General features: G+C 71.1%; 167 protein-coding genes, 3 tRNA genes, 1 other RNA gene and 2 pseudogenes. 111 read left to right on the forward strand and 62 right to left on the reverse strand.

Annotated features, from left to right (window positions below; translation table 11 throughout):
* The first annotated feature begins 13 nt into the window (after positions 1–13).
* Positions 14–859 (forward strand): ATP-grasp domain-containing protein, encoded by an 846-nt coding sequence (locus tag FHS39_RS16250; protein ID WP_184350048.1) that lies wholly within the window; start codon positions 14–16, stop codon positions 857–859.
* Here FHS39_RS16250 and FHS39_RS16255 read toward each other — a convergent pair.
* Positions 856–1,605 carry a TetR/AcrR family transcriptional regulator gene (locus tag FHS39_RS16255; protein ID WP_184350049.1) on the reverse strand — a complete coding sequence of 250 codons (750 nt, stop codon included), beginning with the start codon at positions 1,603–1,605 and terminating at the stop codon, positions 856–858. The two genes, FHS39_RS16250 and FHS39_RS16255, sit on opposite strands and share 4 nt — an antisense overlap.
* A 142-nt stretch (positions 1,606–1,747) precedes the next feature.
* Here FHS39_RS16255 and FHS39_RS16260 point away from each other — a divergent pair, with 142 nt between their 5' ends.
* The 3 genes from FHS39_RS16260 to FHS39_RS16270 all read left to right on the forward strand — a co-directional run bounded on the left by FHS39_RS16260 (position 1,748) and on the right by FHS39_RS16270 (position 7,043).
* Positions 1,748–3,151, forward strand: coding sequence for a serine hydrolase domain-containing protein (locus FHS39_RS16260; protein ID WP_184350050.1), 1,404 nt, complete (start codon positions 1,748–1,750; stop codon positions 3,149–3,151).
* A gap of 222 nt (positions 3,152–3,373) precedes the next feature.
* On the forward strand, positions 3,374–5,362 hold the full coding sequence (locus FHS39_RS16265) for a M6 family metalloprotease domain-containing protein (RefSeq protein WP_184350051.1): 1,989 nt from the start codon (positions 3,374–3,376) through the stop codon (positions 5,360–5,362).
* 187 nt (positions 5,363–5,549) lie between these two features.
* Positions 5,550–7,043 (forward strand): SDR family oxidoreductase, encoded by a 1,494-nt coding sequence (locus tag FHS39_RS16270; protein WP_184350052.1) that lies wholly within the window; start codon positions 5,550–5,552, stop codon positions 7,041–7,043.
* A 22-nt stretch (positions 7,044–7,065) separates the two neighbouring features.
* On the opposite strand, the gene FHS39_RS16275 is transcribed toward FHS39_RS16270, so the two are convergent.
* Positions 7,066–8,100: a PP2C family protein-serine/threonine phosphatase gene (locus FHS39_RS16275; protein WP_343069605.1), complete on the reverse strand. Its 1,035-nt coding sequence runs from the start codon at positions 8,098–8,100 to the stop codon at positions 7,066–7,068.
* Between the two features lie 228 nt (positions 8,101–8,328).
* Between FHS39_RS16275 and FHS39_RS16280 the strand changes: the two genes are divergently transcribed.
* Positions 8,329–9,663: a DUF2254 domain-containing protein gene (locus tag FHS39_RS16280; RefSeq protein ID WP_184350054.1), complete on the forward strand. Its 1,335-nt coding sequence runs from the start codon at positions 8,329–8,331 to the stop codon at positions 9,661–9,663.
* Here the strand turns inward: FHS39_RS16280 and FHS39_RS16285 are convergent.
* Complete coding sequence (locus tag FHS39_RS16285; RefSeq protein WP_184350055.1) at positions 9,657–10,340, reverse strand: DUF899 family protein; 684 nt, start codon at positions 10,338–10,340, stop codon at positions 9,657–9,659. The two genes, FHS39_RS16280 and FHS39_RS16285, sit on opposite strands and share 7 nt — an antisense overlap.
* Positions 10,341–10,434: 94 nt before the next feature.
* On the reverse strand, positions 10,435–11,223 hold the full coding sequence (locus FHS39_RS16290; protein WP_184350056.1) for an alpha/beta fold hydrolase: 789 nt from the start codon (positions 11,221–11,223) through the stop codon (positions 10,435–10,437).
* 163 nt (positions 11,224–11,386) lie between these two features.
* Between FHS39_RS16290 and FHS39_RS16295 the strand changes: the two genes are divergently transcribed.
* A complete protein-coding gene (locus FHS39_RS16295; RefSeq protein WP_484600447.1) occupies positions 11,387–12,238 on the forward strand; it encodes a helix-turn-helix transcriptional regulator in 852 nt (283 codons plus the stop codon).
* Between the two features lie 120 nt (positions 12,239–12,358).
* Here the strand turns inward: FHS39_RS16295 and FHS39_RS16300 are convergent.
* A tRNA-Ser gene (locus tag FHS39_RS16300) sits at positions 12,359–12,446 on the reverse strand.
* A gap of 110 nt (positions 12,447–12,556) precedes the next feature.
* Here FHS39_RS16300 and ffs point away from each other — a divergent pair.
* The 14 genes from ffs (at position 12,557) to FHS39_RS16370 (ending at position 25,664) form a co-directional block, all read left to right on the forward strand.
* Positions 12,557–12,651, forward strand: an RNA gene (gene ffs, locus FHS39_RS16305) — signal recognition particle sRNA small type.
* Positions 12,652–12,725: 74 nt separating this feature from the next.
* Positions 12,726–14,999 carry a DNA polymerase III subunit gamma and tau gene (locus FHS39_RS16310; protein ID WP_184350057.1) on the forward strand — a complete coding sequence of 758 codons (2,274 nt, stop codon included), beginning with the start codon at positions 12,726–12,728 and terminating at the stop codon, positions 14,997–14,999.
* Positions 15,000–15,124: 125 nt separating this feature from the next.
* The gene (locus FHS39_RS16315) at positions 15,125–15,463 is read left to right on the forward strand and encodes a YbaB/EbfC family nucleoid-associated protein (protein ID WP_184350058.1); all 339 of its coding nucleotides are present in this window, start codon (positions 15,125–15,127) and stop codon (positions 15,461–15,463) included.
* 147 nt (positions 15,464–15,610) lie between these two features.
* Positions 15,611–16,210: a recombination mediator RecR gene (recR, locus tag FHS39_RS16320; protein ID WP_184350059.1), complete on the forward strand. Its 600-nt coding sequence runs from the start codon at positions 15,611–15,613 to the stop codon at positions 16,208–16,210.
* The gene (locus tag FHS39_RS16325) at positions 16,203–16,862 is read left to right on the forward strand and encodes a DUF5063 domain-containing protein (protein WP_184350060.1); all 660 of its coding nucleotides are present in this window, start codon (positions 16,203–16,205) and stop codon (positions 16,860–16,862) included. Before recR ends, FHS39_RS16325 begins: the two co-directional genes overlap by 8 nt.
* A 156-nt stretch (positions 16,863–17,018) precedes the next feature.
* A complete protein-coding gene (locus FHS39_RS16330; RefSeq protein ID WP_184350061.1) occupies positions 17,019–17,840 on the forward strand; it encodes a helix-turn-helix domain-containing protein in 822 nt (273 codons plus the stop codon).
* Positions 17,837–18,133, forward strand: coding sequence for a DUF397 domain-containing protein (locus tag FHS39_RS16335; RefSeq protein WP_184350062.1), 297 nt, complete (start codon positions 17,837–17,839; stop codon positions 18,131–18,133). Before FHS39_RS16330 ends, FHS39_RS16335 begins: the two co-directional genes overlap by 4 nt.
* 189 nt (positions 18,134–18,322) lie before the next feature.
* Positions 18,323–19,258 carry a hypothetical protein gene (locus tag FHS39_RS16340; protein WP_343069606.1) on the forward strand — a complete coding sequence of 312 codons (936 nt, stop codon included), beginning with the start codon at positions 18,323–18,325 and terminating at the stop codon, positions 19,256–19,258.
* Between the two features lie 50 nt (positions 19,259–19,308).
* A complete protein-coding gene (locus FHS39_RS16345) occupies positions 19,309–19,887 on the forward strand; it encodes a Uma2 family endonuclease (RefSeq protein WP_184350063.1) in 579 nt (192 codons plus the stop codon).
* A gap of 110 nt (positions 19,888–19,997) precedes the next feature.
* Positions 19,998–21,269, forward strand: coding sequence for an aspartate kinase (locus FHS39_RS16350; protein WP_184350064.1), 1,272 nt, complete (start codon positions 19,998–20,000; stop codon positions 21,267–21,269).
* Complete coding sequence (locus tag FHS39_RS16355) at positions 21,266–22,444, forward strand: aspartate-semialdehyde dehydrogenase (protein ID WP_246470274.1); 1,179 nt, start codon at positions 21,266–21,268, stop codon at positions 22,442–22,444. The genes FHS39_RS16350 and FHS39_RS16355 overlap by 4 nt, the downstream gene beginning before the upstream one ends.
* A 474-nt stretch (positions 22,445–22,918) precedes the next feature.
* On the forward strand, positions 22,919–23,548 hold the full coding sequence (locus FHS39_RS16360) for a SigE family RNA polymerase sigma factor (protein ID WP_221462876.1): 630 nt from the start codon (positions 22,919–22,921) through the stop codon (positions 23,546–23,548).
* The gene (locus FHS39_RS16365; protein ID WP_184350066.1) at positions 23,545–24,690 is read left to right on the forward strand and encodes a hypothetical protein; all 1,146 of its coding nucleotides are present in this window, start codon (positions 23,545–23,547) and stop codon (positions 24,688–24,690) included. The genes FHS39_RS16360 and FHS39_RS16365 overlap by 4 nt, the downstream gene beginning before the upstream one ends.
* A gap of 140 nt (positions 24,691–24,830) precedes the next feature.
* A complete protein-coding gene (locus FHS39_RS16370) occupies positions 24,831–25,664 on the forward strand; it encodes an SURF1 family cytochrome oxidase biogenesis protein (protein WP_184350067.1) in 834 nt (277 codons plus the stop codon).
* Here the strand turns inward: FHS39_RS16370 and FHS39_RS16375 are convergent.
* The 4 genes and pseudogenes from FHS39_RS16375 to FHS39_RS16390 all read right to left on the reverse strand — a co-directional run.
* Positions 25,597–27,393, reverse strand: a complete 1,797-nt coding sequence (locus tag FHS39_RS16375) for a S9 family peptidase (RefSeq protein WP_184350227.1) — start codon at positions 27,391–27,393, stop codon at positions 25,597–25,599. The two genes, FHS39_RS16370 and FHS39_RS16375, sit on opposite strands and share 68 nt — an antisense overlap.
* A gap of 238 nt (positions 27,394–27,631) precedes the next feature.
* Positions 27,632–28,501 carry an SGNH/GDSL hydrolase family protein gene (locus tag FHS39_RS16380; RefSeq protein WP_184350068.1) on the reverse strand — a complete coding sequence of 290 codons (870 nt, stop codon included), beginning with the start codon at positions 28,499–28,501 and terminating at the stop codon, positions 27,632–27,634.
* Positions 28,502–28,868: 367 nt separating this feature from the next.
* Positions 28,869–29,204, reverse strand: a complete 336-nt coding sequence (locus FHS39_RS16385) for a hypothetical protein (protein ID WP_184350069.1) — start codon at positions 29,202–29,204, stop codon at positions 28,869–28,871.
* A 5-nt stretch (positions 29,205–29,209) separates the two neighbouring features.
* A pseudogene (locus FHS39_RS16390) lies at positions 29,210–29,692 on the reverse strand (transposase); the annotation flags it as partial.
* A 38-nt stretch (positions 29,693–29,730) separates the two neighbouring features.
* On the opposite strand from FHS39_RS16390, the gene FHS39_RS16395 reads away from it, so the two are divergent.
* Positions 29,731–30,006, forward strand: coding sequence for a hypothetical protein (locus tag FHS39_RS16395; RefSeq protein ID WP_184350070.1), 276 nt, complete (start codon positions 29,731–29,733; stop codon positions 30,004–30,006).
* Positions 30,007–30,621: 615 nt separating this feature from the next.
* Here FHS39_RS16395 and FHS39_RS16400 read toward each other — a convergent pair.
* Together FHS39_RS16400 and FHS39_RS16405 are read right to left on the reverse strand one after the other, a co-directional pair.
* Positions 30,622–30,695 (reverse strand) — tRNA-Pro (locus FHS39_RS16400).
* 93 nt (positions 30,696–30,788) lie between these two features.
* A complete protein-coding gene (locus FHS39_RS16405; RefSeq protein WP_184350071.1) occupies positions 30,789–31,715 on the reverse strand; it encodes a metallophosphoesterase in 927 nt (308 codons plus the stop codon).
* Between the two features lie 163 nt (positions 31,716–31,878).
* On the opposite strand from FHS39_RS16405, the gene FHS39_RS16410 reads away from it, so the two are divergent.
* Complete coding sequence (locus FHS39_RS16410) at positions 31,879–32,343, forward strand: GatB/YqeY domain-containing protein (protein WP_184350072.1); 465 nt, start codon at positions 31,879–31,881, stop codon at positions 32,341–32,343.
* 134 nt (positions 32,344–32,477) lie between these two features.
* On the opposite strand, the gene FHS39_RS16415 is transcribed toward FHS39_RS16410, so the two are convergent.
* Entirely contained in the window at positions 32,478–34,778 is a 2,301-nt protein-coding gene (locus FHS39_RS16415; protein WP_184350073.1) for a transglycosylase domain-containing protein, read from the reverse strand.
* 385 nt (positions 34,779–35,163) lie between these two features.
* Between FHS39_RS16415 and FHS39_RS16420 the strand changes: the two genes are divergently transcribed.
* Positions 35,164–35,499 (forward strand): WhiB family transcriptional regulator, encoded by a 336-nt coding sequence (locus FHS39_RS16420; protein WP_184350074.1) that lies wholly within the window; start codon positions 35,164–35,166, stop codon positions 35,497–35,499.
* On the opposite strand, the gene bagB is transcribed toward FHS39_RS16420, so the two are convergent.
* Positions 35,496–36,977 carry an ATPase BagB gene (bagB, locus tag FHS39_RS16425; RefSeq protein WP_184350075.1) on the reverse strand — a complete coding sequence of 494 codons (1,482 nt, stop codon included), beginning with the start codon at positions 36,975–36,977 and terminating at the stop codon, positions 35,496–35,498. The genes FHS39_RS16420 and bagB overlap by 4 nt on opposite strands.
* On the reverse strand, positions 36,974–38,011 hold the full coding sequence (gene bagA, locus FHS39_RS16430) for an ATPase BagA (protein WP_045932459.1): 1,038 nt from the start codon (positions 38,009–38,011) through the stop codon (positions 36,974–36,976). The genes bagB and bagA overlap by 4 nt, the downstream gene beginning before the upstream one ends.
* 72 nt (positions 38,012–38,083) lie before the next feature.
* Here bagA and sp36 point away from each other — a divergent pair, with 72 nt between their 5' ends.
* The 4 genes from sp36 (at position 38,084) to FHS39_RS16450 (ending at position 40,599) form a co-directional block, all read left to right on the forward strand.
* Entirely contained in the window at positions 38,084–38,242 is a 159-nt protein-coding gene (gene sp36 / locus FHS39_RS16435) for a Sp36 family protein (protein WP_107072624.1), read from the forward strand.
* Positions 38,239–38,703, forward strand: coding sequence for an Atu1372/SO_1960 family protein (locus FHS39_RS16440; RefSeq protein WP_184350076.1), 465 nt, complete (start codon positions 38,239–38,241; stop codon positions 38,701–38,703). The genes sp36 and FHS39_RS16440 overlap by 4 nt, the downstream gene beginning before the upstream one ends.
* Positions 38,704–38,812: 109 nt before the next feature.
* A complete protein-coding gene (locus FHS39_RS16445; protein ID WP_246470275.1) occupies positions 38,813–39,775 on the forward strand; it encodes an NUDIX hydrolase in 963 nt (320 codons plus the stop codon).
* Positions 39,772–40,599: an MBL fold metallo-hydrolase gene (locus tag FHS39_RS16450; RefSeq protein ID WP_184350077.1), complete on the forward strand. Its 828-nt coding sequence runs from the start codon at positions 39,772–39,774 to the stop codon at positions 40,597–40,599. The genes FHS39_RS16445 and FHS39_RS16450 overlap by 4 nt, the downstream gene beginning before the upstream one ends.
* Before the next feature lie 115 nt (positions 40,600–40,714).
* On the opposite strand, the gene FHS39_RS16455 is transcribed toward FHS39_RS16450, so the two are convergent.
* Positions 40,715–41,389 carry a Crp/Fnr family transcriptional regulator gene (locus FHS39_RS16455; RefSeq protein ID WP_004939715.1) on the reverse strand — a complete coding sequence of 225 codons (675 nt, stop codon included), beginning with the start codon at positions 41,387–41,389 and terminating at the stop codon, positions 40,715–40,717.
* Positions 41,390–41,639: 250 nt separating this feature from the next.
* On the opposite strand from FHS39_RS16455, the gene nth reads away from it, so the two are divergent.
* The 3 genes from nth to FHS39_RS16470 all read left to right on the forward strand — a co-directional run bounded on the left by nth (position 41,640) and on the right by FHS39_RS16470 (position 44,635).
* The gene (gene nth / locus FHS39_RS16460; RefSeq protein ID WP_343069608.1) at positions 41,640–42,530 is read left to right on the forward strand and encodes an endonuclease III; all 891 of its coding nucleotides are present in this window, start codon (positions 41,640–41,642) and stop codon (positions 42,528–42,530) included.
* Between the two features lie 56 nt (positions 42,531–42,586).
* The gene (locus FHS39_RS16465) at positions 42,587–43,282 is read left to right on the forward strand and encodes an NUDIX hydrolase (protein ID WP_045932463.1); all 696 of its coding nucleotides are present in this window, start codon (positions 42,587–42,589) and stop codon (positions 43,280–43,282) included.
* Positions 43,283–43,438: 156 nt separating this feature from the next.
* Entirely contained in the window at positions 43,439–44,635 is a 1,197-nt protein-coding gene (locus FHS39_RS16470) for a MarP family serine protease (RefSeq protein WP_184350079.1), read from the forward strand.
* A gap of 102 nt (positions 44,636–44,737) precedes the next feature.
* Here the strand turns inward: FHS39_RS16470 and FHS39_RS16475 are convergent, their stop codons facing one another.
* The 6 genes from FHS39_RS16475 to FHS39_RS16500 form a co-directional block, all read right to left on the reverse strand.
* Positions 44,738–44,944: a hypothetical protein gene (locus FHS39_RS16475; protein ID WP_045932465.1), complete on the reverse strand. Its 207-nt coding sequence runs from the start codon at positions 44,942–44,944 to the stop codon at positions 44,738–44,740.
* 142 nt (positions 44,945–45,086) lie between these two features.
* The gene (locus FHS39_RS16480) at positions 45,087–46,103 is read right to left on the reverse strand and encodes an alpha/beta fold hydrolase (RefSeq protein ID WP_184350080.1); all 1,017 of its coding nucleotides are present in this window, start codon (positions 46,101–46,103) and stop codon (positions 45,087–45,089) included.
* A complete protein-coding gene (locus FHS39_RS16485) occupies positions 46,100–46,558 on the reverse strand; it encodes a phage holin family protein (RefSeq protein WP_045932466.1) in 459 nt (152 codons plus the stop codon). The genes FHS39_RS16480 and FHS39_RS16485 overlap by 4 nt, the downstream gene beginning before the upstream one ends.
* Positions 46,559–46,671: 113 nt before the next feature.
* Positions 46,672–48,069, reverse strand: a complete 1,398-nt coding sequence (gene nhaA / locus FHS39_RS16490; RefSeq protein WP_184350081.1) for a Na+/H+ antiporter NhaA — start codon at positions 48,067–48,069, stop codon at positions 46,672–46,674.
* Positions 48,070–48,271: 202 nt separating this feature from the next.
* Entirely contained in the window at positions 48,272–50,248 is a 1,977-nt protein-coding gene (acs, locus tag FHS39_RS16495) for an acetate--CoA ligase (RefSeq protein ID WP_184350082.1), read from the reverse strand.
* 171 nt (positions 50,249–50,419) lie between these two features.
* Positions 50,420–52,813 carry a SulP family inorganic anion transporter gene (locus FHS39_RS16500; RefSeq protein WP_184350083.1) on the reverse strand — a complete coding sequence of 798 codons (2,394 nt, stop codon included), beginning with the start codon at positions 52,811–52,813 and terminating at the stop codon, positions 50,420–50,422.
* A gap of 322 nt (positions 52,814–53,135) precedes the next feature.
* Between FHS39_RS16500 and FHS39_RS16505 the strand changes: the two genes are divergently transcribed.
* The gene (locus FHS39_RS16505; RefSeq protein ID WP_184350084.1) at positions 53,136–54,470 is read left to right on the forward strand and encodes a polysaccharide deacetylase family protein; all 1,335 of its coding nucleotides are present in this window, start codon (positions 53,136–53,138) and stop codon (positions 54,468–54,470) included.
* Here FHS39_RS16505 and FHS39_RS16510 read toward each other — a convergent pair.
* On the reverse strand, positions 54,451–55,443 hold the full coding sequence (locus FHS39_RS16510; RefSeq protein ID WP_184350085.1) for an ATP-binding protein: 993 nt from the start codon (positions 55,441–55,443) through the stop codon (positions 54,451–54,453). The two genes, FHS39_RS16505 and FHS39_RS16510, sit on opposite strands and share 20 nt — an antisense overlap.
* Before the next feature lie 101 nt (positions 55,444–55,544).
* Here FHS39_RS16510 and FHS39_RS16515 point away from each other — a divergent pair, with 101 nt between their 5' ends.
* Positions 55,545–56,366: a Fic family protein gene (locus FHS39_RS16515; RefSeq protein ID WP_184350086.1), complete on the forward strand. Its 822-nt coding sequence runs from the start codon at positions 55,545–55,547 to the stop codon at positions 56,364–56,366.
* A gap of 276 nt (positions 56,367–56,642) precedes the next feature.
* Here the strand turns inward: FHS39_RS16515 and FHS39_RS16520 are convergent, their stop codons facing one another.
* Positions 56,643–57,542, reverse strand: a complete 900-nt coding sequence (locus tag FHS39_RS16520; RefSeq protein ID WP_184350087.1) for an HAD family hydrolase — start codon at positions 57,540–57,542, stop codon at positions 56,643–56,645.
* A 451-nt stretch (positions 57,543–57,993) separates the two neighbouring features.
* Between FHS39_RS16520 and ssd the strand changes: the two genes are divergently transcribed.
* From ssd to FHS39_RS16555, 7 genes are all read left to right on the forward strand, one after another.
* Positions 57,994–59,103, forward strand: a complete 1,110-nt coding sequence (ssd, locus tag FHS39_RS16525) for a septum site-determining protein Ssd (RefSeq protein WP_343069609.1) — start codon at positions 57,994–57,996, stop codon at positions 59,101–59,103.
* Positions 59,100–60,260 carry a TadA family conjugal transfer-associated ATPase gene (locus FHS39_RS16530; RefSeq protein ID WP_184350089.1) on the forward strand — a complete coding sequence of 387 codons (1,161 nt, stop codon included), beginning with the start codon at positions 59,100–59,102 and terminating at the stop codon, positions 60,258–60,260. The genes ssd and FHS39_RS16530 overlap by 4 nt, the downstream gene beginning before the upstream one ends.
* Entirely contained in the window at positions 60,257–61,168 is a 912-nt protein-coding gene (locus tag FHS39_RS16535; protein ID WP_184350090.1) for a type II secretion system F family protein, read from the forward strand. The genes FHS39_RS16530 and FHS39_RS16535 overlap by 4 nt, the downstream gene beginning before the upstream one ends.
* Before the next feature lie 224 nt (positions 61,169–61,392).
* Positions 61,393–61,977 carry a type II secretion system F family protein gene (locus tag FHS39_RS16540; RefSeq protein ID WP_343069610.1) on the forward strand — a complete coding sequence of 195 codons (585 nt, stop codon included), beginning with the start codon at positions 61,393–61,395 and terminating at the stop codon, positions 61,975–61,977.
* A 70-nt stretch (positions 61,978–62,047) separates the two neighbouring features.
* Positions 62,048–62,260, forward strand: coding sequence for a DUF4244 domain-containing protein (locus FHS39_RS16545; protein WP_184350092.1), 213 nt, complete (start codon positions 62,048–62,050; stop codon positions 62,258–62,260).
* Positions 62,247–62,663, forward strand: coding sequence for a TadE family type IV pilus minor pilin (locus FHS39_RS16550; RefSeq protein ID WP_184350093.1), 417 nt, complete (start codon positions 62,247–62,249; stop codon positions 62,661–62,663). Before FHS39_RS16545 ends, FHS39_RS16550 begins: the two co-directional genes overlap by 14 nt.
* A 7-nt stretch (positions 62,664–62,670) precedes the next feature.
* Positions 62,671–62,997: an Rv3654c family TadE-like protein gene (locus FHS39_RS16555; protein WP_184350094.1), complete on the forward strand. Its 327-nt coding sequence runs from the start codon at positions 62,671–62,673 to the stop codon at positions 62,995–62,997.
* A gap of 73 nt (positions 62,998–63,070) precedes the next feature.
* Here the strand turns inward: FHS39_RS16555 and FHS39_RS16560 are convergent, their stop codons facing one another.
* Positions 63,071–65,536, reverse strand: coding sequence for a DEAD/DEAH box helicase (locus FHS39_RS16560; protein ID WP_184350095.1), 2,466 nt, complete (start codon positions 65,534–65,536; stop codon positions 63,071–63,073).
* Positions 65,537–65,590: 54 nt separating this feature from the next.
* On the opposite strand from FHS39_RS16560, the gene bldG reads away from it, so the two are divergent.
* The 10 genes from bldG to FHS39_RS16610 all read left to right on the forward strand — a co-directional run bounded on the left by bldG (position 65,591) and on the right by FHS39_RS16610 (position 82,023).
* Positions 65,591–65,932 carry an anti-sigma factor antagonist BldG gene (gene bldG / locus FHS39_RS16565; RefSeq protein ID WP_184350096.1) on the forward strand — a complete coding sequence of 114 codons (342 nt, stop codon included), beginning with the start codon at positions 65,591–65,593 and terminating at the stop codon, positions 65,930–65,932.
* Positions 65,933–66,134: 202 nt separating this feature from the next.
* Positions 66,135–66,602 carry an ATP-binding protein gene (locus FHS39_RS16570; RefSeq protein WP_184350097.1) on the forward strand — a complete coding sequence of 156 codons (468 nt, stop codon included), beginning with the start codon at positions 66,135–66,137 and terminating at the stop codon, positions 66,600–66,602.
* A gap of 449 nt (positions 66,603–67,051) precedes the next feature.
* Positions 67,052–69,445 carry a sodium-translocating pyrophosphatase gene (locus tag FHS39_RS16575; protein WP_184350098.1) on the forward strand — a complete coding sequence of 798 codons (2,394 nt, stop codon included), beginning with the start codon at positions 67,052–67,054 and terminating at the stop codon, positions 69,443–69,445.
* Positions 69,446–69,634: 189 nt separating this feature from the next.
* Positions 69,635–70,207 carry a small secreted protein gene (locus tag FHS39_RS16580; protein WP_343069611.1) on the forward strand — a complete coding sequence of 191 codons (573 nt, stop codon included), beginning with the start codon at positions 69,635–69,637 and terminating at the stop codon, positions 70,205–70,207.
* A gap of 131 nt (positions 70,208–70,338) precedes the next feature.
* Positions 70,339–71,883, forward strand: a complete 1,545-nt coding sequence (locus tag FHS39_RS16585) for a DUF7059 domain-containing protein (protein ID WP_184350099.1) — start codon at positions 70,339–70,341, stop codon at positions 71,881–71,883.
* Positions 71,884–72,179: 296 nt separating this feature from the next.
* Positions 72,180–75,038, forward strand: coding sequence for a type I DNA topoisomerase (topA, locus tag FHS39_RS16590; protein WP_184350100.1), 2,859 nt, complete (start codon positions 72,180–72,182; stop codon positions 75,036–75,038).
* A 125-nt stretch (positions 75,039–75,163) separates the two neighbouring features.
* Positions 75,164–78,736, forward strand: coding sequence for a dTMP kinase (gene tmk, locus FHS39_RS16595; RefSeq protein ID WP_184350101.1), 3,573 nt, complete (start codon positions 75,164–75,166; stop codon positions 78,734–78,736).
* 93 nt (positions 78,737–78,829) lie between these two features.
* A complete protein-coding gene (locus FHS39_RS16600; protein WP_184350102.1) occupies positions 78,830–80,056 on the forward strand; it encodes a DNA polymerase III subunit delta' in 1,227 nt (408 codons plus the stop codon).
* A 219-nt stretch (positions 80,057–80,275) separates the two neighbouring features.
* Complete coding sequence (locus FHS39_RS16605; protein WP_184350103.1) at positions 80,276–81,871, forward strand: alpha/beta hydrolase; 1,596 nt, start codon at positions 80,276–80,278, stop codon at positions 81,869–81,871.
* A 78-nt stretch (positions 81,872–81,949) separates the two neighbouring features.
* Positions 81,950–82,023: transfer RNA gene (locus tag FHS39_RS16610), tRNA-Thr, on the forward strand.
* 54 nt (positions 82,024–82,077) lie between these two features.
* Here FHS39_RS16610 and FHS39_RS16615 read toward each other — a convergent pair.
* The 8 genes from FHS39_RS16615 to FHS39_RS16650 all read right to left on the reverse strand — a co-directional run bounded on the left by FHS39_RS16615 (position 82,078) and on the right by FHS39_RS16650 (position 91,536).
* Positions 82,078–82,440 (reverse strand): hypothetical protein, encoded by a 363-nt coding sequence (locus tag FHS39_RS16615; RefSeq protein WP_184350104.1) that lies wholly within the window; start codon positions 82,438–82,440, stop codon positions 82,078–82,080.
* Between the two features lie 208 nt (positions 82,441–82,648).
* Entirely contained in the window at positions 82,649–84,151 is a 1,503-nt protein-coding gene (locus FHS39_RS16620) for an MFS transporter (protein ID WP_184350105.1), read from the reverse strand.
* Positions 84,148–85,923, reverse strand: a complete 1,776-nt coding sequence (locus FHS39_RS16625; protein WP_221462884.1) for an IucA/IucC family protein — start codon at positions 85,921–85,923, stop codon at positions 84,148–84,150. Before FHS39_RS16625 ends, FHS39_RS16620 begins: the two co-directional genes overlap by 4 nt.
* A gap of 86 nt (positions 85,924–86,009) precedes the next feature.
* Entirely contained in the window at positions 86,010–86,594 is a 585-nt protein-coding gene (locus FHS39_RS16630; RefSeq protein ID WP_343069612.1) for a GNAT family N-acetyltransferase, read from the reverse strand.
* Positions 86,591–87,889, reverse strand: a complete 1,299-nt coding sequence (locus FHS39_RS16635) for a lysine N(6)-hydroxylase/L-ornithine N(5)-oxygenase family protein (RefSeq protein WP_184350107.1) — start codon at positions 87,887–87,889, stop codon at positions 86,591–86,593. Before FHS39_RS16635 ends, FHS39_RS16630 begins: the two co-directional genes overlap by 4 nt.
* A gap of 61 nt (positions 87,890–87,950) precedes the next feature.
* Entirely contained in the window at positions 87,951–89,468 is a 1,518-nt protein-coding gene (locus FHS39_RS16640) for a pyridoxal phosphate-dependent decarboxylase family protein (RefSeq protein ID WP_184350108.1), read from the reverse strand.
* Between the two features lie 158 nt (positions 89,469–89,626).
* Positions 89,627–90,496, reverse strand: coding sequence for a siderophore-interacting protein (locus tag FHS39_RS16645; protein ID WP_184350109.1), 870 nt, complete (start codon positions 90,494–90,496; stop codon positions 89,627–89,629).
* 5 nt (positions 90,497–90,501) lie between these two features.
* Positions 90,502–91,536, reverse strand: a complete 1,035-nt coding sequence (locus tag FHS39_RS16650) for an ABC transporter substrate-binding protein (RefSeq protein ID WP_184350230.1) — start codon at positions 91,534–91,536, stop codon at positions 90,502–90,504.
* 121 nt (positions 91,537–91,657) lie between these two features.
* On the opposite strand from FHS39_RS16650, the gene FHS39_RS16655 reads away from it, so the two are divergent.
* The 9 genes from FHS39_RS16655 to FHS39_RS16695 all read left to right on the forward strand — a co-directional run bounded on the left by FHS39_RS16655 (position 91,658) and on the right by FHS39_RS16695 (position 104,137).
* Positions 91,658–92,722 carry a FecCD family ABC transporter permease gene (locus FHS39_RS16655; protein ID WP_425507786.1) on the forward strand — a complete coding sequence of 355 codons (1,065 nt, stop codon included), beginning with the start codon at positions 91,658–91,660 and terminating at the stop codon, positions 92,720–92,722.
* Positions 92,719–93,762, forward strand: coding sequence for a FecCD family ABC transporter permease (locus tag FHS39_RS16660; protein WP_184350110.1), 1,044 nt, complete (start codon positions 92,719–92,721; stop codon positions 93,760–93,762). The genes FHS39_RS16655 and FHS39_RS16660 overlap by 4 nt, the downstream gene beginning before the upstream one ends.
* 52 nt (positions 93,763–93,814) lie before the next feature.
* Complete coding sequence (locus FHS39_RS16665) at positions 93,815–94,645, forward strand: ABC transporter ATP-binding protein (RefSeq protein ID WP_184350111.1); 831 nt, start codon at positions 93,815–93,817, stop codon at positions 94,643–94,645.
* Positions 94,642–96,696, forward strand: coding sequence for a penicillin acylase family protein (locus FHS39_RS16670; protein WP_184350112.1), 2,055 nt, complete (start codon positions 94,642–94,644; stop codon positions 96,694–96,696). Before FHS39_RS16665 ends, FHS39_RS16670 begins: the two co-directional genes overlap by 4 nt.
* Positions 96,686–97,285, forward strand: coding sequence for a GNAT family N-acetyltransferase (locus tag FHS39_RS16675; protein ID WP_184350113.1), 600 nt, complete (start codon positions 96,686–96,688; stop codon positions 97,283–97,285). Before FHS39_RS16670 ends, FHS39_RS16675 begins: the two co-directional genes overlap by 11 nt.
* A gap of 72 nt (positions 97,286–97,357) precedes the next feature.
* Entirely contained in the window at positions 97,358–100,246 is a 2,889-nt protein-coding gene (gene fxsT, locus FHS39_RS16680) for an FxSxx-COOH system tetratricopeptide repeat protein (protein ID WP_184350114.1), read from the forward strand.
* Positions 100,247–100,423: 177 nt separating this feature from the next.
* Complete coding sequence (locus FHS39_RS16685) at positions 100,424–101,575, forward strand: serine hydrolase domain-containing protein (RefSeq protein ID WP_184350115.1); 1,152 nt, start codon at positions 100,424–100,426, stop codon at positions 101,573–101,575.
* 225 nt (positions 101,576–101,800) lie between these two features.
* Entirely contained in the window at positions 101,801–103,018 is a 1,218-nt protein-coding gene (locus tag FHS39_RS16690; protein ID WP_184350116.1) for a cytochrome P450, read from the forward strand.
* A 12-nt stretch (positions 103,019–103,030) separates the two neighbouring features.
* Positions 103,031–104,137 (forward strand): type III polyketide synthase, encoded by a 1,107-nt coding sequence (locus tag FHS39_RS16695; protein WP_184350117.1) that lies wholly within the window; start codon positions 103,031–103,033, stop codon positions 104,135–104,137.
* A 30-nt stretch (positions 104,138–104,167) separates the two neighbouring features.
* Here the strand turns inward: FHS39_RS16695 and FHS39_RS16700 are convergent, their stop codons facing one another.
* The 3 genes from FHS39_RS16700 to FHS39_RS16710 form a co-directional block, all read right to left on the reverse strand.
* Positions 104,168–105,613: a S8 family serine peptidase gene (locus tag FHS39_RS16700; RefSeq protein WP_184350118.1), complete on the reverse strand. Its 1,446-nt coding sequence runs from the start codon at positions 105,611–105,613 to the stop codon at positions 104,168–104,170.
* Between the two features lie 193 nt (positions 105,614–105,806).
* Entirely contained in the window at positions 105,807–106,262 is a 456-nt protein-coding gene (locus FHS39_RS16705) for a tellurite resistance TerB family protein (RefSeq protein WP_184350119.1), read from the reverse strand.
* An 80-nt stretch (positions 106,263–106,342) separates the two neighbouring features.
* Positions 106,343–107,380, reverse strand: a complete 1,038-nt coding sequence (locus tag FHS39_RS16710) for a rod shape-determining protein (RefSeq protein WP_184350120.1) — start codon at positions 107,378–107,380, stop codon at positions 106,343–106,345.
* Between the two features lie 359 nt (positions 107,381–107,739).
* On the opposite strand from FHS39_RS16710, the gene FHS39_RS16715 reads away from it, so the two are divergent.
* Positions 107,740–108,063, forward strand: coding sequence for a UBP-type zinc finger domain-containing protein (locus FHS39_RS16715; protein WP_184350121.1), 324 nt, complete (start codon positions 107,740–107,742; stop codon positions 108,061–108,063).
* 48 nt (positions 108,064–108,111) lie between these two features.
* Here FHS39_RS16715 and rpsN read toward each other — a convergent pair whose 3' ends face one another.
* On the reverse strand, positions 108,112–108,417 hold the full coding sequence (gene rpsN, locus FHS39_RS16720) for a 30S ribosomal protein S14 (protein ID WP_184350122.1): 306 nt from the start codon (positions 108,415–108,417) through the stop codon (positions 108,112–108,114).
* A complete protein-coding gene (rpmB, locus tag FHS39_RS16725; protein ID WP_184350123.1) occupies positions 108,417–108,653 on the reverse strand; it encodes a 50S ribosomal protein L28 in 237 nt (78 codons plus the stop codon). Before rpmB ends, rpsN begins: the two co-directional genes overlap by 1 nt.
* Positions 108,654–108,703: 50 nt before the next feature.
* On the opposite strand from rpmB, the gene rpmG reads away from it, so the two are divergent.
* From rpmG to FHS39_RS16740, 3 genes are all read left to right on the forward strand, one after another.
* The gene (gene rpmG / locus FHS39_RS16730; RefSeq protein ID WP_184350124.1) at positions 108,704–108,907 is read left to right on the forward strand and encodes a 50S ribosomal protein L33; all 204 of its coding nucleotides are present in this window, start codon (positions 108,704–108,706) and stop codon (positions 108,905–108,907) included.
* Positions 108,907–110,061, forward strand: a complete 1,155-nt coding sequence (locus FHS39_RS16735) for a GTP-binding protein (RefSeq protein ID WP_184350125.1) — start codon at positions 108,907–108,909, stop codon at positions 110,059–110,061. The genes rpmG and FHS39_RS16735 overlap by 1 nt, the downstream gene beginning before the upstream one ends.
* Positions 110,062–110,297: 236 nt before the next feature.
* A complete protein-coding gene (locus FHS39_RS16740; RefSeq protein ID WP_184350126.1) occupies positions 110,298–110,537 on the forward strand; it encodes a DUF397 domain-containing protein in 240 nt (79 codons plus the stop codon).
* A gap of 9 nt (positions 110,538–110,546) precedes the next feature.
* On the opposite strand, the gene FHS39_RS16745 is transcribed toward FHS39_RS16740, so the two are convergent.
* Complete coding sequence (locus FHS39_RS16745) at positions 110,547–111,035, reverse strand: ATP-binding protein (protein WP_184350127.1); 489 nt, start codon at positions 111,033–111,035, stop codon at positions 110,547–110,549.
* 313 nt (positions 111,036–111,348) lie between these two features.
* Between FHS39_RS16745 and FHS39_RS16750 the strand changes: the two genes are divergently transcribed.
* From FHS39_RS16750 to FHS39_RS16765, 4 genes are all read left to right on the forward strand, one after another.
* On the forward strand, positions 111,349–112,212 hold the full coding sequence (locus FHS39_RS16750; RefSeq protein WP_184350128.1) for a helix-turn-helix domain-containing protein: 864 nt from the start codon (positions 111,349–111,351) through the stop codon (positions 112,210–112,212).
* 95 nt (positions 112,213–112,307) lie between these two features.
* The gene (locus tag FHS39_RS16755; RefSeq protein WP_184350129.1) at positions 112,308–113,774 is read left to right on the forward strand and encodes an aldehyde dehydrogenase family protein; all 1,467 of its coding nucleotides are present in this window, start codon (positions 112,308–112,310) and stop codon (positions 113,772–113,774) included.
* A 104-nt stretch (positions 113,775–113,878) separates the two neighbouring features.
* Positions 113,879–114,418, forward strand: a complete 540-nt coding sequence (locus tag FHS39_RS16760) for a DinB family protein (protein WP_184350130.1) — start codon at positions 113,879–113,881, stop codon at positions 114,416–114,418.
* 63 nt (positions 114,419–114,481) lie between these two features.
* Positions 114,482–115,072, forward strand: coding sequence for a helix-turn-helix transcriptional regulator (locus FHS39_RS16765; protein ID WP_184350131.1), 591 nt, complete (start codon positions 114,482–114,484; stop codon positions 115,070–115,072).
* 522 nt (positions 115,073–115,594) lie between these two features.
* On the opposite strand, the gene FHS39_RS16770 is transcribed toward FHS39_RS16765, so the two are convergent.
* The 3 genes from FHS39_RS16770 to FHS39_RS16780 form a co-directional block, all read right to left on the reverse strand.
* The gene (locus FHS39_RS16770) at positions 115,595–116,410 is read right to left on the reverse strand and encodes a hypothetical protein (protein ID WP_184350132.1); all 816 of its coding nucleotides are present in this window, start codon (positions 116,408–116,410) and stop codon (positions 115,595–115,597) included.
* 236 nt (positions 116,411–116,646) lie between these two features.
* The gene (locus FHS39_RS16775) at positions 116,647–116,856 is read right to left on the reverse strand and encodes a DUF397 domain-containing protein (RefSeq protein WP_184350133.1); all 210 of its coding nucleotides are present in this window, start codon (positions 116,854–116,856) and stop codon (positions 116,647–116,649) included.
* The gene (locus FHS39_RS16780; RefSeq protein ID WP_184350134.1) at positions 116,853–117,662 is read right to left on the reverse strand and encodes a helix-turn-helix domain-containing protein; all 810 of its coding nucleotides are present in this window, start codon (positions 117,660–117,662) and stop codon (positions 116,853–116,855) included. The genes FHS39_RS16775 and FHS39_RS16780 overlap by 4 nt, the downstream gene beginning before the upstream one ends.
* Before the next feature lie 178 nt (positions 117,663–117,840).
* Here FHS39_RS16780 and FHS39_RS16785 point away from each other — a divergent pair, with 178 nt between their 5' ends.
* Together FHS39_RS16785 and FHS39_RS16790 are read left to right on the forward strand one after the other, a co-directional pair.
* Entirely contained in the window at positions 117,841–118,230 is a 390-nt protein-coding gene (locus FHS39_RS16785) for an ATP-binding protein (RefSeq protein WP_246470277.1), read from the forward strand.
* Between the two features lie 96 nt (positions 118,231–118,326).
* Positions 118,327–118,527 (forward strand): hypothetical protein, encoded by a 201-nt coding sequence (locus FHS39_RS16790; protein WP_184350136.1) that lies wholly within the window; start codon positions 118,327–118,329, stop codon positions 118,525–118,527.
* 13 nt (positions 118,528–118,540) lie between these two features.
* Here the strand turns inward: FHS39_RS16790 and FHS39_RS16795 are convergent, their stop codons facing one another.
* The 3 genes from FHS39_RS16795 to FHS39_RS16805 form a co-directional block, all read right to left on the reverse strand.
* Complete coding sequence (locus tag FHS39_RS16795) at positions 118,541–119,122, reverse strand: Uma2 family endonuclease (RefSeq protein ID WP_184350137.1); 582 nt, start codon at positions 119,120–119,122, stop codon at positions 118,541–118,543.
* Positions 119,123–119,163: 41 nt separating this feature from the next.
* Positions 119,164–119,784, reverse strand: a complete 621-nt coding sequence (locus FHS39_RS16800; protein WP_246470278.1) for a Uma2 family endonuclease — start codon at positions 119,782–119,784, stop codon at positions 119,164–119,166.
* Between the two features lie 92 nt (positions 119,785–119,876).
* Positions 119,877–120,248 (reverse strand): YbjQ family protein, encoded by a 372-nt coding sequence (locus FHS39_RS16805; RefSeq protein ID WP_045934541.1) that lies wholly within the window; start codon positions 120,246–120,248, stop codon positions 119,877–119,879.
* Between the two features lie 192 nt (positions 120,249–120,440).
* Between FHS39_RS16805 and FHS39_RS16810 the strand changes: the two genes are divergently transcribed.
* Positions 120,441–121,514: a DedA family protein gene (locus FHS39_RS16810; RefSeq protein ID WP_184350138.1), complete on the forward strand. Its 1,074-nt coding sequence runs from the start codon at positions 120,441–120,443 to the stop codon at positions 121,512–121,514.
* A 121-nt stretch (positions 121,515–121,635) separates the two neighbouring features.
* Complete coding sequence (locus FHS39_RS16815; RefSeq protein ID WP_425507787.1) at positions 121,636–123,336, forward strand: threonine/serine exporter family protein; 1,701 nt, start codon at positions 121,636–121,638, stop codon at positions 123,334–123,336.
* Between the two features lie 52 nt (positions 123,337–123,388).
* Here the strand turns inward: FHS39_RS16815 and FHS39_RS16820 are convergent, their stop codons facing one another.
* A complete protein-coding gene (locus tag FHS39_RS16820) occupies positions 123,389–123,886 on the reverse strand; it encodes an inorganic diphosphatase (RefSeq protein ID WP_045933001.1) in 498 nt (165 codons plus the stop codon).
* A gap of 86 nt (positions 123,887–123,972) precedes the next feature.
* On the opposite strand from FHS39_RS16820, the gene dacB reads away from it, so the two are divergent.
* The 6 genes from dacB to folE all read left to right on the forward strand — a co-directional run bounded on the left by dacB (position 123,973) and on the right by folE (position 131,486).
* A complete protein-coding gene (gene dacB / locus FHS39_RS16825) occupies positions 123,973–125,439 on the forward strand; it encodes a D-alanyl-D-alanine carboxypeptidase/D-alanyl-D-alanine endopeptidase (protein WP_343069622.1) in 1,467 nt (488 codons plus the stop codon).
* A gap of 67 nt (positions 125,440–125,506) precedes the next feature.
* Positions 125,507–126,625, forward strand: coding sequence for a zinc-dependent metalloprotease (locus tag FHS39_RS16830; protein WP_184350141.1), 1,119 nt, complete (start codon positions 125,507–125,509; stop codon positions 126,623–126,625).
* Positions 126,626–126,815: 190 nt separating this feature from the next.
* On the forward strand, positions 126,816–127,838 hold the full coding sequence (gene tilS / locus FHS39_RS16835) for a tRNA lysidine(34) synthetase TilS (RefSeq protein WP_045933003.1): 1,023 nt from the start codon (positions 126,816–126,818) through the stop codon (positions 127,836–127,838).
* A gap of 90 nt (positions 127,839–127,928) precedes the next feature.
* Positions 127,929–128,468 (forward strand): hypoxanthine phosphoribosyltransferase, encoded by a 540-nt coding sequence (gene hpt, locus FHS39_RS16840; protein WP_004940393.1) that lies wholly within the window; start codon positions 127,929–127,931, stop codon positions 128,466–128,468.
* 260 nt (positions 128,469–128,728) lie between these two features.
* Entirely contained in the window at positions 128,729–130,756 is a 2,028-nt protein-coding gene (ftsH, locus tag FHS39_RS16845; RefSeq protein WP_184350142.1) for an ATP-dependent zinc metalloprotease FtsH, read from the forward strand.
* A 121-nt stretch (positions 130,757–130,877) separates the two neighbouring features.
* Positions 130,878–131,486 carry a GTP cyclohydrolase I FolE gene (gene folE / locus FHS39_RS16850; RefSeq protein WP_184350143.1) on the forward strand — a complete coding sequence of 203 codons (609 nt, stop codon included), beginning with the start codon at positions 130,878–130,880 and terminating at the stop codon, positions 131,484–131,486.
* Positions 131,487–131,595: 109 nt separating this feature from the next.
* On the opposite strand, the gene FHS39_RS16855 is transcribed toward folE, so the two are convergent.
* Positions 131,596–132,708 carry an alpha/beta hydrolase gene (locus tag FHS39_RS16855; RefSeq protein ID WP_184350144.1) on the reverse strand — a complete coding sequence of 371 codons (1,113 nt, stop codon included), beginning with the start codon at positions 132,706–132,708 and terminating at the stop codon, positions 131,596–131,598.
* 170 nt (positions 132,709–132,878) lie between these two features.
* On the opposite strand from FHS39_RS16855, the gene FHS39_RS16860 reads away from it, so the two are divergent.
* From FHS39_RS16860 to FHS39_RS16885, 6 genes are all read left to right on the forward strand, one after another.
* Entirely contained in the window at positions 132,879–134,735 is a 1,857-nt protein-coding gene (locus tag FHS39_RS16860) for a phosphatidylglycerol lysyltransferase domain-containing protein (RefSeq protein ID WP_184350145.1), read from the forward strand.
* A gap of 299 nt (positions 134,736–135,034) precedes the next feature.
* Complete coding sequence (gene folP, locus FHS39_RS16865; RefSeq protein WP_045933007.1) at positions 135,035–135,913, forward strand: dihydropteroate synthase; 879 nt, start codon at positions 135,035–135,037, stop codon at positions 135,911–135,913.
* The gene (locus FHS39_RS16870) at positions 135,910–136,407 is read left to right on the forward strand and encodes a nuclear transport factor 2 family protein (protein ID WP_184350146.1); all 498 of its coding nucleotides are present in this window, start codon (positions 135,910–135,912) and stop codon (positions 136,405–136,407) included. Before folP ends, FHS39_RS16870 begins: the two co-directional genes overlap by 4 nt.
* Positions 136,408–136,716: 309 nt before the next feature.
* Positions 136,717–137,076, forward strand: a complete 360-nt coding sequence (gene folB, locus FHS39_RS16875) for a dihydroneopterin aldolase (RefSeq protein ID WP_045933009.1) — start codon at positions 136,717–136,719, stop codon at positions 137,074–137,076.
* Positions 137,073–137,666: a 2-amino-4-hydroxy-6-hydroxymethyldihydropteridine diphosphokinase gene (gene folK, locus FHS39_RS16880; RefSeq protein WP_045933010.1), complete on the forward strand. Its 594-nt coding sequence runs from the start codon at positions 137,073–137,075 to the stop codon at positions 137,664–137,666. The genes folB and folK overlap by 4 nt, the downstream gene beginning before the upstream one ends.
* 65 nt (positions 137,667–137,731) lie before the next feature.
* The gene (locus tag FHS39_RS16885) at positions 137,732–138,226 is read left to right on the forward strand and encodes a DUF3180 family protein (protein WP_184350147.1); all 495 of its coding nucleotides are present in this window, start codon (positions 137,732–137,734) and stop codon (positions 138,224–138,226) included.
* A gap of 51 nt (positions 138,227–138,277) precedes the next feature.
* Here the strand turns inward: FHS39_RS16885 and FHS39_RS16890 are convergent, their stop codons facing one another.
* Positions 138,278–139,444: an ABC transporter ATP-binding protein gene (locus FHS39_RS16890; protein ID WP_184350148.1), complete on the reverse strand. Its 1,167-nt coding sequence runs from the start codon at positions 139,442–139,444 to the stop codon at positions 138,278–138,280.
* 131 nt (positions 139,445–139,575) lie between these two features.
* On the opposite strand from FHS39_RS16890, the gene FHS39_RS16895 reads away from it, so the two are divergent.
* From FHS39_RS16895 to FHS39_RS16910, 4 genes are all read left to right on the forward strand, one after another.
* On the forward strand, positions 139,576–140,292 hold the full coding sequence (locus tag FHS39_RS16895; protein ID WP_045933013.1) for an ABC transporter permease: 717 nt from the start codon (positions 139,576–139,578) through the stop codon (positions 140,290–140,292).
* Positions 140,292–140,966 (forward strand): ABC transporter permease, encoded by a 675-nt coding sequence (locus FHS39_RS16900; protein WP_184350149.1) that lies wholly within the window; start codon positions 140,292–140,294, stop codon positions 140,964–140,966. The genes FHS39_RS16895 and FHS39_RS16900 overlap by 1 nt, the downstream gene beginning before the upstream one ends.
* Before the next feature lie 106 nt (positions 140,967–141,072).
* Positions 141,073–142,053, forward strand: a complete 981-nt coding sequence (locus tag FHS39_RS16905; RefSeq protein WP_045933015.1) for an ABC transporter substrate-binding protein — start codon at positions 141,073–141,075, stop codon at positions 142,051–142,053.
* Positions 142,054–142,165: 112 nt separating this feature from the next.
* Positions 142,166–143,176, forward strand: coding sequence for a hypothetical protein (locus FHS39_RS16910; protein ID WP_184350150.1), 1,011 nt, complete (start codon positions 142,166–142,168; stop codon positions 143,174–143,176).
* A gap of 23 nt (positions 143,177–143,199) precedes the next feature.
* Here FHS39_RS16910 and FHS39_RS16915 read toward each other — a convergent pair whose 3' ends face one another.
* Both FHS39_RS16915 and FHS39_RS16920 read right to left on the reverse strand, forming a co-directional pair.
* Complete coding sequence (locus tag FHS39_RS16915) at positions 143,200–144,342, reverse strand: NADH-quinone oxidoreductase subunit D (RefSeq protein ID WP_045933016.1); 1,143 nt, start codon at positions 144,340–144,342, stop codon at positions 143,200–143,202.
* Between the two features lie 75 nt (positions 144,343–144,417).
* Positions 144,418–145,398, reverse strand: a complete 981-nt coding sequence (locus FHS39_RS16920) for an SAM-dependent methyltransferase (protein WP_184350151.1) — start codon at positions 145,396–145,398, stop codon at positions 144,418–144,420.
* 121 nt (positions 145,399–145,519) lie between these two features.
* Between FHS39_RS16920 and FHS39_RS16925 the strand changes: the two genes are divergently transcribed.
* The gene (locus tag FHS39_RS16925) at positions 145,520–146,716 is read left to right on the forward strand and encodes a DUF7134 domain-containing protein (RefSeq protein ID WP_184350152.1); all 1,197 of its coding nucleotides are present in this window, start codon (positions 145,520–145,522) and stop codon (positions 146,714–146,716) included.
* 67 nt (positions 146,717–146,783) lie between these two features.
* Complete coding sequence (locus FHS39_RS16930) at positions 146,784–147,458, forward strand: response regulator (RefSeq protein ID WP_045933018.1); 675 nt, start codon at positions 146,784–146,786, stop codon at positions 147,456–147,458.
* Positions 147,459–147,473: 15 nt separating this feature from the next.
* On the opposite strand, the gene FHS39_RS16935 is transcribed toward FHS39_RS16930, so the two are convergent.
* The gene (locus FHS39_RS16935) at positions 147,474–148,592 is read right to left on the reverse strand and encodes a DUF5937 family protein (RefSeq protein WP_184350153.1); all 1,119 of its coding nucleotides are present in this window, start codon (positions 148,590–148,592) and stop codon (positions 147,474–147,476) included.
* Between the two features lie 99 nt (positions 148,593–148,691).
* Between FHS39_RS16935 and FHS39_RS16940 the strand changes: the two genes are divergently transcribed.
* The 12 genes and pseudogenes from FHS39_RS16940 to FHS39_RS16990 all read left to right on the forward strand — a co-directional run bounded on the left by FHS39_RS16940 (position 148,692) and on the right by FHS39_RS16990 (position 157,963).
* A complete protein-coding gene (locus tag FHS39_RS16940; RefSeq protein WP_184350154.1) occupies positions 148,692–149,057 on the forward strand; it encodes a hypothetical protein in 366 nt (121 codons plus the stop codon).
* Positions 149,058–149,230: 173 nt separating this feature from the next.
* Positions 149,231–150,124 carry a Rossmann-like and DUF2520 domain-containing protein gene (locus FHS39_RS16945; RefSeq protein ID WP_425507788.1) on the forward strand — a complete coding sequence of 298 codons (894 nt, stop codon included), beginning with the start codon at positions 149,231–149,233 and terminating at the stop codon, positions 150,122–150,124.
* Positions 150,121–150,993 carry a pantoate--beta-alanine ligase gene (panC, locus tag FHS39_RS16950; RefSeq protein WP_184350156.1) on the forward strand — a complete coding sequence of 291 codons (873 nt, stop codon included), beginning with the start codon at positions 150,121–150,123 and terminating at the stop codon, positions 150,991–150,993. The genes FHS39_RS16945 and panC overlap by 4 nt, the downstream gene beginning before the upstream one ends.
* Positions 150,990–152,657 (forward strand): annotated as a pseudogene (locus tag FHS39_RS25485) (L-aspartate oxidase); the annotation flags it as partial. The gene panC and the pseudogene FHS39_RS25485, both read left to right, overlap by 4 nt.
* Positions 152,658–152,792: 135 nt before the next feature.
* A complete protein-coding gene (gene nadC, locus FHS39_RS25490; RefSeq protein WP_246470321.1) occupies positions 152,793–153,707 on the forward strand; it encodes a carboxylating nicotinate-nucleotide diphosphorylase in 915 nt (304 codons plus the stop codon).
* Positions 153,707–154,504, forward strand: a complete 798-nt coding sequence (locus tag FHS39_RS16960; protein WP_184350158.1) for a type III pantothenate kinase — start codon at positions 153,707–153,709, stop codon at positions 154,502–154,504. Before nadC ends, FHS39_RS16960 begins: the two co-directional genes overlap by 1 nt.
* Positions 154,505–154,634: 130 nt before the next feature.
* Positions 154,635–155,261: a hypothetical protein gene (locus tag FHS39_RS16965; protein ID WP_184350159.1), complete on the forward strand. Its 627-nt coding sequence runs from the start codon at positions 154,635–154,637 to the stop codon at positions 155,259–155,261.
* Positions 155,262–155,397: 136 nt separating this feature from the next.
* Positions 155,398–156,123 carry a hypothetical protein gene (locus tag FHS39_RS16970; RefSeq protein WP_184350160.1) on the forward strand — a complete coding sequence of 242 codons (726 nt, stop codon included), beginning with the start codon at positions 155,398–155,400 and terminating at the stop codon, positions 156,121–156,123.
* Positions 156,124–156,203: 80 nt separating this feature from the next.
* Positions 156,204–156,383: a hypothetical protein gene (locus FHS39_RS16975; RefSeq protein WP_184350161.1), complete on the forward strand. Its 180-nt coding sequence runs from the start codon at positions 156,204–156,206 to the stop codon at positions 156,381–156,383.
* A gap of 152 nt (positions 156,384–156,535) precedes the next feature.
* A complete protein-coding gene (locus FHS39_RS16980) occupies positions 156,536–156,931 on the forward strand; it encodes a BlaI/MecI/CopY family transcriptional regulator (protein WP_184350162.1) in 396 nt (131 codons plus the stop codon).
* A gap of 9 nt (positions 156,932–156,940) precedes the next feature.
* A complete protein-coding gene (locus FHS39_RS16985) occupies positions 156,941–157,459 on the forward strand; it encodes an amino-acid N-acetyltransferase (protein WP_184350163.1) in 519 nt (172 codons plus the stop codon).
* A 162-nt stretch (positions 157,460–157,621) separates the two neighbouring features.
* Entirely contained in the window at positions 157,622–157,963 is a 342-nt protein-coding gene (locus FHS39_RS16990) for an Lsr2 dimerization domain-containing protein (protein WP_184350164.1), read from the forward strand.
* Here the strand turns inward: FHS39_RS16990 and FHS39_RS16995 are convergent.
* Positions 157,894–158,595 (reverse strand): SCO3374 family protein, encoded by a 702-nt coding sequence (locus FHS39_RS16995; RefSeq protein WP_221462806.1) that lies wholly within the window; start codon positions 158,593–158,595, stop codon positions 157,894–157,896. The genes FHS39_RS16990 and FHS39_RS16995 overlap by 70 nt on opposite strands.
* 511 nt (positions 158,596–159,106) lie before the next feature.
* On the opposite strand from FHS39_RS16995, the gene FHS39_RS17000 reads away from it, so the two are divergent.
* The gene (locus FHS39_RS17000) at positions 159,107–161,632 is read left to right on the forward strand and encodes an ATP-dependent Clp protease ATP-binding subunit (RefSeq protein ID WP_184350165.1); all 2,526 of its coding nucleotides are present in this window, start codon (positions 159,107–159,109) and stop codon (positions 161,630–161,632) included.
* 83 nt (positions 161,633–161,715) lie between these two features.
* Here FHS39_RS17000 and FHS39_RS17005 read toward each other — a convergent pair whose 3' ends face one another.
* Both FHS39_RS17005 and FHS39_RS17010 read right to left on the reverse strand, forming a co-directional pair.
* Positions 161,716–164,835, reverse strand: a complete 3,120-nt coding sequence (locus FHS39_RS17005) for an NACHT domain-containing protein (protein ID WP_184350166.1) — start codon at positions 164,833–164,835, stop codon at positions 161,716–161,718.
* Positions 164,832–165,173 carry a trypco2 family protein gene (locus FHS39_RS17010; protein ID WP_184350167.1) on the reverse strand — a complete coding sequence of 114 codons (342 nt, stop codon included), beginning with the start codon at positions 165,171–165,173 and terminating at the stop codon, positions 164,832–164,834. Before FHS39_RS17010 ends, FHS39_RS17005 begins: the two co-directional genes overlap by 4 nt.
* A 338-nt stretch (positions 165,174–165,511) precedes the next feature.
* Between FHS39_RS17010 and FHS39_RS17015 the strand changes: the two genes are divergently transcribed.
* Positions 165,512–166,234 carry a M23 family metallopeptidase gene (locus FHS39_RS17015; protein WP_184350168.1) on the forward strand — a complete coding sequence of 241 codons (723 nt, stop codon included), beginning with the start codon at positions 165,512–165,514 and terminating at the stop codon, positions 166,232–166,234.
* A 19-nt stretch (positions 166,235–166,253) separates the two neighbouring features.
* Here FHS39_RS17015 and cseC read toward each other — a convergent pair whose 3' ends face one another.
* The 5 genes from cseC to FHS39_RS17040 form a co-directional block, all read right to left on the reverse strand.
* Positions 166,254–167,552, reverse strand: a complete 1,299-nt coding sequence (gene cseC, locus FHS39_RS17020) for a two-component system sensor histidine kinase CseC (RefSeq protein ID WP_184350169.1) — start codon at positions 167,550–167,552, stop codon at positions 166,254–166,256.
* A 28-nt stretch (positions 167,553–167,580) separates the two neighbouring features.
* Positions 167,581–168,291, reverse strand: a complete 711-nt coding sequence (gene cseB, locus FHS39_RS17025; RefSeq protein WP_184350170.1) for a two-component system response regulator CseB — start codon at positions 168,289–168,291, stop codon at positions 167,581–167,583.
* A 7-nt stretch (positions 168,292–168,298) separates the two neighbouring features.
* Positions 168,299–168,844, reverse strand: coding sequence for a hypothetical protein (locus tag FHS39_RS17030; RefSeq protein ID WP_343069615.1), 546 nt, complete (start codon positions 168,842–168,844; stop codon positions 168,299–168,301).
* Positions 168,845–168,951: 107 nt separating this feature from the next.
* Positions 168,952–169,500 (reverse strand): SigE family RNA polymerase sigma factor, encoded by a 549-nt coding sequence (locus FHS39_RS17035; protein ID WP_184350171.1) that lies wholly within the window; start codon positions 169,498–169,500, stop codon positions 168,952–168,954.
* Between the two features lie 222 nt (positions 169,501–169,722).
* Complete coding sequence (locus FHS39_RS17040; RefSeq protein ID WP_184350172.1) at positions 169,723–170,616, reverse strand: HhH-GPD family protein; 894 nt, start codon at positions 170,614–170,616, stop codon at positions 169,723–169,725.
* Positions 170,617–170,702: 86 nt separating this feature from the next.
* On the opposite strand from FHS39_RS17040, the gene FHS39_RS17045 reads away from it, so the two are divergent.
* Both FHS39_RS17045 and FHS39_RS17050 read left to right on the forward strand, forming a co-directional pair.
* Positions 170,703–171,197 (forward strand): pyridoxamine 5'-phosphate oxidase family protein, encoded by a 495-nt coding sequence (locus FHS39_RS17045; protein ID WP_184350173.1) that lies wholly within the window; start codon positions 170,703–170,705, stop codon positions 171,195–171,197.
* A gap of 99 nt (positions 171,198–171,296) precedes the next feature.
* Positions 171,297–172,112 carry a hypothetical protein gene (locus FHS39_RS17050; RefSeq protein WP_184350174.1) on the forward strand — a complete coding sequence of 272 codons (816 nt, stop codon included), beginning with the start codon at positions 171,297–171,299 and terminating at the stop codon, positions 172,110–172,112.
* A gap of 97 nt (positions 172,113–172,209) precedes the next feature.
* Here the strand turns inward: FHS39_RS17050 and disA are convergent, their stop codons facing one another.
* Complete coding sequence (gene disA, locus FHS39_RS17055; protein WP_184350175.1) at positions 172,210–173,334, reverse strand: DNA integrity scanning diadenylate cyclase DisA; 1,125 nt, start codon at positions 173,332–173,334, stop codon at positions 172,210–172,212.
* A gap of 192 nt (positions 173,335–173,526) precedes the next feature.
* Complete coding sequence (gene radA, locus FHS39_RS17060) at positions 173,527–174,960, reverse strand: DNA repair protein RadA (protein WP_184350176.1); 1,434 nt, start codon at positions 174,958–174,960, stop codon at positions 173,527–173,529.
* A gap of 229 nt (positions 174,961–175,189) precedes the next feature.
* Here radA and FHS39_RS17065 point away from each other — a divergent pair, with 229 nt between their 5' ends.
* Complete coding sequence (locus FHS39_RS17065) at positions 175,190–177,073, forward strand: BACON domain-containing protein (protein WP_184350177.1); 1,884 nt, start codon at positions 175,190–175,192, stop codon at positions 177,071–177,073.
* Between the two features lie 2 nt (positions 177,074–177,075).
* Here FHS39_RS17065 and FHS39_RS17070 read toward each other — a convergent pair whose 3' ends face one another.
* Positions 177,076–177,852: a DUF3109 family protein gene (locus FHS39_RS17070; RefSeq protein WP_425507790.1), complete on the reverse strand. Its 777-nt coding sequence runs from the start codon at positions 177,850–177,852 to the stop codon at positions 177,076–177,078.
* A 234-nt stretch (positions 177,853–178,086) separates the two neighbouring features.
* Here FHS39_RS17070 and FHS39_RS17075 point away from each other — a divergent pair, with 234 nt between their 5' ends.
* The 4 genes from FHS39_RS17075 (at position 178,087) to ilvD (ending at position 182,556) form a co-directional block, all read left to right on the forward strand.
* Positions 178,087–179,019, forward strand: a complete 933-nt coding sequence (locus FHS39_RS17075) for a Ppx/GppA family phosphatase (protein WP_184350178.1) — start codon at positions 178,087–178,089, stop codon at positions 179,017–179,019.
* 110 nt (positions 179,020–179,129) lie between these two features.
* Complete coding sequence (locus tag FHS39_RS17080; RefSeq protein ID WP_184350179.1) at positions 179,130–179,954, forward strand: TIM barrel protein; 825 nt, start codon at positions 179,130–179,132, stop codon at positions 179,952–179,954.
* Positions 179,951–180,568, forward strand: coding sequence for a TetR/AcrR family transcriptional regulator (locus FHS39_RS17085; RefSeq protein WP_184350180.1), 618 nt, complete (start codon positions 179,951–179,953; stop codon positions 180,566–180,568). Before FHS39_RS17080 ends, FHS39_RS17085 begins: the two co-directional genes overlap by 4 nt.
* A 137-nt stretch (positions 180,569–180,705) precedes the next feature.
* Entirely contained in the window at positions 180,706–182,556 is a 1,851-nt protein-coding gene (gene ilvD / locus FHS39_RS17090; RefSeq protein ID WP_184350181.1) for a dihydroxy-acid dehydratase, read from the forward strand.
* A 19-nt stretch (positions 182,557–182,575) separates the two neighbouring features.
* Here ilvD and FHS39_RS17095 read toward each other — a convergent pair whose 3' ends face one another.
* Positions 182,576–184,693 carry a protein kinase domain-containing protein gene (locus FHS39_RS17095; RefSeq protein ID WP_184350182.1) on the reverse strand — a complete coding sequence of 706 codons (2,118 nt, stop codon included), beginning with the start codon at positions 184,691–184,693 and terminating at the stop codon, positions 182,576–182,578.
* Positions 184,694–184,841: 148 nt separating this feature from the next.
* Between FHS39_RS17095 and FHS39_RS17100 the strand changes: the two genes are divergently transcribed.
* Positions 184,842–185,096 (forward strand): SH3 domain-containing protein, encoded by a 255-nt coding sequence (locus FHS39_RS17100; RefSeq protein WP_184350183.1) that lies wholly within the window; start codon positions 184,842–184,844, stop codon positions 185,094–185,096.
* A gap of 44 nt (positions 185,097–185,140) precedes the next feature.
* Positions 185,141–185,656 carry a hypothetical protein gene (locus FHS39_RS17105; protein ID WP_184350184.1) on the forward strand — a complete coding sequence of 172 codons (516 nt, stop codon included), beginning with the start codon at positions 185,141–185,143 and terminating at the stop codon, positions 185,654–185,656.
* Positions 185,657–185,821: the final 165 nt, after the last annotated feature.

Consider the following 185,821-nt stretch of genomic DNA (forward strand, 5'->3'; position numbering starts at 1 on the left):
CCCCGGGAGAGCGATGCCGTCCGCCCAGCCCCGCGTCCTGTTCGTCACCGACCTCGCCTACGAGGCCCGCGGCCGCAGGTACTGCGACGAGGACATCTTCCTGAGCTCCCGGCTGCGCGAGGACTTCCGCGTGGCCCTGTGCCATCCGCTGGACGCGGCCGAGTTGATGGGCGGCTTCGACGCGGTCGTCATCCGCAACAGCGGCCCGGTCCTGCACTACCAGGCTGCCTACGACGCCTTCCGCGACCGCGCGCTCGCGGACGGCGTGCTCGTCTACAACCAGCTGACGGGCAAGGCCGACATGGTCGGCAAGCAGTACCTCCTCGACCTGAGCGCCGAGGGCTATCCGGTCATCCCGACCGTCGACCGCCCCGAGGACCTCGCCCGCCTCCCGGAAGCGGCCGAGTACGTCGTCAAGCCCAAGGCGGGCGCGGACTCCATCGGCCTGGAGATCGTCCCCCGCGACCGCCTGGAGAGCCACGCCTTCACCGCCGGAGCCGTGCTGGTCCAGCCGCGCATCGAGCTGCGCAGCGAGCTCTCCTTCTACTTCGTCGACCACGCCTTCCAGTACGCCCTGCACGCCCCGCACCCGGGCCGCCGCTGGGACCTGGAGCCGTACGACCCCACCCCGGCCGACCTGGCCTTCGCCCAGCGCTTCGTCGACTGGAACGCCATCGACCACGGCATCCAGCGCGTGGACGCCTGCCGCATCCCGGAAGGCGGCCTCCTCCTCGTCGAGTTGGAGGACCTCAACCCGTATCTGTCCCTGGACGTCCTGCCGGACGGGACGCGCGAGACGTTCGTGAAGAGCATGAAGGCCGCGCTGCACCGGATGCTCGGCGAGGGGGCGGGAGCTTAGGGCTGCTGCCCGAGCCGGGTCTCCAGGCCGTCCAGGACGCGCTGGAGGCCGTAGTCGAACTTCTCCTCGCGGGTTTCGCGCGGGTTCTTGTCCCGCAGTGACGCGTACTGCTCCCGCAGCTGGGGATGGTCGCGGGCGGCTTCCTCGGCGGTGGGGAGCAGGGAGGCCAGCCACTCCTCCTCGCTCCGGCCGAGGCGGGCCAGCGTCGTCAGCCATGCGGCCTCGGTGACGGCCGTGCCGATCACGTACGAGCCGACGGCGGAGACGGCGAAGTCGGCCTCGCCCGCGGGCAGGCCCGCGGACTCGAAGAGCGCGAGCATGCTCTCGGACAGCCGCATGACGTTCGGACCCAGCTGGGTGACGCCCAGTTCGCCGAGGACCGAGGCCGTCCAGGGGTGGTTCAGGATCACCGCGCGGAAGCTGTGGGCACAGTCGGCGGCGGCGGCCCGCCAGGGGATCCCGGCTGCGGGGTCCGGGATCTCGATCTCTCCATAGACCTCGTCCACGACGAGCTCGATGAGCTCGTCCTTGTTGGCCACGTAGGTGTAGAGCGAGGTGGCGCCGGCGTTCAGCCGGGTGCCGAGCTTGCGCATGCTCAGGGCATCGATGCCCTCGGTGTCGAGGAGTTCGAGCGCGACGGACACGATCTGCTCCCGGCTCAGCGCGGGCTGCTCGCGCTTGCCGCGCCGGGGGCGGGTCCACACCGACGGGATCGGTGGCTGCGGGTGCTTCTCGTCGGCCTGCATGCGGCTCCCTTCCTTGTCGCGGGTCACAGGATAGCCATCACGTCGTACGACGTACGCCCTTGCGAACACTGTTCGGAATTCCGTACAGTGTTCGGAGTCGGCGCGGAAAGCGCCGGGGTGCTTGTCGACCAGGGGAGATGTCATGTCCGAGAACGTGAGCCGCACGGTGCGAGAGTTCGACCACCCGCGCTGGCAGGCCCGTCTCACCGAGCTGTGCGCCGCCCACCATGTGCCGGGAGCGACCCTGGCCGTGCTCGTGGACGGGACCGTGCACGAGCTGGCGAGCGGGGTGCTGCACCGGGGGACCGGCGTGGAGGCGACCACCGACTCGGTCTTCCAGCTCGGTTCGATCGCCAAGGTGTACACGGCCACGCTGGTCATGAAGCTCGCCGAATCCGGCGCCCTGGACCTGGACGCTCCGGTCACGGCCGTGCTGCCGGACTTCGCCGCCGCCGATCCGGAGGCCACCCGGGTCATCACGCCCCGCATGCTGCTCAGCCACACCAGCGGCCTGACCTGCGACTTCACCCTGGACACCGGGCGCGGTGACGACTGCCTGGAGCGCTATGTCGAGGCCGCCAAGGGCGTGGCGCTGGACTGCCGGCCCGGCACGGCCGTCTCCTACAGCGGCATCGGCTACAACGTGCTCGGCCGGATCGTGGAGGTGCTTACCGGCCTGACCTGGGACGAGGCGCTCAAGCAGCACCTCTTCGCCCCGCTCGGCCTCGACCACACCATGACGCTGCCGGAGGAGGCGCTGCGGTTCCGGGCGGCGATGGGGCACTTGGGGGAGCCGGGCACCGACCCGGACCCGGCGCCCTCCTGGGACCTCATGCCGCGCTCGGCGGGCCCGTACGGGCGGGTGATCGCCAGCGCGGGCGACGTGGTGCGGCTGGCCCGGATGCACCTCGACGGCGGTACGGCGCTGGACGGGACGCGCGTGCTGGCCCCGCAGACCGTCGTCGCGATGCAGCGCCGCGAGGTCGGCGTCCCCGACAAGTGGACGGTCAGCGCGGACGGTTGGGGTCTGGGCTGGACCCTGTACGACTGGGACGGCATCCCCGGCTACGGCCACGACGGCGCCTCGATCGGGCAGTACGGGTACCTGCGGGTGGTGCCGGATGCGGGCGTGGCCGTCGCCCTGCTCACCAACGGCGGCGGCGCACGCCGCGTCTACGCCGCCCTCCTCCGCGAACTGCTGGGCGAGCTGGCCGGGGTGACGATGCCGGACTCCTTCGCCCCTGCGGCGCAGCCGCCCGTGGTGGACCTCGCGCCGTTCGTCGGCACGTACCGGCGCGAGGGCGTCGTCATCACCGTGACGGAGCGGGACGGCGCGGGCCACCTGGTGTACGAGTTCGTCGACGGCATGAAGAACTTCTCCCCGCCCCTGGAGGCGGACCTCATCCCGGTGACGCAGACGGCGTTCGCCGCCTCGGGCGCGGGGCCCTCCTTCAGCGAGGACTGGATGCCGGTGGTCTTCGCCGAGCTGCCCGACGGCACGGGCTGCTGCTACATCGGGATGCGGGCGGCGCCGAAGGTCGCGTAAGGGCGGGCCCGATGGCTGGTGTTGCCGCTGGGTCGTGCGGGGACCCTGGCGTCACTCCACTCCCCGCCCTACCGTGACCGCGATGGGAACCGCAGCACTGCACCGTCGACGCACCGCCAAGACGACTCAGACAAGAGGTGAGTCTTGTTCCTCCGTCGCAGACGCACCCGCGGACACACCCGTAGACCCACTCGCAGGCTTGCTCGCAGAAGCCCCCGCACTGTGCGCCGAATACGGTGGCTCGGCGCCGTCGCCCTGCTCCTGGGCGCCCTGGCCGTCGTGGCCACCGGCCCCGCGGGCGCCGCATCGGGCCCCGCCGCCCCGCGGCCACCGCTCGTCCAGCCTCTGGACCCGCAGCACTGGCGCAACCCGGACGACATGACCTGGGCCGAGTACCGCGCGGTCCCCGGCACCGACTGGGCCGACCCCGACGTCAAGCCCACCCGGCGTACGTTCAAGGGCGCGCTGGTCCTCCTGGACTACCCCGACGAGGACTTCTCCGTCACCAAGGCGCCCGGCACCGCCCGCTTCGGCAATCCGCAGGCCGGCGCCTCCGGCATTCCCCGCGAGCGGGTGCCCGCCTTCTACCGGGACTTCCTGAACAAGCCCGGCCAGCTCAACCACGGTCACACCATCAACGAGTACTGGATGGAGGACTCCGGCGGGCGGCTCGGCGTCGAGCTGACCGCCTTCGGCGTCTACCGGATGCCGTGGAAGTCGTACCAGTACGGCATCGAGCCCGGCATGAACCCCGGCGCCTGCCCGGTCGGCGACACCTGCGGCAAGGACATCCGCGCCGACGGCAAGCGCGCCTGGACCGCCGACGCGGGCGAGGCCCGGACGAAGGACTTCGACTTCGTCTTCTACCTCACCGCGGGCGTGGACGAGTCCGCGGCCTGGCAGGAGTTCGGGCAGATGAAGTTCGCGACGGCCCAGGACGTGCCGGCCGCCTGGGGACCGCCGTCCCCCGTCGCGGGCGGGGGGAACGCCGCCCGGACCCGCTACGTGCCGTGGACGTCCTGGCAGGCGGCCGCCCGCATCTGGCCCAACGCGGCGGATGGCTCCTCCACCCAGGCCGAGAGCTCCGGCATGGCCACCTTCGCCCACGAGCTCAGCCACATCCTGGGCATCGGCGACAATTACAACAACCCCTACGGCACTCCGCTCAGCCGCTCCTACACCGGCATCTGGGGCATGCTCTCCCGCGGCACGTTCAACGGCCCCGGAGGCCCGCACACCCGCTGGCGGATACCGGCCACCGGCGGCGGCTCGATGGGCGCCCAGCACGTCCTGCGGGACAAGCTCAAGCTCGGCATGGTCGACGAGAAGAACGTCCTGCGCCTGGACCGTGACGCCCTGAAGGACTCCGGCCCCGTCGTCGCCCGCGTCACCGCGCGCTCCGCGCCGCCCGGCGAGAAGGGGCTCACCGGCATCGACATCGCCATGAAGCGCGACCTGTCCCCGGCCTGCGACCGCACCACCAACCCGCTGTGCGACGGCGGGGGTTACGACAACTACACCGTCGAAGTCGTCGACCGCATGGGCATGGACTCCTTCACCCCGGACAGCGGTGTGCTGCTGAGCAAGACCAAGAACGAGGACAACGCCCCCTTCGCCTGGGTGATCGACGCACACCCCGAAGACATCAACGTGGTGGACTTCCGGCGCCCCGACGGCACCTCGCAGAAGATCACCATGGGGGACTACCGGCAGCTCGCCGACGCCCTCTTCCACGCCGGGGCCGACTCCGGTAGCTCGTACGAGTACGTGGACCAGGCCAACCGCCTGCACTTCTACGTGCTCAACGTGCAGCGCGACGCCTCCGGAGTGCTCTCTTATGACATCGGCGTGAAGTCGCTGGACGGCACGGGCCCGGCCGGCCGCGGCCTCGCCCTCGGCAAGGGCACGGCGAAGGGCAGGCCCGCGGACGGCCGGGCGGTGTGCACCTTCGACCTGGCCAACACCGGCCGCACCGCGTCCCTGTCCGACATCTACCGGCTGTCGGCCACCGTCTCGGGCCGGGGCTGGTCGGCGTGGCTGCCCAACCGGCTCACCACGGCCCGCGCAGGCACGTCCGTCACCGTCCCCGTCGCCGTCTCCGCGACGAAGGGCGCCGAACGGCACGGCAAGATCACCTTGACGGCGCGCTCCGAGAGCGATCCCGGCCGGACGGCCACGGCCACGTGTACCCCGACCAAACAGGGGAGTTGAGGCGGCCGGCCGTCACCTTCGCTGACCCGAACGGGTGATGCGCCAACCTGCGCACGGTTGCGGGCCCCGGGCGCAGGGCCAAGCATGTGGGGGGAGGGGCGTGATCACGGCCCTCCCCCCGTACGCGTGAGGTTCCCATGGCGTCACCCGCCGCCCACCGCCGCCGGACCGGCCGGCGCTGACCGCCATGGCCGCCGACGCACCGCCGCTGCGCTGCCTGGTCACCGGAGCCACCGGCTACGTGGGCGGCAGGCTGGTGCCGGAGCTGCTGGCCGCCGGGCACGGCGTGCGGTGCCTGGCCCGTACGCCCGGCAAGCTGCGCGATCACCCCTGGGCCGGGGAGGTCGAGACGGTGGGCGGGGACGTGACGGACGAGGCGGCCGTCCACGCGGCGATGAAAGGCATCGACGTCGCCTACTACCTGGTGCACGCACTGGGCACCGGCCCCGGCTTCGAGGAGACCGAACGGCGCGCGGCCCGCATCTTCGGCCAGCAGGCGCGGGAGGCCGGAGTCCGGCGGATCGTCTACCTGGGCGGGCTGGCCCCGCGCGCGGTGCCCGAGCGCGAACTGTCGCCGCACCTGCGGTCCCGGGCCGAGGTGGGCCGCATCCTCCTGGCCTCGGGGGTGCCGACCGCCGTGCTGCGCGCGGCCGTGATCATCGGTTCGGGGTCGGCCTCGTTCGAGATGCTGCGCTACCTGACCGAGCGGCTGCCGGTGATGGTCACCCCCCGCTGGGTGCGCACCCGGACCCAGCCCGTCGCCATCCGCGACGTCCTGCGGCTGCTCGTGGCCTGCGCCCGGCTGCCGGACGACGTGAACCGCACCTTCGACATCGGCGGACCGGACATCGTCACCTACCGGGACATGATGCGGCGGTACGCGGCCGTGGCCGGGCTGCCGAACCGCCTGATCCTGCCCGTCCCCGTGCTCACGCCCCGGCTGTCCAGCCTCTGGGTCGGCCTCGTCACGCCGGTGCCCGGCGCCACCGCTCGGCCGCTGGTGGAGTCGCTGCGGCACGAAGTGGTCTGCGCCGAGCACGACATCGACCGCTGGGTGCCGCCGCCCCCGGAAGGCCTCCTCGGTCTGGACGAGGCCGTCCGGCTGGCCCTCCAGCGCGTCCGCGACGGCGACGTGGCCACCCGCTGGTCCTCGGCCTCCGCCCCCCGCGCCCCCAGCGACCCGCTGCCCACGGACCCCACCTGGACCGGCGGCAGCCGCTACACCGACGACCGGCAGGCCACCGTCGACGCGTCACCGGAAGCGCTGTGGCGGGTGGTGGAAGGCATCGGCGGCGAGACGGGCTGGTACTCCTCGCCCCTGGCCTGGTCTCTGCGCGGATGGCTCGACACGCTGGTGGGCGGCGTGGGCCTGCGCCGCGGCCGCCGGGACGCGGTACGGCTGCGGGCCGGGGACTGCCTGGACTTCTGGCGCGTGGAGGAGATCGAGCCGGGCCGGCTGCTGCGGCTCAGGGCGGAGATGCGGCTGCCCGGCCGGGCATGGCTGGAGATGACCGTCGACCGCGACCCGCAGGGGCAGACGGTCTACCGGCAGCACGCCCTCTTCTGCCCCCACGGCCTCGCCGGGCACGCCTACTGGTGGAGCGTCAAGCCCTTCCACGCCATGGTGTTCGGCGGCATGGCCAGGAACATCGTCACGGCGGCGGAAATGGATCCGGACTGAGGGGCTGGGGTGCCTGTGCGCGTCATGGGGTCGGCGGGGATTCGCCCAAGCGCACGGCGAGGGCGGCGATGTCGTCGTCGAGGCCCTCTCTGCTGTGGGCGACGAGGGCGAGGTGGAGGGCGTCGAACAGCTCGTAGGGCCGCACCGCGGACTGCCGGCGCATCCAGTCCGTCAGCGGGAAGAACTCGCCGTCCTGGTTGCGGGCCTCGGTGACGCCGTCGGTGTAGAGGAGCAGCAGGTCGCCGGGGGCGAAGTCGAAGGTGTCGATGGTGTAGTGGTCGCCGATCAGCCCCGCGAGGTTGAGCAGCGGCGAGGGGGCGGTGGGCTCCAGGACGCTGACTTTCCCCCGGCTCGTCAGCAGCGGCGGGGGATGCCCGCAGTTGAGGATGCGGACGAGGCTGTCCTCGGGCGGGATCTCGACGAGCACGGCGGTCGCGAAGCGCTCCATCAGGTCCTCGGGCGGGAACGCGGCGCCGTATCGGGTGCTGCTGGCCTCCAGGCGCCGCGCGACGCTGCCCAGATCGGGCTCGACGTGGGCCGCTTCCCGGAAGGAGTTGACCATCGCCGCGGCCGCCCCCACCGCCGGCAGGCCCTTGCCCCGCACGTCGCCGATGAGCAGCCGGACCCCGTACGGCGTGTCGACCACTTCGTAGAAGTCGCCGCCGATGCGGGCCTCCGCCGCGGCCGCGATGTACAGGGACTCGATCTCGACGCCCCCGCAGCGGTCCGGCAGCGGGCTCAGGACCACCTGCTGCGCCGCGTCGGCGACGAGCCGCACCTGGAAGAGGGTCCGCTCCCGCTGGAGCCGGACGTGGCTTCCGTACGCGGCCGCCACGGTGACCGCGACGATTCCGCCCGCCGTCCACCACGTCCCCAGGCCTGGGAAGAGGAAGCCGAGGCCGATCATGAGCATCAGGCAGACCGTCCCCAGCAGGACGGTGGGGAGCACGGGCCACATGGCGGCGGCCAGGGCGGGCGCCGCGGGCAGGAGGCGGCTGAAGGCCAGCTCCTTGGGGGTGTTGTACGCCAGGGCGGCGATGACAACGGTCAGGATCACCGGTGACAGCAGAATGAGCCGCCCCCGGCCGGGGCGACGACGGGGCCGTGACCGTCCAGGCTTGATCACATGAAACAGAATATAGGGGTAAAGCGGACATAGCGCTCTGGTGGGCCGGGCTGCACCGCCCAGCCGGGCCATTAGGCCGTTCGGTGGACGTACGCGCGCGGCCGCCCGGCGCGGGGAACCCTGCGGGCAGGAACGGCAGCCACGGGCAGGAGGTCGGAGATGCGGCCGGTGCGACGCGGTGCCCGAGCCACGGCGCTCGCGGAATACCTGCACGGCGCCCTGTGGGTGCTGCCGGCGACGGCCGCGGCCCTGGCCCTGGTGGCGGGCAGCCTCCTCGCGCGCGTACGGATCCCGCAGGGCTCGGTGCTGCACCCGCTCGCCTTCGCCGGTACCGCGGACGACGCCCGCCAAGTGCTGATCACGATCGCCTCGACCATCGTGACCGTGATCGCGCTGGTCCTGGGCCTGACGATCGTCACCCTCCAGCTGGCCTCGACCCAGTTCTCCCCCCGGCTGCTGCGCAACTTCCTGCGCGACCGCCCCAACCAGGTGGTCCTCGCCACCTTCGTCGCCACCTTCGCCTACAGCACGGCCGGGCTCTACACCGTCCGCGCCACCGGCGGCGCGGACTTCCCCCGGCTCGCCGTCACCGGGGCGATCGCGCTGATCTTCCTCAGCCTCGGGATGCTGGTGTTCTTCGTGCACCACATCGTGCACTCGATCAAAATCGACACGATCATGACCTCGGTCGCGGAGATCGTCGGCCGCGCCGTGCGGACCTACACCCCGGAGGGCCCCGGCGTGGACCGCACGGGGCCGGTCCCGCCGCCGCACGCGCTCGCGCTGCCCGCCGCGCGCTCCGGCTACCTGCAGACCATCCACCTCGAACTGCTGCTGGAGACCGCGGCGGGGCAGGACGCCGTGGTGGCGATCGTCTCCCGGGTGGGCGACCACGTCGTCGCCGGGACGGCGCCGCTGGCCCTCGTCTGGTCGCGCCGGGGCGGTCCGCCGGGAAACGCCACCGCGCTGGCCCGCGCGGTGCAGCGCGCCGTGCAGATCGGGCCGGAGCGCACGCTGCAGCAGGACGTGCTGTTCGGCATCCGCCAGCTCGTCGACATCGCGCTGCGCGCCCTGTCGCCCGCGGTCAACGACCCGTACACCGGCGTCCAGACGCTCGACCGGCTCTCTGTGATCATCAGCGTGCTGGGCGGGCGCACCCTTGGCGACGACATCAGGACGGACCGGGAGGGCGTCGTCAGGGTGAGCGCCGCGGGCCCCGCCTTCGCCGACTGCCTCGATCTCGCGTGCGGCCAGATCCGCCGGTACGGCGCAGGCGAGCCCGCCGTGTGCCTGGCGCTGCTGCGCCTGCTGACCACGGCCGCCGCCTCCGTCACGGACCCGTATCGCCGAGCGGCGGTCACCGACCAGGCCCGCCTCGTCCTGGCCGATGCCGAGTCCCGCATCACCCGCCCCGCCGACCGGGAGGCGGTCCGGGAGCTCGGGACCCGGCTGGTGTCGTCGATGCCGACGGGGCCGGCTGCCGACGGTCAGTAGTTCAGTCGCGGGTACCAGTCGTCGCGGCCGCCCGGCGTCAGGTCGAGGAGGTGCCAGACGGGGCTGAGGAGGTCGATGCCGCGTTGGTCGATGTCCTCGGCCATGCGCGGGTGGGCGGAGTAGAAGTGGCGGATCGTGCCGTCGTCGTCCCGGGTGAAGACGGAGACGGTGGAGTCCTGCTCGCCGTTCTCGTCCTCGCTCCCGAGGTCGTACTTGAAGGTGCTGTCCCCGCAGCTCAGCAGGCGCAGCCGGGACCAGCCGCGGCCCCGCGCATGCTGCCGCAGGGCGGGCAGGCCGGCGGCCGCGGCGATGGCGAAGTCGGCGTTGCGGGCGACATGGTGGGCGATGCCGTTGTATCCGTCGATCCACAGGGTGCACATCGGGCACGGGTCGGTCTGCCGCTTGCCGTACATCAAGTGGTAGACGATCAGCGGCCGTTCCGGTGCGGTGAACAGCCCGCTCAGGGCGACCTCGCGGACGGGGGTGTCGCCCGCGCCGAGGTCGGCGGGGCCCTCGGTGAAGACGTAGTCGTCGACCGGCGGCCCCTGGGGGAGTGCCCGCCGCCGGGCCGCGACCTGCTCGCGGTGGCGCATGAGGTCGATCTCGGCGAGGCGGAGCTCTTCGCGGGCGGCGAGGTACTCCGCGGACTCGCCGGGCAGTCGGGTGTGCCGCACCATCGCGTCCTCCTGGGTGGGATGCCCCGAGGGCAAAATACCCGATATGTAACATCGGCCACATCTTCTCGGCCGGCCTGCGGTGGAGCCGAGGGGGTCAGGACGTGGGGGCGAAGTCGCTCACCAGCTTGATGAACTCCTCCGGCTTTTCGAAGAACGCCACATGCCCGGCGTCGATCTCGGCGTAGGAGCTGTCCGCGATCGCCGCGTGCAGCGTCCTGCTGTTCTCGACGGGGACGGTGGCGTCCTGGGCGCAGCCGATGACCAGGGTCTTCGCCTGGATGCGCGGCAGCAGGCCACGGATGTCCACGCGAGTGTCGAGGTCGACGTGGCGCAGGGTGCCCGGCGTGGGCGGCATGTTGGGGATCAGCTGCTCGACCTGCTCGTGGCCGATGGAGTTGAGGAAGCCGCGGCTGAAGCCGGTCATGGTCACACTCCGCCCGAAGGCCTCTGCGTCGACCTGGCCCAGGCGCTGCCACAGCGTGAACAGGTTGCGCATGTACTCGTCGCCGTCCGTGTGGGCCCAACCGGCCACCAGGATCAACCGCCGTACGAGGTCGGGTCGGAGCGCGGCCACCGCCGCGACGACCGGGGAGCCCATGGAGAAGCCCAGCAGGTCCACGGCGCCGGTGCCGGCATCCTCGATGACGGCGATCACCTGGGCCGCCAGGCCTTCGACGGTCAGCGGAGTGCCGTCATCGGTGGTGCGGTCGGTACCGGACAGGTCTGGGGTGATGACGGTGCGGTTCTCCGCGAAGCGCGGGGAGATCTGCCCCCAGGTCAGTGCGGCGCCGGCCGAGCCGGTGCCGTGGACGAGGACGAGACCCGGGCCGGAGCCGTGACGCTCGTAGTGGACCTGGGCGCCGGCAACGGAAACGGTGGCCATGGTGAAACTCCTTCGACTCGCCCTGGGCGGGCTGGGTGCCTGCCGGGCATCGCTCCGGCACCGAGAACACTGCCGCCGCCCGGTCAGGGGCGGGAGAGCCCTGCCGACCCTGGGACCGGCAGTCCCTGGTTCGGCCACGACCGCGGCGTGCATGATGACCGGCATGACGATCAACCGCCGTGAGCTGGCCGATTTCCTGCGCTGCTCGCGGGACCGAGTCCGCCCGCAGGACGTGGGTCTGCCCCTCGGTCCCCGGCGCCGCACCCCGGGGTTGCGGCGCGAGGAGGTCGCCCAGCTCGCCGGGATGTCGGCCGACTACTACATCCGGCTGGAGCAGGCCCGTGGCCCGCAGCCCTCACCACAGATGCTCTCCGCCCTGGCCCGTGCGCTCCGTCTGAGCGCGGACGAACGCGACCACCTCTACTTGCTCGCCGGTCACCGGCCACCTGCCGGGCACGCCACCGGCGATCACGTCAGCCCCGGGCTGCTGCATCTGCTCGACCAGCTCTCCGCCACCCCGGCCCAGGTGCTCAGCGACCTCGGCGACGTCCTCGCGCAGAACCCCATTGCCCGCGCTCTGCTCGGCGGGGTGTGCACGGTGTCCGAACACGGTCGCAACGTGGTGTGGCGCTGGTTCACCGATCCCGCGGTCCGCGGCGCGTACCCCGCGGAGGAACACGACCACTACAGCCGCCTGCACGTGGCCGACCTGCGGGCCGCCACAGGCCGCCGTGCGGGCGACCTCGCCGCGGCTCGCCTGGTGGAGCGGCTGAGCGAAGCCAGCGACGAGTTCAGCGCCCTGTGGCAGCTGCACGAGGTCGCCGTCCGCCGCCGCACCCGCATGCGCGTGCTCCACGACGTGATCGGCCCGGTCGACCTCGACTGCCAGGTCCTGCTCGCGCCCGAGGGAGACCAACGTCTGGTCCTGTTCACCCCGCCTCCGGGCACCGACACGGCAAGCCGCCTCGGCCTTCTCGAGGTGGTGGGAACCGAAGAGTTCACGGTGGCCGGCTGAACGGAAGGTGCGTGCAGTGGGGGCCGGACCGGAAATCGGTTCGGCCCGCGGGAACCGGAGAACGCCGAAGGCCCCGGCCGGTTTCCCGGTCGGGGCCTTCGGTAGTGCCCGGTGAGGCACTGGCGGAGGATACGAGATTCGAACTCGTGAGGGGTTGCCCCCAACACGCTTTCCAAGCGTGCGCCCTAGGCCTCTAGGCGAATCCTCCGCCGCAAACAATACAAGACGCGGAGGGGTGCTCGCGAACGCCTGGTCGTGGGGTGGGATCGGGGCGGGGGAGCGGGCACGGGCATGGGCTGGGATCCGCTAGGCTGGGGGTAAGCCCCTCACGTGGCGCTATCTCACTGAACTCCCCCAGGGCCGGAAGGCAGCAAGGGTAAGTGGGCTCTGGCGGGTGCGTGGGGGGCCCTTGCGTTTGCGGGCGGGGAACGGGCGGGGAATCTGTGACCTAGGCCACTTGTCAGTCGGGCCCGATATCGTCGTAGGTGTGTCGTCCCTCGCGCTGTACCGCCGCTACCGCCCCGAGTCCTTCGCCGAGGTCATCGGGCAAGAGCATGTCACCACCCCGTTGCAGCAGGCGCTGCGCAACAACCGGGTCAATCACGCGTACCTGTTCAGCGGGCCGCGCGGCTGCGGCAAGACGACCAGCGCGCGCATCCTCGCCCGCTGCCTGAACTGCGAGCAGGGGCCGACGCCCACCCCCTGCGGCGAGTGCCAGTCCTGCCAGGACCTCGCGCGCAACGGCCGCGGGTCGATCGACGTCATCGAGATCGACGCCGCCTCGCACGGTGGCGTCGACGACGCCCGTGAGCTGCGCGAAAAGGCGTTCTTCGGGCCCGCCTCCAGCCGCTACAAGATCTACATCATCGACGAGGCGCACATGGTCACCTCGGCGGGCTTCAACGCCCTGCTGAAGGTGGTCGAGGAGCCCCCGGAGCACCTCAAGTTCATCTTCGCCACCACCGAGCCCGAGAAGGTCATCGGGACGATCCGGTCGCGGACCCACCACTACCCCTTCCGCCTCGTCCCGCCCGGCACGCTGCGCGAGTACCTGGGCGAGGTCTGTGGGCAGGAAGGCATCCCCGTCGAGGACGGCGTGCTGCCGCTCGTCGTGCGCGCCGGCGCCGGCTCCGTGCGTGACTCGATGTCCGTCATGGACCAGCTACTCGCCGGTGCCGCCCAAGACGGTGTGACATATGCCATGGCGACCTCCCTCCTCGGCTACACGGAGGGCTCGCTGCTCGACTCCGTGATCGATGCCTTCGCCGCCGGGGACGGCGCGGCGGCCTTCGAGGTCGTCGACCGCGTCATCGAGGGCGGCAACGACCCCCGCCGCTTCGTCGCCGACCTGCTGGAGCGGCTGCGCGATCTCGTGATCCTTGCCGCCGTGCCCGACGCCGCCGAGAAGGGCCTCATCGACGCCCCCGTGGATGTCATCGAGCGGATGCAGGCCCAGGCCTCGGTCTTCGGCGCCGGCGAGCTCAGCCGCGCCGCCGATCTCGTCAACGAAGGCCTCACCGAGATGCGCGGCGCCACCTCGCCGCGGCTCCAGCTGGAGCTGATCTGCGCCCGGGTGCTGCTGCCCGCCGCCTTCGACGACGAGCGTTCGGTGCGGGCCCGGCTCGACCGGCTGGAGCGCGGGGCCGGTGCCCTCGCGGCCGCCGGCGCCGCGCCCGCCATGGGGTACGTCCCGGGGCCCGACGCCCATGCGCCGGTGAACGGTCTGTCCGGCGCCGCAGCGGCCCGCGCGGCCGTCACGGGCGGAGGCGGGCAGGCCCAGGGTCAGCCGCAGGGCGGTCAGGTGCCCGCTCCGGCGCCCGCCGCGGCCCCCGCGCCCCAGGCGGCCCCCGCTCCGGTCGCGCCGGCCGCCCCGGCTCCCGCCGCCGCGGACGCAGGCTCCCGCCCCGGCGCCTGGCCCGCCGCCGCCACCGCGCCCCAGGCTGTCGCACCCGCAGCCGCACCCGCTTCCGGTCCCCAGCCCGGCGCCTGGCCCACCGCTGCCGCGCCCCAGGCCGCCACGCCTCAAGCCCCCGCGGCCGCGCCCACCGCCGGCGCCTGGCCCACAGCAGCAACGGCAGGAACAGGCGCACCGGCCGCACCAGCCCCCGCATCCCCGGCGCCCCCTGCTCCGGTCGCCCCGGCGCAGCCTCAGCCGGCCCAGGGCGGAGGCGGCGACGCCGGCCAGGTGCGGCAGATGTGGCCCGACATCCTCGAAGCGGTCAAGAACCGCCGCCGCTTCACCTGGATCCTGCTCAGCCAGAACGCCCAGGTCGTAGGGTTCGACGGCACCACCGTCCAGGTCGGCTTCGCCACCTCCGGCGCCCGCGACAGCTTCGCCAACAGCGGCAGCGAGGAAGTCCTCCGGCAGGCCATCAGCGACCGCCTCGGCGTGCAGTGGAAGGTCGAGCTGCTTGTCGACCCCTCCGGCGGCGCCACCCCGCCCGCCGGTGCCGGTGCTGTCGGCGGCTTCGGCGGCGGTGCCCCCGCCGCGCCCCGGCCCCAGTTCCAGGCGGCCGCCCCCGCCCCCCAGCCCGTACCGCAGGCCGCCGCTCCGGCCCCCGAGCCGTACCGCCCGCCGGCCGCCGCGCCCTCCGGGCCGCCCGTGCAGCAGCACCGGGAGCCCGAGCCCCCGCCGGTCGCCCCCGAGGACGACGTGCCGGAGGAGGACGATCCGGATCTCGACGACACCGCCCTGACCGGCCACGACCTCATCGTCCGCGAGCTCGGCGCGACCGTCGTCGAAGAGATCGCCAACGAGTAGCCGCACGCCGTCCGCCCGTCGCCGCATGTTCTTTTTGCGGCATGGGGCGCGGCGCCCGGCGAACACGTAGGCTCGGGCTACCGAAGCATCAGAAGCAACAGTCGTCGACAGCCAGGAGCGAAACCGTGATTCCCGGTGGTGGCCAGCCCAACATGCAGCAGCTGCTCCAGCAGGCCCAGAAGATGCAGCAGGACCTCGCCGCGGCCCAGGAAGAGCTGGCGCGCACGCCCGTCGAGGGCTCGGCGGGCGGCGGCCTGGTGAAGGCCACGGTCAGCGGCGCCGGTGAGCTCCAGGCCCTGGTCATCGACCCCAAGGCCGTCGACCCCGAGGACACCGAGACCCTCGCCGACCTGGTCCTCGCCGCCGTGCGCGACGCCAACGCCACTGCGCAGGAGCTCCAGCAGCAGAAGCTCGGCCCCCTCGCCCAGGGCCTGGGCGGCGGCATCCCCGGCCTCCCCTTCTGACCCGTCGGCTGCCCGTCGGGGCCGAGCCGGCCGTCGGCGGCACGTAGTCGTCCGATCCCGCTGCGTAGTCCGGCGTAGACGGGCGCGCGTAAGTGGACGACCGTAGATACATAGAAGAAAAAAGCGCACAGAAGGAGAAACCGATCCGTGTATGAAGGCGTGGTCCAGGACCTCATCGACGAGCTGGGCAGGCTGCCCGGCGTCGGGCCCAAGAGCGCGCAGCGGATCGCCTTCCACATCCTTCAGGCCGAGCCGGCCGACGTCCGTCGGCTCGCGCACGCGCTGACCGAGGTGAAGGCGAAGGTCCGGTTCTGCGCGGTCTGCGGCAATGTCGCGCAGGAGGAACGGTGCCGGGTCTGCCAGGACCCGCGCCGCGATCCGACGGTGATCTGCGTCGTGGAGGAGTCCAAGGACGTCGTCGCGATCGAGCGGACGCGAGAGTTCCGCGGCCGCTATCACGTGCTCGGCGGGGCGATCAGCCCCATCGAGGGTGTGGGCCCGGACGACCTGCGGATCCGCGAACTGCTGGCACGGCTCGCGGACGGTTCGGTCACCGAGCTGATCCTGGCCACCGACCCCAACCTTGAGGGCGAGGCCACGGCCACGTACCTTGCGCGCATGGTGAAGCCCATGGGGTTGAAGGTCACTCGGCTGGCTAGTGGTCTTCCTGTGGGTGGGGATCTCGAATACGCCGACGAGGTCACGCTCGGGCGTGCCTTCGAAGGGAGAAGACTTCTCGATGTCTGACGCAACGCTGCATGACGCCAAGCGCGATCCGGGCGACTTCGCCGTCTCGGTCGCGGACTCGATCGAGAGTTTCATCGTGGCCGTCGCCGAGGTGTCCCGCGGTGACGAGCCGGACAGCGCCGTCCCCTTCCTCCTCCTGGAGGTCTCCCAGCTGCTGCTGACCGGCGGCCGTCTGGGCGCGCACGAGGACTTCCTCCCGGACGAGCGCTACGAGCCCGACGTCGGCCCCGAGCCGGACGTCGACGAACTGCGCGAGCGGTTCGCGCAGATGCTCGACCCCGTCGACGTCTACTCCGAGGTCTTCGACCCCTACGTGCCGCGGAGCGCTCCGGTCGCCAGCCGGATCTCCGACGACCTCGCCGACATCATCACCGACCTGCGGCACGGCATGGCCCACTACCGCGACGGCCGGGTCAGCGAGGCCCTGTGGTGGTGGCAGTTCTCCTACCTCTCCAACTGGGGCCCGACCGCCTCCGCCTGTCTGCGTGCCCTCCAGTCGCTGGTCGCGCACGTACGGCTCGACCAGCCGCTCGACGAACTCGGCGGCCTGGACACGGACGCCGTGGCCGACGAGCAGCTCGCCGAGGAGGCCGGCCGGGTCATGGCCGCCGAGATCGGCGGCCCGCTGGGCCTGCGCAAGGCAGGCGCGTAGGCCTTACCGAGGCCGCGGGCATCCCCTCGTACGCGCCCCACAGCGCGTACGGGGGGATTTTCGTCTTTTCCGGCCAATGCGATCCCTTGCCGTGCCTAGCCTGAGCGTTCTGAGCGTGTGGAGACGCGGCTGTCGGGGAAGGCCGGAGGAGAAGACATGTCGGGCGACAAGCAAGCACAGACCAGGTCGGCGACGATGCGGATGTTCGGCAGCCAGCTGATGGGCTGGCGCAGGCGAGCGGGCGTGAGCCGCGAGCAACTGGCCCAGGAAGCCGGGTACTCGGTGGACATGGTGAAGTCGGTGAAGCAGGGGCGCCGCAAGCCGCCGCTGCAACTCATCGATGCCGCAGAGTTGTTGTGCAAGGCCGGGGGGTTGCTGCGGGATGCGGCGGAGCACATCGTGCAGAGCAAGTTCCCGGATTGGTTCGAGGAGTACGCGCGGTACGAGGCGGAATGCGCTTCGCTGGGCCTCTATGAGAACCAGCTCATCCCGGGTTTGTTCCAGACGGAGGAGTACGCACGCGCAGTATTCCGCTGTAATCGCCCGCCACTCGACGACGAGGAGATCGAGGCGGGTGTAGAGGCTCGCTTGGAGCGACAGCAGCTGCTGTGCCGCACTCCAGCCGCAGTCATCAGCCTTGTGCTCGAGCAAGTGACGCTGGAAAGGTGGATCGGTGGTCGCGAGGTGATGCTCGGCCAGCTGCGCCATCTCTTGAAGCTGGCTGAGCTGCGCAATATCGATCTGCAGATCATGCCGACGCGGCGCGAGACCCACGCGGGGCTGGCTGGGTCCATGCGGTGCCTGGAGACGCGGGACCACGAGCTGCTCGTCTACTCCGGGATGCAGAAGGGCAGTGTGCTCCTTTCTGGGCCCAAGGAGGTCTCAGACCTGAATATGCGTTATGCCATCCTGCGATCACAAGCTCTCACGCCTGAGGACAGCACGAGACTGCTTGAGAAGACGCTAGGAGAACTATGAACGGCGAGCGCGTGATAGCCAGTTGCGAGGAGCTGAGCTGGTTCAAGTCCAGCTATAGCAGCGGTGACGGCGACGACTGTGTCGAAGTCGCCTTCGCCTGGCGCAAGTCCAGTTACAGCGGCGATGAGGGTGGCGAGTGCGTCGAAGTCGCCACCACCCCCCACACCGTCCACGTCCGGGACTCGAAGCTCGAGCTCCGAGGGCCGAGACTCGACGTAACTCCCGCCGCCTGGGCGACGTTCGTGCGTTTCGCGGGTGCGACCCGAGCTCCGAGGCCCGAGCTCTCTTTGTAAGGAACGGGCGGAGGGGACTTCTCCCACCCACCCACCCAAGTCGCCTTTACCACAAGCGTGGTGACTTTTCGTGACCGGGTTGCGACGTGGCGTACGTACGCCCTAGCGTGCGCAGCAAGAAACGACCCCGGCAGGTGCTCGCAACACCAGGCCGGGGTCTGACCAGCATGATCGAAAGAGAGTCGATCCGTGGCTGACGCCAACCTTAATGCTGTCCTGCCCGCCCCCGCACACCCCATGGCCAAGCCCGGCTTCGGGAAGCGCAATGCGCCCGACCAGACGCCGCGCACCGCGCACGACTTCGCACAACTGCCCAAGCGCGAGGCGTCGATCGCCGCGTTTATCGACCGGCTGCCCGAGGGGGCCGCGATGGACGTGAAGACCCTCGCCAAGGTGCTGCCGGACTACGGCCAACAGGCCTGCCGGACGGCGCTGCAGCGCCTGAGGGATGCCGGGTACCTGTTTTACCGCCCGGTGGCTGCCGTCACAGAGTGCGGCGTGCGCTGGGTGACACAGACGTTCTTCTCCCGGACGGCTCGCCCCAAGGCGTGGTGGAAGCGGTTCGAGCGGGACGAGCTGCCCGCAGAGGGCGGCGGCGCCCCCGAGCCCGTAGGGGAGCCCGAACCGGAGGCCGCCCCGCGGGCTTCGCGCGCGTACCGCGCGCTCGCCGCCCTCGGGCGTACCGACCCCCGGCTGACGCTCTCGGCCGCCGACTGCGCAGCTCTCGAACCCCTTGCCGCGGAGTGGCTGGCGCGTCACACGACCCCTGAGCAAATAGCGGCGTCGCTGACGGCCGGGCTGCCGCCGCAGATCCACAGCCCGGCCGGTTTCGTACGCAAACGACTGGAGACCAAAATGCCTCCTCTGCCCCCGAGGCCCGTACAGCGCGTAACCCGGAGCATCGAGGCGTGCGTCGCCTGCGGCAAAGCGGATCTCGAAACCGTCATGGGCGAGGGCCTGTGCGCGGAGTGCGCGCGTATCCCGGAGGTCCCGGACACATTCCTGTCCGAGAGCTGCTTTGCGGGGGAGAAGGACGAGTGGGACGGCCTGCCGCCCGAGGAGATCACACGACGCGTGGACGTCCTGCGCGCCGCGGCCGGCATCGCCCGTAGGGGCGGTGTATGACCGCGCCGCCGACCTTGGCAGGGGCACCATGGAGGGGAGGAGGCGACGCCATGACCCCGAGGATGACCGCCCGGCCCCAGATGCCCGTCGAAGACTTCGAGGAGCTTGCCCGTACAGCGCCGGAGACCGTCCGGCTTGAGTTCATCAACGGAAAGGTCGAGGTCAAGTCGGTGCCGGACGGCAATCACGACGAGATCGTCATGTGGCTGCTGGAGCAATGCATGCAGCAGCGACCGGATCTCCGGCTCTACCCCGGGCGGGGGTTGAAGGTGGAGGCGTACCGCAAGGGTCGGGCGCACCCGGACGGTTCCCTCGCGCCTCGGAATCACTTCACAGGCCAAGGGGAGTGGGCGGACCCCGAGGGTGTATTGATGACGGTCGAGGTCACCTCGTACGACCGCGACACCGACCGCCGCGACCGCTTGGAGAAGCGTGATGGGTACGCGGCCGTAGGCATCCCGGTGTATCTCCTCGTCGACCGCGATCGGTGTGAGCTCACGGTGCACACGGAACCGGAGGGGGGCAAGTACTGCAACATCGTCACGCGGTCGTTCGGGGCGAGGGTCGAGATCCCCGACCCTGTCGGCGTCGTGCTGGAGACCGAAGAGCTGAAGGAATTCGCGGACTGACGGCCTGCGGCCGAAAATCTCACTATGTGGGACCACCGTAGGGGATTCCGGCCGCTCGTTAGACTCGGTCCCGACCGCATTACGCATACGTATAGCTGCGAGGAGCGCACGTGGGCCTTGTCGTGCAGAAGTACGGAGGCTCCTCCGTTGCCGATGCCGAAGGCATCAAGCGGGTTGCCAAGCGAGTCGTGGAAGCCAAGAAGAACGGCCACCAGGTGGTCGTCGTGGTTTCCGCGATGGGCGACACGACGGACGAGTTGATCGATCTCGCCGCGCAGGTTTCGCCGATCCCTGCCGGACGTGAGTTCGACATGCTGCTGACCGCCGGAGAGCGGATCTCCATGGCTCTGCTGGCGATGGCGATCAAAAACCTCGGTCACGAGGCACAGTCGTTCACCGGCAGCCAGGCCGGAGTCATCACCGACTCGGTCCACAACAAAGCGCGCATCATCGATGTCACGCCGGGCCGCATCCAGCAGTCGGTCGACGCGGGCAACATCGCGATCGTCGCCGGCTTCCAGGGCGTGTCCCAGGACAAGAAGGACATCACCACGCTGGGCCGGGGCGGCAGCGACACCACCGCCGTCGCGCTGGCGGCCGCGCTGGACGCCGAGGTGTGCGAGATCTACACGGACGTCGACGGTGTCTTCACCGCCGACCCGCGGGTCGTGAAGAAGGCCCGCAAGATCGACTGGATCTCGTTCGAGGACATGCTGGAGCTGGCGAGCTCCGGTTCCAAGGTGCTGCTGCACCGCTGCGTCGAGTACGCACGCCGTTACAACATCCCGATTCATGTGCGTTCGTCCTTCTCCGGACTCAAGGGCACATGGGTCAGCAACGAACCGCAAGGGGACCAGCCGATGGAGCAGGCGATCATCTCGGGTGTCGCACACGACACCTCCGAGGCGAAGGTCACGGTCGTCGGGGTGCCGGATAAGCCGGGCGAGGCTGCGACGATCTTCCGGGCGATCGCGGACGCCGACATCAACATCGACATGGTCGTGCAGAACGTCTCGGCCGCGTCCACCGGTCTGACCGACATCTCCTTCACCCTCCCCAAGACCGAGGGACACAAGGCGATCGAGGCGCTGGAGAAGACGAAGGCGCAGGTCGGCTTCGACTCGCTGCGCTACGACGACCAGATCGCCAAGATTTCGCTGGTCGGCGCGGGCATGAAGACGAACCCGGGCGTCACGGCGACGTTCTTCGAGGCGCTGTCGAACGCGGGCGTGAACATCGAGCTGATCTCGACCTCCGAGATCCGCATCTCGGTCGTCACGCGTGCGGACGACGTGAAGGAGGCCGTGCGGGCGGTCCACACCGCCTTCGGCCTGGACAGCGAGAGCGACGAGGCCGTGGTCTACGGAGGCACCGGCCGATGACGGCCACCCACCCGGAGGGCCTCGGCATGCCGCCCGGCGAGGGTGCGCCGGGGCTGCCGGGTGGCGATGTCGTGCGTCGTACGGCCGCGGATCGTACGGCCGCGGATCGTACGGGCAAGCCGACGCTGGCCGTGGTCGGGGCGACCGGGGCGGTCGGCGCGGTGATGCTGGAGCTGCTGTCGCGCGCGGCGGACATCTGGGGCGAGATACGCCTCGTGGCGTCCGCGCGCTCGGTGGGGCGGAAGCTGACCGTGCGCGGCGAGGAGGTCGAGGTCGTCGCGCTGAGCGAGGAGGCCTTCGAGGGCGTCGCCGTCGCCATGTTCGACGTGCCCGACGAGGTTGCGGCGCAGTGGGCGCCGATCGCCGCCGCCAAGGGCGCGGTGGTCGTGGACAACTCCGGTGCGTTCCGGATGGATCCGGACGTGCCCCTCGTGGTGCCCGAGGTGAATGCGCACGCCGCGCGGCTGCGGCCGCGCGGGATCATCGCCAACCCCAACTGCACCACCCTGTCGATGATCGTGGCGGTGGGCGCGCTGCACGCCGAGTTCGGGCTGAGCGAGCTGGTCGTCTCCTCGTACCAGGCGGTGTCCGGGGCGGGGAAGGACGGCGTCGACACGCTGCGGGCGCAGCTCGCGGCGGTGACGGGGCCGGGGGCCGCGACGGCCGGGACCCAGCCCGGTGATGTGCGGCGCGCGGTGGGGGACGCGCTGGGGCCGTTCCCGGCTCCGGTGGCGCTGAACGTGGTGCCGTGGGTGGGGTCGTTGCAGGAGGGCGGTTGGTCCTCGGAGGAGCTCAAGGTCCGCAACGAGTCCCGCAAGATCCTCGGGCTGCCGGACCTGCCGGTGACCGCGACGTGTGTGCGCGTACCGGTGATCACGACGCATTCGCTGAGCGTGCACGCGCGGTTCGAGAACGAGGTGACCGTCGAGCGGGCGCACGAGATCCTGGCCAATGCGCCGGGGGTGGTGTTGTGCGACAGCCCGGAGCAGGGGGAGTTCCCCACGCCGGCGGATGCGGTGGGCACGGACCCGGCATGGGTGGGGCGCGTGCGGCGGTCGCTGGACGACCCCAAGGCGCTCGACTTCTTCGTCTGCGGCGACAATCAGCGCAAGGGCGCCGCTCTGAACGCGGCGCAGATCGCGGAAGTCGTGGCGGCAGAGATGACCACTCCGTAATACTTGGGTGGTGTGTGAAGGTTCTGTGATCAACTCGATGGTCCAGACCTCTTGAACTGGGCAGACGATCTGTTCGACGATTCGCTCCCCGCCCAACTGCAACCGCAGTCGGGCCGGGGAGCGTCTTTGTTGCCGTCTCTCGCGGCGGTGCCAAAACCGGGGCATTGAGGAAGAGCTGGTACGCATGAGGGCATATGGCGCATCGTCCTGTGATGCCGAGGCGTCGGCCGACTGCGGTGCCGGTGGGGTGCGTGGTGCTGGTGCGTCCTGCGGGGCCGGTGTCGGTGCGTCGTCGGCGGGGGAGTCCGGTGCGCAGTTGTCCGGTTCCGGCGCTTCGTCGATCGCGGCGCCCAGCGCGTACAACCCTGACGGGGGGAAACGTGTCCAACAGGCGTGGCAGAGGTCATCAGCATCGCAACCGTACCGAGGCGCAGCGGCGCCCCGGTGCGCCAGCGTTCCGGCGCATCGGGCGGTATGCCGGTGATCGCTCCTTGGTCGGCCGCCCGCCCGGCGCAGATGCCGCCGCCGTCCCAGACTCCCGCCCAGGCTGCTCCGTCGGCCGCCCCGCATGTCCCTTCGCAGCGCGGGGACGCTGACGAGGCGATGGCAGCGGGCACCACAGTCGACCACCTCACCGAGACCTACCGCGCCCACTACCGGTCGCTGCTGGGCCTCGCCGCCCTGCTCCTCGACGACACCGCCTCCTGCGAGGACGTGGTGCAGGAAGCCTTCATCCGAGTGCACTCCGCGCGCGGCCGCGTCCGCGACCCGGAAAAGACCCTCGCCTACCTGCGGCAGACCGTCGTCAACCTGTCCCGCTCCGCGCTCCGCCGCCGCATCCTCGGGCTCAAGCTGCTGTCCAAGCCGATGCCGGACATGGCCAGCGCCGAGGAAGGGGCGTACGAACAGCTGGAGCGCGACCAATTGATCAAAGCCATGCGTGGACTGCAGCGCCGCCAGCGCGAGGTTCTCGTCCTGCGCTATTTCGCCGACATGACCGAGGCCCAGGTCGCGGAGACCCTGGGCCTCTCGCTCGGCTCGGTCAAGGCATACGGTTCGCGGGGGATTGCGGCGCTGCGTGTCGCCATGGAGGCCCCGGTATGAACCATCTCGACCCGGACGGCCGTCGGCCCCGCGCACATGACGCACACGATGTACATGACGCCCGCGATGCACACGGCAACGGCTCGCACGGCGGTGGCGGTTTCGGTCCCCACGGCGACGGCGACGGCCTGGACGAGCAGGCGCTGCGGCGCCTCCTGCACGGCGCCGTCGACGACCTCGAGCCGTCCCCCAGCGCGCTGGAACAGCTCCAGCGCGCCGTGCCGGCCCGGCGCACCCGCCGCCGCCAGGCCGTGGTCGGCGCCGCGGCCGCGGTGATCCTCGGAGCCACCGCGCTCCCCGCCCTCATCCACGTCGCCACCACCGGCGGCACCGCCGAGGACCACGCGGCCAACGCCGCCAGCAGCCACCGGCGCAGCCACGGCGCCGACGACGGCCGACGGGCCGGCGACGGCGCCGGCGACGGCCGCGCGGAAACCACCACCGGAGCCGACGACCGCAAGGACGAGCGGGAGAAGAAGGAAGAAGGCAGCCGGCCGGACAGCACCTCCCGCGGCCGCGTGGGCACGGCGGGCGGTTCGGCCACGGACGCCTCCCCGACCCTGGCCGCGTCCTCGCCCACCTGCGACCGCAACCAACTCGGCAACGGCGTCGGCACGGTCGGCACCGCCGACAAGAACGGCCGGGTCTACGGCGCCTTCCGCGTCGTCAACGTCTCCCGCACCGTCTGCTCCGTGGCCGGCCCCGGCGTGGTCTCCGTCCACACCCAGGGCAGCGCCGAGAGCTCGCGCATCTCGGTCGTGGACCACACCTCGGGCGACGCGGCGCCCGGCCTGCCCGACCCGGCCACCGAGCCGAGCCAGGTGATCCTCCAGCCGGGACAGGCGTACGAGATCAAGTTCGCGTGGGTCCCCGCCCCCGACGGCGGCTCCAGCGGCTGCTCCCGGCCCGAGGGCGTGACCCCGACCCCGGCGACCACCCCGTCCTCGACCACCGGCAACGCGGCGGCCGTGGACAACAAGCCCCCGGCGCCGGACCCGGCCCCCTCGAAGACGCCGCCGAGCGTCGTCCTCAGCCACACCCCGGACGTCGGAGAGCCGAAGGCGGCCGACGCCACCATCAGCGACGCGTGCGCGGGCACGATCTACCGCACGGGGGCAGTGGCGGCAGCGCCGGCGGCGTAGGCGTCCCCGAACCACCGGACTACCGGGGGCCCCTCCCCCCCCGCCCCCACCCCCTCGCCCCCCGGCCCCCCGCCCACTGCCCACCGCCACGCGCAGGGGCCCGGTGCCATTGCCCTGCGTGGTGCCCGTACCGTGGTGGTGTGTATCGGTTCCTGCTGACTCCCCGCTGGTGGTGGATCAACGTCTTCGTCGTGCTGGCGATCCCCTTCTGCCTGTTCATGGGCAGCTGGCAGCTCGGCCGCTTCGAATCGCGCGTCGACTCGCACCGCGACCAGCAGACCCAGGCCGACGAGGCCCGCGCCGCGACTGCGCAGCCGCTGCGCGACCTGCTGCCGGTGAGCACCGAGACCTCCGGCCGTCAGGCCACCGCGACCGGACGCTACGACACCGGGCACCAACTCCTCGTGCCTGACCGCGACCTGGACGACCGCACGGGCTTCTACGTGCTGACCCTGCTGCGCACGGACGGAGGCAAGGCGCTGCCCGTCGTCCGCGGCTGGCTGCCGGGCGACGCCGGTTCCACGGCGGACACCGCCAAGGTCCCGGCCCCGCCGTCCGGTCAGGTGACCGTCACCGGTGCGCTCCAGGCGTCGGAGAGCTCCACCTCCAAGGGGGTGCGGGCGTCCGGTGGGCTTCCCCAGGGCCAGCTCGGTGTGATCAGCGCGGCCACGCTGGTCAACCTCGTGCCGTACGGGGTGTACGACGCGTGGATCACCGTCACCAAGTCCACGGGCGGCCTGACGGCGGTGCCCCCGGCCGCCGCTCCCAACAGCGGCCTGGACCTCAAGGCCTTCCAGAACCTCGGCTACACCGGCGAGTGGTTTGTCTTTGCCGGCTTCGTCGTCTTCATGTGGTTCCGGCTCTTCCGCCGCGAGGCCGAGACCGCCCGGGACATCGCTCTCGGCATCACGCCCGAGCAGCCGCTCGGCCCAGATGGCGCTCGGCAAAAGCGATCTCCAGCCGGAGCTGCTTGATCCGCTCCTCCATCACCAGCGAGCCGTGCCCCGCGTCGTAGCGGTACACCTCGTGCGGATGACCGCGCTCCGCCAGGCGCTCCACATAGTTCTCCACCTGGCGTATGGGGCAGCGGGGGTCGTTGACCCCGGCGGAGATGTAGACGGGTGCCCGCACCTGGTCGACGTAGGTCAGCGGTGACGACGCGGCGAAGCGCTCGGGCACCTCCTCCGGGGTGCCGCCCAGCAGCGTGCGGTCCAGGGCCTTCAGTGCCTCCATTTCGTCGTGGTAGGCCGTCACATAATCCGCGACGGGCACCGCGGCCAGGCCCAGCGCCCACGCATCCGGCTGGGTGCCGAGCCCGAGCAGGGTCAGGTATCCGCCCCATGAGCCGCCGGCCAGCACCAGCCGCCGCGCGTCGGAGACGCCCGATGCCACCGCCCAGTCCCGGACCGCGGCTATGTCCTCGAGCTCGATCAGCCCGACGCGGTGCTTGAGCGCGTCCGTCCAGGCCCGGCCGTAGCCGGTGGAGCCGCGGTAGTTGACGCGTATGACCGCGAAGCCGTGGTCGACCCAGGCCGCCGGGCCGGCCGCGAAGGCGTCGCTGTCGTGCCAGGTGGGGCCTCCGTGGATGTCGAAGACGGTGGGGAAGGGGCCTTCGCCCGCGGGCTTCTGCAGCAGCGCGTGCACCGTGCCGCCCGGGCCCTCCACCCATATGTCCTCGACCGGCACCGAGTCGGGAGCCTGCGCGATCCCGTGGGGCGTCGCAGGCGGGCTCAGCACGACATGCCCCGCCGTGGAGCGCACGACCGGCGGCTTGGCGGCCGACGACCAGAGGAACTCCACGGTCCCGTCCGGCCGCGGCAGCGCCCCCGAGACCGTGCCGTGCGGAGTATCCAGCCGGGAGAGCTCGCTGCTGCCCAGGTCGTACCGCCACAGCTCGCTGCGGGCGTGGTGGCTGTGGTCGATCAGCAGCGCGCTGCCGTCGGGGAACCAGGCCGCGTCCAGATCGCCGGGGAGGTCGATGGCCAGTGGGGTCTCCTCACCGGTCAGCGCGTCCCACAGCATCGGCTCCCAGCGGCCGTGCCGCTGGTGGCCGACGAGCAGCCGGGAGTCCCCCTCGACAGGGGCGAAGCCCATCACCGACAGGCCGAGCTCCTCGCTGCCGCCCCGGGTGTCGTCCAGCTCGCCGACGACCGAGCCGTCGATGCGGACGACGCGGACGGCCGAGTGCATGGCGTCGCCGTGCTCGGTGTGCTCGATCGCGATCAGCGCCCCGTCACGAGACAGGTCACCCACACCCGCCGACTGCTCGTGCCGGTAGACCTCCACGGGCGCGGCGCCGGGGCGTATGACGTGGATCGTCGAGCCCCCCTTGTCCGTGGAGCGGCCGACGACCGCCGTGCCGTCCCGGCCCAGGGCCAGTCCGTCCGGGTAGGAGGGCTCGAGGCCGGGGGCGGCGGGCTCGTCCGCCCCACCGTGGAAGGGCTGGCGCATCCACACACCGAATTCGTTGCCGTCGGTGTCCGCGAACCACCAGATCCACTCGCCGTCCGGGGACAGCACACCGCCCGTGGTGCCGTTGGGGCGGTCGGTGGCCTGGCGGTGCTCGCCCGTCGTCCGGTCCCAGGCGTACAGCTCGAAGGTCCCCGTCGCGTTCGATGTGAACAGCGACCGGTGCGGCGCGTCCTCCGCCCACCTCGGCAGGCCCACCCGCGGCGCCCGGAAGCGCTTCTCCCAGTCCGGCATGGACACCGCGGACGGCGTTGACACCGCGGACGGCGCTGCCGGCGCGGACGGCACGGAGGCGTCGCCGTGCGGAGACCCGAGGGGCCCGTTGCTCTCAGTCATGCCCACCATTCTGCGCCGAATGGCTGACAACTCGGCGGCGAGTGCTCCAGGCTGTGGACGACTCGACGATTGTGGATAACTCGCTCACTCCAATGAGTGGGTTCAGTGGCCTGGGGACCCGCTTCGCCGCGCGGGCTCAGTGGTGCAGACGGGCGTAGACCTCGCGGGCCATGGCCTGCTCGCCCAGGGCATTGGGGTGGAACGGCGCTGTCGGCCGAGTCGGGACCAAGCCCTCGCTCCACCGCACCCCATCGGGGGCGCAGATGTCATGACCGTTGCTGGCCGGGTGGTTGTCGACGAAGTCGGCGCCGTGCGTGCGGGCGGCCCGGCCAAGGACGGCGTCGAGCCGTCGCTCGACGAGGCCGAGGTAGGCGAGGTCGCCGTCGGCGAATGTTTCCCGCAGCCGGCACGCGGGGTCGCGGGGGCCGTCGGCCGCGGGGACGCCGGTCGGTGCGAACCTCACATATCCGGTCACGAGGACGTGCGCTTGCGGGGCGCGACGGTGCACCTCGTCCACCGCGGTGGCGACCGCGGGCCCCACGTCGACGATGCGCTGCAGGACTTCGTCGTGGCCGTCGCGCCGATAGTGGTCGCGGCAGGGGGCGCCCTGCGGGTGGGCCAGGCCGAGGGCGGAGCAGTACTCCAGGACGTCGACGACTCTGGCGTCGTTGGCGCCGATGGTGAGAGTGACGAGAGTGGTGTCCGGGGTAAGAGCGGCCAGCTGGTCGGACAGCTGCGCGGCCGTGGCGCCGCTACAGGTGACGTCGGTGAAGGCAGCGGGGTGGATGTGGCGAGCGAGCAGGTGGGGGTAGTTGTTGTTCGAGCGCAGGCACTTCAGGCTCGTCTGGTCCGGGACTCCGGCGGCGGAGGCGGCCGAGTCCCCCATGGCCACGTAGCGCACAGGTTCATCGGAGGGCGCGGGTGATCCCGCGAGCGCCGGCCCGCCGGTCCATACGGCCAGCAGGGCAGCCGTGACCACGGTGGCGTGGCGCGTTGTGTGACGCATGACGCGGGAGAGAGCGGTGACACGACCGGCGGAGCAGCCGGGACGACGAAGGTGGCGCGCGACAGACATACGGCTCCCAGAGGACGTAGGCCGGAAACAGCGGGGTGCGTGCGGCTCACGTCATACCGCGCCACCAGCCGCGCAGCTGCCCCTCGGCAAGCGGTAGCCCCCAAACGGATGGCCTCTGCCGGAAACACGTCTTTGAACGGCAGTGGCAGCGGCGGAGACAAGGACAGAGGAAGAGAGGCATCGACAGTCACAGCGCGACAGAGATGTGTCCTGTGTCACATGCCGGCGAGCGGAGTGGTCGGCACATGCCGCGCCGGCCACACCGCGCGTTGACCGGAAACTTCCCGGGGCTATGTGGTCACCACTTGTACGTCCAGACGGTGTCGTTGTGCGCGTCGGAGCTGTTCACGTGGATCCGGATGCGGGCGGTGTCGTCCTGGAACGTCTGGCCGGGTTTCCAGGTCTGCATGTCCAGCGTGGTGCAGTTCCCGGTGGGGGCGGCGGCGTTGGGGTTGCTCACCACGCGGATCGGTCCGGTGCCGGTGGTGACGGAGGTGTCGATCTTGTAGATCAGTACGCCGGTTGCGCAGGCGTTGGAGTCGTTGTTGGCGGCCTTGCGGGACTCTGCGACGTAGGCCGTGGTGGCGCTGGTCTTGATCACCGCCAGCTTGTAGCCGCTGCCCCCATACTCCACTCCGTTCAGGGTGGTGGAGTACGTGTCCGCCGTCGACAGACAGGAGACCCGGCTGTCGGTGCGCTGGTGCGTCGTTCGTAGCAGCGCGCGAGCCGCTGGAAGGCGTTCTGCCAGGCGTGAGTGCGCTCGATGTGCCACCGCCGGGTGGCCTGGACCGGCGCCCGGTTCCCTTTGCTGGCGATTCGGCCGTGCAGCCCCCGCTCGCGGAGCACCGCACGGGAGGCAGCCGAGTCGTATCCGGCATCCAGGTGGACGTTGATCGCATCGAGCAGTGGCCCAATCCCATCCAGTAGATCAAGCGTTGGGGCCAGGAGGGGAGAGTCGTGGCGATTCGCGCCAGCCAGGATCCGCCCGAGCGGGATGCCATAGCCGTCGGACATGCCAGAGCGTTTCATGCCCCGCTTGCCCCGCTTGCCCCGCTTGCCCCGGTCGACCGGTGAGCGTCCGGCCGCCTCACCGCCGCCGGGAGCCTTGGTGACGGCGCCGTCTAATCGGCATCGCTCCCTGGCTGCCGTACGGCGACCTGGTGGAGCACCTGGTAGACCGCCGGGTGCTGATCATCCACGGTGACCGGGACCGCAGCGAAGCGAGCGCTGCCAAGTCGCTCGACTACGCCCGGCGGGCCTTGGCGGTCGTCCCCGACCTGGCCCGCTACGAGGTACCTCGCGGCAGCCACTACCTGGTGAAGCAGGCCGATGCTGTCCGTGCGCTCACCACCGCCTTCGTGCTGGCCATCCTCGGTACGGAGCCGTCGCCGCTCGCCATCGGCGAACTGTGCGCCCCGCTGCCGCCTCGGGGCTAGCAGCCGAGCCGCCCGCCGCCTATCTGCGCGACCTCTTATTCCTATGGGAGGTCACGTCGGCCACAGGCCGCTCCATCGAGCCGGCCTCACCCCTCGACGCAGAGGGCGGAGAATCGGGGGTGGCGACCCGCGGGGTTCAGAAGCGACCGACGTTGTCGTGGCGCACCGTCGCGGGGGCGGCTCCGAGCGGAACGGTCTGACCACTGTATCGAAGCAGCCCTGCAACGCGCTGACCTGCGAGGTCAGGCTTCAGTGGCGCAAACCGCGCCTATATAGCCACATGCAGGGCTGCCCGGAGGATCATCCACGTCGAGCAGCCGCTGGCGCTGCTAGGGGGCGCATCACGCTCGTTGCCGCCGATCGCCCCCGTGATGAGGCCAGGCAACTGCCATGGCGCGAACTGAGGAGTGGGGGCAGATCTGCTCGCTGCCCCACTCGGATTCGCGGACGCATAGGTCCCGGCGAGGCCCATGGTGCGCGTTGTGACTCAACGGAGGCCAGCCGCTTGGGAGAAGCCGACCAAGATCTTCTCCCAGATTCCCAAGCGATCTCCGGGAACGGGTCAGGGGCCTGATCCACTGAGTGGATCAGGCCCCTGACCTGGTGTTTCACCAGTCGGGGTGGCGGGATTTGAACCCACGACCTCTTCGTCCCGAACGAAGCGCGCTGCCAAGCTGCGCTACACCCCGGTGCAACGAGCTCTACTTTAGCGGACTGGCGCTCGGAGGCGAAATCCGGTTCTCGTGGAGGTGGGGTCCGGACCGGGCCCCACCTCCACGGGCTCAGTCGCGGGCGACGAGGGTGAGCAGGGTGGCCTCGGGCGGGCAGGCGAAGCGGACCGGCGTATAGCGGTTCGTGCCGCAGCCTGCGGAGACGTGGAGGTAGGAGCGGTGACCTCCGGCCCGGTGGGTGGAGAGGCCCTTGACCCGGCGGGTGTCGATGTCGCAGTTGGTGACCAGCGCGCCGTAGAAGGGGATGCAGAGCTGGCCGCCATGGGTGTGCCCGGCGAGGATCAGCGGGTAGCGGTCGGCCGTGAAGGCGTCGAGGACCCGCAGGTAGGGGGCGTGGGCGACGGCGAGCGAGAAGTCGGCGCCCTCGTCGGGTCCGCCCGCCACCTTCGCGTACCGGTCGCGCTTGATGTGCGGGTCGTCGAGGCCGGTGAGGGCGATCTCCCGGCCGTCGATCTTGAGCGAGCCGCGGGTGTTGGTGAGGTTGACCCAGCCCGCGGCGTCGAAGCCGTCGCGCAGGTCTTCCCACGGGTTGTGGATGGCGCCGACGACGGGGGCGTTGCCGTTCAGCCCGTGTCGCCCGCTGGCCTTCTCCATCAGGTAGCGGGCGGGGTTGCGCAGCTTGGGCCCGTAGTAGTCGTTGGAGCCGAAGACGTACGCACCGGGGAAGCGCATCAGCGGGCCGAGCGCGTCGAGGGTCTCCGGCACGCCTTCGGGGTCGGAGAGGTTGTCGCCGGTGTTGATGACGAAGTCGGGGCGCAGGCCCGCGAGGGACTGGAGCCAGCGCTGCTTCTTGCGCTGGCCGCCGACCATGTGGATGTCGGAGACCTGGAGGACCCGCAGTGGCCGCATGCCGGGCGGCAGCACGGGCACGGTGACCCGGCGCAGCCGGAAGGAACGGACTTCGAAGCCGGCGGCGTAGGCGATGCCCGCCGCGCCGACCGCCGTGATTCCCAGGGGTACTCCGTATCGCGCACGCATACGGTCCATCGTCGCAGACTGCCGGAGGTGGTGATTCATGGGCCGGGGGCGGCAAGGGAGTTGTCCGTTTCCGGGGTGCGCCCGGGTGGGTGTGCGGGCGCCCGGGCCGTGGCTGCGCCGTTAATGCTGAGCGCGCGCCGGGGCAGGATGCGAAGATTGCGGCATGACCACGCTCAAGTCCAGGCTTCAGGACGACCTCACGGCCGCCATCAAGGCGCGCGACGAACTGCGCTCCTCCACGCTCCGTCTCACCCTCTCCGCGATCGGTTACGAGGAGACGGCCGGCAAGGTGGCCCGTGAGCTCTCCGACGACGAGGTGCTCAAGGTGATCACTCGCGAGGCGAAGAAGCGCCGCGAGGCCGCCGACGCGTTCGAGAAGGGCGGCCGGCCGGAGTCTGCCGAGCGCGAGCGGGCCGAGGGTGAGCTCCTCGCCGATTACCTGCCGAAGCAGCTGAGCGACGAGGAGCTGCAGGCGATCGTGGCGGAGGCGGTAACCGAGGCGAAGGCCGGCGGTGCGGAGGGCCCGAAGGCCATGGGCGCCGTCATGAAGATCGTGAACCCGAAGGTGGCGGGCCGCGCCGAGGGCGGCCGTGTCGCCGCTGCGGTCAAGCAGCTGCTGGCGGGCTGACCGCCGCAGCCCTGCCGTGTGCACGAAAGCTTGTGCATGAAAGCGTGCGCACGAATGCTTGCGTATGAAAGAGGCGCCCGGACCGTGATGGTCCGGGCGCCGCTTTCATGTCTCCGTACTACTGCTGCACTTTTCTACTGCTGTTCTTTCTGGCCGCCCTGTCCGGCGCTCTCGCCGGTGCCGCTGTTCCCGCTGTTTCCGCCGAGGATGCCCGTGGGGAGCTCGGGGACGGAGAAGTCGGGCAGTGGGTTGTGCTTGCCGGGCTTGTTGCCGCCCGGCTTGTTGGCTCCGGGCTTGCCGCCGTGCTTGTTGCCGCCCTGGCCCGTGTCGCCGGGGCGGGTCTTGCCGCCCTTGTCGGTGTCGGTGGCGCGGTCCGACCCGCCGATCCCCACGGTGTCGAAGCTCGCGGCAGGCCTGCCGTCCAGTGCTCCGGTCATGGCGTCACGCCAGATGGGGCCCGGGGTGTCGGCGCCGTAGACCTTGTCGTGGTAGACGCCGCCGATGGAGATGTTCTCCATCTCGACCTTGTCGCCGGGGCCGCCGACCCAGACGGCGCCCGCGAGGTTGGGGGTGTAGCCGACGAACCAGGCGGCCCGGCGCTCGTCGGTGGTGCCCGTCTTGCCCGCGCTGTCCCGGCCGCTGAGCCCGGCCTCCTTGCCGGTGCCGTCCTCGACCACGCCCTGCAGCAGGGTGTTGACGGTGTCGGCGGTCTGCTCGGACATCGCCCGCGAGCACTTCGTCTGCGGGACGCGCAGCTTCTTGCCGTCGGGTCCGGTGGCCGACTCGATGAGCACGGGGGTGCAGTACGTGCCGCGGTTGGCGAAGGTCGCGTAGGCGGAGGCCATGGTGAGCGGGGACATGCCGTCAGTGCCGCCGAGGGCCATGGCCGGGTACTGGGAGAGCTTGCCGCCTTCGGCGGGCTTGATGCCCATCTTGCCCGCCATCTTGGTGACCGGGCACAGGCCCATGTCCCCGACGAGCTGGATGAAGTAGGTGTTGACCGACTTCGCGATCGCTTCCTTCATGCCGTAGGGGCCGACCTCGCTGCGGTTCTCGTTGTTGACCGTCGCGCCTTCGCTGTTCTTCCAGGTGCCGGTGCAGGTGTCCACCTCGTCGGGGTAGGGCATCGCATACGGCGAGGAGTACGTCTGGTTGGGCGAGGTGCCCTGCTCCAGCGCGGCGGCGGCGACGATCGGTTTGAAGGTCGAGCCGACCTGGAAGCCGTAGTTCGAGCCGCCCATGGACTTGTCGGCGGAGAGGTTGATCTGCGTCTGGTGGTCGCCGAAGCCGTACGGGCGGGACTGGCCCATGCCGAGGACCTTGCCGGTGCCGGGCTGGACGATGGAGACGGCGGTGGCCACCGAGTCGCTCTGGTAGACGTGGTCGGTGATGGACTTCTGGACGGACTTCTGGGTCTGCGGGTCCAGAGTGGTGCGGATGGTCATGCCGCCCTGGTTCCAGCGCTTGGCCCTGGCTTCCTTCGTCTTGCCGAAGACCGGGTCGTTGAGGAAGGTCTCGCGGACGTAGTCGCAGAAGAAGCCCGCGCCGTCGACGGCGGTGATGCAGCCGCTCTTGGGCCTGCTGACCTTGAGCTCCAGCGGTTTGGCCTGCTCGGCGGCGGCCTGGGCCGGCGTGATGTCCTTCAGCTCGGCCATCCGCTGCAGGACGGTGTTGCGCCTGCGGGTGGCTTCCTTGGGGTCGTTGACCGGGTCGTAGCGGCTGGGTGACTGGACGATGCCGGCCAGCAGCGCGGACTCGCCGAGGGTGAGGTCCTTGGCGTGCTTGGTGAAGTAGCGCTGGGAGGCCGCTTCGACGCCGTAGGCCTGCCGTCCGAAGAAAGTGATGTTCAGATAGTTGTTGAGGATGCGGTCCTTGCCGAGCTCCTTCTCGACCTGGATCGCGTACTTGAGCTCCTTGACCTTGCGGCCGAGGGTCTGCTGGGTGGCTACGGCGACCTTTTCGGGGTCGTCGCCGGCCTCTTCGATGAAGACGTTCTTGACGTACTGCTGGGTGAGGGTGGAGGCGCCTTCCGAGACGCCGCCGGACTGGGCGTTCTTGTTGAGCGCGCGGAGCACGCCCTTGAGGTCGATCGCCCCGTGCTGGTAGTAGCGCGAGTCCTCGATGTCGACGAGGGCCTTGCGCATGTACGGCGAGATTTCGTTCAGGGGCACCACCGTGCGGTCCCGGGAGTAGACCTTGGCGATCTCGCCGCCGTCGGCGTCCAGGATGGTGGTGCGCTGGCTGAGGGGAGGTGTCTTGAGGTTGGCCGGGATCTCGTCGAACCCTTCGACCGACCCCTTGGCCACCAGGCCGAACGCTCCGATGCCCGGCAGGGCCAGACCGGCCAGCACCACTCCGGAGAGGACGCTGACGCCGAGGAACTTCGCGGCCTGTTGGGTCACGGTGGGGCCCCCGCCCGAGCGCTTCATAGCCATGGGGGGAAGCCTACGTTCTCATTCGGCGGACAGACGCCCGTGTGTTCGCCTACGCTGTTTCACGCCAGTCACTACGGTGTTCTCCCGCACCACCTCTCCCCTCACTCTTGTGAGTGATGAGAGGTGTCCGTATTGCCATCTGTGTCGGTAACTGCCCGTCATCGCTCGGGTGGAGTGTCCCTCTATGGAGGGAATAGTCGCTGATGTCGCCAGCTCACTCCGTTGGGTGATCTGCCGCGTACGCATAGTCCGTTCGGGCCATTCAAGATTGGGCCCGAAGGGGGTGTTGCCCCCTGCCTGCCTTCCGTAACGTCCTCAACTGGCAACGGTGAATATGCCGCTGCCGCCGTGGGGGAGCCTCGATTCGGGAGAGGACGGCGCCAGCATGAGCTGGGTAACCGACTGGAGCGCGCAGGCAGCCTGCCGCACGACCGATCCGGATGAACTATTCGTTCAGGGCGCAGCGCAGAACAGGGCGAAAGCAGTGTGCACCGGCTGCCCGGTGCGTACCGAGTGCCTGGCCGATGCGCTGGACAACCGCGTCGAGTTCGGGGTGTGGGGCGGAATGACCGAGCGCGAGCGTCGGGCGCTGTTGCGCCGTCGGCCCACGGTCACCTCGTGGCGCAGGCTCCTGGAGACGGCTCGTACCGAGTACGAGCGTGGTGCCGGCATCCTGCCGCTGGGCGACCCGGAGTACGACGAGTACGCCGCGGTGGGTTAGCGGTCGGCGGTCGTCGGCTGGAGCGAGCTGCTGTCCGGCTGCTGCCGGATGTCCTGCCGTGCTTGAGCGGTCTGGTCGGCGAGGCACTCGCCGATGGCCCGTAGTCCTGCCAGGTCGTGCACATCGCCCGGCAGTGCGGAGACTTCCGCCACCGGCACATCGGGGTGCAGGGCGGTGAAGCGGTCGCGTGTGCGCCGCTCTCGGGAGAGCACCTGCATGCGTTCGGCGTGCAGTCGCAGCAGCCCGGCGGCGAGTTGGTCGCCCGGAAGGGCGGCGGATTCCGGGGTGCCCGCAGTGGCGGATTCCGGGGAATCCACAGTGGGAGAAGCCGCAGAGGCATGCGTTTCTGGTTCGGTGGTTCCTGAGGGTGGGTCTGTGACTCCTGAAGACGCGGGCTGGGGGAAGCCGCTCTCGGGAGAGGACGTGCCAGTGGGTGTGAGGGTGCCAGGGTCGTCAGCGGTACGTGAGCCAGCCTGCCCGCTGCCACGATCCACAATGCCGGAACCGGCAAGATTTTCTGTGTATTCCGATGTTCCGTCTGCGAGCAGTTCTGCCGCGGCCAGTGCCCGCTCCGCCGAGAGCCGTGCCGCCCCGCTGCCGTGCACCCGGTTCAGTACGAGCCCGGCCAGCGGCATCCGCTCCGCGGCCAGCCGCTCCACGAAGTAGGCCGCCTCCCGCAGTGCGTCCCGCTCCGGTGCGGCGACCACCAGGAAGGCCGTACCGGGCGCCTGCAGCAGTCGGTAGGTGGCGTCGGCGCGGGTACGGAAGCCGCCGAACATGGTGTCCATCGCGGCGACGAACGTCTGTACGTCGCGCAGGAGCTGGGTCCCCATCAGTTTGTTCAGGGGGCCGCTCATCACCGACATGCCGACGCCCAGGAACTTCATCCCGGCCCGGCCGCCGATCTTCGCGGGGGCCATGAGCACCTTGATGAACTTGCCGTCCAGGAAGGACCCCAGGCGCCCCGGAGCGTCCAGGAAGTCCAGTGCCGAGCGGCTGGGCGGGGTGTCGACGACGATCAGGTCCCACTCGTCGCGGGCGCGCAGTTGGCCGAGCTTCTCCATGGCCATGTACTCCTGCGTGCCGGCGAAACCGGCCGACAGGGACTGATAGAAGGGGTTCTCCAGGATCGCCCGGGAGCGCTCCTTGTCGGCGTGCGCTTCGACGATCTCGTCGAAGGTCCGCTTCATGTCGAGCATCATGGCGTGCAGTTCGCCGCCGGCGGAGCCGTCGATGCCGGGGACCCGGCGCGGCACGTTGTCCAGCTCCTCGATGCCCATGGACTGTGCGAGGCGGCGGGCCGGGTCGATGGTCAGGACGACGACCTTCCGGCCGCGCTCTGCGGCCCGTACGCCCAGGGCCGCGGCGGTGGTGGTCTTGCCGACGCCGCCGGAGCCGCAGCACACCACGATGCGGGTCTGCGGGTTGTCCAGAACGGGGTCCAGGTCGAGCGGTGCTGCCGCCGAGTCGACGCTCAACGAGCCACTCCTTGCTTCCGCAGTTCGCGGGCCATGCGGTAGAGCCCCGCCAGGTCCACGCCGTCGCCGAGCAGTTGAAGTTCGTAGGTGGGCAGGGCGAGCCGCGCGATCTCGCCGCGCCCGCGGTGCTCCAGCGCGAGCCGCTCGGTGTGCTCGCGCGCTTGCTGCAGCAACGGTTCGACGAACGGGTCCGCCGAAACGGCGTCCGCGGGCCCGGCAGGAGGTGAGATGAGACCCGTACGCCCCTTGGGTGCCCTGCCGCCGGAGCCCGTGCGCTCCAAGGCGTGCGCCAAGGCGCGTGCCACCTCCGCGCGCCGTCCGTTTGCGGCGGCCTCCACGGCCGCCTCGTCGAGCACCTGGGGCCGCACCATGTTGATGACGACACCGCCCACCGGCAGCCCCGCCGCGCGCAGTTCCGCGACGCCGTCCGCCGTCTCCTGGACCGGCATCTCCTCCAGGAGCGTGACGAAGTGCACTGCCGTCTCGGGGGACTTCAGCACCCGCATCACTGCCTGCGCCTGATTGTGGATCGGCCCGATCCGGGCCAGCCCGGCCACCTCGTCGTTGACGTTGAGGAAGCGGGTGATCCGGCCGGTGGGCGGGGCGTCCATGACGACGTAGTCGTAGACGAAGCGGCCGGTACGGTCCTTCCTGCGCACCGCCTCGCACGCCTTGCCGGTCAGCAGGACGTCCCGCAGCCCCGGCGCGATGGTCGTCGCGAAGTCGATCGCGCCCAGCTTCTTCAGCGCCCGCCCGGCGCTGCCGAGCTTGTAGAACATGTGCAGGTAGTCCAGCAGGGCGCGCTCGGCGTCGATGGCGAGGGCGAAGACCTCTCCACCGCCCGGTGCGACCGCGATCTTGCGTTCCTCATAGGGCAGCGCCTCCGTCTCGAAGAGCTGCGCGATGCCCTGCCTGCCTTCGACCTCGACCAGCAGAGCGCGTTTGCCCTCGGCGGCGAGGGCAAGCGCGAGGGCCGCGGCGACCGTGGTCTTGCCGGTTCCGCCCTTGCCGCTGACGACATGGAGCCTGCTCATGATTTGGAGCCTAACCAGTCGCCGCGCGGGCTACGCACGAGGCTGTCGGTGTGAGGGATTACAGTCGGTCCCATGACCAAGTACGAGTACGCGACCGTGCCGCTTCTGGTACACGCGACCAAGCAGATTCTGGACACGTGGGGCGAGGACGGCTGGGAGCTCGTCCAGGTCGTGCCGGGTCCCAACAACCCCGAGCAGCTCGTGGCCTACCTCAAGCGGGAGAAGGCGTGAGCGGCGTCGAGGACCGGCTCGCCGAGCTCGGGCTGACGCTTCCGGAGGTCGTGCCGCCGCTGGCCGCCTACCAGCCGGCCGTGCGGTCGGGTGCGTATGTGTACACCGCCGGCCAGCTGCCGATGGTCAAGGGCGCCGTTCCGGCGACCGGCAAGGTCGGTGCGGAAGTCAGCGCCGAGCAGGCCAAGGAGCTGGCAGGCGTCTGCGCGCTCAACGCCCTGGCCGCCGTGAAGTCCGTCATCGGCGACCTGGACAAGATCGTCCGGGTGGTCAAGGTCGTGGGCTTCGTCGCCTCCGCCCCGGACTTCACCGCGCAGCCCGCCGTCCTCAATGGTGCGAGCGAGCTGCTCGGCGAGGTGCTGGGCGACAAGGGCGTGCACGCGCGCTCGGCCGTCGGTGTGGCCGTGCTGCCGCTGGACGCCCCGGTCGAGGTCGAGATCCTGGTGGAAGTCCGGGACTGACCGTACGAGCAGGCGGGGCGCGCAAGAGGGCCGTGGGCCCCTGTGCCCCGCTGATCGTTTCTCCTCGGGTCCTCTCGAACATCCGCGCGTGAGCGCATAGCATCCGGCCATGTCGACTTCGAACGGCCAGTGGTACCCGGCGGAGTGGCCGGACCGGATCAGAGCGTTCGCGCGCGGTGAGCTGCAGCCCGTGGCGCCCCGCCGGGCCGCGACCGTGCTCCTGCTGCGTGCCGGGGCCGCCGGGCCCACCGTTCACATGCTGCGCAGACGCGTCTCCATGGCCTTCGCCGGAGGCGCGTACGCGTATCCGGGCGGCTCCGTCGACCCGCGCGACGAGCGCGACGTGCCGTGGGCGGGCCCCTCGCGGGGCGAGTGGGCGGACAGGCTGGGCACGGACGCCGCCACCGCGCAGGCCATCGTCTGCGCCGCCGTCCGCGAGACTTTCGAGGAAGCGGGCGTCCTGCTGGCGGGCGCGACGCCGGACACGGTCGTCGCGGACACCACGGGCGAGGAGTGGGAGGCCGACAGGGCCGCACTCGTCAGCCGCGAGCTGTCCTTCGCCGACTTCCTCGACCGCCGCGGACTGGTCCTGCGCAGCGACCTCCTGGGGGCGTGGGCACGCTGGATCACCCCGGAGTTCGAGCCCCGCCGCTACGACACCTGGTTCTTCGTGGCGGCGCTCCCCGAGGGGCAGCGCACCCGCAACGCCTCCACAGAGGCCGACCGCACGGTCTGGGCGGCGCCCGCAGAGGCCGCCGAGGGCTACGACCGGGGCGAGTTGCTGATGATGCCCCCCACCATCTCCACGCTGCGTTCGCTGCGCCCGTACGCCACCGTCGCCGAGGTGCTGGCGGCCGCGCCGGAACGGGACCTGACGCCCGTCCTCGCACAGGCGCGCCTGGAGGGCGGCGAAGTGGTGCTGAGCTGGCCGGGGTATGAGGAATTCACCAAGCACGTGGAGGCGCGTACGGACGCGCATCCCGATGCGGGGTCAGGCTCTGACAGTTTGCCGGAGTCCGGCTCGCAAACCCATCACGGACGTTTTTCAGGACCTGCGGGAGCCGACGCATGACGTACACCGACCTGCCCGGACAGCCGCGCCCCGGTGTCCCCGGCGGCGCCGCGACCGCCAGGGCCACCTGTGTGCTCGCCCCCAACCCGTCGGCCATGACGCTGGACGGCACCAACACCTGGATCCTCGCCGAGCCGGACTCCGCTCTGGCGGTTGTCGTCGACCCGGGGCCGCTGGACGAGGCCCATCTGCGGGCGGTCATCGCCACCGTCGAGGAGGCGGGTAAGCAGATCGCCCTGACCCTGCTCACCCACGGCCACGCGGACCACTCCGGCGGCGCGGCCCGCTTCGCCGAGCTGACGGGTACGGCCGTACGAGCCCTGGACCCGGCGCAGCGCCTGGGCGGCGAAGGCCTGGGCGTGGGCGACGTCATCACGACGGGCGGCCTGGAGCTGCACGTGCTCTCGACGCCCGGGCACACTGCGGATTCGCTGTGCTTCCATCTCCCGGCTGACCGGGCGGTGCTGACGGGCGACACGGTGCTGGGGCGCGGTACGACCATGGTGGCCCATCCGGACGGGCGGCTCGGCGACTATCTGGACTCGCTGCGGCGGCTGCGGTCGCTGGCGGTCGACGACGGCGTGGACACGGTGCTGCCGGGGCACGGGCCGGTGCTGGAGGACGCGCGGGGCGCCGTCGAGTACTACCTCGCCCACCGAGCCAAGCGGCTGGCCCAGGTCGAGACGGCGGTGGAGAACGGGCATCGCACCGCGGCCGAGGTCGTGGCTCACGTCTATGCGGACGTCGACCCTTCGCTGTGGCCTGCCGCGGAGCTGTCGGTGCGGGCGCAGCTGGACTATCTGGGTGAGCACGGGCTGATCTGAGCGGCGGCCTGGTCCGAGCGGTGGGTGGTCCGATCCGCGCGTCAGGCGGGCCGGGCAAGCGGAAGGGCCCCGTCGAGTGACGGGGCCCTTCCGTTCGTCCGGGGTACTGACCGGGTCAGCGCGACCGCTTGGCGAGGCGCTCGACGTCGAGCAGGATCACGGCGCGGGCCTCCAGGCGGAGCCAGCCGCGGCCGGCGAAGTCGGCGAGCGCCTTGTTGACGGTCTCCCGGGAGGCGCCGACGAGCTGGGCGAGCTCCTCCTGAGTGAGGTCGTGCACGACGTGGATGCCCTCTTCGGACTGGACGCCGAAGCGGCGCGACAGGTCGAGCAGAGCCTTGGCGACGCGGCCGGGGACGTCGGAGAAGACGAGGTCCGACATCGAGTCGTTGGTGCGGCGCAGCCGTCGGGCGACGGCGCGCAGCAGCGCGGTGGCCACCTCGGGGCGGGCATTGAGCCAGGGCTGGAGGTCGCCGTGGCCGAGGCCGAGCAGCTTGACCTCGGTGAGCGCGGTGGCGGTGGCGGTGCGCGGTCCGGGGTCGAAGAGGGACAGCTCGCCGATGAGCTCGCCGGGGCCGAGGACCGCCAGCATGTTCTCGCGGCCGTCGGGGGAGGTGCGGTGGAGCTTCACCTTGCCCTCGGTCACCACGTAGAGGCGGTCGCCCGGGTCGCCTTCGTGGAACAGGGCGTCGCCCCTTGCGAGGGTGACCTCGCCCATGGAGGCGCGCAGCTCAGCGGCCTGCTCGTCATCGAGCGCCGCGAAAAGCGGGGCGCGCCGCAGAACGTCGTCCACGAGTTCTCTCCTTGTCGACATGCACAGGGGACCGTGGTCCCCATGATGCCCGTCGGTAAAACTGTGTGATCAAACACAAGTGTGGCGCATCGTCGCCGGAACCCCTACGGCAGGGGTCCGATTGGGCTGTGGTTTTCCTGCGGCCGGGGCGGATGTCAGTGCTGGGCTCTAGTCTGGCCGGGTGTCCAACAGGCCGGTGAGAGCGCAGGGCAAGGGGGCCGGGAGAGTGACTTCGGGTCGTGATTCCGCTGTGGGCGAACGCCCCGCCGCGAAGAAGACAAAAGCCGCAAGTCCGGACAGACGCTCGGCCGCTCCCAAGGCCGCCGCGAAGGCGGCGGCCGCACCGTCGGCGGGGTCCGCCGCCACGCCGCCGAAGACGGAATCGCGCACCGCGCTCGTCCGCCGCGCCCGGCGCATCAACCGCGAGCTCGCCGAGGTCTATTCGTACGCACACCCCGAGCTGGACTTCGAGAACCCCTTCCAGCTCCTGTGTGCCACCGTCCTCTCCGCGCAGACCACCGACCTGCGGGTCAACCAGACCACGCCCGCGCTCTTCGCCGCCTACCCCACTCCGGAGGACATGGCGGCAGCCGATCCGGAGACGCTGGAGCAGCTGATCCGGCCTACGGGTTTCTTCCGTGCCAAGGCGAAGTCGCTGCTGGGCCTCTCCGCCGCTCTGCGCGACCGCTTCGGCGGCGAGGTGCCGGGGCGCATAGAGGATCTCGTCTCGCTGCCGGGCGTCGGCCGCAAGACGGCCAACGTCGTCCTGGGCAATGCCTTCGGCGTTCCGGGGATCACGGTCGACACGCACTTCGGGCGGCTCGTCCGGCGCTGGAAGTGGACCGAGCAGCAGGACGCGGACCGGGTCGAGGCGGAGGTGGGCTCCCTCTTCCCCAAGAGCGAGTGGACGATGCTCTCGCACCGCGTGATCTTCCACGGCCGCCGTGTCTGTCACTCCCGCAAGCCCGCCTGCGGCGCCTGTCCGATCGCCCCGCTGTGCCCTTCGTACGGCGAGGGGGAGACGGATCCGGAGAAGGCGAAGAAGCTGCTCAAGTACGAGATGGGCGGGCAGCCGGGCCAGCGGCTCAAGCCGCCGCCGGACTATCCGGGCCTGCCCGCCCGCCCACTGGGAGCCGAATGACCGCGTCCGCGCGGGGGGACGGCCGTCAGCATGCCGAAGGGAACCGGGGGAAACCCATGACGAGCACATACGGCCGCGAAGCCGGACGCAGCGCCGAGATCACCGCGGAGGGGCTGCCCGAGTGGCTGGCACCGGTCGAGCGTGCCGCGCGCACCATCGAGCCGCACCAGCTCAGCCGCTTTCTGCCGCCCAAGGAGGGCGGGCGGCAGTCGGCCGTGCTCATCCTCTTCGGAGAGGGCGAGCGGGGGCCGGAGCTGCTGCTCCTGGAGCGCGCGGGGACGCTGCGCTCGCACGCCGGCCAGCCTTCCTTCCCCGGCGGCGCGCTCGACCCCGAGGACGGCGATCCGGAAGGTGACGGTCCGGTGCGGGCCGCACTGCGCGAGGCCGAGGAGGAGACCGGAGTCGACCCCTCCGGGGTCCAGGTCTTCGGTGTGCTGCCCCGGCTCTACATCCCGGTGAGCCGCTTCGTGGTGACGCCGGTGCTCGGCTGGTGGCGCGAGACCAGCCCGGTCGCCGCCGTGGACCGCGGGGAGACGGCCAGGGTCTTCACCGTCCCGGTGGCCGAGCTGACCGACCCGGAGAACCGGGCGATGGCCGTCCACCCGAGCGGCCACGAGGGCCCGGCCTTCCGCGTGGGCGAGGCCCTGGTGTGGGGTTTCACCGCCGGAGTCATCGACCGGATCGTGCACTACGCGGGCTGGGAGCGGCCGTGGGACCGGGAGCGGCTGGTCCCGCTGGACTGGCGTGCCTGACGGGCATGAGACGGTGGCCTCCGAGCTGACTGATCACGCGGACCTCGTCGGCGCGACCGGCCGTGCCGGACGCGCCGTGCGCCGCCGGTCCGGCCGCGACGCCGATCAGAAGCCGACGACGACACCGCCGACAACTGCAATGCGAGGCATCTTTCGGTGAACGTGCTGGACATCGTGCTGCTGATCGCCGCCGTGTGGTTCGCGCTCGTCGGCTACCGCCAGGGTTTCGTCGTCGGCGTGCTCTCGGTGATCGGATTCCTCGGCGGCGGTCTCGCCGCGGTCTATGCGCTCCCCGCGATCTGGGACAGCACCACCGGCGGGTCCCGTCCCGGCACCCTGGCCGCCATCCTGGGCGTCGCCATCGTCATCGTCTGCGCCTCCGTCGGCCAGGCCGCCACCACCCACCTGGGCAACAAGCTGCGGCGCCACATCACCTGGTCACCGGCGCGCGCCCTGGACGCCACGGGCGGCGCCCTGGTCAACGTCGTCGCGATGCTGCTGGTCGCCTGGCTGATCGGCTCCGCCCTCGCCGGCACGTCCCTGCCCACGCTCGGCAAGGAGGTGCGCGGCTCCAAGGTGCTGCTGGGGGTCGCACGGGTGGTCCCGCCGCAGGCCAACACCTGGTTCGCCGATTTCAGCACCGTCCTCGCGCAGAACGGCTTCCCACAGGTCTTCGCGCCCTTTTCCACCGAGCCGATCACCTCGGTGCCCGCCCCCGACCCGCGCCTTGCGGGCAGCCCGGTCGCCCACTCCGCCCAGCGCAGCATCGTCAAGGTGGTCGGCAACGCCCCCAGCTGCGGCAAGGTCCTCGAGGGCACCGGCTTCGTCTTCGCGCCGCACCGGGTCATGACCAACGCACACGTCGTCGGCGGTGTCGACGAGCCGACCGTGCAGATCGGCGGCCAGGGCCGGCTCCACGACGCCCGCGTCGTGCTCTACGACTGGAAGCGCGACATCGCCGTCCTGGACGTGCCGTCCCTGGACGCGCCGGTGCTGAGCTTCGCCGGGGGAGCGGACAGCGGCAAGAGCGCCATCGTGGCCGGATTCCCCGAGAACGGCTCGTACGACGTACGCGCGGCCCGGATCCGCAGCCGGGTGGAGGCCAACGGCCCGGACATCTACCACCGTGGCAACGTCCGCCGCGACGTCTACTCGCTCTACGCCACCGTGCGGCAGGGCAACTCCGGAGGCCCGCTGCTCACGCCCGACGGCGAGGTCTACGGCGTGGTCTTCGCCAAGTCGCTGGACGACGCCGACACCGGCTACGCACTCACGGCCGACGAAGTCCGCCAGGACGCCGTGGACGGCCGTACGGCCACCAGCAGGGTCAACACCCAAGGGTGCGCCCTGTGAGCCTGCCCAGCGCACGCTGGAGGCCCTGGCGGGCCGTACAGGCCGCCAGGGCTGTGGGTTGATCGGACTGATCAGGCTGTACGGGCGCCAGGCCCGGTGCGGTCAGCGGCCGCGGGGGTGGCGCAGCCGCGCCGACACCCAGCGGGCGCGGCGCCGGATGATGCGCGGAATGCCGATGCGGGGATCGTGCACGGCCTCCGGCCGCGGTACGCCTCGCTCGGATACGTGCACAGCCAGTGCGGCATCGCCCTCGGTGCCGTGCTCCTGTGTCACGTCGGTCACGTCACGGTAGTCGTGCGTCCAGCCCATACCAAAAGCTCTGCCCGGGGCCAAAGGTCGGTAATCGCCTGTGGGTCCGGCAATTGGCCTATGCGCGGGGCAATTGGCCGTTCGAGTGGACGAACATTCTTGCGAGGGCGCCGGCTGTGGCCCGGCACGCCCGCTCCGCCGGTTACCGGCGGTCCGGCTCGGTGTCCTTGAGCCAGCCGGTCAGCTCCGCGGAGAACGCGTCGGGGTCCTCCTCGTGCGGGAAGTGCCCCAGCCCCTCGAAGAGCCGCCAGCGGTACGGCGCCTCCACATATTCGCCCGATCCCGCCGCGCTGCGCGTGCGCATCACCGGATCGAGGGACCCGTGTACATGCAGCGTCGGCACCCGCACCGGCCGCTTCATCCGGCGGTTGAACTGGATGCCGTCGGGGCGCGCCATCGACCGGACCATCCACCGGTAGGGCTCGATCGAGCAGTGCGCGGTGGAGGGGATCGACATCGCCCGCCGGTAGACGTCGACCGTCTCGTCGTCGGGCAGCCGGGGGCCGGACCAGTCGCGGATCAGGCGCCCGACGAGCGCTGCGTCGTCCGCGACCAGCCGCCGCTCGGGCAGCCACGGCTGCTGGAAGCCCCAGATGTGCGAGCCGGCCGCGCTCTGCTTGACGTCGGCGAGCATGGCCGACCGCCAGCGGCGTGGGTGCGGCATGGAGGAGACGACGAGCCGGCGCACCAGCTTGGGCCGCATCACGGCCGCGGTCCAGGCCAGGTATCCGCCGAGGTCGTGCCCGACGAGCGCGGCGTCCGGCTCGCCCAGGGAACGGATCACTCCGGTGATGTCGAGCGCGAGGTTCGCCGGGTCGTAGCCCCGGGGCGTACGGTCGCTGCCGCCCACCCCGCGCAGGTCCATCGCCACGGCCCGGAAGCCGGCCTCGGCGAGCGCGGGCAGCTGGTGCCGCCACGTCCACCAGAACTGCGGAAAGCCGTGCAGGAGCAGTACCAGCGGCCCCTCGCCCATCTCGGCGATATGGAACCGCGCCCCGTTGGCGGCCACGTCCCGGTGTGTCCACGGGCCTTCCGGTCGTACGACCGCGGTGGCCGGAATGCCCGAGAACGGTGTGGCGGACGGGACGGCTGGATCGGACGGACCGGGCATGCCGGAGCCGGGGGACGCGGGCGCTGCGGGGGTATCGGGCACCGTCATACGGATGAGCGTGTCACAGTTGCGTCCGTCTGGCTCGGCTCCGCCAGAGACCGCGGGTGCGGCTTGACGGTGCCGAGGACAGCCGCCGTCTCCTTGGCGGACGCGATGCTCTTCTCGGGCTTCTTGATCTTCTTGAACTTGGCCACGGCCATCAGCCCCAGCACCGCCGCGACCAGCAGGAACGAGGCGCCGGTGATGAGGAAGGACCAGGCGAGACCCAGTCCGAGGTTGTGGATCCCGTACGCGGCCGCGAAGCTCAGCACCGGCAGCGAGAACAGGGCCAGCGTGCCCGCCGCGGCGATCGCGCCACCGCCGATGCCGAGCCGCCGGGCGTCCTGCCGCAGTTCGGCCTTGGCCAGCGCGATCTCGTCGTGCACCAGCGCGGACAGCTCGGTGGTGGCCGTCGCCACCAGCTGGCCGAGGCTGCGGTTCGCACCGTCGTCGGCTGCGCTCATCGGCTGCTCCCTCATCGTCATCGTCTTCGTCGTCCCCGGGTCGTGGCCTGGGCTTCGCCCGGTCCGCCCGCAGCGGTCCCGCCGTGGTCCCGCAGTAGGTAAAGACTCTCAGATCATGCCGGACCATCGTCGTCGGTGGTGCGTGCGGAGGCCACTTCCGCCAGCTTGCGGTGGGCGGCCGCCTTCGCCTCGTGAATGGCCGCCATGCGCAGGTGGTACTCGGGGTTGTCCTGCTCGTAGATGTCCGGGATGCCGTCCTCGTCCTCGTCCCGGTCCTCGTCCGCGCAGAGCTTCTTGTACTTGTTGTCGCGCAGCTTGAGCAGGGTGCTGGCCAGGACCGCCGCTATCAGCGATCCGACCAGGACGGCGGCCTTGACCTCGTCGGCGAGGAGCGGGTTGTCGTCGAAGGCGAGCTCGCCGATGAGCAGGGAGACCGTGAAGCCGATCCCGGCCAGGGTGGCCACGGCCAGCACGTCCGGCCATTTGAGGTCGGGGTTGAGCTCGGCCTTGGTGAACCGTGCCGCAGTCCATGTGCCGCCGAAGACGCCGATCGCCTTGCCGAGCACCAGACCGAGGACCACGCCGAGCGTTTCCGGCCTGTTGAACACGTCCGACAGCGCTCCGCCGGAGATCGTGACGCCCGCCGAGAGGAGTGCGAACAGCGGCACGGCCAGGCCCGCTGACAGGGGGCGCACCAGGTGCTCGATGTGCTCGCCGGGCGAGTGGTCCTCGTCGTCGTGGCGGGTGCAGCGCAGCATCAGGCCCATGGCGACGCCCGCGATGGTGGCGTGGACGCCGCTGTTGTACATCAGCGCCCAGTTGACGACGGCCAGCGGCACGTAGACGTACCAGCCGCGGACGCCCTTGCGCAGCAGCAGCCAGAAGACGGCCAGGCCGAGCACGGCGAAGCCCAGGGCGGCGAAGTTGAGCTTCGAGGTGAAGAAGATCGCGATGATCAGGATCGCGAAGAGGTCGTCGACGACGGCGAGGGTGAGCAGGAAGGCGCGCAGCGCCGACGGCAGGGCGGTGCCGATGACGGCGAGGACGGCCAGCGCGAAGGCGATGTCGGTGGCGGTGGGCACGGCCCAGCCGCCCAGTGAGCCGCCGCCGCTCGACGCGGTCGTGACGTAGACGAGCGCGGGTACGGCCATGCCGCAGACCGCGGCGACGACGGGGAGGATCGCGGCCTTGGGGTCGCGCAGCTCGCCTGCGACCAGCTCGCGCTTGAGCTCGATGCCGGCGACGAAGAAGAAGACGGCGAGCAGGCCGTCGGCCGCCCAGTGCTGGAGGGAGAGGTGGAGGCCGAGGGTGCCCGGGCCGAGGTGGAAGGAGCGGACGGACTCGTAGCCGTCGCGCAGTGGGGTGTTGGCCCAGATCAGGGCGGCGACGGCTGCCGCGAGCAGGAGGACGCCGCCCACGGTCTCGGTGCGCAGCGCGTCCGCGAGGTAGTTCCGCTCGGGCAGGGGCAGCCTGCCGAGGAAGACGGAACGGCGGTTCTTGGGCGCGGCCACGGTGGTGGACCTCCTGGGTCGGCGTCGACTGACTACACGTGCGGACACGTGTGGTGTGTGCCGACCAGACTTCCCGGCGCGCCTTTGATTCTTGTCGCGTTTTTTACGCGACCTGTACTCACCTTAGCCGGAAAGAGTGAGGGGCACCCGGTCGTGGACCGGGTGCCCCTCACATGCCAGGGCTCGGGTGGCCCCGGCGGGGTCAGTCTTCGCCAGGGGCGGAGGGGAGCTTGGCCTGGATGAGGTCCATGACCGAGGAGTCGGTCAGCGTGGTCACGTCGCCGAGGGTGCGGTTCTCGGCGACATCGCGCAGCAGGCGTCGCATGATCTTGCCGGAGCGGGTCTTGGGCAGCTCCGCCACCGGCAGGATGCGCTTGGGCTTGGCGATCGGGCCGAGCTGCTTGGCGACGTGCGCCCGCAGCTCCTCGACCAGGGCGGCCTCGTCCGTCTGCGCCGCGTCCGCCGAGCCGCGCAGGATCACGAAGGCGCAGATGGCCTGGGTGGTCTGCGGGTCGTTCGCGCCGACGACGGCCGCCTCGGCGATGCTCGGGTGCGAGACGAGCGCGGATTCGACCTCGGTGGTGGAGATGTTGTGCCCGGAGACGAGCATGACGTCGTCGACCCGGCCGAGCAGCCAGATGTCGCCGTCGTCGTCCTTCTTGGCGCCGTCGCCCGCGAAGTAGCGGCCCTCGAAACGGGACCAGTAGGTGTCGATGTAGCGCTGGTCGTCGCCCCAGATGGTGCGCAGCATCGACGGCCAGGGTTCGGTGAGGACCAGGTAGCCACCGGAGCCGTTGGGCACCTCGTGCGCATCATCGTCGACGACGGTGGCGGCGATGCCCGGCAGCGGCACCTGGGCGGAGCCGGGCTTGGTCTCGGTGACGCCCGGCAGCGGGCTGATCATGATGCCGCCGGTCTCGGTCTGCCACCAGGTGTCGACGACGGGGGTGGTGTCGGCGCCGATGTGCTTGCGGTACCAGACCCAGGCCTCGGGGTTGATGGGCTCGCCGACCGATCCCAGGATGCGCAGGCTCGACAGGTCGAACTTGGCGGGGATGTCGTCGCCCCACTTCATGGCGGCGCGGATCGCGGTGGGCGCGGTGTAGAGGGTGGTGACGCCGTACTTCTGGACGATCTCCCACCAGCGGCCCTGGTGCGGGGTGTCGGGCGTGCCCTCGTAGAGCACTTCGGTGGCGCCGTTGCTCAAGGGGCCGTAGACGATGTACGAGTGGCCGGTCACCCAGCCGACGTCTGCGGTGCACCAGAAGACGTCGGTCTCCGGCTTGAGGTCGAAGACGGCGTGGTGGGTGTAGGAGGTCTGGGTGAGGTAGCCGCCGGAGGTGTGCAGGATGCCCTTGGGCTTACCCGTGGTGCCGGAGGTGTAGAGGATGAACAGCGGGTGCTCGGCGTCGAAGGCCTGGGGCGTGTGCTGGTCGGACTGGCGGTCGACCAGGTCGTGCCACCACACGTCGCGGCCCTCGGTCCAGGCCACGCCCTCTTGCCCGGTGCGGCGGACGACGAGGACGCTGCGCACCTTCTCCGTGCCGGGGCGGGTGAGGGCCTCGTCGACGGCGGGCTTGAGCGCGGACGGCTTGCCGCGGCGGTAGCCGCCGTCGGCGGTGATGACGACGCGGGCGTCGGCGTCGTTGATGCGGGTGGCGAGGGCGTCCGCCGAGAAGCCGCCGAAGACGAGCGAGTGGGGTGCGCCGATACGGGCGCAGGCCAGCATCGAGACGACCGCTTCGGGGATCATCGGCAGGTAGATGGCGACCCGGTCGCCTGCCTGGATGCCCAGCTCGGTCAGGGCGTTGGCGGCCTTGGAGACCTCGCGCTGGAGCTCGGCGTAGGTGATCGTGCGGGTGTCGCCGGGCTCGCCTTCGAAGTGCAGGGCCACGCGGTCGCCCAGGCCGTTCTCGACGTGGCGGTCGACGCAGTTGTATGCCACGTTGAGCTTGCCGTCGGCGAACCATTTGGCGAAGGGCGGATTCGACCAGTCCAAGGTCTCGGTCGGCTCGGTCGCCCAGCTCAGGCGGCGGGCTTGCTCGGCCCAGAAGCCCAGCCGGTCAGCCTTCGCCTGCTCATACGCCTCGGCCGTGACATTGGCCTTGGCGGCCAGGCCGGCAGGCGGCGCGAAGCGGCGCTCCTCCTTGAGGAGGTTGGCCAGGCTTTCGTTGCTCACGACATCTCCCATTCCCAGGGGTCCCGTTGCGTCCCGTCCCTAGCTCATCAGCCCGGGGCACACCCTGACAAGGGCTGTGGACAAATAATGGTTTAGACCTGTCCGGTCGTGTGGCACATCTGATCAGTCGAGGTCAGACGGGGTGCGGGGGCAGGGGAGGGGCTCATGGGGTCAGACGGCGTCGAGCACCTCCGGACGGACCGCGGTGAAGGTGCGGGACCGCTGGTCCAGGACGTAGGCCTGGGCCTCGGCGACATGGAAGTACATCCCCTGCAGGTGCAGTGACCCTTCGGCCGCGCGCCGGGCGACGCACGGGTGCGCCATCAGGTGATCGAGCTGCTGCACCACATTGACGAGCGCCAGCCGCTCGACGTCGTCGGCCACGGGCCGCTCGGCGAGCGCCACCTCGCCCCGGCCGAGCCGCCCGATGTACTGCATACGGGCCAGGCTCGGGCGCCCGTGCCGAAGCCAGCGCGAGAGAGGGGTCTGGGCGCCGGAGGGGTCCGTACGGCCCGTGGGCCCGGCGGGACGGGGGGATTCTGCGCTGCTGAGCAGGGCCTGCATGGCTCCGCAGCCGGAGTGCCCGCATACGGTGATGCTGCCCACCTTGAGCACTTCGACGGCGTACTCCACGGCGGCGCCGACCGAGTCGCAGCTTCCGTCGGAGCCGGGCGGCGGCATCAGATTGCCCACATTGCGCACGGTGAACAGGTCACCCGGGCCACTGGAGGTGATCATGCTGGTCACCAGGCGGGAGTCGGCGCAGGTCAGGAAGAGCTGGCTGGGGCGCTGGCCTTCGCGGGCGAGCCGGGCGAGTTCGTCGCGGACGAGCGGTGCGGTGTTGCGCTGGAAGGCGCTGACACCGCCGAGGAGTTGGCGCTCCCCGCCTGCCTCGGCGGAGGAGTCGACGGTGACGGGCGGACGGGTGCAGTGGTGGTTGCGCCAGGGGGTCCAGGGGCGGCAGCTGTGGGCGGCGGCGGCGGGCTCGGCGAGCGGGCGGCCGTAGCGGCCTTGGAGCACGACGTGACCCCCGGCCGTGCGATGGGCGTTGGACCAGGTCTGCAAGGTGTCGTAGGCGGCGTGGTCCATGAAGGAGCCGCCCACCTCGATCACCACGCTCGCTCTGTCCGGCAGTTGGGCGAGGGCCCGGCTGAGTCTGGGCACGGCGAAGAACGTCAACTGGCCGTTGATCCGCACCCGATGGCCGCTCTCCTCGGGCGTGACCGTAATGCTGGTGTGGGTGATCCGCCGCAGTGACAGAAGCGCGGCGATGGCAACACTCACGGCGACCCCTTGTAGTACACCGAGCAGCACCACAGAGGCGAGCGTGGCCGCGTACATCGGGAACTCCCGGTGCCGCCGCACATGCTTGATATGGGCGAAGCCCGCCATCCTCACGCCCACGAACATGATCAGAGCGGCGAGGGCGGCCAGGGGGATCAGCTCGAGGACCGCCGTGAGCAGGCCCGCGCAGACCAGGACCCATGCACCGTGCAGCACCGCCGACTTGTTGCGCGAGGCGGCCGCCTCCGTGGCGGCGTCGGCCGGGCCCCGTGGGGCGCCTCTGGCTAGCGGCAGCCCGCCCAGCAGGCCGGAGAGCACAGGGACGGCTCTCCGCCCGTCCTCGTCTTCGGCCGGCTCGTTGCCCGGCCGCCCAGCCTCCGCTGCCGCTCCTGCCCGGTGCGCTTCTCCTTCCCGGGCATCCGGCCGTTCGGCCTTCAGTCGCTCCATGGCCACGGCGGAGAGCAGCGATTCCATGCTTGCGACGAGGGTGACCGTCAGAACGGCCGCGAAAATCCCGAGCACCGGCCCGTCCGGCAGCGCAGGCAAGGCCTCCATCTCCCACTGGGGAAGGGAAACACGCGGCACTTCCAGGGTGAGACCCGCGCCGATGGCGACACCCAGCGCGGCCAGCGGCGCCGGGAGCCTGCGGGCCCACCGTCCGGCCCGGCCCGGCAGGCGCGGCCAAGCGGCCAGCACTGCCATGGTGATCGCGCCGATGAGCAGCGCCGGCGGATACGGATGAGCGAGCTCTGAGGGAAGCGCCGCCAGATTCTCCAGCGTGGAGCGGTCCGGGCTTTCGCCGAGGACGACGTGCAACTGGCCGAGCGCGATGGTGATGCCGATTCCCGCGAGCAGTCCGTGCACCAGGGCGGGACTGATGGCCAGAGCGGCACGGGCCACACGTGCTGCGCCGAGAGCGAGTTGAGCCAGCCCGGCGAGCGCGGTGATCGCACAAGTGGCTCGCCAGCCATACCGCTGCACCAGCTCCGCGGACACCATCACCAGGCCGATGGCAGCCCCGCTGACCTGGAGCGGCGCACCCCCCAGCACCCCCGCCACGATGCCTCCGACCGCGGCCGCGACCAGCCCCGACTGGAGCGGTGCGCCGGTGGCGAGAGCGATGCCCAGGGAGAGGGGGACGGCGATCAGAAAGATGACGAGGGAGGCGGACAGATCGCGGCGCCATGTGGAGCGGGAGGCATGGCCCGGCTTCTGGGAATCGCCGTTGTGCCCTCGCGGTGCCTGGGGCGGAAGGGTCGTCTGAGGCGGCTGAGAGTGCATGGACGTTCCCGTCTTCGTCGGGGCGGCGCGGTCGCGTGAGGCGCGGCCGTGGTCACGGCGGGCAGCGGGGAAGGCCGCTGCGATGGCGGGGGCTTTCTCAACTCTGAGTAAATGAATCGTAATGGAGAGTAAAGGCGAGAGGAAGGGTCGGTCGGGCGATGTGCCCCACCTTCCCTCCATCGGGTGAATGTGTACTTTTATCGGCTCGTCGTACTTATTTTTCGATTTCGTTCGTGCGACGTTGGCGTCGCCGAACGCTTGATCGCCGGATCCGTCGACGGCCCGGCCGGTCGGCTGATCGAGTCGAAGAACGAGGTGGCTGATGGCTGCTGCATGGAAGGCCACGCTGGGCGGCCTTACGGTCTTGGCGTTGGTCGCGGGTGCGGTCGGCTGTTCCGGAGGAGACGGCACCGATTCCGGACAACCGGGCGCGGGTGATCCCAATATGGTCGATCGCCCGGCCCGTCTCATCGGTGACGGATCCACGGCCGAGACCGGTCCTCAGCCCAAACAGCCCCGGCCGCGGCGCATGGCGCCCGGCGAAAAACCACCGCAGTTCGTCGTCTTTTCGTGGGACGGGGCAGGTGAGGACGGCCAGAAGCTGTTCTCGCACTTCCGCGCGGTCGGCAAGAAATACCACGCGACCATGACGTACTTCCTCAGCGGCGTCTACATGCTCCCCATGGGGAAAAGGAAGCTCTACGAACCACCCAGGCATTCGCCCGGCGCATCCGACATCGGCTTCAACAACGTCAAGGGCGTCAGGGACACCCTGGTGCAACTGCGCGGCGCCTGGCTGGACGGCAACGAGATCGGCACCCACTTCAACGGCCACTTCTGCGGCCCCGACCGCGGGGTCGGCACCTGGTCGGAGGCGGAGTGGACGAGCGAGATCCGGCAGGCCGAGGCCTTCGTCAGGCGCTGGAAGACCAACACGGGCCTGAAGAGCGAGCCGCCGCTGCCCTTCGACTACGGCAAGGAACTGGTGGGCGGGCGAGCCCCGTGCCTGGAGGGGCAGCACAACCTCATCCCAGCAGCCAAGGCCATGGGCTTCCGCTACGACGCGAGTTCCGTGGGCGGGAGGCAGATGTGGCCCCGCAAGATCCGCGGCATCTGGGACTTCCCCCTCCAAGACATCCCCGTGCCCGGACGGGATTTCGAGACGCTGTCCATGGACTACAACTTCCTGGCCAACCAGTCCGGGACGACCAGGGGCGATCCCGACCAGCGCGACGCATGGGGCGAGCAGATGCGTGACGGCCTGCTGGCCGGGTTCAAGCGCGCCTACCACGGCAACCGCGCCCCGCTGTTCGTCGGCGATCACTTCGAGTCCTGGAACGGCGGCACCTATATGCGCGCCGTCGAGAGCGTCATCAAAAAGGTGTGCGGCAAAGAAGGCGTGCGCTGTGTGTCCTTCAAGCAGCTTGCGGACTGGCTGGACGCACAGGACCCCAAAGTCCTGGCCAAACTGCGCAAGCTCGACGTCGGTGAGGCCCCGAAGCAGGGCTGGGCCCGCTTCACCGGACCCCACCCTGTGGAGCGGGCCACCGCCAGGCGGGCGGCCGGCAAGGACGACGCCCACAAGAAGGACACGGCGAAGGGCGGAGCCAAGCGCAAGGCGCTGAAGCGAGTGCGGATCAGGCCGGTTGCGGGGTAGCCAGCAGGCGCTCGTCCAAGACGAAGGAGGGGTCGACCTGGGCCGCCAGGTCGGCGTCGGCCTTCGCGTTGCCCCAGCTCTCCGCGTTCTTGAGGTGGAAGTGCACCATCTGCCGGGTGTAGCGACGCCAGTCGCGCCGGTCGTAGGAGCTGTCGGCGCTCCTGTGCAGGGTGCGCAGCGCTTCCCGGTTGGTCTCCTCCAGGAGCTCGAAGCGGGGCGGGCGGCCCTTCTCCATGGCACGCACCCAGTCGGAGTGGCCCACCGTGGTGAGCAGGTCCTCGCCGATCTCGGCGCGCAGGAAGTCGAGGTCGTCGGCGCCTTGCACTTTGTTGCCCACCACCTTCAGGGCGATGCCGAAGTCCCGCGCGTACTCCTTGTACTGGCGGTAGACGGAGACGCCCTTCCGGGTGGGCTCGGCAACGAGGAAGGTCATGTCGAAGCGGGTGAACATCCCGGAAGCGAAGGAGTCGCTGCCCGCGGTCATGTCGACGACCACGTACTCGCCGGGGCCGTCGACGAGGTGGTTCAGGCACAGCTCCACCGCACCGACCTTGGAGTGGTAGCAGGCGACGCCGAGGTCGGACTCGGTGAACGGCCCGGTGGCCATCAGCCGCACCTCGGTGTCGTCGTCCAGCCGGACGGTACGGGCGCACGCTTCGTAGACCGGATTGTCCTCGCGGACCCGCAGCAGCCGTGAGCCTTCGCCCGGTGGCGTCGTCTTGATCATCGTCTCGGCGGAGGAGATGCGCGGGTTGGTGCCGCGCAGATAGTCCTTGATCAAGGGCAGCTGGGCGCCCATGGCGGGCAGTGCGGCGGTCTCCGCCTCGTCGAGCCCGAGCGCTGCGCCCAGGTGCTGGTTGATGTCCGCGTCCACGGCGATGAGCGGGGCGCGGCAGGCGGCGAGGTGGCGGATGAAAAGAGAGGACAGCGTGGTCTTGCCGCTGCCGCCCTTCCCTACGAAAGCGATCTTCATGTTCACCAAGAGTAGGTGTGAGGGTGCGCAAAGTGAGAGTCGTGAGTGAAGAGGACCACTCTTTCGAGGGGTGTAAGCCCGAAGTGCGTACTGTCTTACCCATGAGTACGACAGCCGATCCGCTCGCCGCCCTGGGTTCCCTGCCGGGCGTAGCCGACTCCGTGGACTCCGTACGCAAGGCGGTGGACCGGGTGTACGGCCACCGGGTGATGCGCCGCCGCAGCAACGAGATCACCTCCGAGGCGGCGCTGCGCGGCGCGCGCGGCTCGGCTGCGCTGTCCGGTGCCGATTGGGAGTTGGAAGAGGTGCGCCGCCGCACCGACTTCGGCAGCGAGGGGGAGCCGCGCACGGTGGGGGCGGCGCTGCGGCTGACCGCCGAGGCGGGGCAACTGCTGAGCGTATGGCGCCAGTCGCCGCTTCGGGTGCTGGCCCGGCTGCATCTGGTGGCCGCCGGCGGCGACCGGCCGGACGAGACGGTGGGGCGGCCGCGGCTGCCCGGCGAGCCGGTGGCGGAGCCGTTGGTCGGGCTGGCGCTGCCGGATGCGAATGAGGTCTCGGGGCGGCTGGAGGGTCTGGCGGGGCTGCTGATCGCTGGAAGCGAGGCGCCGGCGCTGGTGACGGCGGCTGTGGTGCACGGGGAACTGCTCGCGCTGCGGCCCTTCGGCTCGTACAACGGTCTCGTGGCGCGGGCGGCGGAGCGGATCGTGCTGATCGGCAGCGGCCTGGACCCCAAGTCGGTCTGCCCTGCCGAGGTGGGCCACGCGGAGTTGGGCGCGGACGCCTATCTGACGGCGCTGGACGGCTATGTGTCCGGGACTCCCGAGGGTGTGGCGCGCTGGATCGCGCACTGCGCTCGCGCCGTTGAGCTCGGGGTGCGCGAGAGCACGGCGGTCTGCGAGGCGCTGCAGCGCGGCGCGGCCTGACCGCTCGCCCCTGTCGGGCCGAGGGTGCCGCCGTACAGGGTTGCGGCGGTACCGGTCTTGCCTTGGTACCGCCGCTGGCACGTTCGCCGGGTTACCAGTGCGTGCACGATGTTGCCCATCAGGTCGGGGACATTGCCCGCCACCTGGTGCGGCTGGCCCGTAATCGACGGGTCGGCGTCGCGTGGGTGCCCGACGTTCATGCGCGGTCCGTGGGGCCTTGGTGCGTGAGGGGCGTCCTCCCGGATGTCCCTGGTCTCGCGGGCCGTCAACTCATTTCTACTCCTGTCCGCCGACAACCGGAAGTCCAAGCTTCACTTCTTTGTCTTTAACGCTGAAAGCGGACAATACGGTCGAGGGGTTGCGGCGTCGGCTGGCGATCCAGACCAGCCCCGCGGTGGCGGCTGCCGCTCCGACCGCCGCGGCCGCGACCAGTGCCGGGCGTGAGGGCATGGGCAGTGACCGCACGCGCTGCTTGAGGCGTACCGGGCGGCTGAACGAGAGGACCGGCCAATCGCGGGCGGCGGCCTCCCTGCGCAGTGCACGGTCGGGATTGACGGCGCGCGGATGGCCGACCGACTCCAGCATCGGGATGTCCGTGATGGAGTCGCTGTAGGCGTAGCAGCGCGTCAGGTCGTAGCCCTCCGAGGCCGCGAGCTCCCGGATGGCTTCGGCCTTGGTCGGCCCGTAGGCGTAGTACTCGACCTCGCCGGTGAACGCGCCCTTCTCCACGACCATGCGCGTGGCGACGACCCTGTCCGCGCCAAGGAGCGCGCCGATCGGCTCGACGACCTCCGCGCCCGAGGTGCTGACGATCACCACGTCCCGCCCTGCCGCGTGGTGTTCCTCGATCAGTGAGGCTGCTTCGTCGTAAATGATCGGGTCGATGAGCTCATGGAGGGTCTCGGCGACGATCTCCCGGACTTGCTGGACATTCCAGCCGCGGCACAGATCCGAGAGATATCGGCGCATCCGCTCCATCTGGTCGTGATCGGCGCCGCCGGCCAGGAAGACGAACTGCGCGTACGCGGTACGCAGCACCGCACGCCTGTTGATCAAGCCGCCTTGGTAGAAGGACTTGCCGAAGGTGAGCGTGCTCGACTTCGCAATGACCGTCTTGTCCAGATCAAAGAACGCGGCTGTCCGAGGCAAGGAGTGGTTTTCCACTCCGCCGAGCATAGGGGCCCTCCATTCGGCGTAAGCTGAGGCGTGTGGGTTTGCCTGAGAAGGCTCTCGGGTACACCATGGAAGTCACGGATCGTTCGCGACCGTGTCTAACCCGGTCCGACTCCTCCCCCCCCGAGTCGGCCGTGGGGACGACCCCCGCTCTCCCCCCCGGCGGGGGTCGTCGCATGTCCGGATGCGTTTTGGGCATCGACATCGGGGCTTCTCCTCCCTCGTGCGCCCGGGCGGGCGCAATCGCACACCCCTTCTTACCTGTTACGCACGGTAATCGGTGTGCTGCTCTCCGGAAGTCACCGGTATAGGTGATGGGGATATTCACATCCGTTGAGTTGTCCACAGTTTTCCACCAAGATCCACACGATTTCCCAGTTCGTTGCACGGTGATTCCCCGCGAGTTCCGCGATGTTCGCGGATGCGAGAGCGCGTAGTGAGAGGGGAGGGCACCGTGACCGGATCCAAGGCATCCGATTGGCACGCTTCCGGGGAGGGAAGACAGCGCGGTCCGCTGATCGTCACGGAGGATGAAGGGCTGCTCGACGATCTTCTGCGGCTGTGCGCGGCCGCTGGGGCCATGCCCGAGGTCGCCCATGGGCTGCCCGCACGCAAGGAGAGCTGGGACGCCGCACCGTTGGTGCTGGTGGGCGACGACTGCGCGAGCCGGATGAGCCGCACGGCCCGGAGAGAAGGCGTGGTGGTCGTCGGCAAAGACCCCGACGACCCCGGCATCTGGCGCCGGGCCCTGGGGCTTGGCGCCCGCAATGTGGCGCTGCTGCCCGACGGCGAGGGCTGGCTTGTCGACCGGATCGCCGATGCGGTGGAAGGGGCGGGCGAGCCCGCTCTCACGGTGGGCGTGATCGGCGGCAGCGGCGGCGCCGGTGCGAGCACGCTCGCCTGTGCACTGGCTCTCGGCGCGGCCCGCGCGGGACGGCGCACGATGCTGATCGACGGCGATCCGCTGGGCGGCGGGATCGATGTGATGCTGGGCGGCGAAAGCGCCGAGGGGCTCCGGTGGCCCGCCTTCGCGGACTCCCGCGGACGGCTGGCCGGCCGGGCGCTGGAAGAGGCGCTCCCCGAACTCCACGCGCTGCGCGTTCTCAGCTGGGACCGGGGCGACTGCACGGCCGTGCCGCCGGATGCGATGCGTGCCGTGCTGGGCGCGGCGCGCAGGCGCGGCGGAGTGGTCGTCGTGGACCTGCCCCGCAGGGTCGACGAGCCGGCCGTCGAAGTGCTCGAACAGCTTGACCTGGGGCTGCTGGTGGTGCCCTCGGAGCTGCGGGCGGTTGCGGCGGCACACCGGATCGCCTCCGTGGTGCGGATGTTGCTCGGCGATCTGCGGGTGGTGGCGCGCGGCCCGTTCGCCACCGGGCTCGACGGGCAGGAGATCGCCCGGCTCCTCGGGCTGCCTCTGGCGGGTGAACTGCCGCCGGAGCCGGGCCTGTCGGAGGCGCTTGCCGCCGGGCGGCCCCCGGGCGGCGGCGAGCGCGGACCGCTCGCCCGCTTCAGTGCCGGGTTCTGGGCCGACGCCCTGGCCGAGGGTGGAGGTGTGTCGGCATGAGCACCGCACTGTTGGATGCGGTGAGGCTGCGGCTGGCGGAGAGCGGAGCCGAGCCGACCCCCGCACGCGTCGCGGAAGCCCTCCGCCGGGAAGGACGGCTGCTGGGAGACGCCGAAGTGCTCGGTGTGGCAGCCCGGTTGCGGTCCGAGCTGATCGGCGCGGGCCCTCTTGAACCGTTGCTCGCCCAGCCCGATGTCACCGACGTTCTGGTGACCGCGCCCGACCGGGTGTGGGTGGACCGGGGAGCGGGCCTGGAGCGGACCGACGTGGTCTTCCCCGATGCGGCCGCGGTCCGCGGGCTCGCACAGCGCCTGGCCGCCATCGCCGGGCGCAGACTGGACGACGCCCGGCCCTGGGTGGACGCACGGCTGCCGGACGGCACTCGCCTGCACGCCGTGCTGCCGCCCGTGGCCGTCGGCTCGACCTGCCTCTCCCTCCGGGTGGTGCGGCCTCGCGCCTTCGCCCTGGAGGAATTGGCGGCCGCCGGGACGATTCCGCCCGGCGGCGAGCAGCTCCTGCGAGCTGTGCTGGACGCCCGGCTGTCCTTCCTGGTCAGTGGCGGTACGGGCAGCGGCAAGACCACGCTCTTGTCGACCTTGCTGGGGCTGGTTGCGCCGGACGAGCGGATCGTCCTCGCCGAGGACTCGGCCGAACTGCGCCCGGACCACCCGCACGTGGTCCGACTGGAGACGCGGCCGGCGAATCAGGAGGGGACAGGCCTTGTCACCTTGAGGGATCTGGTGCGGCAAGCGCTGCGCATGCGCCCGGACAGGCTGGTCGTCGGGGAGGTGCGGGGCCCGGAGGTCACCGACCTTCTGGCCGCCCTCAATACCGGGCACGAAGGTGGTTGCGGCACGGTTCATGCCAATGCCGCGTCCGATGTGCCTGCCCGGCTGGAGGCGCTGGGCTCGACGGCCGGGCTCGACCGGGCCGCGCTGCACAGTCAGTTGGCTGCCGCGCTGTCGTTGGTGATCCACCTCGTGCGGGATCACAGTGGCAGGCGGCGGGTCGCCGAAGTTCACGTACTGGACCGCGACCGAGCCGGGTTTGTGACGACCGTTCCGGCAGCAGTATGGGGCGCGGAAGGGTTCGAGCAGGAGGCGGGCTGGGGCCGGCTGGCGGCGCTGTGCGAGCGCAGTGGCGGGGGTGTTCCATGAGCCCCTCGGTGCCCGTTGCGCAGGCTGTGCTCTGGGGCACGGCAATGCTCTGTGCCGCGGCGGCGGTTGCCGGACTGCAGATGCGTCCCGGACGAGAGGTGCGAAGGGCCAGGCTGCTGCTCGCCGGGGGAGGGGTGATCGGCTCCGGAGGCCCCGGGATTCCGCCGGGCATGGGGGAGTTGATCGAGCGGCTGCGGCGGCTGGGCCGGGAGAGACGGGAGTGGATCTGCCTTCCGCTGGGCCTGGCGGTGGCGCTCCTGGGCCGGTCGGTGCTGCCGCTGATCGCGGGCGCGGTGGCCGTGCCGCTCGTACGACGGTGGCTGGCCGCGCGGCGACGGAAGCGCGAGCGGGAGCAGCGGGAGGCGGCCGTTATCGAGCTGTGCGGCACCGTCGCCGGAGATCTGCGGGCAGGTCGGCAGCCCGGCGAGGCCGTGGCGGGCATCAAGGATGCGGGGATGGGGCCCGGGTGGCCGGAGGTCTCGGCCGCCGCCAGATTCGGCGGTGACGTGCCCGACGCCTTGCGAAAGGCAGGCCGGCAGCCGGGCGCCGAGGGGCTCAACGGGGTGGCGGCGTGCTGGCGGGTCGCGGTCGACGGCGGCGCCGGACTGGCTGCGGGGCTCGAGCGGGTGGCCGCCGCCCTCGGCGCCGAGCGGGACCAGCGGGACGAGCTGGACGCCCAGTTGACCACCACCAGATCCACCGCCGTGATGCTCGCGGTCCTGCCCGTCCTCGCATTGCTGATGGGCGCCGCGCTGGGAGCCGCCCCCTTGCAGGTCTTGCTGCACACCCCTGCCGGGCTGGGCTGCCTGGTGCTCGGCGGGCTGCTCGAATCCGCGGGTCTCGCATGGACGCGGCGGATCGTGCGGGCTGCCGTCGGCGACGGCCCGGGAGAAGGGAAGGGCGAGTGAGTGCGAATGTTATCCACAGCCTGTGGGCGGCGTTCCTGGCTGTGACGGCGGCCGGATGCACAGCGGTGACGGGAAGGGCGGTCCGCAGAAAGAAAACGACGCGGCGGCGGGCGGCGTTGCTGTTCAGGCCGAAACGGCCTGTCCGGGCGATGAGGCCGGCAGAGTCGGCCGGGTCGGGGGGAAGGCTGCGGCGCGCCCTGTCCAGTAGGGGCAGGACGCCGGTCGTGCTTGTAGTGATCGCTGGGGCGGGGATCGTCGGACTCGTCGCAGGCGTGACCGGGTGCGTGTTGTGCCTGGTCGCCGTCTGCGGCGTGTGGCGGTGGAAGCGGAAGGCCGAGCGCACCGCGGGCGAGGTGTCGCCGGAGGCGGTGGGGCGCCAACTCCCCCTCGCGGCCGACTTGCTGGCTGCCTGTCTGGCCGCTGGGGCCGGGCCGCGTGAGGCGGCAGAGGCGGTTGGCAGCGCGCTCGGCGGACCCGTGGGCGAACGACTGGCCCAGGCGGCGGCTGAAGTACGGCTAGGTGCGGAGCCCGCCATGGCCTGGGGGCGCTTGGGCGGTCTGCGCGGTGCCGACGGGTTGGCGAGGTGCCTGGAACGGGCCCAGGCCACCGGTGTTCCGGCCGTGGAACCGATGTCACGCCTGGCGGTGCGGCTGCGCAGAGCCCAGGGCTGGGAGGCGGGCATACGTGCCCGGCGCGCGGGCGTGCTGGCGACGGCGCCACTGGGTCTGTGCTTCCTGCCCGCCTTTCTGACGGTCGGTCTGATGCCGGTGCTCATCGGGCTGGCGAGCCACCTGCTGAAGTCGCGCTGACGGCAGGCGAAGGCGAATGAATGTCCGGAAACGTGAACGTCTGGAATAGAAGCGGAACGGGGGAGCGGTCATGGCAACAGGAGTCGTGTCGTGGTGGTCGAAACGCTGGGCGGTGGCCCGGCGGAAGGCGGCCGGCGATGCCGGAATGACCACGGCCGAGTATGCGGTGGGGACCCTTGCCGCAGTAGGGCTCGCGGCGGTGCTCTACAAGGTCGTCACGAGCGGGCCGGTCAGTGCCGCGTTGCAGTCGCTGATCGTGAAAGCGCTCCATGCGACGTTCTGACGCGGGCTTCGTGACGGGGCAGCCGCGGCGGCCGCACGCGCAGTCTGTGGCGTCGGTGCCGCGGTGTACGGACGCGGGCTATGTGACGGCCGAGGCGGCTGTGGTGCTGCCGACGCTGGCGCTGTTCGCCGCGGCCCTGATCTGGTGCCTGATGGCCGCGTCCGCGCAGATCCAGTGTGTGGACGCGGCTCGGGCCGGGGCACGTGCGGCGGCACGCCAGGATCCGCCGTCGGCTGCGGTCGCCGCGGCGAGACAGGCTGCCCCGCAAGGGGCCCGCATCGGGGTCTCCCGGGAGGGGGATCTGGTGCGGGTGCGGGTCGAGGCAGCGGCAGCCGGGCCAGGGCCGCTTGCGGTACGGCTGACGGGAGAGGCGGTGGCCCTTGCGGAGGAAACGGTGGGGTGATCGCGGGATGGCGTCCGTGTGGGCTGCGGTGGCCGCCATGGCCTTCTGCGCGGTGTTCGCGGCGGTGCTGGCCATGGGGCAGGCCGTGGTGGCCCGCCACCGCGCGGGCGGGGCGGCCGACCTGGCGGCACTGGCAGCGGCCGATCATGCCCTCTCCGGCGAGCTGCAGGCCTGCGACCTCGCCCGCAAGGTCGCGGCCGCCCAGGGGGCCCGGGTGGTGCGCTGCGGGGTGACGGGAGAGATTGCGGAGGTGGCGGCGGAGGCGCGGGAGGGCCCGTATGCGGTACGGGTGCGGTCGCGGGCGGGACCGGCGCAGGCGGCCGTGGGCCCGTAGGCGCCCGGCCTCTCGTGCCGCCGCCCCAAGGCCGATGTCGGCGCGCCCGCCCGTCCATGGCGTCCTCAGGGCGCTATCCGGCCGTCTCCTCGTCCGGCTCGGCGGCGGGGGCGCCCGCGAGGAGGCGGGTCAGGAGGCGCATGGCGGCTCGCTTGTCGAGGGGGTCGTTGCCGTTGCCGCACTTGGGGGACTGGATGCACGAGGGGCAGCCGCTCTCGCACTCGCAGGCGGCGATCGCCTCGCGGGTCGCCGTCAGCCAGCGGCCGGCGGTGTGGAAGGCGCGTTCGGCGAAGCCCGCCCCTCCGGGGTGGCCGTCGTAGACGAAGACCGTGGGCAGCAGCGTGTCGGGGTGCAGCGGTACCGAGACGCCGCCGATGTCCCAGCGGTCACAGGTGGCGAAGAGGGGAAGCATGCCGATGGAGGCGTGTTCCGCGGCGTGCAGGGCCCCGCCGAGGGCCTCGGGGGCGATACGGGCGTCGTCGAGCTGGTCCTCGGTGACGGTCCACCACACGGCGCGGGTGCGCAGTGTGCGGGGCGGCAGGTCCAGTTTGGACTCGCCGAGCACCTCGCCGGTGATGAGTTTGCGGCGCAGGAAGGAGACGACCTGGTTGGTGACTTCGACGGACCCGAAGCACAGCCGTGCGGCCCCCCACGGGATCTCGGTGGTGACTTCCAGGATGGAGATGGCGGTGGTGTCGCGGGCCGTTGTCGAGTACGGCGGGTCGGCGGGCTCGACCAGGGCCACGGACTCCTCCAGGTCGAGGTGGTTCACGAGGTAGGTGCGGCCCTGGTGCAGGTGGACCGCGCCCTCGTGGACGGTGGTGTGGGCGGCGGAGGCGTCCACGGTGCCCAGCAGCCGTCCGGTGGCGGCCTCCACGACCTGCACGGGGCGGCCGCCCTCGCCGCGGATGTCGGTGAGGTCGGCGGCGCGCTCACGGCGGGTCCAGTGCCAGGCGGCGGCCCGGCGGCGGAGCAGCTTGCGCGCCTCGAGCTGGGTGATCACGCCGTGGGCCTCGGGGCCGAAGAGCGAGAGGTCGGCTTCGGTGAGCGGCAGCTCCTCGGCTGCGGCGCACAGATGGGGGGCGAGGACGTAGGGGTTGTCCGGGTCGAGGACGGTGGATTCCACGGGCCGCTGGAAGAGGGCCTCGGGGTGGTGGACCAGGTAGGTGTCCAGCGGGTCGTCCCGGGCGATGAGGACGGCGAGTGCGCCCCGGCCCGTACGGCCCGCGCGGCCGGCCTGCTGCCACAGGGAGGCGCGGGTGCCGGGGTAGCCCGAGAGGAGGACGGCGTCGAGGCCGGCGACGTCGACGCCCAGCTCCAGGGCGGAGGTGGCGGACAGGCCCAGCAGCTCGCCGGTGTGCAGGGCGCGCTCCAGGGCGCGGCGCTCTTCGGGGAGGTAGCCGCCGCGGTAGGCGGCGACACGGGAGGGCAGGGAACGGTCGATGGCGGCCAGGCGTTCCTGGGCGATCAGAGCCACCAGTTCGGCGCCGCGCCGGGAGCGGACGAAGGCGACGGTGCGTACGCCCTGGACGGCGAGGTCGGTGAGGAGCTCGGCGGTCTCGGCGGTGGCGGTACGGCGGACGGGGGCGCCGCGCTCGCCGTGGAGTTCGGTGAGCGGGGGCTCCCACAGGGCGAAGACGAGCTCGCCGCGCGGTGAGGCGTCCTCGGTGATCCCGGTGACGGGCACGCCGGTGAGCCGGGCCGCGGCCGTGGCGGGTTCGGAGGCGGTGGCGGAGGCGAGGAGGAAGACGGGGTCGGAGCCGTAGCGGGCGCAGATGCGCCGCAGCCGCCGCAGCACCTGGGCGACGTGGGAGCCGAAGACGCCGCGGTAGGTGTGGCACTCGTCGACGACGACATAGCGCAGGGCGCGCAGAAAGGAGGCCCATCGGGGGTGGGCGGGCAGGATCGAGCGGTGGAGCATGTCGGGGTTGGTGAGGACGTAGTTCGCGTACTGGCGCACCCACTCCCGTTCCTCGACGGGGGTGTCCCCGTCGTAGACGGCGGGCCGGACGCCCTTGCCGAGGGGGCCGGCCAGCCGGCGTACGGCGCGGCGCTGGTCGGCGGCGAGCGCCTTGGTGGGGGCGAGGTACAGCGCGGTGGTGCCCCGGCCGTTGGGGGCCTCGGAGCCGTCCAGGAGGGTGCTCAGCACCGGGGCGAGGTAGGCCAGTGATTTGCCGGAGGCCGTGCCGGTGGCCACCACGGCCGACTCGCCGCGCAGCGCGTGCTCGGCGGTGAGCGCCTGGTGGGCCCAGGGACGCTCGATTCCGGCGGCCCGGATGGCGTCGATCACTTCCGGCCGGATCTTCTCGGGCCAGGGGGCATGACGTCCGGGACGAGGGGGCAAGTGCTCCGTATGAGTGATGCGTGCAGCCCGGCCTGCCCCGGTGGTGATCTGGTCGAGGACCGTACGGGGAGAGGGGTGTACGCCCGCCTCCGGCGGGAGTTGATCGTTGGCCATCGACATCGAGTGTGTCACTGGGCTGACGGACAATGGCGCCAAGGCGTCGTGCACGCCTGCCGGTAAGTGATTGAATGCCATCGCGGCTGCCGATCCATGGGGGGCGACCGCTCGATGCAAGGTGCTGGAGGATCCGTGGACCTGTCCCTGTCGACCGAGACCGTTGGCGACCGCACGGTCGTGAAGGTCGGTGGCGAGATTGATGTGTACACCGCGCCCAAGCTGCGCGAGCAGCTGGTCGAGCTCGTCAACGACGGTAACTATCACCTCGTCGTCGACATGGAGGGCGTCGACTTCCTCGACTCCACCGGGCTCGGCGTCCTGGTCGGCGGGCTGAAGCGCGTGCGTGCCCACGAGGGCTCGCTGCGACTGGTCTGCAACCAGGAGCGCATTCTCAAGATTTTCCGTATCACCGGCCTGACCAAGGTGTTCCCGATTCACACCTCGGTCGAGGACGCGGTGCAGGCGACCGACTGACGGTCGTACGCCCGGTCGCCGGACCGGCGGGCCGCCCGGCCTTTGGCAGCCCCGGGCCGTCACCGGGCCGCGGCCGGCTGTCCGGGTGCCTGACGACATAGCCGCGCCGGGGGGCACGGGCTTTTCAAGGGTCCGGCCCCTCTGCGAGTTCGCCCTGTCTCAGCAGAGGGAGGCAAGGGCACGTAACGCCGAGGGGGATGGCATGGCCACCGTTGAACTTCTCTTCAGTGCCCTTCCCGAGCATGTCCGTACGGCCAGGCTCGTGGCGGCCGCGGTGGCGCGTCGGGCCGGGGTCGACGAGGCCGTGCTGGACGAGGTCCGGCTCGCAGTGGGCGAGGCGTGCTCCCGTGCGGTGGGGCTGCACGTCAGCCAGGGGATTGCCAAGCCGGTCCGGGTGGTGCTCACGGAGGACGAGAAGAAGTTCTCCATCGAGGTCGGTGACGACGCGCCTCACCAGGCGGTCGTGGGCTCCGCCGCGGCCGCCTCCGGCGCGCCCGCCGCGACTCCGTCCGGCTCCGCAGCGGCCCACGAGGAGGCCGCGGACGGCGAGGACGACATGGGCCTCGCCGTGATCAGCGGCCTGGTCGACGACGTCGAGGTGACGGCCGACGAGACCGGGGGCCTGATCCGCATGAGCTGGCCGACGACACCTGCCGCAGAGACTGCGTAGGCCCTGCAGACACGCCCAGAGGGCCGTAAACGCGGCAGAGGGCCGCAGAGTGGCATAGGGCTCGCAGACACCGGCACAGGGCCATAGAGGCGTCACGGGACGCCCGCACCCGCCGTCGCCCCCCCCGCGTCGGACTCGGGCGACACGGGTGACACCGGCGTAGACAAGCCGCGCTTGTGCCGGAGAGTGGGCTACGGGATTTGCCGTAGGTCCCTTGGGCTATCTGTGAGCGCGCCGGGCGTGCGCCCGGCCGCGTTTCCGTCATTCCGGCTTTGCCTGTCTACTTGGGCAGGCTCATTCCGGTTCCCGCGCCCTGTTGTGCCGTCGTCATGCTCCCTACAATCCGTCCATCTTGAGCTCAGGACGCCTGAGCGTGGCGGCTGTTCCGGCGGTTGTCCCTGTGCCGCGGGTCGGCTGCGCGCCCATGTGCCAAACGTCAAGGAGGACGAATGGCGGGGCCCCTCAACCCTGAACAGGTGGACTTCACTCGAAATCTCGCAGTCGAACTGACCAGTGGTAATCGCACCCTCGTCATGGTGATCGCAGCCGTGGCGCTCGCCGCACTCGGGGTCGCCGTGGTGCTGGTGCGTCAGGTTCTCGCCGCAAGCGAGGGAACCGACAGCATGAAAAAGATCGCTGCCGCGGTGCAGGAAGGGGCGAACGCCTATCTCGCCCGGCAGTTGCGCACCCTCGGCATCTTCGCGGTGATCGTGTTCTTTCTGCTCATGCTGCTGCCCGCCGACAACTGGTCGCAGCGTGCTGGGCGTTCGGCCTTCTTCTTGATCGGCGCGTTGTTCTCCGCAGCCACCGGTTATATCGGCATGTGGCTCGCGGTGCGCAGCAATGTGCGGGTCGCCGCAGCGGCGCGAGAGGCCACGCCTGCGGAGGGTGAGCCCGAAAAGGACCTCACGACGGTCGCGCACAAGGCGATGAAGATCGCGTTCCGTACGGGTGGGGTCGTCGGGATGTTCACCGTCGGCCTGGGGCTGCTGGGCGCCTCCTGTGTGGTGCTGGTGTACGCGGCCGACGCGCCCAAGGTGCTCGAGGGCTTCGGCTTCGGCGCGGCGCTCCTGGCGATGTTCATGAGGGTCGGCGGCGGCATTTTCACCAAGGCCGCGGATGTCGGCGCCGACCTCGTCGGAAAGGTCGAGCAGGGCATTCCCGAGGACGACCCGCGCAATGCCGCCACCATCGCGGACAACGTGGGCGACAACGTCGGCGACTGCGCGGGCATGGCGGCCGACCTCTTCGAGTCGTATGCCGTGACGCTCGTCGCCGCGTTGATTCTCGGCAAGGCCGCCTTCGGCGATTCGGGTCTGGCGTTTCCGCTGCTCGTCCCCGCCATCGGTGTGGTCACCGCGATGATCGGCATTTTCGCGGTGGCGCCGCGCAGAGCCGACCGCAGTGGAATGACGGCGATCAACCGGGGATTCTTCATCTCGGCCGTCATTTCGCTCGCCCTGGTGGCGGTGGCCGTGTTCGCGTATCTGCCGTCGAGCTACGCCGATTTGAAGGGGCTCGGTGACGACGTCATCGCCTCACACAATGGAAATCCGCGGGTGCTCGCCCTTGTCGCGGTCGCCATCGGAATCGTCCTCGCGGCGCTCATCCAGCAGCTCACCGGCTATTTCACGGAAACCGGCAGGCGTCCCGTGCGGGACATCGGGAAGGCGTCGCTCACCGGCCCCGCCACGGTCGTGCTCTCCGGCATCTCGATCGGCCTGGAATCGGCGGTCTATTCGGCGGTGCTGATCGCGCTGGGCGTGTACGGGGCGTTCCTGCTGGGCGGTACATCGATCATGCTGGCGCTGTTCGCCGTCGCCCTCGCCGGCACCGGTCTGCTGACGACCGTGGGCGTGATCGTCGCCATGGACACCTTCGGGCCGGTCTCCGACAACGCGCAGGGCATCGCCGAGATGTCCGGTGACGTCGAGGGCGCCGGGGCGCAGGTGCTCACGGATCTCGACGCGGTGGGCAACACCACCAAGGCGATCACCAAGGGCATCGCCATCGCCACGGCGGTGCTGGCGGCGTCCGCGCTGTTCGGCTCGTACCGGGACGCGATCGCCACGGCGGTCGAGGACGTGCACGCCAAGTCCGGGGAGCTGGGCCTGAGCCTGGACATCTCGCAGCCCAACAACCTTGTGGGGCTCGTCCTGGGGGCCGCCGTCGTCTTCCTCTTCTCCGGCCTCGCGATCAGCGCGGTGTCGCGCTCGGCGGGCGCGGTGGTCTACGAGGTGCGGCGGCAGTTCCGCGAGCACCCCGGAATCATGGATTACAGCGAGAAGCCCGAGTACGGGCGCGTGGTGGACATCTGCACCAAGGACGCGCTGCGCGAACTCGCCACGCCCGGCCTGCTCGCCGTCATGGCGCCCATCGCCGTCGGCTTCTCGCTCGGGGTGGGCGCCCTCGGCTCGTACCTGGCCGGGGCCATCGGCACGGGCACGCTGATGGCGGTCTTCCTGGCCAACTCCGGCGGCGCCTGGGACAACGCCAAGAAGCTGGTGGAGGACGGACACCACGGCGGCAAGGGGAGCGAGGCGCACGCGGCGACGGTCATCGGGGACACCATCGGCGACCCGTTCAAGGACACCGCCGGTCCCGCCATCAACCCGCTGTTGAAGGTGATGAACCTGGTGGCCCTGTTGATTGCGCCCGCGGTGGTGAAGTTCTCCTACGGCGTCGACGCCAGCAGGGGGCTGCGCATAGGGGTCGCGGTGCCGGCGATCCTCGTCATCATCGGGGCGGTGTACGTCTCCAAGCGGCGTGGCATCGCCGTGGACGGTGACGACGGCAACGCCGAGCGTGCAGCGCAACCGGTGGACCCCGCGGTGGTGTCCTGACGCGGCGGCGCCACACGCGCCACAACTGAGCACACCGTGCGCCCTCGAAGTCCGGCACCGGTGCGGCGAATGCCACGCCAAGCTTGGTGCAAATGGTTCAAAAGGGGACGTACGGTGTGCTCGGCTCCCGGTCCCTGCCGCCCGGCCGTGTAAGTTCCGGGGCCGAGAGCCATTGAAGGGACCAATCCGGTGAACAAGAAGCTTGTGGCCGCACTGTCCGGCGGGGCGGCACTTGTCCTGGCGCTGTCCGGCTGCGGCGGTGGCGGTGGCGGCAACAAGAAGCTCGACGACTGGGCCAAGAACGTCTGCGACCAGATGCAGCCTCAGGTCAAGAAGATCCAGGACGCCAACTCCTCGATCGCCACGGTCCAGAACGAGGAGGACTCGAAGAAGATCCAGCAGACCGACTCGGCTGCCTTCCAGGCCAACGCCGACGCCTACAAGGCGCTCGCCACCTCCGTCGACAAGGCGGGCGCGCCGCCGGTCAAGGACGGCGATTCCAGCCAGCGCAACGCCGTCAAGGCGCTCAACGACCTCTCCGGGGCGTACGCGGGGCTGAAGAAGCGGGTCGACGAGCTCAACACCTCCGACAAGGCCAAGTTCGCCGAGGGGCTCAAGAGCATCGCCGGGGACATCGGCAAGCTCAGCAGCAAGAGCGATGACGCCCTCAAGAAGCTGCAGTCCGGTGACGTCGGCAAGGCGATGGCCAAGCAGCCCGGCTGCCAGCGGACGTCGACGAGCTCCACGCCGACGAAGAAGTAGTCCGACGGAGAAGTAGTCCGACGGAGAAGTAGCTGTCGGTGAGCCGAGGTTGGTCGTGCCCGGCGCCGCGCCCGAGCGGGCGCGGCGCCGGGCTTTCGCCATTTGTCAGTGGTGCCCCCGACAATGGTGGCGTGAGTACGCACCTCCCCACCGCCCATCGCGAGCGCACCGCCCGCCTGCGCGACGCCCTGCTTGCCGCCGCCTTCACCGCCGACGGCCTGCTCGACCTGCTCGGCGCCCCGGCCTACGCCGCACTCGCCCGCAGCGAGACCGTCCCGGCCCTGCGCGCCACGCGCGGGTCCGGCCCCCTGGAGACCCTCGTCCGGCTCTTCCTGCTGCAGCGGCCGGTCGCATACGGGCAGGCGGCCGCCGCGCTTCCCGTGGAGGAGTGCCTCGCCGACGGCTGGCTGGTGCGTGACGAGGCGGACCCGGAGCTGCTCCGGGCGAGCGTGGACGTACGCCCGTACGGCGGCCCCGAGGGGCAGGACTGGTGGATCATCTCCGACCTCGGGTGCGCGGTCGGCGGCGCGGGCGGCATCGCCGGGGGCGAGGCCGGGCCGGGCGGCGTGGACCGTTCCCAGCTGGTGCTGGGGGTGGGCGGCGCGTCCACGACACTCGCGGGGATCACCGTCCGTACGCCCGTCGCGAGCGCCCTCGACCTGGGCACCGGATCCGGCATCCAGGCGCTGCACGCGGCCCAGCACGCCACCAAGGTCACCGCCACCGACCTCAACCCGCGCGCGCTGCACTTCGCACGGCTCACGCTTGCGCTCTCCGGCGCGCCGGAGGCCGACCTGCGCGAGGGCTCGCTCTTCGAGCCGGTCGCCGGGGAGACGTACGACCTGATCGTTTCCAATCCGCCTTTCGTCATCTCGCCCGGGGCCCGGCTCACCTACCGCGACGGCGGCATGGGCGGCGACGATCTGTGCCGCACGCTCGTGCAGCAGGCGGCCGACCGGCTCAATGACGGCGGCTACTGCCAGCTGCTGGCCAATTGGCAGCACATTGAGGGCGAGGACTGGCGCGAGCGGCTGTCGTCCTGGGTGCCGCGCGGCTGCGACGCCTGGATCGTCCAGCGCGAGGTGCAGGACGTCGCGCAGTACGCGGAGCTGTGGCTGCGCGACGGCGGCGACCACCGGGCGGGCCCGGAGCAGTACGCCGCCCGCTACGACGCCTGGCTGGAGGAGTTCGCCGCGCGGAAGACGAAGGGCATCGGATTTGGCTGGATCACGTTGCGCAAAACGGGTTCCGATGCGCCCTCGGTGATCGTCGAGGAGTGGCCGCACCCGGTGGAGCAGCCGCTCGCCGAGGCGATCCGGGCACATTTCGAGCGGCAGGACTTCCTGCGCACGCATGACGACGCGGCGCTGCTGGCCACGCGCTTCCGGCTGGCCGAGGAGGTCGTGCAGGAGCAGGTCGGGCTGCCCGGTGCCGAGGACCCCGAGCACGTGGTGCTCCGGCAGAACCGGGGCATGCGCCGGGCCACCAAGGTGGACACGGTGGGTGCCGGTTTCGCAGGTGTGTGTGACGGCACGCTCAGCGCGGGCCGGATCCTCGATGCGATCGCGCAGTTGATCGGGGAGGATCCGGTGGTGCTCCGCGACCGTACGCCGGAGTCGATCCGGATGCTGGTCGAGCAGGGGTTCCTCGTCCCGCTGCCTGCAGACGCGCCCTAGGGCCGGAGCCCGCGGCGGCCGGTCGGGGCGGGAAGGGAGGACTCGCGAGCGACGGAAAAGGATGGGTCGGGTTCGCGTCACCTTCGTGTGGCCTTTTCCGCACCGGTCGGCCCATGGATCCGAGGGGCCTCCGGGGCAGTGTGTGACGGTCCGGGCGGCAGACAGGACGCTTGTCGGGTTACCGTTCGAGTGGCGTTGCGGGCTTTTTCCGTTTGACACGGGGGCGGGATGTACCGTCACACTCCGCAGCGTCACCGCAACGCCCACACCGAGTGTCGACCGGAAGAAGAGCGAAGTTGTCCCCGACCAGCGAGACCGCACAGGGCGGCCGCCGACTCGTCATCGTCGAGTCGCCTGCCAAGGCGAAGACGATCAAGGGCTACCTCGGCCCCGGATACGTCGTCGAGGCGAGCGTCGGGCACATCCGTGACCTGCCGAACGGGGCCGCCGAGGTCCCGGCCAAGTACAAGGGTGAGCCCTGGGCCCGGCTCGGCGTGAACGTCGAGGCGGACTTCCAGCCCATCTACGTCGTCAACCACGACAAGAAGGACCAGGTCAAGAAGCTCAAGGAGCTGCTGGCCGAGTCCGACGAGCTCTTCCTCGCCACTGATGAGGACCGCGAGGGCGAGGCCATTGCCTGGCACCTCCAGGAGGTCCTCAAGCCGAAGGTCCCGGTCCGCCGGATGGTCTTCCACGAGATCACCAAGGACGCGATCCAGGCCGCCGTCGCCAACCCGCGCGAGCTCAACAAGAAGCTCGTCGACGCCCAGGAGACGCGCCGCATCCTCGACCGCCTCTATGGCTACGAGGTCTCGCCCGTCCTGTGGAAGAAGGTCATGCCCCGGCTGTCCGCCGGCCGGGTGCAATCCGTGGCCACCCGTCTCGTCGTCGAGCGGGAGCGCGAGCGCATCGCCTTCCGTTCCGCCGAGTACTGGGACCTCACCGGTGTCTTCGCCACCGGCCGCGGCGGCGACGCGAGCGACCCGGGCACCCTCACCGCCCGCCTGACCACGGTCGACGGCCGCCGGGTCGCCCAGGGCCGCGACTTCGGCTCGACCGGGCGGCTCAAGGACACCTCGCAGGTCCTCCACCTGGACGAGGCCAATGCCCGCGCGCTGGCCGCCGCCCTCGCCGAGTCGTCGTTCTCGGTGCGCTCGGTGGAGTCCAAGCCGTACCGCCGCTCGCCGTACGCCCCCTTCCGCACGACGACCCTGCAGCAGGAGGCCTCGCGCAAGCTGGGCTTCGGTGCGAAGGCGACCATGCAGGTGGCCCAGAAGCTGTACGAGAACGGCTTCATCACCTATATGCGTACGGACTCCACGACCCTGTCCGACACGGCGGTGGGTGCCGCCCGGGCCCAGGTCACCCAGCTCTACGGCGCGGAGTACCTGCCGGAGAAGCCGCGGACGTACGCGGGCAAGGTCAAGAACGCCCAGGAGGCGCACGAGGCCATCCGTCCTTCGGGTGATCGTTTCCGCACCCCCGCGGAGACCGGTCTGACCGGTGACCAGTTCCGGCTGTACGAGCTGATCTGGAAGCGGACCGTCGCCTCCCAGATGAAGGACGCGACGGGCAACTCCGTCACGGTGAAGATCGGCGGACGGGCGTCCGACGGCCGGGACGCCGAGTTCAGCGCGTCCGGCAAGACGATCACCTTCCACGGCTTCATGAAGGCCTACGTCGAGGGCGCGGACGACCCGAACGCCGAGCTCGACGACCGCGAGCGCCGGCTGCCGCAGGTCTCCGAGGGTGACGCGCTGGCGGCCGAGGAGATCGCCGCCGACGGCCACGCCACCAAGCCCCCGGCCCGCTACACCGAGGCCTCCCTGGTCAAGGAGCTGGAAGAGCGGGAGATCGGCCGCCCGTCGACGTACGCGTCGATCATCGGCACGATCCTCGACCGCGGCTACGTCTTCAAGAAGGGCACGGCACTGGTGCCGTCCTTCCTGAGCTTCGCCGTCGTCAACCTGCTGGAGAAGCACTTCGGCCGGCTTGTCGACTACGACTTCACCGCCTCCATGGAGGAGGACCTCGACCGCATCGCCCGCGGTGAGGCCCAGGCCGTGCCGTGGCTGCGCCGCTTCTACTTCGGCGAGGGCCCCGAGGGCGGCGCCGCCGAGGCGGGCAACGGCGACGGCGACCACCTGGGCGGCCTGAAGGAGCTCGTCACCGACCTGGGCGCGATCGACGCCCGCGAGGTGTCCTCCTTCCCCGTCGGCAGCGGCATCGTGCTCCGCGTCGGCCGCTACGGCCCGTACGTCGAGCGCGGTGAGAAGGACGCCGAGGGCCACCAGCGGGCCGACGTCCCCAGCGACCTGGCGCCCGACGAGCTGACCGTCGAATATGCGGAGGAGCTGCTCGCCAAGCCGAGCGGCGACTTCGAGCTGGGCAAGGACCCGGAGTCCGGCCACCAGATCGTGGCCAAGGACGGCCGCTACGGCCCGTACGTCACCGAGATCCTCCCCGAGGGCACGCCGAAGACCGGCAAGAACGCGGTCAAGCCGCGTACGGCTTCGCTCTTCAAGTCGATGTCCCTCGACACCGTGACCCTCGACGACGCCCTCAAGCTGATGTCGCTGCCGCGCGTGGTCGGCAAGGACGTCGAAGGCGTGGAGATCACCGCGCAGAACGGCCGCTACGGTCCGTACCTGAAGAAGGGCACGGACTCCCGCTCGCTGGAGACCGAGGACCAGCTGTTCAGCATCACGCTGGACGAGGCGCTCGCGATCTACGCCCAGCCCAAGCAGCGCGGCCGGGCCGCCGCCAAGCCGCCGCTCAAGGAACTGGGCACCGACCCGGTCAGCGAGCGTCCGGTCGTGGTCAAGGACGGCCGCTTCGGTCCGTATGTGACCGATGGCGAGACCAACGCCACACTGCGCCGTGACGACGACGTCGAGACGATCACGCCGGAGCGCGGTTACGAGCTGCTGGCGGAGAAGCGCGCCAAGGCTCCGGCCAAGAAGACGGCCAAGAAGGCGGCCGCGAAGAAGGCGACCGCCAAGAAGGCCCCGGCGAAGAAGGCCGCGGCCAAGAAGACGGCCGCCAAGACCACGACGGCGGCGAAGAAGACGACCGCGAAGAAGACCACGGCCGCCGCGAAGAAGGCGACGGCCGCCGTCAAGGAGACGGCCGCGGCTGCGGCGGACGGCGAGTAGTGCCGCGGGCGCCCCGGGGCGCCCAATAACGGCAAGGGTGGCGGGCCGGTTTCGGCCCGCCACCCTTTTCGTGCGTGTGTTCGGGTGGTCGGTTCGTATTCGGGCACTCCGGATAGGCTGGCAGGATGACGCGAGCCGAGCAGCCAACAGTGGTCACCCCCACATCCGGCGCCCTAGCCGCGGACTCCCGCGAGCGTGCCGTCCGGTCCCTGCTGCGCTTCCCGCCGCTGCGGCGGCTGTGGAGCGCCCAGTTCGCCGGTGGCGTCGGGGACTCCCTGTCCGTGCTGGTGCTCCTGCTGCTGTCGTTCCAGGCGGCTACGGCCACGGGTTCGTTCGGCGGGGGCTACCGGGGGGCCGCGTTCGCCGTGGCCGCCGTCATCGGTGCGCGGCTGGTCGCGACGCTGCTCTTCGGGGCAGTCCTGCTGGGCCCGCTCTCCTCGCTCTTCGCGCCGGCCGGTCCGCTCGACCGGCGCTGGACCATGATCGGTGCGGACGGCGTACGGCTCGCGCTGCTGGCCGTGGCCCCGACCTGGATCGACTGGAGCGGCGACAAGGCGCTCGCCTGGCTGCTGATCACGGCCTTCGTCGTCGGGGTCGCCGAACGCGTCTGGACGGTCGCCAAGGACGGCGCGCTCCCCGCGCTGCTGCCGGGCGCACCGCCCGAGGGCGCGGCCGTCCGGCCCCTGCCGGACCACTACGAGGCGCTGCGGCGCCTGTCGCTGCGTACGACCTTCGTGGCGCTGCCCGTGGCGGCCGCCGCGCTCGTCGTCATCACGCTCTTCGGCAATCTGCTCGGCTCGGGCATCGGCTGGTTCCATGCGCACCAGGCCGCCCTGGGCTCGTACCTGGCGGCCGCGCTCTTCGGCGTGTCCGTCGCAGTGCTCTACTTCCTCACGCTCCCGGTGCGCTCCGAGGGCGCACAGGGGCCTCGTGCGCGCTCTCCGCTTGAGGGCATGCGACGGCCCAAGGACGCGCATGGCAAGCCCGACACGGGCCGTACGGGCGCCATCCCGGTGCTCGTTCTCGCCTGTGCGGCCGTTGCGGGTGCGATCGCGGCGGCTGTCGGTGTCGCGGCGCTGCAGGCCGTCGATCTCGGCGGTGGGCCGGTGGCCTTCGGGCTGCTGGTGCTCGCGCTCGGCGGCGGCCCGGTGATCGGCATCCGCGGCGCGCGGAAGGTGCTGCCCGGTTTCTCGCGGCGGCGGCTGCTCGCGCTGGCGCTCGCTCTGACGGGCCTGGCGCTGCTCGCTGCGGGCCTGGTGCCGGACCCGACGTCAGTACTACTGCTGACGCTTGTGGCCGGTGTGAGCGCGGGCATCGTCGCCAACACCGGTCACTCGCTGCTCGACCAGGAGACCGAGGAGAGCCGCAGGCTCCGTACGACCGAGCATCTGCATGCGGTCGTCCGGGTCAGCGTCGCGCTGGGCGCGCTCGTGGCGCCGCTGCTGGCCGCGTTCATCGGGCCCCACCGGATGGAGAGCGGCAGCTTTGTCTTCGCACATGGTGGGGCGTCGTTCACGCTCATGCTCGTGGGCGCGCTGCTGCTGCCTGTCGGCGCGTTGGTGCTGGGGAAGACGGACGACCGGCACGGGGTGCCGTTCCACCGGGACCTGATGGACGTGCTCAGGGGCGGCGACCCCGCGCAGGCGCCGGCCGGCAGCGGGTTCTTCATCGCCTTCGAGGGCGGCGACGGCGCCGGGAAGTCCACACAGGTGCAGGCCGTCGCGGACTGGATCCGCGCCAAGGGCCACGAGGTCGTCGTCACCCGCGAGCCGGGCGCGACGCCCATCGGCAAGCGGCTGCGTGCGATCCTGCTGGATGTCTCGTCGGCCGGTCTCTCCGACCGGGCCGAGGCCCTGCTGTACGCGGCCGACCGCGCCGAGCACGTCGACTCGGTCGTACGGCCCGCCCTGGAGCGGGGCGCGGTCGTCATCACCGACCGCTACATCGACTCTTCGGTCGCCTACCAGGGCGCCGGGCGCAACCTCTCCCCGACCGAGATCGCCCGTATCAACCGCTGGGCGACGGGCGGCCTCGTTCCGCATCTGACGGTGCTGCTCGACGTCTCGCCGGAGACCGCGCGCGAACGTTTCACCGAGGCCCCCGACCGGCTGGAGTCCGAGCCCGCGGAGTTCCACCAGAGGGTGCGGGCCGGCTTCCTGACCCTGGCCGCCGCCGACCCGACGCGCTACCTGGTCGTGGACGCGGGCCAGGAGCCCGAGGCCGTCACCACGGTCGTACGCCACCGGCTCGACGAGCTCCTGCCGCTCTCGGCGGCCGAGATCGAGGCCCGGGAGGCGGCGCGCAAGGCGGCCGAGGAGGAGGCGCTGAAGCGGGCTCAGGAAGAGGCCGCGCGCAAGGCCGAGGAAGAGCGCCTGGAGCGCGAGCGCCAGAAGCAGCTCGCGCGGCTGCGCGCCGAGGAGGAAGAGCGCAAGCGCCGGGAGGCGGAAGAGGCCGAGCGCCGGGAGGCGGAGCGGCTGGCCGAGGAGGCCCGGCAGCGGGCCGAGGAGGCGCGCCGCCAGGCCGAGGAGGAACGCAAGCGGCGGGAGGCCGAGGATCGGGCCCGCGCCGCCGAGCAGGAGCGGCTGCGCAAGCAGGCCGAGGAGGAGGCACGGCTGCGCGCCGAGGCCGAGGAACGGCGCCGGGAGAAGCAGCGCAAGGCCGAGGAGGCGCTGCTGCGGGCGGAGCGTGCGCGAGTGGCGGCGGAGGCTGCTGTGGCCGGGGCGGCTGTGGCGGCGGATGCGCCGACGGGTGCCGCTGCCGAGGCTTCGATGGCTGCTGCGGCCGATGCCCTGACGGTTGAGACGGCCATGCCTGCGCCTGAGGGTGCGGGTGGGACTGCTGAGGGGCGGTCCGCTGCCCGGGAGGCTGTCGGCGGGCGGGTCGCCGACCTGCGCAAGGCGGAGGCCGACGCGGGCACTCCCGTTGCTGCCGAGGCCTCGGCGGCTTCGCCGGCCGACGGCGCCGGCGAGACGCAGACCGTGGAGGCGCCGGTGGTGCACCGGCCCGATCCGCGCGGCGACGTGTGGCACGGCGACGACGACGAGACGCAGACGATCCAGTCGCCGGTGGCCCACAAGCCCGACCCGCATGACGCCGTGCCGCACGGTGCCGAGGACGAGACGGCCTTGCTGCCGCCTGTGCGCGGTGCCGAGGACGAGACGGCCCTGTTGCCGCCCGTACGTGGTGCCGAGGATGAGACAGCGCTGCTGCCGCCCGTACGCGATGCCGAGGACGAGACGGCCGTGCTGCCGCCCGTCCGCGGTGCGGCGTCGGCCGCTCGGCCGGCTGACCAGCGCGTGACCTGGGGCATGGAGCCGCAGCAGGCCGAGGAGGGCCGTGCGGACGCCGAGGAGACCGCCGTGCTGCCCAAGCCGCCCGTACGCCCGGAGAACCCGGCGGACCGGGTTCCGACGTGGCTGTTCCGCCCGGAGGACGAGGGCGGGAAGGACACCGCCCGCCCCGCGCAGGGCGGCGAGAGCGAGCGGACACGCGAGCTGCCGAAGATCCAGGCCGAGGCGGATGCGTCGTCCGAACCGGACGACGCCCGCTCCGGCCGCAGGTCGCGCCGTCGCCCGGAGTGGGCGGACGATGCGCCCACCCTCGCGGACGAGCTCCTGGGCGGGCGTGACCGCCGGGGCGGCCGTGACGCGCGGGATCCGCGGGAAGCCCGTGGTGACGAGGGGCGCGACCGCTCGTAGCCGTGGTCGGCCGGCCCGGCCGGAGGCGGGCCGCGTTGTCAGTGGTGTGGCCCACAATGGGTAATCGCAGGACGGACGGCGCGGAGGACAGCCATGGCGGTGTGGGACGACCTGGTCGGCCAGGACCGGGTGACGGAGCAGCTCGCCGCTGCCGCGCGCGATGCGGATGCGTTCGTGACCGCTGCGGCAGCGGGCGGGAGCGGGGCCGCCGAGTCCGGGGGCGCCGCCTCCAAGATGACGCATGCATGGCTGTTCACCGGCCCGCCCGGCTCCGGGCGGGCCACCGCCGCCCGCGCCTTCGCCGCCGCGCTGCAGTGTGTCAGCCCCGACCGCGCGCTGGGCGCAGGCCCCGGCTGCGGGTTCTGCGACGGCTGCCACACCACCCTGGTCGGCACGCATGCGGATGTCGAGATCGTCCGTACGGACCTGCTGTCCATCGGCGTCAAGGAGACGCGCGACCTCGTCCGCCGCGCGCAGCTGTCACCCGCCGGCGGCCGCTGGCAGGTCATCGTCCTGGAGGACGCCGACCGGCTGACCGAGGGCGCGGGCAACGTCCTGCTCAAGGCCGTGGAGGAGCCCGCTCCGCGGACCGTGTGGCTGCTGTGCGCGCCGTCCTTGGAAGACGTACTGCCGACGATCCGTTCCCGCTGCCGTTCGCTGACCCTGCGCACGCCGTCCGCGGCCGCCGTCGCCGACGTCCTGGTGCGCCGTGACGGCATCGAGCCCGAGCTCGCCGCGCAGGTGGCCCGTGCGACGCAGGGGCACATCGGCCGGGCCCGTCGGCTCGCCACCGACGAGCGCGCGCGTACCCGCCGGGAGGCCGTGCTGAAGCTGCCGTTGCGGGTGGCGGACGTGGGCGGCTGCCTCAAGGCGGCTCAAGAGCTGATCGACGCGGCTGCCGAGGACGCCAAGCAGGTCGCCGAGGAGGTCGACGCCAAGGAGACCGAGGAACTGCGCGCGGCCCTCGGCGCCGCCGCGGGCACCGGCGGCCGGCTGCCGCGCGGCACCGCGGGTGCCATGAAGGAGCTCCAGGACCGGCAGAAGCGCCGCGCCACCCGCACCCAGCGCGACAGCCTCGACCTCGCCCTGACGGAGCTGACCGGCTTCTACCGCGACGTACTGGCGATACAGCTCGGCTCGCGCGTCGAGATTGCCAACGCCGACGCGCGCGACACGCTGCAGCGCGTGGCATCCGGCTCGCGCCCGGAAAGCACACTGCGCCGGATAGAGGCGATCGGCGCCTGCCGCCAGGCGCTGGACCGCAACGTCGCCCCGCTGCTGGCCGTCGAGGCCATGACGGTGGCGCTGCGCGCGGGCTGAACACCTGTGCCCGGCACGTCCCGTGAGGGGGCGTGAGTAATACGGGGAGGGCGGGGCACACCGCAGGTTGGGTGATTCCTCACCCGTACGAGGCCTAGAGGGCCGGAAGGCTGGCCAAGTCGGGTATGCGTCCGGATACGCTCCGTATGCCCGCGTAGCCATACGTATGTCCTACGTATGCCTTATGCCCACCTGTCTTCCACACAGAGGGATCAGCTGATGGACGCCAGTCGCCTGCTTCGCACCTCCGGCACGCTGGTCGCGACCGCGGCCCTGCTGATCTCCGCCGCCGCGCCCGTCGTGGCGGGTGATTCGGGCGAGGCGGGCGGTGGCTTCGCCCCGTCCGCGGAGCTCGCGGCTCCGGCGCCGCCCTTGCGGCCGCTGCCCACGCAGCTGCCCGCGGCCCTCCGCCCGTACTACGAGCAGAAGCTGAGCTGGCACTCCTGCGGCACCAAGGGCAAGGGCTTCGAGTGCGCGACGATGCGGGCGCCGCTCGACTACTCCGCGCCCCGCGCGGGCGGCGTGGTCAAGCTCGCCGTTTCCCGCAAGAAGGCGTCCGGCCCCGGCAAGCACCTCGGCTCGCTGATGGTCAACCCCGGCGGGCCCGGCGGCTCGGCGGTCGGCTTCCTCCAGCAGTACGCGGCCGCCGGCTACCCCGCCGAGGTCCGGGCCCGCTACGACATGGTCGCCATGGACCCGCGCGGCGTGGCCGGAAGCGAGCCCGTCACCTGCCTGTCCGACGCGGAGATGGACGACTACGCCAAGGTCGACCAGACCCCCGACAACGCCACCGAAGTCCGGCAACTGGTCGCGGCCTACAAGAAGTACGCGCGCGGCTGCCTCCAGCGCTCCGGAAAGCTCCTGCGCCACGTCTCGACCATCGAGGCTGCGCGCGACATGGACATGTTCCGCTCCGTCCTCGGCGACGACAAGCTGCACTACGTCGGCGCCTCGTACGGCACCTTCCTCGGCGCCACGTACGCCGGGCTCTACCCGAACCGCGTCGGCAGGCTCGTCCTCGACGGCGCGCTGGACCCCTCCCTCGGCTCCGAGCAGGTGAACCGGGACCAGACGGACGGCTTCCAGACGGCCTTCACGTCCTTCGCGAAGGACTGCGCGGAACACGAGGACTGCCCCCTGGACGCATCGCTGCCGTCCGTGGCGGGAGCCCGTCTCAAAGCGTTCTTCAACCAGCTCGACCGCCGCCCGCTCGCCGTCGGCAAATCCCGCGAGCTCACCGAGAGCCTGGCGACCACGGGTGTGATTTCCGCCATGTACGACGAGGCCGCCTGGCCCCTGCTCCGCAAGGCCCTGCACGACGCGCAGAACGGCGACGGCGCCCTGCTCATGCGGCTCTCCGACGCCTACTACGAGCGGAACGCCCACGGCGGCTACACCAACCTCATGGCCGCGAACTCCGCCGTGAACTGCCTCGACCTCCCGCCCGCCTTCCGCAGCACCGCCGCCGTCCGCCGGGCCCTCCCCGACTTCGAGAAGGCCTCACCGGCCCTGGGCGCGAGCTTCGCCTGGTCCGCCCTGTCCTGCGCGTACTGGCCCACTCCGGCCACCGGCGGTCCGCACCGCATCGAGGCCCGCGGCGCCGCCCCGATCCTGGTCGTCGGCACCACCCGCGACCCGGCCACCCCCTACCCCTGGGCCCGCGCCCTGGCCGGCCAGCTCTCCTCGGGCCGCCTCCTCACCTACGACGGCGACGGCCACACCGCGTACACCCGGGGCAGCACCTGCATCGACAAGGCGGTCAACGCCTACCTCCTGACCACCGCCGCGCCTCCCACCTCCCAGAAGTGCTCCTGATCACCCTGGTCGGAGCACCCCCGGAACCTGTGTAAACTTGTCCCCGCTGCTCCTGCCGACCTAGGCATCCGGCAGCGCGCCGCCTTAGCTCAGTTGGCCAGAGCAACGCACTCGTAATGCGTAGGTCTCGGGTTCGAATCCCGAAGGCGGCTCGGATCAGCCCCAGGACTCACTCGCCGTGACCTGGGGCTTTTTCATGCCCGGGCTCAGGTCGCGTCGAGCAGTTCCCACACCCGCAGGCTCGCCGTCCGGGGTGTGCCCGTGTGGCCGATGTCGTGCCGGAAGACGGTCCGGCCGCTCTGCTGTGCGTGGTGGGCGCGGGTCACGGTGCGGCAGGCGTCGAAGACGAACAGGGGGCGCTGGAAGAACGCGGCGAGGCTGCGGACCGGTGCGTGCACGGCGGGGCGCATGGTGTCGGTGGGAAGGGCGGAGCCGGCGGCGGCGAAGGCCCGCTTGGGGGCGGGGACGCCCTCGGCGTACCGGTCGACCGCCCCGTCCCCGATCTCCGCCAGGAGATCCCCCCACCGCGACCGGACCAGACCGGCGACCTCGTCCTCGGTCACACGCATGGCGGATCCGTCTCCCCGTGCACACACGCCCGTTGGTGCGAACCACTGGCCTACGGCTTTCAGCGTGTATTCGCGTCCGCCCGTGTGCACAGGGCGAACGACCGGGCGCCCGAGGTGCTGTTGTGGAGCCAGTTCACCTCGTGCGCCGAGAGCGCGTTCGGGGGGCGCGCGGTGATGCGTGCGCTTCGGGGTAGGAGCGGCCCCGCCCCTACCCCCGCTCCGCCCTCCACAGCAGCAGCGCCGTGATGCAGCCGCCCGTGAGGACCGCCGTGGCGCCTGCCAGTTGGCTGGTTTGGATGGCCGAGGTGAAGGCGTCGAGCACGGCTGCTCGGTCCGCCGGCGTGTGGGTTGCGGACTGGGCTGCGGGGAGGGAGGCGGCGCCCGTTGCCGTTGCCGGGAGGAGGGTCGTGAAGCGGGAGTTCATGACCGCGCCCAGGACGGCTACGCCCAGGCTCGTGCCCACCTCCGTCATCGTGCCGTCGATGCCCGCCCCGGCGCCCGCCTTGTCCTCGGGGATCGCGCTCATGACCGCCTCGACGATGGCCGGGTTGGCCAGTGCGCAGCCGGTGCCCATGAGGAGGAGGCCCAGCAGCAGGGGGCCGTAGCCACCGTCCGTGAGGCAGGCCACGACCGTGAAGCCGCCTGCCAGCAGGGTCATGCCGGCGGCGATGGACGCCGGGCGGCCCAGCCGGGCTCCCATACGGAAGGCGACGCCCGAGAAGTTGAGGGCCACGATCGTGAGGGCGAACGGGGCCATGCGCAGGCCCGTTTCCAGCGGGGTGTAGCCGCGGACGAACTGCAGCTGCTGGGTGAGCAGGAAGAGCACGCCCGCGCTGCCGAAGGTGATGAGCACTACGCCCGACACCGCCCCGACGAACCGCCGGTCGCGGAAGAAGTGCAGGTCCAGCATGGGGTGCCGGGTGTGCTGCTCCCAGAGGGCGAAGGCGGCGAGGATGGCGGCGCCCGCCGCGGCCGGCAGGAGCACTTCGGTCGAGGACCAGCCCGATTCCGGCATCTGGATGATCGCGTAGACGAGCGCCGTCATGCCGGCGGCGGACAGCAGCGCGCCGAGCAGGTCGGGCGGCCCGCCGCCCGGGTTCTTCGACTCCGGCACCAGGATCCGGACGGCGATCAGCCCGATCACCACGACCGGGATGTTCAGGAGGAAGATCGAGCCCCACCAGAAGTGGGCGAGCATGATGCCGCCGATGGGCGGTCCCGCGGCGAAGCCGAGGGCGCTCACCGCGCTCCAGATGCCGATGGCCCGGGGGCGTTCCTCCGCGTCGAAGACCTGCATGACCACGGCGAGCGTGGTGGTCAGCAGGAGGGCCCCGCCGACGCCCATCCCGCCGCGCGCAGCGGTCAGCTGGGCGGTGGACTGCGAGAGGGCGGCGGCCAGCGACCCGAGGCCGAAGAGAGCGAGCCCCGCGAGCAGCAGTTTCCTGCGGCCGTAGCGGTCCGCCGCGCTGCCCGAGGCGAGCAGCAGGCCGGCCTGGACGAGCGAGTAGGCGTTGATCACCCACTGGATGTCGGCGTTGGTCGCGCCCAGGTCCCTGGTGAGGGAGGGGATCGCCACGTTCAGGATCGTGTTGTCGAGCAGCACGGCGAGCTGCGCGAGGCAGATCACCGCGAGGATCAGCCACCGGGTGGGGAGCCGGGGGAGGCGGGGCGGGGCCCCCGCCCCGGCGGCGGTTTCGGAGACAGCGGTCACGGTGCGGGGGCGAAGCGGGCGATCGGGTTGCGGAGGGTGCCGACGAACTGCAGGGCCGCCGACGGGTCCGCGAGGTCGACCATCTGCTGGTTGTTGCGCAGTTGCAGCCGGTTGAGGCAGGACAGCGCGAACTCCTCGGTGAAGATGTCGTGCCGCTCGAACCTCTCGGCCAGGTGCGGCACCGAGTCCCGGTAGTCGCGGACGCACTCGGCGACGGTCCGCCAGAACGCCTCCTCGCCCAGGGCGCCGTCGGTGGCGAGCGTGGCGCCGAGGAAGCGGAAGAAGCAGTCGAAGACGTCGGTGAAGACGCAGAGGAGCTTCTCCTCCTCGGGGATGTCCGCGCGGATGCGCTGGACCTCCGGCGGCAGGTCCGCCTCGGGGTCCATGACGACGATCTCCTCGGCGATGTCCTTGAAGATCACCCGCTCGACCGTGCCGCCGTCGAGGACCATGATGACGTTCTCGCCGTGCGGCATGAAGGCCAGGTCGTAGGCGTAGAAGCTGTGCAGCAGCGGGGTCAGGTAGGCGTCGAGGTAGCGGCGCAGCCACACCTCGGGGGCCAGGCCCGACTGCTTGATCAGCGCGGCGGCGAGGGAGCGGCCCTCGCGGTCGGTGTGCAGCAGGGAGGCCATGGTGGCCAGGCGCCGACCGGGCTCCAGGTCCCGGACGGGGCTCTCGCGCCACAGCGCGGCGAGCATCTTCCGGTACGGCGAGTACCGGTCGGTGGCGGCCTCGTACTGCCGGTGGCGGTAGCCGATGGCCGCGCGCTCACGGATGATCGTCAGGCGTGCCGCTTGGAAGACGTCGTCCTTCGCGACGAGGTCGGCCAGCCAGTCGTTGATGGCCGGCGTCGCCTCCATGTAGGCGGCGGACAGGCCGCGCATGAAGCCCATGTTCAGCACGGACAGTGCGGTCTTCACATAGTGCTTGGTGGGGGCACTGGTGTTGAAGAAGGTGCGGATGGACTGCTGGGCGAGGTACTCGTCGTCGCCGGGGCCGAGGAGGACCAGGCGGCGCTGGGCGACCTCGGCGGCGAAGGACACCGACAGCTTGTTCCACCACTGCCAGGGGTGGACGGGGAGCAGGTGGTAGTCGGCGAGGTCGAGGCCGAGTCCGGCCAGGGTCTCCGCGAAGCGGCCGAGGGTCTCGTCGCCGAGCTCCTCGCGCATCAGCCGGTCGTAGTCGAGGTCCGCGGCCGAGGTGAAGGTGGAGTGGTCGCGGTGGGCGGCCAGCCAGATCAGCCGGATGGGGCTCGCGGTCTCGGGTGCGTACGCGTGGTACTCGTGCACGCCGAAGCCGAGCCGCCCGTTGTTCGCGACGAAGCACGGGTGGCCCTCGGTCATGCCGGTCTCGATCGCCTGGAAGCCGGACGCGGCCAGCTCGGCCGCGGAGACGTCCGGCTTGCCGAGCTTGTAGGCGGTGCCGGCCAGGGTGGAGGCGATCTCCTCCAGGTAGACGGGGAGGATCTGCTCGCTCAGGCCGAGCGCGCCGCGCAGCTCGATGCAGAAGTCGGTGGCGTCGAGCGGTAGCTCGGTGTCACCGCCGTGACGGGTGACACGGTAACGGGTGATGCTGTCGGCGTCGATGTGCCAGTGGTCGAGGGTCAGGACGCGGGCGGAGAAGCGGTACTCCACCGTGCCGTCGTCGCTGCGCACGGCGTAGCGGCCCGCCTCGTCGAGCGGCTCGGGGGTGAGCAGGCGCTCATGGGAGAACTCGGCGAGTGCCTTGCGGACCAGCAGCCGGTTGGCGGCGGCCCACTTCTGCGGGGTCAGGTGGGCGACGGCGTCGTGGACGTCCGCCGGGGCGTTCTGCGCGGGGCTGTTCGCGGGGTCGTACGCGGGATTGTTCGCGGGGCTGTTCACTGCGCTGTTCCTCGGCTCATCGCGGCTTCGAACTGGTCACGGGTGCAGACGCTCAGCAGGGCGTCCTTCTCGGGCTTCTCGATGGTGGTGACGGGCTCGAAGCCGACGGCCGCGTTGAGCGCGTGGACAGCGGTGTTGCGCACGTCCGGCTCCACCACGACGCGCCTGACCGCAGGGTCGTCGAAGAGCCACGCCATGACGGTGCTGATCACGGCCAGGGTGAAGCCGTGGACGGGCGTGTCGGCCGGCGCGCACAGGAAGTGCATGCCGACGTCGCCCTCCCGCGGCTCGTACAGGCCCACGAGCTCGACGCGGGCGGGGTCGTAGCGCTCGGCCAGGAAGGCCGGGCGGCCGTCGGCCAGCCCGAGGAAGGCGTCGTGGTACGGGCTTTCGGCGATCTTGCGGTACTCGTCGGCGACCTGGGCCACGTCGGCGTCCTGCATCATCCAGAACGCCGCCTTGGGGTGGGTCACCCAGCCGTGCAGCAGCTCGGCGTCGGCCTCCGGGTCGAGCGGGCGCAGCGCGAACTCGCCGAGCCGGCTGTCAGTGCGGGAGAAGGCAAGGGAGACAGGAGAGATCACGAGAGGTCGCCCTCCGGTGCGCCGAACTCCTGGAAGGCGATCGACTTCTCCACCGCGTAGGGCTCGCGGCCCAGCAGCTCGCGGATGATCCAGGAGTTGCGGTACGGGCCCATGCCCAGGTCGGGGGAGGTGATGCTGTGGGTGTGGGTGCCGGCGTTCTGCAGGAAGATGCCGCGGCCGGTGGTGTCGATGCTGTAGTTGCGGGCGACGTCGAAGCGGCCGTGCCGGTCCCAGCGGATCCGGTCGTGCACCGGCTCCAGGAAGGCGGGGGGCCGGTAGCGGTAGCCCGTGGCCAGGACGAGGCCCTGGGTGGTGAGGGAGAAGTCGCGCTCCTGCTCGGCGTGGTGCAGCCCGAGTGTGTAGGTGCCGCTGGCCTCGTCGTAGGAGGCGCTGTCCAGGGCGGTGTTGGTCAGCAGCCGGGTGGGGACGGGGCCCTTGACGCTCTTCTGGTAGAGCAGGTCGTAGATGCTGTTGATCAGATCCGCGTCGATGCCCTTGAAGAGGCCCTTCTGTGCGGTCTCCAGCCGGTAGCGGGTGTCCTCCGGGAGGGCGTGGAAGTAGTCCACGTACTCCGGGGACGTCATCTCCAGGGTGAGCTTGGTGTATTCGAGCGGGAAGAACCGGGGCGAGCGGGTCACCCAGTTGAGTCGGTAGCCGTGGGTGTCGGTGCCGTCCAGCAGGTCGTAGTAGATCTCCGCCGCGCTCTGGCCGCTGCCCACGACGGTGATGCTGTCCTTCTCCTGCAGCGCCGCCTTGCCGTCCAGGTAGCCGGAGTTGTGGATGAGGTCGCCGCCGAGGCCCTGGCAGGCGTCCGGTATGAAGGGCGGGGTGCCGGTGCCCAGGACGAGGTGCCGGGCCCTGTGCTGAACCGTTTCTCCAGAGCCGGCCCGCACCGAGTGGACGGTGTAGAGCCCCTCGGCCTCGTCGTACTCGACGGAGGTGACCTCATGGCCGAAGCGGATCGAGGAGAGCTTGCCCGCGGCCCAACGGCAGTAGTCGTTGTACTCGCTGCGCACCGGGTAGAAGACCTCCCGGATGTAGAAGGAGTACAGCCGCCCGGATTCCTTGAGGTAGTTGAGGAAGGAGTACGGGGAGGTGGGGTCGGCCAGCGTGACCAGGTCGGCCATGAAGGGCGTCTGCAGCGTCGCGAAGTCGAGCAGCATTCCGGGGTGCCAGTCGAACTCCGGCTTGCTCTCCAGGAACACGCCGTCGAGGTCCTCAAGCGGCTCGGTCAGGCAGGCCAGGCCCAGGTTGTAGGGGCCGAGCCCGATCGCGATGAAGTCATGGGTGGACATGTGTGGTCTCTCGTGCAGATGGCGAGCAGGGGGCGAGGGGCGGCGGAGGGGAGGGCGGCGTTCAGCCGGCTTTGCGGCGCTGCTCGGGGGTCACCTTCTCGGCGATGAACCGGCCCGCGTGGTCGGCGAGGAGGTCGAGGACGTGCGCGATGTCGTCCAGCGAGGTCTCCGGGTTGAGCAGGGTGAACTTCAGGTAGTGGTGGCCGTCGACCTTGGTGCCGGCGACGACGGCGTCGCCGGAGGCGGCCAGTGCCTCGCGCGCGTGGAGGTTGGCGTCGTCGGCCAGCTCGCGCTCCGGGCCGGGCGCGGGCAGGTAGCGGAAGACGACGGTGCTCAGCTGCGACTTGGTGACCACCTCGAAGCGGGGGTCGCGGCTGAGCAGGTCGTAGGCCTGGGCCGCCCGGTCGACCACCTCGTCGAAGAGCTCGCCGATGGCGTCGGCGCCCATGATGCGCAGGGTCAGCCAGAGTTTGAGGGCGTCGAAGCGGCGGGTGGTCTGGATGCTCTTGTCGACCTGGTTGGGGATGCGCTGCTCGGCCATCCGGGCCGGGTTGAGGTAGTCGGCGTAGTACGTCGCGTGCCGCAGGACGGCGGCGTCGCGCACCAGGACGGCGCTGGAACTGACCGGCTGGAAGAAGGACTTGTGGTAGTCCACCGTCACCGAGTCGGCGCGCTCGATGCCGTCGAGCAGATGCCGGCGGGTGGGGGAGGCGAGCAGGCCGCATCCGTACGCGGCGTCGACGTGCAGCCACACCCCGGCCCACTCGCACAGGTCGGCGATGCGGGGCAGCGGGTCGATGGAGCCGAAGTCGGTGGTGCCGGCGGTGGCGACGACGGCCATGACCGCGAGGTCCTCGGTGCGGCAGCGCTCCAGCTCGCGGGCGAGCGCCGCGGGCCGCATGCGCCGGTCCTGGTCGGTCTCGACGGGGATGACGGCGTCCATGCCGAGGCCGAGCATCTTCGCGGACTTCTGGACGCTGAAGTGGCCGGCTTCGGAGGCGAGGATGCGCAGCCGGGGGAGGAAGTCGTGTTTGGAGAGCGGGTTCCCGGCGTAGGCAGCCTCGGCGGCGGCCTTGGCGAAGGCTTCCTCGCGGGCCAGGAGCAGGGCCTGGAAGTTGGACTGGCTGCCGCCGCTGGTGAAGACGCCGTCGGCGCTCTCGCCGAGGCCGATGCGCCGGGCCGTCCAGTCGATCAGACGGCGCTCGATGAGGGTGCCGCCCGCGCTCTGGTCCCAGGTGTCCAGGGAGGAGTTGACGGCCGTCAGGACGGCCTCGCCGAGCAGGGCGGGGATGACCACCGGGCAGTTGAGGTGTGCCAGGTAGCGGGGGTGGTGGAAGTAGACGGCGTCGCGCAGGTAGACGTCCTCGAGCTCGTCGAGGGCCGCGGCGGGGTCGCTCAGCGGCTGCTCCAGGTCGATCGCGGAGATCTCGGGCGCCAGCGCGGCCGGGGTGATTCCGCTGAACGGCCGCTCGGCGCGGGATATCCGGGAGGCGACGCGTTCGACTCCGTCGGTCAGGGAGCGCCTGTAGTGGTCGACGTTGCGGTCGTTGAACAGGTGCGAACGCCCCTGGAAACTCATGGCCAGTCCTCAACGGTTCGTCGGGCTTAACTTAGGCAAGCCTAACCTAAGTTGATCCCGAAATGGGAAACCGGTACCGCGGGTACGGGTTTCCCGTGCGACTGCGGGAGCGTCGTGGCTGGTCGCGCAGTTCCCCGCGCCCCTTACGGGGCGCCCCTCTACGCAGCCGCGAGGGCCTCCGCGCGCAGGTCCTCCTCGGAGGCGCCCAGCCGCCAATAGCCCGAGAAGTGCACCTTCTTGCGGTCGAATCCGCGCTCGCCTACGAGGTGGCGGCGCAGCGACTTCACCGCGCCGGACTCGCCCGCGATCCAGGCGTACGGCGTGCCCGCGGGCAGCACGGCGGTCCGTACGGCGTCGGGCAGGAGGCAGGTGCGGGGGCCGCGGGCGTGGTCGCGGACCAGCCAGGTGATGTCGGCGTCGGCCGCGGTGGTCAGGTCCTGGATGTCCTGTGCGTGCGGGACCTCGATCCAGACCTTGGCCCGGACACCGGCCGGCAGCCAGTCCATGATGCCGCCGACCGCCGGCAGCGCGGTCTCGTCGGCGGCGATCAGCACCCAGTCGGTGCCGAGCGGCGGCCGGAAGCCGACGCTCCTGTTCTCTTCGACGGCCGGCCCGAGAAGGACGGCACGGTCGCCGCGCGCGGCCCGGGAGGCCCACCGCGCGGCAGGTCCGGCCGCCGCGGCAGCGGCTCGCGTTTCCGTGCCGTGCAGCGCGAAGTCGACGTCCACCTCGGCCGGTTCGCGGCGGTGTTCGCGCACGGTGTACGAGCGCATGACCGCCCGCACCGCCGGGTCCATGGCCCGCCACTGCGCGAGCCGGCCCTCGCCCTCGCTGTCCGGCAGCACCGGGGCGCTCTGCCCGGGCTGCGGCAGGAACAGCGAGAAGCTCTGGTCGCGCCCGCCCCCGGCGAACCCTCGCAACTGCTCCCCGCCGAAGGTGATCCTCACCATGGAGGGGCCGAGGCGTTCGGTGCGGACGACGTGTGCGTCGAAGAAGCGGAACTGACCGGCGACGGTGGCGTTTGTCATGTGACTCAGCTGACCTTCTTGGCGCCCTGTATGGCCTTGGCGAGGTTTTCGAGGAGGGGGGCGGCGCCCGCGTAGGAGAAGCGGGGCACGGAGTCCCAGGGGGTGATCTGTCCGGCCTTGACGGCGGGGAGCTCGGCCCAGGCGGGCTTGGCGGCCAGCGCCTTGGGCTGGAGGGCGGAGTCGCGGTTGTCGAGCAGGATCAGATCCGCCTTGTACTTGCCCGCGTTCTCCCAGCTCAGGCTCTCGAAGTAGCCGCCGTCGTCGAGTTTGTCGGGGACGACGATGTCGACGCCGAGTTCGGCGAAGTACATCAGGTCGGAGTTGGACTTCGGGTTCGACGCGTACAGCAGGTCGGCGCTGCCGGAGGCGGCCAGCACCTTGAGGCCGCCGCTCGCCTTGGCCGCCTTGCGCAGGGTCTCGGCCGCGGCCTCGAAGCGGGCCTTGGCGTCGGTGACCTTCTTGGCCTTGAGGTCGGCGCCGAGGGACTCGGCCAGCTCGGCGTAGCGCTTGATCGGCTCGGTCATGGGGACCCGGGCGGTGGTGACGGCCACGCTGGGCGCCAGGCCCAGGATCTTGTCCTTGCTCTCGTCCGGCACGTACCAGAGCGCGCCCTGGTTGAACATGTGGGTGATGAGGAGCTCGGGGCGCAGCGCCGCGTACTTCTCGATGCTGAACTCGCCCCAGGCGTTGCCGAGCACCGTGACCTTGCCGACGTTGAGGTCCCCGGCCTGCGCGACGGCCTTGCCGTCCTTGTCCTTGGTCTCGCCGAAGACGCCGACGATCTCCTTGTCGAGGCCGAAGTCGACGAGGGCCGCCGCGGTGCCGGTGAAGGCGACGATGCGCTTCGGCGTGCTCTTGGCGGTGACCTTTTTCTTGCGGTCGTCGGTGAACGACCAGGCGCCGCCGTCGCCCTCCTTGGCCGAGGACGAGCCCGAACCGCCGCCGCTCCCGCACGCGGTGAGCGCGCCGCCGAGGGCCGCGGCGCCGCCCAGGGCGAGAAGGCCGCGGCGGGTGAGGTGGGAGGGGGAGGAGTGCGGCATGGCGTTGTCTCTCACGCGGTAGAGGGGAGGCTGGAGTGCCGAATGCTTTCTTAGGTTAACCTAACCTAAGATGATGTCCAGTGGGGGCGGCCGCGCTCCCCGCCCGCACCGGAGCCCGCCCGTGTCCGTCACCAAGTCACCGCTAGCCCCCGGGGTTTCGACGGTGCCGCAGCCTCCCCTCGGGCGGCCGCCCGGCTCGCGCAACGCACTGCGCGCGGCCGGACTGGCGGTCTCCCTGCTGGTCCTGCTCGCCGTCGTGGTGCTCAGCATCGGCTTCGGCGCGAGGACGCTGTCGCTCGGCGAGGTGTGGCACGGACTCCTCGACCACGACTCCTCCGCCTATACGGTCGTGCACCGCATGCGCCTGCCGCGCACCCTGCTCGGCCTGCTCGCCGGAGCGGCCCTCGGGCTCGCCGGCGGCGTGATGCAGGCGCTGACCCGCAATCCGCTCGCCGACCCCGGCCTGATGGGGATCAACGCGGGAGCCTCGGCGGCGGTGGCCTCGGCCGCCTCCTTCCTCGGGGTGACGGCCTTCTCCGGCTACGTGTGGTTCGCCCTGGCAGGAGCCGGCGTTGTCGCGGCGCTGCTCTACCTGGTGGGCGGCGGCCGCGGGGCGACCCCGGCCCGGCTGGCGCTCGCCGGCGCCGCTCTCAACGCCACGCTCTACTCGTACGTGAGCGCCGTGATGCTGCTGGACACCGCCTCGCTGGACAAGATGCGCTTCTGGACGGTCGGTTCGCTCGCCGACGCCCAGCCCGCCACCGTGGTCAAGGTGCTGCCCTTCGTCGCGGCGGGCCTGCTGCTCGCCCTCGCCCTGGCCCGGCCGCTCAACGCCCTGGCGCTCGGCGACGACTCGGCGCGCGCCCTCGGCGCGCGCCCCGCCCTCACCCGCAGCGCCGCCATCGTGGCCGTCACGCTCCTGTGCGGAGCGGCCACCGCGGCCTGCGGGCCGATCGTCTTCGTGGGACTGATGGTGCCTCACTTCGTACGGGCCCTGACCGGGCCGGACCTGCGCTGGTTGCTGCCCTACTGCGCGGTGCTCGCGCCCGTGCTGCTGCTCGGCGCCGACGTGCTGGGCCGGGTGCTGGGCAGCCCCGGCGAGCTGCAGGTGGGGATCGTGACGACCGTGCTCGGCGGGCCGCTGTTCCTCTGCTTCGTGCGCCGCGGCAAGGCGGTGCGGGCATGAGCGCCGTACGGTCGAGCGTCATACGCTTCGGGGCCGGCCGCTCCGTGCGCTTCCGCCCGCGGGCGCTGGCCGTGAGCGCCGGCTGCGCGCTGCTGGCGCTCGTCCTCGGCGTCTTCGCCGTCGGCAGCGGCGAATTCACCATCGGCCCGGCGGACGTCGTGCGCACGCTGCTCGGCGACGGCGACCCTGCACAGGACTTCATCGTCAACGAACTGCGGCTGCCCCGCGTGGCCACCGCCCTGCTGGTGGGCGCCGCCCTGGCACTGGCCGGCGCCCTCTTCCAGTCGCTCGTACGCAACCCCCTGGGCAGCCCCGACGTGCTCGGCTTCACCCAGGGCGCGGCGGTCGGGGCGCTCGCCGTGGTCGTCATGGGCGGCAGCAGCCTGGCCCTGGCGGCCGGCGCCGTGACCGGAGGACTGGTCACCGGCGTGGCCGTCTACCTGCTGGCGTGGCGGCACGGCGTGCACGGGCAGCGACTGGTCCTGGTCGGCATCGGCACCGCCGCCATCCTCACCGGGGTCAACGGCTACCTGCTGACGCGCGGACAGCTCATGGACGCGGCGCGCGCCGTGCTCTGGCTCACCGGCAGCCTCGACGGCCGCGGCTGGAAGGACGTACTCCCGCTGCTCGTCGCGATGGCCGTGCTGGTGCCCGTGGTGCTCCTCGGCTGCGGGCGCGCCCTGCGGGTCGTCGAGATGGGCGACGACGTCGCGAGTGGTCTGGGCATCCGCGTCGAGCGGCTGCGCCTCGTCCTGCTGGCCGCGGCCGTCCTGCTCGCCTCCTTCGCGGCAGCCGCCGCAGGCCCCGTGAACTTCGTGGCGCTCACCGCCCCCCAGCTGGCCAAACGGCTGACCAAGGCGCCGGGCCCCAATCTGCTGCCCTCCATGTGCGTCGGCGCGGCCATGCTCGTCGGCGCGGACCTGGCCGCCCAGCGGGTGTTCCCCGGCCACCAGCTGCCGGTCGGCGTGGTGACGGGCGTCCTCGGCGGCGGCTACCTGGTCTGGCTGCTGGCCGCCGAGCGCAGGGCAGGGCGGATATGAGCAGGCCGATATGAGCACGCAGGCGACGGACGGACGGAACGGAGCACGGAGCATGGAACACGGCGGATCACGGCTGAGCGGCCGCGGACTGACCCTCTCCTACGAGCGGCGGACCATCGCCGAAGACCTGACCGTCGCCATCCCCGGCCGGTCCTTCACGGTCGTCGTCGGCCCCAACGCCTGCGGCAAGTCCACCCTGCTGCGCGCCCTGTCGCGCACGCTCAAGCCCGCCTCCGGGTCCGTACTGCTGGACGGACAGGACATCGCCGCCCTGCCCGCCAAGCAGGTCGCGCGGACCCTGGGCCTGCTGCCGCAGTCCTCCATCGCACCCGACGGCATCACGGTCGCCGAACTCGTCTCCCGCGGCCGCTACCCGCACCAGAAGCTGCTGCGCCAGTGGTCGCCGGACGACGAGCGCGTCGTCGCCGGTTCGATGGCGGCGACCGGCGTCGCCGACCTCGCCGACCGCATGGTCGACGAGCTGTCGGGCGGCCAGCGGCAGCGCGTGTGGATCGCCATGGCCCTCGCCCAGGAGACGCCGCTGCTGCTCCTCGACGAGCCGACGACCTACCTCGACATCGCCCACCAGATAGAGATCCTCGACCTCTGCGCGCGGCTGCACGAAGAGGAGGGCCGCACGCTGGTGGCCGTGCTCCACGACCTCAACCACGCCGCCCGCTACGCCACGCACCTGATCGCCATGCGCGACGGCCGGGTGGTGGCCGAGGGCGCACCGGGCGACATCGTGACCGCCGACCTGGTGGAGGAGGTCTTCCGGCTGCCGTGCCGGGTGATCGACGACCCGGAGACGGGCACACCGCTCGTCGTGCCCGCCGACCGTCGACGGGCGTCCGTGACCGCGCACGCTGGAGGGAAGGCATGAGCATCAAGGTGTACCGGGACGCCTGGGGCATACCGCACCTGCGGGCCGACAGCGCGGGCGAACTCGCCTTCGCGCAGGGGCACAACGCGGCCCTGGACCGCGGCTGGCAGCTCGAGGTCGAGCGGCACCGCTCGCAGGGCACCTCGGCGGCTTTCCTGGGCGCCGGTTCGCTCGCCTGGGACCGCCTCGCCCGGCAGGCCCGGCTGGACGACACCGCCCGGCGCTGCTTCGACGGCCTGGACGCGGAGACCGCCGCATGGGTGCGCTCGTACGTCGACGGCGTCAACGCCGGTCTCGACGAAGGGGCCCGGCGGGCACCGGAGTTCGCGGCCGCCGGGCTCACGGCGGGACGGTGGCAGCCGTGGACGCCGCTGGCCGTCTGGCTCTCCCACCACCTCCTCTTCGCGGGCTTCCCGGCCAAGCTCTGGCGCGAGCAGGTGGCCCGTACGCTCGGCGCGGAGGCGATCGGCGTGTTCGCCGCCGACGGCCCCGCCACCTCCGGCAGCAACGGCTGGCTCGTAGCGGGCGACCGCACCGCCACGGGTGCCGCCCTCATCGCGGGCGACCCGCACCGGTTCATCGAGGACCCGGGCATCTACCAGCAGATCCACCTGTCCTGCCCCGAGTTCGACGTGGTCGGGCTCGCGGTCCCGGGCGTCCCCGGCATCGCCCACTTCGGGCACACCGGCACGGTGGCCTGGGCGATCACCAACGCCATGGCCGACTACCAGGACCTCTACCGGGAGCGCCTGCGGCGCCGGCGAAAGCGCGTGGAGGCGCTGGGCCCGGACGGCTGGGAGGCGGCCGCCGCGCACGTCGAGACGGTCGAGGTGACGGGGGGCGAGCCGGTCGAGGTCGAGGTGATCGAGACCGGGCGCGGCGTCGTGATCATCGGGGGCCCGGAGGAGGACGACGGGGAAGCGATCAGCCTCCGCTGCCCGCCGCGCGTCCGCGAAGACCTCGGCTTCGCGACCCTCCCCCTCCTGCTCAGGGCCAAGACCGTCGCCGACGTGGACCACGCCTTCGACCGATGGGCCGAGCCCGTCAACGTCGTGCAGGCGGCCGATACGGACGGTGGCCTGCTGCACCGCGTCGCGGGCGCGGTGCCGGTCCGTCACCGGGACAACGGCCTGCGCGTCGTGCCGGCGTGGGAGCCCGCGCACGCGTGGCGCGGCTGGCACCGCGACATGCCGCGCGAGGCGGTCGACGGCTTCGCGGTGATGGCCAACCAGCGCGGCCTGGCCGAGCCGCTCGGCGTCGAATTCGCCCCGCGCCACCGCGCCGAGCGGATCCGGCAGCTGCTGGACGTGCCGAAGACCTGGACGGCCGCGGACATGACGGCCATCCACATGGACACCCGGCTCGGCTCGGCCGCGCCCCTGCTGGAGCTGCTGTCGCAGCTGGACGGCCTCGGCCCCGACGCCGCACGCCTGCGCGACCGGCTGCTGCGCTGGGACCGGCGCATGGACGCCGACAGCACCGACGCCATGGCCTTCGCTGCCGTGCGCGCCGCGGTCGTACGACGGCTGGCGGCCCACCCGGCACTGGCCGGACTGGCCGAACCCCCGGCGTATCCCGAGGTGTTCCTGCCGTGGCTCGCGCTGATCCCGCGCGTCGCCTACGCGCTGGAGGGGCTGCTGACGTCCGGGCTGCTGCCTGCCGCGGACCGGGCCGAGGCGGTCAGGGCGGCCGTCGAGGACGTGGCGGGAGAGCCGATCGTCCCCTGGGGCGAGGCGCACCGGCTCGCGCCCTGGCAGGCGCTGCCCGGCGCCGAGCCCGAGGAGTGGCCGGCGGTCTCCGGCGACCACGACTGCGTGCTGTCCACATCGAGCATCCCGGGCATCACCGACCGCAGCGTGCGCGGCCCGTCCGCCCGCTACGTATGGGACCTCGCGCGGCGCGAGGACAGCATGTGGATCGTCCCGCTCGGCGCCCTGGGCGTGCCCGGGGAGGGCCACCACCGCGATCAGTTGCCGCTGTGGCAGCGCGGGGAGCTCGTCCCCGTGATCACCGACTGGAACCAGCTCACCGAGGAACGACATGACCACTGAGCCCGCCGCGCCTGAGGAGCAGCACGAGGAGAAGATCGAAGGGTTCGGCACCGTCCGGATCCGCCCGGTCGACCCGCGTACGGACATCGACCTGATCCACGGCTGGGTCGGCGAGGAACGGGCCCGCTTCTGGGGCATGCGGGAGGCGGGGCGCGAGCGGGTCCAGGAGATCTACGCATACCTGGACTCGCTCACCACGCACCACGCCTACCTCCTGCACCGGGACGACCGTCCGGTGGCCCTCTTCCAGACCTACGAACCGGAAGCCGACCCGGTCGGCGAGTGCTACGACGTCCAGCCGGGCGACTTCGGCATCCACCTGATGATCGGCCCCGCGGAGGGAGCCCCGGAGCCGGGCTTCACGGAGACGCTGCTGACGGTCTTCCTGGGCTGGATCCTGGCCGCGGACCCGAACCGGAAGCGGATCATTGCGGAACCCAACGCCCTCAACGAGAAGGCGACGGCACGCCTGCTGCGGACGGGCTTCGAGCGCGGCCCGGAGGTCGAACTACCGGAGAAGCGAGCACAGTTGGTGTTCCTGAGCAGGGACGTCTTCGAGCGCCGCCACCCCGCCCGTGTGAAGATCTGACCTTTCCGATGTCACGGCCCCACCGGCGCGGGATCATTGCCGCAACACTGCGCCAGGGGGCTGGGGGTCATCGTGACGGTCGGCAAACAACGCTTCTTCGTCAGCTACGCGGGCCCGGACCGCGCCTGGGCGGAGTGGACGGGCTGGCACCTCGAACAGGCCGGCCACACGGTGGAGCTGGACCGGTGGGACTGGGCTACGGGGGACGACTTCGTCGGGCGGATGGATCACGCGCTGGCCCATGCCGACGCGGTGGTGGCGCTCTTCTCGCAGAACTACTTCGGGCCGGGGCGGTGGACGCAGGCCGAGTGGAAGGCCACGGTCGCCGGTAAGGGCCGTCTCGTTCCCCTGGCCATCAAATCCCTGGCGGACGAGGACGTGCCGCCCCTGCTGAGGGGGCTGATCCGCAAGGAACTGCATGGGCTCGACGAGAACGAGGCCGTGGCGGCGCTGCTGGAGGCGGTCGACGGGCCGTCGCGGCCGGTCGAATCGGTCGCCTACCCGGGAGCGGACGACACCGGTCCCGACGCGGCGCCCGACGGTGCGCGTCCTCGCCTTCCCCGGGACGACGACCGGCCGGAGGTCTGGAACGTCGCCAGGCGCAACCTGGACTTCTCGGGACGCGAAGCCGAGATCACCCGGCTTCGCGTCGGCTTCCTCGGCGGGCGGCAAGCCGCGGTCCAGGCGCTGCACGGCATGGGCGGCATCGGCAAGACGCAGATCGCGTTGGAGTACGCCTATCGGTTCGCCAGCCAGTACGACCTGGTGTGGTGGATCGACGCGGAGCAGGCGGACCAGATTCCGGTGCACTTCACCGAACTCGCCGACCGCCTCGGCATCGCCAAACCCGACGCCGGTACCGAGTACAACGCCCGCATACTCCTGCAACACCTGCGCACACGGCACCGCTGGCTCGTGATCCTCGACAACGCCGAGCACCCCGACCAGATCGAACCGTGGACGCCCGACGGCACCGGCCACACCCTGATCACCTCGCGCGACCCCAACTGGCGCGGCCTCGCCCACCAGACCGGCCTGGACGTCTTCACCCGCACCGACTCCCTGGCCTATCTCGAAGCCCGCCTCCCGAGCATCAGCGCCGATGAGGCGGGCGTCCTCGCGGAGGCCGTGGGCGACCTTCCGCTCGCTCTCGCACAGGCTGCGGGCGTCATCGGCAGTGGCATGACCCTCGACCGCTACTGCCGGCTTCTCGCCACCAGCACCGCCCGGATCTTGCAGGAGGGCGACGCTCCGGGCTATCCGGCCTCGCTGGCCGCGGCGGTCGACATCGCGACCACGCGCCTCACGGATGAACATGCCGAATCCGGGGCGTTGCTCCGCCTCGGTGCCTTTCTGGGGCCCGAGCCGATTCCCAACGCCTGGCTGGAGAATGCGCGCCCCCGGCTTGCCACCATTCCCGGCGATCCCGACGACTTGATGTGGCTGCATTCCGCACTCCAGCCTCTCGGGCGCTATGGACTGGCGCGCATCGACCACCAGGTGTTCCAGATCCACCGGCTCACCCAGGCCGTCATCCGCGACCAGACGAGTCCCGAGCAGGCCGGAATGATCCGGGATGACATCGCCGCCGTCCTGGCGTGCGTGGACCCGGGGGACCCGGACACTCCGGAAACGTGGTCTGCCTGGGCGTCCGCGGCCTCTCATCTCACCGCGCCTCATGCGGTGGTCGCCGACCGGCCGGAATTGCGCCCCATGCTCCTGCAGGCCGCTCTCTTCCTCATCCGGAGCGGCCAGGCCCGCGGCGCCCATGGCCTCGCCCTCTCCCTGCAGCAGGCTTGGGGCGCCGAACTGGGAGAGGACCACCCGGACACGCTGACCGCGATGCAGTACCTCGGCCACGCGACCGCGGACATCGGCGATGTGGCGGAGGCCCGCCGTGTCGTCGAGGACACCCTCGCTCGCCGTCGGCACACCCTCGGCAGTGACGATCCCCAGACTCTCCAGTCGGCCAACGATCTGGCGGTGATCCTCGACCAGTTGGGCATCAGCGTGCACACCCGGGAAATGTACGAGGACACCCTCGCCCGCCGTCGGCGCGTTCTCGGCGACGACCACCCGGACACCCTCCAGTCGGCCCTGAATCTGGGCCTTGCCCTCCTTGAGTACGGAAAGCTCGAGGAGGCCCGCCGACTGGTCGAGGACGCCCTGGTCCGTCGTCGACGGGCCCTCGGTGACGACCACCCGCAGAGCCTCGAAGCGGCCGCCGGACTCGCCTCCGTCCTTTACGAATGCGGCGATTACGCCGAAGCTCACCGCATGCACGCGGATACGCTCGCCCATCAGCGCCGGGCCCTTGGCGACGACCACCCTCAGACACTGCAGTCGGTTCAGAGCCTCGCTGCCGCGCTGATGCAGGTCGGGAAATACGAAGGCGCCCGCCCTCTGCTGGAGGATGCCCTCGCCCGCCGCCGTCGCACCTTCGGTGATGATCACCCGGAAACCATCGAGTGCGCCCGGCGCTACGCTTCCGCTCTGTCCCACGTCGGTGAACAGCCGGAAGCTCACCGGATGCTCGAAGACGTCCTCGCCCGTTGCCGCCGTAATTTCGGCGACGACCACGGGCGCACGATTCGCTCGGTGAATGCCCTTGCCGTCTTCCTGTACGAGGCAGGCGAATACGTGCAAGCTCGCCGCCTGTTGGAGGACGCGCACGCCAGGGCTCGGCGCATCCTCGGCGACGAAAGGATCGAGACGCTCCGCATCGCCGAAAGCCTCGGCCTCACCTTGTACCGGCTTCGCTGTTACCCGGAATCGGTCGCGATCCTCGAAGACACGCGCGCCCGGCAGCGGCGCCTTCTCGGCGATGGTCACGTGGACACCGTGCACACCACTCAGTCTCTCGCCCGCACCTACACGGCCATGGGTAAACGCTTCGCCGCCCAGCGCCTCCTCTCCCCCAAAAAACAAGGCAAACGCCGCTTCGGCCGCAAGTCCCGCTAGCCGAGGGCGACCTGCGCCCGTAGCGGTGCACGCGCCGGCCCAAGCGGAACCCTCGGGGTCCCCACTAAGGGTCCCCGGGGGCCGGGCTCATCCCCGTTCATGATCACTGGGGGCCTCGTCGCCGCCTACCTTGATGGCACAGCAACCGCTACCGCCACAGACGAGGATCCCCACCCCATGTCGCACCGCAAGGCCGCCGCTGCCTCCGTGCTTCTCGCCGCCGCTCTGCTCGCCCCCGCTGCCCCCGCCATGGCGGCCGCGCCCGCGCCCGACGGGGCCGACCGGGCCGCCCTGCAGCAGGCGCTCGATGCGACCGTTGCCGCCGGGGTGCCCGGAGCCGTGGCCGAGGTTCGGGACGGGCGCGGGGTGTGGCGGGGCAGCAGCGGCGTCGGCGATCTGCAGAGCGGGCAGGCCGCGCACGCCGGGGACCGGTTCCGGGCCGGAAGCGTGACCAAGAGCTTTGTGGCGACGCTTGTACTTCAGCTTGTGGCCGAGGGCAAGGTGGGGCTCGATGAGGTCATCGAGCGACAGTTGCCCGGTGTGGTTCCCAATGGCGAACACATCACCGTGCGGCAGCTGCTCAATCACACCAGCGGGCTGGCCAACTTCTCCGACGTGCTGCTGAAGAAGAAGGACCCGGTGCGGGATGCGCAGAAGGCCACGTACACGCCGCTCCAGCTCATCGCGCTGATCGCCGACGCGAAGGACCGGCCCGCGCCCGGCACGACCTGGGAGTACTCCAACACCAACTACGTCGTCCTCGGGCTGCTCATCGAGCACGTCACCGGGCGCTCGCTGGGCCACGAGATCGACCACCGCATCGTGAAGCCCCTGCACCTGACCGGCACCACGTTCCCGACCACCTCGGGCATCTCCGGGGCGCATCTGCACGGCTACGACTGGATCGACGGCAGGGGTCCCGGCGCCGGCCCCACGGACCTCACCGAATTCAGCCCCTCCGCCTACTGGGCCGCCGGGACGCTGATCTCCACCACGCACGACCTGAACACCTTCTTCAAGGCGCTCCTGGGCGGCCGGCTGCTCCCGCCCCGCCTGACGAAGGAGATGCGCGACATGCACCCCATGAACCCCGAGCGGACCAACCGTTTCTACGGGCTGGGCCTGGAGAGCAACGGCAACCTGTGCCCGTCCGACGGGCCGGTCGTCGGGCACACGGGAGAGGTCGTGGGATACCAGACCTTCAGCTTCACCTCGGCGGACGGCAAGCGGCAGGTCACTCTCTCCGTGAACACCGGCCTGACCATGAACGATGCGTCCGGGGCGGCCGCGATGAAGATGGTCTCCACCGCCCTGTGCCACACCAAGTGATCCGACTGGAGGCGCCCCGAGCACTTATGGCGCCTCCATGACGACCGTTGCGGAAGCAGTGATTTCGCGGGCAAACATTCGATGTGTCGGGTTTCGATTTACACGGGAAAATCCACCTTTTGGGTGAACTACTAGGTCATATGTGTGGGGCGCTTCTGGCTGAGGCATGGTCAGAAAATAGGCTGGCGCGCCACCGGGCGGGGCCCTTGCATTGGGAGTGCTGCGATGACCACTTCTGACTCCTCCACACGTACCTGTCCGTTCAGGCACGACGAAGCACTGGAAGTCGATCCACTGATGGCCCGGTTGCGGGCGGAGGCGCCCGTCGCCCGCGTCCGCATGCCGTACGGCGAGGGCGACGGTGAATGCTGGCTGGTGACGCGTTATGAAGACGTGCGGCTGGTCACCTCGGACCGGCGGTTCAGCCGGGCCGCGTTGATCGGCCGTGACTTCCCGCGCATCACCCCGGCACCCATCGCCCAGTCCGAGGCGATCAACCTCATGGATCCGCCCGCTCTGAACCGGCTGCGGCGCCTGGTCGTCAAGGCGTTCAGCAACAACCAGGTCGACGAGCTGCGGCCCGGCACGCAGCGGATCGTCGACGCCCTGCTGGACGAGATGGCCGAGCACGGCGCCCCCGCCGACGTGGCCGCGCACCTGGCGGCCAAGCTCCCGCTGACGACGATCTGCGAGCTGCTGGACGTCCCCGAGGCGGACCGGCCGAAGCTGCGCGGCTGGGCCATGGCCATGATGTCCATGAAGCCGGCCGACAAGGCGGCGGCCGCCGAGGCCAAGTCCGGACTCCGCGAGTACTTCGCGGAGTTGTCCGCCGAGCGGCGTGCCAAACCGGGCAGTGACCTGCTCAGCGCGCTCGCCACGGCCCGCGTGGGCGAAGAGATGCTCGACGGCCAGGAGTTGGCCGTCATGGGCATGCTGCTGCTCGTCACCGGACACGACACCAGCACCTACGAAATCAGCAACATCGTCTACACCCTGCTGACGCACCCGGCCCAGCTCGGACAGCTGCGGGCCCGCCCGGAGCTGCTGCCGCAGGCCCTCGAGGAGCTGCTGCGGTACATCCCGTTCCGGCAGGGCGTCGGCATTCCGCGGGTGGCCGTGGAGGACGTCAAGGTCGGTGACGTCACCATCCGCGCGGGCGACACGGTGCACGTGTCGTATCTGACGGCCAACCGCGACGACGTCGCCTACGACCGTGCCGACGAGCTGGACTTCGAGCGCGCGAACCCGGCTCCCCATATGACCTTCGGTTATGGAACCCACCACTGCCTAGGGGCACATCTGGCGCGGATGGAACTCCAGACCGCCATCGGCACTTTGCTCACCCGATTCCCTGAACTGCGGCTGGCTGTACCGGCGGAGGAGGTGCAGTGGAACACCACCTCGATCTGGCGGTACCCGCTGGCCCTGCCGGTCGCCTGGTAAGGAGGCCGTGTCATGGCAACGTTGTGCAGACCAGCCATCGCCGTCCCCGAGTATGTGATCACGAGGGAACAGACCCTGGAGCTCGCGCGCACCCTGCACGCCGATCACCCGCAGCTTGAGCTCGCGCTCCGGCTGATCGGCAACACGGGCGTGCAGACCAGGCACCTCGTGCAGCCGATCGAGGACACGCTGAAGCATCCCGGATTCACCGTCCGCAACGCACGCTACGAAAGGGAGGCCAAGGCGCGGGTGCCCGATGTCGTGCGCCGCGCACTGGAGAACGCCGAGGTGTCCGCCCAGGACATCGACATGATCGTGTACGTGTCGTGCACGGGCTTCATGATGCCGTCGATGACCGCCTGGCTGATCAACACGATGGATTTCAAGGCCGAGACCCGTCAGCTGCCCATCGCCCAGCTGGGTTGTGCCGCCGGGGGCGCCGCGATCAACCGGGCCCACGACTTCTGTACGGCCTATCCGACGGCGAACGTGCTGATCGTCGCCTGCGAGTTCTGCTCCCTGCTCTACCAGCCGACGGACCTGGGGGTGGGCAATCTGCTCTCCAACGGGCTCTTCGGGGACGCCCTGGCGGCGGCCGTGGTGCGCGGGGCGGGCGGGCACGGCGTGCGGATCGAGCGGAACGGCTCGCACCTGGTGCCCGACACCGAGGAGTGGATCTCGTACGGGGTGCGGGACACCGGCTTCCACTTCATCCTCGACAAGCGGGTGCCGGGCACGATGGCCATGCTCGCCCCGGCCATGCGCGACATGGCGCGGCCGTACGACTGGGACGTCTCCGAGCTCGACTTCTACATCGTGCACGCAGGCGGACCGCGCATCCTGGACGACCTCGGGCGCTACCTGGGGCTGTCCCAAGAAACGTTCCGCTACAGCCGGGCGACGCTCACGGAGCGGGGCAACATCGCCAGCGCGGTCATCTTCGACGCGCTCGACCGGCTCTTCGAGGACGGGGGTGCCGACGACTCGGCGCGCGGCGTGATCGCCGGGTTCGGGCCGGGCATCACGGCCGAGATCGCCCTGGGCACCTGGACGGTGCCGGGGAACGGGCGGGACGGGGACCGTGTGGCGGGGCGGGAGTCGGTGACGCTCCCCGCCTAGGGCCCGCACCGGCCCCTCGGGCGCAACCGCCTAACCGCCCCGCCCCGTCGCGCCGAAGAGGCGGCGCACGGCGGCCCGCAGGTCCGGGCGATTGCCGATCCGCTGGGAAGCCGGGCGGCCGGGCGCCTCCTGCTGGGGCGCTCCGGTCGTCCGCAGCAGTTCACGCACAGGGCCGGGAGCCAGTGGCTCCCGGCCCGCCGCTTTGAGCACACCCTGTACGGATGCCAGCGCGCCGGCCACCATCGCCGCGGCGGCCGACGTGCCGGAGAAGACGTCCGTGTACCAGCGGTCCTCCTCGCCGCCGCCGAGGAGATCGCCGGGGCCGTCGCCGTCGGCGCCCGCCGTGGTCACCTCGCGGCCCCAGCCCTGGACGTCCACCCGGGAGCCGAAGCCGGAGCACACCAGCCGGGACCGGTCAGGGCCGTGATCGCGGCCGTGGGTGCCCGGCGGCGGGGCGCCCGCACCCACCAGGACCGCCCCCGAGCAAGGGCCCGTGGACGAGAGGGGGTTGCGCCACCAGAAGGGGAAGCCGTCCGGGTGCCTGTCGTAGAGCGCGTCGTCCAGCGACTCCGCGCCGTTGCCGGCCGCAGACACGACCACCACGCCCTTGGCCGTCGCATGGCGGATGGCCGCGAAGTCGTCCGGCCACCACTCCAGCGGTATGCAGCCGCGCTGGTCGTCGCGGAGCGCGTGCCCGAAGCGGGGTCCGGGGCGGTGCAGGCCGATCACCAGGAGGTCGCCCGGCGCGAGCCGGTCGGCCGCGGCGCGGACGGCACGGGCGGTGCCGATGCCGTGGCAGGACGCCGCCGCGATCAGCGCCCGTGGCGCAATGCCCGTGATCCCCGAACCCCCGCCGCAGGAACCGCCGATGACGGCCAGCACGCTCGTGCCGTGATGGCGCCAGCCCGCATCCTCGACGGGCGTACCGGCGACGACTCCGGCGAGCTTGCGCCCGAGGGCCTCGTGCCCGAGCCGCCAGGCGCCGCCCACGTCGACGACGCCCACGCCGTCGCCCGCCCCGCCGGGCAGCGCCCAGGCCCACAGCGCGTCCACACCGCCCGGTGCCGGGGCGAGGTGCCCTTGGCGGGCGGAGAGGTCGGGGGTGGGCCGCCCGCCGGGGCAGGTTGCTGCGGGGGAGCGGGGTACGCCCGGGGCGAGGGTGGCGGGCAGGGCGCCCGGTTTCACGTACGCCGCGTCGATGCCCGGCAGCGCGGGCAGCCGGGCGGCCAGTTCGTCGACCCGCCGGCCGGCGCCGCGGGCCCGGTGGAAGAGGGACAGCTCGGGTACGGGCGTGGAGCCGGCCCCGAAGAGCGGCTCCAGGGTGAGCCGTTCCTCCTCCAGGAACAGGGCGAGGGCGGGCGGTTCCCAGCCGCTTGCCGGGAGCGGCGCGTGCGCGGCGCGGGCGTCCGCGATCACGATGAGCTCGGGATCGGCCGGGAGGCAGGGCAGGAGGCCCGCGCCGCATATCGCGTCCATCGCTCGACCACTCCCCTCGCGGCGCCGTCCCGCTTGCCGGCCCTTTGCCGACCTCTCGTCGGCCCCTCGCCGGCCTCAATGTGCTCGGGTGGCCGAAGGGCTGACAAGGCAGGGAAATGGGACACGGCGCCGGGAGGGAATTTTGGCCAAAAGAGGTTTGGAACGTCGGACGCTCTAAACGTTGAACGATGTGCTAAAGGTCGAACTCGGCCGGGTCGATGCCCACGGCGAAGCACGCCTCGCGCACCACGGCCTGCTCGGTCTTGTCGAAGTCGCCGTCGGCGCCGCCGATGACAATGCCGATCTGAATCACGGCGCGGGCCTCGGTGGGCTTCTTCTGCACCTTGCCGATGGTCTGCAGGATGCTGACCTTGCCGAAGTCGTAATCGGCGGTCAGCTTCTGGCAGTAGTCGTTGAACCGCGCCTGCAGATCGTCGGCCGGGAAGTTCTGCAGGACGTCGTTGGTGGCGATCAGCGAAGCGACGCGCTGCCGCTCCGAGGCGTCGATCGAGCCGTCCGCGGCCGCCACCAGTGCGCACATCGCCATGCTCGCGTCACGAAATGCGCCGCTCTTCAAGTCGTTCTTCTTCGCTATGAGCTGGCCCTGCATCGTCGTGGCCGAATCCTTGAGCCGGTCCCAGAGCGCCATGTGTTGTCTCCTTGTGAAACTAGGGGTGCAAAAGGAGAAGCGTTTCGGAGGGTAAAGAAGTTCCCAAGAGGGAAATGGAGTCAGCTCGCCAGCGGATCCAGGTGCAGGGGCTTCACCTTTCCCTCCATCATGGCGCCCAGCCCCACCACCGCACACACATCGGGCTGGTCCGCGATGCGGACCAGCATGCCCGTCGCCGCCTCGATCATCGTGTCCAGCCCAGGCAGCCGTGCGCTGCCGCCCGCGAGCATGACGCCGCGCTCGGCGAGGTCGGCCACCAGGTCGGGCGGGCACTCGCGCAGGACGCGCCCCATGGCGTCGAGCACGGCCGTCAGCGGCGTCTGAATGGCCTCGCGGACGTGCGCCGTGTTGACCAAAACCGTGCGCGAGAGGCCCGTGGCCACGTCCCGCCCGCGGACCTCCGTCTCGGTGCCGCCGCCGCCCGTCGTCCGGTCCGAGTAGAGCGCCAGGTGCAGCGGGTGCAGCCCCTGGGAGGGCAGCATCAGCTCGTGCTCGCTGCGCAGATGCTGGATCACGGCGTAGTCGATGGCATCGCCGCCGACCTGCACCTTCTCCGCCGCCACGATCGCACCCAGCGACAGGACGGCGACCTGTGTGGACGCCGCGCCGCACACCACGATCATCGTGGCCTCCGGCCGCTCGACCGGCAGTCCGCAGCCGACGGCCGCGGCGATCAGGGTGTCGACGAGCTCGACCCGGCGCGTGCCGAGGGCGCTGAGGGTCTCGATGGCCGCGCGCTGCGCGATGGGCTTGGCGTCGTGCGGCAGGCAGACGGCGGCGCGCAGCATCGGCTTGCGCCGCCACGTCCGGCGGATCTTGTCGCTGACGAGGAAGCGCAGCATGCGCTGCGCCATGTCGATGTCGACGACCGTGCCCCCGGAGATGGGTCGCAGCACCTGGATGTGGCCGGGCGTACGGCCCGCCATGCCCTCGGCCAGCGAGCCGACCGCGATCAGCGAGCCCGTGCGGGTGTTGACCGCGGCCAGGCTCGGTTCGTCCACGACCAGGCCGGTGTCCTTGAGGTAGACGCGGGTCCTGGCCGCGCCGAGGTCGACGGCGACGGTGCAGCGGCTCAGCTGTTCGAGACTGAGGGTCATCACGGGGTCCTGCCTCGGGTCCGGGGCCGACGGAAGCGGGCGCGGCCGGGACCTTCCGTCCCGCGGCCCATGTGGTCATCGTGCAAGGCGGCGCGCCGTGCCGCCCGCTGTAATGAGCCGCACGGGGGAGTGCGAGGGAGGGGTGGTGGCGCTGTTCCACGAGGCCGTCAAGGCGTGATGACGCCGTTTCAGGGCACACGCGAAGGAGGGGCGGAGACGAGCACCCCCGTGGCACGTCTCCGTCCTTCCCTCGTGCGGAAGCGAGTCTGCCACCGGGGTCTGACAACGGGTCTGACCTGGGGAATTGCCGTCTGTGCGGATAGGTCGCCGATGCGCTGCGATGAACCTACGCTCGGAATATGAACGAGCCACGGACATGGCAGGTCGCAGCCGATGTCGAGGGCCGTCCGGCTCAGCGGGAGTGCGCCCATCTGGGGGAGGCGCGCGAGGTGAGCCCGAGCTCGACCGAGGGCTGCGAGGACTGTCTGCGCATCGGAAGCACGTGGGTGCACCTGCGCGAGTGCCTGATCTGCGGGCACGTGGGGTGTTGCGACAGCTCGCCCAACCGGCACGCGAGCGCGCATGCGCACGCCGAGAGCGGCCATGACCTCGCCCGGTCCTTCGAACCGGGCGAGGAGTGGGCGTGGTGCTACGCGGACGAGTTGCTGCTGATGCCGGCCTGAGCCACGCGGCGGGAATTCACAGCTGCGGCGCCAGCGCCTCCCGGTACCTCACCAGCTGGACTTCCGCACCCCCGGCAAGTACCCCGCATGTGCCTGCTCCCGGAAGCCGATCCGGGACAGCCCGAAGGCGCGCAGGTAGCCGCGCGGGCGGCCGTCCACGGAGTCGCGGTTGCGCACCCGCGTGGCGCTGGCGTCGCGCGGCTGGCGCTGCAGCTCGCGCTGGGCGGTCAGCCGCTCCTCGGCGGAGCTGCCGGGGTTGCGGACGATGGCCTTGAGCAGGGCCCGGCGGGCCGCGTAGCGGGCCACGACGAGACGCCGCGCCTCGTTCTTCGCGATCTTGCTCTTCTTCGCCATCAGACCTTGCCCCCTCGTGCCCGGATGCGGGCCACTGCCGCCTCGATGCCGATCGCGTCGACGGTCTTGATGCCCTTCGCGCTGAGCGTGAGGCGGATGTGGCGGCCCTCGCTCGCGAGCCAGTAGCGCTTGTGCTGGATGTTGGGGTCGAAGCGGCGGCTGTTGCGCCTGTGGGAGTGGGAGACGGTGTTGCCGAAGCCGGGCTTGCGGCCGGTCAGTTGGCAGCGGGCGGGCATGGCCGGAACCTCCTAATGAAAATGGAAACCATTTCTGTATAGTAGCGGCCATGGCCCGCAGCGAACTACGCCCCGTCATCAAGCTCAGGTCCACCGCCGGGACCGTTCCCCAAGCTCTCGGCTTCGCTCGAGCAGGGGAGGCCCCAACCACCTACGTGACCCGCAAGAACCGCCGTAACGACCCCGACCGACTGGAACTGCGCAAGTTCGACCCCGTCGTCGGCCGGCACGTCGTCTTCCGGGAGGAGCGCTGATGTCCGCATCCGCCCTGCCCGTGGTCCTCGTGGCGGGCCTGCACCGCGACGCCCGGCGCACGGCCGTCGAGCGGCTGCTGGCCACCGTGCCGGGGAGCGTGGCGCTCCACCACGACCTGTCCACCGCCTCCTCCGGCGCGGTCCGCAGGACCGTGCGGGACCGCTCCGGCGTCCTCGACGAGAGCGAGGCGCCTTTGGTCAACGACTGCGCCTGCTGTGCGCTGCGCGAGGACCTGATCCCCGAGTTGGAGCGGCTCGCCGCGGCCGGCACCTGCCGGCTCGCCGTCGTCGAGCTGTGGGACTCGGTCGAGCCCAAGGCCATGGCCGAGGTCGTCGCCGCGCACGGTGCGCCCGAGGCCCGGCTGACGGGCGTGCTGACGGCCGTGGACCCGGCCCTGGTGCTGCCCGCCCTGGCCTGCGGCGACGACCTCGCCGAAGCAGGGCTGGCGGCCGCGCCGAGCGATCAGCGCACGGTGGGGGACACCTTCGCCCGGCAGGTGGAGTACGTCTCCGTCCTGGCGCTCGTCCCGGGCCCCGAGGCCCCGGACGACGCCGACAGCGCGCTGCTCGCGCAACTGGCGCCCGCGGCACGGCACGTTCCGGTCGATTCGGTGGACCTGGCGGCCGCCGCGGTGGCCGGTTTCGACGTGGAGGCGGCTGCCGCCCGCCAGCATCCGGCCTGTGCGCTGCTGCCGCAGGAGGCCGATGCACACGGGGTGTCCACGCTCGTATGGCGCGGCCACCGCCCCTTCCACCCCGGGCGGCTCTACGCGGCGCTGGAGGACCTGACCTGCGCCGCGACCCGCAGCCGCGGGCGGTTCTGGCTCGCCGACCGGCCCGACGCGCTGCTGTCCTGGGACGCGGCGGGCGGCGCCCTGTGCGTGGAGAACGCCGGTCCCTGGCTGGCCTCGCTGCCCGATGCCGCCTGGGAGCTCGTCCCCGCGATCCGCCGCGTGGCCGCGGCCCTCGACTGGCACCCCGAACACGGCGACCGCGCCCAGCACCTGACCTTCACCTCGCCCGGCCTGGACGGCGAGGGCGTGCGCTCGCTGCTGGAGTCCTGCCTGCTCACGGACGCCGAATACGCGGCCGGGCCGACGGGATGGCGCCGCCTGTCACCTGCTTTCGACGAGCTTCTCGACCCCGTTTCCTGATCGAAAAGGACTTCTCCCCAGCGGCAGCCGACGCGGGCGATCAAGAATGCCTGCGAGATGGTGCTCCTGCCGTATTCCAGTTACAAGCATCCGTGAGGTAATGACGGGAACACCCTCAGTGCACGTGCATCGGCTCATGCATAAGCACATGAACGCGGCTATGATCCGGAGCAGTTGTCATCCTCGAATCCACGTTTCTGGATGCGGATGCCCCTGCAACCATCCGGGAGAGCCCAGTGCCCCAGGCGTTCAACGGCATGGCCGCATCGGACATCGAGGGTGCCGTCTGGCACAAGAGCCGGCACTCCAACTCCCAGGGCTCCTGCGTGGAGTTCGCGAAGCTACCGGGTGGCGGGGTCGCCGTACGCAACTCCCGCCACCCGGACGGTCCGGCGCTCGTGTACACACCCGCCGAGATCGAAGCCATGTTGCTCGGCATCAAGGACGGCGAATTCGACTACCTGATACGCGACTAGCCCCGTGGTCTAGTCGCGCGGCAGCCGGAACAGAGCCCAGACGACCTTGCCGTGCAGCGCGCCCGCGAGCGGATGCCAGCCCCAGGCGTCGCTGAACGAATCCACCAGATGCAGCCCGCGCCCGCGCTCGTCCCCGGTGTCCGCTTCCTCCGCCACCGGGCTGTCCTCGCTCGGATCACGTACGGCGCACACCAGGCGCGACGTCCAGCGCATCAGGTGGAGGCGTACGGGCGGCTCGTACTCCGTGCCCAGGGTGTCCGCCGGTATGGCGTAGCGCATGGAGTTGGTCACCAGCTCCGAGACGACGAGTGCCACATCGTCGAAGAGCCCGTAGAGATCCCACTGGCCGAGCGTTGTCCTGGTGAACTTCCGGGCGGTCCGGACCGCTTCGAAACGAGGTGGCAGCGCACAGGAGGCCGAGTTGGAGACGGCGGATGAGTCGATCGGGGGCAGCCCTCTCCATAAGGGGGAGAGCACGGTCGATCCGTTGGTACCCATCCGAGGCACTCCTGGCAATCGAGGACGTGACGTGCACGTGTGCGAGCACCATGGTTCCCAATGCGCGTGGCGGATGCAAGGGCAGATGCACGTGCACGTGGGGGATTTGGGGGCGCACAGGATGGTTGGAGGGTAATTCTCCCTACGCCCCCTGTCGTAGCGCTCCTGTCCGTGGCCGGTCCGCGTAACCGGACATGCACTCAACGGGGCCGGGAGATGGCAGACTTCGGCGCCAGGGGTAGCGGGGGTCGCCCTCAGAGAGGTGCAGAAGCGTCATAACCGGATCAGGACCGGAAGGGGAAGGGGCGCAGAGATGGTCACGAGCGAATCGAGCGGTTCGGTGGTGCGGCGCATACTCCTGGGATCCCAGCTCAGGAGGCTCCGCGAGTCGCGCGGCATCACGCGCGAGGCGGCCGGGTATTCGATCCGCGCGTCCGAATCGAAGATCAGCCGTATGGAGTTGGGCCGGGTGAGCTTCAAGGCGCGCGATGTGGAGGACCTGCTCACGCTCTACGGGGTCACCGACGGCTCGGAGCGCGAAGCGCTGCTGGGCCTGGCCCGCGAGGCCAACGTCGCCGGCTGGTGGCACAGCTACGGTGACGTGCTGCCCGGCTGGTTCCAGACCTACGTGGGCCTCGAAGGGGCCGCCTCGGACATCTCGGTCTACGAGGTCCAGTTCGTGCACGGCCTGCTGCAGACGGAGGGCTACGCCCACGCCGTCGTCGTGCGCGGCCAGCCCAAGGCCGACGACGCCGAGATCGAGCGCCGCGTCTCGCTGCGCATGGAGCGCCAGAAGCTGCTCTTCTCGGAGCGGGCGCCCCGCTTCCACGCGATCCTCGACGAAGCGGCCCTGCACCGCCCCTACGGCGGCGAGACCGTCATGCGCAACCAGCTCCAGCACCTCATCGACATCTCCGAGCAGCCGAACGTGACGCTCCAGGTGATGCCCTTCGAGCACGGCGGGCACGCGGGCGAGAGCGGTGCCTTCACGATGCTGCGCTTCCCCGAGTCGGACCTCTCCGACGTGGTCTACCTGGAGCAGCTCACCAGCGCGCTCTACCTCGACAAGCCGGAGGACGTGGCCCAGTACGGGCGGGTCATGGACCGGCTGCACGCGGACAGCCTCTCACCCGCGCGGAGTCGCGATCTCATCGGGCGTCTCCTTCAACTTGGTTGACACATCAGTACGATGACGTGCCATCAGGAGCACGCACATCGTCACGGGCGCCCCGCGCGCCCCGCTCTCCGCAGACTTCGCAGACAGGATGGCGCATGTCCTACGGCACTTACTTCGACGAATTGGCCTACCAGTACATCGACGGCGAGTGGCGGGCCGGCAGCGGCTCCTGGGACATCGTCGACTTCAACCCGTACGACGGCGAGAAGCTCGCCTCCATCACCGTCGCCACCGTGGCCGAGGTCGACCAGGCCTACCGGGCCGCCGAGCGGGCCCAGTCCGCCTGGGCGGCCATCAACCCGTACACCCGGCGCCTGGTCTTCGAGCGGGCGCTGCGCATCGTCGACGACCGCGAGGCCGAGCTGACGGCGGCGATCACCGCGGAGTGCGGCGGTACGGCCCTGAAGGCGGCCTTCGAGCTGCATCTGGTGCGCGAATTCCTGCGCGAGGCCATCCACCTGGCGCTGAGCGCCGAGGGGCGCATCCTGCCGTCGCCGGACGACACCAAGGAGAACCGCCTCTACCGGGTGCCGGTCGGGGTGGTCGGCGTGATCAGCCCGTTCAACTTCCCCTTCCTCCTGTCGATCAAGTCCGTCGCGCCCGCGCTCGCCCTGGGCAACGCCGTCGTCCTCAAGCCGCACCAGAACACCCCGGTGTGCGGCGGCGGCCTCGTGGCCAGGCTCTTCGAGGAGGCCGGGCTGCCGGGCGGCGTGCTCAACGTGGTCGTCACCGACATCGCCGAGATCGGCGATGCGCTGATAGAGCACCCGGTGCCGCGGGTCATCTCCTTCACGGGCTCCGACAAGGTAGGCCGGCACGTCAACACGGTCGCCGCCTCGCACTTCAAGCGCGTCATCCTCGAGCTCGGCGGCAACAGCGCCCTGATCGTCCTCGACGATGCCGACGTCGACTACGCCGTGGACGCCGCCGTATTCAGCCGCTTCATCCATCAGGGGCAGGTCTGCATGGCCGCCAACCGGGTGCTGGTCGACCGGTCGGTCGAGGCGGAGTTCACGGAGAAGTTCGTCGCCAAGGTGCGCACCCTGAAGGTCGGCGATCCCGGCGATCCGGCCACACACATCGGCCCCCTGATCAACTCGGGCCAGGCCGAGGCCGTCACCACGCTGGTGGAGCAGACCATCGCGGACGGCGCCACCGCGCTTCTACGCGGGGAGACCGACGGGACGCTCGTCGGTCCGTCGGTGCTGACCGGGCTCGCCGATGACTCCCCGGTGCTGGGTCAGGAGATCTTCGGCCCGGTGGCGCTGATCATCCCCTTCGACGGCGAGGAGGAGGCCGTACGGATCGCCAATGGCACGCCGTACGGGCTCAGCGGCGCGGTGCACACGGGTGACGTGGAGCGCGGCGTGCGGCTGGCCAAGCGCATCGAGTCGGGCATGGTGCACGTGAACGACGGCACCGTGCACGACGAGCCCATCGTGCCGTTCGGAGGCGAGAAGCACTCCGGAGTGGGACGGTTGAACGGGGACTCCATGGTGGACGCCTTCACCACGACGAAGTGGATCTCGATCCAGCACGGGCGGAGCAGGTTCCCGTTCTGATGCGCTCTGAGGTCGTCATCTAGGCCGGGGATTGGCCTAGATCGGTTCTACCGTGGGGTCATCGCTCGGCAAGGGCGACGCGGATGAGACGAAAGGCGGACCTCATGGTGATGCACGTGAGCGAGAAGGACCCTTCCGACGAGCGCGGCACGCTGCTGGCCTTCCTGGAGGCCCAGCGCGGTGGCATCCGCCGAGCGCTCCTCGGCCTGAGCGACGAGGACGCCTCGACCAAGCCGAGCGCGAGCGAGCTGTCCCTGTCGGGGCTGGTCAAGCACGTGGCGGAGGTGGAGGACGTCTGGGTCCGCATGGCGCAGGGCCTGCCGCCGACCGTGCACCGCGACGCCTCGACCTGGGCGGACAGCTTCCGCCTGGTGGAGGGCGAGACGGTGGCCGAGCGGCTCGCCCACTGGGCGGCGGTCGCCGCTGAGACGGAACGGTTCGTGCTGTCGGTGCCGAGCCTGGAGGACACGTTCCCGCTGCCCGACGCGCCGTGGTTCCCGGCGGACACGCGGGTGTCGATGCGGTGGCTCGTGCTGCACCTGATCGAGGAGACGGCGCGGCACGCGGGGCACGCGGACGTGATCCGGGAGTCGCTGGACGGGAAGACCTCGCACCAGCTGGTGGCGGAGGCGGAGGCGAAGTAGGGCCGTCGTGGCCCTACGCTGGGCGGGTCGGGAATCCGCCCCGCCCTAGGAGATCGAAGCAACGTGTCGGCCATCCGGCTTCTCGTGCTGGGCGCCGTCCGTCAGCACGGACAGGCCCACGGCTACCAGGTCCGCAGCGACCTGGAGTTCTGGGGCGCCCACGAGTGGTCGAACACCAAGCCGGGCTCGATCTACCACGCGCTGAAGAGCATGGCCAAGCAAGGCCTGCTCTTCGCCCACGACGTGGCTCCCAGCGAGGCCGGGGGCCCGCCGCGCACGGAGTACGAGCTGACGGAGGCGGGCGAGCGGGAGTACTTCGCGCTGCTGCGCGAAGCGCTCTCCTCGGTCGGCCAGAAGGTCGACGTGCTCACGGCGGGCATCGGCTTCATCGTCGACCTCCCGCGCGCCGAGGCCATCGGCCTGCTCCGGCAGCGCCTGGCGGCCCTGGAGTCCTGGCGTGAGGACATCCGCAAGCGCTGGACGGCGGGGGAGGGCGAGGACTGGGGCCACATCGCCGAAATCATGGGCATGTGGACCCACACGGCGGACAGTGGCGCCGAGTGGACGCGTGGCCTGATCGAGCGGCTCGAAGGCGGGGCGTACGTGATGGCGGGCGAGGGCGACCCGTGGGCGGGGATCCGGCGGGAGGAGTAGGCGGCGCGCGGCCTTGTGGATCCCCGCACGGACGGGTGAGGGGCTGTGTACGCGGGGCCTGCGGGCCGGTACGGTATGGCCGACGGCGCCCTTGCGTGGGTGCTGTGCTCGGTTACGCCCGGACCGGACGGACACTGCCGGGCGTGAGCATCGAGAAAAATGAAGTGGCCCCCGCCATGGCGGACTCCATGACGAGGGCCTTACCGGACGGGCTACCCGACCGGAGGCTCTATTTCAGCCTCCGGTCAGCCCGCGAACCACCCCCTCACCTTCCGCGCAACGCGCTTCCAGATCGACGGACGGATCTTCCGGTGACGCCCACGGGCGCCCCCCTTCATGCAGCGCGGCCAAGTCCGGTGACCGCTACCGGAGGAACCCGTTCTCGGGTCCTCCGCGAACCCGACGTCGTCGGCTCCTCTTTGAAGGGGGGCGCGCTCAGCGCGCCGCGATGAACGTTACTCCTGAGCCAAGGCGCTTCGAGCAAGTTTGATGTGTTATCAGATTCGATGATTAGTACGGCGTTTACACCGTCAAGGCAGCCCTCAACTGAGCGACCCTGGCACGGACTTCGGCTCTTGCTTGAGGAGTGGGGTCGATGCCGTCTGTTTCGCCGCGGCACGGGCGGCAGAGGCCGCCTGGGAGGGCTTCTGGGCGGCCGGGGCGGCCGCAGTGCGTGCATTCCATGATGCGGGGGCGCTGGGCGCTCGGCCTGGCGGTGGGGGCCGGTTCCGGGGGCAGTTTCGTCGTCAGGCGGTTGCCGGCCAGGGCGGCCGGTGAGTGGACCACGGGCGGCAGGCCCACCGTCAGGGCATAGACCAGCTCCGTTGCGGATGCGCCACGCGCCAGCCACTCATCCGCCAGCGGCATCAGCGTTTCGCACTCAGCTGCCGAGAGCGCCATACGGGCGTCTTTGCGGCCGACGGCGGCCAACGCCTCGTATGCGGGGGGCTTTTGCGTACGCTTCGGCTTCGGATCCGACTCCGACTCCGGCCCCGGTACTGCCTCGCCGGTCAGGAAGCGCTCCCACCACGCGTCGTCGCGCGGTGTCCGGGAGAAGTACGTGCGGAACACCCACTGGGTGCCGCCCTCGCCGATCGGCTCCCGGACGCGGCGCAGGTGCCCGGCTTCCGAGAGCTTCCGCAGGGCCGTGCTTACGGCCTGCTGGCCGAACGGCGGCAAGTCCTTGGCGAGCGTTTTGATGTCCATGACCGCGCCTTCGGGCAGGCGGTCAATGTACGTCGCGATGTACGCCTCACGGGTGGCGAGGTGGGCGAACGTGTCCTTGTTGCGCGGCTCTTGGTCCGGCGTTGACCGCTTTCCGTACCCCGGTCGTGCCATGGGGGGAGAGGCGGGGCAGGGTACGGCGATAGGGTTGGCCATAGCCACGGGGATCGCTTCTTCCGATCTTGGTGGTCAGACCCCCGTTTCGGTGTTGGTAGCACCGGCGGGGGTCGCTTGTTGCTGCGCACGCTACAGGCTGGATGCGGGGTGTGGCGACTCGGTTGCGGAAAGTCATCCGCACGTGTAGGCGCGGGACTTGGGAGGGTGGGTGGGTTATCTCCACCTCCCGTTCCTCAGAAAGGGCGCTCGGGGCTCGACACCCGAATCTCGGCTATGAAGGCGGCCCAGGCGGCGGGGGTGAGAGTGAGCCGGGGGGCGCCGTCCCGGCGCTTGAGCTTCGAGTCTCGGACCAGTATCTGTGCATGGGCAGTGGCTACTTCGAGGCAGTCGCCGCCATGGGTGCCGCTGTAACTGGATTTGAACCATTCCGGCTTCGCGCTCATAGTGCCTCCGCCAACTTGCTGATGAAGCTTGCTGATTCGCTCGGGCTGAGAGACTGCCGGGAGATCATGACATGGCGCTGGGTTGCGATGCTGATCTTCTCTGCGTCTGTGTACAGAACGCCTGTCGTCTGGCCCTCTTCGTAGGCGATGTGCTCGTGTTCCTGCGTCTCCAGTAGTACAAGAGGGCCGTTTAGTCCGGCATGGGCGCCACCGTTGGGCAGTACCTGGATGGTGACGTTCCGCCGTTCTCCCGTCTCCATGAGGTGGTGGAGCTGACGCTTGTGCGCCGCCGTGCCGCTCAGCGCCTGCCGTAGCGGCCCTTCCCCGATGACAAAAGAGAACGCTCGGGCCTGCTTGTCCAGCAAGGCTTGGCGCTCCAACCGAGCTGCGACCATCTCCTCGATCGCCTCGTCATCGAGTGGCGGCCAGTGGGCACCGATCAATTCGCGTGCGTATTCCTCGGTTTGCAGCAAGCCTGGGATCAGCAGGGGCTGAAATGAGCTGAGGGCGATCGCTTCGGCTTCGTACCGAATGAAGTCCAGCGAGAAGGAAGGGAATCTCTCCGGCGTCAGATAGTCGCGCGCCGCGAGCAACAGCCCGTGCGCCTCGCACATCTCATCAGCAATCTCAAGGAGCCGTACCGTCGGCCGCCGCCGACCTTGCTCCATCGACTTGACGGCGTCGTACCCGTACCCCGCCTCCTTGCCTAGTTCCTCCCGGCTGACGCCGGCCCGCAAGCGCCACAGCTTGAGCTGATTCCCGCAGTACCGCCATGCCATCGGCGGCTGCGCGGCTTCGCCCGTCATCACATCCCCGCCTCTCCCGCTACGTGGCAGGCACGTAAGCGCCTGTACCCCCCTCGCTACTGCTCAACAGCTTCTCAAGCCAGCACCGTTTGAGCCTCGTACTTACGAGACTCCCCCGCTCCCGAGTGACGCTTGAGCCGCAAGGACACCGATGACAGCCGTACCGCCCGGTTTCCCCATGAAGTACGTCGGTTGGCGCCTGCCGTGCCATCCCCGGAGTGTGAGCCGGGCCCGCAGGCTGTTGCGGGAGCAGGTGCGTACGTGGCACGTGCCGGAGGAGGCGGCGGAGACGGCGGTGCTGCTGTTCAGCGAGCTGACGTCGAACGCGTGCAAGCACGCGCACGCATCGCCGGGGCGGGAAATCCACACGCTGTGTGTGGTGGAGGACGGCCGGCTGCGGATCGAGGTGGCGGATGCGGGGGAGGGTATGCCGCAGCTGCGGCAGGCGTCAGACGAAGACGAGGGCGGCCGCGGCCTGGCCCTCGTCGACGCCCTGGCGGATGCGTGGTCGGCACTGCCGAGGCCACACGGCATCGGCAAGACGGTCTGGTGCGAGTTGAAGTACTGAGGTGACGCGGGGCGCGCGGGCGCACGGCGGGAATGGGGGGTGCGGCCGACGGGCAGATCGGCTCCCGGATCACCCTGTGACGACGAGGAGTCTGCGATGAAGCGCATCCTGGTGACGGCCGTCGCCACCGCCCTGCTGGCCCTGACCAGCGCCGCCCTGGCCACCCCGGCGCAGGCGGACGTGGACGCCAACGTCCTGGGCGGTACGGTCACGGCCCTCGCCGACGGCGTTGTCGGTGCGGGCGCCTTCGGCACCCAGCTCCTGGAGCTCCCGAACCCGCTTGAGGGGATCGTCTGAGCGCGACTCCGGATCAGCCGTTTCGGCCGGGCACGAGCCTGTCCAAGTCGATGCAGACCTCAAACGGCAGGGGCCGCTGCAGCTTGCCGCGGAAGATTCCCGTCGGGGCGTACTGCCCGGTCGGTTTGTCGAGCTCGTAGACATGGACGACGGGTGCGCCAGCCTCATCCTCGATGCACCAGTAGTGCGGGATTCCGGCTTCCGCGTACTTGCGCAGCTTGACCGTGCGGTCGCGGTGTGCGGATTCGGGAGAGACCACTTCCACCACGAGCTGCACCTCTTCCGGCGCGAACCAGGTGCGGTCGGGGTCGTAGGGAGAGGCGGTCACCAGCAGGTCGGGCTCCGGCCGATTGCGCTCGTCGAGCCGGATGGTCATCTCCCGCTCGATCTCGATGCCGTCCGGCGCCTGCTCCATGAGCGTCGTGGTCAGAGTGGTGACGAGACGGCCATGCCAAGACCGCTGCGGCGACATCATGAAGACGAGTGCTCCGTCGATCAGCTCGGTGTGGCGTGGGGCTTCCGGGAGACGGTCCAGGTCCTCCGCGAGCCAGCCTTCCTCACGCGGCGGGCGCATCCAGTCGGGCAGAGCGGTCATGGCTCCAACCGTAGCTACGCGGGCAGGGGCGGGCCACAAGGTCAGGCCTCGATCAGGCTGCGGAGATCGATCTCGATGGGGAATGGCATGTCGGTCTTGAGGGACCCGATGTGGTGCGTGGGGTCGGGCGAGTACCGGCTCGTTTCGTGGTCGAGTCGGTACTCGTACACCTCCGGCATGTCGTCCTCGCCGCGCTCGACACGCCAATAGGCGCCGACCCCGGATTCGGCGAACATGCCCGGCTTCATGAAGCGGTCCTCTTTGCGGGAGCCCGGAGAGACGACCTCGATCACGAGGACGACCTTCTCTACGGGAACGCACTCCACCGTCCGGACATCGAGCTCGCGCTTGTCGAAGACGACGACGTCGGGCCTTGGAGCGTTGTACTCGTCGACCATGGTCCAACGTTCGAGGTTGACGTGGAACGGCTCTCGCTTGGCGATCCTCAAGCGGAAGAAGAGCTCATCCCGTACCTGGTCGTGCCACCACTTGGTCGCTCCTCGTACCACGACGATCCCATCCACAAGTTCCCAGTCGAACGGCAGGACCAGCTCCTTCACCTGGTCGTACGTCCAGCCGTCGGCCGGCGGGTACATCCAGTTCTCCGGGGTGGCACGCTCCCACTGCTCGTGCCTGGCTTCTGCGGCCATTGCTGCTCCCATGGACCGGATGGTGTGCGAGGTCGTGGACACCTGTCCCGGATACGACGGTAGCGCCACCCGGCAGGGTGAGGAGGGATCGTTTCCTCCGAGGCTTACGGATGCTGCGGCGTGATCACCACCGCCGTGCCGTACGCGCAGACCTCCGTGCCCACGTCCGCTGCCTCCGTGACGTCGAAGCGGAACATCAGGACCGCGTTCGCGCCGCGGGCGCGGGCCTGTTCGATCAGGCGGTCCATGGCCTGGTTGCGGGTCTCGACGAGGGTTTTGGTCAGGCCTCGGAGCTCGCCGCCGATCAGGGACTTGAGGCCCGCGCCGATCTGGCTGCCGATGTGGCGGGAGCGCACGGTGAGGCCGAAGACCTCGCCGATCACGCGCTCGACCCGGTAGCCGGGCACGTCGTTGGTTGTGACCACCAGCACATCCGACTGCTCGTGCTGTCCGCCGCCGAACTCGTCGATGCCCATCGCATCCACCTCCGTCTTGTGCAGTTTTGTCGTTCCATGTCCCGGACGCATGCGGCGGCGGCAGGGTTGCGCCGTACGGGTGCAGGGCGGCGGCCGTACGCTGGAACCGAGGGGTCTGCGAAGGCGTTGGTAGCTTGGGGCCGCTCATAGCCTCTCCACGCCTGTGCCCGGGCCTCGCACGAGCCTGCGCCCATGACCCAGGAGCCTGACACCGTGACCCCCGTAACCCTCGCAGTCGGCACTCAATGGCTGAATTCGGATTACCTGATCAACCAGTTCGGGCTGATCGGTGTCCTGGCCATTGTTTTCGCGGAATCGGGCCTCCTCATCGGCTTCTGTCTGCCGGGCGACTCGCTGCTCTTCACGACCGGCATGCTGGTCACCACGGGGCAGCTGAACCAGTACCCCCTGTGGGTGGTGTGCGCGCTCGTCGTGGTCGCCGCGATCCTCGGTGACCAGGCGGGCTATCTCTTCGGGCGGAAGGTCGGGCCCACGCTCTTCAAGCGCCCGGACTCGAAGATCTTCAAGCAGGAGAACGTCGAGAAGGCCCACGAATTCTTCGAGAAGTACGGGCCGAAGTCGCTGGTCCTGGCCCGCTTCGTGCCCGTGATCCGGACCTTCACGCCGATCATCGCCGGCGTGAGCCGGATGAACTACCGCTCGTTCCTGACCTTCAACATCATCGGCGGCACCATGTGGGGCGCCGGGGTGACGCTGCTGGGCTCGGCGCTCGGGAAGATCGAGTTCGTCCGCAAGAACATCGAGCTGATGCTGATCCTGGTCGTGCTGATCTCCGTGGTGCCGATCGGCATCGAGATCCTGCGGGCCCGGTCCAAGTCGAAGAAGGCCGCGGCGGCCGCGGGCTCGGCTGCCGCCGACCCGGCCGTTCCGGGTCCGACTGTTCCGGGTCCGACTGTTCCGGCCCCCGGCGGTTTCCCGGCCCCCGGCAGTTTCCCGAGCCAGGGCGGCGGCTACGGGGCCCAGGGCGGCTTCCCGGCTCCCGGTGGTTTCCAGGGGCAGGGCAGCTACCAGGACCAGGGCCGGGGCGCTTACGGGAACCAGGCCCCCCACCAGGCTCCGCCCGCCCACCAGGCCCCCGGCGGCTACCCGGGTCACGACGGCTACCAGCCCCCCGGCAGCTACCAGGGCCAGGGCCACGGCCACGACGCTTACCAGGCGCCCGACGCCTACCAGGCCCCCAACCCCTACCAGGACGACACGCCGCCCCAGCCCCCCGCCCCGCGCGGCCGCCACGCCAAGCGCTGACCCCGAAGCACCCCGAAGCCCCCGCCACTGAGCGGGGGCTTCCGCTTAACCGGCCCCCAATGCGCGCACCCGTTCGCCATCAGGCATCGTGGCCCTAGCAGGGCGGCGTATCGAGGAGTGCGTGGTGGCTGATCGGCAGCGGGGCGGCGACGCAAAAGACCCTGGCCGGGATCCGGACGAAGACCGCAAGCCGCCCTCCGACGAAGCGCACAGCGCCTTCACCCCGCCCCTCGGCGTGCCACTGCCGCCCCCGCCCGAGGAAGAGCACCCCACCTCCGAATTCGCGCTGCCCGAGGGGCTCGCGCCCGAGCCCTCGGAGGCCGAGCCCGAGCGGTCGGCCTTCACGCTCCCCGAGGGCACCACGGCCCCCTCCGGTTCCAGTACGACCCAGAGCACCGCCTACCCCGCCTTCACCCCGCCCTACGGCATACCCAAGGTCAGCCTCACGAAGGTGGAGATGCCCTGGCAGGACCGGATGCGCACCATGCTGCGCATGCCGCTGGCCGAGCGGCCCATGCCCGAGCGGCCGGGGAAGCCGGAGGCCGGGCCGCCCGTACCGCGCGTGCTCGACCTGACGCTGCGCATCGGCGAGCTGCTGCTCGCGGGCGGGGAGGGGGCCGAGGACGTCGAGGCCGCGATGTTCGGCGTCGCGCACGCGTACGGGCTCGGCCGCTGCGAGCCGACCGTCACCTTCACCCTGCTGACCGTCAGCTACCAGCCCTCGCTCGTCGACGACCCGGTCACCGCCAACCGCACGGTGCGGCGGCGCGGCACCGACTACACCCGGCTGAACGCCGTCTTCCGGCTCGTCCACGACATCACCACGCAGGGTCTGACCCTGGAGGAGGCGTACGGCCGGCTGGCCGAGATACGGCGCAACCGGCACCCGTACCCCGGCTGGGCGCTCACCGCGGCGTCCGGGCTGCTCGCCGGCGCGGCCAGCATGCTCGTGGGCGGCGGACTCGTGGTGTTCCTCGCGGCGGCGGCCGGGGCGATGCTCGGCGACCGGCTCGCGTGGCTGGCGGCGGGGCGCGGGCTGCCGGAGTTCTACCAGTTCGTGGCGGCCGCCATGCCGCCGGCCGCAATGGGTGTGGCGCTGAGCGCCAGCCACACGGCCGACGTCCAGGCCTCCGCGGTGATCACGGGCGGGCTGTTCGCGCTGATCCCCGGGCGGGCGCTCGTCGCGGGCGTACAGGACGGCCTGACCGGCTACTACATCACCGCCGCGGCCCGATTGCTCGAAGTCGGCTATCTGATCGTCGGGATCGTCTGCGGCGTGCTCGTCGTGCTCTACGGAGGCGTGCACATCGGCGGCGGGACGCTCAGCCCCGAGGCGGCGCTGAGACACCAGGAGCGGCCCGTCATCCAGATCATCGCGGCGATGCTGCTGGTCTTCGCCTTTGCGGTGCTGCTCCAGCAGGAACGTCACACCGTGTGGGTCGCGACGCTCAACGGCGGGGTCGCGTGGGTGGTCTACGGGGCCATGGCCGACACGATCAAGGCCGACCCGGTGCCCGCCACGGCCATCGCCGCCGGGCTCGTCGGCCTCTTCGGGCAGCTGATGGCGCGCTACCACCACGCGTCGGCGCTGCCGTACGTGACGGCGGCGATCGGGCCGCTGCTGCCCGGTAGTGCGGTCTACTTCGCGCTGCTGAACTTCGCGAAGAACGAGCTGAGCACCGGCATCTCCAGCCTCACCAAGGCGGCGGCGCTGGCGCTGGCCATCGCGATCGGAGTGAACCTCGGGAGCGAGATGTCCCGGATGTTCCTCAAGGTGCCGGGTGAGGTGCGGCGCGCAGCAAAGCGGACGCGCGGCTTCTAGTTGTACGAACAGTCGTACGAAGCCGCGCGTGCCGTCACCTCAAACAACCAGCTCAGTGGTGCGAGCCGCCCGCGGCCTCAAGGCGCTTGTAGGAGGCCTCGATCTCGGCCTCGGCCTCGGCGCGGCCGACCCAGTCGGCGCCCTCGACGGACTTGCCCGGCTCCAGGTCCTTGTAGACCTCGAAGAAGTGCTGGATCTCCAGGCGGTCGAACTCCGACACGTGGTGGATGTCGCGCAGGTGCTCCACGCGGGGGTCGTTCGCCGGGACGCAGAGCAGCTTGTCGTCGCCGCCGGCCTCGTCCGTCATGCGGAACATGCCGATGGCGCGGCACTTGATGAGGCAGCCCGGGAAGGTCGGCTCGTCGAGGATGACGAGCGCGTCCAGCGGGTCGCCGTCCTCACCGAGGGTGTTCTCGACGAAGCCGTAGTCGGCCGGGTAGCTGGTCGAGGTGAAGAGTCGGCGGTCCAGACGGATGCGACCGGTCTCGTGGTCCACCTCGTACTTGTTCCGCGAACCCTTCGGGATCTCGATGGTGACGTCGAACTCCACGGGTGGCTCCTTCATGATCAACACATACGTCTGGTGATTAAGTGTCCCCCACGCAGGTGTGTGGTGGCGAAAGGGGCTGGTCCGTGGTGCCTGAGGCCGGGCGGTGGCAGATCAGGTGGTGGCGGAACGCCCCCGAGGCACAGCGCCGGACCGTGCGGTTCGTCGCCGTCTCCGCCGTGGCCGGGCTCGTGGTGGCGACCGGCGCCGTGCTGGCCGCCGGTCCCTGGGACTCAGGTCAGCGTAAGGCCGAACGGGCACGGGCCGCCGCAGCTCCGCGGGCGGGTGGCGAGCATCACGCCGGGCATGTCATATCCGCCGCGCCGCCGGTCCTCGCCCCCCTCGGCGGAGCGGGTGCGGCCGGGGGGCAGGAGCCGACGCGGGACGGGCTCGCCGCGACGCTGGAACCGCTCCTGACGGCTTCCGCACTGGGCCCCGAGCGCTCGGCGTCCGTCTTCGACGCGGCGACGGGGCAGAAGCTCTACGGGTCCGGGTCGGACACCGCGTACACGCCCGCCTCCACGATCAAGCTGGCGACGGCGACGGCGGCGCTCGCCGCGCTGGGGCCGGAGCACCGGATCGAGACGGCGGTGGTCCGCGAGGGTGAGGGGATCGTGCTCGTCGGCGGGGGCGACCCGACGCTGACGGTGCAGTCCCAGAAGGGCGACGGGCCGCGCTTCGCGAGCCTCGCCGAGCTGGCGGACGCGACGGTGCGGGCGCTGAAGGGGCGCGGCGTCTCGCACACGACGCTGGGGTACGACGCCTCGCGCTACTCCGGGCCCGCCATGCACCCCATCGGCCCGAACGAGAACCTCGCGCCCGTCAGCGCGCTGATGGTCGACGAGGGCCGGATGGACGACTCGGACCACGGGCCCGCCGAGCGCACGGCGGAGCCGGCGGCGGACGCGGCGCGGAAGTTCGCGGCGATGCTGCGGGAGCGGGGCGTCGCGGTGGACGGGGACCCCGCCGAGGCGCGGGCGGGCGCGGGGGCGCAGCGCGTCGCGTCGGTGGCGTCGGCTCCGCTGTCCGCGCTGGTCGAGCGCGCGCTGACGAACAGTGACAACGACATCGCGGAGGCGCTGGCCCGGCAGACGGCGCTGGCGTCCGGGGCGTCGGCCGACTTCGAGGGCGCGGCGAAGGCGGCGACGGCGGGGCTGACGAAGCTCGGCCTGCCGATGGCGGGCGTGCACTTGGCGGACGGCAGTGGCCTGGACCGTACGGACCAGGCGTCGGCGGACTTCCTGGCCGAGCTGCTCGCGCGGGCGGCGGACCCGCGTCGTCCGGAGCTGCGGCCGGTGCTGACGGGGCTTCCGGTGGCGGGCTTCACGGGGACCCTGAAGGAGCGCTACTCGGGGGACGACGGGGCGGCGCGCGGCGTGGTGCGGGCCAAGACGGGGACTCTGACCGGGGTGAACACGCTCGCGGGGACCGTGGTGGACGCATCGGGGCGGCTGCTGACGTTCGCCTTCATGACGTCCGGGACGACGGATCCCGACGGGGCGCAGCGGGCGCTGGACCGGCTGGCCACGGGTGTGGCGGGGTGCGGGTGCCACTGACCTCAAGCTGCGCCCCCCGCGCCCGTAGGCCTCACTCCCCGGAGGGCGTTGCACGTACCGTGAAGCCATGACGAGCGTCGGTGGCACGGAGATGGTCGACTGGAAGCTCGCGGTGGCGACCGCGGTCCGGCTCGTGAAGCCGGGTCCCGAGGTGAGCCGGGACGAGGCGCGGGAGGTGGTCGCCGAGCTGCGGCGGCACGCGAAGGCGTCCGAGGAGCACGTCCGGGGGTTCACCCGGATGGTGCCGGCGGCAGAGGGGGGCGATACACCCGTTCTGGTCGTGGACCGGGCGGGGTGGGTCAAGGCGAACGTAGAGGGCTTCCGGGCCGTCCTGGGCCCGTTGCTGACGAAGATGCAGGACCGGCGGGCCGGGCTGCCGGGCGGCGCGGTGCTGGGGGCGGTGGGCGGCAAGGTGACGGGCGTGGAGCTCGGCATGCTGCTGTCGTTCCTGGCCTCGCGGGTGCTGGGGCAGTACGAGACCTTCGCCCCCGTCGTCGGGGAGCTGTCCGGCTCCGCCACGGGGCGCCTGCTGCTGGTGGCGCCGAACATCGTGCAGATCGAGCGGGAGCTCGAAGTCGACCCGCACGACTTCAGGCTGTGGGTGTGCCTGCACGAGGAGACGCACCGCACGCAGTTCACGGCGGTGCCCTGGCTCCGGGACCACATCGAGAGCGAGATCCAGGCGTTCCTCGGCGAGACCGAGGTCGACCCGGCCACGCTGCTGGAGCGCATCCGGGAGGCGGTGCAGTCGCTCGGGGGCGGCAGGCCGCCGGAGGAGGGCGGTGGTGGCCGCAGCATCGTGGAGCTGGTGCAGACGCCCGCCCAGCGGGAGATCCTGGGCCGGCTGACGGCCGTGATGTCGCTCCTGGAGGGGCACGCGGACTACGTGATGGACGGGGTCGGGCCGCGCGTCGTGCCGAGCGTGGTCGACATCCGGGAGAAATTCCAGAAGCGGCGGGCCAGCGGTGCGGGCCGTCTGGACGCGGCGCTGCGCAAGCTGCTGGGACTGGACGCCAAACTGCGGCAGTACCGTGATGGGGAACGCTTCGTGCGGGCGGTCGTCGACGAGGTCGGCATGGAGGGTTTCAACCGGGTCTGGACGTCCCCGAACACCCTTCCTACCAAGGTTGAGATCGCCAAACCGGCGGACTGGGTCGCACGGGTGCACGGACGGACCGACGCGTGACGCGGTCACGCCCTGTACCGGATGAACGCTCCCGTAATCACCCGTCCGAGGGACCGTGTGCCAAGGGTGGGCGTGCGATGCTCGGGTAACGGCTCGCCTCTGTCACCATCGACGCACGCAGCGTGACGGAAACCCGGGGCCCGCAAGGCTCCGGGACCCCCCTCCGAATGGAACGATTGGACACACGGACATGGGTCCACACCCCGCGGTCGCGGCGATACGCCTGGCGGTCCGCCGCGTACTCCACGACGTCCTCACCCTGGCACCGCCTGCTTCCGTACCCAGCGCGGCCGGGGACCGGCCGCCGCTCGTGCTCGTCGCCTGTTCCGGCGGCGCCGACTCCATGGCCCTCGCCTCCGCGCTCGCCTTCGAGGCGCCCCGGCTCGGCGTCCGGGCCGGCGGCGTCACCGTCGACCACGGCCTCCAGCAGGGCTCCGAGCTCCGCGCCGCCGAGGTCGTCAGCCGCCTCGCCGCCTTCGACCTGGACCCCGTCGAAGCCGTACGGGTCGAGGTCGGCCGCGACGGCGGCCCCGAGGCGGCCGCCCGTGACGCACGCTACGCCGCTTTGGACGCCGTCGCAGACCGGTACGGCGCCGCCGCGATCCTGCTCGGCCACACCCGCGACGACCAGGCGGAGACCGTGCTGCTGGGCCTGGCCCGCGGCTCCGGCATCCGCTCCCTCTCCGGCATGGCCGTCGCCTCCGGCGCCGGCGGCCGCTACCGCAGGCCCTTCCTGGGCCTGGACCGGCAGACCGCCCGGAAGGCCTGCATGGTCCAGTCGCTCCCTGTCTGGGACGACCCGCACAACGCCGACCCGGCCTACACCCGCTCCCGCGTCCGCCACGAGGCCCTCCCCGTCCTGGAGAAAGCCCTGGGCAAGGGCGTGGTCGAGGCCCTCGCCCGCACCGCCCAGCTCTCCCGCGACGATGCCGACGCCCTCGACTCCTGGGCCGCCGCCGTCGAGCCCTCCGTACGCGATGATTCGGGCGACCTGGAGGTCGCCAAGCTCTTTGCTCTTCCGCCCGCCGTGCGCCGCCGGGTGCTGCGCCGCGCGGCCATCGAGGCGGGTTCTCCGGCCGGTTCGCTCTTCGCCCGGCACCTGGAGGAAGTCGACCGGCTGATCACCGGATGGCGTGGTCAGGGGGCCATCAACCTGCCCGGGCGCGTCGCGGTTCGCAGGCAGGGTGGCAGACTGGTGCTTCGGCAGGGCTGATTCGAACGGGGCCGAGCGCGTCCCGGCTGGCCTTCCAGAAGCCAGATGAGCCTTAAACAAGCGAGAGTGGCGCGGGTGGACGAGAAGGACATGGGCACCGACCTGAAGTCGGTGCTCATCACCAAGGAAGAGATCGACGCGAAGCTGGCGGAGCTGGCCGCGAAGATCGACGCGGAGTACGCGGGCAAGGATCTGCTCATCGTCGGCGTCCTCAAGGGCGCCGTCATGGTGATGGCGGACCTGGCGCGCGCCCTGTCCAACCCGGTCACCATGGACTGGATGGCGGTCTCCTCCTACGGAGCGGGCACCCAGTCCTCCGGTGTGGTGCGGATCCTCAAGGACCTCGACACCGACATCAAGGGCAAGCACGTCCTGATCGTCGAGGACATCATCGACTCCGGGCTTACTCTTTCGTGGCTGCTGTCGAACCTCGGTTCCCGCGAGCCGGCGTCGCTCAATGTCGTGACGCTGCTGCGCAAGCCGGAGGCGGCCAAGGTCGCCATCGACGTGAAGTGGGTCGGCTTCGACATTCCCAACGAGTTCGTCGTCGGTTACGGTCTCGACTTCGCGGAGAAATACCGCAACCTGCCCTTCGTGGGCACGCTCGCGCCGCACGTCTACGGCGGCTGAGCACCCCCGGCCCTTGGACGGGCCCCTTCCGGCGGGCGGGAACCGAACCCGGTTTCCCGCCGTTGGAGCATGCGAGGGCGGGTTTGTTGACCGTCCGCAGCGGCGTCGGGTGACAATGCTGGGGTACCGTCCGAAGGTCAGTCTTTTCAAGCATTGTTTTTCTGCAAGGTCGAGCAGGACACCGCATGCACAGGCGCCCCAATCAGGGGTCGCCGTGCCTCACTGTGGCAGGAGGGACGGGGCGCTCGCGCCCCGTATGGATGGACGTGAAGCGCTACTTCCGTGGGCCGGTCATGTGGATCGTGCTGGCCGTCCTCGCCGTGGTCGTGTTGATGCAGGTCGTCGGCTCGTCCGGCGGCTACAAGTCGGTGGACACCAGTCAGGTCGTGCATGCGATCGACAAGAACCTGGTGAAGTCGGCCGAGCTGACGACCGGCGACGAGAACAAGATCAAGGTCGAGCTCGTCGACGGTCAGAAGATCAAGGGCAGCAGCAAGGTCCAGGCGAACTACATCGGCGACCAGGGCGTGGAGATCTCCAAGGATCTCCAGGCCAAGGCCGATGACGACGACCCCAAGACGCTCCCCGAGGGCTACAACGTCTCGACGTCGAAGCAGAACCCCTTCATCGGGGTGCTGCTCTCGCTGCTGCCGTTCGTGCTCATCGTCGTCGTCTTCCTGTTCCTGATGAATCAGATGCAGGGCGGCGGCTCCCGGGTCATGAACTTCGGGAAGTCCAAGGCCAAGCTGATCACCAAGGACACCCCCAAGACGACCTTCGCCGACGTGGCCGGGTCCGACGAGGCGGTCGAGGAGCTCCACGAGATCAAGGAGTTCCTGCAGGAGCCGGCGAAGTTCCAGGCCGTCGGCGCCAAGATCCCCAAGGGTGTGCTGCTCTACGGCCCGCCCGGCACCGGCAAGACCCTGCTCGCGCGCGCCGTCGCCGGCGAGGCGGGCGTGCCGTTCTACTCGATCTCCGGCTCCGACTTCGTCGAGATGTTCGTCGGTGTGGGCGCCTCCCGGGTCCGTGACCTGTTCGAGCAGGCCAAGGCCAACGCCCCCGCCATCGTCTTCGTCGACGAGATCGACGCCGTCGGCCGGCACCGCGGCGCGGGCCTCGGCGGCGGCCACGACGAGCGCGAGCAGACGCTCAACCAGCTGCTCGTCGAGATGGACGGTTTCGACGTCAAGGGCGGCGTCATCCTGATCGCGGCCACCAACCGCCCGGACATCCTCGACCCGGCGCTGCTGCGCCCGGGCCGCTTCGACCGGCAGATCGCCGTCGACCGCCCCGACATGCAGGGCCGTCTGGAGATCCTCAAGGTCCACCAGAAGGGCAAGCCGGTCGCCCCGGACGTCGACCTCGCGGCCGTCGCCCGTCGGACCCCCGGCTTCACCGGTGCCGATCTGTCCAACGTGCTGAACGAGGCCGCCCTGCTGACGGCCCGCAGCGACCGCAAGCTGATCGACAACCACATGCTGGACGAGGCGATCGACCGTGTCGTGGCCGGACCGCAGAAGCGGACCCGGATCATGAGCGACAAGGAGAAGAAGATCACCGCGTACCACGAGGGCGGTCACGCCCTGGTCGCGGCGGCCTCCCCGAACTCCGACCCGGTTCACAAGATCACGATCCTGTCCCGCGGCCGTGCGCTGGGCTACACCATGGTCCTGCCCGACGAGGACAAGTACTCGACCACGCGCAACGAGATGCTCGACCAGCTGGCCTACATGCTGGGCGGCCGCGCGGCCGAGGAGCTCGTCTTCCACGACCCGACCACCGGTGCTGCCAACGACATCGAGAAGGCCACCGCCACGGCCCGCGCGATGGTCACGCAGTACGGCATGACCGAGCGGCTCGGCGCGATCAAGTTCGGCTCCGACAACTCCGAGCCCTTCCTGGGCCGCGAGATGTCGCACCAGCGGGATTACTCCGAAGAGGTCGCCGCGCTGGTCGACGAAGAGGTCAAGAAGCTCATCGAGACCGCGCACAACGAGGCGTGGGAAATCCTCGTCGAGAACCGCGACGTGCTCGACAACCTCGTTCTGGCGCTCCTGGAGAAGGAGACGCTGAACAAGGAGGAGATCGCCGAGGTCTTCAAGCACATCGTGAAGCGCCCGGCCCGCCCGGCGTGGACCGGTTCCTCGCGCCGTACGCCCTCCACCCGCCCGCCGGTGCTCTCCCCGAAGGAGCTCACCCCGACCAACAACACCGCCGCCAACAACGGTGCTGCCCCGGTCGACTCGGTGGAGCTGCGCAAGGACGGCTCCGGCACCCCGGAGAGCTGACAGTCCGGCCCGAGAGGGCCCGGAATGGATGCCGCGTTCCCCAGGTTTTAGCCTTGGGGGCGCGGCATCGCGCTTTTCAGGGGCCGCGCCGGTGCGTACGTACGAGGAACGAGGCAACTCCATGACCGACCCGGTGACGCTGGACGCCCTGCGCTCCGTTGGGGAATTCGACGAGAAACGGGCCGAGAACGCCGTCCGTGAGCTGCTGATAGCGGTCGGAGAGGACCCCGACCGAGAGGGGCTGCGCGAAACGCCGGCCCGGGTGGCGCGCGCCTACAAGGAGATATTCGCCGGCTTGCGCCAGGAGCCGGAGGACGTGCTGACCACGACCTTCGACCTGGGGCACGACGAAATGGTGCTGGTGCGCGACATCGAGGTGTACAGCACCTGCGAGCACCACCTGGTGCCCTTCCACGGCGTGGCACACGTGGGCTACATCCCCGCGACGAGCGGCAAGATCACGGGTCTGTCGAAGCTGGCCCGGCTGGTGGACGTCTTCGCCCGCCGCCCGCAGGTGCAGGAGCGGCTGACCACGCAGATCGCCGACTCCCTGATGGAGATCCTCGAGCCGCGCGGCGTCGTCGTGGTGGTCGAGTGCGAGCACATGTGCATGTCGATGCGCGGCATCCGCAAGCCCGGCGCCAAGACGCTGACCTCCGCGGTCCGCGGGCAGCTGCGCGACTCGGCGACGCGCGCCGAGGCGATGAGCCTGATCATGGCCTCCCGCTAGGGCGCACGCCCTGCGGCTTGCGTCTCTGCGGACGTACCGGAAACGGAAACGGCCCGCCGGAAATCGGCGGGCCGGGGAGCTCTCGTGCGGCGCTCGCCGCGCGGAGAGGTCAGGCGACGAGGCGGCTGCCCATCCACGTGAGGGTGGGGTTCAGCTCACGGCGCCAGGTGTTGAAGTTGTGGCCACCGCTGTCGAGGATCATCGACGAGACGCGGGTGGGGGACTTCGCGGCCAGACCGATGAACTTCATCGTGTCCTTGTAGTTGTGCTCGCCCTTCTTGCTGCTGGTGACCAGCACGGAGATGGGCGGCAGCTCCTTGTTCTTCAGGCGCCACATCAGGTCGTTCTCGTTCTCCAGCTGCTTGCTGCCGCCGAAGAGGCTGCCCGTGGTGGGGTCCTGCGGGGCCTTGTAGTAGCCGGAGAGCGAGGCTGCGGCGGAGTACGAGTCCGGGTGGCGCATCGCGATCTTCAGGGCGCAGTAGCCGCCGGTCGAGTCGCCGATCATGCCCCAGTTCGCGGCCTTGTCGCCGACGCGGTACTGCTGGGAGATGGCCTTGCGCAGGTCCTTGGCGAAGAACGTCTCGGTCTGGGGGCCGTTGGGTATGTCCATGCACTCCGTGTCCCGGGGCGGGGCCACGGTCGGCCGCATCATCACCAGGACGGTGGGCTGCATCTTCTTGTCCTTGGCCAGCTTGTGCGCGCGCACCGGGTAGTCGAGACCCTTGATCAGCGCCTCCGCGGTGCCCGGGTAGCCGGTCAGCACGACGGACGCGGGAAAGGTCTTGTTGGCGTACTCGGGCTGAAAGTACTCGGGCGGCAGGTAGACGTAGGCCGGGCTGTTGATCTTCGAGTCCGGGCCCGCGATGTTGATCTTCTCGATCTTGCCGCCGACGCGGGGGACGTTGCCCCGGGGGACCTTCACGGCCTGGATGCCGACGACCTGCACCCGCTTGCCCGCGGCGCTGTGGTCGACGACCACGCCTTCGTCCTTGACCTGGCCGAAGAGGTCGGCCCAGGAGCCGTAGAAGCCGAAGGACTGGTTCGCCCACAGGCCGATCGCGGCGAACAGGGAGATCTGGGTGGCCAGCAGCATGCCCACCCGTCCCGCGACCGAACCGAAGCCCTTCTTGCCCAGCCGGGGCCAGAGCCAAATGGTCAATCCGAAGAGCACGACTGCCGCCGCTATGGCGAGCAGAAGTACTGCCATGCTGGTGAGACCCATGAGGTGCTTTCTGCCGAGCGACTCGGCGCCGAGTCGCGGAATGGTTACTTCTTTCCGGGCTCGGCCCCCCGCGGAACCTCAACCCCGAATCCGTCGTCCTACAGGGCGCACATTGTCCGGGCGCTGCCGCCAGATGGCGCACGTCCACTCGCCATGGACGACGGGAAGAGATGTCTGTCAGGGTAGATGCCAAAAAGTCCGACGAGGTTCCTTCGGGGCCTAAGTGGCTGTCGGTGCTTGCGCGTATCGTCAAGGGACCCAAACCCGAGAACGTACCTGCCGTCGTCGGCACCGTGGGAGCCTTCATCGGCCTCGCCGACATAGCGGCCGGCGTCATCCCCAGGTTCCGGTGGAGCAGGGTGCACGCCCTCTCCGAGGTGCTGCCCGGCTCGGTGACCCAGCTGGCCGCGGCCGGCTCGATCATCGTCGGCATCCTGCTGCTGATGCTGGCCCACGGCCTCAAGCGTGCCAAGCAGCAGGCCTGGCTGGCCGCCGTGATCCTGCTGCCGATCGGTGCTGCCGCACAGGCGCTCTACCGGCACTCGCACATCGGGGCGGTCCTCTCCCTGCTGCTCTTCGTCTACCTGCTGCGGCACAGGAAGTCCTTCCTGGCGCTTCCGGACCCGCGCAGCCGCTGGAAGGCGCTGGCCAACTTCATCCTCATGGGCGGGGCCAGCTTCGGCCTCGGCTGGGTGATCGTCGGCTCCCATGCCGACAAGATGGTCGGCGACCCGCCGGTGATCGAGCAGATCGAGCACGTCATATGGGGCCTCTTCGGCTTCGAGGGCTCGATCCGCTACACCGACCACGTCGACTACACCGTCGGCTACTCGCTGGGCGCCCTCGGTCTGCTGACCGTCGCCACCACCGCGTACCTGGCCTTCCGCCCGGCGTACCCGGCGGCCGTCCTCACCGAGGAGGACGAGGACCGGCTGCGCGAGCTGCTCGCCAAGCACGGCGAGCGCGACTCGCTCGGCCACTTCGCGCTGCGCCGTGACAAGAGCGTCGTCTTCTCGCCCTCCGGCAAGGCCGCGGTCTCCTACCGCGTCGTCTCCGGCGTGATGCTCGCCAGTGGTGACCCCATCGGTGACGTCGAGGCGTGGCCGGGCGCGATCGAGCAGTTCATGGAGCTGGCCAAGCGGCACTCCTGGACCCCCGCCGTCGCCGGCTGCAGCGAGACCGGCGGTGAGGTGTGGGCCCGCGAGACCGGGCTGGACGCCCTGGAGATGGGCGACGAGGCGATCGTCGACGTGGCCGACTTCAGCCTGAGCGGCCGTTCCATGCGCAACGTCCGCCAGATGGTCAAGCGCATCGAGCGCAACGGCTACACCACCAAGGTCCGCCGTGTCGGCGACCTGAACGCCGAAGAGCTCGAGGCCGTCCAGAAGGCCGCCAACGCCTGGCGCGACACCGAGGACGAGCGCGGCTTCTCCATGGCCCTGGGCCGGATCGGCGACCCCAAGGACCTGGACGCCATCATCGCCACCGCCCACAAGGACCCGGAGGAGGGCGAGGAGCCCAGCCCCTTCGGCGACCTCAAGGCCATGCAGCACTACGTGCCGTGGGGCAAGGACGGCAGCTCGCTGGAGCTGATGCGCCGCGACCGCAGCGCCGACCCGGGCATGAACGAGCTGCTGATCGTCGCCTTCCTGCAGGCCGCGCCCGACCTGGACGTCAAGCGCATGTCGCTGAACTTCGCGTTCTTCCGCTCCGCCCTGGAGCGCGGCAGCAAGCTGGGCGCGGGCCCGGTGGTGCGCGTGCAGCGCACGGCGCTGATCTTCCTCTCGCGCTGGTTCCAGATCGAGTCGCTGTACAAGTTCAACGAGAAGTTCCGGCCGCGCTGGGAGCCGCGCTTCGTGGTCTTCCCCAACAGCCGTGACCTGCCGCGCATCGGCTTCGCGATGATGCAGGCGGAGGGCTTCCTGGAGCTGCCGCGCCTGATGCGCCGCCGCCCGGCCCACCTGAAGTCGGTCGACCAGGCCGATGACGCGCTGGAGGCGCAGGCGGAGGTCACCCGCGCGGCGTGACCTGGCGAGACGCATGACGAGCAGGCCCTTCCCGGACACGGTCCGGGGAGGGCCTGCCCGCTTGTGGCCCGCGAGCGGCATGCCTTCGGCTGTACGCCCCCAGGGCGTGTCCGATGGGTCAGCACAGGCCCTGCGACCCCTGGCACGGCACCTCGCTGCGTTGTCGCACGACCCGAGTACGCCCAGTACGCGGGTCATGCTCCGCCTTGCGATGCTCCCCCGGCTACCGCTGGGAGGTGCCCCCAGCGCCAGACGCCGCGGGGCCCGCGACCCATCGGACACGCCCTAGGCTGGTTGGCATGAGTACGCTGCGCGGCCGCCTGGGGCCGGTCGGACTGCCCGAGTGGGACCGCTGTGCCGTGATGGGCGTGGTCAACGTCACGCCCGACTCGTTCTCGGACGGCGGCCGCTGGTTCGACACCACCGCGGCGGTGAAACGGGGGCTCGACCTCGTGGCCGCCGGTGCCGACATGGTCGACGTGGGCGGGGAGTCCACCCGGCCGGGCGCGTCGCGGGTCGACGAGAACGAGGAGCTGCGCCGGGTCGTCCCCGTGGTGCGCGAGCTGGCGGCGGAGGGCGCGGTGGTGTCCGTCGACACCATGCGCGCCGCGGTCGCCGAGGCGGCCGTCGAGGCGGGCGCGGTGCTGGTCAACGACGTGAGCGGCGGGCTCGCAGACCCCGCGATGGTGGGCGTGGTGGCCACGGCCGGGGTGCCGTTCGTGGTGATGCACTGGCGCGGTTTCAGCGCCGACATGAACAGCCGGGCGGTCTACGGGGACGTCTACGGCGAGGTCCTCGCCGAGCTCCGGGAGCGGGTGGACACGGTGGTCGCCGCCGGCGTCGACCCCGCGCGGATCGTGGTGGACCCCGGGCTGGGGTTCGCCAAGAACGCCGAGCAGGACCTGGCGCTGGTGGCCCGCCTGGGCAGGCTGCGCCGGGATCTGGAGCTGCCCATGCTGGTGGCCGCCTCGCGCAAGCGGTTCCTGGGCCGGGTGCTGGCCGGCCCCGAGGGCGAACCACCGCCGGCCCGGGAGCGGGACGCGGCGACGGCCGCGGTCTCGGCGATCGCGGCGCGCGAGGGCGCCTGGGCGGTCCGGGTGCACGAGGTGCGGGCGAGCGCCGACGCCGTACGCGTCGTACGCGCCGTCGAGGGCGCGGGCGCCGGGGAGGTCCGGTGACCTCCGCCCCTACGGACAGCGAGCGGGTCGAGCTCGCGAACACCGCCCTGTACGAGGCGATGGAGCGCGGCGACACGGCGGCCATGGACCGGCTCTGGCTGAACGAGCCCGGCGCCGACGTCTCCTGCGTCCACCCCGGGTGGCCGGTGCTCCGGGGCCGCAGCGAGGTGCTCCGCTCGTATGCGCTGATCATGGCGAGCACCGACTACATCCAGTTCTTCCTGACCGACGTCGAGGTGTCGGTGAACGGCGACACCGCGCTGGTCACCTGCACGGAGAACATCCTCAGCGGCGGTCCGGCCGAGAACGAGGGCGAGCTGGGGCCGCTGGTGGGCCAGCTGGTGGTGGCCACCAATGTCTTCCGGCGGTCCGGGGACGAGTGGAAGGTGTGGTCCCACCACGGCTCGCCCGTGCTGGCCGGGCGGGAGGACGACGAGGACGACGCGCCCGGTGCGGAGGGCGACGGAGCGGGGCCGGCCGAACCGACGGTGTGACGAGGGTGACGTGTGAGGTCGCCTACGCCCATTGGCGTCAGTGTGACGCGTCAGGGGGAAGCCTTCGGCTCCACTCGTTCGGGCTGCGTACGGGGCGGGTAGGGGTGGAGCACGGGGTCATCGGGTAAGCGCGGCGGAAGCCGACCGGTGCGGGCGGCACGCCCGCCCGCGGCACCCGCGGACGAGCGTTGTCGGTGCTCGCAGGTAGATTCGAAGGCGGGTAACCCGGCCGAAGGCAGGGTCGGGCGGTGCGCCGGCGGTGGCCGGGGCGCTCCCGGACACCACCGACAACCAGCAGGAGTGATTCGTGTGGATCGTGTCGCGCTGCGCGGCTTGAAGGCTCGCGGGCACCACGGGGTCTTCCCCCGGGAGCGCGAGGAGGGTCAGACCTTCATCGTGGACCTGGTGCTGAGCCTGGACACGCGGGCTGCCGCGGCCGACGACGACCTCGCGAAGACCGTGCACTACGGCATCGTGGCGGAGGAGGTCGTCGGCATCGTCGAGGGCGAGCCGGTCGACCTGATCGAAACCCTTGCCGAGCGGATCGCCCAGCAGTGCCTCAAGCACGATCCGGTGCGGGAGGTCGAGGTCGTCGTGCACAAGCCGGACGCCCCGATCACCGTGCCTTTCGACGATGTGACCGTAACGATCACCCGGAGCCGAGTATGAGCAGCAGCGACCCGACCGTGCAGCCGGTGCCCGCCTCCGTGGTGGAGCAGGTGGACGCCGCCGATGTCACGCTGAGCAACCCCAAACGAGCCGTGATCTCCCTTGGCAGCAATCTGGGCAACCGCCTGGAGACGCTCCAGGGAGCGATCGACGCACTGGAGGACACGCCGGGCCTGCGGGTCAAGGCGGTGTCCCCGGTCTACGAGACGGAGCCGTGGGGCGTGGATCCCGGCTCCCAGCCCTCGTACTACAACGCGGTGGTGCTGGTGAAGACCACGCTGCCGCCGCAGTCCCTGCTGGAGCGCGGGCACGCGATCGAGGAGGCGTTCGAGCGGGTGCGCGACGAGCGCTGGGGTCCCCGCACGCTCGACGTGGACATCGTCACCTACCAGGACGTCGTCTCCGACGACCCGGTGCTGACCCTGCCGCACCCGCGGGTGCACGAGCGCGCCTTCGTGCTGGTGCCGTGGCACGACGTCGAGCCGGAGGCCGTTGTTCCGGGCCGTGGCGCGGTGGCCGACCTGCTGGCCGAGATGGGCCGCGAGGGTGTGGCCGTGCGGTCCGACCTGGAACTCCGGCTGCCCGAGTAGGCGTTCTGCGGGGGCAGACCTTTGAAGACCAGGATGATCACGCGACGACGAGGGGCGACGGCTCGGTGAAGCAACTTCGGATCGGGGTGCTGGCCGGGCTGTTCGCCGTGGCCGGCGTGCTGTCGTGGGCCGGGGCGCGGCTGTGGGACTCCTTCGGGACCCTGCCCAGCGTGCCGGTGGCGGCTCCGATCGTGCTGGCGGTCATCGCCGTCGTCCTGTTCGCGACGGCGCTGTCGTTGCGCGCGCGGCTGCGGGCCCAGCGGGAGCGGCGGCCGGGGGCGAAGGGCGTCGATCCGCTGCTGGCCGCCCGTGCGGTCGTTTTCGGCCAGGCGAGTGCGCTGGTCGCCTCGCTGGTCGCGGGGATGTACGGCGGGGTGGGCGTCTTCCTCGGCCTGGACGGCCTGGAGGCCTCGGCCCGGCGCGACCAGGTGATCTATGCGGGGACGTCCGTCCTGGCAGGGGCCTGCGTGGTGGCGGCGGCCTTCTTCATGGAGCGCGTCTGCAAGCTGCCGGAAGACGACGAGGAAAACGGCGACGGCCCAGACGCGTCACGCGCCTGAGGCGTGTCCGGTGGGTCGGTGCGGGGCCTGTGCTGACCCACCGGACACGCACTAGGACCCGGACACCGTCTCTACCACGGCCTCGCTGCGCGCAGCGCCCGTCGCATCGGCCTCGATCGACCGTCGCAGCGCCTCGTGTAGGCGGGCAGGGGTCAGGACCCCCACGAAGCGGTCCGACGCCTCTCCCTCCAGCACCGCGATCCACCCGGCATCGTGCTGCAGCATCGTGCTGAACGCCTGCTTGAGCGACGCCCCCACCGGGACCCATGCGTCCATCCGCCGCGCGTGGTCCCGCACGGTCCCCTCGCCGGAGGCCACCGCCTCCGCGGAGATCCAGCCGTGCAGACGGTCCGCGTCGTCCAGGACGACCGCCCAGCGCGCGTCCTCGCGCGCGAGCCGCTCGCCGGCCTGGGCGAGCCGGTCGTCGAGGTGCACCACCGGCGGCTGTTCGAGGTCGCCGGCCTCGATCGACGTCACCGACAGCCGCTTGAGGCCCCGGTCCGCGCCGACGAAGTCGGCCACGTACGGCGTCGCGGGCGCGCCCAGCACCGCCGCGGGCGCGTCGAACTGTTCGATCCGCCCATGGCCGTACACCGCTATGCGGTCGCCGAGGCGGACGGCCTCCTCGATGTCGTGCGTCACGAAGAGCACCGTCTTGCGCACTTGGGACTGCAGCCGCAGGAACTCGCTCTGCAGGCGCTCCCGGACCACCGGGTCGACCGCGCCGAAGGGCTCGTCCATCAGCAGTACGGGCGGGTCCGCGGCGAGCGCCCGCGCCACCCCGACCCGCTGCCGCTGGCCGCCCGAGAGCTGGTCCGGGTAGCGGTCGCCGTAGACCGAGGGGTCGAGCCCCACGAGGTCCAGCAGTTCGGCCGCCCGGGCGCGGGCCTTCTTGCGCTGCCAGCCGAGCAGGTGCGGCACCGTCGCCGTGTTGTCCAGCACCGTCTTGTGCGGGAAGAGCCCCACCTGCTGGATCACATAGCCGATGCGGCGCCGCAACTCGACGGGGTCGACGGCGGAGATGTCCTCGCCGTCGACGAGGATGCGGCCCTCGGTCGGCTCGATCAGCCGGTTGACCATCTTCATCGTGGTGGTCTTGCCGCAGCCCGACGGACCGACGAGCGTGACCAGCTCGCCCTCCGCGACCTCGAAGGACAGGTCGTCCACGGCGGTCGTGCCATCGGCGTAGCGCTTGGTGACATGCTCGAAACGGATCATGGCTCCCCATTGTGGTGGTCCTACCGCTCGAACAATGTTGCCGTTGTGTTGCGGCGGAGGCGAATGTCAGTGGCCGGGGTTAGGGTCGCCAGTGACCGACCGTGAAGGCCGAGGGGGAGGTGAGGACACGGATGGCGGACCAGAACTGTCTGATCGCCAACGACTGGATCTGCGGCGAATACCTGCGCACGCGCGGCCAGGAGCTGTCGGACGCCACGCTCCAGCACGTCGGCATCACCCTGGGCTCGGTGGCCATCGGCCTGCTTGTCGCCTTTCCGCTGGCCCTGTTGGCCCGTAGGTGGCGCGCAGTCGCCGGGCCGGTGCTGGGGCTGACGACCATTCTGTACACCGTGCCGTCGCTCGCCATGTTCTCGCTGCTGGTGCCGGTCTTCGGGCTGTCGGTGGCCGTGGTGGTGACGGGCCTGGTGCTCTATTCGCTGACGATCCTCGTGCGGAACATACTTGCGGGCCTCGCCTCCGTGCCCGAGGAGGCGCGGGAGGCGGCGCGCGGGATGGGCTACGGGCCGGTGCGGCTGCTGTTCGGAGTCGAACTGCCCTTGGCCCTGCCCGCCCTGATGGCCGGTCTGCGGATCGCCACGGTGTCGACCGTCTCGCTGACGACGGTGGGCGCGATCATCGGCTACGGCGGCCTCGGCAATCTGATCTACGAGGGCATGCACAGCTACTTCAAGGCGCAGGTGCTGACCGCTTCGGTGCTGTGCGTGGCGCTGGCCGTCGTGGCGGACGTGGTGCTGCTGCTCGTCCAGCGCCTGCTGACTCCCTGGACGCGCACGAAGCGGCGGGCGAAGTCCGCTGCGCTGCGGCCGGCCGCGGAGGTGGCGGCCTGATGGGCGTCATCGACCGCACGTGGACGTGGCTGACCACCGGCGCGCACTGGAGCGGCACGGACGGGGTGTGGCACCGCCTCGGCGAGCACCTGTTCCTGACGGCCGTGTGTCTGCTCATCTCGTGCGCGATCGCGCTGCCGATCGCCGTGGTGCTCGGACACCTGGGCAAGGGCGGCGCCCTGGCGGTGAACATCTCCAACGCCGGGCGGGCGGTGCCCACGTTCGCCGTGCTGGTGCTGCTGCTCCTCAGCCCGCTGGGCTCGCACGGTTCCTGGCCCACCGTCATCGCCCTGGTGCTCTTCGCGATACCCCCGCTGCTGACCAATGCCTATGTGGGCATGCGCGAGGTGGACCGGGACATGGTTGAGGCAGCCCGGGGCATGGGGATGACGGGCCGTCAGGTGATGGCCCGGGTGGAGCTCCCGCTGGCCTTCCCGCTCATCGTGACGGGCGTGCGCTCGGCGGCCGTCCAGGTCGTGGCGACGACCACGCTCGCCGCCCTGCCCGGCGGCGGTGGCCTCGGCCGGATCATCACGGCCGGTTTCCGGCTGACGGACACCGCGCAGGTGGTGGCGGGGGCGCTGCTGGTGGCCGTGCTCGCGCTGCTGGTCGAGGGCGTGTTCATCCTCGTGCAGAGGCTGCTGGACCCGCTGCGCCGCCCGGGTGCCGCGTGATGCCGCGGGCGGGAGATGACGGCTTAAGCGCCGGATCTCCGCCCGGGTGCATGTCGGCTGGTTAAGTGCGAGACGACTGCTCAAGTGCGAATGGATGGAGTTCGGTATGACCAGGACCCTGCGCAGGGCGCGGACCGCCCGCGCCCTGCTGGCGACGGCCGGTGCGGCCACCCTTGCGGTGGGGCTCGCCGCGTGCGGAGGCAACAGCCTGGAGAAGTCCAAGGACTCGGAGGGCTCCGCGAAGCCGGGGCAGGGCTCGCTGGTGATCGGGTCGGCGTCCTTCACCGAGTCGAAGGTGCTCGCGGAGATATACGCGGGGCTGCTCAAGGACGCCGGATATTCGACGTCGATCAAGACCGTCGACGCCCGGGAGCTCTATGAGCCGGCGCTGGAGAAGGGCCAGATCGATGTGGTCCCCGAGTATGCGGCAACGCTCGCCGAATTCCTGAACAAGAAGCAGAACGGGAAGGACGCCCCGGCCGTCGCCTCCGCCGATGCCGACGCCACCGTGAAGGCGTTGCGCAAACTCGCCGAGCCGCGCGGGCTGAAGGTGCTCGACGCGGGCGGCGCCGTCGACCAGAACGCCTTCGCCGTGACCTCGGACTTCGCACAGAAGCACGGTCTCAAGACGCTTTCCGATCTTGGAAAGTCAAAGGAGAAGGTCAAGCTCGCCGCCGGTGACGAATGCCCCCAGCGGCCCTTCTGCCAGCCCGGTCTGGAGAAGACCTACGGCATCGACGTCACCGGCATCGACCCGCTGGAGGTCGGCAGCACCCAGGCCAAGCAGGCGGTCAAGGCGGGCAAGGACCAGCTGCTGCTGACCACGACCACCGACGCCACGCTCGAACAGTTCGGATTGGTGCTTCTCCAGGACGACAAGAAGCTCCAGAACTCCGACAACGTCCTGCCGGTGATGAATGCCAAGAAGGCCGGCGACCAGAAGATCGCCGATGCCCTCGCCAAGCTCAACAAGGTGCTGACCACGGCCGATCTGACGGAACTCAACAAGAAGGTGGACGCGCAGCGGCTCAAGCCCGCCGATGTCGCCGCGGCCTACCTCAAGGACAAGGGCCTCGTCTCGAAGTGACGGCGAGCTCGATGGAGTGCTCGAAGTGACGGAGTAGGGGAGAAGTAAGATCAAGGGAAGAGTTTGGTGGTGGGGTCACACTTCCGTGGCAACGCACGGTAAGTTTCAGGCCATGCCACGAGGACGCCACCGCCATTCCGCACCCCTGCACCGGCTTCTTCCACCGGCGACGGTCGCCGCGACTTCGGTCGCCTGCGCCGCCGGTGCCCTGGTGGTCGGTGAACCACTCGTCATACGCGGTCTCGCCGTGGCCGCGGGTGCGGCCACGGTGGTCGGAGCGGTGCTGATGCGCCGCTGGGACCGCTCCGCGGGCAAGCGCGTGGCCCAGCTGACCGCCGCCCGGGTGCGCGACGAGTGGAAGACCGACGAGCGCATAGCCGAGCTGGAGACGGATCTCGAAGAGACCCGTCTGCTGCGCACCAGGGTCGAGGCCAAGCTGCGCGCCAAGCGTGGCGAACTGGCCCGCCTGCGCACCGAGCACGCCGATCTGCTGCGCCGGTACGCCGCCGCCGAGACCGGCCGCGCCAGTGCCCTCGAAGGCCGCCGTCTGCTGGCGAAGGGCGGGGCGCAGGGCTCCGCCGCGCGCGGCGAGGCGAGTGCACCCGCCGTCTTCGACGCCGCCGCCTTCGCCAAGGCCGCGGACGCCCTCCGCGACCTCGGCCGCAACGCCGCCGCCCAGCGCGACGCCGCCGCCCGGCGCGACGACGAGCCGAAGACGCCCGCTGCCAAGGCCCCCGCGCCCGCCAAGGCGCCCATGGCCAAGGCCCTGGAGGCGCCCAAGCCGAAGGCCGCCGCCGCTCTGGAGAAGGCGGAGAAGCCGGCGAAGGCAGAGAAGTCGGAGAAGAAGAAGCCGGCGGGGAAGAAGGACGCCCCCGCCGCGTCGCCCGCCGTGCGCACCCAGGGCGGTTTCGACTTCTTCGGCAACCAGAAGAAGAAGCCGTCCCTGCCCCCGAGGCCCGTCGAGGAGCAGGATCTGGCCGACGTCGTCGGCGAGGAGGCCCTCGCCGAGGCCAAGGCCGAATCCGAGGCGGCCACCGGCAAGGACGGCGCGGTCATAGACCTGACCGCACACGACGAGACCGAGCAGATCGACGTCGCCGAGCTGCGCAGCGCGATCTCGTAGGACCGCCCGCCGGGCGCGTACGGCTACTTGTCGATGTCGCCGACCACGAAGAACAGCGAACCCAGGATCGCGACCATGTCGGCGACCAGCGTGCCCGGCAGCAGCTCGACCAGCGCCTGGATGTTGTTGAACGAGGCCGAGCGCAGCTTCAGCCTGTAGGGCGTCTTGTCGCCCTTGGAGACGAGGTAGTAGCCGTTGAGCCCCAGCGGGTTCTCGGTCCAGACGTAGGTGGCGCCCTCCGGCGCCTTGAGCACCTTGGGCAGCCGCTGGTTGATCGGGCCCTGCGGCAGCCCGGCCAGCCGCTCCAGGCAGGCGTCGGCCAGGTCCAGCGAATTGTGCGTCTGCTCCAGCAGGCACTCGAAGCGGGCCAGGCAGTCGCCCTCCTCGCGGGTGACGACCTTGAGGGTGTCGGCCAGCTCGGCGTAGGCGAGGTACGGCTCGTCGCGGCGCAGGTCGAAGTCGACGCCCGAGGCGCGGGCGATCGGCCCGCTGACCCCGTAGGCGTGCACGGTCTCCCGGGACAGCACGCCGACGCCGCGCGTACGGCCGCGGAAGATCTCGTTGCCGAGCACCAGCCGGTCGTAGACGTCCATGCGGGAGCGGACCTCGGCCACCGCGTGCCGGGCGCGGCCGAGCCAGCCCGCGGGCAGGTCCTCCTTGAGGCCGCCGACGCGGTTGAACATGTAGTGCATCCGGCCGCCGGAGACCTCCTCCATCACCGTCTGGAGCTCCTCGCGCTCGCGGAAGGCGTGGAAGACGGGGGTGATGCCGCCGAGCTCCAGCGGGTAGGAGCCGAGGAACATCAGATGGTTGAGCACCCGGTTCAGCTCGGCCAGCAGGGTGCGCGTCCACACCGCGCGCTCGGGGACCTCCATGCCGAGCATCCGCTCGACGGCGATGACGACGCCCAGCTCGTTGGAGAACGCCGACAGCCAGTCGTGGCGGTTGGCGAGCATGACGATCTGGCGGTAGTCGCGCGCCTCGAACAGCTTCTCCGCGCCGCGGTGCATATAGCCGACGACCGGCTCCGCCTCCCGGATGCGCTCGCCGTCGAGGACCAGGCGCAGCCGCAGCACGCCGTGCGTTGACGGGTGCTGAGGCCCTATGTTGAGCACCATGTCGGTGCTCTCCGCCGCGCCGCCGATGCCGACTGTCGTCTCCGTCATGGGGCTAGTCTCACCCCTGACCCGCCCCTTGCCGAAACCGGGGCGCGGCTCCCCGGGCCGTGTCAGAGGCATCCCCTAGAGCAGAGGGGAAGCGAGCCCCACCGGCTGGAGCAGCCAGCCGAACGCGCCCAGGCCCCCCGGGGCCGTCAGCTCCGCCGCCTCGCCCGCCGCGCCGAGCGCGCGGACGTACGCGGCCGGGTCCTCGGAGGCCAGGGCCAGCGGCGGGCGGCTGCCGTCCACGCCGAGCGCGCGCAGCGCCTCGCGCTGGCTGGTCAGCGAAGCCCCGGCCCCTGCGCACGCGTCCAGCGCGACGTGCGCGGTGATGTCGCACGAGCCGTCCGGCACCGGGCGGACCTCGCGGCCCTCCCGGAAGCCGGTGAGCGTGCCGAAGGGCGGCCGGGCGGCGCATTCGTGGGCGTAGTCGGCCGCCACCGCGAGCCCGGCCCGCAGGCTGCCCACCGCCCGGGCCCAGGCCGTGTCGCGCGGGTGGCCGATCTCGGCGCGGGAACCGGGCGGCGCGCCTTCGAGCGGCCACCAGCGGTCCAGCCACGTCGCGTCCTCGCCCGCGACCGGGTCGCCGAGCAGCTCCTCGCCGTCCTCGCGGACGAGCACCCGGCGGGGCGTACCCTCGCCGTCCGCCTCGGCGACGTCCAGCGGCACGTTGTCGAGCCACTCGTTGGCGAACAGCAGCCCCTGTACTCCGTCCGGCGGGGCGTCCAGCCAGGTCACGCGCTCGTCGAGCCTGTCCGGCCGGTCCGCGATCTCCACCGCGTACGGGCGCAGCCGCCCGGCGAGCTCCGGCGGGCACCGGTCGAGCACCCCGGCCACGAGTTCGCCGCGCCCCGCGCCCACATCGGTGAACGCCAGCTCCGCCGGGTGCCCGAGGGCGGCGTCGACGCGGCGCAGCAGTTCCACGACGGCACCGGCGTACAGCGGCGAGGCGTGCACGGAGGTCCGGAAGTGCCCGGCGGGGCCCTCGGGACGGCGGTAGAAGCCGCCGGGGCCGTACAGGGCGGCCTCGGCCGCCTCCCGCCACGTTCTCGTTCCGCTTGCCATGTGCACACGTTATGCGCGCCTGGCGGTCACAGGGCCTCCACCTTGGGGAGTAGAAGAGGAGCGGTCGGATCGATCGTCCGGTTGACCCCCGCACGTACCCGCCGTGCCTACGCTGGGTGACGTGCAGCGCCTCTACGACTTCTTCCGCAGACACCCGACCGGAGTGGACAGCTTCTGGGCGGTTCTGCTGCTGGGCACCAGCGCTCTGTCCATCCTCGAGGGCGGCGCGGTGTCGGGGTCGAGGCCCGCGCAGATCGTGACGGCGCTGGCGTTGAGCGTGGTGGTCGCGCTGCGGCGGCGCGCCCCGGAGAAGATGCTGCTGCTGGCCACGGCGGCCGGGCTGGCCCAGCTGGGGCTCAATGTCTCGGTGGACGTCGCCGACTTCGCCCTGCTGGTGATCATCTACACGGTGGCGTCCGGAGGCACCCGGTGGGCCTCCCGGTACGCGCTGATCGCCGGCGTCATTGCCCCGGTGATCGCCCAGCTGCGCTGGCCCAACCCCCACCAGGACATGGGCACCCAGGTGCTGGGCACCGTCTTCGTCACCGTCCCGTTCGTCCTCGCCTGGGTGCTCGGTGATTCAATGCGCACCCGTCGCGCGTACTGGGCGCAGCTGGAAGAGCGGGCCACGCGCCTGGAGAAGGAGCGCGAGCAGCAGGCGCGGATCGCCGTGACCGCCGAGCGGGCCCGCATCGCGCGCGAGCTGCACGACGTGGTCGCGCACAACGTGTCGGTGATGGTGGTGCAGGCCGACGGTGCCGCGTACGTCCTGGACTCCTCGCCCGAGCAGGCCAAGCAGGCGCTGGAGACGATCTCGGGCACCGGCCGACAGGCGCTGGCGGAGATGCGCCGCCTGCTGGGCGTGCTGCGCACCGACGAGGGCGCGGAGGGCGGCGAGTACGTCCCACAGCCCGACGTCGAGCAGATCGGCGAGCTCGTCGAGCAGGTGCGGCGCGCGGGCCTGCCGGTGGAGTTCGAGGTCGAGGGCGCGCCGCGGCCGCTGCCCAGCGGCGTGGAGCTGACGGCCTACCGCATCGTCCAGGAAGCGCTGACCAACACCCGCAAGCACGGTGGCCCGGACGTGGGCGCCAGCGTGCGGCTGACGTACTTCGACGACGGGCTGGGCCTGCTCGTCGAGGACGACGGCCGCGGCGCGCAGCACGAGCTGTACGAGTCGGGGGGCGCGGACGGCATGGGGCACGGCCTGATCGGCATGCGCGAGCGCGTCGGCATGGTCGGGGGCACCCTGGACGCGGGGCCGCGGTCGGGCGGCGGCTTCCGGATCAGCGTGCTGCTGCCGATCAAGCCGGGCCGTTGATCTCCTGCGTACTGTTGCGCAGCATCCTTCGCACATTCCTGCACATCACTATCGAGAGGTACCCCGCATGGCGATCCGCGTGATGCTCGTCGACGACCAGGTGCTGCTGCGCACCGGCTTCCGCATGGTGCTGGCGGCGCAGCCCGACATGGAGGTCGTCGCCGAGGCCGGGGACGGCGCGGAGGCGCTGGAGGTGGTCGCGGCCACCGCGGTGGACGTCGTCCTGATGGACGTCCGCATGCCCAGGATGGACGGGGTGGAGGCGACGCGCCGCATCTGCGCCCGGACCGATCCGCCGAAGGTGCTGATCCTGACCACCTTCGACCTGGACGAGTACGCCTTTTCGGCCCTGAAGGTCGGCGCGAGCGGCTTCATGCTCAAGGACGTGCCGCCCGCCGAACTGCTGGGTGCGATCCGGGCGGTGCACAGCGGTGACGCGGTGGTGGCGCCCAGCACCACGCGACGGCTGCTGGACCGCTTCACGCCGATGCTGCCGAGCGCGGGCGGCGAGCCGGCCAACGCCGAGCTCGGCAAGCTCACCGACCGGGAGCGCGAGGTGATGCTGCTGGTCGCGCAGGGCCTGTCCAACGGGGAGATCGCGGGGCGGCTGGTGCTGTCGGAGGCCACGGTCAAGACGCACGTGGGCCGGATCCTCACCAAGCTGGGCCTGCGGGACCGGGTACAGGTGGTGGTGATGGCGTACGAGAGCGGACTGGTGCGCGCGGGCGGCGGCGGGCGCTGACCGCCGCCTCCTGGCTCAGCGCAGCACGCCCTCCAGGAAGTCGCTGCCCAGGCGGGCCACCACGGTGAGGTCCAGCTGGTGGAGCACGTACCGGCCGCGCCGCCGCGTCGTGATCAGTTCGGCCTTCTTGAGCACCGCGATGTGCCGCGAGACCTCGGGCGCGGTGATCTCGAGGGCGGTGGCCAGCTCGCCCGTGCTGAAGGCGGACCGTGACAGGTAGCGGCACATCCGCATCCGCATCTGGTGGGACAGCGCCTCCAGCCGCAGTTTGAGCAGCTCGACCGAGGCGGGGCCCGGCAGTTCGGGGGCGGCCACGGGGTAGTGGATCACCGGGCGCCAGCCGGGGGCGTGCCCCACCCACAGGTGGGGCCAGCCCAGGGAGGACGGGACCAGGGTGATGCCGGTGCCGACCGCCGGGTCGAGCGCGGTCGTCCGGCCGCTGCCCAGCTTGTCGACGATGATCCGGGAGCCGTCCGAGGGCAGGGCGATCGCGGGCGACACCTCGGCCAGCGCCTCGGCCAGGCCCTTGTGGCGCAGCAGCTCCGTCTTGTGCCGGGAGTCGGCGGCGAGCTGCACCCGCACCCGGTGCCAGACGTCGTTGAAGAACGCCTCCGCGCAGTCCTCGAACAGGCGGCGCAGCCAGGACCGTACGGCGGGCGGGTCGTCCAGCAGCCGCTTGGCGAAGTCCAGTTGCCGGGGGCCGCGCGCGGTGGCCCGGTCCAGGGCCAGCTTGCGGGCCTTGGCGTTGACCAGCGGCGACGGGCCGTTCTGGCTGTAGAGCCGGGAGCAGGAGATCTCCAGGGCGGCGTCGGCGAACAGGTCGTCGCTCATCCGGTCGAGCATGTCCAGGTCCTCGGCGAGCGTCGCGCCGGGCAAGCCCTGTGCGTCGGGCAGCGCGGCGAACGGCAGGCTGATGTCCGAGAACGTGGAGGTCCACAGGAAGTCCGCCTCGCACAGCCGGTCCGCGAGGTCCGGTTTGAGGCCGGCGTTGGTCGCGGTGGTCCAGCCGTGCAGTCCGGGGTGGTGCCCGGGCTCGGCCAAGGCGTGCAGTGCGGTGCACAGTTCGGCCAGGGGCGAGGGGCGGAACACCACCCGCTCGGGCGGCAGCCCGGCGATGTCGATCGTCACGCTCATGCGTTCATCGTGCCTTCCTGTGAGAACGGCGGGCCGTCGATTGACGTTCCTCGTCAATCGACGAGCCGGCCTGGTGCCGGGCGCAGCACGGTGGAACACATGAACGCCACCCAGCAGCACATGCTCGACGCCTACCGCGCTTCTGTCCACCAGCAGACCGCCCCGCCCGCCCCGGGCACGAACGAATGGCAGATGGTCCGCGAATTCCGCACCTGGCGCGCCTTCAGGGCGGTCGTGGACGAGCGCGTCGCGGCCCGGCGGGCTCGTCTGGCGGCCCTGTTCGCCTTCCTGAGACCGTCCACCGTGTCCCGTGCCACGACCGCGCCGGCTCCTGCCGCGACTCCCGCCCCCGCCCCCGCCCCCGCTCCCGCCCCGCGTCCGTCGGCCGGGCGCCCCGATGCGGTCCGGCTGCCTGCCGACCGCCTCGGCGACGGCTGCGGGACCCCGGCGCAGTGCCGGTCGTGACCCCGGCGGCCGACGGGCCGTAGCCCGGTCCCGCAGAGTTATCCACAGGCCTGGGGATGCCCAGGGGTCGGGGCGACCGCCTCGCGTAGCATGACAAGGGAATCGTCCGGTACCTCCGCGGACTGGAACGGAAGGCATCCCGCCGCGTGAACGCACATCTTTCCCCTGAGCATGTGAGCCCCCAGGACCGACCGGCGCGGCTCACCGTCGGCGTCGTTGGCGCAGGCCGGGTCGGGCCCGCGCTCGCCGCATCCCTGCAGCTCGCCGGTCATCGGCCGGTCGCCGTCTCCGGGGTCTCCGACGCCTCGCGGCGGCGCGCCGCCGCCATGCTGCCGGACGTGCCCGTGGTGCCGCCCGCCGAGGTGCTCGCCCGCGCCGAGCTCGTCCTGCTGACCGTCCCGGACGACGCCCTGCCCGGCCTCGTCGCGGGGCTCGCCGAGACCGGCGCCATCCGGCCGGGGCAGATCGTGGTGCACACCTCCGGCCGTCACGGCACCGCCGTCCTGGACCCGGCGCGCCGCGCGGGCGCCCTGCCGCTGGCCCTGCACCCCGCCATGACCTTCACCGGCACTCAGGTCGACGTCCAGCGTCTGGCGGGCTGCTCCTTCGGCGTCACCGCACCCGAAGAGCTGCGGCTCGCCGCGGAAGCCCTGGTCATCGAGATGGGCGGCGAGCCCGAGTGGATCGAGGAGGCCGCCCGGCCGCTCTACCACGCGGCCCTCGCCATGGGCTCCAACCACCTCGTCACGCTGGTCGCCCAGTCCATGGAGCTGCTGGGCACCGCCGGGGTGGCCCACCCCGCCCGGATGCTCGGCCCCCTGCTCGGCGCCGCCCTCGACAACGCCCTGCGCAGCGGCGACGCCGCGCTGACCGGCCCGGTCGCCCGCGGCGACGCGGGCACCGTCGCGGCGCACGTCGCCGAGCTGCGCGCCCACGCCCCGCAGGCCGTCGCCGGCTACCTGGCGATGGCCCGTACGACCGCGGACCGTGCCCTCGCGCACGGCCTGCTCAAGCCCGAACTGGCGGAGGACCTGCTCGGCGTCCTCGCGGACGGAGGCAATCAGTGACCATTCAGCTCGCCCGCACGGCCGGGGAACTGCCGCCGCCGTCCACCGGGCGCCGCGCCGTCGTGATGACGATGGGTGCCCTGCACGAGGGCCACGCCACCCTCGTCCGCACCGCCCGCGAGCTCGTGGGCGCCGACGGGCAGGTCGTCGTCACCGTCTTCGTCAACCCCCTGCAGTTCGGCCCCGGCGAGGATCTCGACCGCTATCCGCGCACCCTCGACGCCGACGTCGTGATCGCGGAGAAGGCCGGCGCCGACACCGTCTTCGCGCCCTCCGCGGCCGAGGTCTACCCCGGCGGAGAGCCCCAGGTCCGCATCACCGCAGGCCCCATGGGCGAGCGCCTCGAAGGAGCCTTCCGCCCCGGCCACTTCGACGGCATGCTCACCGTCGTCGCCAAGCTGCTGCACCTCACCCGCCCGGACGTGGCGCTGTTCGGCCAGAAGGACGCCCAGCAGCTCGCCCTGATCCGCCGCATGGTGCGCGACCTGAACTTCCCGGTGGAGATCGCCGGCGTCCCCACCGTCCGCGAGGCCGACGGGCTCGCCCTCTCCAGCCGCAACCGCTACCTCTCCGCGGCCGACCGCAAGAGCGCCCTGGAGCTCTCCCGCGCCCTGCTCGCCGCCCACAATGTGCTGGAGCTCGGCCCCGGCGCCGTCCGGCACGCCGCCCATGTCGTGCTGCACGCCGCGGCCTCCATGGAGCCGCCCGTCGACCTCGACTACCTGGCCCTCGTCGACCCCGCCGACTTCACCGAGGTCCCGGACGACCACGTCGGCGAAGCCGTCCTCGCCGTCGCCGCCAAGGTCGGCGCCACCCGCCTGATCGACAACATGCCGCTGGAATTCCAAGACCCCGGAGCAGAGCGATGACCGGTATACGACTGACCGCCCCCCGACCCGGCTGGTCGGTCGACGCCGACGTCGTCGTCATCGGCTCCGGCGTCGCCGGACTCACCGTCGCGCTGCGCTGCGCCGCGGCCGGGGCGAAGGTCACCGTCGTCACCAAGGCCCTCCTCGACGACGGCTCCACCCGCTGGGCCCAGGGCGGCATCGCGGCGGCCCTCGGCGAGGGCGACACCCCCGCCCAGCACCTCGACGACACGCTCGTCGCCGGTGCGGGCCTGTGCTCCGAAGAGGCCGTCCACGCCCTGGTCACCGAGGGGCCGGACGCGGTGCGCCGCCTGATCGCCACCGGCGCCCGCTTCGACACCGACGCCGAGACCGGAGAGATCCTGCTGACCCGCGAGGGCGGCCACCACCGCCGCCGCATAGCCCACGCCGGCGGCGACGCCACCGGCGCCGAGATCTCCCGGGCGCTCGTCGAGGCCGTCCGCGACGCGGGCATCGAGACCATCGAGCACGCGCTCGTCCTCGACCTCCTCAAGGACGCCGACGGCCGCGCCGCCGGCGTCTCCCTGCACGTCATGGGCGAGGGCCAGCACGACGGCGTCGGCGCGGTCCGGGCCCGGGCCGTGGTGCTGGCCACCGGCGGCATGGGCCAGGTGTTCTCCGCGACCACCAACCCCGCCGTCTCCACCGGCGACGGCGTCGCCCTCGCGCTGCGCGCCGGAGCCGAGGTCTCCGACCTGGAGTTCGTCCAGTTCCACCCCACCGTGCTGTGGCTCGGCCCGGACGTCGAAGGGCAGCAGCCGCTGGTGTCCGAGGCGGTGCGCGGCGAGGGCGCCCACCTGGTGGACGCGGACGGCCACCGCTTCATGGTCGGCGCCCACGAGCTCGCCGAGCTCGCCCCGCGCGACATCGTCGCCAAGGGCATCACGCGGCGGATGCAGGAGCTCGGGGCCGAGCACATGTACCTGGACGCGCGGCACTTCGGTGCCCGCATGTGGGAGCAGCGCTTCCCCACGATCCTCGCCGCCTGCCGGGCGCACGGCATCGACCCGGTGACCGAGCCCATCCCGGTCGCCCCCGCCGCGCACTACGCCTCCGGCGGCGTCCGCACGGACCTTCAGGGCCGTACGACCGTGCCGGGGCTGTACGCATGCGGCGAGGTCGCCTGCACCGGGGTGCACGGCGCGAACCGGCTGGCGTCCAACTCCCTGCTGGAGGGGCTCGTCTTCGCGGAGCGCATCGCCGCCGACGCCTTCCCGGGCCTGACCGCCGAGCCCGCCCGGCCGCCCGTCGCCGCCGCCGACGCCCCAGCCTCCGTGCTGATCGCCCCGGAGCAGCGCATCGCCATCCAGCGCGTGATGACCCACGGCGCCGGCGTCCTGCGCTCCCGGCAGAGCCTGGAGGCGGCCGCCGCGGAGCTGGCCCGCATCCGCGCCGAAGCCGACGGCAAGTCCGCCGAGCCCGGCACCGAGGCCTGGGAGGCCACCAACCTCCTGCTCGTGTCCCAGGTGCTGGTCGCCAGCGCCCTCCGCCGCGAGGAGACCCGCGGCTGCCACTGGCGCGAGGACCACCCCGAGCGCGACGACGCCGCCTGGCGCCGCCACCTCCTGGTCACCCTGCGCCCGGACCGTACCCTTGCCGTCTCCGCCACCGAATCCGCCGCCTTCCCGCCCGTCACCACCCCCGAGGAGAACAGCGTGAGCACCTCCGAAGACCCCGCCCTGCACCAGATCGCCCGGCCCGGTCAGGAGCCCGGGGCGGCCTCCGGCGGCTGCGGCGACGCCTGCGGCTGTGCCGCCGGTGACGTGTACGACGACGCCATGGAGTGCGGCCTCGACCCGCAGCTCGTGCAGCTGCTGGAGGAGGCCGGGCTGAACCCCCTCCAGATCGAGGACCTCGCGCACCTGGCCATCGAGGAGGACCTCGACGGCGGCAAGGACGTCACCACCTTCGCGACCGTCCCCGCGGACGCCGTCGCCACCGGCGACTTCACCGCCCGCGAGGACGGCACCGTCGCCGGCCTGCGCGTCGCCGAGGCCATCCTCTCCGTGGCCTGCACCGACGAGTTCGAGGTCGAGCGGCATGTCGAGGACGGCGACCGGGTGGTGGCGGGCCAGAAGCTGCTGACCGTGCGCACCCGCACCCGCGACCTGCTCACCGCCGAGCGCAGCATGCTCAACATCATGTGCCGCCTCTCCGGCATCGCCACCGCCACCCGCGCCTGGGCCGACGCCCTGGAGGGCACCGGCGCGGCCGTCCGCGACACCCGCAAGACCACCGTCGGGCTGCGCGCCCTGGAGAAGTACGCGGTGCGCTGCGGCGGCGGCGTCAACCACCGCATGTCGCTGTCGGACGCCGCGCTCGTCAAGGACAACCACGTCATCGCCGCGGGCGGCGTCGCCGAGGCCTTCAAGGCCGTCCGGCTGGAGTTCCCCGAGCTGCCGATCGAGGTCGAGGTGGACCGGATCGACCAGATCCTCCCGGTCCTCGACGAAGGCGCCGACCTGATCATGCTCGACAACTTCACCCCCGAGCAGACCCGCGAGGCCGTCGCCCTGGTCGCCGGGCGGTCGAAGCTCGAATCCTCGGGCCGCCTCACCCTCGCCAACGCCCGTGCCTACGCCGAGACGGGCGTCGACTACCTGGCCGTGGGCGCGCTCACGCACTCCTCGCCGATCCTCGACATCGGTCTGGACCTGCGCGACGAGCCCGTGCAGCGGGAGGAAGACGCCTGATGCTGCTCACCATCGACGTCGGCAACACCCAGACCAGCCTCGGCCTGTTCGACGGTGAGGAGGTCGTCGAGCACTGGCGCATCTCCACCGATCCGCGCCGCACCGCCGACGAACTGGCCGTGCTCTTCCAGGGCCTGATGGGCCGGCACCCGCTCCTCGGCGACGAGCTGGGCGAGGGCATCGACGGCATCGCCGTCTGCTCGACCGTCCCGGCCGTGCTGCACGAGATGCGCGAGGTGACGCGCCGTTACTACGGCGACGTGCCCGCCGTGCTGGTCGAACCGGGCGTGAAGACCGGTGTGCCGATTTTGATGGACAACCCCAAGGAGGTCGGCACCGACCGCATCATCAATGCGGTCGCGGCCGTCGAGCTCTACGGGGGCCCGTGCGTGGTGGTCGACTTCGGCACGGCCACCACCTTCGACGCGGTGAGCGCGCGCGGCGAGTACGTGGGCGGGGTCATCTCGCCCGGCATCGAGATCTCCACCGAGGCGCTGGGCGTCCGCGGCGCCCAGCTGCGCAAGATCGAGCTGGCCCGCCCGCGCAGCGTCATCGGCAAGAACACCGTCGAGGCCATGCAGTCCGGCATCCTCTACGGCTTCGCGGGCCAGGTCGACGGCGTCGTGGGCCGCATGGCCCGCGAGCTCGCGGACGACCCGGACGACGTCACCGTCATCGCCACCGGTGGCCTGGCGCCGCTGGTCCTGGGCGAGGCGTCGGTCATCGACGAGCACGAGCCCTGGCTCACCCTGATCGGCCTCCGCCTGGTCTACGAGCGCAACGTCACGCGGGGCTAGGGCGTGTCCTGAAGGCCACGTCCCAGGGCCTTCGTCCCGGCGGGCAGGCAACCAACGGGCCGCCCCGGCTGTCCTGACAACTGTCGAAGTCACGGGAGAGCGGCAGGAGGCCGGGGTGCACATGGCCGTCGTGAAACGAACTCTGTGGCGGACGGCTGCGGTTACGGCCGCAGCCGCCGCGGGCCTCTGGCTGCCCGCCGCCCAGGCGCTCGCCGAGACCCTGCCCGCGCAAGCGGACTACCAGGCCATCGCTCACCCCGTCGCGGGCCGCGTCGGGCAGACCGTCGAGGTCGAGCTCGGGGTCCGCAACGGCGGTCCGGGGCCGGCCGAGGCCGCGCGGGCGTACGAGGTCACCGCGCCGCAGGGCACCACGATCGTCTCCCCGGCCGGACAGCAGCCCTGCGCGGCGGTCTCCGGCGGCGGGCGGGCGTACCGGTGCGCGATCGCCGCGGGCTTCGGCTCGGGCGAGCGCGAGACGGTGCGCTTCCGGGTGCACATCGACGCGCAGGTGCCCGACGCCGAGGGCTGGGTGCGCATCGTCGACCCGGCGGGGGACCCGGCCCCCGACCCGGACCCGGACCCGGACAACGATGCGGCGCCGATCCTGGTCGAGGTCCAGGGCGACGCCCCGGTCGCCTCGGATGTGGGGCCCGCGGCGGAGGCGGCCTCCGGCACCCTGCTGCTCGCCACCGCCTCCGGCACCGCACTGTCGGCGGGCGCCATCGCCCTGGGCGCCGCGCGGCGCAGGGAGAACTAACCGGACGCGTCACGCAGGGCCGGCCGTGCCACGCCGACGCCCATGCCACGCCGACCGCATGCCACCCCGACACCTATGCCACGCCGGAAATAGGGCGATATGCGAAATATGTCCGCTTAGCACTTAAAGTCAGCCCATGCCCACGCCCTATGGATCCCGCGGCGGCATGGCCTTCAGCGCGGACGAACTGCGCGTGCTGCGCCGTGCCCTCGCCATCGCACTCAAGCCCCACCCCGCCCCGGGCGAGGTCCTCGACCATCCCGGCCCCCTGCGCGCGGCCGAAGCGCGGGACTGCCTCCGGCTCGCCGAAGCCCTGAATGAGGCCGTCCGCGAAGGCGGCAGACTGCACGCCTTCCTCCTCGCCGACCTCGCCCGCTACCGCGCCGCCCTGCCGGGCAGCGCCCGCGGCTACGCCGAACGGCTCCTGGACGCCCTCGCGGCCGGATGCCGGCCCGGCCCCGAGGACGTCGACGCGCTCCGTTCGCTGTGCGACGCCCCCTGCGGCACCCCCGAGGCGATCCGCAGACGTGCCCTGCTGCGCCGCTGCGAGCACCTGGCTCTCGGCGGTGCCCACCCGCCGGTGCCCGAGGCGCGGAATTCGGGGGCCGTGGTCCGGACGACCGCCGCCTTCCTCGGGCCGTGGAAGCCGGAGCAGGCCGCCGCCGGAACGGACCCGAAAACCGCCCCCAAGCCGGGCGGGGGCACCGCTCCGCAGGACAAGCCGCCCGCCACCCAGCCCAAGTCCCCCCGGCCCGACCGCCCCATTCCCACGCCGGGCGAGGTCTTCCCGCCGCGCCGCAAGCCCGTGCCTCCCCCGACGGCCGCCGTACGGGCCCGTGTGCCCGGAGGGCGGCCCGCCTGACTGCGATCGCCGGGAGGGCGCGTAATCTGGTCGGGTCGCCCAGGAAGCGCAGAACCCAGATCCAGAAGGAGCCGACGGCCATGGACTATGTCGCCGCGCTGGTCCCGCCCGTGGTGATGGCGGTGGCTTTCATCGCGCTGATCGTGACGATCGTCAAGAGTCAGGGCGGTGCGAACAAGGCAAAGGAAGACGCCATCGTCGATGCCGCGCTCGCCCGCGCCGAGGCCGCTCAGCAGGCGCCCAAGGGCGCCCAGGCCTGACACGCGGACCGGCCCCCGCGTCGGGCGCGCGCTCCGGGAAACCGATTTCCCGGAGCGTGCGCCCTTTTTGTGGCCGCGATTGGCGGCCGTTTGCCGCCCGTATGCCGCCCGGATAAACCGGCATTCGAGACATCTCCCACTATTATTCGCGTGTGGTTCGACGCCTGGGTGAACTGGAAGACGCCGTCATGACGCGCGTGTGGGAGTGGAACCGGCCGGTCACTGTTCGAGAAGTCCTCGAAGACCTTCAGCAGGAACGGTCCATCGCCTACACAACCGTGATGACCGTAATGGACAACCTGTATCAGAAGGGCTGGCTGCGGCGGGAAGCGGAAGGCCGCGCCTATCGATATGAGGCGGTCTCGAACCGTGCCGCCTACTCGGCCGCACTGATGAACGAAGCATGGTCCCTCAGCGACAACCCCGCGGCCGCTCTCGTCGCCTTCTTCGGCATGATGTCGGCCGAACAACGGGAAGCCCTTCGCGACGCCATCCGCGTCGTGCAACTCGACGGGCCCGGAGAGCCCCCGGGAGCTCCGGGGCGATAGCGTCCGGACATGTCCGCTCTCACTAATGTCGTCACCGTCCGCAGGGCCCGCACCAGCGATGTGCCCGCCGTCCGCCGGCTCATCAACGCCTACGCGCGCGATCGCATCCTGCTGGACAAAGCCACGGTGACGCTTTACGAGGACATCCAGGAGTTCTGGGTCGCCGAGCGGGACGAGGACGGTACCGTCATCGGATGCGGTGCGCTGCATGTGATGTGGGAAGACCTCGCCGAGGTGCGCACTCTTGCCGTAGACCCGGATGTCCGGGGCGGGGGAGTCGGCCACCTGGTACTGGACAAGCTGCTGCGGACCGCGCGCTGGCTGGGTGTGCGGCGCATTTTCTGCCTCACCTTCGAAGTCGACTTCTTCAGGAAGCACGGCTTCACCGAGATCGGAGAGACCCCGGTGGACGGTGATGTCTACAGCGAGCTGCTGCGTTCCTATGACGAGGGCGTTGCCGAGTTCCTGGGTCTCGAACGGGTGAAGCCGAACACCCTTGGCAACAGCCGGATGCTTCTGCATCTGTGAGTGCGGTCCCTATGTCCGAATCGCGCCCCTATCGTGCGGACCCGGAAGCCATCGTTCCCAGGCGGAAGGCGGGCTGAACCTTCCCGGGGGGTTTGTGTTTTTCCGGGAAAGGCGGTTTGCTATTCCTCCGTAATCCCTTTTCCGCTGATGAAAGGAATCCCCGTGGCGCAGAAGGTTCAGGTCCTTCTTGTCGACGACCTCGACGGCGGCGAGGCCGACGAGACGGTCACGTTCGCCCTGGACGGCAAGTCCTACGAGATCGACCTCACCACGGCCAACGCGGACAAGCTGCGCGGGGCGCTGGCGGACTACGTGAAGTCGGCCCGCCGCACCGGTGGCCGCGCCGCCGGCAGCCGTGGCAAGGCCCGTGCCGCCGCTGCCTCCGCCGGCAGCCCGGACACCGCGAAGATCCGCGCCTGGGCCAAGGAGAACGGCTACAACGTCAACGACCGCGGCCGTGTCCCCGCCGACATCCGCGAGGCGTACGAGAAGGCCAACGCCTGATCCTCAGGCCCTCTCGGTCGATCTCCCGGCGGCTGATCCCTGCGCGCCACCCCAGCGCGCAGCAGCCGGGCCCGGTGGCACTCCGTGGCCGCCGCGCTCACCAGCCGCACGAGGTCGGGGGCGCCCCCATCGCCCCCGAGCCCCGTTGCCGGAAGCGTCGGTTCCACCTCGCGGCCCGGATCGGGAGGCCGCACCCACACGGCCTCCACGGCCTCCCGCCACCGGATCCCCGGCGGCGAGACGGGCACGGGAGCGACGATCCGGCCGCCCTGCCCCAGCGGCTCGAGGTCCAGGGCGATGTCGCCCCACTCCAGCCAGGCCAGCAGCTCCGGCAGCTCGTCGGCGCTGCCCGCGGCGGTCAGGAACCACATCTTCCGGGCCGGTACGTCGAGTGCGACCGGCCCTGTGGCGGGCAGCCGGCCCAGCACGGAGAACCCGACGGCGGCCGGCATCCCCAGCGCGTCGAAGCGCACCCCCGTGAGCAGCTCGAGGGGCCCCTCGCCGGTCACCGGCGCGGTGGGCCAGCCGAGCACGCACTCGTACCACTGGCGCCGCCGACGCCGCAGCCGGTGGTCCCGCGGCGGGCGTGGCTCGTCCAAGGGGCGGCAGGGGTGTGGAGGGGCTACCGTCATGAACGGTGCAACTGTGCAAGACCCAAGAGGTTACGCAGGGTTGATAGTTGGGCACGCTCCGTATAGGGCGTAAGGGGCGCAGAGGCGCTTCGGGTGGCGCGAGGGTGTTCGCCCGTAGCGGATGGAGGGGGGCCGCGCCGCATGGACTGTTCGTGCGCGCGGGTAAGACGTTCCCCGTGGGAAGAGGCTGTATAGCGCCGTCATAGCGGCGTCCGGAGCGCGTCACCGGGGGTGGTGGCAGGGCTGCGGGCGGGCGTGCCGGGACAAGCGGGCGTTCGCCGTGGGCGTAGTGGTGGTGGGCGTATATGCCTGGCCTGCGGGAACATCGTCTCCCACCATCGGGTTGGAGGAGTTGTCGGCTGTTCGGCAGTAGGTTTCCCCGCCGACGCGGGGTGATCCGGACGGATGTCGGCAGTTGGAATGAGCTGTCCCGTCCTGCGGGACTAGCATGCGGAAGGACAGGGAGGGGACCGACCCCTAACTGCCTGACCGCTCTGAGGAGCGATTAACGATGTTCGAGAGGTTCACCGACCGCGCGCGGCGGGTTGTCGTCCTGGCTCAGGAAGAAGCCCGGATGCTCAACCACAACTACATCGGCACCGAGCACATTCTCCTGGGCCTGATCCACGAGGGTGAGGGTGTCGCCGCTAAGGCCCTGGAGAGCCTCGGGATTTCGCTCGAGGCGGTCCGCCAGCAGGTGGAGGAGATCATCGGGCAGGGGCAGCAGGCCCCGTCCGGGCACATCCCCTTCACTCCCCGTGCCAAGAAGGTCCTGGAGCTCTCGCTCCGCGAGGCCCTTCAGCTCGGCCACAACTACATCGGTACGGAGCACATCCTGCTCGGCCTGATCCGCGAGGGCGAGGGCGTCGCCGCCCAGGTCCTCGTGAAGCTGGGCGCCGATCTCAACCGGGTCCGGCAGCAGGTCATCCAGCTGCTCTCGGGCTACCAGGGCAAGGAAGCCGCCACGGCCGGCGGCCCGGCCGAGGGCACCCCCTCGACCTCGCTCGTCCTGGACCAGTTCGGCCGCAACCTCACGCAGGCCGCCCGCGAATCCAAGCTCGACCCGGTCATCGGGCGCGAGAAGGAGATCGAGCGGGTCATGCAGGTGCTGTCCCGCCGCACCAAGAACAACCCTGTCCTCATCGGCGAGCCCGGCGTCGGCAAGACCGCCGTCGTCGAGGGCCTGGCCCAGGCCATCGTCAAGGGCGAGGTGCCCGAGACCCTCAAGGACAAGCACCTCTACACCCTCGACCTCGGCGCCCTGGTCGCCGGCTCCCGCTACCGCGGTGACTTCGAAGAGCGCCTCAAGAAGGTCCTCAAGGAGATCCGCACCCGCGGCGACATCATCCTGTTCATCGACGAGCTGCACACCCTGGTCGGCGCGGGCGCCGCCGAGGGTGCCATCGATGCCGCCAGCATCCTCAAGCCGATGCTGGCCCGTGGCGAGCTGCAGACCATCGGTGCCACCACACTCGACGAGTACCGCAAGCACCTGGAGAAGGACGCCGCCCTCGAGCGCCGCTTCCAGCCCATCCAGGTCGCCGAGCCGTCGCTGCCGCACACCATCGAGATCCTCAAGGGTCTGCGCGACCGCTACGAGGCTCACCACCGCGTCTCCATCACCGACGAGGCGCTGGTCCAGGCCGCCACCCTCGCCGACCGCTACATCTCCGACCGCTTCCTGCCGGACAAGGCGATCGACCTGATCGACGAGGCAGGCTCCCGGATGCGCATCCGCCGGATGACCGCGCCGCCGGACCTCCGCGAGTTCGACGAGAAGATCGCCGACGTGCGCCGCGAGAAGGAGTCCGCGATCGACTCGCAGGACTTCGAGAAGGCCGCCTCCCTGCGCGACAAGGAGAAGCAGCTCCTCGCCGCGAAGGCCAAGCGGGAGAAGGAGTGGAAGGCCGGCGACATGGACGTCGTCGCCGAGGTCGACGGCGAGCTGATCGCCGAGGTCCTGGCCACGGCCACCGGCATCCCGGTCTTCAAGCTGACGGAGGAGGAGTCCTCCCGCCTGCTGCGCATGGAAGACGAGCTGCACAAGCGCGTCATCGGCCAGAAGGACGCCATCAAGGCGCTCTCCCAGGCCATCCGGCGCACCCGTGCGGGCCTCAAGGACCCCAAGCGCCCCGGTGGATCGTTCATCTTCGCCGGCCCGTCCGGCGTCGGTAAGACGGAGCTGTCCAAGACGCTCGCCGAGTTCCTCTTCGGCGACGAGGACGCGCTGATCTCCCTCGACATGTCGGAGTTCAGCGAGAAGCACACCGTCTCCCGCCTCTTCGGCTCCCCTCCCGGCTACGTGGGCTACGAAGAGGGCGGCCAGCTCACCGAGAAGGTGCGCCGCAAGCCGTTCTCCGTGGTCCTCTTCGACGAGGTCGAGAAGGCCCACCCGGACATCTTCAACTCGCTGCTGCAGATCCTGGAGGACGGTCGCCTGACCGACTCCCAGGGCCGGGTCGTGGACTTCAAGAACACCGTCATCATCATGACGACGAACCTCGGCACCCGGGACATCTCCAAGGGCTTCAACCTGGGCTTCGCCGCCCAGGGCGACGTCAAGACCGGCTACGAGCGGATGAAGGCCAAGGTCAACGAGGAGCTCAAGCAGCACTTCCGGCCCGAGTTCCTCAACCGTGTCGATGACACGGTGGTCTTCCACCAGCTCACCGAGGAAGACATCATCCAGATCGTCGACCTCATGATCGCCAAGGTCGACGAGCGGCTCAAGGACCGCGACATGGGCATCGAGCTCAGCTCCGAGGCCAAGTCGCTGCTCGCCAAGAAGGGCTACGACCCGATCCTGGGCGCCCGCCCGCTGCGCCGCACGATCCAGCGCGAGATCGAAGACATCCTCTCGGAGAAGATCCTCTTCGGCGAGCTCCGTCCGGGCCACATCGTGGTCGTCGGCACCGAGGGCGAGGGTGAGGAAAAGAAGTTCACCTTCCGCGGCGAGGAGAAGACGGCCCTGCCGGACACCCCGCCGGTCGAGTCGGCCGCAGGTGGGGCCGGGCCCAACCTGTCGAAGGACGCGTAAGCGATTTCCTTAGGGATTGAATGGAGATCGGCCCCGGGATCATTGAATGGTCCCGGGGTCGATTTTCTTTTCAGTGGTAGGCGTTATAGGGCAGGCGGGTTTTCGACGACCTCGAAGCGATCGCAGAAGTGGTCGGCGCCCAGGATCGTCAGCAGATGGTTGGCCGCATAAATCTTCACCGGAAGCGGCGGCGGTCCGTGGTAGCCGGTGAGGTCCCACACGATGGTGGAGCCGGCGGGGGAGGTGTTGAGACATAGCGTGCGCATGCCCGGGAAGACCCTGAGCACTTCCCTGTCGAGCGATGTCCTTTCGCCAAGCCGGAGCATCAGAGAAGTCACCTGTGGCAAAGGCGGCATGGCTGCGATATCTCGCGCCGTGCACATCCGCAGTTCCAGATCGGCGAGATGCTCGGCCTCGGCGAGCCGGCGAAGCCCCCCGGGCTGGAAGCCGAGATCGGCCGTATCAATGCTCAGTGAGCGCAGCGCCGAGCCGGCCAGGGCGGATATGTCCTGCAGATGGCGACAGGCGGTAAGCCTGAGGACCTCGATCTCCGGGTGACCGTGGAGAAAGCCCAGATCGCTCAGACGGGAGTTGAACAGATTCAGCGACCGGACCTCCCGTCCGTCGAAGGCCCGGCGCAGTTCCTCCGGCCTGTGGTGGCCCTGGAGGTAATAAGTGTCGACAGTGCCCAGCAGAGGCACCTGCTGCAGCTGCCGGTGCGAGCTGATGTAGAGCTTGACATCGCTGAGCCGCATGGTCGCCAAAACCTCTTCCGCATACTTCCGCGGATCGGCGCTGTCCCAGCCGAAAGCCACCTGCTGCCGCACCCCGGCCGAGTCGTGCTGCCCGTACCGCCGCAGCAGCGGGTGTGCCGCGTCCCCCAGGGAGCGCAGGACCGACACGACTGCCGGCGCGGCATCGGCGGGCAGGCTCTCGGGCTCGGGCAGATGCGGCAGCACCTCCGGCCCCAGTGACGACAGAAGGTCGGTCTCGGCTCGGCTGATGGGAGCGCCCAGTGCTCGTACGCCCTGCCACACCGCCTGGTGCTGGTCTTCGTCCAGATGCCGGGCGCTGATCGCGCACTCGGCCGCCAGCGTCCGCAGGGCCCACTTCCGTTCCCGGTCCGTGCCGTGGTCACCCGCAGTGATCAGCTCGCCGACGACCAGCCGCACCTCGCTGCGCCCGCAGTGGCCGACGACCAGCCGGATGACGTCCTGCCACTGCTCCTCGGCCGCGTGCCCCAGCAGCTCCTGCAAACTGTCGCTTTCCTGGAATTCCTTGGCCGCGAGATAGTCCTGGAAGGTGCGGTGGATGAATTGGACGGAATCCGCCGAACGTTCCTGCAGCAGCCCGCTGCGGTTGAGCAGGTGCGTGAGCACGTCGTGGGCCGAGCCTTGTTTCCGTACGTTCCGAAGGCCCTTCATCGCGAATTCCAGCTGGCGTGCCGCTTCGGCGCGTGAGAGCTGTGCGCGGCCGTTTCTCACCAGCCAGACCGCAATGCGCTGGAGCAGCTGGCGGCCGTCGTCGACGGTCAGCCGGATGCCCTCCGGCTCGCTGATCCGGCGGATGTCGTCGCGGTTGCCGAGCAGCATGGACAGCGCGGCCTCGTAGAGGTGCCACCTGGTCTCCGGGAGCAGGCCGCTGCGGCGACGGTGCAGGGCACAGACGACAGCGCACAGCAGGGGCGTGCGCGCCAGCTCGCGCAGGGCCGAGTTGCGCCCGAATTCCCGGCGCAGATCGCGTTCGAGAGAGGTGATCCGCGCGATCTCCCGCTCGGCCCGCTGGTCGTCGGCGAACATGCCGCATTCCAGCCGGGCCGCCTTGTGCCAGGCGGCCGTGAACGCCTGGATGTCCGCGTCGCCCATCGGCAGCAGCCGCAGCTCTTCGAAGCGCTCGGCCTTGAGCCAGTCCTCTTCGACGGCGAGTGGTCGCACCGTGACCAGGCACCGGGTGTCCGGGTACATCCGCAGCAGCTGCGCCAGCCATCGCCGGGCAGGCGCCCGGTCGGCCTGGGGGAGCTCGTCCAGGCCGTCGATCAGCAGCAGGGCACGGCCGCCTGCCAGCACGCGCCCGGCCCAGCCGTCCGGCGCGGCGTCGACGGGAAGCTGGGCGACGGCGGGGAGCTGGGAGGGCGTGGGGCCGGCGATGCCCTGGGCCGCCAGGCTGCGCATGGGCACCACGAAGGGGACGAGTCCGTTCAGCTCGCCGAGCGCCAGGGGAAGGGTCGAGCAGGCGGCGTGCGAGGCGAGCCACCACACCAGGGTGGTCTTGCCCGCGCCGGCCTCGCCGCGCAGCACGGTCCGCGGCCGGGAGGCGAGCAGCTCCTCGATGCGCTGCGGTTGCGCATGCGGTTGAGTGTGCGGTTCCGGGTGCCGGGAAGCCACTGCCTCCAGGCTCAGATACGCCGTGTCCAGATCCCAGCTGTTCTCGTTCGTGCCCAGATCGTCGAGGCCGAAGACCTCCATGCGGCTGTAGCGGGCCTTGACCGCCTTCGCGTACTGCTCCTCGAAGGCCAGCTCGCCCGAGTCGGGGGAGTTCAGCCGGGCGAGCGGTGGCGCGGCCGGCCAGTTGCGCCGCAGGTGGAAGGTGAACTCGTACTCCTGGAAGATCCGCGAGAGCGGGACGGCGTCGATGGCGGAGGACTGCCAGCCGTGGGGATCCTCGACGGCTATCCCCAGCAGGAACGTGCCTGCGAAGAGCGGGCCGCCGGACAGGCCCGCCCAGGGGGAGCAGTCCGGCAGCGGGCTGGGCGGGTGGTGGTCGCCGTGCAGGACGTAGCGCCCCCTCATGCGGCCGTCGAGGGGAGTGAGGGTGCCCTGGACCTGCACGGCCTCCAGTTCGTCCAGGCCGGGCTGCCCGTACCGCTGGACCCGCGGGAATCCCAGCATCTGGCAGCCGCGCACCGGTCCCTGGGTGCCGAGGGTGCCCCAGCGCAGGGGCGCGTAGGCGGCGGGGGAGAGCCCGTACGGAGCTCTCAGCAGCGCGGCGTCGCAGACGTCGGGGTCGCCTGCCCACAAGATCTCGCATGGGGCGAGGCCCACCCCGCCTGGCGCGATGGCGTCGACCGTCCCCCTGGGATCCGGCCCCAGGATGTGGGCGCTGGTCAGCACCAGGCGCGGTGTCAGCAGCACCCCGCTGCCCTGCTGCGCCCCCAGGACCGCCACCAGCCGGTCCTCGACGCCCGGCGAGGACCCGCCCGTCACTGCCCTGCCGCGGGGCCGAACCCGGACACCCCCGCGGGCCGGTCGTTGCCCACCTTCCAGCCGCTGCCCGTGCGCCGGTCCTTCGGCGTCAGCGTGAAGGCGACCTTGTGGGTGCGCGTCGAGCCGCGCGAGCCCTCCGCGCCCGCCTCGACGATCCAGGCCTTGACCCCGCCCGTGCCCTTCACGTCCCGGCGGAGCTCCACGGTGAACTCCATGGAGATCTCGCCGACGTCGAACGTCAGTTCCTGACCCGCTCCGGCCGTTGCCGCGCTCATCAGGCCGTCCCGGACGGCTTGTACCGCATCCGCGAGCTCGATGTCCTCGAAGCCGTTTCCCACGCCGTCGCCCCCCGCTACGCCTCGTATGCACGTGCTGACCGGGAGCGTACCGCCGGGCAGGGGCTCCGGTCCCCGGAAACGGAGGAGCCGTGCGGCCCTCCGCGGTGACAAGGCGCACAGGGCCGCACGGGCCTACTAGCCGCAATAGTGATATCCGGCCCGGCCCCGATCCGGGATTCAGGCCCGGAATGCCATGGAGTAAGTGACCAAATGCCCTCGCCCTTGCTACGGCATTCGCTAGTAGGAGGGCCTCTTGGCAACCCTGCATTCGCTGGTTATCAAGGTATGGCGATCCCGGTCAGCCGCCGGGATTCATTCACGCCTGGAGGTTTATCCGCATGCCGAAGCGCACCGCTTTCCGTAACGCGAGCAAGACCGTTCTCCGCCCCCGCGCCGCCGTCCTGGTGGCTGCCGGGCTGGGAGTCTCGGTCGCGCTCGGTTCCGGGGTCGCGCTCGCGGCGGAGACCACGCTGAGTGAGATTCCGGCGTCCGCGTCCGTCACCGGCCTCGGCGACGCGCTCCATGCGCAGGCCTCGACCCAGTTGAAGGCCGCGGAGAAGGAGAAGCAGGCCGAGCAGGCCGCCGCCGAGCAGGCCAAGCGCGAGGCCGACAAGCGAGCCGAGGACGCGCGGAAGCGCGCCCAGGCCTGGGTCGCCCCCGTGGACGGCTACGAGGTCGGCCAGCCGTTCGGCAAGGACGGCGAGATGTGGGCCCACAAGCACAGCGGCCAGGACCTGGTCGTGAACAGCGGTACGTCCGTGAAGGCCGTGCACGGCGGTACGGTCGTCAAGGCCGGCCCGAACGGCGGCGGCGACGGCCCCGCGTACGGCAACGCGATCGTGGTCAAGCACGCCGACGACACGTACTCGCAGTACGCGCACCTCTCGCAGGTGGACGTCGAGGTCGGCCAGGCCGTGACCACCGGCCAGGAGATCGGCCTGTCCGGCTCCACCGGCAACTCCAGCGGCCCCCACCTGCACTTCGAGATCCGTACGACGCCGAACTACGGCTCCGCCGTCGAGCCGGTCGGCTTCCTCAAGGAGCACGGCGAGAAGCTCTGACCCGGCCAAGGCCCTCCGGTCACACCGAAATGATCGGGAAGCTTCCGGTGCTCGTCGGCGACGACTCCGGGAGCCACAGCACCGCGATCGCCCCGCTGCCGCCCTCCACCTCGGGGTCGGCGTTGCGGAAGGTCAGACGGGCGCCCAGCACCCTGGCCTGGCCGGCGGCGATGGTCAGACCCAGGCCGTGGCCCTTGCCCGCGCGGTCCTTGCTGCCCGTGCGGAAGCGGCTGGGGCCCTCGCGCAGCAGCTCCTCGGGGAAGCCGGGGCCGTGGTCGCGCACGCGCAGCACCCGGCCCTCGACAGTGACCTCGATGGGCGCTCTGCCGTGCTTGGCGGCATTGGCCAGCAGATTCCCGAGGATCCGCTCCAGCCTGCGCGGGTCGGTGGACACGTAGGCGTCCCGCACGACCTTCACCCGGGCCTCCGGCGCCACCGAGCGCACCCGGCGCTGCACGAACTCGCCCAGCTCGATGTCCTGCATCTCCGCCCGCTCCGCGAAGCTGTCCAGCCGGGCGACCTCCAGCACGTCCTCGACGAGGGTGCGCATGGCCTGCGCCCGGTCCCGTACGAGCTCGGTGGGCCGGCCCGGCGGCAGCAGCTCGGCAGCGGTGAGCAGCCCGGTGACGGGGGTGCGCAGCTCGTGCGCGATGTCCGCGGTGACGCGGCGCTCGGCCTCCAGCCGGTCGCGCAGCGCCTCGGCCATGCCGTCGACCGCGCGGGCCAGGTCGTCCGTCTCGTCGCGCAGCACCCGGCCGCCGATGGCGTCGCGCACGCGCACGTCCGGATCGCCGTCGGCGAGCTTGCGGGCGGCGGTGGCCGCCTTGCGCAGCCGCCGCGAGAGCTGGCCGCCGACGAGGATGCCCAGCGCACAGCCGCCCAGCACGACGGAGACCGAGCCGATGATCAGCGCCCGGTCGAGGTCGTTGAGGATGTCGTAGCGGTCCTTGAACCGGGTGTGGATGGAGAGGATCTTGCCGTTGCGGAGCGGCGTCGAGGCCCACACCTCGGGCGCCTCGCTGCCGCCGTCCTGCAGGTAGGTGGCGCGCAGACCCAGGTCCGCGGCTTCCCGCAGGGGCTTGGGCAGGTCGGGGTCGTCGATCTTCGCGCGGAGCATCAGCTTGCCGCCGGTCGACTCGTAGTACCGCTGGGCGATCTGAACCCGGTCGTCCATCTGGTCGCGGCTGCTGTTGAGCAGGGAGACGCGCGCCGCGTTGTGCACGACGAGACTGAGCGCGACGGCGACGAGCGCGCCGACGGCCGCGATGGCCAGGCTGACCTTCCAGCGCAGGCCGCTGCGGAGGGCGAGCGTCACCACGACACGACCAGGGTGTTCACGAAAGCCGTCAGCCTCTGAGCTTGTAGCCGAAGCCGCGGACCGTCTCGATCCGGTCCTGGCCGATCTTGCCGCGCAGCCGCTGTACGTGCACGTCCACCACGCGGGTGTCGCCGCCCCAGCCGTAGTCCCAGACCCGCTCCAGCAGCCGGTCGCGCGAGAGCACGGTGCCGGGCGCGGCGGAGAACTCCAGCAGCAGCCGCATCTCGGTGGGGGTCAGGGCGACGGGCGCGCCCGCCTTGCGGACCTCCATGCCCTCCGTGTCGACCTCCAGGTCGCCGAAGCGCAGCACTCCGCCTTCGAGGGCCTCGTCGGCGGTGTCGGTCGCCGCGCCGCCCGCGGAGCCGCTGGCGTGGCCGAAGCGGCGCAGCACGGCCCGGATGCGGGCGACGAGCACGGCGCCGTCGAAGGGCTTGGTCACATAGTCGTCGGCGCCGGCCTCCAGGCCGAGCACGACGTCGATGGAGTCGGCACGCGCCGACAGCATGATCACGGGAACGGTCGACTCGTCGCGGATCCGGCGGCAGAGGCTGACGCCGTCCAGGCCGGGGACCATCACGTCGAGGAGCGCGATGTCGGGCCGCCGGGCGCGGAAGCTCTCCAGCCCCAGCAGGCCGTCGGGCACCGCGGTCACCATGAAGCCGTCACGCTCCAGCGCGAGCTGGGTCGCCTCCCGGATGACGTCGTCGTCCTCGACGAAGAGCACATGCGTATCGGCCACGCGGCTCTCAGCCCTCCGTTCCTTCGCTCGGGACCTTGCTGGTGTTGCCCACCTTGCCGTAGTCGGTGTGCGTCCGGCCGGTCTCCCGGAAGTTCCCGTCCGACCAGTGGTAGATCAGGACATCCTCTCCCGACGCACAGCACACCGCGTCACCCGGCCCGTAGACCTGCTTGGTGATCTGCAGATCGCGCCGGTCTATGCCGGCGTAGACGGGCGACTGCTCGGCCGTGAACACATTCTCGTACGAGTCGCCCTTGGGGCGGTAGACGTACGAGCCGATGCCGATGGAATCACCGCAGGTCAGGATGTTCACCACGACGTCGGGCCGGTCGCTGCCGGTCAGCTGGCCGTAGGTGACGTCGATCGGGTAGTGGTCCTTGACGCACGGCTTGAGGTTCTTCTTGATCTCGTCGCTGACCTTGGGGTCGGACTTGATCAGCTTGACGGCGTCGACCTTGCCCCCGGGCGGGGTGGCCGAGGCCGAGGAGGAATCCGAAGGGGCACGGGAGGCCTTCGCCGCGGACTGGGTCTGCGCGGGCCCTTCCTTGCGCACGCCCTCACTGCTCGCACCGCATCCGGCAAGCAGAAGACCGGCGGCGGCAGCCATCGCTGTGACTGCGCCACCGGTGATCAGTGCCGGCTTGTACCGGGCCGCCTTTGTCAGGCTGCGCACCGTTCCTGCTTCCGCTCGTTGCGCTCGAGAGCGTGGAAGTCCAGGTCGCGGCTCTCCAGCTCCTGACGGAGCCGGGCCAGCGCCCGGTGCAGCGTGCTCTTGACCGTGCCGGTCGACATGCCGAGCGCCTCCGCGGTCTCCTCGGTGCTCATCTGCTCCCAGTGGCGCAGCACCACGACGCTGCGCTGCTTGGGCGCCAGGACTCCGAGGATGTCCATCAGCAGGGCGCGGTCGGCGTGCTGCTCGGTGCCGTCCTCGACGCTGGCGTCGGGGAGCTGCTCGGTGGGCACCTCGTCGAGCTTGCGGGCGCGCCACCACTCCGTACGAGTGTTGATCATGACACGGCGGAGATAGGCGTCCGCAAGCGACTTGTCCGCTATGCCTTCCCAGCGGCCGTAGGTGCGGACGAGGGCGGTCTGGAGCAGGTCCTGCGCGTCGATGGGGTCCGGGACCAGGCGCCGGGCGCTGCGCAGGAGGGCGTCCTGACGGTTGCGCACGTACTCTTCGAAGTCCAGAACCTTGCCGCTGCTGGCCATACTCGCAGCCTCCATTCCACTTGCGTTCCCCGCGCCACGCTGGTGGTCCTCCAGCACGGGTAGGACGCTACGGAGGAGCTGTTGCGACGTGATGTGCAGGAGCACGTCGGCTGGTGCACAGCTGTCCATAGGTTGTGTAACAGCCCGGCGGATAGATCGGGGAAAGAGCGGCTCTGTCCGTTTCACCGGCTGCTTTTCGCTCTCCCGCCGCTGTCACACGCCTTAGGTGAGCGGCAGGCGGTACATCCCGCCCGCCAGCGGCTCGACCAGTCCGTCGGCCACCAGCCCGTCCAGCGCGCGGGCCCGCTGCACGGGCTCGTCCCACACGGCGTCCAGCGCCGCCTGCGGCACCGGGGCGACGGCCTCGCGCAGGACAGCCAGCAGCTTGCCGCGCACCTGGCGGTCCGTGCCCGCGTACGTCTGGCCGCGGCGCGGCGGCCCGTCGTGCGCCGGGGAGCCGGCGGCCAGCCAGGCGCACTCGGCGGCGATCGGACAGCGCGTGCACGACGGCGTGCGCGCCGTGCACACCAGCGCGCCGAGCTCCATCGTGGCCGCGGCCCAGCGGGCAGCCACCGCCTCCTCCTCGGGCAGCAGCGCACGGGCCAGCCTGCGCTCGGCGGCGGTGGTGGCGTTCGGCGGGTACTGGGTGCCGCCGACCGCCCGGGCGAAGACGCGGCGGACGTTGGTGTCGAGCACCGCGTGCCGCTGCCCGTAGGCGAACGACGCCACGGCCGCGGCCGTGTACTCGCCGACGCCCGGCAGCGCCAGCAGCTTGGCGTGGTCGTCCGGCACCTCGCCGCCGTGCCGCTCGGTGATCGCCGAAGCGGCGGCGTGCAGCCGCAGGGCGCGCCGCGGATAGCCGAGCCGGCCCCAGGCCCGCACGGCCTCGCCGGGCGGCTCGGCCGCCAGGTCGGCCGGGCGCGGCCAGCGCGCCAGCCACTGCTCGTACACCGGCAGCACCCGGCTGACGGGGGTCTGCTGGAGCATGAACTCGCTGACCATCACCCCCCACGGGCCGGCCTCGGGGCGGCGCCAGGGCAGATCGCGGGCGTGCACGGCGAACCAGTCGATGACGGGGGCGTGCAGGGGGGCGGGGGTGATGGGTGTGACAGTCATGGCACTACCGATCCTGGCACGGTTGGCTGCCCGATTTCAGCCCGCCCACGGCCTCGGCGCCGTTACGGGCCTCCTACGCTGGCACCATGACCAGCGAGACGCAGCCCGGCCCCCCGCCCGAGATCCGGGCCGCCCTCGACGCGCACACCACGATGACCCTCGCCTACGCCGATGACGACGGCCCCCAGGCGTGCGCCGTGCTCTACGCGGTGACCGACGAACCTGCCTTGGTCTTCGTCACGTCCGGCTCCACCCGGCACGGGCGCGCCCTCGCCGCGGACGCCCGTGTCGCCTTCACCGCGCAGCGCGACGGACAGGACTGGACTGCCCTGACCGGCATTCAAGGCCGCGGCTGCTGCCGTCGTTTGACGGGCGACCAGCGGGCGGCCGCTTGGCGCGCGTACAGCGCCCGCTTCCCCTACGTCGAACAGAGCGAAAGGCTGCGGCAGGCGATGGAGCGCACCGATCTGTGGGAGTTGCGCCCGGACTGGCTGCGACTGGTCGACAACGGACAGGGTTTCGGCCACAAGTCGGAGTGGACGCGCACCGCTCCCCAAGGCCGCGACCAGGACCGCCGGTAACCCCCAACAGGCCCGATGCCGGGCACATGATGGGAAAAGTAGGCACTCCTACGGCGGGTACTGGCTGGTGCCCCGGCCGATCTCTCGTAGAGTCTTCGCGTGGGATCACTGCGCAATCCGATCGGGCCGCTTCCCTCCTCCATCTACTGGCGGCGGAGGGCAGTTGCGCTTGGCCTGCTCGGCCTTCTCGTACTGCTGGTGGTGTGGCTGCTCGCCCTCGGGGGCGGAGGCGGCTCCAAGGACTCGCAGGGCCAAGACTCTGACGACAAGGGCGGGTCGGAGACCGCCATCACGCCCGGGCCGGAACCGTCGGGGCCGCACATCAGCCAACGTCCGGGCGGGCGTGGCGATTCGGGCGGCGGTGGCGCGGGAGGCTCCGGTGGCCAGGGTGGCAGCGGAGGTTCCGGTGGCGGCGGTACGGGCGGTGGCGCCGGTGCCGGGGGCGGTTTCGGCGGCGGCGCCGGCATGGTGGTGACCGGCGACGGCAAGGCCGTGGCGGCCGGATCCGGCGTGCCCGACTGCGCGCCGGGCTCGGTGCAGCTGAGCGTGCGCAGCGTCAAGGACTCCTACCGGCCCGACGAGAAGCCGAAGTTCGAGGTCGTCGTGAAGAACTCCGGCAGCAGCGCCTGCAAGGTGAACTTCGGGACGCCCGCCGCCCTGCTGAAGATCACGGACAGCAAGGGCGAGGAGCACGTCTGGGCGTCCGACGACTGCCCCCGGGGCACCGGCGCGGTGCTGGTGGAGGTCCCGGGCTCCGGCGAGACCAAGCGCACCCTGGAGTGGGACCGCAAGCGCAGCGCCGCGCACTGCGCGACGCCGGGCGGCGCGGCCGCGGCGGGCGCGGGGGCGTACCGGGTCGAGGTCAAGGTGGCCGGGGCCACCGAGCGGGCGGAATTCAGCCTGGAGAAGGGCTGACCGCAGAAGGGCCGAGCGGGCGGGCGTACGCGCACCTGCGCGCACGCCCGGGCCCTGCGGGGGCACAGCACTGACCCATCGGGCACGCCCTGGGGGATCAGACGTACCGTTCCAGGATCGAGGACTCGGCCAGGCGCGAGAGGCCCTCGCGGACCGAGCGGGCGCGGGCCTCGCCGACGCCGTCGACCGTCTGCAGGTCGTCCACGCTGGCGGCGAGGAGCTTCTGCAGGCCGCCGAAGTGGTCCACGAGGCGCTCGATGATCGCGCCCGGCAGCCGCGGCACCTTGGCCAGCAGCCGGTAGCCGCGGGGGGAGACCGCCGAGTCCAGGGTCTCGGGCGAGCCGCTGTAGCCCAGGGCCCGTGCCACGATGGGCAGTTCGAGCAGCTCGGCGTGGGTGAGGGCGTCCAGCTCGGTCAGGGCCTCGGGGACCGTGCGGGTGCGCTTGGCGGTGGGCTCGGGCACATAGTCCCTGACGACCAGCTCGCGCTCGGGCTCGACGCCCGCGATCAGCTCGTCCAGCTGGAGGGAGAGCAGACGGCCGTCGGTGCCCAGCTCGACCACGTACTCCGCGATCTCCGTGGCGATGCGGCGGACCATCTCCAGGCGCTGCGAGACCGCCGTGACGTCGCGGACCGTCACCAGGTCCTCGATCTCCAGGGCGGAGAGGGTGCCCGCGACCTCGTCCAGCCGGAGCTTGTAGCGCTCGAGGGTGGCCAGCGCCTGGTTGGCGCGGGAGAGGATCGCGCCCGACTCCTCCAGCACGCGCCGCTCGCCGCCGACGTACAGCGCGATCAGCCGCATCGACTGGCTGACCGAGACGACGGGGAAGCCGGACTGGATGGAGGCGCGCTGCGCCGTGCGGTGGCGGGTGCCGGTCTCCTCGGTGGGGATCGAGGCGTCGGGGTAGAGCTGGACGCCCGCCCGGACGATCTTGGTGGCGTCCTTGTCGAGGATCAGGGCGCCGTCCAGCTTGCACAGCTCGCGCAGCCGGGTTGCGGTGAACTCGACGTCCAGGACGAATCCGCCGGTGCACATCGACTCGACGGTCTTGTCCATGCCCAGGACGATGAGGCCGCCGGTGTTGCCGCGGAGGACGCGCTCCAGGCCGTCGCGCAGGGCCGTGCCGGGCGCGACGGCGCTCAGCGAGGCGCGCATCAGCCCGTCGACCCCGGAGCCACTCCCGGCCTTGCCGGGGCCCGATGCCCGGTCGTTGGCTGCCACTGCACTCCTCCGGTCGCAAGGTCAACGGTGCCGCGGGCCGCCCAGATGTCGAGTGCGCCGCGGTGTATCTCGTCGTGTCTCGTCGGGGTACATCGTCGCGCGGGCGGGACCAGGGGAAAGTCTACTGGCGCCCGGCCCGATAGAGAGGGGGCTGTCCCCACTGTCCTCAACGGGCGTGCCCGGAGGCCGCCCTCACGAGCCGCCCTGGGACCGGGACCCGGCCGCCTCCCCCCGCTCCTCGCGGCGCGGCCGCCCCGGCAGCACCCGCAGGGCGTCGCCTATGTCGGCGACCTCCAGCACCCGCATCCCGGCGGGCACCTTGCCGGGGTCGCCCGGCACCAGGGCGTGCGTGAAGCCGAGCCGGGCCGCCTCGGCCAGCCGGCGCTGCACCCCGGTGACCCGCCGGACCTCTCCCGCCAGCCCCACCTCGCCGATGGCGACCAGGTTCTTCGGCAGCGGGGTGTCGCTCGCGGCGCTGGCGAGGGCGAGCGCGATGGCGAGGTCGGCAGCCGGCTCGGAGAGCTTCACCCCGCCGACCGTGGCGCTGTAGATGTCGCGCTTGCCCAGGGCGCTGATGCGCCCGCGCTGCTCGAGGACGGCGAGCATCATCGAGACCCGGGAGGTCTCCAGGCCGGAGGTGGTGCGGCGCGGGGAGGGGATCTGGGAGTCGACCGTCAGCGCCTGCACCTCGGCCACCAGCGGGCGGCGGCCCTCCAGCGTCACCGTCAGACAGGTGCCCGGCACCGGCTCGGCGCGCCGGGTGAGGAAGAGGCCGCTGGGGTCGGCGAGGCCGGTGATGCCCTCGTCGTGCAGCTCGAAGCAGCCCACCTCGTCCGTGGCCCCGTAGCGGTTCTTCACGCCGCGCACCAGGCGCAGGCGCGCGTGCCGATCGCCCTCGAAGTGCAGGACGACGTCGACGAGGTGCTCCAGCAGGCGCGGGCCCGCGATCGCGCCGTCCTTGGTGACGTGGCCGACCAGCAGCGTGGCCATGCCGCGCTCCTTGGAGGCGCGGATCAGGGCGCCCGCCACCTCGCGCACCTGGGCCATGCCGCCGGGGGCACCGTCGATCTCGGGGGAGGCGACGGTCTGCACGGAGTCGAGGATCAGCAGGGAGGGCTTGACCGAGTCGAGATGCCCGAGGACGGCGGACAGATCGGTCTCGGCGGCGAGATACAGATGGTCGGACAGGGCGCCGATGCGGTCGGCGCGCAGCCGGACCTGGCTTGCCGACTCCTCGCCCGTGACGTAGAGGGTGCGGTGCTCCTCCGATGCCGCACTGGCCGCCACGTCCAGCAGTAGCGTCGACTTGCCGACACCGGGCTCGCCCGCGAGCAGCACCACCGCGCCGGGGACGAGCCCGCCGCCCAGCACCCGGTCCAGCTCGGGCACGCCCGTGCCGCGCGCAGTGGCCTGGCGGCCGTCGACCTGGCCGATGGGCAACGCGGCGGAGGTCACGCGGCCGGGCGCGGTCGTGCGTACGGCGGGCGCGCCGCCGAACTCCTCGACGGTGCCCCACGCCTGGCACTCCGGGCAGCGGCCGAGCCACTTGGCGGTGGTCCAGCCGCACTCCGTGCAGCGGTAGGAGGGCCGGTCCTTGGCGGACGAGCGAGAAGTACGGGCAGCCATGCGAGCCACCGTAGCGGTGGCCACTGACAGTGGCGGCCCAGGGCGCCTCGGACGACCCCCGGCCCCGCACCACCGGCCTCCGGCAACCCCCCAACCCCGCAGGCCACCGCCGCCCCTCGCCTCGGAACAGGAGGTTCCTGTCCCCTTTTGAGGGAGAACGTCACCCGAATGGGTTAAACCTCGGTGGGCGGGGCGGACGGGCAGGCACCATCGGCCTACCGTCGCCGGGATGATGACGCGCAGGCCCGAGCCCCCCACTCATGCCACCGGCGCGCACCGCGCACCTCGCGGTGCGCGCCGCGCGGCCCAGCCCCCGGTCGTCGAGAACCCCGCCGCCGACACGCCCGTCACACAGAGCGCCTCCCCCTACGGCACCGCTCCTCGGAGCGCCTCCTCGGATGCCCGCACCACCGAGCTCCCCGCCCCCGACGCCACCCGCGAGACCGAGGTGATCAGCGAGACCGAAGGGGGCGACGAGGGCCAAGACGATCAAGACGGCGAGGATCAAGTCGGCGAGGGCCAGGACCTCGACGAGACCGTCCCCCGCCTGCCCCTCGCGCGCTACGAGCCCCACCTGGACGGCGTGTTCACCTACTGCCTGTCGGTGCTGTGCGACCACGACACCGCCGTCGCCGCCCTCGGCGAGGTCCTCGCCCACGCCGAGCGCCGCGCCGACCGCGCCCCCGCCGCCGGGGAGGTCCTGCGCCCCTGGCTGTACGCCCTGGCCCGCTGGGAGTGCCTGCGCAGACTGGCCGAGCCCGCCGCAGCCCGAACCGCCGCGGCAGCCGGCCCCGCGGAGACCGCCGACCCGCGGCACCGCGCGGAACTGGCCCTGCTCGCCTGGCCGGAGGCCGCCGGCACCACCGCCGAGCAGCGCGAAGCCCTCGAACTGGCCGTCCGCCACCAGCTCGCCCCCCACGAGGTCGCCGCCGTGCTCCGCATGGAGTGCGACGCCGCCCGCGCGCTGCTCTCCAGCGCCGCCTGCGAAGTCGAGCGCACCCGCACCGCCCTGGCCGTCGTCGAGTCCGGCCGCTGTCCGCTCGTCGCCCGCTTCACAGAGGACCGGGAAGTGCTGCTGGGAGCGGTACTCCGGCGCGAGCTGGTGCGGCATGTGGACGAGTGCGCCGTCTGCCGCCGCACCGCCGAGCGCGCCACCGCCGGCGAGCCCTGGCCCGGCACGGCCGCTTCCTCCGCCCCTCTGCCCGTCCTCCGGGCGCCCCGTGCCGCAGCGCACGCAGCCACGCTGCGCGCCCTGGGCCGGCGCCCCCAGCGCCGGCGTGCGGCCGCCCGCGTCACGCCCCGCTTCGACCGCAGCGGCTTCCCCGTCGCCCCCAAGGACCGCACTGCCCGCCGCAGCCGCCTGCGCAGCCGGGCCGTCACCGCCACGGTCGTCGCGACCGTCGTCGCCGCCCCGGTCCTCGCCCTGTGGGCCGCCTACCGGGGAGCGCCGCTCGGCGAGGGCCACGGCTCCGCGACGGTCTCCGCCCCCGAGACCGACAGCCTCGGCGGCCACCCGCACGAAGGCTCGTACGACGATCCGTACGACAGCGGCGCATACGACCCCTACACCGGCTCCTACGAGGCCGGCGGCGCCGCCCGCGCCCCCATGGGCGCGCCCGCCACCGTGGGCCACCGGTTCGCCGACGTCTCCGTCGCCGTTGTCGGCCCCGACGGCAGGCCAGTCCCTCTCCCGGCCGGCCCCGGCGCCACGCCCCCGCCCGCCCCGCGGCAGGGCCCGCCCGGCCCGGTCCTCGGACCCGGGCGGCTGACGGTCGAGGCGCAGCCCAGCGGCACCGCCACCGTCATCACGCTCCGGGCCAGCGGCGGCGAGCCGGTCAGCTGGTCCATGTCGGCCGACGCGCCCTGGCTGCGGCTCAGCCAGCCCGGCGGGGTGCTGCGCCCGGGCCAGTCCGTGACGGTCACCGTCTCCGTGGACCACAGCCTGGAACCGTCCGGGCGCTGGCGGGCGCGGGTGGCCGTCGCGCCGGGCGGCTCGGCCGTGACGATCGAAGGCTGTGGCTCGGCCCCCGCGCCCACCGGCCCCACGCCCGGGGCCCCCACCCCTCCCGCCACGCCGCCCGCACCGACGCCGATGCCGACGCGCACGGGCTGAGCTCAGGCGGTGTGCGCGGGGGAGTCCGCCGGGTGAGGAGCCATCGGCAGCAGCGCGGCCATGCGCTCCTCGCACAGCTCCACCAGGCGCGCGTAGCCCTTCTTGCCCATCAGCTCGGTCAGCTCGGGCGCGTACGAGACGTACACCGGCTTGCCCGCGCCGTGAGCGGACCGCGCCGACGTGCACCACCAGTGCAGGTCGTGGCCGCCCGGGCCCCAGCCGCGCCGGTCGTACTCGCCGATCGTCACCTGCAGCACCTGGGTGTCGTCCGGCCGGTCGATCCAGTCGTAGGTGCGCCGCACCGGCAGCTGCCAGCACACGTCCGGCTTGGTCTCCAGCGGCTCACGGCCTTCCTTCAGGGCCAGGATGTGCAGCGAGCAGCCCGCGCCGCCCGCGAAGCCGGGGCGGTTCTGGAAGATGCACGAGCCCTGCCAGCGCCGCGTCTGCCGCTCGCCGTCGTCGTCGAGCTGGGTCCAGCCGGTACCGGTGCCCTCCGCGTGGAACTGCCAGATGTCCGGCGTCAGCCGCGCCACGTGTCCGGCCACCCGCTTCTCGTCGTCCTCGTCCGAGAAGTGCGCGCCCAGCGTGCAGCAGCCGTCGTCGGCGCGCCCGGCCTGGATGCCCTGGCAGCCGCTGCCGAAGACGCACGACCAGCGGGAGGTCAGCCACGTCAGGTCGCAGCGGAAGACCTGCTCGTCGTCGGCCGGGTCGGGGAATTCGACCCAGGCGCGGGCGAAGTCGAGCCCGACCTCGTCGGGAACCCCGGAGGACGCCTTCACCTTTTTGACAGCCTTGGCAACCTTGTCCCGACCAGACGACTTGCCCTGATCAGACGACTTGCTCTGCTTGGCTGCCTTGTCCGGCTTGGCCGCCTTGGATCCCTTGTCCGGCTTACCGGAGCCCTTGACCTGCTGCTCTGGGGCGTTGTCCAGGACTTTGTCCGGTTTCGCCTTCTTCGTCTTCGCCACCCCTCAAGACTAAATGCCAACCACAACCGCAGTAGCGTTCAGGCCATGAGACTCGGTGTCCTCGACGTGGGTTCGAATACCGTCCACCTGTTGGTGGTCGACGCGCACCCCGGTGCCCGCCCCCTGCCGGCCCACTCGCACAAGGTCGAGCTGCGTCTGGCCGAACTCCTCGGCGACGACGGCGCCATCAGCGACGCGGGCGTCGACCGGCTCGTCGCCGTCCTCGACGACGCCCAGCGCGCGGCCGAGGACAAGGGCGTGGAAGAAGTCCTGCCCTTCGCCACCTCCGCCATCCGCGAAGCCCCCAACGCCGACGCCGTCCTCGCCCGCGTCCAGGAGGAGACGGGCATCACCCTCTCCGTCCTCACCGGCGCCGAAGAGGCACGGCTCACCTTCCTGGCCGCCCGTCGCTGGTTCGGGTGGTCGGCCGGAAAACTCCTTGTGCTCGACATCGGTGGTGGCTCCCTGGAGGTCGCCTACGGCCTCGACGAGGAACCCGACGCCGCCGCCTCCCTCCCGCTGGGCGCCGGCCGCCTCACCGCCGCCTGGCTCCCCGGCGACCCGCCCGACCCCGCCGACATACGAGCGCTGCGCCGCCACGTCCGTACGGAGATCGCCCGCCGCGTCGGCGAATTCTCCCGGCACGGCGCCCCCGACCACACCGTCGCCACCTCCAAGACCTTCAAACAGCTCGCCCGCATCGCCGGCGCCGCCCGCTCCTCCGAAGGCCTCTACACCGAGCGCAGGCTCACCCGCAAAGCCCTGCAGGACTGGGTGCCCAAGCTCGCCGGCATGACGACCGCCCAGCGCACCGCCCTGCCCGGAGTGTCCGACGGCAGGGCGCCCCAGCTGCTGGCGGGCGCGCTCGTCGCCGAGGCCGCCATGGAGCTGTTCGAGGTGGAGGAGCTGGAAATCTGCCCCTGGGCACTGCGCGAGGGCGTCATCCTGCGGCGGCTGGACCACCTGCCGGGAGCATGACCGGAAGCCGGCCTTCGGGGCTGTGACGCGAGCAAACGTGAGCGATCCCATGTGCGCCGTGTGACGGACCACCTGCCCGCCGTAGGAGAGGCGGTCGTACGCTGTCCCTCGTGACAGAGCCAGTCGTGCGCATTCCGGACGCGAAGGTCGCGCTGTCAACGGCATCGGTCTATCCCGAGTCGACGGCGACGGCCTTCGAGATTGCCGCGCGCCTGGGCTACGACGGCGTCGAGGTCATGGTGTGGACCGACCCGGTCAGCCAGGACATCGAGGCGCTGCGCCGCCTCTCCGACTACCACCAGGTGCCCATCCTGGCCGTCCACGCCCCCTGTCTGCTGATCACCCAGCGCGTCTGGTCCACCGACCCCTGGGTCAAGCTCCAGCGCGCCCGCGCCGCCGCCGAGAAGCTCGGCGCGTCCACGGTCGTCGTCCACCCGCCCTTCCGCTGGCAGCGCTCCTACGCCCGCGACTTCGTCCGCGGCATCTGGCGAATGGCCGACGAGACGGACGTACGGTTCGCCGTCGAGAACATGTACCCCTGGCGCTACCGCGACCGCGAAATGCTCGCCTACGCGCCCGACTGGGACGTCACCAACGACGACTACCGGCACTTCACCGTCGATCTCTCGCACACGGCGACCGCCCGTACGGACGCCCTCCAGATGATCGACCGGATGGGCGACAGACTCGCCCACATCCACCTCGCCGACGGCAACGGCTCCGCCAAGGACGAGCACCTCGTCCCCGGCCGGGGCAAACAGCCCTGCGCCGAGCTGCTCGAGCGCCTCGCGGTCAGCGGCTTCGACGGTCACATCGTGATCGAGGTCAACACCCGCCGGGCCATGTCCGCCGCCGAGCGCGAGGCCGACCTCGCCGAGGCCCTCGCCTACACGCGGCTCCACCTCGCCTCGCCGACCGGCGCGGCCCGCCCGTGACCGCTACCCCGGCCCCCCGCCGCCGCGGCCGCCCCGCCCGTACGGACACGGAGGAGGGCCCCGGCGCCCGCGAGCGCATCCTCGCCGCCGCCCGCGCCGAATTCGCCCGGCACGGCTACGACAAGGCCTCCATCCGCGGCATCGCCAAGGGCGCCGGGGTGGACCCGGCGCTTGTCCACCACTACTTCGGGCCCAAGGAAAAGATCTTCGCGGCCGCCGTCGAAGTGGATTTCGCGCCCGCCCTCGAAGCCCCGGCCGTCGTCGTTGCGAGCGGCAGGGAGCAGGTGGGGCAGCGGCTGACGAGCTTCTTCCTCCAGCTGTGGGAGGACCCCGTCAGCCGCGAGCCGCTCCTGGCGATCGTCCGCTCGGCGGTGGCCAACGAGACCGCCGCCACGGTCTTCCGCGATCTCGTCAGCAGCCGGCTGATGCTCAGGATCGCCGACGAGCTCGACGTCCCCGAGGCCGGACTCCGCTCCGAGCTCGCGGCCGCCCAGCTGGTGGGCGTGACCATGCTCCGCTACGTGATCAAGGTCGAACCCCTGGCGTCGGCGGACCTCGACCAGGTGGTGGCCCTGGTGGCCCCCGCGGTACAGCGGCACCTGGCGGGCGACTGAGGCACGGCTGAGGGGTACACCGGCCGGGACGCTTGTCTCATATTCCGGAACCCTGTCCACGCCTTGGATGACCGGCGTACCCTCGATGACTCAAGGTCCGGAAATTCGCACCCGCGCAAATCGAGGAGTGGAGCAGGATGCCCGAGCTGAGGTCCCGCACCGTCACCCACGGCCGCAACATGGCGGGCGCCCGAGCCCTTCTGCGCGCCGCGGGCGTAGCGCGCGAGGACTTCGGCAAGCCGATCATCGCCGTCGCCAACAGCTTCACCGAATTCGTCCCCGGCCACACCCATCTCCAGCCGGTCGGCCGGATCGTCTCCGACGCCATCAAGGCGGCGGGCGGCATCCCCCGCGAGTTCAACACCATCGCCGTCGACGACGGCATCGCCATGGGCCACGGCGGCATGCTCTACTCGCTGCCCTCCCGCGACCTGATCGCCGACTCGGTCGAGTACATGGTCGAGGCCCACTGCGCCGACGCGCTGATCTGCATCTCCAACTGCGACAAGATCACCCCGGGGATGCTCATGGCCGCCATGCGCCTGAACATCCCCGTCGTCTTCGTCTCCGGCGGCCCCATGGAAGCCGGCCAGGCCACCCTCGTCGACGGCACCGTCCGCAAGCTCGACCTCATCAACGCCATCGTCGACTCCGTCAACGAGAACGTCTCCGACGAGGACGTCCTGCGCATCGAGGAGAACGCCTGCCCGACCTGCGGCTCCTGCTCCGGCATGTTCACCGCCAACTCGATGAACTGCCTCACCGAGGCCATCGGCCTCTCCCTCCCCGGCAACGGCTCGGTCCTCGCCACCCACACCGCCCGCAAGGCGCTCTACGAGAACGCCGGCCGCACGGTCGTCGAGATCACCAAGCGGTACTACGAGCAGGACGACGAATCCGTCCTGCCCCGCAACATCGCCACCCGCGCCGCCTTCGAGAACGCCATGGCCCTCGACATCGCCATGGGCGGCTCCACCAACACGATCCTGCACCTGCTCGCCGCCGCCCAGGAGGCCGAGCTGGAGTACGACCTGACCGACATCGACCAGGTCTCGCGCCGCGTCCCCTGCCTCGCCAAGGTCGCCCCCAACGTCGCCCCCGGCGGCACGTACTACATGGAGGACATCCACCGCGCAGGCGGCATCCCCGCCATCCTCGGCGAGCTCTACCGCGCCGGACTGCTCAACGAGGACGTGCACAGTGTCCACTCCGCCACCCTGGCCGAGTGGCTCAAGACCTGGGACGTGCGCGGTGGTTCACCGTCCGCCGAGGCCGTCGAGCTCTGGCATGCCGCCCCCGGCTGCGTCCGCTCCGCCACCGCCTTCTCCCAGTCCGAGCGGTGGGAGACCCTCGACCTGGACGCGGCCGGCGGCTGCATCCGCTCCGCCGAGCACGCCTACTCCAAGGACGGCGGACTCGCCGTCCTCAGGGGCAACCTCGCCGTCGACGGCTGCGTCGTGAAGACCGCCGGCGTCGACGAGTCCATCTGGACGTTCGAGGGCCCGGCCGTCGTCTGCGAGTCGCAGGAAGAGGCCGTCGAGAAGATCCTCTCCAAGGTGGTGAAGGAAGGCGACGTCGTCGTCATCCGCTACGAGGGCCCGCGCGGCGGCCCCGGCATGCAGGAGATGCTCTACCCGACCTCCTTCCTCAAGGGCCGGGGCATGGGCAAGGCCTGCGCCCTGGTGACGGACGGCCGCTTCTCCGGCGGCACCTCGGGCCTCTCGATCGGCCACGCCTCCCCGGAGGCCGCCTCGGGCGGCACGATCGCCCTCGTCGAGGACGGCGACCGGATCCGCATCGACATCCCGGGCCGCTCGATCGAACTGCTCGTCCCTGAAGAGGAACTGGCGGCCCGTCGGGAGGCGCTCGGCGGCACGTACGCGCCCAAGAACCGCGAACGCAAGGTGTCCGCGGCACTGCGCGCCTACGCCGCCATGGCCACGAGCGCGGACAAGGGCGCGGTGCGGGACGTGAGCAAGCTCGGCTGAGCCTGCCGGCGCCGGGGATTCACCGCCATCCCGCCGGGTCGTGCGCATCCACCGCGAACACCGTCCCGTCCGGCGCCGCCCCGAACACCTTCCCGTCCGCCACCACCGGCGCAGGAAGCAACTCCAGATAGCCCCGCCCGGCCCGCGCCAGGCGGGGCGACGTCTGCCCGAGCATCGTCCCGTGCGCTGCGTCCACGGCCAGCAGCCGGCCGTCCGCCGCGGAGAAGTACAGCCGGCCGTCGTCGGCCGGTACGAGCGCCGACGCATTGGCCACCGACGTCTCCAGCCGCCACTTGGTGGCTTGTTGGCGCACATCCGCGGACGGCTCGGTATCGACCGCCGTCAGTCCGCCGTCCGACGACAGCAGGTAGACGACGGAGCCGTTCGCGACGACGCTCGTCGCCTCCACCGCCGCCGACAGCGGCACCCGCCGCTCACGCCCGATGCCCGGCGCATACCGCACAACGGCCGAAACTCGCGTTTGAGAATCCGCCTCGCTCAAATAGAGGACAGCATGTGGCCCCGCGCCGACGGTCGTCAGATTGCCGTCCGCTGTCCAGTCCCACACCGTCTTCCCCCGCAGCGGGTCGACCGCGACGACGCGCGTGTGACGCCCGTCGGGTGAGGGGGACACGGCATAGGCGGGCCCGCTGCCGTAGAAGGAGAAGACCGGCTTGATGCCGCCGGGCAGCTTGTGCCGCCACCGCTCCTGGTTGGTGGTGCCGTCGACCGCGGTGACCGTACTGTCGTCCGCAACCAGCAGTACGACGTCACCCGCGTGATAAACCCGCCCGCCGTACCCGGACACATCACGCGTCCAGCGCTGCTTGCCCGTGGCCGGATCCAGTGCCGACAGCTCACGCTTGTCCGGCGACAGCGCGTGTACCAGCCCGCCGGAGACGACGGGCGCGCTCGGAGCACCATCGCCGGGCCCGACGGCCGCCCCGGCCCGCCGCCAGGCGACCTTGCCGTGGTCGGCATCCACACGCGCCGCGTGCACCCCGCGCGCAGCGCAGTACAGCGCACCCCTGTCATACGTACAGAACCCGGCGCGCACCCCGTCCCCCTGGCCCGCCGTCGCCGACGGCACGGACGCTTCCCACGGCTGCCAGGCGGATCCCGCGGGGCTCGGCCGCGTACGCAACGGCTGCCGCTGTCCGTCGACCTCACTGGCCACCCAGCCGACCGCAACCGCCAGCACGACGGCCCCGGTGGCGGCGGCAGCGAGCCAGCGGGGACGGCGGAGGCGGGGGCGACGGGAGAGACGAGAGGGCTTCGGGGGCGCCGGGGTTTCCACCGGCCGGTCCGCGCCTACGCTCGCGCCCGCGCTCGCACCTGCCGACGGAGGCAGCATGCGCATGATGGCGTCCGGCGTCGGGCGGGCGGCCGGATCCTTCGCGAGGCAGGCCCGGATCAGGGGAACGAGATCGCCGGGAACACCGGCCAGATCCGGCTCGTCGTGCACGACCTGGTACGCGACGATGTACGGACTCTCCGACTCGAACGGCCCGCGCCCGGTCGACGCGTGCACCAGCAGCGAGGCCAGCGCGAACACATCGGCCGCGGGCCCGACCTCCCGCGGCCGCTGGAACTGCTCGGGCGCCATGAAAGGAGGCGTGCCGATCAGCTTCCCGGTCTCCGTGTGCAGCTCGCTGTCGTACGGGCGCGAGATACCGAAGTCGATGACCTTGGGGCCGTCCTCCGCGAGCAGCACATTGCTGGGCTTGAGGTCCCGGTGCACAACCCCCGCGCGATGGATGTCGCGCAGCGCCTCTGCCAGACCGGCCGCCAGCCGCCGCACACCGGCGGGGTCCAGCGGGCCGTTCCGCTTGACGCGCTCGGCGAGCGTGGGGCCGGGGATATAAAGGGTGGCCATCCAGGGACGTTCACCGTCCGGGTCGGCATCGACGACGGACGCGGTGAATGCTCCGCTCACCCGCCGCGCAGCTGCGACTTCCTGCCGGAACCGCGCCCTGAATTCCGGGTCCACCGCGTACTCGGCGTGCACCACCTTGACGGCGAGCCGCAGCCCGCTCGCCGAACGCGCCAGATGCACCACGCCCATGCCACCCGAGCCGAGCCGGCCCTCCAGCCGGTACTGACTCGCGTAATCAGGACCGTCCCCTGCCGGGCGCATGACCCCACCCCCGTGCCCCGTGTCATTTCGGCCGCATAGGGCGGCGTGCGGAGCCTAATCGATGAGGCTGGGCCAGCCGGGGAAGGCGTGCGGCGCGTTGCTAGCCTGCACATGTCATTCACTGATACTTCGCGGGGGGAAGAACACCATGACGTCGTACTACCCGATCGCCCCGGGCCACCAGGTGAACGTTCGCCGGGGGCCCAGCACCGACAGTGAACTCATCAAGGTCCTGCCCGAGGGCTCCAGCGTGCCGATCCGCTGCCAGACCCGCGGCGAAACGGTCTCCGGCCCGTGCGGCACCACCGACGTCTGGGACAGCATCGCGCCCGGCCAGTACGTCTCCGACGCTTTTGTGAAGACGGGCAGCAGCGGTTTCGTGGCGGTGCCCTGCGCGGGCTGAGCGACGTGGGGCCCGGGTGAAGGCCGCGTGCCGATAATCGACGCATGAGCGATGCGCACGAGACCACAGGCTCCGGCCCCGCGCCGGAGCCGATCCGTTTCTTCGGTACGACCTGGGTGAAACACGACGGCGGCTACGCGCTGCGGCGTGCGGGCGTCGCAGCCGGAGCCCTGGCCCTGGCTGCCGCCGGCGCCCTCGTCCTGCGCCTCGCATATGAAGGGCTGGCCATCGCCAAGGTCGGCGGCCTGGTGAACGGCCTGGTCGTCATCGCCTTCGCCGTGTGCAACGCACTGGCCTTCCGCAAGACGTGGGAGGGCTTCCTCAGGCACCCGGCACCTGCCGCGGACGCGTCGGCGGAACGGTCGATGTACAGCATCAGGATGATCGGCTTCATCGGCGTGCTGCTCGCCTACTTCTTCCGCTGCTTCGTGGAGGCCCCGGGGGAGCGCCTGCACCGCAGCGAGTATGAGGAGGCCCGCGCCCGCCACGAACGCCGCCGCACCACCCGTACGGGCAACCCGGCGGCTCGCGCCCCCAAGGGGCGGCGCAAGCACCCCTGAACCTGGTGTAGTGTTCTCCGAGTTGCCGCGGCGTCCGTGAGGGCGCGGGGGCGACACTTCGAGCCGCACCGGCGGCATCCACTACTGCACGGCCCCTGATCGGGATGAATTTCGGCATGCCGGAATTCGGAACGGGAAGGCCCGGGACTTCGATTAGGAGTCGCG

Origin of the sequence: Streptomyces olivoverticillatus (genome assembly GCF_014203555.1) — a bacterium.
GTDB lineage: Bacteria > Actinomycetota > Actinomycetes > Streptomycetales > Streptomycetaceae > Streptomyces > Streptomyces olivoverticillatus.

Excerpts from the sequence above, each read along its gene's own strand:
- FHS39_RS16715 (WP_184350121.1), top strand. The coding sequence starts at position 107,740 with ATGAACGAGCCACGGACATGGCAGGTCGCAGCCGATGTCGAGGGCCGT.
- FHS39_RS16905 (WP_045933015.1), top strand. The coding sequence starts at position 141,073 with ATGACCAGGACCCTGCGCAGGGCGCGGACCGCCCGCGCCCTGCTGGCG.
- FHS39_RS16735 (WP_184350125.1), top strand. The coding sequence starts at position 108,907 with ATGTCCGCATCCGCCCTGCCCGTGGTCCTCGTGGCGGGCCTGCACCGC.
- FHS39_RS16995 (WP_221462806.1), bottom strand. The coding sequence starts at position 158,595 with ATGACGGTAGCCCCTCCACACCCCTGCCGCCCCTTGGACGAGCCACGC.
- FHS39_RS16935 (WP_184350153.1), bottom strand. The coding sequence starts at position 148,592 with ATGAGCGTGACGATCGACATCGCCGGGCTGCCGCCCGAGCGGGTGGTG.
- FHS39_RS16290 (WP_184350056.1), bottom strand. The coding sequence starts at position 11,223 with ATGGCCACCGTTTCCGTTGCCGGCGCCCAGGTCCACTACGAGCGTCAC.
- FHS39_RS16750 (WP_184350128.1), top strand. The coding sequence starts at position 111,349 with ATGGTCACGAGCGAATCGAGCGGTTCGGTGGTGCGGCGCATACTCCTG.
- FHS39_RS16645 (WP_184350109.1), bottom strand. The coding sequence starts at position 90,496 with ATGACAAACGCCACCGTCGCCGGTCAGTTCCGCTTCTTCGACGCACAC.
- FHS39_RS16805 (WP_045934541.1), bottom strand. The coding sequence starts at position 120,248 with ATGGGCATCGACGAGTTCGGCGGCGGACAGCACGAGCAGTCGGATGTG.
- FHS39_RS16615 (WP_184350104.1), bottom strand. The coding sequence starts at position 82,440 with ATGCGTGTGACCGAGGACGAGGTCGCCGGTCTGGTCCGGTCGCGGTGG.
- FHS39_RS16970 (WP_184350160.1), top strand. The coding sequence starts at position 155,398 with ATGCCCACGCCCTATGGATCCCGCGGCGGCATGGCCTTCAGCGCGGAC.
- FHS39_RS16360 (WP_221462876.1), top strand. The coding sequence starts at position 22,919 with ATGCCGGTGATCGCTCCTTGGTCGGCCGCCCGCCCGGCGCAGATGCCG.
- ilvD (WP_184350181.1), top strand. The coding sequence starts at position 180,706 with ATGCCCGAGCTGAGGTCCCGCACCGTCACCCACGGCCGCAACATGGCG.
- FHS39_RS16280 (WP_184350054.1), top strand. The coding sequence starts at position 8,329 with ATGCGGCCGGTGCGACGCGGTGCCCGAGCCACGGCGCTCGCGGAATAC.
- FHS39_RS16685 (WP_184350115.1), top strand. The coding sequence starts at position 100,424 with ATGTCGCACCGCAAGGCCGCCGCTGCCTCCGTGCTTCTCGCCGCCGCT.
- FHS39_RS16530 (WP_184350089.1), top strand. The coding sequence starts at position 59,100 with ATGAGCACCGCACTGTTGGATGCGGTGAGGCTGCGGCTGGCGGAGAGC.
- FHS39_RS16690 (WP_184350116.1), top strand. The coding sequence starts at position 101,801 with ATGACCACTTCTGACTCCTCCACACGTACCTGTCCGTTCAGGCACGAC.
- FHS39_RS17075 (WP_184350178.1), top strand. The coding sequence starts at position 178,087 with ATGAGACTCGGTGTCCTCGACGTGGGTTCGAATACCGTCCACCTGTTG.
- FHS39_RS16900 (WP_184350149.1), top strand. The coding sequence starts at position 140,292 with ATGGGCGTCATCGACCGCACGTGGACGTGGCTGACCACCGGCGCGCAC.
- FHS39_RS16335 (WP_184350062.1), top strand. The coding sequence starts at position 17,837 with ATGAACGGCGAGCGCGTGATAGCCAGTTGCGAGGAGCTGAGCTGGTTC.
- FHS39_RS16800 (WP_246470278.1), bottom strand. The coding sequence starts at position 119,784 with ATGGGAGCAGCAATGGCCGCAGAAGCCAGGCACGAGCAGTGGGAGCGT.
- FHS39_RS16505 (WP_184350084.1), top strand. The coding sequence starts at position 53,136 with ATGGCTGCTGCATGGAAGGCCACGCTGGGCGGCCTTACGGTCTTGGCG.
- FHS39_RS16890 (WP_184350148.1), bottom strand. The coding sequence starts at position 139,444 with ATGATCCGTTTCGAGCATGTCACCAAGCGCTACGCCGATGGCACGACC.
- tilS (WP_045933003.1), top strand. The coding sequence starts at position 126,816 with ATGGGTCCACACCCCGCGGTCGCGGCGATACGCCTGGCGGTCCGCCGC.
- FHS39_RS17105 (WP_184350184.1), top strand. The coding sequence starts at position 185,141 with ATGAGCGATGCGCACGAGACCACAGGCTCCGGCCCCGCGCCGGAGCCG.
- FHS39_RS16785 (WP_246470277.1), top strand. The coding sequence starts at position 117,841 with ATGAAGTACGTCGGTTGGCGCCTGCCGTGCCATCCCCGGAGTGTGAGC.
- FHS39_RS16255 (WP_184350049.1), bottom strand. The coding sequence starts at position 1,605 with ATGCAGGCCGACGAGAAGCACCCGCAGCCACCGATCCCGTCGGTGTGG.
- FHS39_RS16510 (WP_184350085.1), bottom strand. The coding sequence starts at position 55,443 with ATGAAGATCGCTTTCGTAGGGAAGGGCGGCAGCGGCAAGACCACGCTG.
- FHS39_RS16545 (WP_184350092.1), top strand. The coding sequence starts at position 62,048 with ATGGCAACAGGAGTCGTGTCGTGGTGGTCGAAACGCTGGGCGGTGGCC.
- FHS39_RS16345 (WP_184350063.1), top strand. The coding sequence starts at position 19,309 with ATGACCCCGAGGATGACCGCCCGGCCCCAGATGCCCGTCGAAGACTTC.
- FHS39_RS16285 (WP_184350055.1), bottom strand. The coding sequence starts at position 10,340 with ATGGTGCGGCACACCCGACTGCCCGGCGAGTCCGCGGAGTACCTCGCC.
- FHS39_RS16780 (WP_184350134.1), bottom strand. The coding sequence starts at position 117,662 with ATGACGGGCGAAGCCGCGCAGCCGCCGATGGCATGGCGGTACTGCGGG.
- FHS39_RS16660 (WP_184350110.1), top strand. The coding sequence starts at position 92,719 with ATGAGCGCCGTACGGTCGAGCGTCATACGCTTCGGGGCCGGCCGCTCC.
- FHS39_RS16575 (WP_184350098.1), top strand. The coding sequence starts at position 67,052 with ATGGCGGGGCCCCTCAACCCTGAACAGGTGGACTTCACTCGAAATCTC.
- FHS39_RS16295 (WP_484600447.1), top strand. The coding sequence starts at position 11,387 with ATGACGATCAACCGCCGTGAGCTGGCCGATTTCCTGCGCTGCTCGCGG.
- folK (WP_045933010.1), top strand. The coding sequence starts at position 137,073 with ATGAGCAGCAGCGACCCGACCGTGCAGCCGGTGCCCGCCTCCGTGGTG.
- FHS39_RS16555 (WP_184350094.1), top strand. The coding sequence starts at position 62,671 with ATGGCGTCCGTGTGGGCTGCGGTGGCCGCCATGGCCTTCTGCGCGGTG.
- FHS39_RS16960 (WP_184350158.1), top strand. The coding sequence starts at position 153,707 with ATGCTGCTCACCATCGACGTCGGCAACACCCAGACCAGCCTCGGCCTG.
- hpt (WP_004940393.1), top strand. The coding sequence starts at position 127,929 with ATGGGCACCGACCTGAAGTCGGTGCTCATCACCAAGGAAGAGATCGAC.
- FHS39_RS16450 (WP_184350077.1), top strand. The coding sequence starts at position 39,772 with ATGACGTACACCGACCTGCCCGGACAGCCGCGCCCCGGTGTCCCCGGC.
- FHS39_RS17045 (WP_184350173.1), top strand. The coding sequence starts at position 170,703 with ATGACCAGCGAGACGCAGCCCGGCCCCCCGCCCGAGATCCGGGCCGCC.
- FHS39_RS16550 (WP_184350093.1), top strand. The coding sequence starts at position 62,247 with ATGCGACGTTCTGACGCGGGCTTCGTGACGGGGCAGCCGCGGCGGCCG.
- rpmB (WP_184350123.1), bottom strand. The coding sequence starts at position 108,653 with ATGCCCGCCCGCTGCCAACTGACCGGCCGCAAGCCCGGCTTCGGCAAC.
- FHS39_RS16560 (WP_184350095.1), bottom strand. The coding sequence starts at position 65,536 with ATGGCATTCAATCACTTACCGGCAGGCGTGCACGACGCCTTGGCGCCA.
- FHS39_RS16975 (WP_184350161.1), top strand. The coding sequence starts at position 156,204 with ATGGACTATGTCGCCGCGCTGGTCCCGCCCGTGGTGATGGCGGTGGCT.
- FHS39_RS16515 (WP_184350086.1), top strand. The coding sequence starts at position 55,545 with ATGAGTACGACAGCCGATCCGCTCGCCGCCCTGGGTTCCCTGCCGGGC.
- FHS39_RS16755 (WP_184350129.1), top strand. The coding sequence starts at position 112,308 with ATGTCCTACGGCACTTACTTCGACGAATTGGCCTACCAGTACATCGAC.
- folE (WP_184350143.1), top strand. The coding sequence starts at position 130,878 with ATGACCGACCCGGTGACGCTGGACGCCCTGCGCTCCGTTGGGGAATTC.
- FHS39_RS16810 (WP_184350138.1), top strand. The coding sequence starts at position 120,441 with ATGACCCAGGAGCCTGACACCGTGACCCCCGTAACCCTCGCAGTCGGC.
- FHS39_RS16270 (WP_184350052.1), top strand. The coding sequence starts at position 5,550 with ATGGCCGCCGACGCACCGCCGCTGCGCTGCCTGGTCACCGGAGCCACC.
- FHS39_RS16910 (WP_184350150.1), top strand. The coding sequence starts at position 142,166 with ATGCCACGAGGACGCCACCGCCATTCCGCACCCCTGCACCGGCTTCTT.
- nadC (WP_246470321.1), top strand. The coding sequence starts at position 152,793 with ATGGAGTGCGGCCTCGACCCGCAGCTCGTGCAGCTGCTGGAGGAGGCC.
- FHS39_RS16480 (WP_184350080.1), bottom strand. The coding sequence starts at position 46,103 with ATGACGGTGCCCGATACCCCCGCAGCGCCCGCGTCCCCCGGCTCCGGC.
- FHS39_RS16380 (WP_184350068.1), bottom strand. The coding sequence starts at position 28,501 with ATGCGTCACACAACGCGCCACGCCACCGTGGTCACGGCTGCCCTGCTG.
- FHS39_RS16600 (WP_184350102.1), top strand. The coding sequence starts at position 78,830 with ATGGCGGTGTGGGACGACCTGGTCGGCCAGGACCGGGTGACGGAGCAG.
- FHS39_RS16605 (WP_184350103.1), top strand. The coding sequence starts at position 80,276 with ATGGACGCCAGTCGCCTGCTTCGCACCTCCGGCACGCTGGTCGCGACC.
- FHS39_RS16920 (WP_184350151.1), bottom strand. The coding sequence starts at position 145,398 with ATGGCAAGCGGAACGAGAACGTGGCGGGAGGCGGCCGAGGCCGCCCTG.
- FHS39_RS16855 (WP_184350144.1), bottom strand. The coding sequence starts at position 132,708 with ATGGGTCTCACCAGCATGGCAGTACTTCTGCTCGCCATAGCGGCGGCA.
- FHS39_RS16650 (WP_184350230.1), bottom strand. The coding sequence starts at position 91,536 with ATGCCGCACTCCTCCCCCTCCCACCTCACCCGCCGCGGCCTTCTCGCC.
- FHS39_RS16355 (WP_246470274.1), top strand. The coding sequence starts at position 21,266 with ATGACGGCCACCCACCCGGAGGGCCTCGGCATGCCGCCCGGCGAGGGT.
- FHS39_RS16365 (WP_184350066.1), top strand. The coding sequence starts at position 23,545 with ATGAACCATCTCGACCCGGACGGCCGTCGGCCCCGCGCACATGACGCA.
- FHS39_RS17015 (WP_184350168.1), top strand. The coding sequence starts at position 165,512 with ATGCCGAAGCGCACCGCTTTCCGTAACGCGAGCAAGACCGTTCTCCGC.
- FHS39_RS16520 (WP_184350087.1), bottom strand. The coding sequence starts at position 57,542 with ATGCTCGGCGGAGTGGAAAACCACTCCTTGCCTCGGACAGCCGCGTTC.
- FHS39_RS16330 (WP_184350061.1), top strand. The coding sequence starts at position 17,019 with ATGTCGGGCGACAAGCAAGCACAGACCAGGTCGGCGACGATGCGGATG.
- FHS39_RS16485 (WP_045932466.1), bottom strand. The coding sequence starts at position 46,558 with ATGAGCGCAGCCGACGACGGTGCGAACCGCAGCCTCGGCCAGCTGGTG.
- FHS39_RS17095 (WP_184350182.1), bottom strand. The coding sequence starts at position 184,693 with ATGCGCCCGGCAGGGGACGGTCCTGATTACGCGAGTCAGTACCGGCTG.
- FHS39_RS16710 (WP_184350120.1), bottom strand. The coding sequence starts at position 107,380 with ATGACCCTCAGTCTCGAACAGCTGAGCCGCTGCACCGTCGCCGTCGAC.
- FHS39_RS16420 (WP_184350074.1), top strand. The coding sequence starts at position 35,164 with ATGAGCTGGGTAACCGACTGGAGCGCGCAGGCAGCCTGCCGCACGACC.
- radA (WP_184350176.1), bottom strand. The coding sequence starts at position 174,960 with ATGGCTGCCCGTACTTCTCGCTCGTCCGCCAAGGACCGGCCCTCCTAC.
- FHS39_RS16415 (WP_184350073.1), bottom strand. The coding sequence starts at position 34,778 with ATGGCTATGAAGCGCTCGGGCGGGGGCCCCACCGTGACCCAACAGGCC.
- tmk (WP_184350101.1), top strand. The coding sequence starts at position 75,164 with ATGACGCGAGCCGAGCAGCCAACAGTGGTCACCCCCACATCCGGCGCC.
- FHS39_RS16830 (WP_184350141.1), top strand. The coding sequence starts at position 125,507 with ATGACGAGCGTCGGTGGCACGGAGATGGTCGACTGGAAGCTCGCGGTG.
- sp36 (WP_107072624.1), top strand. The coding sequence starts at position 38,084 with ATGACCAAGTACGAGTACGCGACCGTGCCGCTTCTGGTACACGCGACC.
- FHS39_RS16670 (WP_184350112.1), top strand. The coding sequence starts at position 94,642 with ATGAGCATCAAGGTGTACCGGGACGCCTGGGGCATACCGCACCTGCGG.
- FHS39_RS16405 (WP_184350071.1), bottom strand. The coding sequence starts at position 31,715 with ATGCGTGCGCGATACGGAGTACCCCTGGGAATCACGGCGGTCGGCGCG.
- FHS39_RS16410 (WP_184350072.1), top strand. The coding sequence starts at position 31,879 with ATGACCACGCTCAAGTCCAGGCTTCAGGACGACCTCACGGCCGCCATC.
- FHS39_RS16325 (WP_184350060.1), top strand. The coding sequence starts at position 16,203 with ATGTCTGACGCAACGCTGCATGACGCCAAGCGCGATCCGGGCGACTTC.
- FHS39_RS16640 (WP_184350108.1), bottom strand. The coding sequence starts at position 89,468 with ATGAGTTTCCAGGGGCGTTCGCACCTGTTCAACGACCGCAACGTCGAC.
- FHS39_RS16940 (WP_184350154.1), top strand. The coding sequence starts at position 148,692 with ATGAACGCCACCCAGCAGCACATGCTCGACGCCTACCGCGCTTCTGTC.
- FHS39_RS16770 (WP_184350132.1), bottom strand. The coding sequence starts at position 116,410 with ATGGCACGACCGGGGTACGGAAAGCGGTCAACGCCGGACCAAGAGCCG.
- folP (WP_045933007.1), top strand. The coding sequence starts at position 135,035 with ATGAGTACGCTGCGCGGCCGCCTGGGGCCGGTCGGACTGCCCGAGTGG.
- FHS39_RS16705 (WP_184350119.1), bottom strand. The coding sequence starts at position 106,262 with ATGGCGCTCTGGGACCGGCTCAAGGATTCGGCCACGACGATGCAGGGC.
- FHS39_RS16790 (WP_184350136.1), top strand. The coding sequence starts at position 118,327 with ATGAAGCGCATCCTGGTGACGGCCGTCGCCACCGCCCTGCTGGCCCTG.
- FHS39_RS16745 (WP_184350127.1), bottom strand. The coding sequence starts at position 111,035 with ATGGGTACCAACGGATCGACCGTGCTCTCCCCCTTATGGAGAGGGCTG.
- FHS39_RS16930 (WP_045933018.1), top strand. The coding sequence starts at position 146,784 with ATGGCGATCCGCGTGATGCTCGTCGACGACCAGGTGCTGCTGCGCACC.
- FHS39_RS16635 (WP_184350107.1), bottom strand. The coding sequence starts at position 87,889 with ATGTCCACCCATGACTTCATCGCGATCGGGCTCGGCCCCTACAACCTG.
- FHS39_RS16250 (WP_184350048.1), top strand. The coding sequence starts at position 14 with ATGCCGTCCGCCCAGCCCCGCGTCCTGTTCGTCACCGACCTCGCCTAC.
- bagA (WP_045932459.1), bottom strand. The coding sequence starts at position 38,011 with ATGAGCAGGCTCCATGTCGTCAGCGGCAAGGGCGGAACCGGCAAGACC.
- FHS39_RS16260 (WP_184350050.1), top strand. The coding sequence starts at position 1,748 with ATGTCCGAGAACGTGAGCCGCACGGTGCGAGAGTTCGACCACCCGCGC.
- FHS39_RS16445 (WP_246470275.1), top strand. The coding sequence starts at position 38,813 with ATGTCGACTTCGAACGGCCAGTGGTACCCGGCGGAGTGGCCGGACCGG.
- FHS39_RS16775 (WP_184350133.1), bottom strand. The coding sequence starts at position 116,856 with ATGAGCGCGAAGCCGGAATGGTTCAAATCCAGTTACAGCGGCACCCAT.
- FHS39_RS16895 (WP_045933013.1), top strand. The coding sequence starts at position 139,576 with ATGGCGGACCAGAACTGTCTGATCGCCAACGACTGGATCTGCGGCGAA.
- FHS39_RS16675 (WP_184350113.1), top strand. The coding sequence starts at position 96,686 with ATGACCACTGAGCCCGCCGCGCCTGAGGAGCAGCACGAGGAGAAGATC.
- FHS39_RS17100 (WP_184350183.1), top strand. The coding sequence starts at position 184,842 with ATGACGTCGTACTACCCGATCGCCCCGGGCCACCAGGTGAACGTTCGC.
- FHS39_RS16700 (WP_184350118.1), bottom strand. The coding sequence starts at position 105,613 with ATGGACGCGATATGCGGCGCGGGCCTCCTGCCCTGCCTCCCGGCCGAT.
- FHS39_RS16475 (WP_045932465.1), bottom strand. The coding sequence starts at position 44,944 with ATGGGCTGGACGCACGACTACCGTGACGTGACCGACGTGACACAGGAG.
- FHS39_RS17035 (WP_184350171.1), bottom strand. The coding sequence starts at position 169,500 with ATGGCCAGCAGCGGCAAGGTTCTGGACTTCGAAGAGTACGTGCGCAAC.
- rpmG (WP_184350124.1), top strand. The coding sequence starts at position 108,704 with ATGGCCCGCAGCGAACTACGCCCCGTCATCAAGCTCAGGTCCACCGCC.
- FHS39_RS16570 (WP_184350097.1), top strand. The coding sequence starts at position 66,135 with ATGGCCACCGTTGAACTTCTCTTCAGTGCCCTTCCCGAGCATGTCCGT.
- FHS39_RS16915 (WP_045933016.1), bottom strand. The coding sequence starts at position 144,342 with ATGACGGAGACGACAGTCGGCATCGGCGGCGCGGCGGAGAGCACCGAC.
- FHS39_RS16375 (WP_184350227.1), bottom strand. The coding sequence starts at position 27,393 with ATGCCGGACTGGGAGAAGCGCTTCCGGGCGCCGCGGGTGGGCCTGCCG.
- FHS39_RS16985 (WP_184350163.1), top strand. The coding sequence starts at position 156,941 with ATGTCCGCTCTCACTAATGTCGTCACCGTCCGCAGGGCCCGCACCAGC.
- FHS39_RS17000 (WP_184350165.1), top strand. The coding sequence starts at position 159,107 with ATGTTCGAGAGGTTCACCGACCGCGCGCGGCGGGTTGTCGTCCTGGCT.
- FHS39_RS16465 (WP_045932463.1), top strand. The coding sequence starts at position 42,587 with ATGACGAGCACATACGGCCGCGAAGCCGGACGCAGCGCCGAGATCACC.
- FHS39_RS16795 (WP_184350137.1), bottom strand. The coding sequence starts at position 119,122 with ATGACCGCTCTGCCCGACTGGATGCGCCCGCCGCGTGAGGAAGGCTGG.
- FHS39_RS16860 (WP_184350145.1), top strand. The coding sequence starts at position 132,879 with ATGTCTGTCAGGGTAGATGCCAAAAAGTCCGACGAGGTTCCTTCGGGG.
- FHS39_RS16665 (WP_184350111.1), top strand. The coding sequence starts at position 93,815 with ATGGAACACGGCGGATCACGGCTGAGCGGCCGCGGACTGACCCTCTCC.
- FHS39_RS17065 (WP_184350177.1), top strand. The coding sequence starts at position 175,190 with ATGATGACGCGCAGGCCCGAGCCCCCCACTCATGCCACCGGCGCGCAC.
- FHS39_RS17040 (WP_184350172.1), bottom strand. The coding sequence starts at position 170,616 with ATGACTGTCACACCCATCACCCCCGCCCCCCTGCACGCCCCCGTCATC.
- FHS39_RS16695 (WP_184350117.1), top strand. The coding sequence starts at position 103,031 with ATGGCAACGTTGTGCAGACCAGCCATCGCCGTCCCCGAGTATGTGATC.
- rpsN (WP_184350122.1), bottom strand. The coding sequence starts at position 108,417 with ATGGCGAAGAAGAGCAAGATCGCGAAGAACGAGGCGCGGCGTCTCGTC.
- FHS39_RS16535 (WP_184350090.1), top strand. The coding sequence starts at position 60,257 with ATGAGCCCCTCGGTGCCCGTTGCGCAGGCTGTGCTCTGGGGCACGGCA.
- FHS39_RS16500 (WP_184350083.1), bottom strand. The coding sequence starts at position 52,813 with ATGCACTCTCAGCCGCCTCAGACGACCCTTCCGCCCCAGGCACCGCGA.
- FHS39_RS16760 (WP_184350130.1), top strand. The coding sequence starts at position 113,879 with ATGGTGATGCACGTGAGCGAGAAGGACCCTTCCGACGAGCGCGGCACG.
- ftsH (WP_184350142.1), top strand. The coding sequence starts at position 128,729 with ATGGACGTGAAGCGCTACTTCCGTGGGCCGGTCATGTGGATCGTGCTG.